Source organism: Kitasatospora sp. Ki12 (assembly GCF_054601375.1).
Genome location: NZ_BAAIHT010000003.1, coordinates 1 through 230686, shown reverse-complemented (window position 1 = coordinate 230686; position 230686 = coordinate 1). Strand labels below are relative to the sequence as shown.

Annotated in this window: 187 protein-coding genes, 1 tRNA gene and 7 pseudogenes (1 of these 195 cut by a window edge); 91 read left to right on the top strand and 104 right to left on the bottom strand. The window is 72.9% G+C overall.

Annotated features, from left to right (window positions below):
• Nucleotides 1-24, top strand: the 3' end of a protein-coding gene (locus tag ACYP53_RS31790) for an SRPBCC family protein (protein WP_459649981.1). 432 nt of this gene lie to the left of the window's left edge; 24 of the gene's 456 nt are visible here — the last part of the coding sequence; its start codon lies beyond the left edge, outside the window; its stop codon occupies nucleotides 22-24.
• An 87-nt stretch (nucleotides 25-111) separates the two neighbouring features.
• Nucleotides 112-355 (top strand): annotated as a pseudogene (locus ACYP53_RS31785) (integrase core domain-containing protein); the annotation flags it as partial.
• Nucleotides 356-378: 23 nt separating this feature from the next.
• Here ACYP53_RS31785 and ACYP53_RS31780 read toward each other — a convergent pair.
• The 4 genes from ACYP53_RS31780 to ACYP53_RS31765 form a co-directional block, all read right to left on the bottom strand.
• Nucleotides 379-1143 carry a hypothetical protein gene (locus ACYP53_RS31780; protein WP_459649980.1) on the bottom strand — a complete coding sequence of 255 codons (765 nt, stop codon included), beginning with the start codon at nucleotides 1141-1143 and terminating at the stop codon, nucleotides 379-381.
• Between the two features lie 145 nt (nucleotides 1144-1288).
• Entirely contained in the window at nucleotides 1289-4414 is a 3126-nt protein-coding gene (locus ACYP53_RS31775) for a SpaA isopeptide-forming pilin-related protein (protein ID WP_459649979.1), read from the bottom strand.
• A 282-nt stretch (nucleotides 4415-4696) separates the two neighbouring features.
• A complete protein-coding gene (locus tag ACYP53_RS31770; protein WP_189921779.1) occupies nucleotides 4697-5959 on the bottom strand; it encodes an FUSC family protein in 1263 nt (420 codons plus the stop codon).
• A gap of 145 nt (nucleotides 5960-6104) precedes the next feature.
• Nucleotides 6105-6839 (bottom strand): polyprenol monophosphomannose synthase, encoded by a 735-nt coding sequence (locus ACYP53_RS31765; RefSeq protein ID WP_189921777.1) that lies wholly within the window; start codon nucleotides 6837-6839, stop codon nucleotides 6105-6107.
• A gap of 203 nt (nucleotides 6840-7042) precedes the next feature.
• Between ACYP53_RS31765 and ACYP53_RS31760 the strand changes: the two genes are divergently transcribed.
• Nucleotides 7043-7903, top strand: coding sequence for a hypothetical protein (locus ACYP53_RS31760; protein ID WP_459649978.1), 861 nt, complete (start codon nucleotides 7043-7045; stop codon nucleotides 7901-7903).
• Between the two features lie 37 nt (nucleotides 7904-7940).
• On the opposite strand, the gene ACYP53_RS31755 is transcribed toward ACYP53_RS31760, so the two are convergent.
• The gene (locus tag ACYP53_RS31755; protein WP_459649977.1) at nucleotides 7941-9524 is read right to left on the bottom strand and encodes a N,N-dimethylformamidase beta subunit family domain-containing protein; all 1584 of its coding nucleotides are present in this window, start codon (nucleotides 9522-9524) and stop codon (nucleotides 7941-7943) included.
• Nucleotides 9525-9998: 474 nt separating this feature from the next.
• On the opposite strand from ACYP53_RS31755, the gene ACYP53_RS31750 reads away from it, so the two are divergent.
• Nucleotides 9999-11879, top strand: a complete 1881-nt coding sequence (locus ACYP53_RS31750; RefSeq protein ID WP_459649976.1) for an APC family permease — start codon at nucleotides 9999-10001, stop codon at nucleotides 11877-11879.
• Nucleotides 11880-11954: 75 nt separating this feature from the next.
• On the opposite strand, the gene ACYP53_RS31745 is transcribed toward ACYP53_RS31750, so the two are convergent.
• Nucleotides 11955-12224: a GlsB/YeaQ/YmgE family stress response membrane protein gene (locus ACYP53_RS31745; RefSeq protein WP_189921769.1), complete on the bottom strand. Its 270-nt coding sequence runs from the start codon at nucleotides 12222-12224 to the stop codon at nucleotides 11955-11957.
• 284 nt (nucleotides 12225-12508) lie between these two features.
• On the opposite strand from ACYP53_RS31745, the gene ACYP53_RS31740 reads away from it, so the two are divergent.
• Nucleotides 12509-12874, top strand: a complete 366-nt coding sequence (locus ACYP53_RS31740; protein ID WP_189921768.1) for a hypothetical protein — start codon at nucleotides 12509-12511, stop codon at nucleotides 12872-12874.
• A gap of 82 nt (nucleotides 12875-12956) precedes the next feature.
• On the opposite strand, the gene ACYP53_RS31735 is transcribed toward ACYP53_RS31740, so the two are convergent.
• A complete protein-coding gene (locus ACYP53_RS31735; protein WP_459649975.1) occupies nucleotides 12957-13757 on the bottom strand; it encodes a HEAT repeat domain-containing protein in 801 nt (266 codons plus the stop codon).
• An 81-nt stretch (nucleotides 13758-13838) separates the two neighbouring features.
• Nucleotides 13839-14549 (bottom strand): TetR/AcrR family transcriptional regulator, encoded by a 711-nt coding sequence (locus tag ACYP53_RS31730; RefSeq protein ID WP_459649974.1) that lies wholly within the window; start codon nucleotides 14547-14549, stop codon nucleotides 13839-13841.
• Nucleotides 14550-14686: 137 nt separating this feature from the next.
• On the opposite strand from ACYP53_RS31730, the gene ACYP53_RS31725 reads away from it, so the two are divergent.
• Nucleotides 14687-15886 carry an FAD-dependent monooxygenase gene (locus ACYP53_RS31725; RefSeq protein ID WP_459649973.1) on the top strand — a complete coding sequence of 400 codons (1200 nt, stop codon included), beginning with the start codon at nucleotides 14687-14689 and terminating at the stop codon, nucleotides 15884-15886.
• 24 nt (nucleotides 15887-15910) lie between these two features.
• Here ACYP53_RS31725 and ACYP53_RS31720 read toward each other — a convergent pair whose 3' ends face one another.
• Nucleotides 15911-17923: a hypothetical protein gene (locus ACYP53_RS31720; RefSeq protein WP_459649972.1), complete on the bottom strand. Its 2013-nt coding sequence runs from the start codon at nucleotides 17921-17923 to the stop codon at nucleotides 15911-15913.
• A 381-nt stretch (nucleotides 17924-18304) separates the two neighbouring features.
• Between ACYP53_RS31720 and ACYP53_RS31715 the strand changes: the two genes are divergently transcribed.
• Together ACYP53_RS31715 and ACYP53_RS31710 are read left to right on the top strand one after the other, a co-directional pair.
• Nucleotides 18305-18958: a CBS domain-containing protein gene (locus ACYP53_RS31715; protein WP_459649971.1), complete on the top strand. Its 654-nt coding sequence runs from the start codon at nucleotides 18305-18307 to the stop codon at nucleotides 18956-18958.
• A gap of 155 nt (nucleotides 18959-19113) precedes the next feature.
• Nucleotides 19114-19764 (top strand): LamG domain-containing protein, encoded by a 651-nt coding sequence (locus ACYP53_RS31710; protein ID WP_189921748.1) that lies wholly within the window; start codon nucleotides 19114-19116, stop codon nucleotides 19762-19764.
• A 60-nt stretch (nucleotides 19765-19824) separates the two neighbouring features.
• Here the strand turns inward: ACYP53_RS31710 and ACYP53_RS31705 are convergent, their stop codons facing one another.
• The gene (locus ACYP53_RS31705) at nucleotides 19825-20214 is read right to left on the bottom strand and encodes a hypothetical protein (RefSeq protein WP_459649970.1); all 390 of its coding nucleotides are present in this window, start codon (nucleotides 20212-20214) and stop codon (nucleotides 19825-19827) included.
• A gap of 151 nt (nucleotides 20215-20365) precedes the next feature.
• Here ACYP53_RS31705 and ACYP53_RS31700 point away from each other — a divergent pair, with 151 nt between their 5' ends.
• Nucleotides 20366-20719: an SHOCT domain-containing protein gene (locus ACYP53_RS31700; protein WP_189921743.1), complete on the top strand. Its 354-nt coding sequence runs from the start codon at nucleotides 20366-20368 to the stop codon at nucleotides 20717-20719.
• 106 nt (nucleotides 20720-20825) lie between these two features.
• Here ACYP53_RS31700 and ACYP53_RS31695 read toward each other — a convergent pair whose 3' ends face one another.
• A complete protein-coding gene (locus ACYP53_RS31695; protein WP_189921741.1) occupies nucleotides 20826-21236 on the bottom strand; it encodes an organic hydroperoxide resistance protein in 411 nt (136 codons plus the stop codon).
• 159 nt (nucleotides 21237-21395) lie between these two features.
• Between ACYP53_RS31695 and ACYP53_RS31690 the strand changes: the two genes are divergently transcribed.
• From ACYP53_RS31690 to ACYP53_RS31680, 3 genes are all read left to right on the top strand, one after another.
• Entirely contained in the window at nucleotides 21396-21869 is a 474-nt protein-coding gene (locus ACYP53_RS31690; protein WP_189921739.1) for a MarR family winged helix-turn-helix transcriptional regulator, read from the top strand.
• A gap of 295 nt (nucleotides 21870-22164) precedes the next feature.
• The gene (locus tag ACYP53_RS31685; RefSeq protein WP_189921737.1) at nucleotides 22165-22737 is read left to right on the top strand and encodes an RNA polymerase sigma factor; all 573 of its coding nucleotides are present in this window, start codon (nucleotides 22165-22167) and stop codon (nucleotides 22735-22737) included.
• Between the two features lie 64 nt (nucleotides 22738-22801).
• Nucleotides 22802-23623, top strand: coding sequence for a hypothetical protein (locus tag ACYP53_RS31680; RefSeq protein WP_459649969.1), 822 nt, complete (start codon nucleotides 22802-22804; stop codon nucleotides 23621-23623).
• Nucleotides 23624-23683: 60 nt separating this feature from the next.
• Here the strand turns inward: ACYP53_RS31680 and ACYP53_RS31675 are convergent, their stop codons facing one another.
• From ACYP53_RS31675 to ACYP53_RS31665, 3 genes are all read right to left on the bottom strand, one after another.
• Complete coding sequence (locus tag ACYP53_RS31675; RefSeq protein ID WP_459649968.1) at nucleotides 23684-24391, bottom strand: GAP family protein; 708 nt, start codon at nucleotides 24389-24391, stop codon at nucleotides 23684-23686.
• 252 nt (nucleotides 24392-24643) lie between these two features.
• The gene (gene argG / locus ACYP53_RS31670) at nucleotides 24644-26056 is read right to left on the bottom strand and encodes an argininosuccinate synthase (RefSeq protein WP_189921731.1); all 1413 of its coding nucleotides are present in this window, start codon (nucleotides 26054-26056) and stop codon (nucleotides 24644-24646) included.
• Between the two features lie 305 nt (nucleotides 26057-26361).
• On the bottom strand, nucleotides 26362-27027 hold the full coding sequence (locus ACYP53_RS31665) for a rhomboid-like protein (RefSeq protein WP_459649967.1): 666 nt from the start codon (nucleotides 27025-27027) through the stop codon (nucleotides 26362-26364).
• A 279-nt stretch (nucleotides 27028-27306) separates the two neighbouring features.
• On the opposite strand from ACYP53_RS31665, the gene ACYP53_RS31660 reads away from it, so the two are divergent.
• From ACYP53_RS31660 to aspA, 6 genes are all read left to right on the top strand, one after another.
• Nucleotides 27307-28041, top strand: a complete 735-nt coding sequence (locus ACYP53_RS31660) for a rhomboid-like protein (protein ID WP_459649966.1) — start codon at nucleotides 27307-27309, stop codon at nucleotides 28039-28041.
• 221 nt (nucleotides 28042-28262) lie between these two features.
• Nucleotides 28263-30968, top strand: coding sequence for a glycosyl hydrolase (locus tag ACYP53_RS31655; protein WP_459649965.1), 2706 nt, complete (start codon nucleotides 28263-28265; stop codon nucleotides 30966-30968).
• A 294-nt stretch (nucleotides 30969-31262) separates the two neighbouring features.
• Entirely contained in the window at nucleotides 31263-31940 is a 678-nt protein-coding gene (locus ACYP53_RS31650) for a FadR/GntR family transcriptional regulator (RefSeq protein WP_189922005.1), read from the top strand.
• Nucleotides 31937-33376: an amino acid permease gene (locus ACYP53_RS31645; RefSeq protein ID WP_459649964.1), complete on the top strand. Its 1440-nt coding sequence runs from the start codon at nucleotides 31937-31939 to the stop codon at nucleotides 33374-33376. Before ACYP53_RS31650 ends, ACYP53_RS31645 begins: the two co-directional genes overlap by 4 nt.
• A gap of 85 nt (nucleotides 33377-33461) precedes the next feature.
• Entirely contained in the window at nucleotides 33462-34478 is a 1017-nt protein-coding gene (locus ACYP53_RS31640) for an asparaginase (protein ID WP_459649963.1), read from the top strand.
• Nucleotides 34479-34519: 41 nt separating this feature from the next.
• Nucleotides 34520-35929 (top strand): aspartate ammonia-lyase, encoded by a 1410-nt coding sequence (gene aspA, locus ACYP53_RS31635; RefSeq protein ID WP_189921723.1) that lies wholly within the window; start codon nucleotides 34520-34522, stop codon nucleotides 35927-35929.
• A 99-nt stretch (nucleotides 35930-36028) separates the two neighbouring features.
• Here aspA and ptsP read toward each other — a convergent pair whose 3' ends face one another.
• Both ptsP and ACYP53_RS31625 read right to left on the bottom strand, forming a co-directional pair.
• On the bottom strand, nucleotides 36029-37690 hold the full coding sequence (ptsP, locus tag ACYP53_RS31630; RefSeq protein WP_189926750.1) for a phosphoenolpyruvate--protein phosphotransferase: 1662 nt from the start codon (nucleotides 37688-37690) through the stop codon (nucleotides 36029-36031).
• Complete coding sequence (locus ACYP53_RS31625; protein ID WP_459649962.1) at nucleotides 37687-37959, bottom strand: HPr family phosphocarrier protein; 273 nt, start codon at nucleotides 37957-37959, stop codon at nucleotides 37687-37689. The genes ptsP and ACYP53_RS31625 overlap by 4 nt, the downstream gene beginning before the upstream one ends.
• Nucleotides 37960-38314: 355 nt before the next feature.
• Between ACYP53_RS31625 and ACYP53_RS31620 the strand changes: the two genes are divergently transcribed.
• The 3 genes and pseudogenes from ACYP53_RS31620 (at nucleotide 38315) to ACYP53_RS31610 (ending at nucleotide 42280) form a co-directional block, all read left to right on the top strand.
• A complete protein-coding gene (locus tag ACYP53_RS31620) occupies nucleotides 38315-39076 on the top strand; it encodes a DeoR/GlpR family DNA-binding transcription regulator (protein WP_189926759.1) in 762 nt (253 codons plus the stop codon).
• Entirely contained in the window at nucleotides 39073-40032 is a 960-nt protein-coding gene (gene pfkB, locus ACYP53_RS31615; RefSeq protein ID WP_459649961.1) for a 1-phosphofructokinase, read from the top strand. The genes ACYP53_RS31620 and pfkB overlap by 4 nt, the downstream gene beginning before the upstream one ends.
• 209 nt (nucleotides 40033-40241) lie before the next feature.
• Nucleotides 40242-42280 (top strand): annotated as a pseudogene (locus ACYP53_RS31610) (PTS fructose transporter subunit IIABC).
• 102 nt (nucleotides 42281-42382) lie between these two features.
• Here the strand turns inward: ACYP53_RS31610 and ACYP53_RS31605 are convergent.
• The 6 genes from ACYP53_RS31605 to ACYP53_RS31580 all read right to left on the bottom strand — a co-directional run bounded on the left by ACYP53_RS31605 (nucleotide 42383) and on the right by ACYP53_RS31580 (nucleotide 47895).
• Nucleotides 42383-43846, bottom strand: a complete 1464-nt coding sequence (locus ACYP53_RS31605) for a SulP family inorganic anion transporter (RefSeq protein ID WP_459649960.1) — start codon at nucleotides 43844-43846, stop codon at nucleotides 42383-42385.
• Nucleotides 43847-43908: 62 nt separating this feature from the next.
• On the bottom strand, nucleotides 43909-44499 hold the full coding sequence (locus tag ACYP53_RS31600) for a carbonic anhydrase (RefSeq protein ID WP_189926740.1): 591 nt from the start codon (nucleotides 44497-44499) through the stop codon (nucleotides 43909-43911).
• A 255-nt stretch (nucleotides 44500-44754) separates the two neighbouring features.
• Nucleotides 44755-45108, bottom strand: coding sequence for a hypothetical protein (locus ACYP53_RS31595; protein WP_459649959.1), 354 nt, complete (start codon nucleotides 45106-45108; stop codon nucleotides 44755-44757).
• A 296-nt stretch (nucleotides 45109-45404) separates the two neighbouring features.
• Entirely contained in the window at nucleotides 45405-46208 is an 804-nt protein-coding gene (locus ACYP53_RS31590) for a hypothetical protein (RefSeq protein ID WP_459649958.1), read from the bottom strand.
• Entirely contained in the window at nucleotides 46205-46735 is a 531-nt protein-coding gene (locus ACYP53_RS31585; protein ID WP_189926727.1) for a SigE family RNA polymerase sigma factor, read from the bottom strand. The genes ACYP53_RS31590 and ACYP53_RS31585 overlap by 4 nt, the downstream gene beginning before the upstream one ends.
• A 128-nt stretch (nucleotides 46736-46863) precedes the next feature.
• Nucleotides 46864-47895 carry an expansin EXLX1 family cellulose-binding protein gene (locus ACYP53_RS31580; RefSeq protein WP_459649957.1) on the bottom strand — a complete coding sequence of 344 codons (1032 nt, stop codon included), beginning with the start codon at nucleotides 47893-47895 and terminating at the stop codon, nucleotides 46864-46866.
• Nucleotides 47896-48191: 296 nt separating this feature from the next.
• On the opposite strand from ACYP53_RS31580, the gene ACYP53_RS31575 reads away from it, so the two are divergent.
• Nucleotides 48192-48554 (top strand): DUF1304 domain-containing protein, encoded by a 363-nt coding sequence (locus ACYP53_RS31575; protein ID WP_189926722.1) that lies wholly within the window; start codon nucleotides 48192-48194, stop codon nucleotides 48552-48554.
• A gap of 136 nt (nucleotides 48555-48690) precedes the next feature.
• Nucleotides 48691-48951, top strand: a complete 261-nt coding sequence (locus tag ACYP53_RS31570) for a hypothetical protein (RefSeq protein ID WP_459649956.1) — start codon at nucleotides 48691-48693, stop codon at nucleotides 48949-48951.
• A gap of 369 nt (nucleotides 48952-49320) precedes the next feature.
• On the opposite strand, the pseudogene ACYP53_RS31565 reads toward ACYP53_RS31570, so the two are convergent.
• The 4 genes and pseudogenes from ACYP53_RS31565 to chvE form a co-directional block, all read right to left on the bottom strand.
• Nucleotides 49321-49377: pseudogene (locus ACYP53_RS31565) on the bottom strand (hypothetical protein); the annotation flags it as partial.
• A gap of 247 nt (nucleotides 49378-49624) precedes the next feature.
• Complete coding sequence (gene mmsB / locus ACYP53_RS31560) at nucleotides 49625-50860, bottom strand: multiple monosaccharide ABC transporter permease (protein WP_189926720.1); 1236 nt, start codon at nucleotides 50858-50860, stop codon at nucleotides 49625-49627.
• Between the two features lie 3 nt (nucleotides 50861-50863).
• The gene (mmsA, locus tag ACYP53_RS31555) at nucleotides 50864-52411 is read right to left on the bottom strand and encodes a multiple monosaccharide ABC transporter ATP-binding protein (RefSeq protein WP_189926718.1); all 1548 of its coding nucleotides are present in this window, start codon (nucleotides 52409-52411) and stop codon (nucleotides 50864-50866) included.
• A gap of 116 nt (nucleotides 52412-52527) precedes the next feature.
• A complete protein-coding gene (gene chvE / locus ACYP53_RS31550) occupies nucleotides 52528-53622 on the bottom strand; it encodes a multiple monosaccharide ABC transporter substrate-binding protein (protein WP_308437665.1) in 1095 nt (364 codons plus the stop codon).
• A 626-nt stretch (nucleotides 53623-54248) separates the two neighbouring features.
• Here chvE and ACYP53_RS31545 point away from each other — a divergent pair.
• The 7 genes from ACYP53_RS31545 to ACYP53_RS31515 all read left to right on the top strand — a co-directional run bounded on the left by ACYP53_RS31545 (nucleotide 54249) and on the right by ACYP53_RS31515 (nucleotide 63517).
• A complete protein-coding gene (locus ACYP53_RS31545; RefSeq protein WP_229929313.1) occupies nucleotides 54249-55280 on the top strand; it encodes a LacI family DNA-binding transcriptional regulator in 1032 nt (343 codons plus the stop codon).
• Nucleotides 55281-55625: 345 nt separating this feature from the next.
• Nucleotides 55626-57320 (top strand): ribulokinase, encoded by a 1695-nt coding sequence (locus tag ACYP53_RS31540; protein WP_189926716.1) that lies wholly within the window; start codon nucleotides 55626-55628, stop codon nucleotides 57318-57320.
• Nucleotides 57320-57988 (top strand): L-ribulose-5-phosphate 4-epimerase, encoded by a 669-nt coding sequence (locus ACYP53_RS31535; protein ID WP_189926714.1) that lies wholly within the window; start codon nucleotides 57320-57322, stop codon nucleotides 57986-57988. The genes ACYP53_RS31540 and ACYP53_RS31535 overlap by 1 nt, the downstream gene beginning before the upstream one ends.
• Nucleotides 57989-57999: 11 nt before the next feature.
• Nucleotides 58000-59508 carry an L-arabinose isomerase gene (araA, locus tag ACYP53_RS31530; RefSeq protein ID WP_459649955.1) on the top strand — a complete coding sequence of 503 codons (1509 nt, stop codon included), beginning with the start codon at nucleotides 58000-58002 and terminating at the stop codon, nucleotides 59506-59508.
• Nucleotides 59509-59651: 143 nt separating this feature from the next.
• Nucleotides 59652-60740 (top strand): aldose epimerase family protein, encoded by a 1089-nt coding sequence (locus tag ACYP53_RS31525; protein ID WP_459649954.1) that lies wholly within the window; start codon nucleotides 59652-59654, stop codon nucleotides 60738-60740.
• A gap of 656 nt (nucleotides 60741-61396) precedes the next feature.
• Nucleotides 61397-61600, top strand: a complete 204-nt coding sequence (locus tag ACYP53_RS31520) for a cold-shock protein (protein WP_030918248.1) — start codon at nucleotides 61397-61399, stop codon at nucleotides 61598-61600.
• A gap of 372 nt (nucleotides 61601-61972) precedes the next feature.
• Nucleotides 61973-63517, top strand: a complete 1545-nt coding sequence (locus ACYP53_RS31515; RefSeq protein ID WP_189922235.1) for a DEAD/DEAH box helicase — start codon at nucleotides 61973-61975, stop codon at nucleotides 63515-63517.
• 62 nt (nucleotides 63518-63579) lie between these two features.
• On the opposite strand, the gene xylA is transcribed toward ACYP53_RS31515, so the two are convergent.
• Complete coding sequence (gene xylA, locus ACYP53_RS31510; protein WP_459649953.1) at nucleotides 63580-64752, bottom strand: xylose isomerase; 1173 nt, start codon at nucleotides 64750-64752, stop codon at nucleotides 63580-63582.
• A 95-nt stretch (nucleotides 64753-64847) separates the two neighbouring features.
• Between xylA and xylB the strand changes: the two genes are divergently transcribed.
• Both xylB and ACYP53_RS31500 read left to right on the top strand, forming a co-directional pair.
• Complete coding sequence (xylB, locus tag ACYP53_RS31505; protein WP_459649952.1) at nucleotides 64848-66278, top strand: xylulokinase; 1431 nt, start codon at nucleotides 64848-64850, stop codon at nucleotides 66276-66278.
• 13 nt (nucleotides 66279-66291) lie between these two features.
• Complete coding sequence (locus ACYP53_RS31500) at nucleotides 66292-67560, top strand: ROK family transcriptional regulator (protein WP_459649951.1); 1269 nt, start codon at nucleotides 66292-66294, stop codon at nucleotides 67558-67560.
• A gap of 127 nt (nucleotides 67561-67687) precedes the next feature.
• Here ACYP53_RS31500 and ACYP53_RS31495 read toward each other — a convergent pair whose 3' ends face one another.
• Both ACYP53_RS31495 and ACYP53_RS31490 read right to left on the bottom strand, forming a co-directional pair.
• The gene (locus tag ACYP53_RS31495) at nucleotides 67688-69688 is read right to left on the bottom strand and encodes an alpha-L-fucosidase (protein WP_189922229.1); all 2001 of its coding nucleotides are present in this window, start codon (nucleotides 69686-69688) and stop codon (nucleotides 67688-67690) included.
• Nucleotides 69689-69987: 299 nt separating this feature from the next.
• On the bottom strand, nucleotides 69988-70797 hold the full coding sequence (locus ACYP53_RS31490) for a FadR/GntR family transcriptional regulator (RefSeq protein WP_189922226.1): 810 nt from the start codon (nucleotides 70795-70797) through the stop codon (nucleotides 69988-69990).
• A 365-nt stretch (nucleotides 70798-71162) separates the two neighbouring features.
• On the opposite strand from ACYP53_RS31490, the gene ACYP53_RS31485 reads away from it, so the two are divergent.
• The 16 genes and pseudogenes from ACYP53_RS31485 (at nucleotide 71163) to ACYP53_RS31410 (ending at nucleotide 86779) form a co-directional block, all read left to right on the top strand.
• Nucleotides 71163-72527 carry an ABC transporter substrate-binding protein gene (locus tag ACYP53_RS31485; protein WP_459650935.1) on the top strand — a complete coding sequence of 455 codons (1365 nt, stop codon included), beginning with the start codon at nucleotides 71163-71165 and terminating at the stop codon, nucleotides 72525-72527.
• Nucleotides 72524-73432, top strand: coding sequence for a carbohydrate ABC transporter permease (locus ACYP53_RS31480; protein WP_189922217.1), 909 nt, complete (start codon nucleotides 72524-72526; stop codon nucleotides 73430-73432). The genes ACYP53_RS31485 and ACYP53_RS31480 overlap by 4 nt, the downstream gene beginning before the upstream one ends.
• A gap of 109 nt (nucleotides 73433-73541) precedes the next feature.
• Complete coding sequence (locus tag ACYP53_RS31475) at nucleotides 73542-74396, top strand: carbohydrate ABC transporter permease (RefSeq protein WP_189922251.1); 855 nt, start codon at nucleotides 73542-73544, stop codon at nucleotides 74394-74396.
• Between the two features lie 35 nt (nucleotides 74397-74431).
• Complete coding sequence (locus ACYP53_RS31470; RefSeq protein WP_459649950.1) at nucleotides 74432-76432, top strand: hypothetical protein; 2001 nt, start codon at nucleotides 74432-74434, stop codon at nucleotides 76430-76432.
• Nucleotides 76429-76776: an L-rhamnose mutarotase gene (locus ACYP53_RS31465; RefSeq protein WP_189922213.1), complete on the top strand. Its 348-nt coding sequence runs from the start codon at nucleotides 76429-76431 to the stop codon at nucleotides 76774-76776. The genes ACYP53_RS31470 and ACYP53_RS31465 overlap by 4 nt, the downstream gene beginning before the upstream one ends.
• Before the next feature lie 37 nt (nucleotides 76777-76813).
• On the top strand, nucleotides 76814-77716 hold the full coding sequence (locus ACYP53_RS31460) for an amidohydrolase family protein (RefSeq protein WP_459649949.1): 903 nt from the start codon (nucleotides 76814-76816) through the stop codon (nucleotides 77714-77716).
• Nucleotides 77713-78751, top strand: a pseudogene (locus ACYP53_RS31455) (zinc-dependent alcohol dehydrogenase). The gene ACYP53_RS31460 and the pseudogene ACYP53_RS31455 overlap by 4 nt, the downstream one beginning before the upstream one ends.
• Entirely contained in the window at nucleotides 78748-79509 is a 762-nt protein-coding gene (locus ACYP53_RS31450; protein ID WP_459649948.1) for an SDR family oxidoreductase, read from the top strand. Before ACYP53_RS31455 ends, ACYP53_RS31450 begins: the two are co-directional and overlap by 4 nt.
• Nucleotides 79506-80135 (top strand): bifunctional 4-hydroxy-2-oxoglutarate aldolase/2-dehydro-3-deoxy-phosphogluconate aldolase, encoded by a 630-nt coding sequence (locus ACYP53_RS31445; RefSeq protein ID WP_459649947.1) that lies wholly within the window; start codon nucleotides 79506-79508, stop codon nucleotides 80133-80135. The genes ACYP53_RS31450 and ACYP53_RS31445 overlap by 4 nt, the downstream gene beginning before the upstream one ends.
• Nucleotides 80132-81169, top strand: a complete 1038-nt coding sequence (locus ACYP53_RS31440; RefSeq protein WP_459649946.1) for a sugar kinase — start codon at nucleotides 80132-80134, stop codon at nucleotides 81167-81169. The genes ACYP53_RS31445 and ACYP53_RS31440 overlap by 4 nt, the downstream gene beginning before the upstream one ends.
• Nucleotides 81170-81226: 57 nt before the next feature.
• Nucleotides 81227-82078, top strand: a complete 852-nt coding sequence (locus ACYP53_RS31435; protein ID WP_459649945.1) for a fumarylacetoacetate hydrolase family protein — start codon at nucleotides 81227-81229, stop codon at nucleotides 82076-82078.
• Nucleotides 82079-82166: 88 nt separating this feature from the next.
• Entirely contained in the window at nucleotides 82167-82931 is a 765-nt protein-coding gene (locus ACYP53_RS31430; protein ID WP_459649944.1) for an SDR family NAD(P)-dependent oxidoreductase, read from the top strand.
• A complete protein-coding gene (locus ACYP53_RS31425) occupies nucleotides 82928-83929 on the top strand; it encodes an aldo/keto reductase (RefSeq protein ID WP_459649943.1) in 1002 nt (333 codons plus the stop codon). The genes ACYP53_RS31430 and ACYP53_RS31425 overlap by 4 nt, the downstream gene beginning before the upstream one ends.
• Nucleotides 83929-84669, top strand: a complete 741-nt coding sequence (locus ACYP53_RS31420; RefSeq protein WP_459649942.1) for a (Fe-S)-binding protein — start codon at nucleotides 83929-83931, stop codon at nucleotides 84667-84669. Before ACYP53_RS31425 ends, ACYP53_RS31420 begins: the two co-directional genes overlap by 1 nt.
• The gene (locus ACYP53_RS31415) at nucleotides 84666-86132 is read left to right on the top strand and encodes a lactate utilization protein B (protein WP_459649941.1); all 1467 of its coding nucleotides are present in this window, start codon (nucleotides 84666-84668) and stop codon (nucleotides 86130-86132) included. The genes ACYP53_RS31420 and ACYP53_RS31415 overlap by 4 nt, the downstream gene beginning before the upstream one ends.
• The gene (locus ACYP53_RS31410; protein WP_459649940.1) at nucleotides 86129-86779 is read left to right on the top strand and encodes a LutC/YkgG family protein; all 651 of its coding nucleotides are present in this window, start codon (nucleotides 86129-86131) and stop codon (nucleotides 86777-86779) included. The genes ACYP53_RS31415 and ACYP53_RS31410 overlap by 4 nt, the downstream gene beginning before the upstream one ends.
• A gap of 118 nt (nucleotides 86780-86897) precedes the next feature.
• On the opposite strand, the gene ACYP53_RS31405 is transcribed toward ACYP53_RS31410, so the two are convergent.
• The 8 genes and pseudogenes from ACYP53_RS31405 to ACYP53_RS31370 all read right to left on the bottom strand — a co-directional run bounded on the left by ACYP53_RS31405 (nucleotide 86898) and on the right by ACYP53_RS31370 (nucleotide 94743).
• Complete coding sequence (locus tag ACYP53_RS31405) at nucleotides 86898-88004, bottom strand: ricin-type beta-trefoil lectin domain protein (RefSeq protein WP_459649939.1); 1107 nt, start codon at nucleotides 88002-88004, stop codon at nucleotides 86898-86900.
• Nucleotides 88005-88108: 104 nt separating this feature from the next.
• Entirely contained in the window at nucleotides 88109-90799 is a 2691-nt protein-coding gene (locus ACYP53_RS31400) for an RICIN domain-containing protein (RefSeq protein WP_459649938.1), read from the bottom strand.
• 292 nt (nucleotides 90800-91091) lie between these two features.
• Nucleotides 91092-91583, bottom strand: coding sequence for a hypothetical protein (locus ACYP53_RS31395; RefSeq protein ID WP_459649937.1), 492 nt, complete (start codon nucleotides 91581-91583; stop codon nucleotides 91092-91094).
• A 21-nt stretch (nucleotides 91584-91604) separates the two neighbouring features.
• Nucleotides 91605-91979 carry an alpha-L-fucosidase gene (locus tag ACYP53_RS31390; protein ID WP_459650934.1) on the bottom strand — a complete coding sequence of 125 codons (375 nt, stop codon included), beginning with the start codon at nucleotides 91977-91979 and terminating at the stop codon, nucleotides 91605-91607.
• 355 nt (nucleotides 91980-92334) lie between these two features.
• The gene (locus tag ACYP53_RS31385) at nucleotides 92335-93030 is read right to left on the bottom strand and encodes a FadR/GntR family transcriptional regulator (RefSeq protein WP_459649936.1); all 696 of its coding nucleotides are present in this window, start codon (nucleotides 93028-93030) and stop codon (nucleotides 92335-92337) included.
• Nucleotides 93031-93155: 125 nt separating this feature from the next.
• Nucleotides 93156-93317, bottom strand: a pseudogene (locus tag ACYP53_RS31380) (SDR family NAD(P)-dependent oxidoreductase); the annotation flags it as partial.
• Nucleotides 93318-93369: 52 nt separating this feature from the next.
• A pseudogene (locus ACYP53_RS31375) lies at nucleotides 93370-93575 on the bottom strand (fumarylacetoacetate hydrolase family protein); the annotation flags it as partial.
• A 193-nt stretch (nucleotides 93576-93768) separates the two neighbouring features.
• Nucleotides 93769-94743 (bottom strand): glycoside hydrolase family 6 protein, encoded by a 975-nt coding sequence (locus tag ACYP53_RS31370; RefSeq protein ID WP_459649935.1) that lies wholly within the window; start codon nucleotides 94741-94743, stop codon nucleotides 93769-93771.
• Nucleotides 94744-94955: 212 nt separating this feature from the next.
• Between ACYP53_RS31370 and ACYP53_RS31365 the strand changes: the two genes are divergently transcribed.
• The gene (locus ACYP53_RS31365; RefSeq protein WP_459649934.1) at nucleotides 94956-95963 is read left to right on the top strand and encodes a LacI family DNA-binding transcriptional regulator; all 1008 of its coding nucleotides are present in this window, start codon (nucleotides 94956-94958) and stop codon (nucleotides 95961-95963) included.
• A gap of 110 nt (nucleotides 95964-96073) precedes the next feature.
• Here ACYP53_RS31365 and ACYP53_RS31360 read toward each other — a convergent pair whose 3' ends face one another.
• Entirely contained in the window at nucleotides 96074-98527 is a 2454-nt protein-coding gene (locus ACYP53_RS31360) for a SpoIIE family protein phosphatase (RefSeq protein ID WP_459649933.1), read from the bottom strand.
• A gap of 106 nt (nucleotides 98528-98633) precedes the next feature.
• Nucleotides 98634-99554 (bottom strand): NADP-dependent oxidoreductase, encoded by a 921-nt coding sequence (locus ACYP53_RS31355; RefSeq protein ID WP_459649932.1) that lies wholly within the window; start codon nucleotides 99552-99554, stop codon nucleotides 98634-98636.
• A gap of 362 nt (nucleotides 99555-99916) precedes the next feature.
• On the opposite strand from ACYP53_RS31355, the gene ACYP53_RS31350 reads away from it, so the two are divergent.
• The 3 genes from ACYP53_RS31350 (at nucleotide 99917) to ACYP53_RS31340 (ending at nucleotide 104677) form a co-directional block, all read left to right on the top strand.
• The gene (locus tag ACYP53_RS31350) at nucleotides 99917-101296 is read left to right on the top strand and encodes a jacalin-like lectin (RefSeq protein WP_459649931.1); all 1380 of its coding nucleotides are present in this window, start codon (nucleotides 99917-99919) and stop codon (nucleotides 101294-101296) included.
• A 161-nt stretch (nucleotides 101297-101457) separates the two neighbouring features.
• Nucleotides 101458-103386, top strand: coding sequence for a phosphatase PAP2 family protein (locus ACYP53_RS31345; RefSeq protein WP_459649930.1), 1929 nt, complete (start codon nucleotides 101458-101460; stop codon nucleotides 103384-103386).
• Nucleotides 103387-103426: 40 nt separating this feature from the next.
• Nucleotides 103427-104677, top strand: coding sequence for an FAD-binding protein (locus ACYP53_RS31340; protein ID WP_459649929.1), 1251 nt, complete (start codon nucleotides 103427-103429; stop codon nucleotides 104675-104677).
• Between the two features lie 237 nt (nucleotides 104678-104914).
• Here ACYP53_RS31340 and ACYP53_RS31335 read toward each other — a convergent pair.
• Nucleotides 104915-105622 (bottom strand): annotated as a pseudogene (locus tag ACYP53_RS31335) (family 1 glycosylhydrolase); the annotation flags it as partial.
• Nucleotides 105623-106039: 417 nt separating this feature from the next.
• Here ACYP53_RS31335 and ACYP53_RS31330 point away from each other — a divergent pair.
• Together ACYP53_RS31330 and ACYP53_RS31325 are read left to right on the top strand one after the other, a co-directional pair.
• Complete coding sequence (locus ACYP53_RS31330) at nucleotides 106040-106774, top strand: FadR/GntR family transcriptional regulator (protein ID WP_459649928.1); 735 nt, start codon at nucleotides 106040-106042, stop codon at nucleotides 106772-106774.
• 121 nt (nucleotides 106775-106895) lie between these two features.
• Nucleotides 106896-109448, top strand: coding sequence for a glycoside hydrolase family 95 protein (locus tag ACYP53_RS31325; protein WP_459649927.1), 2553 nt, complete (start codon nucleotides 106896-106898; stop codon nucleotides 109446-109448).
• A 55-nt stretch (nucleotides 109449-109503) separates the two neighbouring features.
• Here the strand turns inward: ACYP53_RS31325 and ACYP53_RS31320 are convergent, their stop codons facing one another.
• The 7 genes from ACYP53_RS31320 to ACYP53_RS31290 form a co-directional block, all read right to left on the bottom strand.
• Complete coding sequence (locus tag ACYP53_RS31320; RefSeq protein WP_459649926.1) at nucleotides 109504-109992, bottom strand: universal stress protein; 489 nt, start codon at nucleotides 109990-109992, stop codon at nucleotides 109504-109506.
• 67 nt (nucleotides 109993-110059) lie between these two features.
• On the bottom strand, nucleotides 110060-111316 hold the full coding sequence (locus tag ACYP53_RS31315) for an SLC13 family permease (RefSeq protein WP_459650933.1): 1257 nt from the start codon (nucleotides 111314-111316) through the stop codon (nucleotides 110060-110062).
• 462 nt (nucleotides 111317-111778) lie between these two features.
• Nucleotides 111779-112885, bottom strand: coding sequence for a lactonase family protein (locus ACYP53_RS31310; protein WP_459649925.1), 1107 nt, complete (start codon nucleotides 112883-112885; stop codon nucleotides 111779-111781).
• Between the two features lie 241 nt (nucleotides 112886-113126).
• Nucleotides 113127-114578 carry a GH1 family beta-glucosidase gene (locus ACYP53_RS31305; protein WP_459649924.1) on the bottom strand — a complete coding sequence of 484 codons (1452 nt, stop codon included), beginning with the start codon at nucleotides 114576-114578 and terminating at the stop codon, nucleotides 113127-113129.
• 56 nt (nucleotides 114579-114634) lie between these two features.
• Nucleotides 114635-115510, bottom strand: a complete 876-nt coding sequence (locus tag ACYP53_RS31300; RefSeq protein ID WP_459649923.1) for a carbohydrate ABC transporter permease — start codon at nucleotides 115508-115510, stop codon at nucleotides 114635-114637.
• A gap of 3 nt (nucleotides 115511-115513) precedes the next feature.
• A complete protein-coding gene (locus tag ACYP53_RS31295) occupies nucleotides 115514-116470 on the bottom strand; it encodes a carbohydrate ABC transporter permease (protein WP_459650932.1) in 957 nt (318 codons plus the stop codon).
• 199 nt (nucleotides 116471-116669) lie between these two features.
• Nucleotides 116670-117998 (bottom strand): ABC transporter substrate-binding protein, encoded by a 1329-nt coding sequence (locus tag ACYP53_RS31290; RefSeq protein WP_459649922.1) that lies wholly within the window; start codon nucleotides 117996-117998, stop codon nucleotides 116670-116672.
• Between the two features lie 241 nt (nucleotides 117999-118239).
• On the opposite strand from ACYP53_RS31290, the gene ACYP53_RS31285 reads away from it, so the two are divergent.
• Nucleotides 118240-119289, top strand: coding sequence for a LacI family DNA-binding transcriptional regulator (locus ACYP53_RS31285; RefSeq protein ID WP_459649921.1), 1050 nt, complete (start codon nucleotides 118240-118242; stop codon nucleotides 119287-119289).
• Between the two features lie 116 nt (nucleotides 119290-119405).
• Here ACYP53_RS31285 and ACYP53_RS31280 read toward each other — a convergent pair whose 3' ends face one another.
• From ACYP53_RS31280 to ACYP53_RS31260, 5 genes are all read right to left on the bottom strand, one after another.
• The gene (locus tag ACYP53_RS31280; protein WP_459649920.1) at nucleotides 119406-121226 is read right to left on the bottom strand and encodes a glycoside hydrolase family 6 protein; all 1821 of its coding nucleotides are present in this window, start codon (nucleotides 121224-121226) and stop codon (nucleotides 119406-119408) included.
• A 70-nt stretch (nucleotides 121227-121296) separates the two neighbouring features.
• Entirely contained in the window at nucleotides 121297-122868 is a 1572-nt protein-coding gene (locus ACYP53_RS31275; protein ID WP_459649919.1) for a cellulose binding domain-containing protein, read from the bottom strand.
• Between the two features lie 387 nt (nucleotides 122869-123255).
• The gene (locus tag ACYP53_RS31270) at nucleotides 123256-124086 is read right to left on the bottom strand and encodes a carbohydrate ABC transporter permease (protein WP_459649918.1); all 831 of its coding nucleotides are present in this window, start codon (nucleotides 124084-124086) and stop codon (nucleotides 123256-123258) included.
• Entirely contained in the window at nucleotides 124086-125015 is a 930-nt protein-coding gene (locus ACYP53_RS31265; protein ID WP_459649917.1) for a carbohydrate ABC transporter permease, read from the bottom strand. The genes ACYP53_RS31270 and ACYP53_RS31265 overlap by 1 nt, the downstream gene beginning before the upstream one ends.
• Before the next feature lie 79 nt (nucleotides 125016-125094).
• Nucleotides 125095-126360: an extracellular solute-binding protein gene (locus ACYP53_RS31260; protein WP_459649916.1), complete on the bottom strand. Its 1266-nt coding sequence runs from the start codon at nucleotides 126358-126360 to the stop codon at nucleotides 125095-125097.
• Nucleotides 126361-126705: 345 nt separating this feature from the next.
• Here ACYP53_RS31260 and ACYP53_RS31255 point away from each other — a divergent pair, with 345 nt between their 5' ends.
• The 5 genes from ACYP53_RS31255 (at nucleotide 126706) to ACYP53_RS31235 (ending at nucleotide 132609) form a co-directional block, all read left to right on the top strand.
• On the top strand, nucleotides 126706-128703 hold the full coding sequence (locus tag ACYP53_RS31255; protein ID WP_459649915.1) for a ricin-type beta-trefoil lectin domain protein: 1998 nt from the start codon (nucleotides 126706-126708) through the stop codon (nucleotides 128701-128703).
• Nucleotides 128704-128944: 241 nt separating this feature from the next.
• Complete coding sequence (locus ACYP53_RS31250) at nucleotides 128945-129817, top strand: SIS domain-containing protein (RefSeq protein ID WP_459649914.1); 873 nt, start codon at nucleotides 128945-128947, stop codon at nucleotides 129815-129817.
• A 34-nt stretch (nucleotides 129818-129851) separates the two neighbouring features.
• The gene (locus tag ACYP53_RS31245; RefSeq protein WP_459649913.1) at nucleotides 129852-130814 is read left to right on the top strand and encodes an ROK family protein; all 963 of its coding nucleotides are present in this window, start codon (nucleotides 129852-129854) and stop codon (nucleotides 130812-130814) included.
• Nucleotides 130811-131755, top strand: a complete 945-nt coding sequence (locus tag ACYP53_RS31240; protein ID WP_459649912.1) for a 1-phosphofructokinase family hexose kinase — start codon at nucleotides 130811-130813, stop codon at nucleotides 131753-131755. The genes ACYP53_RS31245 and ACYP53_RS31240 overlap by 4 nt, the downstream gene beginning before the upstream one ends.
• On the top strand, nucleotides 131746-132609 hold the full coding sequence (locus tag ACYP53_RS31235; RefSeq protein WP_459649911.1) for a class II fructose-bisphosphate aldolase: 864 nt from the start codon (nucleotides 131746-131748) through the stop codon (nucleotides 132607-132609). The genes ACYP53_RS31240 and ACYP53_RS31235 overlap by 10 nt, the downstream gene beginning before the upstream one ends.
• A 42-nt stretch (nucleotides 132610-132651) precedes the next feature.
• Here the strand turns inward: ACYP53_RS31235 and ACYP53_RS31230 are convergent, their stop codons facing one another.
• Nucleotides 132652-133437, bottom strand: a complete 786-nt coding sequence (locus tag ACYP53_RS31230; protein WP_189926698.1) for a DeoR/GlpR family DNA-binding transcription regulator — start codon at nucleotides 133435-133437, stop codon at nucleotides 132652-132654.
• A gap of 202 nt (nucleotides 133438-133639) precedes the next feature.
• Here ACYP53_RS31230 and ACYP53_RS31225 point away from each other — a divergent pair, with 202 nt between their 5' ends.
• A complete protein-coding gene (locus ACYP53_RS31225; RefSeq protein WP_459649910.1) occupies nucleotides 133640-134860 on the top strand; it encodes an IS30 family transposase in 1221 nt (406 codons plus the stop codon).
• 28 nt (nucleotides 134861-134888) lie between these two features.
• Here the strand turns inward: ACYP53_RS31225 and ACYP53_RS31220 are convergent, their stop codons facing one another.
• Nucleotides 134889-135554 carry a TetR family transcriptional regulator gene (locus ACYP53_RS31220; protein ID WP_459649909.1) on the bottom strand — a complete coding sequence of 222 codons (666 nt, stop codon included), beginning with the start codon at nucleotides 135552-135554 and terminating at the stop codon, nucleotides 134889-134891.
• A gap of 131 nt (nucleotides 135555-135685) precedes the next feature.
• Here ACYP53_RS31220 and ACYP53_RS31215 point away from each other — a divergent pair, with 131 nt between their 5' ends.
• The 3 genes from ACYP53_RS31215 (at nucleotide 135686) to ACYP53_RS31205 (ending at nucleotide 139340) form a co-directional block, all read left to right on the top strand.
• A complete protein-coding gene (locus ACYP53_RS31215; RefSeq protein ID WP_459649908.1) occupies nucleotides 135686-136957 on the top strand; it encodes an MFS transporter in 1272 nt (423 codons plus the stop codon).
• 71 nt (nucleotides 136958-137028) lie between these two features.
• The gene (locus ACYP53_RS31210; RefSeq protein ID WP_189926692.1) at nucleotides 137029-138228 is read left to right on the top strand and encodes a glycoside hydrolase family 1 protein; all 1200 of its coding nucleotides are present in this window, start codon (nucleotides 137029-137031) and stop codon (nucleotides 138226-138228) included.
• Nucleotides 138229-138425: 197 nt separating this feature from the next.
• Complete coding sequence (locus ACYP53_RS31205) at nucleotides 138426-139340, top strand: alpha/beta hydrolase fold domain-containing protein (RefSeq protein WP_459649907.1); 915 nt, start codon at nucleotides 138426-138428, stop codon at nucleotides 139338-139340.
• A gap of 15 nt (nucleotides 139341-139355) precedes the next feature.
• On the opposite strand, the gene ACYP53_RS31200 is transcribed toward ACYP53_RS31205, so the two are convergent.
• Nucleotides 139356-139781, bottom strand: a complete 426-nt coding sequence (locus ACYP53_RS31200; protein ID WP_189926688.1) for a DUF3592 domain-containing protein — start codon at nucleotides 139779-139781, stop codon at nucleotides 139356-139358.
• Nucleotides 139782-139879: 98 nt separating this feature from the next.
• Entirely contained in the window at nucleotides 139880-140278 is a 399-nt protein-coding gene (locus ACYP53_RS31195) for a YybH family protein (protein ID WP_189926686.1), read from the bottom strand.
• 141 nt (nucleotides 140279-140419) lie between these two features.
• Between ACYP53_RS31195 and ACYP53_RS31190 the strand changes: the two genes are divergently transcribed.
• Entirely contained in the window at nucleotides 140420-141346 is a 927-nt protein-coding gene (locus tag ACYP53_RS31190) for an AraC family transcriptional regulator (RefSeq protein WP_459649906.1), read from the top strand.
• Between the two features lie 175 nt (nucleotides 141347-141521).
• Nucleotides 141522-142199, top strand: a complete 678-nt coding sequence (locus ACYP53_RS31185; protein WP_189926682.1) for an SEL1-like repeat protein — start codon at nucleotides 141522-141524, stop codon at nucleotides 142197-142199.
• A gap of 178 nt (nucleotides 142200-142377) precedes the next feature.
• Here ACYP53_RS31185 and ACYP53_RS31180 read toward each other — a convergent pair whose 3' ends face one another.
• The 3 genes from ACYP53_RS31180 to ACYP53_RS31170 all read right to left on the bottom strand — a co-directional run bounded on the left by ACYP53_RS31180 (nucleotide 142378) and on the right by ACYP53_RS31170 (nucleotide 145354).
• Nucleotides 142378-142764 carry a VOC family protein gene (locus ACYP53_RS31180; protein WP_229929311.1) on the bottom strand — a complete coding sequence of 129 codons (387 nt, stop codon included), beginning with the start codon at nucleotides 142762-142764 and terminating at the stop codon, nucleotides 142378-142380.
• Nucleotides 142765-142903: 139 nt separating this feature from the next.
• Nucleotides 142904-144058, bottom strand: coding sequence for a methyltransferase (locus ACYP53_RS31175; protein WP_459649905.1), 1155 nt, complete (start codon nucleotides 144056-144058; stop codon nucleotides 142904-142906).
• Between the two features lie 462 nt (nucleotides 144059-144520).
• Complete coding sequence (locus ACYP53_RS31170; protein WP_459649904.1) at nucleotides 144521-145354, bottom strand: class I SAM-dependent methyltransferase; 834 nt, start codon at nucleotides 145352-145354, stop codon at nucleotides 144521-144523.
• Nucleotides 145355-145736: 382 nt separating this feature from the next.
• Here ACYP53_RS31170 and ACYP53_RS31165 point away from each other — a divergent pair, with 382 nt between their 5' ends.
• Nucleotides 145737-146516 carry a methyltransferase domain-containing protein gene (locus ACYP53_RS31165; protein ID WP_459649903.1) on the top strand — a complete coding sequence of 260 codons (780 nt, stop codon included), beginning with the start codon at nucleotides 145737-145739 and terminating at the stop codon, nucleotides 146514-146516.
• 107 nt (nucleotides 146517-146623) lie between these two features.
• Here the strand turns inward: ACYP53_RS31165 and ACYP53_RS31160 are convergent, their stop codons facing one another.
• The gene (locus ACYP53_RS31160; RefSeq protein ID WP_459649902.1) at nucleotides 146624-148141 is read right to left on the bottom strand and encodes an MFS transporter; all 1518 of its coding nucleotides are present in this window, start codon (nucleotides 148139-148141) and stop codon (nucleotides 146624-146626) included.
• A gap of 500 nt (nucleotides 148142-148641) precedes the next feature.
• Between ACYP53_RS31160 and ACYP53_RS31155 the strand changes: the two genes are divergently transcribed.
• Nucleotides 148642-150108 carry an APC family permease gene (locus tag ACYP53_RS31155; protein WP_459649901.1) on the top strand — a complete coding sequence of 489 codons (1467 nt, stop codon included), beginning with the start codon at nucleotides 148642-148644 and terminating at the stop codon, nucleotides 150106-150108.
• A 61-nt stretch (nucleotides 150109-150169) separates the two neighbouring features.
• Here the strand turns inward: ACYP53_RS31155 and ACYP53_RS31150 are convergent, their stop codons facing one another.
• Together ACYP53_RS31150 and ACYP53_RS31145 are read right to left on the bottom strand one after the other, a co-directional pair.
• Nucleotides 150170-151780: an ABC-F family ATP-binding cassette domain-containing protein gene (locus ACYP53_RS31150; protein ID WP_459649900.1), complete on the bottom strand. Its 1611-nt coding sequence runs from the start codon at nucleotides 151778-151780 to the stop codon at nucleotides 150170-150172.
• Nucleotides 151781-151970: 190 nt separating this feature from the next.
• Nucleotides 151971-153305 carry an NAD(P)/FAD-dependent oxidoreductase gene (locus ACYP53_RS31145; RefSeq protein WP_459649899.1) on the bottom strand — a complete coding sequence of 445 codons (1335 nt, stop codon included), beginning with the start codon at nucleotides 153303-153305 and terminating at the stop codon, nucleotides 151971-151973.
• 342 nt (nucleotides 153306-153647) lie between these two features.
• Here ACYP53_RS31145 and ACYP53_RS31140 point away from each other — a divergent pair, with 342 nt between their 5' ends.
• From ACYP53_RS31140 to ACYP53_RS31120, 5 genes are all read left to right on the top strand, one after another.
• On the top strand, nucleotides 153648-155165 hold the full coding sequence (locus tag ACYP53_RS31140; RefSeq protein WP_459649898.1) for a hypothetical protein: 1518 nt from the start codon (nucleotides 153648-153650) through the stop codon (nucleotides 155163-155165).
• 98 nt (nucleotides 155166-155263) lie between these two features.
• Complete coding sequence (locus ACYP53_RS31135; protein WP_189926672.1) at nucleotides 155264-155860, top strand: helix-turn-helix domain-containing protein; 597 nt, start codon at nucleotides 155264-155266, stop codon at nucleotides 155858-155860.
• Between the two features lie 63 nt (nucleotides 155861-155923).
• Nucleotides 155924-156946 carry a signal peptidase I gene (gene lepB / locus ACYP53_RS31130; RefSeq protein WP_459649897.1) on the top strand — a complete coding sequence of 341 codons (1023 nt, stop codon included), beginning with the start codon at nucleotides 155924-155926 and terminating at the stop codon, nucleotides 156944-156946.
• 392 nt (nucleotides 156947-157338) lie between these two features.
• Entirely contained in the window at nucleotides 157339-157581 is a 243-nt protein-coding gene (locus tag ACYP53_RS31125) for a hypothetical protein (RefSeq protein WP_459649896.1), read from the top strand.
• A gap of 94 nt (nucleotides 157582-157675) precedes the next feature.
• Nucleotides 157676-158335, top strand: a complete 660-nt coding sequence (locus ACYP53_RS31120) for a double zinc ribbon domain-containing protein (protein ID WP_189926660.1) — start codon at nucleotides 157676-157678, stop codon at nucleotides 158333-158335.
• Between the two features lie 87 nt (nucleotides 158336-158422).
• Here the strand turns inward: ACYP53_RS31120 and ACYP53_RS31115 are convergent, their stop codons facing one another.
• On the bottom strand, nucleotides 158423-160123 hold the full coding sequence (locus tag ACYP53_RS31115; RefSeq protein WP_459649895.1) for an LCP family protein: 1701 nt from the start codon (nucleotides 160121-160123) through the stop codon (nucleotides 158423-158425).
• Between the two features lie 223 nt (nucleotides 160124-160346).
• On the opposite strand from ACYP53_RS31115, the gene ACYP53_RS31110 reads away from it, so the two are divergent.
• Together ACYP53_RS31110 and ACYP53_RS31105 are read left to right on the top strand one after the other, a co-directional pair.
• Nucleotides 160347-160736 carry a hypothetical protein gene (locus ACYP53_RS31110; protein ID WP_459649894.1) on the top strand — a complete coding sequence of 130 codons (390 nt, stop codon included), beginning with the start codon at nucleotides 160347-160349 and terminating at the stop codon, nucleotides 160734-160736.
• Nucleotides 160737-160892: 156 nt separating this feature from the next.
• Nucleotides 160893-162095 (top strand): trans-sulfuration enzyme family protein, encoded by a 1203-nt coding sequence (locus tag ACYP53_RS31105; protein WP_189920469.1) that lies wholly within the window; start codon nucleotides 160893-160895, stop codon nucleotides 162093-162095.
• A gap of 101 nt (nucleotides 162096-162196) precedes the next feature.
• Here ACYP53_RS31105 and ACYP53_RS31100 read toward each other — a convergent pair whose 3' ends face one another.
• Nucleotides 162197-164059 carry a SpoIIE family protein phosphatase gene (locus ACYP53_RS31100; RefSeq protein WP_459649893.1) on the bottom strand — a complete coding sequence of 621 codons (1863 nt, stop codon included), beginning with the start codon at nucleotides 164057-164059 and terminating at the stop codon, nucleotides 162197-162199.
• A gap of 362 nt (nucleotides 164060-164421) precedes the next feature.
• Between ACYP53_RS31100 and ACYP53_RS31095 the strand changes: the two genes are divergently transcribed.
• Entirely contained in the window at nucleotides 164422-165645 is a 1224-nt protein-coding gene (locus tag ACYP53_RS31095; RefSeq protein WP_459649892.1) for an ROK family transcriptional regulator, read from the top strand.
• Nucleotides 165646-165818: 173 nt separating this feature from the next.
• On the opposite strand, the gene ACYP53_RS31090 is transcribed toward ACYP53_RS31095, so the two are convergent.
• The 30 genes from ACYP53_RS31090 to ACYP53_RS30945 all read right to left on the bottom strand — a co-directional run bounded on the left by ACYP53_RS31090 (nucleotide 165819) and on the right by ACYP53_RS30945 (nucleotide 202544).
• Nucleotides 165819-167234, bottom strand: a complete 1416-nt coding sequence (locus ACYP53_RS31090; RefSeq protein ID WP_459649891.1) for a DUF6519 domain-containing protein — start codon at nucleotides 167232-167234, stop codon at nucleotides 165819-165821.
• Between the two features lie 34 nt (nucleotides 167235-167268).
• Nucleotides 167269-169488, bottom strand: a complete 2220-nt coding sequence (locus ACYP53_RS31085) for a hypothetical protein (RefSeq protein ID WP_459649890.1) — start codon at nucleotides 169486-169488, stop codon at nucleotides 167269-167271.
• On the bottom strand, nucleotides 169485-173261 hold the full coding sequence (locus ACYP53_RS31080) for a putative baseplate assembly protein (protein ID WP_459649889.1): 3777 nt from the start codon (nucleotides 173259-173261) through the stop codon (nucleotides 169485-169487). Before ACYP53_RS31080 ends, ACYP53_RS31085 begins: the two co-directional genes overlap by 4 nt.
• A complete protein-coding gene (locus ACYP53_RS31075; protein WP_459649888.1) occupies nucleotides 173258-174523 on the bottom strand; it encodes a putative baseplate assembly protein in 1266 nt (421 codons plus the stop codon). The genes ACYP53_RS31080 and ACYP53_RS31075 overlap by 4 nt, the downstream gene beginning before the upstream one ends.
• A 20-nt stretch (nucleotides 174524-174543) precedes the next feature.
• Nucleotides 174544-176466, bottom strand: a complete 1923-nt coding sequence (locus ACYP53_RS31070; RefSeq protein ID WP_459649887.1) for a baseplate J/gp47 family protein — start codon at nucleotides 176464-176466, stop codon at nucleotides 174544-174546.
• Nucleotides 176463-176858, bottom strand: a complete 396-nt coding sequence (locus tag ACYP53_RS31065; RefSeq protein WP_189920742.1) for a GPW/gp25 family protein — start codon at nucleotides 176856-176858, stop codon at nucleotides 176463-176465. The genes ACYP53_RS31070 and ACYP53_RS31065 overlap by 4 nt, the downstream gene beginning before the upstream one ends.
• Before the next feature lie 74 nt (nucleotides 176859-176932).
• Complete coding sequence (locus tag ACYP53_RS31060; protein ID WP_189920483.1) at nucleotides 176933-177265, bottom strand: hypothetical protein; 333 nt, start codon at nucleotides 177263-177265, stop codon at nucleotides 176933-176935.
• 14 nt (nucleotides 177266-177279) lie between these two features.
• Complete coding sequence (locus tag ACYP53_RS31055; RefSeq protein ID WP_189920486.1) at nucleotides 177280-177789, bottom strand: phage baseplate assembly protein V; 510 nt, start codon at nucleotides 177787-177789, stop codon at nucleotides 177280-177282.
• A gap of 26 nt (nucleotides 177790-177815) precedes the next feature.
• Nucleotides 177816-178973 (bottom strand): hypothetical protein, encoded by a 1158-nt coding sequence (locus ACYP53_RS31050; RefSeq protein WP_459649886.1) that lies wholly within the window; start codon nucleotides 178971-178973, stop codon nucleotides 177816-177818.
• Nucleotides 178966-179331, bottom strand: a complete 366-nt coding sequence (locus ACYP53_RS31045; protein WP_459649885.1) for a hypothetical protein — start codon at nucleotides 179329-179331, stop codon at nucleotides 178966-178968. Before ACYP53_RS31045 ends, ACYP53_RS31050 begins: the two co-directional genes overlap by 8 nt.
• Nucleotides 179331-179972: a CIS tube protein gene (locus tag ACYP53_RS31040; RefSeq protein WP_459649884.1), complete on the bottom strand. Its 642-nt coding sequence runs from the start codon at nucleotides 179970-179972 to the stop codon at nucleotides 179331-179333. The genes ACYP53_RS31045 and ACYP53_RS31040 overlap by 1 nt, the downstream gene beginning before the upstream one ends.
• A complete protein-coding gene (locus ACYP53_RS31035) occupies nucleotides 179969-180553 on the bottom strand; it encodes a hypothetical protein (protein WP_189920493.1) in 585 nt (194 codons plus the stop codon). The genes ACYP53_RS31040 and ACYP53_RS31035 overlap by 4 nt, the downstream gene beginning before the upstream one ends.
• Before the next feature lie 20 nt (nucleotides 180554-180573).
• Nucleotides 180574-186837: an eCIS core domain-containing protein gene (locus ACYP53_RS31030; protein WP_459649883.1), complete on the bottom strand. Its 6264-nt coding sequence runs from the start codon at nucleotides 186835-186837 to the stop codon at nucleotides 180574-180576.
• The gene (locus tag ACYP53_RS31025) at nucleotides 186834-187229 is read right to left on the bottom strand and encodes a hypothetical protein (RefSeq protein WP_459649882.1); all 396 of its coding nucleotides are present in this window, start codon (nucleotides 187227-187229) and stop codon (nucleotides 186834-186836) included. The genes ACYP53_RS31030 and ACYP53_RS31025 overlap by 4 nt, the downstream gene beginning before the upstream one ends.
• Nucleotides 187220-189229: an ATP-binding protein gene (locus ACYP53_RS31020; RefSeq protein WP_459649881.1), complete on the bottom strand. Its 2010-nt coding sequence runs from the start codon at nucleotides 189227-189229 to the stop codon at nucleotides 187220-187222. The genes ACYP53_RS31025 and ACYP53_RS31020 overlap by 10 nt, the downstream gene beginning before the upstream one ends.
• A gap of 22 nt (nucleotides 189230-189251) precedes the next feature.
• Nucleotides 189252-190520, bottom strand: a complete 1269-nt coding sequence (locus ACYP53_RS31015) for a Pvc16 family protein (RefSeq protein ID WP_268256609.1) — start codon at nucleotides 190518-190520, stop codon at nucleotides 189252-189254.
• A gap of 79 nt (nucleotides 190521-190599) precedes the next feature.
• On the bottom strand, nucleotides 190600-191298 hold the full coding sequence (locus ACYP53_RS31010; protein ID WP_459649880.1) for a hypothetical protein: 699 nt from the start codon (nucleotides 191296-191298) through the stop codon (nucleotides 190600-190602).
• Nucleotides 191291-192022 (bottom strand): T4 family baseplate hub assembly chaperone, encoded by a 732-nt coding sequence (locus ACYP53_RS31005; RefSeq protein ID WP_189920501.1) that lies wholly within the window; start codon nucleotides 192020-192022, stop codon nucleotides 191291-191293. Before ACYP53_RS31005 ends, ACYP53_RS31010 begins: the two co-directional genes overlap by 8 nt.
• Before the next feature lie 11 nt (nucleotides 192023-192033).
• On the bottom strand, nucleotides 192034-192558 hold the full coding sequence (locus ACYP53_RS31000) for a phage tail protein (RefSeq protein ID WP_189920503.1): 525 nt from the start codon (nucleotides 192556-192558) through the stop codon (nucleotides 192034-192036).
• 7 nt (nucleotides 192559-192565) lie between these two features.
• Complete coding sequence (locus ACYP53_RS30995; protein WP_459649879.1) at nucleotides 192566-194413, bottom strand: phage tail sheath C-terminal domain-containing protein; 1848 nt, start codon at nucleotides 194411-194413, stop codon at nucleotides 192566-192568.
• Between the two features lie 184 nt (nucleotides 194414-194597).
• Nucleotides 194598-195041: a hypothetical protein gene (locus ACYP53_RS30990; RefSeq protein WP_459649878.1), complete on the bottom strand. Its 444-nt coding sequence runs from the start codon at nucleotides 195039-195041 to the stop codon at nucleotides 194598-194600.
• A 19-nt stretch (nucleotides 195042-195060) separates the two neighbouring features.
• Nucleotides 195061-196812: a peptidoglycan-binding protein gene (locus tag ACYP53_RS30985; RefSeq protein ID WP_459649877.1), complete on the bottom strand. Its 1752-nt coding sequence runs from the start codon at nucleotides 196810-196812 to the stop codon at nucleotides 195061-195063.
• 294 nt (nucleotides 196813-197106) lie between these two features.
• On the bottom strand, nucleotides 197107-197742 hold the full coding sequence (locus tag ACYP53_RS30980) for a DUF5753 domain-containing protein (protein WP_459649876.1): 636 nt from the start codon (nucleotides 197740-197742) through the stop codon (nucleotides 197107-197109).
• 89 nt (nucleotides 197743-197831) lie between these two features.
• The gene (locus ACYP53_RS30975; RefSeq protein ID WP_459649875.1) at nucleotides 197832-198512 is read right to left on the bottom strand and encodes a hypothetical protein; all 681 of its coding nucleotides are present in this window, start codon (nucleotides 198510-198512) and stop codon (nucleotides 197832-197834) included.
• Nucleotides 198513-198813: 301 nt separating this feature from the next.
• Nucleotides 198814-199059, bottom strand: a complete 246-nt coding sequence (locus ACYP53_RS30970; protein ID WP_459649874.1) for a hypothetical protein — start codon at nucleotides 199057-199059, stop codon at nucleotides 198814-198816.
• A gap of 1 nt (nucleotide 199060) precedes the next feature.
• Nucleotides 199061-199546 carry an NUDIX domain-containing protein gene (locus ACYP53_RS30965; RefSeq protein WP_189920514.1) on the bottom strand — a complete coding sequence of 162 codons (486 nt, stop codon included), beginning with the start codon at nucleotides 199544-199546 and terminating at the stop codon, nucleotides 199061-199063.
• 115 nt (nucleotides 199547-199661) lie between these two features.
• A complete protein-coding gene (locus ACYP53_RS30960) occupies nucleotides 199662-199970 on the bottom strand; it encodes a hypothetical protein (RefSeq protein WP_189920516.1) in 309 nt (102 codons plus the stop codon).
• 626 nt (nucleotides 199971-200596) lie between these two features.
• Nucleotides 200597-200673, bottom strand: a tRNA-Met gene (locus ACYP53_RS30955).
• A 427-nt stretch (nucleotides 200674-201100) separates the two neighbouring features.
• Nucleotides 201101-201970 (bottom strand): LPXTG cell wall anchor domain-containing protein, encoded by an 870-nt coding sequence (locus tag ACYP53_RS30950; protein ID WP_459649873.1) that lies wholly within the window; start codon nucleotides 201968-201970, stop codon nucleotides 201101-201103.
• A gap of 10 nt (nucleotides 201971-201980) precedes the next feature.
• A complete protein-coding gene (locus ACYP53_RS30945) occupies nucleotides 201981-202544 on the bottom strand; it encodes a papain-like cysteine protease family protein (RefSeq protein WP_189920520.1) in 564 nt (187 codons plus the stop codon).
• A 445-nt stretch (nucleotides 202545-202989) separates the two neighbouring features.
• On the opposite strand from ACYP53_RS30945, the gene ACYP53_RS30940 reads away from it, so the two are divergent.
• The 5 genes from ACYP53_RS30940 (at nucleotide 202990) to ACYP53_RS30920 (ending at nucleotide 208716) form a co-directional block, all read left to right on the top strand.
• Nucleotides 202990-203976: a hypothetical protein gene (locus tag ACYP53_RS30940; RefSeq protein WP_459649872.1), complete on the top strand. Its 987-nt coding sequence runs from the start codon at nucleotides 202990-202992 to the stop codon at nucleotides 203974-203976.
• Nucleotides 203977-204016: 40 nt separating this feature from the next.
• Entirely contained in the window at nucleotides 204017-205027 is a 1011-nt protein-coding gene (locus tag ACYP53_RS30935; protein WP_459649871.1) for a TauD/TfdA family dioxygenase, read from the top strand.
• Between the two features lie 214 nt (nucleotides 205028-205241).
• Complete coding sequence (locus ACYP53_RS30930) at nucleotides 205242-206804, top strand: flavin-containing monooxygenase (protein ID WP_459649870.1); 1563 nt, start codon at nucleotides 205242-205244, stop codon at nucleotides 206802-206804.
• Nucleotides 206805-207523: 719 nt separating this feature from the next.
• A complete protein-coding gene (locus ACYP53_RS30925) occupies nucleotides 207524-207925 on the top strand; it encodes a nuclear transport factor 2 family protein (RefSeq protein WP_189920533.1) in 402 nt (133 codons plus the stop codon).
• Nucleotides 207922-208716 (top strand): SGNH/GDSL hydrolase family protein, encoded by a 795-nt coding sequence (locus ACYP53_RS30920; RefSeq protein ID WP_189920535.1) that lies wholly within the window; start codon nucleotides 207922-207924, stop codon nucleotides 208714-208716. Before ACYP53_RS30925 ends, ACYP53_RS30920 begins: the two co-directional genes overlap by 4 nt.
• A gap of 20 nt (nucleotides 208717-208736) precedes the next feature.
• Here the strand turns inward: ACYP53_RS30920 and ACYP53_RS30915 are convergent, their stop codons facing one another.
• Both ACYP53_RS30915 and ACYP53_RS30910 read right to left on the bottom strand, forming a co-directional pair.
• Nucleotides 208737-209330, bottom strand: a complete 594-nt coding sequence (locus ACYP53_RS30915) for a PadR family transcriptional regulator (protein WP_189920537.1) — start codon at nucleotides 209328-209330, stop codon at nucleotides 208737-208739.
• Nucleotides 209331-209892: 562 nt separating this feature from the next.
• A complete protein-coding gene (locus tag ACYP53_RS30910; protein ID WP_459649869.1) occupies nucleotides 209893-211176 on the bottom strand; it encodes a heparan-alpha-glucosaminide N-acetyltransferase domain-containing protein in 1284 nt (427 codons plus the stop codon).
• 281 nt (nucleotides 211177-211457) lie between these two features.
• Here ACYP53_RS30910 and ACYP53_RS30905 point away from each other — a divergent pair, with 281 nt between their 5' ends.
• Complete coding sequence (locus tag ACYP53_RS30905) at nucleotides 211458-211655, top strand: hypothetical protein (RefSeq protein WP_459649868.1); 198 nt, start codon at nucleotides 211458-211460, stop codon at nucleotides 211653-211655.
• Nucleotides 211656-211703: 48 nt separating this feature from the next.
• Complete coding sequence (locus ACYP53_RS30900) at nucleotides 211704-211919, top strand: hypothetical protein (protein ID WP_459649867.1); 216 nt, start codon at nucleotides 211704-211706, stop codon at nucleotides 211917-211919.
• Between the two features lie 473 nt (nucleotides 211920-212392).
• On the opposite strand, the gene ACYP53_RS30895 is transcribed toward ACYP53_RS30900, so the two are convergent.
• Nucleotides 212393-214183 (bottom strand): ABC transporter ATP-binding protein, encoded by a 1791-nt coding sequence (locus ACYP53_RS30895; protein WP_459649866.1) that lies wholly within the window; start codon nucleotides 214181-214183, stop codon nucleotides 212393-212395.
• A 211-nt stretch (nucleotides 214184-214394) separates the two neighbouring features.
• On the opposite strand from ACYP53_RS30895, the gene ACYP53_RS30890 reads away from it, so the two are divergent.
• Nucleotides 214395-215081, top strand: coding sequence for a response regulator (locus ACYP53_RS30890; protein ID WP_459649865.1), 687 nt, complete (start codon nucleotides 214395-214397; stop codon nucleotides 215079-215081).
• A 16-nt stretch (nucleotides 215082-215097) separates the two neighbouring features.
• On the opposite strand, the gene ACYP53_RS30885 is transcribed toward ACYP53_RS30890, so the two are convergent.
• The gene (locus ACYP53_RS30885) at nucleotides 215098-216432 is read right to left on the bottom strand and encodes a cation:proton antiporter (RefSeq protein WP_459649864.1); all 1335 of its coding nucleotides are present in this window, start codon (nucleotides 216430-216432) and stop codon (nucleotides 215098-215100) included.
• Between the two features lie 593 nt (nucleotides 216433-217025).
• Between ACYP53_RS30885 and ACYP53_RS30880 the strand changes: the two genes are divergently transcribed.
• Nucleotides 217026-218126, top strand: a complete 1101-nt coding sequence (locus tag ACYP53_RS30880; RefSeq protein WP_459650931.1) for a sensor histidine kinase — start codon at nucleotides 217026-217028, stop codon at nucleotides 218124-218126.
• 226 nt (nucleotides 218127-218352) lie between these two features.
• Here the strand turns inward: ACYP53_RS30880 and ACYP53_RS30875 are convergent, their stop codons facing one another.
• Nucleotides 218353-219378: a LacI family DNA-binding transcriptional regulator gene (locus ACYP53_RS30875; protein WP_459649863.1), complete on the bottom strand. Its 1026-nt coding sequence runs from the start codon at nucleotides 219376-219378 to the stop codon at nucleotides 218353-218355.
• A gap of 243 nt (nucleotides 219379-219621) precedes the next feature.
• Between ACYP53_RS30875 and ACYP53_RS30870 the strand changes: the two genes are divergently transcribed.
• A complete protein-coding gene (locus ACYP53_RS30870) occupies nucleotides 219622-220878 on the top strand; it encodes a sugar ABC transporter substrate-binding protein (protein WP_459649862.1) in 1257 nt (418 codons plus the stop codon).
• A 239-nt stretch (nucleotides 220879-221117) separates the two neighbouring features.
• Here ACYP53_RS30870 and ACYP53_RS30865 read toward each other — a convergent pair.
• Nucleotides 221118-222007 (bottom strand): IS5 family transposase gene (locus ACYP53_RS30865; protein WP_459648145.1). Its coding sequence is split into 2 segments (ribosomal slippage): nucleotides 221118-221653 and nucleotides 221653-222007, totalling 891 coding nucleotides; the frame shifts between segments, so codons are not numbered across the junction.
• 32 nt (nucleotides 222008-222039) lie between these two features.
• On the opposite strand from ACYP53_RS30865, the gene ACYP53_RS30860 reads away from it, so the two are divergent.
• The 3 genes from ACYP53_RS30860 to ACYP53_RS30850 all read left to right on the top strand — a co-directional run bounded on the left by ACYP53_RS30860 (nucleotide 222040) and on the right by ACYP53_RS30850 (nucleotide 224934).
• Nucleotides 222040-223023, top strand: coding sequence for a hypothetical protein (locus ACYP53_RS30860; RefSeq protein ID WP_459648551.1), 984 nt, complete (start codon nucleotides 222040-222042; stop codon nucleotides 223021-223023).
• A 78-nt stretch (nucleotides 223024-223101) separates the two neighbouring features.
• Nucleotides 223102-224355 carry a NucA/NucB deoxyribonuclease domain-containing protein gene (locus tag ACYP53_RS30855; RefSeq protein ID WP_459648550.1) on the top strand — a complete coding sequence of 418 codons (1254 nt, stop codon included), beginning with the start codon at nucleotides 223102-223104 and terminating at the stop codon, nucleotides 224353-224355.
• A 33-nt stretch (nucleotides 224356-224388) separates the two neighbouring features.
• Entirely contained in the window at nucleotides 224389-224934 is a 546-nt protein-coding gene (locus ACYP53_RS30850) for a hypothetical protein (RefSeq protein WP_459648549.1), read from the top strand.
• A 330-nt stretch (nucleotides 224935-225264) separates the two neighbouring features.
• Here the strand turns inward: ACYP53_RS30850 and ACYP53_RS30845 are convergent, their stop codons facing one another.
• Entirely contained in the window at nucleotides 225265-225891 is a 627-nt protein-coding gene (locus ACYP53_RS30845; protein ID WP_459648548.1) for a DUF6000 family protein, read from the bottom strand.
• Here ACYP53_RS30845 and ACYP53_RS30840 point away from each other — a divergent pair.
• On the top strand, nucleotides 225886-226017 hold the full coding sequence (locus ACYP53_RS30840; RefSeq protein ID WP_459648547.1) for a transposase: 132 nt from the start codon (nucleotides 225886-225888) through the stop codon (nucleotides 226015-226017). The genes ACYP53_RS30845 and ACYP53_RS30840 overlap by 6 nt on opposite strands.
• Nucleotides 226018-226053: 36 nt before the next feature.
• A complete protein-coding gene (locus tag ACYP53_RS30835; RefSeq protein ID WP_459648546.1) occupies nucleotides 226054-226179 on the top strand; it encodes a hypothetical protein in 126 nt (41 codons plus the stop codon).
• Between the two features lie 315 nt (nucleotides 226180-226494).
• Here the strand turns inward: ACYP53_RS30835 and ACYP53_RS30830 are convergent, their stop codons facing one another.
• From ACYP53_RS30830 to ACYP53_RS30820, 3 genes are all read right to left on the bottom strand, one after another.
• Complete coding sequence (locus tag ACYP53_RS30830) at nucleotides 226495-227994, bottom strand: hypothetical protein (protein WP_459648545.1); 1500 nt, start codon at nucleotides 227992-227994, stop codon at nucleotides 226495-226497.
• Complete coding sequence (locus tag ACYP53_RS30825; protein WP_459648544.1) at nucleotides 227991-229319, bottom strand: aKG-HExxH-type peptide beta-hydroxylase; 1329 nt, start codon at nucleotides 229317-229319, stop codon at nucleotides 227991-227993. The genes ACYP53_RS30830 and ACYP53_RS30825 overlap by 4 nt, the downstream gene beginning before the upstream one ends.
• Nucleotides 229316-230686 (bottom strand): FxsB family cyclophane-forming radical SAM/SPASM peptide maturase (locus ACYP53_RS30820; RefSeq protein WP_459649861.1); only part of this gene is annotated, 1371 nt, incomplete at its 5' end. The genes ACYP53_RS30825 and ACYP53_RS30820, both read right to left, overlap by 4 nt.

Sequence of the window (230686 nt, the reverse complement as noted above, 5' to 3'; positions counted from 1 at the left end):
CAGCAGCCCTGGCTGATGCCCTGACGCCCTGATGCCCGCTCGACAGTGTTGTGCTCCTTGTAGAGCTCTGCGTCGTGGCTGACGGGCCCACTGCCCCTGCTGCCGTTCTTCTTCCGGCCGGCGGCCGGGATCACCCACAAGCGAACCCGCCCTTGCCGGCCCCAAACGAACGGCATGGTCGAACGCTTCAACCGCACCCTGCTCGACGAATGGGACTACGCCCGGTCCTACCGCACCGAGCAGGAACGTGGTGACGCCTACCCCGCCTGGCTCCACGCCTACGATCACCACCGCGGGACACGCCGCACTCGCAGGCAAACCACCCGCCAGGCGCGTCGCCATCCTCACGGGGCAGAACACCGGGCACCGGCGCACCGGTCAAGGAGTGCCGGTGCCCCAGGGCGCCTGCGGCACGCGGGCGTCGACGTGGCGGGCGGTGAGCTCGACGGTGATCGGACGGTCGGTGCCGGGGGCGCGGAGTTGGAGGCGGCGGAGATCGCCGTCGGCGTCGACCCAATAGGTGAGGTGCGAGTCCCCGGTGGAAGCCGTGCGGGGCACCGGGCCGGAGAAGACGCCGTAGCGGTGCCCCGCCAGGTCTTCGTCGCGGAGCCAGCGGGCGCCGGACTGGGCGAGGAGCTGGGCGTTGTCCGGGCGGTCGGCGGCCACGGCCATGGTGAGGCGGAGCGCGGTGTCGAGCAGGTCGGTGGTGTAGGCGCGGGGTGACCAGTCCGGCGGCGTCGTCTCCTCCGCCGCGCGAGCGAGTCCGGCCGCGGTCGGGGTGGCGGGTCGCCTGGCCGGGGCGACGCCCACACCGCCCTGGTCCCAGGCGAGCATTCCCGGCGCGCCGACGCCGTCCGTCGTGTAGGTGCCGACGGCACGCCGGATGCGGAAGTCGACGAGGCCGTGGATCCGGGTGACGGCGTCACCGGTCGGGACGGTGATGTCGACGATCGCCGGGCCGGCCTCGTACGTCGTGAGCCGGGAGAGGGCGAGCCGGGTGGCCTCGTCGCCGGTGACGGGCCGGCTCGTGGCCGCGTCCGTCCCGGGCAGGGCGAGGAGGACGCCGGCCGCCGCGAGGGCGGCGAGGGCGGCGGCGGAGTGCACCCGCCCGGAGCGGAGGGCGGACGGCACGGACAGCGGCATGCGGACCAGCTCAGCGGCTGCTCTGACGCGGTTCAAGCAGCGCGGCCGTGCCGGGGCCGCTGCTTCACTCGACGGACACGTCTGCGGGGTGGGACCGGCTCCCGGGCCCGTCCCACCCCGCAGGTGTCATCGAGGAGTTATCGCATCACGCCTTCCCATTCCGGCGGCTGCGCCGGTGCTCGCGGCCGACGAGGACGAGGACGCCGCCGCCGAGCAGGAGGATCGTGCCGAGGATGCCGAACTGCACGGCGCCCGAACCGGTGTTGGGCAGCGGCGGCTTGGGCGGCGCCGACGGCGAGGGTGAGGGCGACGGGGTGGGCGTCGGAGTCGGGGTGGGTGTCGGGGTGGGTGTCGGAGTCGAGGTGGGCGTCGGGGACGGCGACGGGTGGTCAACCGCCGTGGTGCTCACGCCCGCCCGGTAGTTGTCGGCGGTGAGGACGAGCGGCCCGAACACCGCCGGCACCGGCAGGAGGAACCCGGGGGGTGCCTGGGTCTCCTGCCAGTAGTACGTCCCGAGGCCCACCGTGACGGAACAGATGCCGTCGGCGACGGTCGTGCAGGGCGGCCCGACGGGCGTCGTCCGGTCGTCCCGCAGCAGCTGGAAAACCGCGCCCGCCAGGGAGTTGCCCTGCGGGTCGGTCTTGTGGGCCGAGACCTGGCCGGTCATGGGCCGGTCGATCGCGGTGGTGCCCACCCCGGCCTGGTAGGTGGTCATGGTGAGGTCGAGCGGGCCGAAGACGGGCTGGTCCGGGAGGAGGTAGCCGTCGGGGGCCTTGGTCTCCTGCCAGTAGTAGGTGCCCAGACCCACGGTGGCGCTGCACCTGCCGTCGGCGCCGGTGGTGCACGGCTGGCCGACCTTGGTGTCCGGTGTGGCGCCGCCGGTCTGGAGGGCGCCGGTGCCGTTGGTCTCCTTCCAGAGTTGGAAGGTGGCCCCGGCGAGCGGATTGCCCTGCGGGTCGGTCTTGGTGACGCTCACGCTGCCCTCGGGCTGGTGGAACCCGAAGTCGTAGGTGTGGTTGTTCTCGCCAGGCCCGCCCGTGGCGATGACGATCTCGGGGTAGGTGCCGCCGGGCGGGACGGCGCCGTCGTTGTCGACGAACTCGTTGCCGCCGGCGTTCGCCTTGGTGACGGTCCACTGGTGGAGCGGGCCGCCGGGGGCGTAGTCGGCCGGGAGGTCCACCCTGATCGTGTACGTGGTGTGCGGCTTCAGGCCGCCGGTGACGTTGCCGTCGTCGAAGTAGTACTCGCCGCGCGTCGTCGTCCTCATCGTGCCGACGACGGTGTTGCCGGCGTCGTAGAGCCGCACGGTGGCGCCGACGACCGGCTTCTCACCCGGGTCCTGGACGCCGTTCCTGTTGACGTCGTACCAGACCCGGTTGCCGATCTGCAGCGGCGCCTCGTCGCACAGCACCTCGAGGTCGGCCATCGAGCCGCCCTTGCCGAAGGTGGTCGTCAACTGGTTGCCGAGCCCGTCGGCGCGGGTGCCGTCGCGCTTGGTCCAGGCCGTGCCGCCGGTGAAGATGACGTCCGTCGGGTCGATAGCGGAACTGGCGATCGTGGTCTCGACCTTGGACAGGGCGATGCCGGAGTACAGGGCGTTGTTGTGGTAAGCGGTGCGGTGCTGGTCGTAGAACCCGCCCCCGCGTGTCGTACTGGTGTTTCCGCAGCCGCCGTTCTCGAACATCACGAACCGGCCGTCCGCGCCGGGGCACGCCCTGCTCAGGGCACCGCCGGAGGCCGGCGAGGCCAGCAGGCCGCTGCCGGCCCTGAACTGCTGGTTCATTCCGAGCTGGTCGGTGTAGCGGTCGCGGAAGCTCAGGATCAGAGCGCCGTCGGTGTCCACCACGATGTCCGCGAGCATGGGCTCCGGATTGGCGATGTTGCCCGCACCGCACGAGGCGGTGCCGTCCTGCGAGGTGGGGAGCGTGTCCTGCCACGGGTACCAGCCCGGCCCCGGGCAGACGGAGTCACGGTTGGAGCGCGAGCGGGGGTAGTCCAGCGCCTGGTCCACGATCACCGGCCCGAAGGTGCCCGCAGCCGGGTCGAACGTCCGCACGACGGCACGCAGGTCCGACTTCTTCTGGCTCGACTCGCCCGAGCAGACACCGCCCACGTACACGACGCCGTCCTGGACTCCCAGGCCGTAGGGCCGCCAGTCGCCTGCGGCGGGGCACGGGCGGTCCGGGCCGGGGATGTCGTAGCTGGCCTTCGGCGTGGACGCGGTCTTGTTCGTCGCGTCGTACCGGTACAGCTTCCGGTCGTTCAGGTTGACCACGAAGAGATCGGTGCCGTCCTCCGACACCTCCACGTCCCCCAGCGACTCCTTGGCCACAGCGGGTGCGAAGCCCAGGTCCATGTCCGTCTTGAAATCGTGCACCGTGGTACCGGCGTCGGGGACGGTGGTGAACAAGGTCGTCGTGTTGGTCGCGCGATCGGTGAGGTAGACCGCGCCCGGCCCGGACGGGCCGTACCCCGAGGCGCGGTGCGCGTGGGCGCCGCTGAAGACCCACTTCTTCTGTTTGCCGTACCCGATGCCGTACAAGGCGCCCGTCTGCGCCTTGGTGGCGATATCGGTCGTCTGATTGTCGACACCGCGCGCGTTGTATGGGAACGACACCAGCGTCCGCGTCGTGCCCGCCTCGGCCGGTGCCACGTCGCCGCGCACGCACGCGGTGACCAGTGGCGCGTTCTTCTGGCAGTAGTCACCCGGATTCCACAGACCCGTGGTGTAGGAAACGCTTTTCCCCCCGGAGAGGTCGACGAATTCCTCGGTGCTGCTGAGGCGGTTCGGCGCCCCGGCCGGGCCCGTCCGGTCCGCGAAGGCCGAGAACAGGATGCCCGGCTTCGGGTTGAGGACCTGGACCCGGTACCGGCCGCCCGTCAGGCCGCTCGTCCCGGCGTTCAGGGTCACCGTGCCGTCGGCGGCCGTCCGCCCGCTGATCGTCGTCCCGGCGTCGTCGGTGAGGTCGACGGTGACGCCGGACATGCCGGGCTCCAGCGCCGCTCCCTGCCAGACGCCGTCCGCCGTGACCTTGCGGACCACCCGCACCGTCACCGAACCGTCCCCGGGCTGCGCGCCCGCGGTGTGGACGAGCGCCGAGAGGTAGCCGCCGCAGAGGGCCAGGACGGTGGCCGCCGCCGCGGCCGTCCGCCGCCGGGTGGGTGGTCTACCGCGGGGCGGCTCAGGCCCGAGGGATCGATAGAAGTCGAACACCGTGTCGCGCCGCCTTTCGTGGGGGAAAGCACCAGGCGGCATCTTGGCGTCCTGCATCCGCGTGACGGGATTGATCGGTGGCGAATCGCCGTTGACGTGTTCGGCATTCAGTCACTTGGCCGATATGTTGATCGTTCGGACCTTCGGGGGATGGTAGGAATGATTTCCTCACCGCAGACGTGAATGGTGCTGAAGCCTCGTTCCGGAGCGCGCTAGGGCGCGTATTCGGTTGTGATCAATCTGCGGGAATCGCCCTCACGGCAGCTCCTGATCCGGTAGACCGTTCTGTGTGACGCGAGTGCAACTGACGCAATCGGAATGGGAGTTCATCGGACGTACCTAGCGCCCGGCCTCCGCCGCCGGGCGCCCCGGTCCCGTCCGGCTCCGGTCGCGCCCCCGCTCGCCGCGCAGGAACCGCCGCAGACCGGCGAACCGCGCGAACCGTTCCCGGTTCGCCACCGAGGCCCGGTCCAGCTCCTCCATCAGGCGCCGGCTGCGGTGCTCCAGGTCCAGCTCGTCCAGGATCCGGTCCACCTCGGCCAGTATCGAACCGTGCAGCTGCCAGGCCTCCGGGTGCTCCCGCACCTCGCGCAGCAGCATCTGGGCGACGTTCTCCCGGCAGACCCAGGCGGCCGCCAGCTCGGCGGTCAGCCGGGTCTCCGCCTCCTCGGCGCTACGGCTCACCTGGGTGGTCACCAGCACCGCGAAGCTCACCATCGCCCCGCCGACGTGGTCCAGCAGCTCCTCCAGGCCGACCGCGACGTCGGGTGGGAAGAGCCGCTCCTCGGGCCCGCGCTTCTTGGCCAGGTCGGTCAGCGAGCGGGCCAGCACCCGGATCACCACGACGCAGATCTCCAGGGTGTCCAGCCCGGTGCGCAGCACCAGCCGGGACAGCAGCCCCTCGCTGATCCGGGGGTTGAACCGCAGGCTGTCCTCGGCCTGCCGCAGGGCCGCGTCCACCTCGGCGATTGCCTGGTCCAGCCGGCGGGCCTCGTGCAGCCGCTCGGCGGCCCGGGCGACGGGGGTGGGGCGGCCCAGTTCCTCGGCGATGTCGAGCAGCAGCTGGCGGGCCCGCCGGGCGAGGTCCTCGATCGACTCCCCGGCGGTGTCCACCCAGACCGGCGGCGCGAACAGCAGGTTGAACAGCAGCCCGACGGCGGCGCCGATGAGCGTCTCCAGCACCCGGTCCCAGGCCTGCGAGGCCAGTTTGGTGACGCCCAGGATCAGCATCGCGCTGATCGCGACCTCCTGGACGAACTCCTCGACCCGGACGAACCGGCCGACGACCAGTGAGGCCAGGATGATGAGGCCCAGGCTCCACCAGGAGAGCCCGACCACGGCGCTGAAGCCGATCGCGATCAGCACCCCGACGACCACCGAGTTGACCCGGCGGACGCTGGTCTTGAGCGTCGAGTAGACGGTGACCTGGACGACGAGCAGCGCGGTCAGCGGCGCGGTGAGCGGGGCGGGCTCGCTGCTGAGCCGCGTCGCCACCGCGTAGGAGATGGTGGCCGCGACGGTGGCCCGGACGGTCTGGACCACGAAGGGTTCTCGGGCGCTGCGGCGGATCAGGGCCGTGAGTGACTCCGGGAGAAGGACCATGTCGGCCTTCTTTCCCCGCAGCCGCCCTTCACACCGGTCCCGGGCGGCTCCGGCACCCGTACGAACCCCTCGGTGCGGCCGGTCGCCGCCGCCCGCCGCTCGCCGACGCCGGTCCCCGCTCCCCGGCGCCGCCCTCCGGCGCGGGTCAGTTGTCGCGGTTGAAGCGGAGCTTCCACGGGGCCAGGGCGGACTCGACCTGCACCCCCATGCTCATCTTGGAGGCGCCCTCGATCCGCTCCTCGAAGCGGATCGGCACCTCGCGGATGGTCATGCCCCGCTTGACCACCCGGTAGTTCATCTCGACCTGGAACGAGTAGCCGTTGCTCTGCACGGTCGGCAGGTCGATGGCGCGCAGGGTGGCCGCCCGCCAGGCCTTGAACCCGGCGGTGGCGTCCCGGACGCCCAGGCCGAGGATGGTGTTGACGTAGAGGTTGGCCCAGGCGGAGAGCGCCTTGCGGTGCCAGGGCCACTCGGCGGCGGTCGAGCCGCCGGGGACGTAGCGGGAGCCGAGCACCACGGCGGTGTCGTCGGCCAGGAGGGTCCGCACCATCTCGGGTATCGCCGAGGAGGGGTGCGAGAGGTCGGCGTCCATCTGGACGACGATGTCGGCGCCCTCGTCCAGGGCGCGGGCCATGCCGGCCAGGTAGGCGCGGCCGAGGCCGTTCTTCTCGGTGCGGTGCAGCACGCCGACGGTGCCGCCGGAGTCCGCGGCGAGCTTGTCCGCGACCTCGCCGGTGCCGTCGGGCGAGTTGTCGTCGACCACCAGCAGGTGCAGGTTCGGCACCGGGAGCTCCGCGAGCAGGCCCGCGAGGACCGGGAGGTTCTCCCGCTCGTTGTAGGTGGGGACGACCACAACGACCTTGGGGGAGGCCTCGACCATGTTCTGTTTCCTCGTAACCCTCGCCGGTCGGCACCCGGGCCGCACCGGTCGGTTTGCCTGGACGACCTGCGTTGGTTGGACCGTGTGAGTGTATCGGGGCGGTGGGTCGCCTCTTGCCCAGGCCGGGGGCCGGGACTCCGTTCGATCGCGATGGACCGGTGTGGCAGGCTACCGCCGTCCCGAACACAGACCGGAGAACCTCCTTGCGAATCCGCCGTACCACCGCCCTGCCCGTCGCCGCCCTGGCCCTCGCACTGACCGCCGTCACGGGCTGCGGACCGGAACGGTCCGGCCCGGCGCCCGCAGCCGTCGGGGCGTCCACGGCGTCGGCCGCCGCGCCGGCCACCGCCGCGACGGTCTCCGGAGCGCCCACGGCGACGGCCGCCACGACGGCCGCCGCGGCCTCCGGTGCGCCGGCCGATGCCTCCGGTGCGTTCGACCCGGCGGTCGCGATGGCGCACCGCTCGAAGGAGCCGTACGCCGCGACCGTCGAGATGACCACCCGGGCCGGTACGGGCGACGAGCAGGTGCTGATCACCGTCACGGGCCGGCTGAACTACAACACCCCGGCCCGTGGCGCCCGCACCGAGGGGAAGACTGTCGCCGGCGGCTCGCTGGTCGTGAACTGGATGGAGACGCTGACCGTGGACGGCGTCTCCTACCTCCGGGACAAGGCGAAGGGTGAGACCCGGTGGACGAGGGAGCCGGGCACGGGGGCGGGCGCCGACGCGGACGCGGACCGGTCCGCGGCCTACGCCGAGCTCCTGCTGGGCGCCGGACCCACCGCCCGCAAGGGCATGGAGACCGACGGCGCGGTGCCGGTGTTCCACCTGGCCGCCCGGCTCTCGGCGGACCAGGTGCTCCGCGCGGATCCGGCGAACGCCCAGCAGATGCGGAGCAAGGGCGTCGAGGCGGTGGACTGCCACCTGTGGATCGACCGGTTCGGACGGGTCGTCCGGGGTGAGCAGTCGATGGTGGTCGCCGGGAAGGCGGTCGTGACGAAGGACCACTACACGGACTTCGGCCCGGCCGAGACCTTCGCCGCTCCGCTGACCGCGAACTGAGGCGCCCCGCCGCTGACGGCCGGCTGAGCCGGCCCCGCTACCCCGGGCCGTAGACGTCGGCGAGGTTGTCCTGCGCCGGGTGGGTGCGGCCGGCCGGGCCGGCGGCGAAGGTGCGCAGGACGTTCTCGGTGGCCCGGCGGACCAGGTCCCCGGCGGCGGCGTCGATGCCGTGGTCGGCCTTGCCGCCGCCGGGGCCTTGGGCGTCCAGGGTCTCGACCCAGCGCATCGTGCCGGAGGCGAAGACCCCGGCGCCGCTGGGCACCGTGTAGTAGGCGGTGTCGGCGTGGGAGCGGCGGCCCTCGCAGACCACCGGAGAGTGGGCGATCACCTCGATCGGGCGCGGGGTGGGGAAGGCGGTGTTCACCCGGTCGTACTCGACGCCGACCAGGTGGGGGAAGGACGCCCCCGCCGCGACGCCCGTCCCCTCGAAGACCCAGTGCCCGGGGGAGCGGACCACGTACGGCGCGTCCACCGGGTAGCCGTCGTAGATCACCCCGAGCATCGAGCTCTCCGGGTCCGCGCCCGGGCCGGCCCGGAAGTCGGTGGTCGCCGGGGCGCCCGCCCGGTACCCGGGGTCCTGCGCCCAGGCGTCCTTGTAGCAGACCACCGTGCGGTCCGGGCCGAGGTCGGTCGGCTCGAAGCGGACCCGGCGGAAGCAGCAGTTGGCGCCCAGGATCGCCAGGTTGGTCCCCGCGTCCCGGGCCGCGGTCACCCGGGCGCGCTGCTCGGGCGACCAGTACTCGTCGTGGCCCAGCGACACCACGGTGGTCGCCCCGTCCAGCAGTCCGGGCTCGCGGGCGACGTCGATGCCGGTGGTGTACGCGACCGGCAGCCCCAGCCGCTCGACCAGGGCGACCAGCGGCGCCTCGTACACCAGGAACAGCCCGGCGCCGTGGTCGTAGTCGTACGGCCGGTCGAAGACGACCTTCAGCGAACGGGTGGCCAGGCCGCCGGTCGGGCCGTTGTACAGGCTGTAGCCGCCCCACTCGTTGTAGGCCTGCCAGGTCGCGGGGGCGCTCATGACCACGGTCCGCCCGGCGGTGGTGGCCGAGCGGACGGTGAGCGGGACGTAGCGGCGGCCGGTGCCGTCCTCGGCGTCCAGGCGCAGCAGGTAGGCGCCCTCGGGCCAGTCGGCGGTGTCCACGGCGAGCGTGCGCTGCCAGCCGGTCAGCACGGTACGGGTCCCCGGGTCGACGTGCGGCGCGGGCTGCTTGCCGCCGGGGACGTGCTCGCGGCGCCAGACCAGTCGGGCGCGGACGCCGCCGTACCAGCCCATCCGGTAGGCGGAGACGGTGAAGGCGGCGGCGGGGGTGGAGACGTGCAGCCCGAAGGACTCGCCGGGCAGGACGCTGACCCGGTCGGCGAAGCCCTCGATGGCGGAGTCCGGACCGGGGTCGGTGATCTCCCAGCCGGGGGTGCCGGGCAGGGTCTGCTCGTGGGTCGGGTCGCCGGCCGGCTTGGTGGGTCCGGCGGTGGTGGCGCCGCCCGGGCCGGGGGCGGCGGGCCGGGCGCCGGAGGGGTTCGGAGCGGCTGCCGCGTCCGGGTGGCGGGGGCCGCAGGAGGTGGCGGCGGCCGCCATCAGGCCCAGGCCGAGGATCCTCCGCCGACTCGGTTCCGCCACCGCGGCCTCCTTCGTGTTCGCAGCTCTGCCAGTGCTGACCTGTGCCGTATCGGTGCCGACCTGTGCCGACCCGGGCTGGTCCGGGCTGGTCAGGCCGGGTTCGATGCGGTTCGGCTCGATCAGGTTCGTCAACCTACTGCGTCAATATGAGGGGACATCCTCATACGTGCGGGGAGCGCGTACCACCCAACGCGCCGGGCCGCCGGGCACCTCCAGCCCTCCTCCGCCACCCGGGACGGCCGTACGGGCGCACCCCTGGCGTGTCGGCCCGCGCGCTGCCGGGCGGCGATGACCGGGCCACCTAGCCTGGCCGGGCCCGCCGTCCGGCGGCCACCGGGGGTCCGGGCCCGTACGCGGGCGGCCCAGTCGTGGACAGGGGTGTACGTGGTCTCGTCGGGTTCGGCCGAACCGGGGGTGCCGTCCCGGACCCGGGGTGGGCGGTTCCGGGCGTGGATGCTCGAAGGCCTCGCGGACATGGCCAAGCAGCACCCCGGCCCGCACGCCCAGGCACCCCACGTCAAGGGCCAGCGCTGGTGGCGGGTCATGTGCCTCACCGGCCTCGACTACTTCTCCACGCTCGGTTACCAGCCCGGCATCGCCGCCCTCGCGGCCGGTCTGGTCTCGCCGCTGGCGACCATCGTGCTGGTGGTCGTCACCCTGCTCGGCGCACTCCCGGTCTACCGGCGGGTCGCCCAGGAGAGCCCGCACGGCGAGGGCTCGATCGCGATGCTGGAGCGGCTGCTGTCGTTCTGGCAGGGCAAGCTCTTCGTGCTCACCCTGCTGGGGTTCGCGGCCACCGACTTCATGATCACCATCACCCTGTCGGCCGCCGACGCCAGCGCGCACCTGGTGGAGAACCCGCACCTGCACAGCGCGCTGACCGGCAAGGAGGTCCTGCTGACCCTGATCATGATCGCGCTGCTCGGCGGGGTGTTCCTCAAGGGCTTCGGCGAGGCGATCGGCCTGGCCGTCGTGCTGGTCGCGGTCTACCTCGCGCTGAACGTCGTGGTGGTGGTCGACGGCCTCTGGAACGTGCTCAGGGCCCCGCACGTGTTCAGCGACTGGACCGACGCGCTCACCAGGGAGCACGGCAACGTGATCGCCATGGTCGGCGTCGCGCTGATCGTCTTCCCCAAACTCGCGCTCGGCCTCTCGGGCTTCGAGACCGGCGTCGCCGTGATGCCGCACATCGAGGGCGACCCCGACGACACCGAGGAGAAGCCCACCGGCCGCATCCGGGGCGCCCGCAAGCTGCTCACCACCGCCGCCGTGATCATGAGCTGCTTCCTGATCGCCACCAGCTTCATCACCACGCTGCTCATCCCCGCCGACGCCTTCAAGAAGGGCGGCGAGGCCAACGGGCGCGCGCTCGCCTTCCTCGCCCACGAGAACCTCGGCAGCACCTTCGGTTCCGTCTACGACCTGTCCACGATCGCCATCCTCTGGTTCGCCGGCGCCTCCGCGATGGCCGGACTGCTCAACCTGATGCCCCGCTACCTCCCCCGCTACGGCATGGCCCCGCACTGGGCCCGCGCCGTGCGGCCCACCGTCATCGTCCTCACCCTGATCGCCTTCCTGGTCACCTGGATCTTCGACGCCAACGTGGACGCCCAGGGCGGCGCGTACGCGACCGGCGTGCTGGTGCTGATCAGCTCCGCCGCGATCGCCGTCACCATCGCCGCGCACAAGGCCGGGCAGCGCCGTTGGCGGGCCGGCTTCGCGGTGATCGCGGCGGTGTTCCTCTACACCACGGCGGTCAACATCGCCGAGCGGCCCGACGGCGTCAAGATCGGCGCCTGCTTCATCGCGGGCATCATGCTGGTCTCCTTCCTCTCCCGGCTCAAGCGGGCCTTCGAACTGCGCGTCACCGACGTCGTGCTGGACGACGTCGCGGAGCGGTTCGTCCGGGACTACACGCACCGCCCGCTGCGGCTGATCGCCAACGAACCGAACAGCCGGGACCTCGCCGAGTACCGCGACAAGATCCGCCAGATCCGCACCGACAACGACATCCCGGCCGAGGACGACCTCGTCTTCGTCGAGGTCACCGTGCTCGACCCCTCCGACTTCGAGGCCGAACTGACCGTGCGCGGCGAGGTGCTGCACGACCGCTACCGGGTGCTGTCACTGCAGAGCTCCAGCGTGCCCAACGCGCTGGCCGCGCTGCTGCTGCAGGTGCGCGACCTGACCGGGCAGCAGCCGCACATCTACTTCGAGTGGACCGAGGGCAACCCCTTCGCCCAGTTCCTGCGCTTCTTCCTGTTCGGGCAGGGGGAGATCGCACCGGTGACACGCGAAGTGCTCCGCGAGGCCGAGCCGGACCGCTCCCGCCGCCCGGCCGTCCACGTGGGCTGAGCGGGTGGCCGCGGGAGCGGCCGTCAGCAGGCGGGAGTCCTGCACCCGGCACTGACGATCCGGGCCGGCGCCGGGTCAGCGGTTCTGGCGGGACCTGCCCCAGGCGGGGGCGACGAAGGCCACCAGGGCGACGGCGAAGCCGATTTGGAGGAGGTGGCGGATCCAGTCGACGCCCGAGGTGTGGCGCACGCCGATCCAGCCGGCGGCGGCGTTGCCGAGCCAGGCCCCGGCGGCGCCGAGCAGCATGGTCAGCCACCAGGGGATCGACTGCGGTCCGCGCAGGATCAGCTTGGCCAGCACGCCCAGCACGAAGCCGATGAGCAGAATCCACAGGAGCTGGAACATCGCAGTCCACCTTCCGGGCGCCGCCGGAGCCTACCGGGGCGCCGAATCGCCGAAGACGCGGTTCGTCCCATGATCACCCGGTACGGCCGGAGGGGCACGTCGGCGGGCGCCGCCGCAGGTCACGGTGCGACGACGGGGCCGCCTCGGAGGGGTCGGAGGGGGAGGGGCAAGGGCGAGAACGCGCCGTCGGCGGGGCTGGAAAGTCCCTGTACGTCCGAGCGGCGGCACGGATAGGAATGGGCGGTGACGCGGAGGTGCCGCGTCACCGAGAGGAGCCCGCCCCCGTGATACGCCTTCGCGCCGCCGCTCTGACCATCGGCGCTGCCGCCGCCGCCCTCACCCTGACCATGGGCACGGCCCAGGCCGCGCCCGGTGACACCAGCACCATGTGCTCCTCCTCGCTGACCCCGGGCGGCTACGTCGACGTCCAGTGGTGGAACAGCGGCGGCTGCGGCTCCGGCTTCAACCCGAACACCAAGAAGGTCATGCTGCTCACCGGCTACCCGGTCGGCACCACCGTCAACGCCTGCGCCTCCACCTGGCCCCCGGCCGGCTGGACCATCGTCAGCAGCTTCTTCAGCGCCGGCTGTCAGTACTCCTCGGTGCCGAGCCTCAACAACAACTCCTGGCAGCTGAAGCGCGTCTCCTGACGGCGGCGCACGCCTGACGCCGCCGCACGGCTGACGCCGCCGCACGGCTGACGCCGCCGCACGGCTGACGGCGGACGGGGCCTCAGCGGTCCCGGACCGCCTGGACGGCCTCGCGGACATCCGGGTGCGGATCCTCCGCGAGGCCGTCCAGCAGTTCGGCGACGCCCGGGGTGGACCAGGGCCCGACGGCCCAGACCAGCTCCTCCCGCACCGTAGGGTCCGGGTGGGCGGCCAGCCGCGCCAGGGCGTCCACCGGGCCGCGGCGGCGCATCCCGAACCAGTGCAGGGCGGCCCGCAGCTCCACCGGGTCGCCGGGGTCGCCGGCCGCCTCGATCCGGGCGAGCAGGACCGGGACGGGCGGCGGCGGGCCGTCCAGCGGGTGCGGGTGGCGCTCGCGCAGGCGGCGGCCGCCGTACTCGCCGCGGATTCGGCAGCCGTAGCAGGTGCAGGGCCGGGTCCCGTGGGCGTCCGGCCGGTAGCGCCAGCCGGCGACCTGCGGCACGGCGCGGATCCGGTGCACCTCGCGGGCGCCCACCGCGCGCGGGAGGAAGACCTCCCAGCCGCGCGGGTCGGGCAGCGCGCCGATCCGCCGGACCGCCTCGGCGGCGGACACCCGCTGCTGCTCGCTCCGGGCCCGGTCGCGGTAGTGGCCGGTCAGGACCTCCTGCCGGTCGTCCAGCCGGACGTGCACCGCGACCAGGGAGCCCTTGGGTCCGAACCGGGCCAGCTCGCGCAGCCATTGGTGGGTGAGCGTGTACGAGGGCAGCACGGGGAAGCAGTAGAGTCCGCGCGCCGCGGCCTGGCCCCGGCTGTCGGCCCGGATCCCGGCGCGGCGGATGCGCGGCGCGTTGGCCGCGGCGGTGAGGTGCACGAACATCGCCATGGGGCGCGATGGTAGCGAGCGGGCGGGTGCCGCTCCGAGTGGTTTTCCGCGAGCCGGGTGGGTCAGGCCCGTTCGGAGTCGTCAGGCCCCTTCGGTGCGGCGCTCGATCAGGGCGGCCAGGCCGTCCAGGATGCGCTCCAGGCCGAAGTCCAGGGCCCGGTCGCGTCCGTCCGGGTCGGCCATGGCGGCGGCGACGGCGGGGAAGCGGTCGGCGTGCTGCCGCACCACGGCGCCGAGGGCGGCGAGGAGTTCGGCCTCGGGGCCGCCGGACGCGCCGGTGCCGCGGGACTGCTGGGCGATCCCGCGCACGTGCCCGGCGAGCAGGACGGCGGCGTCCATCCGCTCCGGGCCGGTCAGTCCGTGGCCGTCGAGCGCGACCACCACCTGTTCCAGCCAGGAGAGTTCCTTGGGGCCCATCACCCGGGGGCCGACGGTGGCGTCCAGCAGCCAGGGGTGGCGGGCGAAGGAGTCGGCCAAGTGGTGGGCCCAGGCGGTGAGTCGCTCCCGCCAGTCGGCGCCGTCGGCGGGGGCCGGGGGTTCGCCGGCGGCCGACTCGACCATCAGGGCGATCAGTTCGGCCTTGCCGGGGACGTAGCGGTAGAGCGACATCTTGGTGAAGTCGAGCAGCCCGGCCACCTTCTGCATCGAGAGCGCGCCCAGGCCCTCCTCGTCGGCGATCTCGACGCCCGCCGCGGCGATCCGCTCCAGGCTGAGGGCCGGCTTCGGGCCGCGGCTCGGCTTGGCCGGCGGGCCCCAGAGCAGCCGCACCGTGTCGTTCGCCGTCTCGTGCATCGTCCGCTCCCGTCCTGTCCCGTCCTGGGGGTTGCCGGAGTGCTCCAACTGTGTCTAACGTACACAGCAACAAACAGTGTCCGCCAGACACTGTTTCTCGATCCTCGATCCTCGATCCTCGAACGGAGCGGTCCCCCATGAGCACCAAGATCCTGATTTCGGGCGCGAGCATCGCCGGCCCCGCGCTGGCCCACTGGCTGGGCCGGTACGGCTTCGAGGTGACCGTGGTCGAGCTGGCCCCGGCGCTGCGCGACGGCGGCCAGGACGTCGACTTCCGCGGCCGCACCCACCTGACCGTGCTGGAACGGATGGGCGTGCTCGACGAACTGCGTGCCCTCGGCACCGGCGGCAGCCCGATGACCTTCGTGGACGCCGACGGGCGCCGGCTGCTGCACCTGCCCGCCGAGTTCGCCGGCGGTGACGTGGAGGTCCCGCGCGGAGAGCTCGCCCAGCTGCTGCACCGGCACAGCGGCTCCCGCGCCGAGTACGTCTTCGGCGACTCGATCGCCGCGCTGGAGGAGACCCCGGGCGGCGTCCGGGTCACCTTCCGGCACGCCGCGCCGCGCGAGTTCGACCTGGTGATCGGCGCCGACGGGCTGCACTCCAACGTCCGCCGGCTCGCCTTCGGCCCCGAGGAGCGCTACGTCCGCCACCTCGGCTACTACGCGGCCACCTGGCAGCTGCCCAACGACCTCGGGCTGCCGGTCGGGTCGGTCGGGCTGAACGTCCCCGGCCAGCTGATGTCCGTCGGCGCGAGCCACCGGGACCCGAGCCGGGCCGGCGCCTTCTGTCTGTTCGCCTCACCCGAACTGCGCTACGACCGCCACGACCCGGCACAGCAGAAGGCGCTGGTCCGGGCGGCCTTCGCGGGCCTCGGCTGGCGGGTGCCGGAGCTGCTGGAGAGCCTGGACGCCGCCCCCGAGCCGTACTTCGACTCCATCAGCCGGGCCGACGTGCCCAGCTGGTCGAACGGCCGGATCGCCCTGATCGGCGACGCCGCCTGCGGTGCGACCATCGGCGGCATGGGCACCGGGACGGCGGTGGTGGCCGCGTACGTCCTGGCGGGCGAGCTGGCCCGGGCGCGCGGAGACCACCGGACCGCCTTCGAGCGGTACGAGCGGCTGCTCCGCGACTACGCCCGGGGCTGCCAGAAGGGCGGCGACCGGACCGGGCCGTTCCTGGCTCCGCGCACGAAGACCGGGCTGCGGCTCCGCAACGCGGTGCTGAACCGGCGGTGGGCGCTGGACAAGATGCTGGAGCTGGGGAAGGAGGTCAGCAGTGTCGAACTGCCGGACTACGGGGTGGAGTTGGCTGGTACGGTCGGGAACGTGGGCTGAGTGGGGCGGGGCAGGGCGTGGGGCTCAGTGCGGCGGGCCGATGCGGCTGCCGTTGTCGAGGAGCGCCTCGACCTGGACGGCCGCCCGGGCGGGGCGCTCGACGGCGAGGGTGTGGTCCGGGGCGGCCCGGTCGACCGACCAGTCCGGGCCCTTGACGGTGAGCCGGGTGACCCGGCGGCTGCCCGCCGCCAGCACGTACTCGGTGCCCTGCGGCGAGCGCCACCAGGTCCAGGCCACGGTGTCCTGCTCGAACCGGCTGCACGCCCGGCCCGGGCCGCCGCCGGTGCGCTGCGCGCCGCGGACGGCGGGCAGGACGACGGCCGAGGCCGCGCTGCCGTCGCCGGTCCAGCGGTCGGCGCGCAGGCAGACCCAGGAGGCCGAGCCCGCGTTCTGCGGCAGCGCCTGGACGGCGAAGGCCCACAGGTTGAGCTGTTTGACGCCCGGTTTGCCGTCCGGGACGGCGCAGCCCGCCCGGGCCCAGGCCAGCAGCGCGTCCTGGCCGGTCGCCTCGCGCGGCTCGTGGTCGGGCTGGGCGGGCTGGGCCGACGGGGAACGGTCGGGCTGGGCGGACGGGGAACGGTCCGACGGGATGCGGTCCGGTGGCGGCGTGTACGTGAGGTGCGCGGGGACGACGCCGCCCAGGTCGGCCAGCAGGAAGGCGTGCTTCTCGGCGATCACCGGGGAGGAGTGCAACTGCAGCACGGTCGCGCCCTGGCAGTCCGCGAGCCCGCCGCCGGGCGCCGGCGCGGTGAGGCCGTCCGGGTGGTCCAACGGGCGGGCCGCGACGTCGGGTTGGTCGATCCGGCGGGTCTCGGCGGACTCCACCCAGGGCGCCAGCAGATAGCGGACGGCGGGCCCCTGACGGCGCAGGGCCACCGCGCCGGCCGTCGTCACGTCCGAGTCGTCGGCGCGGGCGAGGTCCAGGCCGCCCTGCGGACCGTCGGTGTAACGGGCGATCCGCAGGCCGTCGTACAGCACCACCACGCCGGTCCCGTCCACCGTTCCGGCGAACAGCAGGTGCGGCGCCTCGGCGGGCGGGGTGGTGTCCGTGCCCGGTTCGGCGTGGGTCTGCGGGCCGGGCTGCGCCCAGGCGGTCAGGGCGCGGCGGAGCAGGGTGGCGTCCTCGCGGCGGTCGCCCCGGGCGGGCCAGGCGGAGAAGTCGATCCGCGCGGTGTGCTGCCAGGCGTCGGGCGCCACCCGGAGCAGCCGGGTCGGGTCGACGGCGCCCGGCGGAGGAGGCGCGGACGCCGACCGGGCGCCCGTGGCGGAGCCGGAACCGTCGCCGGAGCCGGGACCGCCGAGCACGGCGGCCGTCGTGGTGAGTCCGAGCACGCCGACCGTCAGCGCGGCGGTCAGCGTCCGGCGGCGGCGCAGCAGGTCGGTCGGCTGCACCCGGACCGCGCACGGGTCGAAGGCCGGCAGCGCCGGGGCCGGGCCGGACGCCACCCCCGCCGCGGCGGCGACCGCCTCCATCGGCTGCGCCACCCCGGCCTGCCGGAGCACTCCGGCGGCCTGGTCGGTGCTCAGGCCCTCGACCGTCCGCAGGGCGAAGGCGGCCCTGGCCGGGGCGTCCAGCGCGGCGAGCGCGTGCGCGAGCGCCGCGTCCTCCTCGCCGCCGTGCGGGGTGAACAGCCGCAGGCCCCAGACCCGGGGTGCCAGCAGCCGGGCGGCCGGGCGCGGGCGGAGTGCGGCGCGCAGGACCCGCAGACGCAGTGCGGCGTAGACCGGGTCGGTGGTGCCGTCGGCGGCCGGGTCGTTCCGGTGGGTCCGGTCCTCCCGGTGGCCCGCGTCGTCCTGGTGGTCCGGGGAGTCCTGGTGGCCCAGGCCGTCCTGATGGTCCGGGTCGTTCCGGCGCTGCCGTTCGCTGCGGAGGGCCCAGCGGGTGGGCAGGGCGCGCTGGACGGCGGCGTGGGCGGCGAGCACCCGGCTGTGCCGGTCCCGGTCGGCCGGCAGCGCCAGGTAGGCGAGCCGGACCAGCCTCCGGTAGTGGCGCACCAGCGCGGCCTCCGCCTGCGCCACCGGACGTGCCGCGCCCACCGTCCGTCCTGCCAAAGGGGCCTCCCGGAGCCGTGGTGCCGTCGTGGTGGACGGTCCAACGAGTCGATCATGTGATGGTTGCGCCGTCCGGGGCGACGGGCGCACCACCGGGGGCGTGCGGCGCGTATTCTGCGGCCACGTACGAGCCGGTCTGCGGGGTGACTCCACGCGCCCGGACCATGCCGGGCGAGAGCCGGCGGCGTTCAAGGGCCGGTTCGGGTGCGCGCTGTCGGGGCCGTGTTCGCCGGTCGGGGTCCAAAGTCCCACCCGTTCGGCCCCTTGGCCCCTGGCGGTCCGCGCCGCCGCGCGCCATGCTGCCGGTAACCGGCCGGGACGATCCGCGCCCGGTCGGACCAGCACCGTTGGACGAGGTGAACCGGCGTGCGGCATGCCACCGTCGAATCCGTGATGACCAGCCCCGTCGTCCTGGTCTCGCCCGAGACCGGGTTCCGGGAGATCGTGACGCTGCTGAGCGAGTACGACATCACCGGGGTGCCGGTGGTGGACCCCGAGGGGCGGCCGCTCGGCGTGGTCTCGGAGGCCGATCTGCTGCGCACCCTCGCCGCGCAGGAGGATCCGGGCAGTCTCCTCCCGGCGCCGGAGTCGGCCCAGGCGGGGCCGGACGGCGAGGTCACCGCCGAGGACCTGATGACGACCCAGCCGGTCTGCACCACGCCCGGCACCAGCGTGGTCGCGGCCGCCCGCACCATGAGCCGGCACGGGCTGAAGCGGCTGCCGGTGCTGGACGAGGAGGACCGGGTCATCGGCATGGTCAGCCGGGGCGACCTGCTGCGGGTGTTCCTGCGCGAGGACATGGTGATCCGGCGGGAGATCGTCGAGGAGGTGCTCGGCCGGATCGAGGGGGTCAGCCCGGCGGAGATCGGGGTGGAGGTCACCCAGGGGCGGGTGGTGCTCAGCGGCACCGTTCCCGAGCCGCACCTGGTGCCGATCGTGCTCAACCTGTGCCGCTCGGTGGACGGCGTGGTCTCGGTGACCGACCGGCTCGGCGCCGGGGGAACGGCCGCGGTCGGCTGAGCGCGCGCTCTGCGGCCCGGGGTGTCGACCCCGCGGCCGGGGATCGGTACGGACCGGGGCCGAAAGCTCCGCATACAGCGGAGCGTATCGGGTAACTCACTCTGTGTACCCGGCCGATCGGACTGCCGGGGCACCGGGGCACCGGGGAGGCGGCCGTGACAGTCGTGTTCGACGCGGACTTCACTTCGACCAGGCAGTGGATCGCCGGACGCAGCAGCGCCTATCCCCGGATGGGGCCGACCAACCGGAGCGACCACAAACTCGACTACCTCGTCCGCGGGTACTGCCCCGGCGGGGTCTTCACCGCGACCCGGCGGCACAGCGGCGGCCTGTGGAGCTGCAACCTGCTGACCACCGAGGGCAGCCCGGACGGCTTCCAGGTCCGCACCGGGGACGTGCTGTCGGCGCGCGTGACGCTGCCCGTCGAACTGGGCGCCTGGCCGGCGATCTGGACCTGGCGCGACGGCGGCAACGAGGTCGACGTCTTCGAGTACCACCCCGACCACCCGGACCTGCTGGAGATCTCCAACCACGTCCGCGGCGGCTTCCGGTACTGGCACGGCGGCGGCGTCGGGATCGCCCCGGGGGCGACCTTCGACCTGCGGGTGGTGTTCGGCGCCCACTCGGTGGACTGGTACGTCGAGGACGAGCTGGTCTACGCGGACCTGCACGGGGTCGGGTCCGGCTGGCACGCGTACCTGATCGTCAACCTGTCGGTGGCGGACGGGACGTACCACGACCGGCCGCCGATCGGCGGCCCGGACCGGCTCAGCTGGGCCTGCCACAGTCTGCGGGTGGAGCGCTGACGCGGCGGGGTGGAACGTTGAGACGGCGGGTCGGCGAAGCGGCGGCCGGGTGGTCGCCGCTCAAGGGGCGAAGGCGGCGGTGATCGGGCCCTGCGGGCCGGAGCGGTGGAACCAGACCGCGCGGCGGTGCGGGCCGATGTGGGCGGGGTCGGTCACGTACAGGTCGTCGCGCGGGGCGCGCTCGTTGCCCGGGGCCAGCGCCGCGTCCACGGCCTGGCCGGCGAGGGTGTGCAGCAGGGCGGTCGCGGTGGCCTCGGCGGCGGACGGCGCGATGGCGAGGGCGGTGAGCTCGGTCCAGAGCGCGGTGGCGACGTAGGCGATCGGCGAGTGGCCGAGCGCCGGGTGGGGGCTGGGGTCCGCGTGGCGCCGGAGCACTCCGGCGGCGACGAGCTGCTCGGGTGAGCGGCCGTCGTCGGGCGGGCGGTGCGTCGGGCGCGGGTGCGGGGTCACGAGCGGCACGCTACCCCGAGGTCGTCGGTGCCGAGTGCCGGAACGTTTTCTCAGACTTTCTTCACGGCGCTTTCGCCGGTGGGGGGCGCACGATGGTGGTAAGGCGCTGAGCACCTCGGCGGGCCCGGTGGGGCCGGAGGAGGAGGTCCTGATGAGGCACTGGCACGGGTACCCGCACCGCCACGGCATGGGCGGCTGGGGCATCGGACTGATGGTGATCGGAGCGCTGCTTTTCCTGGCGTTCCTCGTGCTCGTCGCCGTCGCCCTGTTCCGGTACATCACGCGTTCGCGGCAGCCCATCCCGCTCGCCCCGGCGTCGCCCGGGGCCGGCGGGCACGGGCCGGCCGGCAAGCACGGCTGGGCGTCGGGGCCGATCCCGGAACAGCTGCTCGCGGAACGGTTCGCGCGGGGCGAGATCGACGCGGAGGAGTACCGGCACAGACTGGACACGCTGCGCTCGGCGGGGAGCGGGCCGGGCGGCGGCGGACCCGGCGCGGGGGAGTAGCGCGCCGGATACGGGTGCGGGCCCACCGCACGTGCTGTGCGGCGGGCCCGGCGTTCGTCACCCGGTGGTGTGGTCACCCGAGGGGGCGGTCACCCGGCGGGCGGTCCTACTCGACGACCAGCTCGACCGGGATGTTGCCGCGGGTGGCGCGGGAGTACGGGCAGACCTCGTGCGCCTGCTTGACCAGCAGCTCGCCGGTCTCGCCCGCGAGGGACTCGGGCAGTTCGACGCGCAGCACGACGGCGAGGCCGAAGCCGGCGCCGTCCTTGCCGATGGACACCTCGGCGGTCACCGAGACCTCGCTGGTGTCCACCCGGGCCTGCCGGCCGACCAGGCCGAGGGCGCTGGCGAAGCAGGCGGCGTAGCCGGCCGCGAACAGCTGCTCGGGGTTGGTGCCCTGGCCGTTGCCGCCGAGCGCCGGCGGCATGGCCAGCGCGAGGTCCAGCTGACCGTCGGAGCTGACGGCGCGGCCCTCCCGGCCGTTCGCGGTGGCGGCTGCGGTGTAGAGCGCGTCCATGGTCGGTTCCCTTCGTGGTGCTGCGGTTGCTCGGTTGCGGTGGGATGCGGGGGCCGCCTTGTTCCGGTGGCCCGGCCGCGTCCTGCCGTGACACAAGTAGAGCACGCAATTCAATTGCGCACAACTCAATCGCGCGAAGGTGGTCGGTACCATGGAGCCATGACCACGCTCCCCGGCATGGCGGACGAGCAGCTGCTCCGCCTCGACCAGCAGCTCTGCTTCTCGCTCAACGCGGCCTCGCGCGCCTTCGGCGGCGTCTACCGGGTGCTGCTCCGGGACCTCGGACTGACCTACCCCCAGTACCTGGTGATGCTGGTGCTCTGGGAGGACGGCGAACTGCCCGTCAAGCGGATCGGCGAGCGCCTGCGGCTCGACTCGGGCACGCTCTCCCCGCTGCTCAAGCGGCTCGAAGCGGCCGGCCTGGTGCGCCGCGAGCGCAGCCCGCAGGACGAGCGGTCGGTCACCGTCGCCCTCACTCCCGAGGGTTCGGCGCTGCGCGAGCGGGCCGGACAGGTCCCGCGCCGGCTGCTCGCCGCGACCGGGCTGCCGATCGAGGACATGGCGGCGCTGCGCGGGCTGCTGGAGCGGGTGACCGCCGCGATGGACGCGGCGACGGTGGAGCCCGCGCCGTAAGCGCGCGGGGTGGCGGGGGTGTGCGGCGGGGTGGCGGGGTCGGCGCCCGGGGCTTGTCAAGCCGAGGCCCGAAGCGATGTGATCTGGGTCACGTCGGGGGTGTTCCGGTGGGGCCGATGGGCCCGAACCGGCAGGTCAGTGGTGCTGCTCGAAAGTGAACGGAAACGTTCGCCAATTGTCCGCCCGATCCGGTCAACATCCCGCGCCTCCCGGACGGTTACACGACGAGCCCCCAAGGGGCCGTCGGCGTGCCACCCGGTGGGCCGGCCAGCTGACCCAGAAAAGGGGGGCGTGGGTGAACACTCCCGGGCCGGGCGAGGAGCGGAGCCTGCGGGCGGACCCGCTCGGCGACCTGCCGACCGATTTCGAGGCCTTCTTCACTCGCGAGAACTCCGGCTACCTCCGCTACGCCCAGCAGCGCCTGCGGCACCGGGAGGACGCGCAGGACGCGGTCCAGAACGCCGGCACCACGCTCTACAAGAACTGGCGCCGGGCCCTGGCCAGCGCCGATCCGCAGGCCTTCGCCTTCAAGGTGGTGAAGGACGCGGTGGTGGACGTCCTGCGCGAGCGCCGTCGCATCGAACGCAAACGGCTGCGCGTGATCGCCCAACGCCGCCCCGACACCAGCCAGGACGAGCTGGACGAACTCGCCGAACTGGACGCCCTGGACTGGGCGATGGACGAACTCGCGCGCGCCGCGCCGGTCCAGGCCGACGTGGTCCGGCTGCGCCAGGCCGGGCTGTCGTACCCCGACATCGGCCGGTCGCTCGGCATCGCGCACACCACCGCCCGCACCTACTACAGCCTCGGGCGGCGCCACCTGGAGTACCTGCTGGAGCACCCGGACGAGGACGGGGCGCAATCGTGAGGGCGGAGACGTGAGCGCCGGGGCGCGGGTGTGCGAGGCGGGGGAGCGGCGTGGAGGTCGTGACATGAGGGTCGGGGACCTGCTGCGGGCGCATTCCGCGGAGCTGGAGCGCGAGTTCGACGACCACGACCCGGTGGCCTTCACCCGGCGGCTGGCCGAGCGGCTCGCCGCCGCCCGTCGGCCCGCTCCGGCCGTGCGGGAGCGCCCCGCCCGGCCGCCGGCGGGCGCCCGACCGCCGCACGCCCCGGCGTCGGGCTCGACCGGGGGTGCGGGGCTGGGGTCGGGTGCCGGCCCGGGACCGGGGCCGGGATCGGGCCACGGGACGGGGTGGGGTCCGGCGGCGGGCGGCGGGCCGGGAACGAGTCCGGGACCGGGCGCGGGCCAGTCCCCCTGGGCCGGCGGCCGGGCGGAGCTCCGGCGCGACCTGCGGCACCTGTGCGCGGGTGTGGCGGGCGCCGCGAAGCCGGGCGAACTGGCCCTGGACCTCGAACTCGCCGAGAAGACCGCCTTCCGCACCCTCGGCTGCCTGCTGTACGGGATGGGCCGCGCGGCGGACGGCGTCTTCTGGTGGCGGATCGCCGCCCAGTACGGGGACCAGCTGGCCGTGCACTGCCTGGCCGTGCACTACACCGCCGAGGGCGAGCGGCGCGACGCGGCCCGCTGGGCCGCCCAGGCCCAGGACCTCAGCGCCCCGGGGCGACTGCCGGAGCTGGCCCCCGACGCGCGGCCCGGCGGGGCGGCCGAGCTGGCGCGGGTGCTGGCGGAGCGCTACGACGGGGAGATCCTGATGACGCTGCGCGAGGCGGTGGCGGCGCGTCCGCGGCGGGATCCCGCGCGGCTGGGCGTCCGGGCGGTGCGGGGCCGGGGGGTGGTGCGGATCCGGTGAGGCGGGCGCGGGCGCGTGCTCGTCGACGCACCGGTCGCAAGGGCCCGGGGTGCCGAACGGTCAGGTGAGCACCGAGACGGCGTCGCCCAGGTACCCGGCGCCCAGCACGACCGGGACCGTGGTCAGGATCGCGGCCTGGTGGGTGGCCGTCCAGGCCCGCCACTCGCCCAGGACCCGGGCGGAACGGGCGCCGCCGCGCACCAGGTGGACCGCGAGCGGCAGCAGTGTGCAGAGGGAGCCGATCACCACGAGCAGGGCCGCGGCCAGGGCCTCGGCGCCGGGACCGGTCGAGGTGGCGGCGATCGAGGCGGCGCCGCCGACGACCGGGAGCAGCGTCCTCGGACTGCCCGCGGCCAGGGCGAGGGCGAGGCCCGCGGACCTGGCCGCCGTGAACCGGTCGACCGCCCGCAGCCACGCGGGCGGCGGGGTGACGTGGCCCGCGCGTGGGCGGTCGTGCCACTGCCGCGCCGCCGAGAGCAGGAGCAGCGCCCCGAGCGCGAGCTTGAGCCAGGACGACCAGGTCGGTGCGGTCTGGGCCCGGGTGAGGGCGGTGCCGGCCACGACCACGAGCGCCGTCGGCGCGGCGAGCCCGAGCAGCCAGCCGGCCGTGAAGGCGACGGCGTTGGCACGGCCGGCCGGGCTGGCAGTGCCGGTTCGGCGCGCCTGCCGGTGCGGGGCGGTGAGGACGAGGATCACGCTGATCAGCGGCAGCGGGCTGATCGCCACCGCCACCGCCGAGGCCAGCATCGAACCGACCGCTTCACCCATCCCCGTGCCCGCCTTCCCGTCGCCGGGCGCACGTTCGCCATTCAGCTACGGCGGGGCCCGGCGTGCACGGTCGGTCGGCCGTCCGGGTGAGCAGGGCGGAACGGGTGGACGGCGGCCGGAGGGACTGCGCGAGGGCCGAGGGAACGGCGGAGGCCGTCGCACCGGGAGCGGTGCGACGGCCTCCGTGGGGGTGACCCGTCATACGGTCGTGCGTCGGGTGGTCGGCCGACCGGCCACCCGACACCGGGAGCGTCAGTCGGTGCCGGACTCGATCGCGGCGTGGTCGAGCGCGGTGGACTCCTCCGCGTCGCCGGTGCCGGCGGCGATGGGGGCGGCGCCGCCCGGGGCGAGCTCGCCGATCAGGCCGCTCCACGGCGCCAGCTGGCCGTGCACCGCGTACTGCTCCAGCTTGCTGCGCGAGTCGGCGATGTCGAGGTTGCGCATGGTCAGCTGGCCGATGCGGTCGTCCGGGACGAACGCGGCGTCGACGCTGCGCTCCATGGACAGCTTCTCCGGGTGGTAGCTGAAGTTGGGGCCCTGGGTGTCGATGACCGAGTAGTCCTGGCCGCGCCGCAGCCGCAGCGTGACGCTGCCGGTGACCGGGTGGCCGATCCAGCGCTGCATGCTGTCCCGGAGCATCAGCGACTGCGGGTCGAACCAGCGGCCCTCGTAGAGCAGCCGGCCGAGGCGGCGGCCCTGGGTGTGGTAGGTGGCGAGGGTGTCCTCGTTGTGGATGGCGTTGAGCAGCCGCTCGTAGGCGATGTGCAGCAGCGCCATGCCGGGGGCCTCGTAGATGCCGCGGCTCTTGGCCTCGATGATCCGGTTCTCGATCTGGTCGGACATGCCGAGGCCGTGGCGGCCGCCGATGGTGTTGGCCTCGTGGACCAGGTCGACGGCGCTGGCGAACTCCTGGCCGTTGATCCGGACCGGGCGGCCGAACTCGAACTCGACGGTGATGTCCTCGGTGAGGATCTCGACCGCCGGGTCCCAGAAGGCCACGCCCATGATCGGGCTGACGATCTCCAGCGAGGCGTCCAGGTACTCGAGGCGCTTGGCCTCGTGGGTGGCGCCCCAGATGTTGGCGTCGGTGGAGTAGGCCTTCTCGGCGGAGTCCCGGTACGGCAGGTCGCGCTCGGCGAGCCACTCGGACATCTCCTTGCGGCCGCCGAGCTGGTCGACGAACGCCTGGTCCAGCCACGGCTTGTAGATCCGCAGGCTGGGGTTGGCGAGCAGGCCGTAGCGGTAGAACCGCTCGATGTCGTTGCCCTTGTAGGTGGAGCCGTCGCCCCAGATGGAGACCCCGTCCTCCTGCATGGCGCGGACCAGCAGGGTGCCGGTCACGGCGCGGCCGAGCGGGGTGGTGTTGAAGTACGTCTGCCCGGCGGAGCGGATGTGGAAGGCGCCGCAGGCGAGGGCGGCCAGGCCCTCCTCGACCAGCGCTTCCCGGCAGTCGACCAGCCGGGCCTGCTCGGCGCCGTACGCGCGGCCCCGGGCCGGGACGTCGGCGAGGTTCGGCTCGTCGTACTGGCCGATGTCGGCCGTGTAGGCGTAGGGGAAGGCACCGTGCTCGCGCATCCACGCGACGGCGACGGAGGTGTCCAACCCACCGGAGAATGCGATGCCGATCCGTTCACCGACCGGCAGCTTGCTCAAGACCTTCGACATGGATGCACCCTTTAGACCCGCGCAGGCGGGCCCCTGATTCAGCGTTGTGTGACGGGATTCGGCGTACTCGATCCGATGCCCGCACTCTGGCATAGATTTGCAGAGTAACGCAAGAGCATACGATCGAGTCCATCGGGGTGGGCGCCCGTGGAGCCGCTCCACGCTCGTTGCCGATGCGGCCAACTCGACTGCACGGTGGATGAGTTGGGGGATGTGGCCGGGGGGCCGGCCCGGTGGCGGGTGCGGGTGGGCGTCGCGGTGGATGGTCGATGGACTCAGACGGGCTCAGACGGGCTCAGGCGGGTTCAGGGGGAGGCGGGCGCGGGGGAGGTCCGGCGGTGCAGCCAGGCCGTCCGGGAGGCGAGCACGCCGAGGCCGAGCGCGACCAGGTGCCCGGCGTCGGCCAGCTGCTGGTCCACCGCCCAGGCGGTGGCCAGCGCCAGGGCGAGGGCCGGCAGGCCGTAGCGGCGCAGCGGGACCGGGCCCAGGGCGAGCAGGCAGGCGCCGGTGGCGACCAGGCCGTAACTGATGCCCACGTCCCTCGCGTGGGAGAGCGCGCCGGGGATGTGGACGGTCAGCATCACCCACATCGCGCCTTCGGTGAGCAGGGTGGCGCCGAGGTGCCCGAACGCGAACACGGCCGCGGCCCGGGCCGGACCCCAGCGCCACTCGGCCAGCCCCAGCGCGGCGGCGACCGCCGCGATGCCCGCCCAGGCCGGCGCCCCGTCGACCACCAGGCCGCTGGTGAACATCGTCCACCACTTGCCCACTTCCATGTGGTGCACGTTGCTGCTGTTGTGCCGGACGAACCTGGCCCGCTCGGCGTGGCCCTGGCCGGCGAGCCAGGAGGCGGTGACGGTCAGCAGCAGGACGTAGGCCGTGGTGAACCGCAGGCGGGCGGCCGCTCTCAGCGCGTGTTCCCGGGGGGCCGCGGTGTCGGTCGGTGTCCTCGTCGCGAGGCGATCGCTCATCGTGCCTGCTGCCCTTGCTCTGCGGTTCCCGGTGTCGGCACGCCCGGTGCGTGGCCGGAGGGGTCGTGGCCGGGAGGTCGGGGCGCCAGCGTACGTCAGCGGCGGGAGGCGGGCGGGTGGCAGGCGGGCGGTCGTCGGGTGGCCGGCGGTCGGCGGCGGGGGCGGTCGGCGGCTCACCCGGACGGGCCGCTGCGGCGGCGGATCGCGGCCGGGAGGGGCGAGGGTGAGGGGAAGAGGGTGAGGGGGCAGGGGCGGGGGAGGAGCGTCGAGGAGGCGCCGATGGCCGGCAGCACCGTCAGGGGCTCCGAGGCGCGGCGGCGGCCCTGGTGGGCCCGCGCGGCCCGGGCGGTGTGGTCCTACGTCCGGCGCGCTCCGGGTACCTACGCCTGGCTGGCGATCCTGCTCGTCACCACCCAGGTGATCCGGCACGTCGACCCGGCGACCGCCGACCGCATCCTGGAGCGGCGCTCGACCAATCTGCACCACCTGCAGGTGTCGCCGGTGCGTGTCCTGGTGACCAGCGCGCTGTGGATCGCGGGCGGGGGCTGGCTGTCCTACTTCCTGCTCTACAACCTCTTCCACGTGCCCGCCGAGCGGTGGCTCGGCACGCTGCGCTGGATCTCGGTGGCGATGCTCGCGCACGTCGGCGCGACCTACCTCAGCGAGGGCGTGCTCGGCTGGGCGATCCACCGCGGGCTCGCCCCGCCGAAGGCCGTCTACACCCTCGACTACGGCGTCAGCTACGCGCTGGCCGGAGTGGTCGCGGTGCTCACCTACCTGATCGTGCGGCCCTGGCGGTACCTGTACGCCGTCGGGGTGCTGGTCGTCTACGGCCTGGGCGTCCAGCAGAGCCGGGACTACACCAGCGTCGGCCACTTCAGCGCGGCCCTGATCGGGTTCGCCTGCTACCCGCTGACCAGGGACCGTCCCGGTGCCTTCGACCCGGTCGCCGCGGTGCGCACGGGCCTACGGCGGCCGCGCGGACGGTGGCCGGGGCCCACGCCCCGGAAGTGACGGGTGGTCGACTTCCGGAGCCCGGCGCGCGACCGTCCGCACCCGGCGCCCCGCACCCCGGCGTTCCCATTCGGTGAATGCCAACTGTCCAAAACCGTAAGGCCATTACCGGGTTCTTACCGTAGGGCTCTTCCCTCGGCCGGATCGGCTTAGCAGGCTTCCCCGTGTTCCGCCGGGTGGCGCGACCGCGCGACCCGCCGCACTGGGGAGGACCCACCATCGTGCCCACCAGGCAACGCCGACGGCTGCTGCTGCCCGCCGTCACCCTGACCGCGCTCGGACTGACCACCACCCAGGCCCTCGCCGCGCCGTCCGCGACGCCCGACCCGCGCCCGCACCAGGCCCAGCACCAGACCGAGGTCGGGAAGAAGCACGCGAAGAAGGTCCGGGGCGGGGGCGCCACCGCCGGCCCGGCCTTCACCGCCAAGGCCGACGCCCCCGGCGAGGACGAGGGCGACGAGGCCGAGAACTCCGCCGAGGGCACCGCCCAGTACACCGAGGCCCGCACCGCCCCCGGCGTGGTCGCCCCGGGCGCCTACGGCGCGGCCTGGGCGCAGTTGCAGTCGATGCCGCGTACCGGCGGCAACTGGGACCACGTCACGGACAAGCCGTACGACTCCGACGACCCGCGCTACCGCGACGTCAACTCCAACTCGAGCGGCGGCTCCGGCTACGTCACCGGCCGGATCACCGGCATCGCCGCCGACGACGACGGCTACGTCTACGCGGGCGGCGCCAACGGCGGGGTGTTCCGCTCCCGCACCGGCGGCGGCCAGTGGCAGTCCATCTCGGACAAGCTGCCGTCCCTGTCGACCGGCACGCTCGACCTGGACGGCTCCGGCCGGCTCTGGTACGCCACCGGTGAGTCCAACACCGGCGCCACCTCGTACGTCGGAACCGGCGTGTACGTGCTCCCCGACCCCAAGCACGGCGAGTTCCAGCCCGGTATGCGGGTGGGCGGCGCGGAGCTGGAGTCGACCATCGTCCACGCGCTGCGCTTCGGCGGCGGCAAGGTGTGGGCGGCGACCAGCCGGGGTGTCTGGAGCCACTCGGCCACCACGCTGTCCGGCCCCTGGACGCTGGAGTTCGCGCCCAACCCCGAGTACCTGCCGGGCGGTTCGAAGGCCGGGGACCCGGCCGCGCCGTACAAGAACATCGCCAACGACATCGCGATCGACCCCAAGGACCCGGGCAAGGTGGTCCTGGCGGTGGGCTGGCGCGGCGGCGACACCTACAACGGCTTCTACGGCAAGGCGGCGGACGGCACCTGGCAGCGCGTCGGGTCGCTCGGCGACCTGCCGACGGACGCGGCGAACGTGGGCAACGTGACCTTCGCCGCCTCGGCGGACGGCTCGCGCTACTACGCGATCGACCAGTCCCCGGCGGTCATGGCGAGCGACCCGGACACCGGCCTCAAGGGCATCTACGTCTCCACGTCCGGTTCCCCCTTCGGCCCGTGGACCCAGATCGCGGACAAGGACAAGCTGAAGAACTCCGGCTCCGCGCTCCAGGACGAGGGCTACCAGCCCGGCATCCAGGCCTGGTACAACCAGTTCCTCCGGGTCGACCCGGCCGACCCCGACCACGTCTACGCCGGCCTGGAGGAGGTGCTGGAGACGAAGAACGGCGGCACCACCTGGACCGTCCCGGGCCCGTACTGGAACTTCGGCTTCCCCTGCTGGAGCATCGACCCGGCCAAGCAGACCGGCGACTGCTCGCAGACCACCCACTCCGACCAGCACGCCGTCGCCTTCGGCAGGTACAAGGGCAAGACCAGCGTGTACGTCGGCAACGACGGCGGCATCTACAGCCGCCCGGTCAACGGCGCGGCCGACGCCTCCGGCCACGCCACCGACTGGAAGTCGCTGGGCGACGGCACCATCGACACCCTGCAGTACTACTCGGTCGGCGTCGGCAAGGACCCGGCGGACCGCTCCGGCAAGGGCGTGATCGTCAGCGGCGGCCTGCAGGACAACGGCCAGTCCATCCTGCGCGCCCACGACAAGGTGATGGGCTCCAACTTCGGCGGCGACGGCGCCGACACCCTCGTCGACCCGGCCAACGGCTGCAACATCGCCGAGGAGTACGTCTACCTCGACATGTGGGTCACCCAGAACTGCGCCGTCAACAACGGCGGTTGGAAGACCGACCCCACCAAGGCCACCTCCTACGAGGTCGCGCCGCCCGACAAGGACACCAGCGCCGCGCGCTTCATCGCGCCGATCACCGCCGACCCGAAGGACGGCAACACCTGGATCGCCGGCGGCCGGCACGTCTGGGTCCAGCACAAGGGCTACGCGATCCGCAGCGGCAGCGAGTGGACCTCCGCCTACGACCTGGGCGCCGGCCACGTCGCCACGGCGGTCGCGACCGTCGACGGCACCGTGTACGCGGGCTGGTGCGGCCCGTGCAACAACGTCGGCTTCAGCCGCGGCATCGCGGTCGGCAAGACCGACGGCACCGGCTGGCACCAGCTCGACCTGCCGGTCGACGGCACCCTGCCGAACCGGTACATCTCCTCCTTCGCGGTGGACGAGAAGGACGCCCGGCACGTCCTGGTCGCCTTCAACGGCTTCTCGCGCACCTGGACCGAGGGCCCCGGCGCGGGGGTCGGCCACCTCTTCGAGACCCACGACGGCGGCGCCACCTGGACCGACGTCTCGGCCAACCTGCCCGACGTCCCCGCCACCTCCGTCAAGATCCTGCCGAACGGCGGCCTCGCCCTCGGCAGCGACCTCGCCGCCTTCTACCGCGCGCCCGGTGAGACCGACTTCCGGGTGCTGGGCCGCAACCTGCCCACCACGGCGGTGCAGCAGCTGAAGACCGGCCCGGACGGCAGGCTCTACGCCGCCACCTTCGGCCGCGGCATCTGGTCCTTCGACCTGCGCCGCCTCGGCCGCGGCCGCTACGACGAGCAGGCCGACTGATCGGTGGACCACTCGACCGGTCGTCCCTGAGCCGGTCACCGCTCGACCGGTCACCACCGGTCGGTCACCACCGGGCAGCCTGCCCGGGCGGTCGACCGGCCTGACCAGCACGGAGTGACGACGGAGGCTCCCCCGGCCCGGCCGGGGAGCCTCCGTCGCGTGTTCGGGCGACGTTCAGCGAGGCGTCGTCTCGGCGCCGGTCTCTTGACACCGCCGGGCCGCAGCCCTCAGGATCGGCCCGTGAACCTGTCAGACAGCCAGACAGGCGGCTCGGTCCCGCGGCGCGTCAGCGCCATGGAAGCGGTGTTCGGCCACCTGCGCAGCGCCATCGAGCGCGGTGAGTACGCCGTAGGGGACAAGCTTCCGTCCGAGGCCGAGCTCTGCCGGACCCTGGAAGTCAGCCGGCCCGTGCTGCGGGAGGCGCTGCGGGCCCTCCAGACCATGGGCCTGACCGTCTCGCGGACCGGCAAGGGGACCTTCGTCGTGGCCAACACGGTCGAGGACCCCACCTTCGGCGACTACGCCGCCAGCGACCTTCTGGAGGTGCGTCGGCACGTCGAGATCCCGGTCGCCGGGTACGCCGCGCTGCGCCGCACCCCGGAGGACCTGGACCACCTGTCCCACCTGCTCGACCGGATGGAGCGGGAGACCGACACCACCGCGTGGGTCGCGCTGGACACCGTCTTCCACCTGGGGGTGGCCGAGGCCTCCCGCAACCCGGTGTTCCGCCGGGTCATCGAGGAGATCCGGGACGCGCTGGCGCGTCAGTCGACCTTCCTCAACGAACTGGGCGGGCGGCGCGAGCAGTCCAACTGCGAACACCGGGCGATCGTCGAGGCGCTGATCGACGGTTCCGAGCGCGACGCGGTGGCGGCCATGTCGCACCACCTGCACCGCGTCGAGACGACCCTCACCGACATCGTGCGCCCCGGGCGCGCGGAGTCCCCGACGGAAGGCAGACCAGAGGCGTGAGCGAGCAGTTCCTCAAGGACGAGCAACTCCCCACGACCCGTCACGTCGATGCCGGAGACACCGGCTACAGCAAGTCCCTGAAACCCCGCCATGTCAACATGATCGCGATCGGCGGTGCGATCGGCACCGGGCTCTTCCTCGGCGCGGGCGGACGCCTCGCCGAAGCCGGGCCCTCGCTGTTCGTCGCGTACGCGGTCTGCGGCGTCTTCGCGTTCCTCGTCGTCCGCGCGCTGGGCGAACTCGTCCTGTACCGCCCGTCCTCCGGCGCCTTCGTGTCGTACGCCCGGGAGTTCCTGGGCGAGAAGGGCGCGTACACGGCGGGCTGGATGTACTTCCTCAACTGGGCGACCACCGGCATCGCCGACATCACCGCCGTCGCCACGTACACCCACTACTGGCACCTGTTCTCCGACGTCCCGCAGTGGGTGATCGCGCTCGTGGCCCTGGCCGTGGTCCTCACCGTGAACCTGATCTCGGTGCGGATCTTCGGCGAACTGGAGTTCTGGTTCGCCATCGTCAAGGTCAGCGCCCTGGTGGTCTTCATGGGCATCGGGATCTTCCTGCTCGTCACCCGGCACCCCGTGGACGGCGCGGTCCCCGGCCCGTCGCTGATCACCGACAACGGCGGGATCTTCCCCAACGGCCTGCTGCCGATGCTGCTGATCGTCCAGGGCGTGGTGTTCGCCTACGCCTCCGTCGAACTGGTCGGCGTCACGGCCGGGGAGACCGAGAACCCCGAGAAGATCATGCCGAAGGCGATCAACTCGATCATGTGGCGGGTGGGCCTGTTCTACGTCGGCTCGGTCGTCCTGCTGTCGATGCTGATGCCGTGGAACAAGTACACCGCCGGCCAGAGCCCGTTCGTGACCGTGCTCTCCCACGTCGGGGTCCCGGCGGCCGACAGCGTGATGAACCTGGTCGTCCTCACCGCGGCCATGTCCTCGCTCAACTCCGGCCTCTACTCGACCGGGCGGATCCTGCGCTCGATGGCGGTCAACGGCTCCGCTCCGCGCTTCACCGCGCGGATGAGCCGCAGCCAGGTGCCGTACGGCGGCATCCTGCTCACCAGCGGCATGTGCGTCCTCGGTGTCGGCCTCAACTTCGTGGTCCCGGCCGACGCCTTCGAGATCGTGCTCAACCTCGCGGCGATCGGCATCCTCGCCACCTGGGGCATGATCATGGTCTGCCACCTCCTGTTCTGGCGCAAGACCCAGGCCGGCGAGCTCACCCGCCCCGGCTACCGGCTGCCGGGCTCCCCGTGGACCGAGCTCGTGACGCTCGCCTTCCTCGCCTCGGTCCTGGTCCTCATGTACGCCGACGGCGGTGCCGCGCGCACCACCGTGCTCTGCGTGCCGCTGATCGCCGCGGCACTGGTCGCCGGCTGGTACGCGGTCCGCCGCGGCCTCGCCCGCGCCGCGAGCGACGATCGTTCCTGACTGTCAGTCAGAACACCGGCGGCCGACAGGACTTCGTGATCCTGGCCGCCGGCCGAAGCAACCCCCACCATCGAACGAGGCAGTGATGCTCAGCAGTTCCCTCGCGGACGCGCCCCCGATCCGTGAGCCCCTCCACGCGCCCGTCGCCCACGTCATACGCGGCGGCCTGGTCGAGGGGATCCACTACGGTTCCGTCGTCGTCCTCGGCGCCGACGGCGAACCGCGGTTCCGCACCGGCGACATCGAGGCGGCCTGCTACCCGCGGTCCGCGCTCAAGCCCGTGCAGGCCGTCGCCATGGTGCGGGCCGGTCTGCCGCTCGACGGCGACCTGCTCTCCCTGGCGATGGGCAGCCACTCCGGCGAGGAACGCCACCTCGCCGGGGCCCGCCGGATCCTCGCACTGGCCGGCCTCACCGAGGACGACCTGCGCAACGTCCCAGACCTGCCGTACGGCGCGGCCGTCCGGGACGCCTGGGTCCGGGAGGGCCGCAGGCCCTCCCGGCTCGCCCAGAACTGCTCCGGCAAGCACGCCGCGATGCTGTACCTCTGCGTGCTCAACGGCTGGCCCCCGGACAGCTACCTCGACCCGGCCCACCCGCTCCAGAGGGCGATCGCCGAGGCCGTCGAGGAGCTCACCGGGCAGCACACCGCCAACGTCACCGTGGACGGCTGCGGCTCCCCGCTGTTCTCGGTCTCCCTGCACGGCCTCGCCCGCGCTGCCGCCCGCATCGCCACGGGGGCGCCGGGCACGGCCGAGCGGCGGGTGGCGGACGCGCTGCGCGGCCACCCGGAAATGGCCTCCGGCGCGGGGCGGGACGTGGCCGAGCTGATGCGCGCGGTGCCCGGGCTGATCGCCAAGGACGGCTTCGAGGGCGTCCAGATCGCCGCGCTCCCGGACGGCCGAGCCGTCGCCGTGAAGATCGCCGACGGGGCGGACCGGGCGCGCGTCCCGGTGGCCGCCGCCGCCCTGGCCCGGGCCGGAGTCGACCCGAGGCTGCTGACGGCCTTCGCCGGGGAGCCGACGACCGGCGGCGGCCGGACCGTCGGCGGCATCCGGCCGGTGGCGGCGATGGACCCGCCCGCCGTACCCGCTCCCGCCTGACACGCCGCCCCAGACCACCCCACCTCAGGAAGAGGACCCGCATGACCGCCGCCACCCGAAGCGAACACGACCTGCTCGGGGACCGCGACGTCCCCGCCGACGCCTACTGGGGCGTCCACACCCTGCGCGCCACCGAGAACTTCCCCATCACGGGCACGCCCATCTCCGCGTACCCGCACCTGATCGACGCCCTGGCCGCCGTGAAGGAGGCCGCCGCCCTCGCCAACGAGGAGCTCGGCCTGCTGGAGCCGCGGAAGGCCGCCGCGATCGTCGGCGCCTGCCGCGAGATCCGCGGCGGGAAGCTGCACGACCAGTTCGTCGTCGACGTCATCCAGGGCGGCGCCGGCACCTCGACCAACATGAACGCCAACGAGGTCGTCGCCAACCGGGCGCTGGAGCTGCTGGGCCACGCCAGGGGCGAGTACGGGCACCTGCACCCCAACGAGGACGTCAACCTCGGCCAGTCCACCAACGACGTCTACCCGACGGCCGTCCGGATCGCGACCGTCTACGCGGTGCGTGGCCTGCTCGACGCGATGGCCGTCCTCCAGGACGCCTTCGCGGCCAAGTCCGCCGAGTTCCGCGACGTGCTGAAGATGGGCCGCACCCAGCTGCAGGACGCCGTACCGATGACGCTCGGGCAGGAGTTCTCCGCCTTCGCCGTCATGCTCGACGAGGACCGCAGCCGGCTCGCGGAAGCCGTCGAGCTGATCCAGGAGATCAACCTCGGCGCGACGGCGATCGGCACGGGGCTCAACGCCCCCGCCGGGTACGCCGAATCGGCCCGGCGCCACCTCGCCGACATCACCGGGCTGCCCCTGGTCACCGCGGCCAACCTGGTCGAAGCGACCCAGGACTGCGGCGCGTTCGTCCAGATGTCCGGCGTGCTCAAGCGCGTCGCCGTCAAGCTGTCCAAGACCTGCAACGACCTGCGGCTGCTGTCCTCCGGACCGCGCGCGGGCCTCGGCGAGATCAACCTGCCGCCGGTGCAGGCCGGTTCGAGCATCATGCCGGGCAAGGTCAACCCGGTGATCCCCGAAGTCGTCAACCAGGTCGCCTTCGAGGTGATCGGCAACGACGTCGCCGTCACCATGGCCGCCGAGGCCGGGCAGCTCCAGCTCAACGCCTTCGAGCCGATCATCCTGCACTCGCTGTCGGAGTCCGTCACCCACCTGCGCGCGGCCTGCCTCACCCTCGCCGAGCGCTGCGTGGTCGGCATCACCGCCAACACCGAGGCGCTGCGCGCGACCGTCGAGAACTCCATCGGCCTGGTGACCGCCCTCAACCCGCACATCGGGTACACGGCCGCCACCGCCATCGCCAAGGAGGCCCTGGCCGACGGCCGGGGCGTGGCCGAACTCGTCCTGGAGAAGGGCCTGCTCCCGGCGGAGAAGCTCGCCGCCCTGCTGCGGCCCGAGGTCATCGCCGGCAGCGGAGCGGCCCTGGGCTGACGACGGGCCGCGGCCGGTTCCCCCGGCCAGGCATCGCACGGACGGCGGGCGGCCGCACCGGAACACCGGTGCGGCCGCCCGCCGTTGCCGTGCCGCGCCTCACCGGCCTCCGGCGATCCTCGACCGGACCTTGCCGCGGGCGTCGGCGGCGTCCTCGGCGCGCAGGGCCAGCTCGGCGAGTTCGCGGCACTCCGCGAGGGTGTGCGCGGCCAGGGCCGCCCGGACCTCGGGGAGCGAGGCCGGTGCGGCCGACAGGCTGGTGATGCCGAGGCCGACCAGCACCAGGGCGAGCTCCGGGTCGGCGGCGGCTTCGCCGCACACACCGATCGGACGGCCGTGCCCGGCCGCGGCCCTGGCGGCCGCGGCGACCAGGTCGAGCAGGGCCGGCTGCCACGGGTCGAGCAGTTCGGCGAGGGAGCCGAGCGTGCGGTCGGCCGCGAAGGTGTACTGGGCCAGGTCGTTGGTGCCGACGCTGAAGAAGTCACAGACCTCGGCCAGCCGGTCGGCACGCAGGGCGGCCGCCGGGACCTCGATCATCGCACCGGCCAGCGGCAGGCCGTGGGCGCGGACCCGGGCGGCGAACTCGGCGGCCTCCCGCGGGAGCGACACCATCGGGGCCATCACCCAGACCTGCGCGGTGCCGCCCTCGGCGGCGTCGGCGATCGCGGCGAGCTGGGTCTCCAGGAGCTGGGGGTCGCGGGCGGCCGTGCGCAGACCGCGGACGCCCAGGGCCGGGTTCTCCTCGTCGGCGGCCGTGGCGAAGGGCAGCGGTTTGTCCGCGCCCGCGTCGAGGGTGCGGACGACCACCCGGCGGCCGGCGAAGGCCGCGAAGACCTGCCGGTAGGCGGCGGCCTGTTCGGCGAGGCTCGGTGCCTCGGCGCGGTCCAGGAAGAGGAACTCGGTGCGGAACAGGCCCACGCCCTCGGCGTCGGCGGCGGCCGCGCCGGCCAGCTCGTGCGGCGCACCGAGGTTGACCAGCAGCGCGACCGGGTGGCCGTCCGCCGTCCGGCCGGGCCCCCGGACCCCGGCGAGCAGTTCGCGGCGGCGGCGCTCCCGCTCGGCGGCCCGCTCGACCGCCTCCGGGCTCGGGTCGGGCTCGACCAGGCCGTCCGCGCCGTGCACCAGGACGGACCGGCCGTCCGCCAGCTCCATGGCACCGGCGCAGCCGACCACGGCGGGCACGCCGAGCGCCTTGGCGAGGATGGCGGTGTGGCTGGTCGGGCCGCCGCGGACGGTGACCAGGGCGAGCACCCGGGCGGGGTCGAGCAGCGCGGTGTCCGCGGGCGCCAGGTCGTCGGCGACCAGGACGTACGGGTGCCCGGGGTCGGGCAGGCCGGGCACGGGCAGGCCGAGCAGGTGGGCCACCGCGCGGTCGCGCAGGTCGTCCAGGTCGGCGACGCGCTCCGCGAAGTGACCGCCGGCGGCGACCAGCGCGGCGCGGAAGCCGGCGAAGGCGGCGGTGAGCGCGTGGGCGCCGTCGGTGCCCCGTTCGACCAGGGCGGCCGCCTCGTCGGCGAGGACCGGGTCGGCGGCCATCATGGCCTGGGCGGCGAGCACCTCGGAACCGGCGCCGCTGACGCGGGCGGCGCGCCCGTCCAGGTCGGCGACGACCGCACCGAGGGCGGCGCGGACCGCCGCCGCCTCGGCCGCCTGGTCGGCGACGGGCCTCGGGGCGGGCAGCGCGGGGACGGACGCCATCCGGGCGACCGGGCCTGCCGCGCTGCCCGTACCGACGCCGATCCCGCGGATCGGATCGCTCATGCCGCTGCGTCGAGGTCGGAGGCGAGCAGGTCGCCGAGCGCCGTCAGCGCGTCCTGGGCCTGGTCGCCGACCGCGGTGAGCTCCAGGGTCTCGCCGCAACCGGCCGCGAGGGCGAGGACGGAGAGCAGGCTGCGGGCGTCGACCGGGGCCTGGCCCGGGCGGCCGACGGTGACCTTCGCCGGCTGGCGGGCCGCGGCCTGGACGAACAGCGAGGCCGGGCGGGCGTGCAGGCCGCTCCGGGAGCCGACGGTGACCTGGATCGAGTGCATGGGGAGGTCCTTGGAGGAGGTCGGAGGAGAGAGGGGCCCGTCGAACCGGGTGGGAGCCGGGTCGGCGGGGGAGTGGGCACGGTGGCCCGCGCGGGGGGTGGGCGCGGGCCACCGTGACCGGAACCCGGTCTCCGCGGTACGGGGGCAGTGGCGGAGGACCGGGCATGCTGTGGTTTCACGCCCGTTAGCGCGTTGTTTCGATTGGTTCTACGCCCGATCTCCGAGCGGTGTCAACATGTTCGGGCAAATTCAAAGATGCGGGCAGGAGCCCGTCCGACCTCTTGCTTTTTCGGTCGGAGCGCGTATGGTCGGCCTGAACCAAGCGTGAACAGACATGAAACGGACTCAATCCCACATGTACGCACCCGAGCGGCAGCAAGAGATCCTCCGCCTCGCCCAGGAACAGGGCCGGGTGGACGTGCCGACGCTGGCCGAGGACTTCGGCGTCACGCAGGAGACCATCCGGCGTGACCTGAGCGCCCTCGACCGGGCCGGCCTGCTGCACCGGGTGCACGGCGGCGCGCTGCCCGTCGGCGCACTGCACCTGGAGCCCGGCCTGGCCGAACGCGACTCCACGGCCGCGGCCGAGAAGGAACGCATCGCCAAGGCGGCCCTGGCCCTGCTGCCCAGCGAGGGCAGCGTCATCCTGGACGCCGGGACGACCGTCTCCCGGCTGGCCGGCCTGCTGCCCGCCGACTGCACGCTCACCGTCGTCACCAACGCCCTCCCGGTCGCCGCCCGGCTGGCCGACCACCGCGGGCTCGCCCTCCACCTGGTCGGAGGCCGGCTGCGCCACCGCACCCAGGCCGCCGTCGACACCTGGGCGCTGCGCGACCTGGCGGACATCCACGCGGACGTCGCCGTGGTCGCCACCAACGGCTTCTCCCCGGAGGGCGGCCTCTCCACGCCGGACCTCGCCGAGGCCGCCGTCAAGCGGGCCATGCTCACCGGTGCCCGGCGGGTGGTCCTGGTGGCCGACTCCTCCAAGTACGGCGCCCGCCACTTCGCCCGCTTCGGCTCGCTGGACCAGGTGGACGTGCTGGTCACGGACACCGGGCTGACCGACGAGCAGACCGCCGAGATCGAGAACCACGGACCGGAAGTCATTCGCGCATGATCGTCACCATCACCCCCAACCCCAGCCTCGACCGCACCTACGAACTGGGCACCCTCGTCCCGGGCGAGGTCAACCGGGCCTCGCACGACCGGCTCGACCCGGGCGGCAAGGGCGTCAACGTCTCCCGCGCGCTCACCGCCGCCGGCCACCGCAGCAGCGCCGTCCTCCCCCTCGGCGGCCTCTCCGGCCAGCTGCTCGCCGACCTGCTGCGCCGCCAGGGCATCGAGGTCGCGGCGGTCACGATCGCGGGCGACACCCGGATCAACGTCTCGATCGCCGAGGACGGCGGCAGCCTCACGAAGATCAACGCGGTGGGCCCCGAGCTCAGCGCCGCCGAGTCCGCCGCACTGCTGGCGCTCGTCCGCGACGCCCAGAAGACCGGACAGGGCACCGGGAACGACGTGGCCTGGCTCGCCTGCTGCGGCAGCCTGCCGCGCGGACTGGCACCCGAGTGGTACGCCGAGGTGGTCGCCCAGGTGCACTCGGGCGGCGCCCGGATCGCCCTGGACACCTCCGGCCCCGCGCTGCTGGCCGCCCTCTCGGCCCGCCCCGACGTGGTCAAGCCGAACCGGGAGGAGCTCGCGGAGGCCGTGGGCCGCCCGGTCCGCACCGTCGGCGAGGCCGTGGACGCGGCCGAGGAGCTGCGCGGACGCGGCGCCCAGCAGGTCCTCGCCAGCCTCGGCGCGGACGGGATGCTGCTGATCGCCGAGGACGGCAGCTGGTACGGCAGCGCGCCGGTCGCCGTCGTCCGCAGCGACGTGGGCGCGGGCGACGCCTCGCTCGCGGGCTTCCTCGGAGCCGGTGGGGCCGGCCCCGAGGCGCTCGCGGCGGCCCTGGCGCACGGCGCCGCCGCCGTACAACTGCCGGGGAGCGTCATGCCGACCCCGGCCGACCTGGACCCGGCCGCGGTGGTCGTGACGGCGGACCTCCCGCTCGAACGGCCGCTCCGCGGTTGAGAACGGCCTGCCGAGGGCGCGTCGACGGACCCGAGCCGAACGCGCCACCCGCCCGGCCGCCGCGACCGCGGCGGGCCGGGCGGGCACTCCGCAGGCGAACCTCCGGCCTCCAGCGCCGGAGGGAGCACGCCCGACCGTGTGGGACGGAAGGGCGACCGAATTCCCGGGGGCAAGGGAAACTGTCAGGAACCAGTCGAAGGACCGACACGATGAGCGACACCAGCGGACTGATCACACCCGCACTCGTTGACCTCTACCTCGCCCCCGAGGACAAGAGCGAAGCGCTGCGCGCCCTCGCCCAGCGGCTGGTCGCCGAGGGCCGGGTCACCGACCTCGACGGCTTCCTCGCCGACATCGCCGCCCGCGAGGCGCAGGCCCCGACCGGGATGGGCGACGGGATCGGCATCCCGCACTGCAGATCGCCCCACGTCACCCAGCCGAGCCTGGCCTTCGGCCGCAGCGCGAAGGGCGTGGACTTCGACGCCCCGGACGGACGGCCCGCGGACCTGATCTTCATGATCGCGGCACCGGCCGGCGCGGACGACACCCACCTGCAGATCCTCGCCGCGCTGGCCCGCCGACTGATGGACCCCGCCTTCACCGGGGCCCTGCGCGACGCCGAGAGCCCGAGCGCGGTCGCGGCGACGATCAACGGGGAGGAGGCGCCGGCCGCGGCTTCTTCGACGGCCACCGCCCCGGAGCCGAGCGCTGTTCCGGAGACGGCCGTGCCTTCCGGGACGGTCGCCGACGGCGGGCTGCGGCTGGTCGCGGTGACCTCCTGCCCGACCGGCATCGCCCACACCTACATGGCCGCCAAGGCCCTGGAGCTGGCCGCCGCCCGGGCGGGCGCGCGGATCCAGGTCGAGACCCAGGGCTCGGCCGGGACGACCCGCTCGACCCCGAGGTGATCGCGGCGGCCGACGCGGTGATCTTCGCCCATGACGTCGAGATCCGGGACCGGGCCCGCTTCGCCGGCAAGCCGACCGTGGACGTGGGCGTCAAGGCCGGCGTCAACCGCGCCGACGACCTGATCGCGCAGGCCGCCGGGCTGGTCACCGACGCCGGCGGCGCACGTCCTGCCACCGCCCCGGCCACCGCGTCGGGCACACCGGGCGCATCGGGCGCACCGGCGGGCGAGCACTGGGCCCAGCGGCTGCGCAGGTACCTGATGACGGGCGTCAGCTACATGATCCCGTTCGTCGCGGCCGGCGGTCTGCTGATCGCGCTCGCCTTCGCGATCGGCGGCTACCAGATCGCCTCCGCGCCCTCCGTGCTGGGCCACTTCGACTGGACCTCCTCGCACAGCTGGGCGGCGATGCTGTTCCAGACCGGCAAGGCCTCGTTCGGCTTCCTGGTGCCGGTCCTCTCCGGGTACATCGCCTGGGCGATCGCGGACCGGGCGGCACTGGCCGCCGGCATCGCCGGCGGTGCCATCTCGGTGGCGGTCGGCGCGGGCTTCCTCGGCGGCATCGTCTCGGGCCTGGCCGCGGGCTTCCTGGTGCTGTGGATGATCCGCTGGAACGTGCCCCGGGCGATCAAGGGCATCATGCCGGTCGTGGTGATCCCGCTGCTGTCGGTGGCGGCGGTCGGCTTCCTGATGTTCGTGGTGGTCGGTTCGCCGATCGCCTCGGCGATGAACGGTCTGACCGACTGGCTGAACGGCCTCTCCGGCTCCAACGCGATCCTGCTCGGCGTGCTGCTCGGCGCGATGATGGCCTTCGACATGGGCGGTCCGCTCAACAAGGTCGCCTACACCTTCGCGGCCGGTGCGCTCACCACCGCGGGGACCACCCCGGACGCCGGCAGCCTCAAGGTGATGGCCGCCGTGATGGCCGCCGGCATGACCCCGCCGCTGGGCATGGCCCTGGCGACCGTCGTCCGGCGCCGGCTGTTCACCCCCGACGAGCGGGAGAACGGCAAGGCCGCCTGGGTGCTCGGCGCCTCGTTCATCACCGAGGGCGCGATCCCGTTCGCGGCGGCCGACCCGCTGCGGGTCATCCCGGCGAGCATCGCCGGCAGCATGACCGCCGGCGGCCTGGTGATGGCCTTCGGCTCCACCCTGCGCGCCCCGCACGGCGGGATCTGGGTGCTCCCGCTGATCGGCAGCCCGTTCCTGTACCTGGTCGCGGTCGTGGCGGGTACGGCGGTCACCACGGCGGTCGTGGTGCTGCTCAAGGGGATGCGGAAGCCCGCCGCCCAGGCGGCCGTGGCCGCTCCCGTCGCCGGGAAGCAGCCGGCCGCCGTCTGACCGGAACCCGGTCCGATCCGGACCGAGCCGGGACCCGGACCCGAACCGAACCGGGGCGCCCGCTCGAAGGAGCGGGCGCCCCGTTCGTGTCCGCCCGGAGGATCAGCTCCGGCCGGCCAGCGCGGGTATCAGCCGTACGGCCTCGGGGGCGTTCGCGTTGTGGCGCTCGACCCACGTGGTCAACGCGGTCTGGCAGGCGTGGTCGAGGTGGCGGAGGTCCGTGAGGTCCAGCTCCAGGACCCGGTCGGTCGGCAGGGCCTCCAGGGTGTCCAGGAGCTTGGGCAGCCGCAGGAACGTGGCGTTGCCCGTCAGCCGGACCCGGATGGTGCCGGTGGGCGGCTCCTCCGTCTCCACGTGCAGCCGGGAGGTCTCCCAGGCGGTCTTGACGATCGACAGGCCCAGGCCGATCAGCACGCCCTCGAACATGTTGACGGTGACGATGGCCACGGCGGTGGCCGCGAGGACGAGCGCTTCGGAGCGGTGCTCGCGCCAGAGCGGCCCGAGCTGCTTGAACGGCAGGAGCTTGAACCCGGCGTGCACGAGCACGCCGGCGAGCGCCGCGATCGGGATGACGCCGAGGGCGGCCGGGAGCAGCGCGGCGAAGAGCAGCAGCCACGCGCCGTGCAGCACCCGGGACGCCTTGGTCCTGGCGCCGGCCTGGACGTTGGCGGCGCTGCGGACGATGACGGCGGTCATCGGCAGGGCGCCGAGCGCGCCGCACAGGGCGTTGCCCGCCCCCTGGGCCATGAGCTCCTTGTCGTAGTCGGTGCGCGGCCCGTCGTGCAGCCGGTCGACGGCCGCCGCGCTGAACAGGCTCTCGGCGGAGGCGACCAGGGTGAAGGCCACGATCGTGACGAGCAGGGCGGGGGCGAACTGGTCGAACACGCCGCTGCCCGGCGGCTGGACGGCGTCCAGCAACCCCTTGACCTCGACCTTCTTCACCGGACGGTTCAGCAGCCAGGCCGCGGCGGTGGCGAGGAGGACGGCCACCAGCGCGCCCGGGACGACCTTCACCCGGGCCGGGAGCCGCTGCCACAGCACGATCACGGCGATGGTGCCGGCGCCGATCGCGAAGGAGTACCCGGCGGCGGGCGAGGAGACGAGCCGGGCGGCGAGGCCGGGCAGGCCGAGGAGCTTGTCGATCCCGCTCGCGGGCGCCGGCCGGTCGGCCATCGCGTAGAGCTGGCCGGCGATGATGACCAGGCCGATCCCGGCCAGCATGCCCTCGACCACGGCGACGGAGATCGCGCGGAACCACCGGCCCCAGCGCAGCGCGCCCAGCAGCAGCTGGAGCAGGCCGGTGGCGGCGACCACGACGCCGAGCGCCGGCAGGCCGAACCGCTGCACCGTCTCGGCGACCAGGACGGTCAACCCGGCCGCCGGGCCGCTGACCTGGAGGCTGCTGCCGGGGAGTGCGCCGGTCACCAGGCCGCCGACGATGCCGGTGATCAGGCCGAGTTCGGCGGGTACGCCCGAGGCGACGGCGACGCCGACGCACAGCGGGAGTGCGACGAGGAAGACGACGAGTGAGGCGGTCAGGTCGTACTTGAGTGCGGGAAAACGCATGGGAGCCCTCATCCGGGGAGGTTCAGAGGTGGTGGGCCGCGGGTTCACGGCGGTCCGCGGCGTCACAGCGGCAGGAAGGCGTCGATGCCGGGGCGGTGGGTGAGGACCGCGCCGGTGTGCACCTCGTAGAACCAGGCGTGCAGGCCGAGCCGGCCCTCGTCGGCCCGGCGCGCGACGCTCGGGTGGGTGCGCAGCTTCTGCACCTGGTCCAGGACGTGGCGCTGGACCGGGCGGGCCAGGTCGTGGCTCGCCTCCCGGCCCGGCGTCAGCGCGGTGCCGTCGGCCAGCCAGTCGCGCACGGCGGGCACGCCGGTGAGGTCGTCGCCCCGTACGACGGCGCCGACGGCGCCGCAGTGCGAGTGGCCGCACACCACGATGTCGGCGATCCCCAGGACCTCGACGGCGTACTCGATGGTCGCCGCCTCGGCCGACGGGACGTGCGGGCGGTACGGCGGGACGATGTTGCCCGCGGTCCGCATCTCGAAGAGGTCCCCGGGCCGGGCGCCGGTGACGGCGGAGGGGATGATGCGGGAGTCCGAGCAGGTGATGAACAGCGCCTGCGGGTTCTGACCGGCAGCCAGTCGCCCGAAGGCGTCCGAGTCCTGCGCGGCACGGCGGCGGAAGGTGCGGGCGTGGTCGATGAATGCCTGCATGTCGATGCCTCGGGCCTTTCGGAGTCGTGTCGGAATGAGACCGTGGGGTCGTGCCCGCTCGATGCGTTCGACGCGTTCGACGCGTTCGATGCGGAGGAAGGCAGCACGCAGTGCGACGGCGGTGGCGGGGAATTACCGCCGTGGGCCGTCGTGAAGTGTCGGGCATGCCAACGTCACTGTCCGGACGTCACCGTCCGGGCGTCACCGTCGGGGTGTCGCCGTCGTCGACGGGCGTGCGGGCACGGGCGGTGCCGATCAGCAGCGGAACACCTGGAGGACCGCCGCTCTGGACTGTCTGCGCGCCCCGTACGGCGCCTCGGGGGCACCGGCCGGGGACGCGTGGCTGACGACCGGGGTTTCGTCGATCAGGGACGGCACCAACTCAGGTCGCCGCTGGGCGACTTCGACAGACCGGCTGCGCGTCGCGCACAGGCCGGGTGCGTACTTGGGGAGCGTCGCGTCCTCGACGAGCTTCGCCTCCGCGACCACCCGCGGGCCGTTGCCCACCCGGGTGAGCGCGGACACGGACTGGGACAGGGTCACCATGCCCAACACGGCCACGAGGGCCGCGGCGACGACGCCGACGACCCGCGTGACTGAGGAGGACATTGCCTGCTCCTTTCCCGTCCTTGACGCGTTCTTGGGACTCTCATGAATCCTGACGGATGGTCATGGCGGCTGGTTCCGCAATCCTGTAAACAATGTGTTAACCACCTGCGCGGATCGGTTGACGATCTCCCGATGACGGCTCCGAATGCGGGCGAATGGTGAATTGTTTGCGATGCGACCTTTCCACGGGAAGGGTGCGGCGCCGGGATTTCCGACGAGAACGCCCCGGGGAATCCGTCGCGGATTCCCCGGGGCGTGCAGCGGACGCGGCCGCTCCGGTCACGAGAGGCCGGCTCTTACCGGCCCGGGCCGAACCCTCCCCAGACCGAGGCGGGCCCGCCGGCCGACTGGGCGTCGACGCGGTAGGTGTCGTTCGCGGCGTTGCGCGCGCCGGTGGCGTGGTTGAACTGGGCGGCGAACTCGTACTGTCCGACCGCCACCGTGCGGCCCGGCTTGAGGACCCAGCGGTAGACCAGCACGCCGCCGGACTCCTGGGTGGTGGCGGTGAAGTCGTCGGCCGTCAGGGTGCACCAGTTCCCGGTGGTCCGTACGTCGCCGGTCTGGGCGACCCGCAGCTCGACGGTGAGCGAGGTGAGCGGCTGGGTGGTCTTGAGGGCCACGTTGTCCTGGGCCCAGTAGATCGTGCTGTGCGAGTCGACCGACCCGTCCGACCAGAGCGAGCCGTTCTGCGGGCGGCTGCTCGCGGAGGGGGTCGGGCGCGGACTGGCCGGGGTGGTGGTGGTCGTGGCCGGTGCGGGTGCGGGTGCGGGGGCGGGTGCCGGGGCGACGGTGCCCTGGGCCTCCGACGGCGTCGGGGAAGGGGTGACCGTCGGGGCAGGGGTGGCCGGAGTGGTGACGACCGGCTCCGACGGCGGTGGCGTCCCGATGATGGCGGCGACGGCGAAGCCTCCGGTCGCCAGGATGCCCGCGGTCGCGATGCTCGCGAGGACGGCCCTGGGCCACGACCTCGCGAACGGTGATGTGCGGTGGCGGACGGGAGGGCCGGCCGCGCCGCGTTCGACGCGGGCCAGGATCCGTGCGCGGTCCGGCTGGTGGGCCTCGGCGGCCTCGCGCAGCCGCCAGGTGATGTCCTCGTTCACCGGTTCCTCCTTCCTGCTGTCAGTTCGCCGACCGCTTGCGCGCCGAGGGCGCGCTTGAGTTCGGCCATGCCCTTCGAGGTCTGGCTCTTCACCGTACCGACCGATATGCCGAGCGCCGCGGCGGTGTCCTTCTCCGACAGGTCGAAGGCGTGGCGCATCACCACGCACGCCCGCTTGCGGAACGGCATCTTGTCGAGCGCCGTGCGGACGTCCAGCACGGCGGCCACGTCGGGGCCGTCGGTTCTCTCCGGGGCGCGGGACCAGAACAGCAGGACCCGCCGCCGTTCGCGGATCGCGCTGCGGATCCGGGCCTTGGCCATGTTGGCGACCACCCCGCGGGCGTAGGCGAGCGGGTGGTCGGCCGCGCGGAGCCGGTCCCAGCGTTGCCACAGGGCGATCAGCGCGTCCGCGGCGATGTCGTCGGCTGCGTCCGTCTCGCCGGTCAGGAGGTGGGCGAGACGGGCGAGTTCGGCGTAGTGGCGTTCGAAGAAGTCGTGGAACTCCACGGACGCGTCATCGAGGAGCATGTTCCCCGGTCGCCCTCTCCCTGCAATGTGAGCGTTAACAGGCGTGAGCCTAGCAGTGCCCGTCTCCAGGTCAGGGCGGTGGTCTCCGCTCCGGGGGAGCACCGCCGACCGGCGGGCGAGCGGCGCGCTCAATGCCGGGCGAACTGGACGCGGGTCGGCTGGACGACGTCCGGTTTCACCGCGAGTCCGTCGACGGTCAGTTGCTCCCCGTAGACGTCGGTGACCCTGATCGGCCCGCCGCACCCGCTGCCGTCCGGGGAGAGGAAGTAGTTGTAGTCGGTGCGGGTGAGCTGTCGCCAGCCGCCTCCGGCCTGGACCTCCAGCGCCGCCACCGGGTTCCGGTGGCCGATCACCTGGATCCCGCACCACCACTGGCTCGACCCGGTCTTGTAGCGGACCGACATCGTGTTCGGCGCCGTGCCCGGGCTCAGCACCGTCCAGGTGATCGGGAGCCGGCCCACCGAGAGCTCGGCGAGCTTGCTGAAGGCCTCGTGGCTGAGGTCGAGCTGCCCGGGCGCGCAGGGCAGGGGGCAGTCGTTGACGATCCGCACCGTGATGCTCGCCCCGTTGGCGGCGCGGACGAGCACGGACGCCCCGCAGGCCTTGGACGACTCGTAGTCGGTGTGGTTCATCGCCGCGATCATGAGGTCGCCGGACGGGCCGAACGAGCAGGCGCCGTTGCCGTCGGCGGCGTCGTAGGAGGTCGCGACGCCCTGGTAGTTCGTCCCGGGCTTGATCCGCCCGGCCAGGGAGGCCGTGGCCGGTGCGGCCGCCGCGGCACCGGCACCGCCGGTGGCGGCCGACGCGGACGGGGCCGCGGTGGTGCGGGTGGCGGTGGGGGTCGACGGCCGCGGGGTGGGAGTGGCCGAGGGCGACGGGGTGGCGGTGGCCGAAGGCGTGGGGCCGGTGGCCGGCGGCGAGGCCGCGGGGGGCGTGGGGTCGGCCGGGGCGGCGGTCTCCGGTGGGGTGCTCGGCCCGGTGGCCGCGACGGAGGCGGCGGCCGGCACCACGGCGCCGGCGTCGCCCCGGTCCCCGCTCTCCGGGAGGAGCGCGAAGGCCAGGCAGACCAGCACCCCGACCGCCACCAGCGCCAACGGTATGCCCAGGACCAGTCCACGCGCGCGGATCGACCGCGCGGAGGCGTGCTTCGTTGCCCTCATTCCCATCCATTCGGTAGCTCGACCCGGTCGGTCGACTCGACGTTGCACTGACCAGTGGGCGCCGGAGGCGGAAAGGTTGCCGGGCCGGCGCGGATTTTTTTCGGGGGTGGTCCACCCTCGGTGCCACCCGTCAGTTGCCGCCGGTGCGGCGGAGGTTGCCGCTCGCGCGGAATCTCTTCTCGCCGGTGCCGGGCCTTGACGATTGGGCCGGAGCCTGAACAAAATGCCGGTTCACCTGCTCACGGCAGGTCGGCTCACCACCGGTCAGGCGCCGGGTGCCGCGTACTATGCCCGGCATGTCCACAGTTGCCGTGATTGCGGTTGTCGCGCTCGCCCTCCTGCACGTCTACATCCTGGTCCTGGAGATGTTCCTCTGGACCACTCCCCGGGCCCGGGCCTCCTTCGGGACGACCGAGCAGTTCGCGGTCTCGACCAAGGCGATGGCCGCCAACCAGGGCCTGTACAACGGGTTCCTGGCGGCCGGTCTCCTCTGGGGCGCGTTCGCCTCCGACCCGGTCGGCTTCCAGGTGAGGGTCTTCTTCACGTGCTGCGTCGCCGTCGCCGGCCTGTACGGCGCCGTGACGTCCTCCCGCAAGATCCTCTTCGTGCAGACCGTGCCGGCGGTGGTCGTCCTGGTCCTGGTGCTCCTGGCCCGCTGAAACCCCGTACTGACTCCCGAACCGGATCCCGCACGACCGTCCACCGAGGGGTGCCTCTCCCGAGAGGCACCCCTCCGGCTGCTTCAACGGCAACTGGGACGCCTTCCACGACTGTTTCCACGACGCGGTGCTGAGCGTGCGCCGCGACCAGGAGGCCTCGGCGGAAACCCCCCGAGCAGCGTTGGCGGTCGTCATCCACGAGGCGGACGAGCTCCTCGTCGACGAACCTCCGATCGCCCTGGCCACCTTTCTCACCGTTCTGAGCCAGAGCGCCGGCCAGGACGGCGACAGCCCCCGGCTGGTGCTGCTTCTCGACGCCGCGCCCGACGACCTGCCCGAACTGACCGAACGCCTGGTGGCAGCCGGGTTCCCCCCGCGTCCGGCGGGCGACGCGTAGCAGAGCGCCTCAGCCGCGCAGCTTGTAGCCGAAGCCGCGGACCGTCTCGATGCGGTCGCGGCCGATCTCGGCGCGCAGCCGCATCACCTGGACGTCCATCACGTGGCGAGGATGCGCAGTTCGGGGGCGGCGGCCAGGAGCGTGGTGGCGAGCTCGGCGCAGGGGTCGATGAGGTGTTCGCAGTTGTCGAGGACGAGCAGGGCCCGCCGTTCGGCCAGGTAGTCGGCGAGCCGGTCCAGTGCGGGCAGGGCGCCGAGGTCGGGTACCCGCGGCGCGCTGGGACGCCACGGCCGTCACCGCCGAGGGGCCGTTCACCGGGGCGAGGTCCACCAGCCAGACCCCGTCGGGGAAGGCCGCGCGGGCCGCGGCGGCCACCTCCAGTGCCAGCCGGGTCTTGCCCACTCCGCCCATGCCCGTGATTGTCACCAGCCGCCGGGTGTCCAGCAGGCGCCGGATCTCGTCGATCTCCCGGCGCCTGCCCACGAAGCCGGTGAAGGGGGCGGGCAGATTGCCCTGCTCGGCGGCGGTCACCCTGGTCTGCCTCTCTCCCGCGCGGATGCGGGACCAGTCTGCACCGGCGCCCGGCCTGCCATGTTCCTGCCGCGTTACGGAAACGCGGAAGGACGGGCGCGGTGTGGGAACACCGCGCCCGTCCTCCTGCCTCCGGTCCGGGTCAGGAACCGGCCCGGCGCTTGTTGTAGACGTCGAAGCCGACGGCCGCGAGCAGCACCAGGCCCTTGATCACCTGCTGGTAGTCGGTGCCGACACCGACCAGCGACATGCCGTTGTTGAGCACGCCGAGCACCAGGCCGCCGATGATCGCGCCCATCACGGTGCCGACGCCGCCGCTGGCGGAGGCACCGCCGATGAAGGCGGCCGCGATGGCCTCCAGCTCGAAGTTGATGCCGGCCTGCGGGGTGCCGGCGTTGAGCCGCGCGGCGAAGACCAGCCCGGCCAGCGCCGCGAGGACGCCCATGTTGACGAAGGCGAGGAAGACGACCCGCTTGCTCTTCACGCCGGACAGCTTGGCCGCCGGCTCGTTGCCGCCGATGGCGTAGGTGTGCCGCCCGATGATCGAGTTGCGCATCAGGTAGCCGAAGCCGACCAGCAGCGCGCCGAGGATCAGCAGCACGATCGGCACGCCGTGGTAGCTGGCCAGCAGCATGGTGAAGGCGACCACGGCCGTGGTGATCACGGCGAGCTTGGTCAGGAACAGCGCGATCGGGAGCGGCTCCAGCCCGTACGAGACGGTCTGCCGCCGGCCGCGCACCTCCTGCAGGATCGCGACGGCCAGCACCGCGAGGCCCAGCAGCAGGGTGAGATTGTGGTAGTTGGTGCGCGGTCCGACCTCGGGGAGGAAGCCGCTGCTGATGCTCTGGAAGCCCTTGGGGAACGGCGCCACCGACTGGCCCTGGAGCAGGATCTGGGTGCCGCCGCGGAACAGCAGCATGCCCGCCAGGGTGACGATGAAGGACGGTATGCCGAGGTAGGCGATCCAGAAGCCCTGCCAGGCGCCGGCGAGGGCGCCGATCACCAGCGCGATCACCATCGCGACGGGCCACGGCAGGTGCTGCTTGACCATCATCACCGCGGCGGCGGCGCCGACGAAGGCGGCCAGTGAGCCGACCGAGAGGTCGATGTGCCCGGCGATGATGACGATCATCATCCCGATCGCCAGGATGAGGATGTAGCCGTTCTGCTGAATCAGGTTGGTGATGTTGAGCGGCTGGAGGAGGATGCCGTCCGTCCAGATCTGGAACAGCACCACGATCAGCGCGAGGGCGACCAGCATGCCGTACTGGCGCACGTTGCCGCGCAGCGCGCGGGCCAGCACGCCGCCGAGGGAGGGGCCGGGGTCGGCCTGCGGTGCCATCGGGGACGAATCCGGGGTGGTCTCGGTCTGGGCCATGCCTTACACCTGCTCGTTGCTGGATGCGGCGCTCATGGTCATGAGCCGCATGAGGGATTCCTGGGTGGCGTCGGCACGGGCGACCTCGCCGGTGATCCGGCCTTCGGCCATGGTGTAGATCCGGTCGCACAGGCCCAGGAGTTCGGGGAGTTCGGACGAGATGACGAGCACGGCCTTGCCCTGGGCGGCCAGGTCGGCGATGACGGTGTAGATCTCCGCCTTCGCGCCGATGTCGATGCCCCGGGTGGGCTCGTCGAGGATCAGCACCTCCGGCCCGGCGAAGATCCACTTGCTGAGGACGACCTTCTGCTGGTTGCCGCCGCTGAGCGTGCCGGTCCGGGTGAACACCGTCGGGGCCTTGATGTTCATGGTGCGCCGGAAGGACTCGGCGACCTTGGTCTCCTCGTGCCGGTTGACCCGGCCGAACCTGGCGACCTTGCCGAGCGCGCTCAGCGAGATGTTCCGGCTGATGTCGTCGATGAGGTTGAGGCCGAGCTGCTTGCGGTCCTCGGTGACGTACGCGATGCCGTGCCCGATCGCCTCGGGCACCGTCCGGGTGCGGATCTCCCGGCCGTGCAGCCGGACGGTGCCGGAGGCCCACCGCCCGTACGAGCGGCCGAAGACGCTCATCGCCAGCTCGGTGCGGCCGGCGCCCATCAGGCCGGCGATGCCGACGATCTCACCGCTCCGCACGTTCAGCGAGGCGCCGTCGACCACCATGCGCTGCTGGTCGATGGGGTGCCGGACGCTCCAGTCCTCGACCTCGAAGGCGAGTTCGCCGATTTCAGGGGTGCGCTCGGGGTAGCGGTGCTCCAGGTCGCGGCCGACCATGCCGCGGATGATCCGGTCCTCGGAGATGCCCTCGGGGCCGATCGCGATGGTCTCGATGGTCTGCCCGTCGCGCAGGATGGTCACGGAGTCCGCGACCCGGGCGATCTCGTTCAGCTTGTGCGAGATGATGATGCAGGAGATGCCCTGCGCCTTGAGTTCGAGGATCAGGTCGAGCAGCTTGCGGCTGTCCTCGTCGTTCAGCGCCGCGGTCGGCTCGTCCAGGATGAGCAGCTTGACCTTCTTGGCCAGCGCCTTGGCGATCTCGACCAGCTGCTGCTTGCCCACGCCGAGGTCGGCGATCCGGGTGTGAGGGCTCTCGTCGAGGCCGACCTGGCGCAGCAGTTCGGCGGCGTGGGTGAGTGTCCGGTGCCAGCTGATGATGCCGCGGGAGGCGTGCTCGTTCCCGAGGAAGACGTTCTCGGCGATGGACAGGTACGGCACCAGCGCCAGTTCCTGGTGGATGATGACGATGCCGCGCTGCTCGCTGGCCCGGATGTCCTTGAACTGGCAGGGCTCGCCCTCGAAGAGGATCTCGCCCTCGTAGGAGCCGTGCGGGTAGACGCCGCTGAGCACCTTCATCAGGGTGGACTTGCCGGCGCCGTTCTCGCCGCAGATGGCGTGCACCTCGCCGGCGGCCACGGTCAGGTTGACCTCGGAGAGCGCTTTGACACCGGGGAACGACTTGCTGATCGACCGCATTTCGAGAACGGGTCCAGCCATGGGTGTGCGTCCGTATCGTTCGGGGCGGTGCGGTGGGGGAGGGGCCCCGGGCTCCGGGGAGCCCGGGGCGCGCACCGCCGGTTTCTGCGTGGGGCCCGGTGGACGGGCCCCAGGGGCTACTTGAGCTGGTCCGCGGTGTACTGACCGCTGTCGACCAGGACCTTCTGGTAGTTGTCCTTGTCGACGCTGACCGGCTGGAGCAGCTGCGCCGGGACGGTCTTCACGCCGTTGTTGTACTGGCTGGTGTCGTTGACCTCGGGCTTGCCGCCGGTCAGCAGCGCGTCGCCCATCTGGACGGCGGCCTTGGCCAGCTGGCGGGTGTCCTTGTAGACGGTCTGGGTCTGCTCGCCCGCGATGATCGACTTCACCGAGGCCAGCTCGCCGTCCTGGCCGGTGACGACCGGCAGCGACTTGGCGGTGCCGTAGCCGACGCCCTTGAGGGAGGAGATGATGCCGATCGAGATGCCGTCGTACGGCGAGAGCACGGCGTCGACGTGGGCCGAGGTGTAGGCCTTGCTCAGCAGGTTGTCCATCCGGGACTGGGCGACACCGCCGTCCCAGCGCAGCGTGGCGACCTGGTTGAAGTCGGTCTGGCCGCTCAGCACGACCAGCTTCTTCTGGTCGATGTACGGCTTGAGGACGCTCATCGCGCCGTTGAAGAAGAAGGTGGCGTTGTTGTCGTCCGGCGAACCGGCGAACAGCTCGATGTTGAACGGGCCCTTGCCGTCCTTGAGGCCGAGCTTGTCGGCGATGTACGTGCCCTGGAGGACGCCGACCTTGGTGTTGTCGAAGGTCGCGTAGTAGTCGACGTTCGCCGTGCCGCGGATCAGCCGGTCGTAGGAGATCACCGGGATGTGGGAGTCGGCGGCCTTCTGCAGCACGTTGGTGAGGGAGGAGCCGTCGATGGCGGCGATCACCAGCAGCTTGGCGCCCTTGGTGATCATGTTCTCCACCTGGGAGACCTGGTTCTCCACCACGTTGTCGCCGTACTGCAGGTCGGTCTTGTAGCCCTTGGCCTGGAACTCCTTGACCATGTTGTTGCCGTCGTTGATCCAGCGCTCCGACGCCTTGGTGGGCATCGCGATGCCGACCAGGCCTCCCTTGGCGTCGCCCTTGGCGGGGGCGTCGCCGGCGCCGTTGGCGCTCTGGCCGCAGGCCGCCAGTGAGAGCACCAGGCCTGCGGCCACCAGGCCCGCCGAAATCTTGCGCACAGTTCCTCCAGTGATGTTCCGCGACCGGGCACAGGACGCCCCTGCTGGGCGACTGGGAGCGGTCGAGCGGTGCCGGCCGGAGCGGTCCATCGCGCTGTGGATCGTCGGGGTGGCGACGGCTCTGGCCTGGCGTGTCATGAAGTGTTAACGCTCACAACCATGACGTCAAGAGGCGTCGGATCACCGTTGGATAGCGGTTCGCCGCGGTCCGGTCCGACCGGACGCGCTCAACCGGAACGGGAGGTCCCGGCGGAGTTCTCCCGGGTGAGGGTCCGGTGAAGCATCGGTGAACGGCGGGGCCGGTACGGGCTCCGGATCTCCTTGCCGGCTGCCCGGCGGCGGTCCCGGCGCCCGGCCGCGCACGGTTCCACGACCCGCTCCGGAGGGTGTGACCCGGCCGCGAAGCGGGAAGGCGTCGGAGGCGTCGGGATCACGGACCTTCGCCAGGCGTGTCCGGCCCGGTCTTTTGGCGGTTGGGGCGAACCCGTGAACGCACACCCGCCGCAATGGCCAGATGTCCGGGGCGTGAAGGGCTGGTAAGAAGAGGACCGTCGTTCGAACCGAGGGTGACGGATTGGCCTGGACCTGGTCGCGTACTGTGGTCACAGCCGAGGAGGGGACTGTTAGTGGGAACCGAGAGTGCCGGGACGGAACAACGCCAGCCCGTGATGGCGGACGTGGCGAAACTGGCGGGTGTGTCCCACCAGACGGTGTCCCGGGTGCTCAACGGCGCCCCGCACGTCCGGCCGGACACCCGGGACCGGGTGCTGGCCGCCATCCGGGAGCTGGACTACCGGCCCAACTCCGCCGCCCGCGCCCTGGTCACCCGTCGCTCGCAGACGCTCGGCGTGGTCAGCTTCGACTCGACGCTCTACGGGCCCGCCTCGATGCTGGACGGCATCGAGCAGGCCGCGCGCAGCGCCGGGTACTTCGTGAGCGTGACGAGCCTGCGCTCGCTGGACGGCCGTTCGGTCCAGGAGGCCGTCGACCGGCTGCGCGACCAGGGGGTGGAGGGCGTCGTGGTGATCGCGCCGCAGACCTCCGCCGTCAGCGCGGTGGCCCGGCTCTCCAGCTCGGCTCCGGTCGTCGCGGTCGGATCGGGCAACCAGACGCAGGTGCCCATGGTGTCGGTGGGCAACCGCTTCGGTGCCGGAGAGGCCACCGGGCACCTGCTCGACCTGGGCCACCGCACCGTGCACCACCTGGCGGGACCGGCCAACTGGCTGGAGAGTCAGGACCGCGAGGAGGGCTGGCGCCTCGCGCTGCAGGCGGCCGGCGCCCCCGTACCGGACGTGGAGCGCGGCGACTGGAGCGCCCGGTCCGGCTACCAGGCGGGGCTGCGGATCGCCCAACTGCCCGATGTCACCGCCGTCTTCTGCGCCAACGACCACATGGCACTCGGCTTGCTGCGCGCCCTGCACGAGGCCGGGCGGGCGGTCCCGAACGAGATCAGCGTGGTCGGCTTCGACGACATCCCGGAGGCCGCCTACTTCACCCCGCCGCTGACCACCGTGCGGCAGGACTTCGGTGAACTCGGCAGGCGGGCCCTGGAGTTGCTCGTCGGAGAGCTGGAGAGCGCCACGCCCTCCCCGGCTCACGTGCAGATCTCCCCGGAGCTGGTGCTGCGCCGCAGTGCGGGGCCCGCCGTCCGGCGCTGACCACCGGCGGGGCCGGCGGGGGGTTCGATGTAACGCCCGTGTGTCCCTGGTCGCGCACGTGGCTGCCGACCAGGGAACTTCCCTTGACATGGATGTTGTTAGCGTTAACAATTCCGGTGAGCGTTAACAACGCCTCCCGAACTCCGCCGGCCCGGGCGCTGATACCCCCGTTTCTGAGCGCCCGGCCGGCGGTCCAAGCGTTCCGCCCTTCATGAGGGAGAGGTAGCGGAACGAAGCCTGTCGCCGGCGCGCTCCCCCCCTGCCCCGGTCACGGACCGCGCCGGCGACAGGCGACACCATTTGCTCACGGCGTCAACGCCGTTCCCCCGTACGAAGGATGAGCACGTGACCGTCAATCCCGCCACCCCCGATCCCGACCGCTACGTCGTCGGCGTCGACTACGGCACCCTCTCCGGCCGCGCCGTGGTGGTCCGGGTCCGGGACGGCGAGGAGGTCGGAACCGCCGTCCACGACTACCCGCACGCCGTGATCGAGCGCGAACTGCCCGGCACCGGACGGCTGCTCCCGCCCGACTGGGCGCTGCAGCACCCCGGGGACTGGCGCGAGGTGCTGCGCACCGCCGTCCCGGCCGCGATCGCCGCCGCCGGCGTCGACCCGGCGCACGTCATCGGGATCGCCACCGACTTCACCGCCTGCACCGTCCTGCCGGTACTCGCCGACGGCACCCCGCTCGCCGAGACGCCCGAGTGGACGCCCCGCCCGCACGCCTGGCCCAAGCTCTGGAAGCACCACGCCGCCCAGGGCCAGGCGGACCGGATCAACGACCTGGCCCACGCCCGGGGCGAGAAGTGGATCTCCCGCTACGGCGGCCGGATCTCCGCCGAGTGGCAGTACGCCAAGGCCCTCCAGGTGCTGGAGGAGGACCCGGCCGTCTACGGCGCGACCGCCCGCTGGATCGAGGCCGCCGACTGGATCGTCTGGCAGCTCACCGGCGCCGAGAGCCGCAACACCTGCACGGCCGGGTACAAGGGCATCCACCAGGACGGGAGTTACCCGAGCGAGGACTACCTCGCCGCGCTCCACCCGGACTTCGCCGACTTCGCCCGCACCCGCCTGGAGCACCCGCTCTCCCCGCTCGGCTCCCGGGTCGGCTCGCTCACCGCACGGGCCGCCGAGTGGACCGGCCTGCCGGAGGGCATCGCGGTCGCCGCCGGAAACGTCGACGCCCACGTCGCCGCCCCGGCCGCCCGCGCGGTCGACAACGGCCGGCTCCTCGCCATCATGGGCACGTCCACCTGCCACGTCGTCAACGGCGCGACGCTCGCCGACGTCCCCGGCATGTGCGGCGTGGTCGAGGACGGCATCGTCGCCGGCTCCTACGGCTACGAGGCCGGCCAGAGCGCCGTCGGCGACATCTTCGCCTGGTGGCTGCGCCAGGGCGTGCCCGCCGACTACCTCGCCGAGGCCGAGGCCAACGGCGAGGACCTGCACCGGCTGCTCACCCGCAAGGCGTCCGCCCAACCCGTCGGCGGGCACGGCCTGGTGGCGCTCGACTGGATGAACGGCAACCGCTCCACCCTGGTCGACCACCACCTGTCCGGCGTGATCGTCGGACTCACCCTGGCCACCCGCCCCGAGGAGATCTACCGGGCCCTGCTGGAGGCCACCGCCTTCGGCACCAGGGTCATCGTCGAGGCCCTGGAGCAGGGCGGGGTCCCCGTCACCGAGTTCATCGTCACCGGCGGCCTGAAGAAGAACGCCCTGCTGATGCAGATCTACGCCGACGTGCTGCGCCGCCCGGTCTCGGTGGCCGAGTCGGAGCAGGGCCCGGCCCTCGGCTCGGCGATCCACGCGGCGGTCGCCGCCGGGGCGTACCCGGACGTACGGACCGCCGCCGACGCCATGGGCCGGGTGCAGCAGGGCGCCTACCAGCCGGCCCCGGCCGCCGCCGACGTGTACGACCGGCTCTTCGCCGAGTACCGCGCCCTGCACGACCACTTCGGCCTCGGTGCCGACAAGCTGCTGCACCGACTGCGCGACATCCGGAACGCCGCCCTCACCACCCCGAGCGAGGCATAGTGAACGCGACCATCGACCTCATCCGCCGACAGGTCAGCGACCTGCACCAGGAGCTGGTCCGCTACAACCTGGTGGTCTGGACCGCCGGCAACGTCTCCGCCCGGGTGCCCGGCGAGGACCTGCTCGTGATCAAGCCCAGCGGCGTCTCCTACGACGACCTGGCACCGCAGAACATGATCGTCTGCGACCTGGACGGGAACGTCGTCGAGGGCGACCACGCGCCCTCCTCCGACACCGCCGCGCACGCCTACGTCTACCGCCACCTTCCCGAGGTCGGCGGAGTGGTCCACACCCACTCCACCTACGCCTGCGCCTGGGCGGCCCGCGGCGAGGCCGTCCCCTGCGTGCTCACCGCGATGGCCGACGAGTTCGGCGCCGAGATCCCGGTCGGCCCCTTCGCCCTGATCGGCGACGACTCGATCGGCCGGGGCATCGTGGACACCCTCAAGGGCCACCGCTCGCCCGCCGTCCTGATGCAGAACCACGGTGTGTTCACCATCGGCAAGGACGCCAAGGCGGCGGTCAAGGCCGCCGTGATGTGCGAGGACGTCGCCCGCACCGTCCACCTCTCCCGCCAGCTCGGCGAGCCGCTGCCGATCGCCCAGGCGGACATCGACAGTCTCAACTTCCGGTACCAGAACGTCTACGGCCAGCCCCAGGCCCGGTGAGGAGCCACCCCATGAAGAAGCCCCTGGAGGGTCGCCAGGTCTGGTTCCTGACAGGTAGTCAGGGACTCTACGGCGAGGAGACGCTGCGCCAGGTCGCGGGGCAGTCCCAGCGGATCGCCGAGACCCTGGACGGCGACGCCGCGATGCCGGTCGAGATCGTCTGGAAGCCCGTGCTCACCGACGCCGCGGCGATCCGCCGGGTCTGTCTGGAAGCCAACTCGGCCGACGACTGCATCGGCCTGATCGCCTGGATGCACACCTTCTCCCCGGCGAAGATGTGGATCGCCGGCCTGGACGCCCTGCAGAAGCCGCTGCTCCACCTGCACACCCAGGCCAACGTCGAACTGCCCTGGCAGACCATCGACATGGACTTCATGAACCTGAACCAGGCCGCCCACGGCGACCGCGAGTTCGGCTACATCCAGTCCCGCCTCGGGGTGCCGCGCACGACCGTCGCCGGGCACGTCAGCGACCCGGCCGTGTCCGCCAGGGTCGCCGGCTGGGCCCGCGCCGCCGCCGGCCGCGCCGAACTGCGCGACCTGAAGCTCGCCCGCTTCGGCGACAACATGCGCGACGTCGCCGTCACCGAGGGCGACAAGGTCGAGGCCCAGCTGCGCTTCGGCGTCTCCGTCAACACCTACGGCGTCAACGACCTCGTCGAGGCCGTGGACGCGACGGCGGACGGCGACGTCACCGCGCTGGTCAAGGAGTACGAGGACGTCTACCGCCTCGCGCCCGAGCTGCGGGCCGACGGGGAGCGCCACGAGTCGCTGCGGTACGCCGCGCGGATCGAGCTCGGCCTGCGCGGCTTCCTCCAGAAGGGCGGCTTCAAGGCCTTCACCACCAACTTCGAGGACCTCGGCGGGCTGCGCCAGCTGCCCGGCCTCGCCGTGCAGCGGCTGATGGCCGACGGCTACGGCTTCGGCGGCGAGGGCGACTGGAAGACCGCCACCCTGCTGCGCACCCTCAAGGTGGCCGCCACCGGACTGCCCGGCGGCACCTCCTTCATGGAGGACTACACCTACCACCTGGAGTTCGGCCGGGAGCTGATCCTCGGCGCCCACATGCTGGAGGTCTGCCCGAGCATCACGGCGGCCACCCCCTCGTGCGAGATCCACCCGCTCTCCATCGGCGGGCGCGAGGACCCGGTCCGGCTGGTCTTCGACGCCGAGCCCGGCCCCGCGGTGGTGGTCGGCCTGGCGGACCTCGGCGACCGCTTCCGGCTGGTCGCCAACGAGGTCGACGTGGTCGAGCCGCCGGCGCCGCTGCCCAACCTGCCCGTGGCCCGGGCCGTCTGGCGGCCGCGTCCGGACCTGCACACCTCCACCGAGGCCTGGCTGACGGCCGGCGCGCCGCACCACACCGTGCTCTCCGGCGCGCTCGGGGTCGAGGAACTGGAGGACCTCGCCGAGATGATCGGCGTGGAGCTGCTGGTGATCGACGACGACACCAACATCCGCCGGTTCACCAAGGAACTGCGCTGGAACCAGGCCTACCACCGGCTGGCCCAGGGGTTCTGACCCCGCCGCGGCCGGCACCGGTGACGCCCGTCCCCCCGGGCGGGCGTCACCGGTGCCGGCCGCCCGACCGATGCCCGCAGTGCCGCGGTCCCGCGCAGTCCCCAGTCCCGCAGTCCACGGTCCCCGAGGAACGGAGCAACCCCGTGCCGGAAGAAGCACTCGTTTCCCAGGGTGAACTGTCGGTCTGCCAGGATGCCGCCGCCACCCTCCCGGACGGGCGGCCCGTCACCCGCTGGATCATCGGCTCGCCGGACGGCCTGACGGTGGAGGTGCTCGACCTGGGGGCCCGCCTCCAGGCCCTGCACGCGCCGGACCGGCACGGCCGGCGGGCGAACGTCGTCCTCGGCTGCGAGGACGTCGGGGACCTGCTCGGCGACGCCGCCTACCTCGGTGCCACGGTCGGCCGGTACGCCAACCGGATCGCCGACGGCCTGCTGCCGCTCGACGGCACGACGCACCGGCTGGCGACCCAGGCCACCGGGCACACCCTGCACGGCGGCCCGGACGGCTTCGCCACCCGGCTCTGGGAGGGCACTCCCGTCCGGGAAGGCCGGCGGGCCGGGGTCCGGCTGCGGCTGCACAGCCCCGACGGCGACCAGGGGTTCCCGGGGGCGCTCACCGTCGAGGTGACGTACCTGCTCGACCCGGCCGGCGCCCTGTGGATCGGCTACCGGGCGACCACGGACGCCCCGACGGTGGTCAACCTCGCCAACCACGCGTACTTCAACCTGGCCGGCGAGGGCAGCGGAACGGTGCTCGACCACCTGCTGCGGGTCGAGGCCCTCGGGTACCTGCCCGTCGACGGGGAGCTGATCCCGGTCGGCCCGGTCGCCCGGGTCGCCGGCACGCCCTTCGACCTGCGCGAGCCGGCGGTGATCGGCGAGCGCGTCGCCGACGCGGACCCGCAGGTCCGCCGGGCCGGCGCGGGCTTCGACCACAACTGGGTGCTCGCCGGGAACGGGTTCCGGAAGGTCGCCGTGCTGAGCCACCCGGCCAGCGGCCGGCGGGTCGAGTGCCTGACGACGGAGCCGGGGCTCCAGGTCTACACCGGCAGCCACTTCGACGGCTCGCTGACCGGCCCCTCCGGCCGCCCCTACCACGCGTACGCGGGCATCGCGCTGGAGACGCAGCACTTCCCCGACTCACCGAACCGTCCCGAGTACCCCTCCACCGTCCTGCGCCCGGGCGAGGTGTTCCGGTCGATGACGGTCTACTGCTTCTCGGCGGAGTAAGCGGACGCCCCGCCGAGGGGAACGGGGGGCGGTGGGCCGGCAGGGGCCCGCCGCCCCCTTTCACGTTCCTCGGGTCGCGACGAAGACCCGCACGTCCGTCATCCCGCTCGGGGACCTGCCCTTCCCGGTCTGAGCCGGCCCCGACGCGAGGCCTCGCGTGCCCCCGCACGGGCGCGCGGGGCCCCGCCCTTTTCTCACCGCCGGTCCGGGCCGGGGGCGACGGTCGCACAATCCCGCCGATACGGGCCAGGAGCGCCTTCCACGGGAATGTCCGGCGGAGGGAATTTCCGGCGCGGACCGTGAAAATCGCGCCGGCGGGGCGGGCGCGCCGAACCCGCGGAAAGTCCCCGCCGGGGCGCGGGCACGCGCCCAAGGGGCCTGCCACTGCCGCGTGTTCACGGTCCGCCCGGCCCGGAGCGGCTGCCCCGGGGGCCGGCCGCGGCGGAACCGGGCGCGGAACATCCCGCCGCGGCGGGCGGCGGCCTGCTACAGTCGACTTAGTTGCAGTAGTGGTTCCCATGAACTTTGTGTGCGCCTGCTGATGTATTGCAGGCGCGTTTTTGTTTCCCGGCTCTTCCCCGGGTGGGCGCTCCATGCGGTGACTCGAAGCCCGCGGTGTGCGTGGCTTCGAACAACCCTTTGAAGGAGATTTCTTTATGGCTAATGGCACTGTGAAGTGGTTCAACGCGGAGAAGGGCTTCGGCTTCATCGAGCAGGAGGGTGGCGGCCCCGACGTCTTCGCCCACTACTCGAACATCAACGCCAACGGCTTCCGTGAGCTGCTCGAGGGCCAGAAGGTCGAGTTCGACGTCACGCAGGGCCAGAAGGGCCCGCAGGCCGAGAACATTCGCCCGCTGTAGTTCTACTGCCACGGCACCCGCCTGACAGCGAGGGGCCCGCACCGCGCACATGCCCGGTGCGGGCCCCTCGGCGTGGGCGCCACGACGCTTTCCCCCGGCCGCTCAGGCCCCATGGCTCCGCCACCGGCGGCCATCCCCACGCGAGACGCACAGCGCCGCGTCCGGATCGGCGCCCTGCCGTGACAGTTCACGGTTCGAGGCCGTTCGCTCCCGCCTTCCGCGGTGAGCGCCGACCGCAGACGGCGTGCCGCACGGTTCCACCGTTCACGCTCCGCCCGTCACATTTTCCGGCCCGTTCCCTTGCGGTCTCCGCCCGGCGCCCCGCGCCGAGGAGCCTTCCTCGTGACGTGCCGCCCGAGGAAGGTCTCCCGCATGAACCGCTCCAGTCGCTCCTCGCACCACAACGCCGCCTCCCGGTCCGGTGGAGGGTCCTTCTACGGTGACCGGCCCGCCGGAGGCCGGCGCCCCTCCGGCCGGGGCGGGCGAGGGGGTGGCTCCCCGCAGGGCGAGTTCGCGATGCCGGTGAGCACCACTCCGGCACTGCCGCCCGTGGCCTCCTTCGCCGAGCTGGACATGCCGAAGGCGCTGCTGTCGGTGCTGACCCGCCAGGGCGTCACGGAGCCGTTCCCGATCCAGGCCGCGACGCTGCCGAACTCGCTGGCCGGCCGTGACGTCCTCGGCCGGGGCCGGACCGGCTCCGGCAAGACCATCGCGTTCGGCCTCGCCGTGCTGGCCCGCACCGCCGGGCAGCGGGCCGAGCCGGGCCGCCCGCTGGCCCTGGTGCTGGTCCCCACCCGCGAGCTCGCGCAGCAGGTCACCGACTCGCTCACCCCCTACGCCCACGCGGTGCGCCTGCGGATGACGAGCGTGGTGGGCGGGACGTCGATCAGCCGCCAGGCCTGGGCGCTGAACCGCGGGGCGGAGGTCGTGGTGGCCACCCCCGGGCGGCTCAAGGACCTGATCCAGCGCGGTGACTGCCGGCTGGACCGGGTCGCCGTCACGGTGCTCGACGAGGCCGACCAGATGGCCGACATGGGCTTCCTGCCGCAGGTGACCGAGCTCCTCGGGCAGGTCGCGGAGGGCGGGCAGACCATGCTGTTCTCCGCCACCCTGGACCGCAACGTCGACCGCCTGGTGCGGAGCTTCCTCTCGGACCCGGTCACCCACTCGGTGGACCCGTCCGCGGGAGCGGTCAGCACCATGGAGCACCACGTGCTGCACGTGCAGAACTTCGACAAGAACGCCACGATCGCCCACATCGCCTCCCGCGAGGGCAGGGTGATCATGTTCATCGACACCAAGGACGGCGCCGACCGCCTGGTGGACGACCTGCTCGCGAACGGGGTGAAGGCCGCCGCCCTGCACGGCGGAAAGTCCCAGCCGCAGCGCACCCGCACCCTGGAGCAGTTCCGTACGGGCGAGGTCACGGCCCTGATCGCGACCAACGTCGCGGCCCGCGGCATCCACGTCGACGGGCTCGACCTCGTCGTCAACCTGGACCCGCCGGGCGACCACAAGGACTACCTCCACCGGGGCGGCCGCACCGCCCGGGCCGGGGAGTCCGGCACCGTCGTCACGCTGGTGCTGCCCAACCAGCGCCGCGGGATGGCCCGGATGATGACGACAGCCGCCATCACCCCCGTCACCACCAGGGTCAGCGCCGGCGGCGAGGACCTGGCCCGGATCACCGGCGCCCGGGTGCCCACCGGCATTCCCACCGTGATCGCCGACCCGGTCGTCGAGCGGCCGCGCCGCGGCCCGTCCACGGGGCGCGGCCGACGCGGTGGCGGCCCCGGCCGGGGCGCCGGCGACACCCGGACCACCACCGGCCGCGACCAGCAGGGCTCCGCCGGCCGGGGCCAGCAGGGCTCCTCGGGCCGCGGCCGGGCGCCCGGGCGCGCCGCGCGCGTGGCGTAACGCCGCCTTCGCGGGCCGCCCGGTTGTACGGGCGGCCCGCCGGGTCGGGTGACCGGTTGGTCTCAGCGGGCGCCGAGGAGGTGCTCCATGGCCAGCTGGTCCAGCTGCTCGAAGGCCATGCCGCGCCGGGCGGCGGCGTCGACGTCGAACTCCTCGAAGGCGGAGCCGTCCGCCAGCAGCCCGGCCAGGCCGTCCTGGGCGGTGGGGAGGGCCAGTTCGGGCAGCCGGGAGGCGGTCAGCGCGGCCTGCACCTCCGGGTCGGCCCGGAAGGCGCGGGAGCGCTCGGCCAGCAGCAGGTAGTTGCGCATGCAGCCGGCCGCCGAGGCCCAGACGCCGTCGAAGTCCTCGGTGCGCGGCGGCTTGAAGTCGAAGTGCTTGGGGCCGTCGTAGCCGGCCGACTCCAGCAGGTCGACCAGCCAGAAGGCCTGCCGGAGGTCTCCCGCGCCGAAGCGCAGGTCCTGGTCGTACTTGATGCCGGACTGGCCGTTGAGGTCGATGTGGAACAGCTTGTCGTGCCACAGGGCCTGGGCGATGCCGTGCGGGAAGTTGAGCCCGGCCATCTGCTCGTGGCCCACCTCCGGGTTGACGCCGACCCGCTCGGGGCGCTCCAACTCGTTGATGAACGCCAGGGCGTGGCCGACCGTGGGCAGCAGGATGTCGCCGCGCGGCTCGTTGGGCTTGGGCTCGATCGCGAACCGCAGGTCGTAGCCCTGCTGCTCGACGTACTCGCCCAGCAGGTCGAAGGCCTCCTTCAGCCGGTCCAGCGCGGTGCGCACGTCCTTGGCCGCACCGGACTCCGCGCCCTCGCGACCGCCCCAGGCGACGTAGACCGAGGCACCGAGCTCCGCCGCCAGGTCGATGTTGCGGATCGTCTTGCGCAGCGCGTAGCGCCGTACGTCGCGGTCGTTGGCGGTGAAGGCGCCGTCCTTGAAGACGGGGTGGGTGAACAGGTTGGTGGTCGCCATCGGGACCTTCAGCCCGGCGGCGTCCAGCGCGGCGCGGAAGCGCTTGACGGTCTCCTCGCGGGTGGCGTCGTCCGAGCCGAAGGGGATCAGGTCGTCGTCGTGGAAGGTGACGCCGTAGGCGCCGAGTCCGGCCAGCCGCTGCACGGTCTCGACCGGGTCGAGGGCGGGGCGGGTCGCGTCGCCGAAGGGGTCGCGCCCCTGCCAGCCGACGGTCCACAGGCCGAAGGTGAACTTGTGCGCCGGGGTGGGGGCGAGCGGGTCGTTGGACATGGAGCGGCTCCGGATCGGTGCGCGGGGGTGTTTGTCAGGGCTCTCAACAAATTAGTATGCCGGGACGTCAGAAGGAACCCCCATCGGAGGAACGCATGGCTGAGCAGCGTGTCGTGATCGGCGTCGACAGCTCCACCCAGTCCACCAAGGCCCTCGCCGTCGACATCGACACGGGCACGGTGCTGGGCGAGGGCCGGGCCCCGCACACCGTCAGCGAGGGAGCCGGCCGGGAGAGCGACCCCGAGCAGTGGTGGCGGGCGTTCGGGGAGGCCGTCGCGGGGACGGGCTGGGCCGAGCGCGCGGCCGCCGTCTCGATCGGCGGCCAGCAGCACGGCCTGGTCACCCTCGACGCGGCCGGGGCACCGGTCCGCCCCGCGCTGCTGTGGAACGACGTCCGGTCCGCCCCCCAGGCCGCCGCGCTGCGGGCCGGGATCGGCCCGGCGGAGATCGTCCGGCGCACCGGCAGCCTGCCGACCGCCGCCTTCACCGCCCCCAAGTGGGCCTGGCTGCGCGCCAACGAGCCGGTCGCGGCCGACCGCGTCGCGGCCGTCCGGCTCCCGCACGACTTCCTGACCGAGCGGCTGACCGGGGAGGCGGTCACCGACCGCGGCGACGCCTCGGGAACCGGTTGGTGGGGGCCGGACGGCTACGACAAGGAGATCCTCGACCGCATCGGCCTCGACCCGGCCCTGCTGCCCCAGGTCCTGGTGCCGGGCGCGCCGGCCGGCGTGGTCCGCCCCGGGACGGCGCTGCGCGAGGGCGCCCTGGTGGCCGCCGGGACCGGCGACAACATGGCCGCCGCCCTCGGGCTGGGCCTGCGACCCGGGCAGCCGGTGCTCAGCCTCGGCACCTCCGGGACGGTCTACGCCGTCGGCCGGAAGCGGCCGGTGGACGCGAGCGGGACGGTCGCCGGCTTCGCCGACGCCCTGGGCGGCTGGCTGCCGCTCGCCTGCACGCTCAACTGCACCCTCGCCGTCGACCGCGTCGCCGCCCTGCTCGGACGCGGGCGCGAGGAGGTCGAGCAGGGCGGCACCGTGGTGGTGCTGCCCTACCTGGACGGCGAGCGCACACCCGACCTGCCCGGCGCGTCCGGCCTGGTCCACGGACTCCGGCACGACACCACGCCGGGGGAGCTGCTCCAAGGCGCCTACGACGGCGCCGCCCACGCCCTGCTCACCGCCCTGGACGACGTGCTGCGCGCGGGCGGCGAGGACCCGGCGGGCGACGAGCCGCTGCTGCTGATCGGCGGCGGCGCCCGCGGCCGGGCCTGGCAGCGGACCGTCCTGCGGCTCTCGGGCCGGGCCGTCCGGATCCCCGCCGCGCAGGAGCTGGTCGCGCTCGGCGCGGCCGCCCAGGCCGCCGCCCTGCTCACCGGCGAGCCAGCCGACGCGGTGGCACGCCGCTGGCGCACCGCCGACGGCCCGGTGCTGGAGCCCGTGGCGCGGGACGCGGACGCACTCGAACGGATCAGCGATACCCTGCGTCGGGCCGGGGCCTTGCAGGGAGCCCCGGCCGGGGACCGGTAGGAGGGGCGCGCGCGTGACAGTGGTCGGCAGAGCGAGGAACAGCCAGGGCAACGGGCCCGCGTCGCAGCAGGACATGCGGCGGCGCAACCTCTCGGTGGTCCTCGGCGCGGTCGCCGCGCACAACCCGCTCACCCGCCCGCTGTCCCGTGCGGACGTCGCCGTCCGCGTCGGCCTGACCAGGGCGGCCGTCTCCTCGCTGGTCGACGAACTGATCGGCCGGGGCGCGCTGACCGAGGCGGAGACCGCGCCCGACGGACGGGTCGGCCGCCCCGGACGCGCGCTGTCGGTGCGCGACCAGGGCCCGGCCGGCCTCGGCCTGGAGGTCGGCGTCACCCACCTCGCCGCGTGCGTCGTGGACCTGCGCGGCGAACCCCGGGTGTGGCGCCGGGTGGAACGGGCGAACGCCGGCCGGCCAGCCGGGGAGGTGCTGGCCGCGACCGCCGAGCTGGCCGCCGAGGCGGAGGCCGAGGCCCGCGGCCTCGGGCTGAGCGTCGAGGGCCGGGTCCTGGCCGTGCCCGGGGTGGTGCCGAACGAACCCGCCGGACGGGTCGAGCGCGCGCCCAACCTGGGCTGGCACACCGTCGGCGTCGCCGACCACTGGCCCGACCCGGACACCGCGCCCGAGCCGGAGAACGAGGCCAACCTCGGGGCCCTGGCCGAGTACTGGAACGCCGAACAGGCCGTCGAGACCTTCGTGCACGTCTCCGCGGACGCCGGGATCGGTGCCGCCCTGGTCATCGACGGGCAGGTGTTCCGCGGCGCCCGCGGCTTCGCCGGCGAACTCGGCCACATCCCCGTCCACCCGGACGGAATCCGGTGCGCCTGCGGCGCGCGCGGCTGCCTGGAGCAGTACGCGGGCCAGGCGGCCGTACTGCGCGAGGCCGGTCTCACGCCGCCCGGCCCGGGCCCGGCCGGCTCCGTGGCGGCCGGCGATCCGGCGGCCGGCGACCCGGTCGCCCTGCTGGCCGAGCGGGCGGGTGCCGGGCACGCCCCGACCCTGGCGGCGCTGGACCGGGCCGGCCGCGCCCTGGGCCTCGCCCTCGCGTCCGCCGTCGAACTCATCGACCCGGACGGCCTCGTCCTCGGCGGCACCTACGCCGAACTGGCCGAGTGGCTGCTGCCCTCCGTCCGCGCCGAACTCGCCGAGCGGGTCACCGTCCGGCCCTGGGCCCCGGCGGCGCTGCGCCCGTCCGCCCTGGGGCGGCGCGGACCCGTGCTGGGCGCGGCGCAGACCACGATCCGCCGGATCATGGCGGACCCCACCCTGCTCCCGGTGGGCTGACCCGAGGCCCGACGGGTGGGGCCCGGTGCACCGAGAGCCCGGTGCACCGAGAGCCCGGTGCACCGAGAGCCCGGTGCACCGAGAGCCCGGTGCACCGAGAGGCTGGTGCACCGGGCCCGGCGCGCGGTCAGTCGTGCTCGACCACGACCATCGCGTGCCCGTCCGGGGTGGTGACCCGCACGTGGACGTACTCGCCGTCGTGCTGCCAGGGCAGCTCCTGCCCCGAGGGCTGCAGCCGCACCGAGCGCGGCGCGGTGGCGAGCCGGAGGGCGACGGGGACGTCGAGCAGCGGGAACGGGTCGTGCACCAGGTCGAGCTCCGGGGTCTCACGGGCCGGCACGAAGCTGACCAGGTGCAGCACGGTGCCCGTGGCGGTGCGCTGCACGGTGGTCTCCAGGTGGACCGGCCCGCCGGCGCGGACGAGCGGGTCCGGGAGGATCCGGTCCAGGGCCGCGCCCAGCAGGTGGCGGTACGCCTCCAGGCCGTGCTCGTGGAAGGCCTCCAGCAGGGACACGGTCACCGCCGCCACCCCGTCGCCGACGACGACGGCCGCCTCGTCGGTCGGGTCGGCCGGGGGAGTGTAGGAGTGGCCGCAGAAGCGGTCCCAGGAGCGCGGGAAGTAGGGCGCCACGACCCGGGCCAGGACGTCGGCGCCGGGCAGTGCCCGGGCGGTCAGCCGGGCGCCGTGGCTGATGACCGGGAAGTCCTCCGGGACGCCGGGCACGCCCTCGCAGGAGAGGAAGTCCTCGCCGGCCGGGGCCGGCGCCAGGTCCTCGACCGGGAGGTCGGGCAGGGTCGGCTCGGTGCCGTTCCTGAGCAGCGCGGGCCCGACCAGCAGCACGGCGCCGCCGGCCCGCCGGTACGCGCCCAGGCGCTCGGCCAGGGCGTCGTCGACGGGGGTGCTCTCCGGCACCACGACGGCCCGGTACCCGCTCAGGTCGGCGGTCGGCGGGACCATGTCGAACTGGGCGCGCAGCTGCTGGAGCGCCCGGAGCGCGCCGATGTTGCTCGCGCCGGGGTTGTCGCCGAGAGCGGGGTCGACGACCACGGCCACCTCGCTGACGACCCGGGCCCCGTCCAGGAACGGCTCGCAGGCCCGGATGTGACCGTAGGCCGAGCCGATCAGCTCGTACGCCGCCCGCGAGGGCACCCCGCGCGGGTGCAGCACGTCGCCGACGCCGCCGGTCAGGCCGTGGCTCAGCATCTGGGTGGTCTCGTAGAGCAGCGCCGCCCGGGGCTTGAGGGCGGCGTTGTCCCCCCAGCTCTCGTGGAAGCGGCCGGTGTGGCTGAGGACGGGCAGCCCGAACGGGCGGACGAAGCGGGCCACGTACGGCAGGAACGCGTAGCCCCAGCCGCCGGTGGGCAGCCCCTCGATCTCGACGTGCTTGAGGTACTGCTGCTCCTCGGCCAGCCCGGTCTTCGGCCGGCTGTTGTACCAGGCGCCCTGGACGGCGTCCGCGGGGAGGGCCTTCTCGACCATCGCGGAGTAGCGGGCCATGTAGCGCTTGGCCACGAGGTCGGCGTAGCGGTTGCGGTGGTCCCGGTCGGCCGGGTCCAGGCCCTCGCGGCGCATCCCGTCCACCGCCCAGCGGCTGACGCTGGGCTGGTTCCAGCACATGTCGATGAAGATGCCGTCGACGGGTGCGAAGCGGCGCAGCACCTCGTCCAGCTGGTCGGCGAAGTAGTCGGCGTAGGGGCTGGACATGTCGAGGATGTTCCAGGCCGCCTCGAAGGCGGAGGTGCTCCAGCGGGCGAGCTTGAGGTCCTCGCCGAGCGCGATCCACTCGGGGTGCTCGCGGGCCGCGTACTCGTCGACCTGGAGGGAGAGGTAGATCGGCGTGCGGATGCCCACGGCGCGCAGGGCCTCGACCTGTTCGGTGAGCAGGTCCAGGTCGGGGGAGAGGCCGGGGTGGCGCTCCGGCCGGTCGGTGCCGTAGTAGAGGTGGCCGTGGTGGCACTTGGCGAAGAGGGTGACGCTGTCGACGTCGGCCTCCTGGAAGGCCCGGGCGAAGGTCACCGGGTCGAAGTCCCGTCCCACGTCGGGGATGTCGGGGCCGGTGTGGAAGTCCAGGTGCACGGTGCGGCGCGGGAAGCGCTGCTGGGTGTGAGCGTTCACATCGCGAGCCATGGGACGGATTTAACGGAGTAGTGCGCGGCGCGTCCAGGGGGCCTGCGGCGTAAGTTGCGAAAAACCTTGTCAAACCGCCGAATTGGACGGCACTTGGTGCCCGTCCCTCGGGGTGGCGATTCCTGCTCCCTTTCAGGACATGGGATCACCTGCTACGTTGGCGCCGTGTCACTGACGGACAAGGCCGCATTGGGGCAAGTCCTGCTCTGCCACGACGACTTCGGCCGCCGGGCCGCCCGCCGCCCGTGATCCCGACCGGGGCGGCGCGTCCTCCGGCGCCCGGGGTCCCTCGCCCGAACCTAGGGCCGGTCGCCGAACAGGCGGCGCTGGATCTCCCGCCGGTAGTCCTCCAGCGTCCGGTCGAGGTGCACCGTCGTGGCCGCGGCCGCCTCGTCGGGCCGACCGTCGCGGATGGCGCGGTAGATCGCCTCGTGCTCCTCGACCGCGGCCTTGGCGCCTTCGCCGAGCATGTCGTGGATGCCGATGGCGCTGGACTGGCGCTGCAGCCGGCGGGCGTCGCGCACCGCGCTGAGCAGGAAGGTGTTGTGCGCGGCGGTGGCCACGGCGGTGTGGAAGTCGTCGTCCGCCTGGTTGAAGACGTCCACCTGGCCGTGGAGGACCCCGTGCCGGCACTGCTGCATGGCGACCTCGATGGTGCGCAGCTCGGCCGGGGTGGCACGGGTGGCCGCGAGACTGCTGGCGGCCGTCTCCTGGACCTTGCGGAACTCGAAGAGCATCAGGACGTGGTCGAGGTCGACGGGGCGGAAGAACCCGCCCCAGCGGCTGGTGATGAGCATGCCCTCGTCGTCCGCGACGAACAGCCCGCGTCCCTTGTGCGCCCGCACCCGGCCGAGCGCGGAGAGGATCTTCACGGCTTCCCGCACGACCGCTCTGCTGGTGTTCAGCGTCTTGGCCAGGTCGTGTTCCGTGGGCAGCCGGTCGCCGGGTGCCAGGCGTGCCTCGGCGATGTACTCGAGGATCTGCTCCGACACGATCTCGTACCCGGGCCGGTAGTCCCGCCGCTCCTCGCCCGAGCCGTTGCCCGCTGCCGCGACAGCGGGGGGCGCCTGCGCGGGCAGGGCCGCCTGGGGCGTGGGCGTGTCGTTCATCTGTCCTGCCTTCCGGGGGAGGGGCACGAGCGGAGACTGATCATTGCGGAGCTGGACCAGCGTACCGCAGGGGGTAATGAGTCCGACTCATTTTGGGGGGCCTGGTGGCGAGAATTGGGGACGCAAAGCGGACAGAGATGCCCTTATATGGCGCTAGTGCACCTACAGGCCTGGGAAGTCGGTCTGAAATCGATCTGAATAAGCCTGTGTGAACTCTTGACGAGCCGCGCGATAGGGCGGCTAATTGTCTCCCAGGGCGGCAGCGGAACGGCAGCCCTTCGGTATCCGACGCCGGACCGGGACGGCCCGGCGTCGCCCTCCCCCCACCTCCCGACCAGTTCGGGGCCTCTGCAGTGGAGTCGATGATGACCGTCAACAAGCCTCAGGTCGGCCGGGTAGCAGTGTCCGGTAAGAGACGAGCTGTGCTGCTCGCCGCCTGCGCGGCGACTCTGGTGATGACCGTGTCCGCCTGTAGCAGCAGCGGCTCGTCCGGGAAGACCACCAAGGACGGCTTCGCCCAGGCGGCGCAGACCGACGGCGCGCTGACCGTCTGGGTCGACGCGACCCGGCTGGCCGCCGCGAAGCAGTACCAGGAGCTGCACCCGGAGGTGAAGCTGGACATCGTCTCCTACGACGGTGACGCCAACGGCTCGAACTACCTCCAGACCAAGGTCCAGCTCTTCAACCGGACCGGCAAGGGCTGGCCCGACGTCGTCTTCAGCTCCCAGAACAACGAGGCGAGCTGGGCGGTCGACGCCGGCTTCGCGGCGCCGCTCGACAAGGGCCTGATCCCGGCGGACACCCTGAGCGGCTTCGCCAAGGGCGCCAACGACGTGTGTACGGTCAACGGCACCGTCTACTGTCTGCGCAACGACCTCTCGCAGGCGGTGCTCTGGTACAACGCGCCGCTGATGCAGCAGTTCGGCTACACCGTCCCGAAGACCTGGGAGGAGTACCAGCAGCTCGGCGAGAAGGTGGCCGCCGAGCACCCGGGCTACCTGGTGGGCGACGCCGGCGACTCCTTCGCCCCCGAGATCTACCTCTGGGCGAGCAAGTGCGGGGCCAACCAGATCACCGGTCCCAAGGCCGTCACGGTGAACACCGGCGGCGAGAACTGCACCAAGATGGCCAAGCTCATGGACGGGCTGATCAAGAACAAGTCGATGTCCATCAGCGGGGTGTTCAGCACCGACTTCGCCAAGAACGAGGCCGACAAGGTGCTGCTCATGCCCGGCCCGGCCTGGTTCGGCGGCGCGGTGTTCAAGGACACCCTCAAGATCGCGGACAAGACGATCGGCGTGGCCCCGATCCCCCAGTGGCAGGGCGACACCGAGCCGACCACCGGCAACGTCGGCGGCGGCACCTGGCTGGTCTCCCAGCACTCCACCCACCTCAAGGCGGCCACCGACTTCCTGAAGTGGGTCACCACCGACAACGCCTACCAGGCTCAGAAGTCCCCGGGCTTCCCGGCCTACGCGCCCGCCGCCGAGGAGTGGCTCAAGGCGCAGGCGGCCTCCGGCTACTTCGCCGGTGACCTCGGCGCCCTCAAGGACGCCTCCTCCCAGGTGTGGCCGGGCTGGGGTTCGGGCCAGTTCAGCCAGGAGGGAGTCTGGGCCGCCACGGTCAAGCCCGGCCTGACCCAGGGGCAGACCATCACCTCCCTGCTGCCCGCCTGGCAGGACTCGATCGTCAAGCACGCCCAGTCGTTCGGATACAAGGTTTCCCAGTGACCACCACCGTCTCCCCGGCCGGCTCCGGCCGGCGTCCTCGTGGCGCCGGCCGGAGCTGGGCCGGCCCGGCCTTCGTCGCCGGCTACGTACTCCTCCTGATCGCCTTCGGCGTCCTCCCGATCGGCTACGCGATCTACTTCGCGTTCACCGACGCGGGGGGCTCGTTCACCGGCTTCACCAACTTCGTGACCACGGCGCAGGACTTCCGGTTCGTGGACGCACTCGGCCACGTGGCGCTCTACCTGCTGTTCTGGCTGGTCTCGCTGGTGGTGTTCGTGGTGGCGTTGGCGCTGTTGCTGCACCGCGTGTCCTCCGGTCGGATCAGCCAGGCGCTCCGCTTCCTGTACTACATCCCCGGGGCGCTGGCCGGCGCCGCCAGCGTGCTGGTGTGGCTGTTCATGCTCGATCCGACGGTGAGCCCGGTCAGTTCGCTGCTGGGGGCCCTCGGGTTCGACACCTTCGGCCAGGTCATCGCCCCGGGCAACCTGCCGGTGCTGTTCACGGTCATCGCGTTCTGGACCGGCGCGGGCGGCTGGATCGTCGTCATGTACGGCGCGCTCAACAACATCCCCAGCGACGTCCTGGAAGCCGCGCGGATCGACGGCGCGGGCGCCTGGAAGACCGCCTGGCACGTGCAGATCCCGATGCTCCGCAAGTGGATCGTCTACATGGTGATCCTCGCCTTCGCGGGCGGCGCCCAGCTCTTCGTCGAGCCGCAGCTGCTCTCCCTGGCCAGCGTGGGCGTGGCCGGCCGCGACTACTCGCTCAACCAGCTGACCTACGACTTCGCCTTCCAGCTGAACAACGTCAACGGCGCCGCAGCGGTCTCGATGGAGCTCCTGGTCGTGAGCGTGTCGGTCGCCGGCGTCTTCGTCGCTCGATCGAGGTTCTTCGATGCCGACTGAGACTCACGCCACCCCGGCCGCCACCGCGCCACGCACCGAACGGGAACCGAGCGCCATGAGCCGAACCGCACCCCGGGCGTCGCGGCGGGCCCACCGATCCGTGGGCGAGATGTCGTACCGGCTGCTGGCCGGTTCGATCCTGACGGTGTTCGTGGTGTTCTTCGTCCTGCCGGTGGTCTGGCTCCTCCTCGCTGCGACCAAGACCGACCAGCAGCTGGTCCACGACCACCCGCTCTCCTTCGGCTCCTTCGGCGCGCTCGCGGACAACTGGCACTCGCTGACCGCCTTCCAGGACGGCGCGATCCTCCAGTGGCTGGGCAACTCCGCCCTGTACGCCGTCGTCTCCCTGGTCATCACGCTCTGCGTGTCGGTGCCGGCGGGGTACGCGCTGGCCATGACCGAGTTCCGCGGCCGGAAGACCCTGCTGGTGACCACCCTGGTCGTCATGCTGATGCCGACCGCGACGCTGGTGGTGCCGCTCTTCCTGGAGGTCAACGCGGCGCACCTGATCGGCACCATGTGGTCGATCGTCCTGCCGTACTCGTTCTACCCGTTCGGGGTGTACCTGACGTACATCTACTTCACCACCGCCGTGCCGAAGGACCTGCTGGCGGCCGCACGGATGGACGGCTGCTCGGAGTTCGGCGTCTTCCGCCACATCGCACTGCCGCTGGCCACGCCGGTCATCGCGCTCGTGGGCTTCTTCAGCTTCGTCGCCAACTGGACCAACTACTTCCTGCCCTACGTGATGCTCCCCCAGGACGACCAGATGCCGGTCCAGGTCGGCGTCGGCAACCTGCTCAGCAGCGTGCCGCAGTTCAACCCGACCGCCGGTTCGCTCGCGATCGAGCGCCCGCAGCTGGCCCTCGCGACCCTCGTGGCCATCACCCCGGTCCTGGTCGTCTTCCTCTTCGCCCAGCGCTTCCTGGTCAGCGGGATGCTCGCCGGAGCCACCAAGGAATGACGCCCGTGCCGTCCCCCCGATCGGAGATCCTCCCCATGTCCCCCAGTTCCACCGACCGCTCCCCGGGCGAGGACGCCGCAGCCTCCCCAGTCGAGATCCAGGCCTCGGTGCCGCTGCTCGAACCGCCCGGCTGGGCGCTGGCGCAGCGCGCGCTGTTCGACCTGCTCGACCACGGCTGGCGGCAGTTCGCCCGTGACTTCACCGGCCCCGACGGCCGGCTGAACTACACCGGGCAGCTGACCACCCGTGACGGCGTGGACGACTTCTACGAGGTCTTCTTCAACTGGCCGCAGCTGTACCTCCTCGGCGGCGCCGACGACCTCCTGGCCGCCAGCGCGAAGCACTGGGAGGGGGTCACCGCCCACCTCACCGAACTGGACATGCTCCGCGACGAGTACGAGCGCGGCTACGACTGGTTCCACCAGGGCGAGAGCCTGCTGCTGCTCTACTTCCTCTGCATGGCCGACCCCGAGCGCTGGTCGGAGCGCGCCCTGCGGTTCGCCGAGCTGTACGTCGACCCGGTCCACGGCAACTACGACCCCGCGCACCGCATCGTCACCCGCCCGCACAACGGCAGCGACCCCGACCGCCGGGGCGTGTCCGACGGCGAGGTCTACCCGTGGCTGCAGAAGGAGGCGGACACCTACGGCTATCCGCTCGAATGGCTGCCCGAGGCACAGGAGGGCCCGTACCCGCTCTCGGCGGACCCGCGGCTCGGCGCCCAGATGCGGGAGCGGATCGGCGTCGGCGACACCGCCGTCAATCTCGCCGTGGCCGGGCTGGTCCTCAACGCCTGGATCCTGTCCGGCGAGCAGCGCTACCGCGACTGGATCGTCGAGTACGTCGGTGCCTGGCGGGAGCGCACCGAGGCGAACGGCGGTCTGATCCCGGACAACGCAGGCCCGGACGGGGTCGTCGGCAGCCGGCTCGAAGGCCGCTGGTACGGCGGCCACTACGGCTGGTCCTGGCCGCACGGCTGGCACAGCGTGGGCCACGCGGCCTGCGTGGCGGCCATAGCCGCGGCGGTGTCCACCGGGGAGGACGACTACCTCGCGATGGTCGGGACCTCGCTCGACGAGATGATCTCCCGGGCCAAGCTGATGCCCTTCGCCGAGGCGGACTCCAGCCTCCAGTCCAAGTGGGCGGTCGAACTCGCCGGGGACGCCGACAAGCCGACGCTCCACCTCCCGTTCCGGCGCAACGACTCGGGCTGGTTCGACTACAACCCGGTGACCCTGCCGGTGCCGATGGCGCTGTGGCACCACTCCGCCTCCGAGGCCGACCGCGCCCGGATAGAACGGCTGCGCGAGGCGGACGAGCTGGACTGGAGCACCGTGCGGTCGTTCCGGGCCAAGGAGGAGTCCGGGCACGAGAAGGCGTGGTTCGCCTTCCTCGCCGGTGACGACCCGGAGTACCCCGAGCGGATCCTCGCCGCCGCCCAGGCACAGGTCCGCCACCGCCTGCGGAGGATGGAGCGCTACCGCGACCTGGAGGTCGACGAGGCCGACATCCACGTGTGGCAGCAGTGCAATCCGGTGGCCACCGAGGCCCTGGTCCAGCTGACCTGGGGCGGCCCCCAGGTGCTCTACAACGGCGGTCTCCAGCAGGCCCGGCTGCGGTACCACGACGCGCAGGCCCGCCGCGCGGGGCTGCCGCAGGACGTGGCCGCCCTGGTCACGTCCATCGACCCCGAGGCGACCACGGTCGAGCTGGTGAACCTCTCGCCAGAGAAAGATCGGATGATTATCATTCAGGCGGGCGCCTTTGCCGAGCACTCCATCACCTCGGTCCGGTACACGACCTGTCCGGACGAGGGCTGGATCGGCGACATGTACGACTACGGCCACACCGAGCCGGTGGTCGGCGAGGCGAAGACGTCCGGTGACGGCGCCCACCTGACGGTGCGGCTGCCCGCGTCCACCCGGATCCGGCTGACGCTCCGGCTGGAGCTCCGCACCCGTACGCCCAGCTATCGTTCACCCTTCGGTACCCCGGCCGACGTGCCGAACGCCGAAACATCGGAGGAATCCGCATGAGGCGCTTCGCCCAGACCATCAAGCTCCGGCCCGAGTACCGCGAGGAGTACCTCGAACTCCACTCCGCCGTCTGGCCCGGAGTCGAGGCGGCCCTCCACCGGGCGCGGATCCGCAACTACAGCATCTACCTCCACGGCGACGTGCTGTTCGCCTACTTCGAGTACCACGGCGAGGACTTCGACGCCGACATCGCGGAACTCGAGGCCGACCCGGTGACCCAGGAGTGGTGGAAGCGCACCGACCCCTGCCAGGAGCCCTGGCCCGACCGGGGCGACTCCCGCCAGTGGACCGAACTCCCCGAGATCTGGCACCTGGGCGAACCCGGCGAGCCCACCGCCGACTGACCGGCCCACTCCAGACGATCCCACCCGGAGCCCCCAAGTGACCTCCACCCCGCCGCCCGTGCTCATCGACGCCCACCACCACCTGTGGGACCTCGCGCAGCGCCCGCAGCCGTGGCTCGACGACCCGGCCCTGACGTCGATCCGCCGTACGTTCACCCCCGAGGACCTGCGCACCACCGCCACCCGGGAGGTGGCCGGCCGCCGGCTGCACGGCACGGTGGTCGTGCAGTGCGTGCCGGACGTGCCCGAGACCGAGGACCTGCTCGCGCTCGCCGAGCGGGACCCGCTGATCGAGGCCGTGGTCGGCTGGGTGGACCTCACGTCCCCCGCGGTCGGTGACGAGCTCGACCGGCTGCTCGCCGGACCGGGGGGCGGCTTCCTGCGGTCGCTGCGCAGCCTGGTCCAGGGCGAGCCGGACCCGGAATGGCTGCAACGCGCCGACGTCGAGCGCGGGTTGGCGGCGGTCGGGGAGCGCGGGCTGGGCTACGACGTGCTCGTCCGCAGCCACCAGCTCGACCAGGCGGTCCGGCTGGCCGAACGCCTCCCCGGCCTGCCCCTGGTGCTCGACCACGCGGGCAAGCCGGACCTCGCCGGCGGCGAACTGGCGGACTGGGAAAGCCGGTTGCGGGAGCTGGCCGCGCACCCCCAGGTGGTCTGCAAGGTGTCGGGCCTGATCACCGAGGCCGACCACGACACCTGGACCACCGCCGACATCCGCCCGGCCTGGGACGTCCTGCTGAGCGCCTTCGGCGCCGACCGGCTGATGTTCGGCTCGGACTGGCCGGTGGCGAACCTCGCCGGGGGCTGGAACCGCTGGGCCGCCACCGTGGACGAACTGCTCGACGGATGCTCCGCCGACGAGACCTCGGCGGTCCTCGCGGGCACCGCGACCGCCTTCTACCGCCTCACCCGTACCGAAGAGACTCGGGAATCACGATGACCCTTGCTGTCCGTTACACGGCCGCTCGTACGCTGGACACGGCTCCGGTCGAGCCGTCCGAGCCCGGCCCCGGCGAAGTGCTGCTGGCTCCCGCGTACGTCGGGATCTGCGGCACCGACCTGCACATCTTCCACGGCGACATGGACGCCCGGGTCGCCGCGCCGGCCGTCCTGGGCCACGAGATGTCCGGCCGCGTGCTGAAGGTCGGCGCCGGGGTGGAGGACTGGCGGCCCGGGGACGCGGTGACGGTGATGCCGCTGCGCTGGGACGGCACCTGCCCCGCGTGTCTGAGCGGCCACCGGCACGTCTGCCAGAACCTGGACTTCATCGGCATCGACTCGCCGGGCGCGATGCAGCAGCGCTGGACGGTCCCCGCCGACACGCTGATCCGGCTGCCGGAGTCGCTGGCGCTGGACCGGGCCGCGCTGGTGGAACCGACCGCGGTGGCCGTGCACGATGTCGGGCGGGCCGGGTGCGGGCCGGTGAGCGGGTCGTCGTCGTCGGCGGCGGTCCGGTCGGGATCCTGATCGCGCTGGTGGCGCGGGCGGCCGGGGCCGAGGTCCGGGTGGTGGAGCTGAGCGCCCACCGGCGGAAGCTGGCCGAGGAGTCGGGCTGGCCACCTGGGACCCGGCGGACGGGGACGTCGTCGAGGCGGTCCGGGAGTGGACCGGCGGCGCGGGCGCGGACGTCGCGTTCGAGGTGTCCGGTGCGGCGGCCGGTGTCGACACCGCGGTGGAGGTGCTGGGCGTACGCGGCCGGCTGTGCCTGGTGGCGATCCACCCCCGGCCCCGCGAGGTCAACCTGCACCGCTTCTTCTGGCGCGAGCTCACCCTGGTGGGGGCCCGGCTGTACGACCGCTGCGACTTCGAGCGGGCGGTGGCGCTGGTCGCCGACGGCACGATCCCGGCCGAGCGGCTGATCAGCAAGGTCGTGCCGCTCACCGAGGCACCCGCGGCGTTCGAGGCCCTGGAGGGCGGCGACGTGATGAAGATCCTCGTGGACTGCACCGACGACACCCAGGAGGTTTCGGCATGAGCGTCTTCGACCTGACCGGCAGGCTCGCCGTCGTCACCGGCGCCCGGCGCGGCATCGGCCGGGCCATGGCCCGCGCGCTCGCCGAGGCCGGCGCGGACGTCATCGGCGTCAGCGCCAACCTGGAGGAGACCGGCAGCGACGTCGAGAAGGACGTCCTGGCCGCGGGCCGCACCTTCGAGGCGATCCGGACCGACTTCGCCGACCCGGACGCGGTGCGGGCCCTGGGCGCGGACCTCGCCGGCCGCGAACGGCCGGTGGACATCCTGGTCAACAACGCCGGCACCATCCGCCGCGCACCGGCCGCCGAACACCCGGACGAGGACTGGGACCTGGTGCTCCAGGTCAACCTGAGCGCGCAGTTCGCGCTGTCCCGGGCGGTGGGCGCGGCCATGGTGGCCCGCGGCCAGGGCAAGATCATCTTCACGGCCTCGCTGCTCAGCTTCCAGGGCGGCATCACGGTCCCCGGCTACACCGCCGCCAAGCACGGCGTCGCCGGTCTGACCAAGGCGCTGGCCAACGAGTGGGCCGGCCGCGGCGTCAACGTCAACGCCATCGCGCCGGGCTACATCGCCACGGACAACACCGAGGCGCTGCAGGCCGACCCGGCGCGCAGCAAGGCGATCCTGGAGCGGATCCCGGCCGGACGCTGGGGCCGGGCCGACGACCTGGCCGGCGCCACCGTCTTCCTGGCCTCGGACGCCGCCGCCTACGTCCACGGCACCGTCCTGCCCGTCGACGGCGGATGGCTGGGCCGATGACCGGCGACCTGGCCGCCGTCCTGGCGGGCGCCCGCGTGGTGCCGGTGCTGAGCGTGCGCGCACCGGCCACCGCGGGCCCGCTGGCCGAGGCGCTCGCCGCGGGCGGCGCCACCTGCGCCGAGGTCACCTTCCGTACGCCGGACGCCGAGCAGGTGCTCAAGGCGATGGCGGCCCACGGCGGCCTCGCGGTCGGCGCCGGCACCATCCTCGACCCCGAGCAGGCGGAACGCGCGGTGGCGGCCGGGGCCGCGTTCATCGTCTCGCCCGGCTTCGACGAGGACGTCGTCGCCACGTGCCGGGAGCTTGGGGTGCCCGTGGTGCCCGGCATCGCCACCGCCACCGAGCTGATGCGGGCCCTGCGGGCCGGCCTCGACACCGTCAAGCTCTTCCCGGCCGAGACGATCGGCGGCCTGCGGGCGCTCCGTTCGCTCGCGGCGCCCTTCCCGGGCGTGCGCTTCATGCCGACCGGTGGGATCGGCGTCGGCCGGCTGGCCGGCTACCTCGCCGAGCCCGCCGTCCTCGCCGTCGGCGGCAGCTGGATGGCGACGCCCGCGCACCTGGACGCCGGCGCCTACACCGAGATCCGCCGCCTGACGGCCGAGGCCGTGGAGGTGGGGACGCCATGACCGACGTGGTGGCGCTCGGCGAGGTCATGCTGCGCTTCGACCCGGGGGAGGGGCGGATCAGCACCGCCCGGACCTTCCGCGTGTGGGAGGGCGGCGGCGAGTACAACGTCGTCCGCGGGCTGCGGCGCTGCTTCGGCCGGCGGACCGCCGTCGTCACCTCGCTCGCCGACAACGCGGTGGGCCGGCTCGTCGAGGACCTGATCCTCCAGGGCGGTGTCGACACCTCCCTGATCCACTGGGTGCCCGACGACGGCATCGGCCGCACCGCCCGCAACGGTCTCAACTTCGTCGAGCGGGGCTTCGGCATCCGCGGCGCCCTCGGCGTCAGCGACCGCGCCCACACAGCCGCGTCCCAGCTGCGCGCCGGGGACGTCGACTGGGACACGGTCTTCGCGGCGGGGGTGCGCTGGTTCCACACCGGCGGCATCTTCGCCGCCCTGTCCGACACCACCGTCGACGTCGCCGACGAGGCGATGGCGGCCGCCCGCCGCCACGGTGTCACCGTCTCCTACGACCCCAACTACCGCCCGAGCCTCTGGGCCGACCGCGGTGGACCGGAACGGGCCCGCGAGACCGACCTGCGGCTCGCCCGGCACGCCGACGTCGTCGTGGGCGCGCTGGGGATGGCGGGCCGCCACCCCGGGGCCGAGCGCTTCGGCGCCGACGAGGTGCCGGACGCGCTGGCCTCGGTGGCCGGCCTGCTCCCCGGGGCACGGGTGCTGGCGACGACCCTCCGCGAGGTCCCCTCGGCCGGAGTGAACGACTGGAGCTCGGCCGCCTGGTCGGCGGAGACCGGTCACGTCACCGGCCCCACGATGCCCGGACTGCACGTCCTGGACCGGATCGGCTCCGGTGACGGCTTCGCCGCCGGCCTGATCCACGGCCTGCTCGCCGATGCCGGTCTGGAGCGGGCCCTCGCCTACGGAACGGCCCTCGGCGCCCTCACCATGACGACGCCCGGAGACGTCGCCATGGCCTCGATCGCCGAGGTCGAGGCGCTGGTCGCGGGTGCCTCCGCCGCCGTCCGGCGCTGACGGCGGTTCCACCCGTATCGATAGAAGATCTGTTCTGATGTCTAGTTGGGAGTCACCATGAAACTGCTTCGGATCGGGGCGACGGGCGAGGAGATCCCGGCGGTCCTCGCTGAGGACGGCCGGGTGTTCGCGCTTTCGGAGCTGACCGGTGATGTCGACGGGGCGTTCCTGGCCTCGGGTGGGATCGAGCGGGTGCGGGCGGCGTTGGCGGAGGGTTCGCTGCCCGTGGTGGAGACGGCCGGGCTGCGGGTCGGGGCGCCGGTGGCGCGTCCGGGCAAGGTGGTGTGTGTCGGCCTCAACTACCGCGACCACGCGGAGGAGACCGGGGCGGCCGTCCCGGAGCGGCCGGTGGTGTTCCTGAAGGACCCGTCGACGGTGGTCGGCCCCTTCGACCGGGTGCTGATCCCGCGCGGCTCGGTGAAGACGGACTGGGAGGTGGAACTCGCGGTCGTCATCGGCCGTGAGGCCCGCTACCTCGCCGACCCCGCCGAGGCGGCGCGGTGCGTCGCCGGGTACGCGATCAGCAACGACGTCTCCGAGCGGGAGTTCCAGCTGGAGTTCTCCGCGCAATGGGACCTCGGCAAGTCCTGCGAGAGCTTCAACCCGCTCGGCCCCTGGCTGGTCACCCCGGACGAGCTCGGCGACCCCCAGGACCTGGGACTGCGCCTGGCCGTCAACGGCGAGCCCCGCCAGGACGGCCACACCAAGAACATGGTCTTCGACGTCGCCTACCTCATCTGGTACCTCAGCCAGTACATGGTGCTGCGCCCCGGCGACGTCATCAACACCGGCACCCCGGCCGGCGTGGCCCTCGGCCTGCCCGGCACCCCCTACCTCCGCGAGGGCGACACCGTCGAACTGTCCATCGACGGCCTCGGCACCCAGCGCCAGACGTTCACCAACGCGTGAAAGGCACCCCCTTGCCCGCAACCACTGCCCGGATCACCGCCCTCGACACCCACGGCATCCGCGTCACCCGCCGAGAGGAGCCGCAGGCATGACGACGACAGACCTCGCCGGACTGTCGGCCCTGGTCACCGGTGGTGCGTCCGGGATCGGTCTGGCGACCGCGTCCCTGCTCGCCGAGCGCGGTGCGCGGGTGGCCGTCCTCGACCTCCATCCCGGGGCGCTGCCGGAGCCGCTGCTCGGCTTCGCCACCGACGTGTCCGACGACGCCTCGGTCCGTACCAGCGTCGGGGCGGCGGCCCGAGTCCTCGGCGGGATCGACATCCTGGTCAACAACGCGGGCATCGGCGCGGTCGGCACCGTGGCGGACGACCCGGACGAGCAGTGGCACCGCGTCCTGGACGTCAACCTGATGGGCGTCGTGCGCACCACCCGGGCCGCCCTGCCCCACCTGCGCCGCTCCGCCCACGCCTCGGTGGTCAACCTCGGCTCCATCGTCATCACGACCGGTCTGCCCCAGCGCGCGCTGTACGCGGCGAGCAAGGGCGCGGTCCTGGCCCTGAGCCTGTCGATGGCCGCCGACCACGTCCGCGAGGGGATCCGGGTCAACTGCGTCAGCCCCGGGACCGTCGACACCCCGTGGGTCGCCCGGCTCCTGGACGCCGCCGACGACCCGGCCGCCGAACGCGCCGCCCTGAACGCCCGCCAGCCGCACGGGCGGATGGTGACCGTCGAAGAGGTGGCCGCAGCCATCGCCTACCTGGCCTCCCCGGCCGCCGGCAGCACCACCGGCATCACCCTGCAGGTCGACGGCGGCATGGCCAACCTGCGCCTGCGACCGGAGCCCCAGCCATGAGCCCGCGTCGCCGGCCACTGGGCCGCGGCAAGGTACCGGTCAGCGAGCTGGCGTTCGGTGCGGCGGGGATCGGCAACCTGTTCACCCCGGTGACCGACGCAGAGGCCGAGGCGGCCGTCGTCGCCGCCTGGGAGTCGGGCGTACGGTATTTCGACACCGCCCCGCACTACGGTCTGGGCCTGTCCGAGCGGCGGCTCGGTACCGTGCTGCGCGGCATGCCCCGCGAGGAGTACACGCTCTCCACCAAGGTCGGCCGGCTCCTGGAGCCCACCGGCTCCAGCGAGGGGGACGACCTGGCCCACGGCGGTTTCGCGGTCCCCGCGACGCACCGCCGGGTCTGGGACTTCAGCGCCGGGGGTGTGCGCCGGTCGATCGAGGAGAGCCTGGAACGGCTCGGCCTGGACCGGATCGACATCGTCTACCTGCACGACCCGGACAACCACGCGCACCAGGCCCTCACCGAGGCCTACCCCGAGCTGGAACGCCTGCGCGCCGAAGGGACGGTCGGCGCGATCGGCGTCGGCATGAACCAGGCGGAGCTTCCCGCCCGCTTCGTCCGCGAGACGGACATCGACGCCGTCCTGCTCGCCGGCCGCTACAGCCTCCTCGACCAGCGCGGACTCGACGAACTGCTGCCCCTCGCCACCGAACACGGCGTCGGCGTGGTCGTCGGCGGCGTTTTCAACTCCGGCCTGCTCGCCGACCCGAAACCCGGCGCCACCTTCGACTACGCCGCCGCGCCCGACGAAGTCCTGGTACGGGCACTGGAGTTGAAGGAGATCTGCGAACGCCACGGCGTGCCGCTGCGCGCCGCCGCGCTCCGCTTCCCGTTCGGACACCCGGCCGTCGCCTCCGTCCTGGTCGGCACCCGCAACGCCACCGAGGTCCGCGACGCCGCCGCCATGCTGCGCCACCACGTCCCGGACGCGCTCTGGACGGAACTCAAGGACCGCGCACTGCTCCCGCCGGACGTCCCGACCCCGGCCGAGGAGGAGTGATGCGGATCGCGCTGTTCATCACCTGCTTCAACGACACCATGTTCCCCGGGACCGGCAAGGCCGTGGTGAGCGTCCTGGAACGCCTCGGCCACACCGTGGAGTTCCCGCTGGACCAGACCTGCTGCGGGCAGATGCACGTCAACACCGGCTACCGGCCCGAGGCCGTTCCGCTGGTGGAGCGCTTCGCCCGGGTCTTCGGCGCGTACGACGCGGTGGTCACCCCCTCCGCGTCCTGCGCCGGCATGGTGCGCGAGAACCATCCGGTGCTGGCCGAGGAGCACGGCACCGCCAGGCTCCGGGCCGAGGTGGCGGAGGTGGTGCCCCGGGTGCACGAGTTCACCGAGTTCCTGACCGACGTGCTCGGTGTCACGGACGTCGGTGCCCGCTTCCCGCACCGGGTCGTCTACCACCCGACCTGCCACTCGCTGCGCGGACTGCGGTTGGGGGACCGGCCGGAGCGCCTGTTGCGGGCGGTGAAGGACCTCGACCTGGTCGAGCTCCCGGCTGCCGACGCGTGCTGCGGCTTCGGCGGCACCTTCGCCGTCAAGAACGCCGACACCTCCGCCGCCATGCTCGCCGACAAGGCGCGCGGCGTCCTGGACAGCGGCGCCGAGGTGCTCTGCACGGCCGACAACTCCTGCCTGATGCACATCGGCGGAGGCCTCTCCCGGCAGGGCGCCACGGTGCGGACCATGCATCTGGCCGAGATCCTGGCCGCCACCGACGGAGGCGCACGATGAGCAGTCACCGTGACCGCGGCGTCGTCTGGCTGGGCTCGCCCTCCTTCCCCGACGCCGCCCGCAGCGCGCTCAAGGACACCCAGCTGCGGGCCAATCTGAAGCGCGCGACCTCCACGATCCGGGACAAGCGGCTCGCGGTGGCCTCGGAGCTGGACGACTGGGAGGAGCTGCGCACGGCCGCCGAGGCGGTCAAGAAGCGCACCGCCCGTCATCTCGACCGCTACCTGGTCGAGTTGGAGGCGTCGGTGACCGCGGCCGGCGGCACCGTGCACTGGGCGTCGGACGCGGCCGAGGCCAACCGGATCGTCACCGAACTCGTGCGCGCCACCGGCGAGTCGGAGGTGGTCAAGGTCAAGTCCATGGCCACCCAGGAGATCGGCCTCAACGAGCACCTGGCCGAGGCCGGCATCACCGCGTACGAGACCGACCTCGCCGAGCTGATCGTCCAGCTGGGAGACGACCGGCCCTCGCACATCCTGGTCCCGGCCATCCACAAGAACCGCGGCGAGATCCGCGACCTGTTCGCCGCCGAGATGGGCCACTGGGGCCAGCCGGCGCCCGAGGGGCTGGGCGACGACCCGGCGGAACTCGCCGAAGCCGCCCGGCGGCACCTGCGGCAGAAGTTCCTCACCGCCAAGGTCGCCGTCTCCGGCGCCAACTTCGCCGTCGCCGACAGCGGCACCGTCGTCGTGGTCGAGTCCGAGGGCAACGGCCGGATGTGCCTGACCCTGCCCGAGACGCTGATCACCGTCATGGGCATCGAGAAGGTCGTCCCCACCTGGACGGACCTGGAAGTCTTCCTCCAGCTCCTGCCGCGGTCCTCCACCGGCGAGCGGATGAACCCGTACACCTCCACCTGGACCGGCACCACCGAGGGCGACGGCCCCTCCGCCTTCCACCTCGTCCTCCTCGACAACGGCCGCACCGACACCCTCGCCGACACCGCCGGCCGCCAGGCCCTCGCCTGCATCCGCTGCTCGGCCTGCCTCAACGTCTGCCCGGTCTTCGAGCGCACCGGCGGCCACGCCTACGGCTCCGTCTACCCCGGACCGATCGGCGCCGTCCTCACCCCGCAACTCGTCGGTGTCGGCAGTGACATCAAGAGCAGTGCGGCCTCCCTCCCCTTCGCCTCGACCCTCTGCGGCGCCTGCTACGACGCCTGCCCCGTGAAGATCGACATCCCGAAGCTCCTGGTACACCTGCGGGCCAAGGCCGTCGAGAGCAAGGGACGGTCGGCGGAGGCCCTGGCCATGAAGGCCGCCGCCACCGTCCTGGACTCCCCGCGCCTGCTCGCGGCCGCCCAGAAGGCAGCCTCGCTCGGCGGCCGGGCCCTCGCCCGGGACGGGCGCATCGGCCGGCTGCCCGGCCCCCTGCACGGCTGGTCCGACAGCCGCGACACCCCCGCACCGCCCGCCGAGTCCTTCCGCACCTGGTGGCGCAAGAACAAGGAAGGGGAGCGATGAGCAGCCGCGAAGCCGTCCTCGCCCGCATCCGGGCCGCCCTCGCCGACGTCCCGCCCGCGGAGACCCCGGACGACGTGCCGGTACCCCGGGCGTACCGCCGGTCGCACCTGGAGCCCGGACAGGACCGGGTGGCGCTCTTCGCCGAGCGCGTCGCCGACTACCGGGCCACCGTCACCCGCACCGACCCCGCCGCACTGCCCGACACCATCGCCGCCGCCCTCACCGCGCGCGGCGTCTCACGCCTGGCCGTGCCCCGCGGCTTCCCGGCCGAACTCCTGCCGGCCGGCGCCTGGGAGTGGCACCCGGAGCCGCTGGACGTCCCCGGCCTGGACGCCCTCGACGGCACCCTCACCCTCGCCGCCGTCGGCATCGCCGTCACCGGCACCATCGTCCTGGACGCCGGCCCCGGCCAAGGCCGACGGGCGCTCACCCTCGTCCCCGACTACCACCTGTGCGTCGTGCGCGCCGAGCAGATCGCGGAGGACGTCCCCGAGGCACTCACCCGCCTCGACCCCACCCGCCCGCTCACCTTCATCTCCGGCCCCTCCGCCACCAGCGACATCGAACTCAACCGGGTCGAGGGCGTGCACGGCCCCCGCACCCTGGACGTCGTCATCGTCGGTCCCGGGACGTCGGAACCGTCCTGACGACGGCCCCGGGCGAGCCCAGCGGCCCCTGCGAACCCACCGCCCACAGTGGACGGTCGGCGCGGGGGCCGCTCGGCGTTTCGGGACGCCGGAAGCGTTCAGGTCCCGGAAGCGGGCGTCATCCGGCGGTCAGCGTGGTCCAGTTCTGGTTCGAGCCGCCGTTGCAGTCCCACAGCTCGAGCTGTGTCCCGTCGGCGGTGGAGGAGTTCGGAACGTCCAGGCAGCGGCCGGAGGCGGGGTTGCGGTAGCCGCCGTTGTAGGGCTGCCAGACCTGGTTGGCACCGCCGGTGCAGGACCAGAGCTGCACCTTGGTGCCGTTAGCCGTCCCCCAGCCCGCGGCGTCGAGGCACTTGCCCAAGGAACGAAGGGTGCCGTCGGTGTAGGCGGACCACAGCTGGTTGACGCCGCCGCCGCAATCCCAGGTCTGGACGGCCGTCCCGTCCGTGGTGCTCGCGCCGTTGACGTCCAGGCACTTGCCGGTGATTCCGGACTGCACGCTGGCGGGGGCGGGGGCGGGAGCCTTCAGCCAGCCGGCGCTGTCCGCGGCCTGGACGCCGTGGCGGAAGGCGTCGGCCATCTTCCGGTAGCCCGAGTCGTTGGGGTGCAGGGTGTCGGCCAGGTCGGCCGTGGTCAGTGCACTCATGTCGACCAACGCGACGTGCTTGCCGGCGGCCTGCGCGTCGCTCACGATCTGGCTGATGGCCTGGTTGTAGCCGGGCCGGTACTGCTCCACCGTGCTGCTGGTGGACACGATCAGGGAGGCCAGCAGCACGGTCGCGTCGGGGACGTCGGCGGTGATCCGGTCCACCAGCGACTTCAACCGGGTGCCGGCGGTGGTGGGCTGGTAGTTCCCGTTGAAGTCGTTGGTGCCTATCTCCAGCGTCACGACGTTGGGCCGGTAGCGGGTCAGCGACGCGTCGGCGAGTGCGGCGATCTGGTCGATGCGGTAGCCGGAGTGGCCCTCGTTGTCGGGGTCGGACATCGAGCCGTTCCGCCCCGCGCCGACGAAGTCCAGCGGGTGGCCGTCCGCCGCGAGCCCGTCCCACAGCGGGCCCCGGTAGCCGTTGCCCGTGCTGCTTCCCAGACCCCAGGTGATCGAGTCGCCGAGCGGCATGACCCGCAAGGGCGTGCTGGAGGCGGCTGAGGCGGGGACCGCGCCGGTCGCCGTCACGCCGAGCGCGGCGGTGACGAGCGCGATCAGAGGTAGAGCCCAGAACTTTCGCATGACGCGGGTGTCCTCTTCTGTGAGTCGTTGCTGGAAACGGTGAGGCCGGATCGCATTGCTGGAGCAGTGCTTTCCGGCCTCACGGTCAGTGGGGTGTCAGCCTGTCACTGGACGGTCCAGGCCTGGGAGGACTGGCTCAAGGCCATCGACTGGTCGATGGTGGCGCCGTTCGCCGTCGATCCGCCGGCCACCTCCAGGACCTGCCGGCTCTCGAAGTTGCGGATGAGGTAGCCACCGCTGGTCGGCTCGAAGTACCAGAGCTGGTTGTTGCCGCCCGAGTAGGTGTACTGCTGGACCGCGGTCCCCCTCCAGTGGCTGGAGAAGTTCATGTCGAGGGCCTTGCCGCTGTTCCGGTTCACGATCTTGAAGAGCTGGCCGCTGACCGGGACGATGTTCCACTGCTGGTTGGCGCCGCCGGTGGTGGGCCACTGGGTGACGCTCGCGCCGTCGGCGGTGGAGAAGTTGGACACGTCCATGACCTGCCCGCTGTTGACGTTCTTGATGGTGTAGAACGTCGACGGGTTGGTGTTCGGGCCGCCGGTCGAGGCCGCCAGCGCGCCGCCCGCCTGCTGCACGCTGAAGTCCGTGATGTAGAAGTACGCGCCGTCGGTCTTGGCGACCCGCACGTAGCGGAAGGCCTGCCGGACGTCGATGTCGCCGGTGAGCGTCGAGGCGAACGGCAGGGTGCTCGTCTGGCGTCCCAGGACGGTGTAGCTGCCGAAGTTCGGGTCGTTGGAGCCCCGGACCTCGAAGTTGCCGCGGGTCTCGGACTGGTCGAGGTCCTGGCGGGTGGTCAGCGCGAACTGGCCGAGCTGGTAGGACTGGCCCAGGTCGACCTGCCACCAGGCCGAGGTGTCACTGCCGGTCGGCGACCAGCCGGTCCCGCCGTTGTTGTCGACGGCCTTCGAGGGCTCGGTGCCGGTGCCGAAGACCGACGAGGCGGTCGCGGTCTTGTTCCAGGCGAGGTTGGGCCACAGGGTCATCCACTGGTAGCCGGACTCGAGGCCGGAGGCCTTGATCACCGCGTCGCCGGACGTCGTGTTGTTGGTGAGCGTGACGTTGGTGCCGTTGCGGTTCTGGTTGATGAATCCGTCGGTGTGCGCCAGTACGTTGTTCGAGACGGTCATGTTGTTCGACCCCTCGTCCAGGTAGATGCCGTGCACCGGCGAGCCGCAGGCGGCGGGGGACCGCACCACGTCGTGGATGTAGTTGCCGTTGAAGACCGTGCCCGGGTCGTTCGAGAGGTGGTAGATGCCGGCGGAGTCGCAGAGCCGGTTCATCACGTTGCCGATGCGGTTGTAGCTGACGCTGTTGTTGCCCTCGGCGTTGGCCGCCGACTGCCAGCCCCAGCCGAGCGATATGCCGGCCCACGGGGCGTCGGAGACGTCGTTGTGGTCGATGGTGGTGCTGTTGACAAAGCCCGCGTTGACGGCCGCGGTTCCGAGGTAGTCCTGACCGGTCCGGGTGATCAGGTTGTTCTTGACGGTGACGTTCTTGACCACCTCCCGGGCGTCCTCACCGGCCGGGGTGGTCGGCGGGTTGTAGACGGTGTGGTACTCGACCGTCGGGTCGGAGAACTTGCCGACCATGATGCCGTTGCCGGCGATGTCGGAGACGTAGTTGCCGGTCACGGTGCTGTCGTGGACGCCGTGGGACAGGTCGAGGGCGGTGGCGCCCAGCTGCGTGAAGACGTTGCCGGTGAACGAGACGCGGTCGGCGTTCGCGGCCTGGACCCCGGCCGGCGGACGGCCGACGAACTGGTTGTTGCTGTTGTCGGCCGAGATGTTGTAGTTGCCGCCCTGGCCGTTGAGGTAGCCGTTGTTGGTCGGCTCCATCCAGGTGGTCCGGGTGAAGGTGATCCCGGAGAAGCGCAGGTCGTGGGCGGGGCTGTCGAGGTTGCTGCCCTTGACGTCGAAGAGCGTTCCGAGCGTCGGCGCCTGCACAGTGGCGGTGGACATGGACTCGCCGGGGCGGGGCTTGTAGTAGACGGTCTGCGCGGCCGTGTCGACGTAGAACTCGCCGGGTTCGTTGAGGAACTCGTGGGCGTTCTCGAAGTGCAGGGGGGAGCCGTCGGTGAGCTGCGGCCACGGGCGTTGGAACAGGATGCCCGCCTCGTGGTCCTGGATCGAGATGTTGGCGGTGCCGCCCGCGGTGCTGATCGACTTCAGCCGCAGGAAGCTCTCACCCCACTGCGTCTCCAGCATCATCTCGACCTGGTTGAGGTTGGACCAGTTGGAGACCTGCGAGCTGAGCACCTTCAGGAGCTTGTTGGTCTTGTCGCTGCCCTGCAGCTGGAAGTCGGTGCCGATGTCGGGGTAGCGGGCGCGGGTGGCGCGGACCCCGTTGACGTACAGCTGCCGGAAGTTGAGGGAGCCGACGGACGCCTTGTACTCGCCGTTGGCGGCCGCGGTCCAGCCGGTGATCGCCTTGCCGCCGCTGACCACGGGCGTCTCACCGTTGTAGGCCTGGTAGACGACCGTGTGGCCGTTCGTGCCCGAGTCACTCGTGCCGAAGGTGATCGGCGCGGTCAGGGGGTAGGTGCCTCCGCGCAGGTTGACGACGATGTCGTCGGACATGTTCGCATTGACGGCCCGGACCGCGGCCTGGGCGGCCTGGATGGTCTTGAAGGCCGCGGCGGTACTGGTCCCCGAGTTGCTGTCACTGCCGTTGACGGGGTCGACGTACAGGTTCGTGGTGGCCGCGTAGGCGGGCTGTACGGGCAGCGCGGCCGCGAAGACGACGGTCGCCGCCGCGAGCGCCTTGACCATCGGTGCGCCGATGCGTAGGGGTTTCATGCGTGGTGTCCCTCCTGAAAACCCTTGCTCCTTATGAGTGGTATTTATCGAGGTCCGAGAGTAACTCTGTCAAGACGATAGGCATCCCTATTTTTCTTTGGCGCAACATCGGTGAAACAGGGGTGCGTCGGGCTCGGGCGAGCCGGACGCACCCCTGATAGAACAGAAAGCCCAGGTAGTGGCATGCGTGGTGATGGTGGTCGATGCGCGTTCCGTCGACCCTCCGGGCCACTCGCTGAGTACCAACGCCAAAATGAGTAGTACTCATTCGTCCGAACTGTGGACCACTTAACTAGTGAAAATCTGCGGGGACGGACGGGTCCAGGAAGGGGCGGTCGTAGACCTTCAGTGTCGCGGACGAAGCAGCTGACCAGCATGGCCATCGCCGAGGAGAAGGGCATGGCGTGGTCGCCGGTGTACGCCCAGGTGTCGCGGAGACGCTGAACGCCTTCTGGACCAGACGGCCGAAGCGGATCGGCCCGCTCGGCACCACGAACCCCTCGTCGATGTCGTAGTCGCCCACCCACCCCGAACGCGGGTTGGATGGCACGTCCGGCTGGTGCCGGCGGATCAGGCCGGTGAGCCCGAGCGGCTTGCCGGTGTCCGGCTCGTTCTCGCCGTACGCGGCGTCCACCGGCCAGTCGTTGGCCGGATCGCGGTAGCGGCCGGGCTCCCAGAAGAAGGAGCCGTCCGCGTCGGTGCCCTCGTAGTTCCACGGGTACGGGCTGCCGGGCAGTACGCAGTCGGAGGTGAGCGCGGGGCTCGGAGGGTTCGCCCCGGTCACGTCGTAGTTGCCGGGGGAGCGTCAGTCGAGCGGCGAGTAGTAGAACCCGACGCGCAGTCCGGTCGCGCGCACGGCGTCCGCGTAGCGTTCGACGAAGTCCGTACCGGCGGGGAACGCGGCGTCGGCGGTGGTCCAGGCGTTGGGGTGGCGGGTGGGCCGCAGGGCGAAGCTGTCGTGGTGACGAGTAGTCAGAACGACTTCTCCGGCGCCCAGTTCACGGGCCGGTGCGGCCCAGGCGGCGGGGTCGAAGGACTGCGACCGGGCGGCGAAGGTGCCGGTGTGCTGCGACCGGTAGGCGGTCGGCTTGGTCTTCGCCACGAACATGTGCCACTCACCCTGAGCCGGTACGGAGTGGACGCCCCAGTGGATGAACATGGACAGCTTGTTGTCGCGCAGCCGCTGGAGCCTGCTGTCCGGCTGCTGCCGGATTCCCTGGTCGGGCTTCGGGATGCGCAGAGGGACGAGGGGGAGCGGCCCGCTATCGACCTCGGCGGCAACTACCGGGCCCGGTGGGCATAGTTGTCCGGCTGTTGGATTGTGACATGGATGCTCCGTCTGTCCGGGAATGATCGCTGTCGGTGGACTGCGCGAGTCAGGTGCAGGTATCGCCTGTCGACTTGTTCATGTACTGACAAGTGATGGCAGGTGCGAGGCGCCACATCGCAGCGGTGGACCCGGCCCGCCGCGGCACGGTCCGCGGGAGCGCCGTCGGCGTGTGACGCCCGGAGAGGGGCGTCACACGCGGCCCCGGTCAGCCGAGGGGCGATCCCGCCTCGCCGAGGGTGTCGCGGAGCCACTGCTCGACCCCGGCGACGTGCACGGTGGCCCAGGAGTGGGCGAGTTCAGGGCGACGGCCGGCGATCGCGTCGAAGATCGCGCGGTGCTGGAGGCGGGTGCCGGCCCCCGCTCCCTCCTCGGTCAGCCCGCGCCAGATCCGGGCCCGCATGGTGGGCCCGGACAGGCCGTCGATCAGCGAGCAGAGCACGGTGTTGCCCGACCCGGCCGCGATCCTGCGGTGGAACTCCATGTCGTTGGCGATGAGTTCCTCCAGCGACGCGTCCTCGTCCAGGCTCGCCAGCACCTCGCCCAGGCCCGCGATCTCCTCCTCGGACATGAGCCGGGCGGCCATTGCGGCGGCGGCGGGCTCCAGGATGCGTCGGACCTCCAGGAACTCCAGGACCGTGTCGTCCTGGTGGAAGTCGACGACGAAACCGAGCGCGTCCATGAGGACTTCGGGCTCCAGGCTGGTCACGTACGTGCCGTCGCCCTGGCGCACGTCGAGGACCCGGATGAGCGACAGGGCCTTGACCGCCTCCCGCAGCGAGCTGCGGGACAGACCGAGCCGGTCCGCGAGGTCGGCCTCCTTCGGGAGCCGCGCACCGGGGCGGAGCTCACCGCTCACGATCATGGCCTTGATCTTCTCGATCGCCTCGTCGGTGACTGGCACGGCCCCATCCCTTCTGGTCATCTGATCTTCGCAGCATAGAGGCTCCGCTCGGCCGGGCTCAGGGCTTCCGGACTCAGGGGCTTCCGGACTTCGGGGCCCGGCCGGCCGTCGCGCCTCCCTCACCCGCGCTGGGGCAGGCCGGTCGTGATGACGATGGAGCCGAGGTTGACCACCGAGGCGTGGGCGGAGCGGCGCAGGTGGGGCAGGGCGGCCCGGGTGGTGCGCACGACGCCCATCAGGTTGACGTCCAGGACGCGGTGCCACTGCTCGTCCGGGTCGTCCGCCACGGGGTGTCGAGGGCGGTGATCCGGGCAGTGGTTGCGGGCAAGGGGGTGCCTTTCACGCGTTGGTGAACGTCTGGCGCTGGGTGCCGAGGCCGTCGATGGACAGTTCGACGGTGTCGCCCTCGCGGAGGTAGGGGTGCCGGGCAGGCCGAGGGCCACGCCGGCCGGGGTGCCGGTGTTGATGACGTCGCCGGGGCGCAGCACCATGTACTGGCTGAGGTACCAGATGAGGTAGGCGACGTCGAAGACCATGTTCTTGGTCCGATGCTTCCCGCTGTCGGCCAGACTGTCGGCCGGACCGTTGGCCCGCAGAGCCTGCCGCGCCATCAGTCATCCGATGACTGAAGACGGCTGCCCGGCCGCTCCGCGACCCTCCACCCCTGGTGGCCGGCCACGGGCGAGCGCCCCCGTCCCGGGGGTGGCCGGGGCGGGGGCGCTCCTCAACGGTCCGCGGTCAGTAGCCGTAGACCATCTTGTAGGCGACCTCGGGCAGGAACTGTCCGGCGGTGGATCCCGCGCCGACGCCGCAGTTGCCGTCGGACTCGCCGGGCACCTTGATCCACAGCAGCATCTCGGCGCCGCCGCCCCACGTCGTGGCGGTCCCGATCCTGCGCCCCGCCGGGTTGCACCACGCGCCGTTGGAGCCGTTGCCGTTGCGGCTGGTGTCGACGACGAACGGCTTGGTGAAGCCCTTCGTCGACCTCAGGGCCGCGTTGACCGCGTTGCCGTAGGCGACGTTCTCCCCGGTGGTGACGTAGTTCGACACGTTCAGGGAGAAGCCGTGGGCACCGGCCACCCCCGCCGCGGCCAGGTGCCGGGCCATGGTGTCGGCGCTCAGCCAGGCGGGGTTGCCGGCGTCCAGGTAGACCCAGGTGTTCGGGGCCTTGGCCTTGAACTGCGCGACGGCGTCGTTCAGCAGCCCGTTTCGCTCGGAGATCTGAGCCTGGGACATGCAGCTCTCGTCGCCGAGCGAGTCGGGTTCGAGGACGACCACGGCCGGCCGGTTGCCGATGCCGGAGGCGAAGGCGGCGATCCAGGTCCGGTAGTCGGCGGCGCTGCCCGCCCCGCCGCCGGACTGGCCGGCGCAGATGTCCCGGTTGGGGATGTTGTACGCCACCAGGATCGGCCGTTTGCCGGTGGCGGCGGCCGCGCCGGTGTAGGCCCCGGTCGCCGTTCCGATGGCACCGCTCCAGTTGCCGAACCAGCGCGCCGTCGGCACGTTGGCGATCGACGCCTGGATCGCGGGGGCGCGGCCGTCGCCGCGGTGGGTGTTCACCCACTGCTGCGCGCTGGAGTCGGGGTCGACGTAGAAGCCGTTGTCCGAGGCGGTGAGGTCGGCGGCGTGGGCGCTCCCGGGGAGGAGCGCGAGCAGGGCGGCGGTCAGGGCGGGTGCTATGAGCAGGGACAGCCGGCGGTTCGATCGGCGCATGGGGGGTTCCTCCGCTACGGGGTGGGGGTGCGGCGTGCGGGAGTCGAACGTTTCGAGTATGTTTCCGAATGTTGTCGGAAACCTAGGGCCGTCCTGACCCTCCGTCAAGACCTCCGGCAGGATCGGACCCGACCCCCCGCCCGGGTTAGCATCCCTGCCGTACGTCCACCCACGACGGAGTCCGCCCGGCAGGGGCAGCGCAGGAGGAACCCGTGACCAGAGCGGCGACGCTCGCCGAGATCGCGCAGGAGGCCGGGGTCTCCGCGCCGACGGTTTCGAAAGTCCTGAACGGCCGGGCCGACGTCGCCCAGGCCACCCGGGAGAAGGTTGAGGAGCTGCTGCACCGGCACGGCTACCGGCGGCGCGGGGGCGGCCGCCAGGCGAGCCCGCTGCTGGAGCTGGTCTTCCACGAGCTGGAGAGCGCCTGGGCGGTGGAGGTGATCCGGGGCGTGGAGAACGCGGTGCGCGAGGAGGGGCTGAGCATTGTGCTCTCCGAGTCCGCCGGACGGCTCAGCCCCGGCCAGTCCTGGGTCGACGGGGTGCTCGCCCGCCGGCCGACCGGCGTGGTGCTGGTGCTGTCCGACCTCAGCCGCTCCCAGCGGGAGCAGCTGGCCGGCCGGGGCATCCCGTTCGTGGTGATGGACCCGGCCGGGGACCCCGGCCAGGACGTGCCCGCCGTCGGCACCACCAACTGGGACGGCGGCCTCGCCGCCACCCGGCACCTGCTCGACCTCGGCCACCGCCGGATCGGCCTGATCGGCGGCCCCGCCCGGATGATGTGCGGCCGGGCCCGGGCCGACGGCTACCGGGCGGCGCTCGACATGGCGGGCATCCCGTACGACCCCGAGCTGGTCCGCGAGGGCGACTTCCACCACGAGTCGGGACACCGGCTCGGCCTGGAGCTGCTGGCGCTCCAGGACCGGCCGACCGCCGTGTTCGCCGGGAACGACCTGCAGGCGCTCGGCCTGTACGAGGCAGCCCGGGAACGGGGGCTGCGCGTGCCGGAGGACCTCAGCGTGGTCGGCTTCGACGACCTGCCGCTGGCCCGCTGGGTGGGCCCGCCGCTGACCACCGTGCGCCAGCCGCTGACCGAGATGGCCGAGACCGCGGCCCGCCTGGCGATCGACCTGGCCCGCGGGGTGCGGCCCGGCACGCTCCGGGTGGACCTGGCCACCAGCCTGGTCGAGCGCGGCAGCACCGCCCCGCCCGGGAGCGGCTGACGGGGCCTCGGACCGGTCCCGCGGTCACCGGAGGCCGATGGATTGTCCGAAACTTTCGATGACTCTGCCCCGCCCTGCCCCGCCCTGCCCGGTCCCGTCCCCGTACCGCCCTACGGCGCGTCGATGGTCTGGGCGCACCAGATCGTCTTGCCGTTGGTGCTGTGCCGGGTGCCCCAGCCCTGGGTGAGCTGGGCGACGAGCATCAGGCCCCGGCCGCCCTCGTCGAAGGTGCGCGCCCGGCGCAGGTGCGGGGAGGTGTCACTGCCGTCGGAGACCTCGCAGATCAGCGAGGCGTTCCGGATCAGCCGCAGCCTGATGGGCGGTTGGCCGTACTTGATGGCGTTGGTGACGAGTTCGCTGACGACCAGTTCGGTGACGAACGCCGTCTCCTCCAGGCCCCAGACGGCCAGCTGCTCGGCGGCCAGCCGCCTGGCGTGCGCCACCTGCTCGAAATCGGGCTCGATGTCCCAGTCGGCGACGTGGTCGGGGTCCAGCGCGCGGGTGCGGGCGAGCAGCAGGGCCGCGTCGTCGGTGCGGTGCTCCGGCAGCATGGCCTTCATCGTCGTGTCGCAGAGCGCCTCCAGCGACGCGGCCGGTTCGCTCAGCAGCCGGAGCAGGTCGCCGGCCCCCCGTTCGCCGCCGCGCTCACGGCTCTCCACCAGGCCGTCGGTGTAGAGGGCGAGCAGACTGCCCTCGGGCAGGTCGACCTCGACCGCCTCGAACGGCAGCCCGCCGACGCCCAGCGGCGGCCCCGGCTGCGCTTCGATCGGGGTGCCGGCGCCGTCCGGGGTGATGACCAGCGGCAGCGGATGGCCCGCGCTCGCCATGGCGCAGCGGCGGGACACCGGGTCGTACACCGCGTACAGGCAGGTGGCGCCGGTCTCGCCGGTCGGATCGTCACCGCGTTCGGGGTGGAGGTCGTCGGGAAGGTGGAGGACCAGGTCGTCCAGGTGGGTGAGCAGCTCGTCCGGCGGCAGGTCCACGTCGGCCAGGGTGCGGACCGCCGTGCGGAGCCGGCCCATGCTGGCGGAGGCGTGCAGGCCGTGGCCGACGACATCGCCGACGACCAGGGCGACCCGGGCGCCGGACAGCGGGATGACGTCGAACCAGTCGCCGCCCACGCCGGCGCCGGCTCCCGCGGGCAGATAGCCGGAGGCCACGTCGATCGCCCCGTGGTGCGGCAGCCGCTGGGGCAGCAGGCTACGTTGCAGGGTCAGCGCGAGGGCGTGCTCGCGGGTGTACCGGCGGGCGTTGTCGATGGCGATGGCGGCCTTGGCGGCCAACTCCTCGGCGAGGATCAGATCGTCGGCCGTGAAGGCCTCGGGCCGGTCGCGGCGGGCGAACGCCACGACGCCGAGCACGGCGCCGCGCGCCAGCAGCGGCACGGTGATCCGGCCCGTCAGCCCCTGGGCGGCGATGGTCACGTCGATCATCGGCATGCCCGGCGGCCAGTGCGCCGGGTCGGCGGCGAGACCGGGGCCGAAGGCCCATTCGCCGCCCTGGCTGGGCTCGGCGGCGAGCTGGACCATGGAGGTGCCGGCGGCCATGCAGCGGGCGGGGACGGAACCGGGGGCGTAGCCGACCGGGGCCGGGGATCCGGCGGGCGGCTCGGGGTACTGCCTCCCGCCGTGCAGGGCGGCCCGGCCGAGCGTGATGGTCCCACCGGCGGTGACGGCGGTGGCCGAGGGCGGTTCGTCTCCGCGCAGCACCTCGTCGAAGAGGTCGACGGTGACGAGGTCGGCGAAGCCCGGCACCGGGGTTTCGGCCAGTTCCCGGGCGGTGCTGATCACGTCCAGGGTCCGGCCGATGCCCCGGGTGGCCTCGTTGAGGATGAGCAGGCGCTGGCGGGCCCAGTACTCGGCGCTCATGTCGAAGCCCCAGTTGGCGACCGCGCGCACCGTGCCCTCGGCGTCCCGGACGGGCCACATGCTGGTGGCCCAGGCGTTCGCGTAGTCGCTGCCCAGCGGACGGAAGATCGTGATGAGACGCGCGGGCACGCCCGTCCTGGCCACCTCGGAGAGCTTGTCGGTGTACGGGACACCCTGCAGTTCGGGGAAGAGCTCGCGGTACTTCTCCCCGAGGATCTGCTCCTCGGTGTGCGCGATCACCCGGCACGCGGCGTCGTTGACCCAGAGGAACCGCAGGTCGGGGTCGTAGACGCCGAGGGCGAAGGGGCACTGCTCGAAGGCCCGGTCGGCGATCACGGGCCGGCGGTCCCAGCGCTGCACGGTCATCACCCGGCCCAGGGCCCCGCCGTCGGCGCCGCGCAGGGCCTGGACCGTCACCACGGCGTCCACCGGGGCGCCGTTCCGGTGGCGCAGGGTGACCAGGCCCGAGGGGGAGACGCCTGGGCTGTCACTTCCGGGGCCGTCGGTTCCGGGGCCGTCACTGCCGGGGAAGCCGAGCGGGGGGTCGACCAGGAAGTCGGTCACGGGGCGGCCGACGGTCTGCTCCGCCGGCCAGCCCAGCAACCGCAGTCCGCCCTCGCTCCAGCCGGTCACCACGCCGTCCGGGCCGACCACGACAACGGCTGTGGGTGCGTCCCGCTCGCCAGTCGTCTCCACGCGCGCCTCCGTCCGGGCAGCCGTGCACGCCGGAGGTGGGGTTCCGGCACCTGGCTCCAGCCTAGGTCCGGTCTTCGAGCTCCCGCCTGCGGGAGGCGGCGGGAGGTCAGGGCACGACGACCAGCTTTCCGCGGGTGCGCCCGGTGCGGCTGGCGTCGAAGGCCTCACCCGTCCGCTCCAGCGGGAAGGTGCCGGCGACCTCGACGGTCAGGACGCCGCGGTCGACGGCCGCCGCGAGTTCGGCGAGCTTTGCGCCGTCCGGGCGGACCCAGAGCCAGTGGCCGCCGTGCTTCTCCACGGTCGGATCGGCGATCGAGATGTGCCGCCCGCCGTCGGCGAGCACGGCCAGCGTCGTCTCCAGCTGGCCGCCGACGAAGTCCGCGACGGCCGACACCCCGTCGGGGGCCAGCGCGCGCACCCGCTCGACGAGGCCGTCCCCGTACGTCACCGGTTCGGCGCCCAGCTCGCGCAGGTACGCGTGGTTGCGCTCCGAGGCGGTGCCGATCACCCGGGCCCCGCGGTCGCGGCCGAGCTGGACGGCGAGGCTGCCCACGCCGCCGGCGGCGCCGTGCACCAGCAGCACGTCGGCGGGGCCCACCGCGAGCCGGTCCAGGCTGCGCAGCGCGGTGAGTCCGGCCAGCGGCAGCCCGGCCGCCTGCGCCCAGTCGAGCCCGGCGGGTTTGCGCGCCACCGCGGGTGCGGCGACCGAGACGTACTCGGCGAAGGTGCCGCCCTGCACCACGTCCTTGCGGGCGTAGGCCATCACCTCGTCCCCGGGGGCGAACTCGGGGGTGTCGGGGCCGACCGCGGTGACCACGCCGGCCACGTCCCAGCCGGGGACGGCGGGGAAGACCGTGTCCATCATGCCGTCCAGGCCGCCCGCCATGACCTTCCAGTCGACCGGGTTGACGGAGGCCGCCCGGACCTGGATCAGCACCTGGCCGGGGCCGACCTTCGGGTCGGGCACGTCGCCGTACCGCAGCCGGGAGTTGTCGGGGGCGTACGAGTCGTAGGTCACCGCGCGCATGAACTGACCTCCAAGGAGCCGGTGTTGCGGCCGCGCGCACCGGCCGGTGGGTGCGGCGCCGTGGGCCACGCTATGCCCGGGGCGGGCGCCCGGCACCCGCGCCGACCCGTCGGAGGGTACGGCGCCGGGCCGGTGCGGAGGCTGAGGACCCGGCACCCCGTCCCTTCCCGGCGTCAGGCGGCGTCGGGAAAGAACAGTCTGTTAACGCTAACAGAACCTTTGTGCGAAACATGGCATGGCCTCGTAAAAGTGCAGGTCAGAGGCTATGCGGGCGGCCGTCGGCGGTGTTGACGCGCTCATGGTCCGCTCGGATACGCTCCGGGGCACCGGATCCCCGTGGTCGTACTCCGATCGGAGCACCGATGTCCAAGCCCCGCCTCCACCACCCCCTCGTCCGCGCCGTCCTCGGCGGCGCGCTCGGCGCGGCCGCCGCGCTGGGCGGCCTGATCACCGCGCCGGCCGCGCAAGCCGCGCAAGGCGCGCAAGCCGCCGCCGGGGGCGGGTCGTTCTCCGTGCTGACGTACAACGTCGCGGGACTCCCGCAGGTGGTGAACAGCTCCTCGACCGAGCGGCAGAGCAGCACCACCGCCATCGGCGGCCGGCTCGGGCCGTACGACGTCGTGAACGTCCAGGAGGACTTCAACTACCACGCCGCGCTGTACGCCGCCGACTCCCACCCGAACCGCACGGCGACCAGCGGCGGGGCGGGCATCGGCAGCGGCCTCAACACCCTGTCCGGACTCGCCTACGACACCGACGACTTCGAGCGGGTCAAGTGGAAGGACTGCCAGCTGGACTCCGGTGACTGCCTCACCCCCAAGGGGTTCACCTTCATGCGGACCCGGCTGGCCGAGGGCGTGTACGTGGACTTCTACAACCTCCACGCGAACGCGGGCACGGAGCCCGGCGACGAGGCCGCCCGCGCCGCCAACCTGGCGCAGCTCACCGGCTACATCCGCACCCACTCGGCGGGGAACGCCGTCGTCGTGATGGGCGACACCAACACGCGCTACACCCGCGCCGACGACACCATCGCCGCCTTCGCCGCCGACAACCGGCTGACCGACGCGTGGGTGCAGCTGGAGCGCGGCGGCGTGGCGCCGGCCCGCGGCGCCGACCCGCTGCTGTGCGACCAGAACGCGCCCACCGACACCTGCGAGATCGTCGACAAGGTCCTCTACCGCAGCAGCGCGCTGGTGTCGCTGACCGCGACCTCGTACGCCAACAAGCACGCCGACTTCCTGGACGCCTCCGGCAAGATGCTCTCCGACCACGACCCGGTCGCCGTGGGCTTCACCTGGAGCCGGAACGAGGCCTACCTGGCGAGTGAGCAGTTCGGCGGCCCGCACGGCGACTTCTACGACGACATCGACCGCGTCCCGGCCGGCGCCCGGGCCACCGCGGTCAGCCTCCGGGCCGGCACCCGGCTCGACCAGGTCGGACTGACCCTCGCCGACGGCACCGCCCTCACCCACGGCGGCACCGGCGGCACCGCCTCCTCGCTCACCCTGGGCAGCGGCGAGTACGTGAACGCGGCCACCCTCTGCCAGGGCTCGTACAACGGACACACCCGGATCTTCTACGCCTCGTTCAGCACCAACCTGGGCCGCTCCCTGGCCGGCGGAACCACCACCGCCGACTGCGTGACCCGCACCGCGCCCGCCGGCTGGCAGCTCGCCGGGTTCCACGGTCGCTCCGGCGACGGGGTCGACAAGCTCGGCTTCCTGTTCACCCGCCGCTGAGCCCCGCACCTCCCCGCACCTCCCCGAACGTCCCCGGCCCGGGCCGCCACCCGGGCCGGGGATCCGCTGTACCCCCGTACACCGCACAGGCCGCCCGCACACCGCACAGCCCGCCCGCACGCCGCTCCGCCGCCAGGCCCACCACAGCAGGAAGACCAGCAATGAACGATCAGCCCACCCTGAACCGCCGCCGCTTCCTGCGCAGTTCCGCAGCCACCTCGGTCGGCCTGCTCACCGCGCCCACCGCCCTGAGCCTGCTGACCGCCCCGCAGCGGGCCGCCGCCGCGCCCGCCGCCCCCGTCCCGGGCGCCGCCTTCGTGGACTCCTACGCCACCAACACGATGGCCGACCTCACCCCGGAGGGGAACGCCGCCGTGCGCATCCTCACCGGGATGAACCGGATCTGGCACACCGGCGCGTCCTGGAACGACGGCTCGCCGATCATGGCCGACGTGCTGCGCGCCAACGTGCGCTACTGCGTGGAGGTCACCACCGAGCGCAGCGCGGAGCAGGCCAAGGAGGCGTTCCTCTACGACCGGCAGCACCAGGGCTACTCCGTCATCGCCGGCCTCGGCCCGCTCGCCGACCTGTACCGCACGGGTGCCAAGGCCGTCACCTCGATCACCTCCGCGCCCGACTCCACCCCGCCCGCGAAGATCGACGACGGCGTCCCGGCCGGCGCGCCCGCCGGGTCCGCGATCGGCCCCGGCGCCGTCGACTCGGAGCTGGGCCAGGTGGTCACCCTGGTCAACACGCTGCGCGGCCCGTACGCCTCCGGCAACCCCTCCAAGTACGCCTACCGCTACCCGCGACCCTGGCGGATGAACGCGGACAGCGCCGTGGTCGACACCGGCACCACCGACGCCCTCGGCTTCCCGGTGTACAAGTCCGACGTCGTGGTCGCCCCGCAGCTGCTGCGCCAGCGCAGCAACTCCCCGGTGGACGACGGCGGTTTCGTGAGCGGTCACACCAACGCCTTCCACCTGTCCGCGCTGGCCCTGGCCTACGCCGTGCCCGAGCGGTTCCAGGAGATGATCACCCGGGCCTTCGAGCTCGGCCACACCCGGATCACCGCGGGCATGCACTCCCCGCTCGACGTCATGGGCGGCCGGATGCTCGCCACCGCCCTCGCCGCCGCCACCCTGAACGACCCGCGCAACGCCGCCCTCAAGGCCGCCGCCCGGAGCCAGGCCGCCGCGTACTTCCGGGCGAAGACCGGCTCCACCGCCGACACCCTGTTCGAGTACGCCCACCGGGCCGGCACCGACCAGGACGCGTACGCCGACCGCGACACCAACGCCGAGCAGGTCACGCCGAAGCTGACGTACGTCCTGCGCCGTAGTGGCCGGAACGTCCCGATGACGGTGCCCAAGGGCGCCGAGGTGCTGCTGGAGACCCGCCTGCCGTACCTGGACGCGGCCCAGCGTCGTGAGGTGCTGCGCACCACCGCGCTGCCCTCGGGCTACGTCCTGTTCGACGGTCCGGAGATGTGGGGCCGGCTCAACCTGTTCGCGGCGGCCGACGGCTACGGCGCGTTCGACCGGGACGTGACGGTCGAACTGAACGCCGCCGACGGCGGGTTCTCCGCCTCCGACGCCTGGCAGAACGACATCGCCGGCCCGGGCGGCCTCACCAAGCGCGGCACCGGCAAGCTGACCCTGAGCGGCACCAACCGCTACACCGGTGCCACCGTGGTGGCGGGCGGGGTCCTGGAGGCCGGCTCCCGCGACGCCCTCGGGCGCGGCGACGTCCAGGTCCGCGGCGGCGTGCTGCGGGTGGACGCCGAGCGGGGTGCCGCCCGGGTGCACGGCGACCTCCTCCAGTCGGCCAAGACGCGCCTGGAGCTGGTGGTCAACCACCGCCACTCACCGGCGCTGACGGTCGGCGGCCGGGTGACGATCAGTCAGAACACCGAGCTCGTGCTGGAGTTCGCGGACGGCATCGAGCCGGCCGACGAGATGGTGCTGCCGGTGCTCAACGGGCGTACGCTGCAAGGCGAGTTCAGTAGCGTCACCGTCGACGCGGACGGGTACGAGGTGACGCCGCTGTACACCCACGACGGCCTCTCGGTGCGACTGACCCGCTGCTGAACCGACTGTGAGCGTTCCCGGGACCGAGGAGGCACCACCCATGACCGTGGCCGCGACCAACTGGGCCGGGAACATCAGATTCCGGGCCGAGCGGTTCCACGAGCCCCGCACCGTCGACGAGTTGCGACGGATCGTCGCGGCCGCCCGGTCGGTGCGGGTCCTCGGGACCGGGCACTCCTTCAACGCGATCGCCGACACCACGGGCGACCTGGTGTCCGTGGCCGGCCTGCCCCCGGTGGTCGAGCCGGACGGGCGGGCCGGCACGGTCAGGGTGAGCGCCGGGACGCGGTTCGGCGAGCTCGCCGGGGTGCTGGACCGGGCGGGGCTCGCGCTGCACAACCTCGGATCGCTGCCGCACATCTCGGTCGCGGGCGCGTGCGCCACCGGGACGCACGGCTCGGGGGTCGCCAACGGCTGCCTCGCCACGGCGGTCCGAGCCGTCGAACTGGTCACGGCGGACGGCTCCCTGGTGACGATCGACCGGGACGCGGCACACTTCCCCGGTTCGGTCGTGGCCCTGGGCGCCCTCGGCGTGGTCACCGCGCTGACCCTGGACGTGGTGCCGGCGTTCGAGGTCCGGCAGTGGGTCTACGAGGGCCTGCCGACGGCCGTGCTGCGCGAACGGTTCGACGAGGTCATGTCGGCGGCGTACAGCGTCAGCCTCTTCACGGGCTGGCGGACGGACCGGATCGACCAGGTGTGGCTCAAGCGACGGGGCGGCCCCGAGGCGCCCGGGGCCTGGCACGGCGCGGTGCTCGCCGACGGTCCGCGCCACCCCGTGCCGGGCTGCCCGCCCGAACCCTGCACCCGGCAGCTGGGCGTTCCGGGGCGGTGGCACGACCGGCTCCCGCACTTCCGCCTGGACTTCACGCCGAGCAGCGGCGACGAGCTGCAGTCGGAGTACTTCGTCGCCCGCACCGACGCCGTCGCCGCGTTCGACGCGCTGGACGCCGTCCGGGAGCGGATCGCGCCGGCGCTGCAGATCAGTGAGATCCGCACGGTGGCGGCCGACGCGCTGTGGCTCAGCCCCGCCTACCGACGCGACTGCGTGGCCTTCCACTTCACCTGGCACCCCGATGCGCGGGCGGTGGCTGACGCGGTCCAGGCGGTCGAGGAGGCCCTGTCCGCCTTTGCCGCCCGGCCGCACTGGGGCAAGGTCTTCAGCATGCCGTCCGAGGTGATCCGGGAGTCGTACCCGCGCTGGGAGGACTTCCGCGGGCTGCTGGGCGAGTTCGATCCGGCGGGCACCTTCCGCAACGAGTTCGTCGCCCGCCACTTCGGCGCCGGGTAGCACCCGCAGAGCACCTGAGCCCCGGGCCGGGGCACCGCCGTGCCCCCTCCGGGCCGGTGCCTTCGGCATCGGCCGGGACCGGACCGTCGATCTCCTCGTCCCGACCGGTCCCGCCGTCACGTCAGACGCGCTCGGCCTCGTCCGATTGTCGTGGCACGGAGGCTTTCTGGCTTCGACACCCGGCTGCGCGCCGGCTCGGTCAGCCCGAGTTCCGCCAGGATCGGAGCGGCCGCCGCGGACGTAGGCGGTCCGCTCGGGGTCGTGGACGGTGCCGTCGGGGGCGACGGTGTCCTCGAACGCGGCGCCGTTCTCGGTGACCAGCACGGGCAGGCCGAACTCGCGGTGCAGCGCGAGCAGCGAGTCGGAGAGCCCGGTGGGGTCGATCGGCCAGCCCATCGCGGTCACCTCGTCGCCGGCGCGGTGGAAGGCGACGTCGTCGGCGCCCGGCCACACCGAGTGCGAGCCGGTGCCGTGCCCGTCGTCGCGGGGGAGCCGTTCGCCGTTCGCCGGGGCGGAGACGACGGTCGGGGCGTAGTAGTTGAGGCCGAGCAGGTCGAGGGGCCGGGAGATCTCGGCGAGGTCGCCGCCGTGGACCAGGGTGTCCCAGTCGACCAGGTGCGCGGTGTCCTTCAGGAGGTCCTCGTCGTACCGGCCCTTGAGCATCGGGCTGGTCCAGATCCGGTTGCCTACGGCGTCGATCCGTCGGGCCGCCTCGATGTCCTCCGGCCGGTCGCCGAGCGGGAGCACCGCGTGCAGGTCGAGCGAGACGGAGACCTGGGCGGCGGAGGGCAGCGCGGCGCGCAGGGCGCCGACGGCCAGGCCGTGGCCGAGGTCGAGGTGGTGAGCGGCGCGCAGCGCGGCGGCGGCGTCGGTACGGCCGGGGGCATGGGCGCCGGCCGCGTAGCCGAGGAAGGCGGAGCACCAGGGCTCGTTGAGGCTGATCCAGGCGGCCCGGCCGGCCGCCACCGTGCCGGCCACCGCGGACCTGGTCGCTCACCGCGGTGCCGACCGCCTCCTGGTCGCTCGCGCAGTCGCCGCCTTCGGCGAGGACGTCCGCAACATCCGCGCCGCCACCGGAGGGCATGCTGGCCCACCAGGAGCTGCGGGAGGTCCTCGGCCCGCAGACCGCCGGTGCGGACGCCCTCCCCGCGCCCCGCGCGGAGCGGCGCGCCGAACCGCCGCTGGTCGCCTTCGACGAGGTCTCCTTCACCCGCTCCCCGCTCGATACATGGGATGGATTCGTGGCTTTGTTGCCGAGGTTCACGGTCGCGGGGCGGCGTAGTGCCAGTTCCCCCGGCCGGTCGACCGGAGAAAGTGATCGAGTGCCTTCCGGGACATGGGACCACTTGCTACGTTGGTGCCGTGTCCCTGACTGACAAAGCCATCGCCCGCATCCGTCGGATGATCCGGGACGGCGAGCTGCCCCCGGGGTCGAAGCTGCCCCCCGAGCAGCAGCTCGCGGCCGAGCTCGGCCTGTCCCGGAACCTGATGCGCGAGGCGGTCAAGACGCTGGTCGTCGCCCGGGTCCTGGAGATCCGGCGCGGCGACGGCACCTACGTGACCAGCCTGGCCCCCGGCCTGCTGCTGGAAGGGCTCGGCGGCGCGGTCGAACTGCTGCAGGGGGACACCGTCCTGGAACTCACCGAGGTGCGCAGGCTCTTCGAGCCGGCCGCGACCGCGCTGGCCGCCACCCGCGTCACGGACGAGGACCTCGCCGAGGTGGAACGGCACCTGGCGGCCATGCGGGACGCGCGGGACGACGTGGAGCTGCTGGTCCAGCACGACGCGGCCTTCCACCGGGCGGTGATCCGCGCCACCCGCAACGAGACCCTGGCCACGCTGCTGGAGCACATCTCCGGACGCACCCTCAGCGCCCGGGCCTGGCGCGGGCTGGCCGACGCGGACGCGGCCGGGCGGACCATCGCGGAGCACGAGGCGATCCACCTGGCCCTCGTCGCCCGCGACCCGAACCTCGCCCAGGCCGCCGCCCTGATGCACGTCAACACCACCGAACGCTGGCTGCGCGACCACCTGGCCGAGGGGGAGGGGATCCCCGCCGCCCCCGAGCCGCGGCCGGACCACCCCGGCACCACCTGACCCGCCGTCCACCACCGACCGAGGAGCGATCGCGCGGGCTTCGGTACGACGCCCTTCGTCGACGGCTCCGTCTCCGGCCGGCTCGACCACGAACGGCACCCCGTGCCCGAGGAGTCCTGACGTGCGAACACCCCAGAACGGACGGCGACCGTTCCGACACCAGCGGTACCGCCCCCTGACCAGCTTCTTCCGGCCCGTCCACCACCGTGACGAGCCCCACCACACCGACGATCGGATGGACACCGTGCCGACGGACGGCCAGCAAGCCACCACGGACCCGCTCTGGTACCGGCGCCCCGCCGACGACTTCCTGCAGGCGCTGCCGCTCGGCAACGGCCGACTCGGCGCCATGACCTACGGAGGCGTGCGGAGCGAGCGGATCGAACTCAACGCGGACACCCTGTGGTCCGGCGGCCCGGGCCCCCGCGACCGGGAAGGCGCCGCCCACCACCTGCCCGCCCTGCGGGAGGCGGTGCGCGACCGCGACCACGCCACCGCCGACGCCCTCGCCGTCGAGCACTTCCAGGGCCCCGACGGCGAGGCCTACCAGCCGCTGGCCACCGTCCTGCTGACCTTCCCGTCACTCGGCGCGGACGGTGAGGAGGGCCAGGACGGCGCGGCCGACTACCGGCGCGCCCTGGACCTCGACGAAGCCGTGCACACCGTGTCGTTCACGGCGGGCGGAGTCCGCTACCGGCGGGAGAGCTTCGTCTCCGCCCCGGCGGGCCTCCTCGCCGTCCGCCTCACCGCGGACGCCCCCGGCGCCCTGACCTTCCGTACGAGCCTGGAGACGCCCCACCCGGACGCGGCCACGGCCGCCGACACGGCGGCGCTGTCGGTCAGCGGGCGCGCCCCGGCGGGCGTCGCGAGCTGGCAGGGCGGCACGCCCACCGAATACCGGGACGGCGAGGGCACGGGCTTCGCCGCCGCGATACGCGTGCGGACGGTCAACGGCAGCACCCGCGCCGTGGACGGCGGGATCGAGGTCACCGGTGCCGACGAGGCCGTGCTCCTGCTCTCCGTCGGCACCGGGTTCCAGGACTGGCGCAAGCGCCCCGACGGCCCCGGGACGGCGCTCGCCGAGGCCGCCCGCCGGCTCGACGAGGCCGAGGGCACGGACTACGACGCGCTGCGCGCCGCCCACGTCGCCGACCATCAGCGGCTCTTCGGCGCGGCCTCCCTCCGGCTCCCCGGCGCGGAGCGGGCGGCGGAGCTGCCGACCGACGAGCGCCTCGCCGCCGCCAACGCGGGCGCCGCCGACCCGGGGCTCGCCGCCCAGCTGTTCGCCTACGGCCGCTACCTGCTCATCGCCTCCTCCCGGCCCGGCACCCAGCCCGCCAACCTCCAGGGCATCTGGAACGCGCACGTCACCCCGCCGTGGAACTCCGACTGGACGTCGAACATCAACCTCCAGATGAACTACTGGCTCGCCGAGACCACCGGCCTGGCCGAGTGCCACGAGCCGCTGTTCGACCTCGTCACCGACCTCGCCGAGTCCGGCCGTAACACCGCGCGGGCCTACTACGACGCCCCGGGCTGGTGCTGCCACCACAACGTCGACATCTGGCGCGCCACCAACCCGGTGCTGGGGCAGCCGATGTGGTTCCACTGGCCGATGGCCGGGCCGTGGCTGGCCGCCCACCTGTGGGACCACCACCTCTTCCACGGGGACCGCGCCTTCCTCGCCGACCGCGCCTACCCCGTCATGCGCGAGGCCGCGCGCTTCCTCACCCACCTCCTCGTCGAGGACGAGGACGGCACGCTGGTGACCAGCCCGTCCACCTCGCCCGAGCACCAGTTCCGGCTGGCCGACGGCACCCTGGCGGCCGTCGACGCCGGCAGCACGATGGACTACTGGCTCACCGCCGAACTGCTCGACAACACCGTCACCGCGGCCCGCGAGCTCGGGGTCGACCAGGCGTTCGCGGAGGAACTGACGGGCCTCCGCGCCCGGCTGCGCCCCCCGGCCGTCGGAGCCGACGGCCGCCTGCTGGAGTGGCGGGACGACCTCCCCGAGGAGGAGCCGGGCCACCGTCACCTCTCCCACATCTACGGCGTCTACCCGGGCAGCGCCGTCGACCCGCTCGGCGACGACACCTACCTCGACCCGGCCCGCCGCGCCCTGGACCGCCGCCTGGAACACGGCGGGGGCGGCACCGGCTGGAGCCTCGCCTGGGTCGCCGCGCTCGCCGCCCGCCTGGGCGACGGCGCCCTCGCCGGGCACGCCGTCGAGCGTCTGCTGGAAACCTCGATCGCCCCCAACCTGTTCGACCTGCACCCCCCGCAGCTCTTCCAGATCGACGGCAACTTCGGCATCACCGCCGCGATCGCCGAGGCGCTGCTCCAGAGCCACAACGGTGTCCTGCGGCTGCTGCCCGCCCTGCCCCCGTCCTGGCCCTCCGGCGACGTCCGCGGCCTGCGCGCCCGGGGCGGGATCACCGTGAGCCTGAGCTGGCGCGGGGGTCTGCTGGCCGGGGCCGAACTGCGGGCCGCCCGGGACACGACGGTCGACCTGTGGCTGCCCGCACGCGACGGCGTGCCCGTCCTGACCGACCACGAGGGCCGGCTGGTCACGGCCGCCGCGCTCCCCGGCGACGCGCGGCGCCTCCGGGTCCGGCTGGCGGCGGGCGGCCGGTACCGGCTCTCCTACCCGGGCCCGGACATCGGGCACTGACCGGGCGGGGCGGGGGCGGGGCCGGGGTGGGGCCGCCGGGGGTGCCAGGGCGCCGCTACCGGCGCTCGGGCGGCGGGGGGATCGTGGCCGTGCCCGGTGCCGCCTCCGGCCAGACCAGCAGCACCGGACAGGGCGCGTGGTCGACGACGAAGCGGGTCGCGGGGCCGAGGCTGTGCGGCCCGAGCCGGGTGCGGTCGCCGTCGCGCGCGAGGACGAGCAGCTCGGCGCCCTCGGCCGCCGCGACGACCTCGCGCTCGACGCGCCCGGTGCGCTCCACGCGGGCGCAGGGCCGGCCGAGGCGGTCGGCGGCGGCGTCCAGGAGGTCCCGGGCGGAGGCCGCCGCCAGGGTCTCCACCCGGGTGCCGGGGTCCCGTTCGCGGTGGCCGCGGCCGAGCAGCCCGGCGAAGGCTCCGTGCGCGACGCCCGGCACCTCCTGGCCGCTGACGTGGAGGAGGACGAGCTCCGCGCCCTGCGGGGCGTGCGCGCGGGCGGCGTCCACGCAGGCGGGCCAGGTGCCCTCGGTGATCCAGACGACGACGGTCACGGGCTCATCCTCCTCATGGTCCTGGTGCTCCTCAAGCCCCTCAAGCCCCTCAAGCCCCTCAAGCTCCTCATGCGCCGATGAACCGCAGCGATCCCCACAGTGCCACCACGGCCACGGCCAGGGCGGCGGGCACGACGAGCAGCCCGAGCCGGGTGAACTCGCCCAGGCCGATGTCGGTGTCGTGCTCGCGGACGATCCGCCGCCACAGCAGGGTGGCCAGGGACCCGGCGTAGGTGAGGTTGGGGCCGATGTTCACGCCGAGCAGCACCGCCAGGACCGCCCCGGCGCCGGACGGGACGGCCAGGGGCAGCAGCACCAGGGTGGCGGGCAGGTTGTTGATGACGTTCGCCAGCACCGCGGCCAGTGCCGCCGTGCCGAGCAGCGCGGGCAGCGAGGTGCCGTGGGGGACGAGGTGTCCCAGCGCGGAGGCCAGCCCGTTGTCGACGACGGCCCGGACCACGATGCCGAGCGCCAGCACGAAGGCCAGGAACGGCACGGCGGCCGAGCGGACGATCGCGACCGGGGTGGTGCGGCGGCGCACCAGCGCCCGGACGGCGAGCGCGAGCGCGCCGGCCAGGGCCGCCCAGGCCGGATCGACACCCAGGACCGAGGTCAGGACGAACCCGGCGAGCGTGCAGGCGACGGTGACGAGGGCGAAGACGGGCAGCTCCGGTGCCGTCACCTCGGCCGCGGGCGGGGCAGCCGCGTCCAGGTCGGCGGCGAAGAACCGGCGCAGCACCACGTACTCGACGGCGACGGCCGCCAGCCACGGCAGCACCATCAGCGCGGCGAACCGGGTGAAGCTCAGCCCGCTCGCGGCGAAGGCCAGCAGATTGGTGAGGTTGGAGACCGGCAGCAGCAGCGAGGCGGTGTTCGACAGATGGGTACAGGCGTAGACGTGCGGCTTGGGCCGGGCACCGAGCCGGGCCGCGGTCACGAACACCACCGGGGTGAGCAGCACCACGGTGGCGTCCAGGCTGAGCACCGCCGTGACCACCGAGGCGACCACGAACACCTGCGCCAGCAGCCGCCGCGGACTCCCGGCCGACGCCCGGGCCATCCACGCCCCGCAGGCGCGGAACAGGCCCTCGTCGTCGCACAGCTGAGCCAGCACCAGGACGGCGGCGAGGAAGCCGATCACCGGCCCGAGCCGCTCCGCCTCGGCCGCCGCGTGCGCCGGCGAGATCGCCCCGGTGGCGACCACCAGCCCGGCGGCGGGGACCGCCACCACGGCCTCCGGCCAGCCCCACGGCCGCACCACCGCGCAGACCAGCACCAGCGCCAGCAGACCGATGGACAGTGCTTCGGCGAACGACGTACTCAGGGGTCTGCTCCTTGCAGGCGACGGTGACGACAGACGCCATCGAACCGGAAACACCAGGTCACGGCGGGGCGGCGCGGGCCAACGGTACGCGCTGCCCACCCGGTGGACGCAAGGCGCTCCGGTGGAGGCGGCCGACCGGGGCCGCGCCGCGGCGCCCCGGTCAAGGGCGTGTCTGACAATTCCCGCCGGGCGCGCGACGCTCCCCCAGCCTTCGGCCGGGAGGTACCCCCAGGGCACAAGCGCACCTCGCCGCGTTGTCGTCGGTCGCCGATGGCCCCCAGCCTTCGGCCGGGAGGTACCCCCACCGCATGGACTCTCCCCAGCCTTCGGCCGGGAGGTACCCCCATCCTCCGCCTTGCGATGCACGCACCCCAACGCCGCGCGCTGATCCGACGCGAATTGTCAGACACGCCCTGGGCCTCGGACGGGCCTCGCGAGGCGCCGGGCCCGCGGGAGCAGCGGTCAGGGGCCGACCGGCAGGACGGACGTGGGCTCGGTGACCGCCAAGGGCTCCCCGGCGGGGGTCAGGCGCCCGGACACCGGGTCGCGGTGGAAGGCCGTGAGGGTGTCGGAGCCCTGGTTGGCGCAGAACAGGAGCCGCCCGTCCGAGGCCAGGGCGATGTCGCGGGGCCAGGATCCGCCGCACGGAACGACCTCGACCGGCTCGACGGTCGCCCCGTCGTCCTGGAGGGCGAACACGGTGATCGCGTCGTCGCCGCGGTTGGTCGTGTAGAGGAAGCGGCCGTCGGCGGACACCCGGACGGCGGCCGCCGAGTTGGCGGTCGGCGCTCCCGGGTCCCGGCGCGTCTCCAGCTCGGCGACGGGTTCGAGGTGGCCGGAGATCGCGTCCCAGGTGCAGACGGTGAGGGTGGAGGAGAGCTCGTTGAGGACGTAGACGTGCCCGGCCGAGGGGTGGAAGGCGAGGTGCCGGGGGCCGCTGCCGTCCGGCAGCGTCGTCGTCCGGTGCGCGCTGAGCCGGCCGGTGGCCGGATCGAAGGCGTAGACGTAGACCCGGTCGGTGCCGAGGTCGGTGCAGAGGAGGAACCGTCCGTCCGGCGAGGGGGCGGCCATGTGGGCGTGCGGGTCGGTGTGGAGCTTGCCGGAGGCCTCCCGGCCGGGGTGACGGATGGTCTGGACCGGCTCGGCGGCGGTCGCGTCGCCGCCGGTCGCGTGGCCGTCGGTCGCGTCGTCGCCGGTCCGGATGACCGAGAGGACGCCGTCGCCGTAGTGGGCCGCGAAGAGGTGCGAGCCGCTGGGGTGGACCGCGAGGTGGCAGGGCCCCGCGCCGCCGCTGGCGGTGGTGGCGGGTCGGCCGAGCGCCCCGGTGCCGGGATCGATCCGGACGGACAGGACCTGTCCGGGGTCCTGCTCCAGCACGGCGTGCAGGATGGCGCGCGTCGGGTCGAGGGCCGCGTAGGAGGGCCGGTCGACCGGCACCGTGCCGACGAGGCTCATGGCGCCGGTGGCGTCGTACCGGACGGTGGACAGGCCGGCTGCGCGGGTGCCGGCCAGGGCGGCGCTGCCGATGATCAGCGAGCCGCCGGACGTCGTGGTCGGGGGGTGGTTCAAGGGTGTCTGCTCTCTGTCCGCCGTTCGGCGGACGGTCCGTCAGAGGGGCGTCGGCCGGGCGGCGGTGCCCGGGACCGGCATCCTACGGAGGGCGGACTCGTCGAGTCGAACGTCAGAGCGCCTCCCCCCGTGCGGGACGGGGCGAACGAGGGGGCCGGGCCGGGGGAGCCCTCGGGTCCCCGCCCCCTCGGGTCCCCGCCCCCTCGTCTCCCCGCCCCCTCGTGTCTCCCGGCTCGGACGCCTAATCGGCGGTCGGCGGGTGCAGCTCGTCGGTACGGGCCACCCGGGCGTACCAGTGGGCGCTGGCCTTGGGGGTGCGGGTCTGGGTCGGGTAGTCGACGTGGACCAGGCCGAAGCGCTTGGCGTAGCCGTACGCCCACTCGAAGTTGTCCAGCAGGGACCAGGCGAAGTAGCCGCGCACGTCCGCGCCTTCGGTCAGCGCCCGGTGGACCGCCGCCAGGTGGGCGTGGATGTAGGCGGCGCGCTCCGGGTCGTCGACCGTGCCGTCGGCGCCGGGCTCGTCCTCGTACGCCGCGCCGTTCTCGGTGACCATCAGTGGCAGGTTCGGGTGGGACCGGGCGAGGCCGGTCAGCAGCTGGTGCAGGCCGGAGGGGTCGACGGCCCAGCCCATCGCGGTCCGTTCGCCCGGTGCCGGGTGGAAGCCGACCCGGTCCGCGCCCGGCCAGGGCGAGGCCGTGCCGCCGCCGTGGCCGTCCTCGCGGGCGGGGGCGGCGCCCTCGGCGGTCGCGGAGACGACGGTGGGCGTGTAGTAGTTGACGCCCAGCCAGTCCAGCGGCTGCTGGATCTCCTTCGGGTCGCCGGCCCGGACGAAGGACCAGTCGGTGAGGTGGGCCGTGTCGGCCAGCAGGTCCTCCGGGTAGGCGCCCTCCAGCATCGGGCCGAGGAACACCCGGTTGCCGACGGCGTCGATGCGGCGCGCGGCGTCCCGGTCGGCCTCGGACGGGGTGAGCGGGCGCACGGCATGCAGGTTGAGGGAGACCGACAGCCGGGCGGTGGCGGGCAGCACGCCGCGCAGCGCCGAGACGGCCAGGCCGTGGCCGAGGTTGAGGTGGTGGGCGGCCCGCAGGGCGGCCACCGGGTCGGTCCGGCCGGGCGCGTGGACGCCGGAGCCGTAGCCGAGGAAGGCGCTGCACCAGGGCTCGTTGAGGGTGGTCCACTGGCCGACCCGGTCGCCGAGCGCCTCGCCCACCAGGCCGGCGTACTCGGCGAACCGCTCGGCGGTGGCGCGCTCGGGCCAGCCTCCCGCCGACTCCAGCTCCTGCGGGAGGTCCCAGTGGTAGAGCGTGGCGACGGGGGTGATCCCGGCGGAGAGCAGCTCGTCGGCGAGGCGGCGGTAGAAGTCCAGACCGTGCTGGACACCCGGGCCGTGGCCGGTCGGCTGGACGCGCGGCCAGGAGACGGAGAAGCGGTAGGCGGTCAGCCCGAGGTCGGCCATCAGCCGGACGTCCTCGCGGAAGCGGTGGTAGTGGTCGACCGCCAGCTCGCCGGTGTGGCCCTGGAAGACCTTGCCCGGGGTGCGGCAGAAGGTGTCCCAGATCGAGGCGGTCCGGCCGTCCTCGGTGGTGGCCCCCTCCACCTGGTAGGCGGAGGTGGCCGCGCCCCAGAGGAAGCCGGCCGGGAACCGGGGCGGCGTGGCGGCGGGGGAGTGGGGGTCGGCAGGGGGAAGGGGCATGTGCTGCTCCCGACGGTGAGAGGGATGTCGATCCCCGGCGGAGGTCGCCGAGGGGTTCAGTTCTTGACGGCGCCGGCGGTGATGCCGCCCACGATGTGTTTGCCCAGCAGCGCGAAGACCAGCAGCAGCGGCACCGTGGAGATGAGCGCGCCGGTCAGCACGACCGCCTGGTTGACACTGTGGTTGCCCGCCCCGAGACCGGCGAGCGCGACCTGGAGGGTGGGGTTGCCGTCCGGGGTGAGGGCGATGAAGGGCCAGAAGAAGTCGTTCCAGGCCTGGACGAAGACCAGCATGCCGAGCACGGCCATCGCGGGCCGGGCCACCGGGAACACCACGTGCCAGACGATCCGCAGGCTGTGCGCGCCGTCCACCCGGGCGGCCTCGACCAGCTCCACCGGCAGGGCCTCGACCAGGTACTGCCGCATGAAGAAGACCCCGAACGCGGCGACCAGCGAGGGCAGCACCACCGACTGCAGCTGGTCCACCCAGCCCAGGTCCGTGATGATCTGGTACAGCGGGATGACGCTGAGCTGCGGGGGGACGGTCATGGTGGCGACGACCACGGCGAGCAGCACGTTGCGGCCCCGGAAGGGCAGTTTGGCGAAGGCGAACCCGGCCAGGGTCGCGAACAGCACGGTGGACAGCGCCACCAGGCCGGCCACCACCGTGGTGTTGACCAGGGCCCGGCCCATGTCGACCTGGTTCCAGGCGAAGGCCAGGTTGTCGAACAGGTGCCGGCCCGGCAGCAGGGGCGCCGGAGCCTCGACCACCCGCTCGCCGGTGTGCGAGGCGGCGACCAGGTTCCAGTACAGCGGGAAGAGCGAGACCAGGGCGGCGAGCCCGAGCAGGACGTAGGTCAGCGGCCCGGCGTGGTGCTGGCGCCCGGCGGTCGGACGCCACCGGGAACGGGACGCGGGTGCGGTGGTGCTCATGGTTCAGCCCCTCCTGCGGCGGACACGGACGACGAGTGCCTGCACGGCACCCACGGACAGCAGGAGCAGCAGCATCACCCAGGCGATCGCGGAGGCCTGGCCGAGGGCGCCGGTCACCCAGCCCTTCTCGTACATCAGCAGGCTGAGCGTCTGGAACTGGTTGCCGCTGCCGCCGCTGACCCCCAGGCTGCCGCCGAACAGCATGGGCTCGCCGAAGAGTTGGGTGGCGCCGATGGTGGACACCACGATGGTGAACAGGATGGTCGGGCGGATCGACGGGATGGTGACGCTGAGGAACTGCCGTGCCCGGGAGGCTCCGTCGATCGCCGCCGCCTCGTACAGGTCCTGCGGGACGGCCTGCATCGCGGCGAGGTAGATCAGTGCGTTGTAGCCCGTCCAGCGCCAGGTGACGATCACCGAAATGGCGATCTGCGCGGGCCACTTGGAGGACTCCCAGTCCACCGGCTGGAAGCCCGCCCAGCCGAGCGCGGTGTTGATCAGCCCGTAGTCGCTGTTGAACAGCTGGGCGAAGACCAGCGTGGCGGCGGCGATCGAGGTCGCGTACGGCGCGAGCACCGCCACCCGCAGGAAACCCCGGCCGCGCATCCGGTAGTTGAGCAGATGGGCCAGGCCGAGGGCGAGCAACAGCTGCGGCACGGTGGAGATCACGCCGATGGTGAAGGTGTTGCCGAGGGCGTTCCAGAAGAACTCGCTGTCCCACAGGCCGGTGTAGTTGCGCAGACCGAGCCACTGGGCGTCGCCGCCGAGCTCGACCCGGTGCAGCGAGAGCCAGCCGGTGTAGACCAGCGGGAAGAGGCCGAAGGCGGCGAAGCAGAGGAAGAACGGTGCGACGAAGACGTACGGCGCCGCCTTCATGTCCCAGCGGTGCAGGCCGCTCCACCGGCCGCGGCCGGGTGGGCGGCCCTTGGACGGCCGGCCCTTGGCGGGACGGCTCGTGATCGGGTGGTTCTTGGTCGAGTCGTTCTCGGACGGGCCGTTCTCGGTCGGCTGGTCCGTGGTCGGCTGGTTCGTGGCCGGGTGGGCGGCGGGCGGGAGCGGGGTGCCGTCGGCCGCCGCCCGGGCGGGGGTGGACACGGGAAGTCCTTCCGGTCGGTGGGAGAGGGCGCCGCCGGTTGCCCGGCCGCCCTCGGTGGCCCCGCTACTTCTGGATCTTGTCGTCGATCAGCTTCCCGACGGTGGTCCAGGCCTGCGCGGGATCGGTTCCGCGCTGCTCGATGTCGAGGATGCCGTTGTCGGTGATGAAGGTCTTCACCTGGCCGTCCCAGCGGCTGATCGGGACGGCCTTGATGCCGGCCGCGGCCTCCGAGTAGATCCGGCCGACCGGGGTGTCGCCGAAGAACGGCAGGGTGGCGTTCTTGACGGCGGGGGAGGAGAGGGTCTCCTTGGTGGAGGGGATGTTGCCGTTGACGGCGAAGACCTTCGCGTGCTGCGCGGGGGCGGTCAGCCAGGCCGCGAGCTCGGCGGCCTCCTTGGCGTGCGGGCCCGACTTCGGGACGGCGAGGAAGGAGCCGCCCCAGTTGCCCGCGACCGGGGCGGGGGCGATGTCCCACTTGCCCTGGTTCTCCGGACCGGCCTGGTCCTTGATGATCCCGGTCATCCAGCTCGGGCAGGCGACGGTGGCGAACCGGTTGTTCTTGAAGCCCGCGTTCCAGGTGCCCTTCTCGTCGAACTGCCGCAGCTTGGCGGTGATTCCGCCGGTGGCCGCGCCGGTGGCGACCTCCCAGGCCTTCTTCACCCCGGGGCTGTTCTTGTAGTCCAACTCGCCCTTGGCGTCGGCGTACTGGACCGGCTCGCTGGAGACGACGGCGTTGAACAGCCCGCTGGCGGAGTCGTGGAAGGCGGTGCCCTCGGGCGCCTTCGCCTGGTAACTGCGCCCGGTGTCCAGGAACTTCTCCCAGCTGCCGGCCCAGAGCGCGCCGACCTGGGCGCGGTCGGTCGGCAGCCCGGCCTTGGCGAAGAGGTCCTTGTTGTAGCAGATGGCCATCGGGCCGATGTCGGTGCCGAGGCCGATCACCTTGCCGTCCGCCGTGGTGGCCTGCTTGACCTTCCAGTCCAGGTAGGCGCCGAGGTCGGCGCCGCCGGTCTTGCCGAGGTCCACCCACTTGCCCGCCAGGGTGGGCCCGGTGGCCTCGGCGATGTAGCCGACCTCGACGGCCTGGATGTCGGCCAGGCCGCTGTCCCGGGAGAGCCGCAGCTTGAGCGTGTCCCAGTACTTCTGGCCGTCGGCCACGTTGGACTCGACGATCTTGATGTTCGGGTGCAGCTTCTCGTACTCGGCGTAGAGCTTGGCGCCGGTGTCGTTGTCGTAGCCGAAGGATCCGAAGGTGCCGATCCGCAGGGTCACGGTACCGCCGCCGTCCGCCTTCGTGCTGCTGCCGCTGCTGCCGCAGCCGGCCAGCAGGGCGGTGCTCACGGCCAGGGCGGCGAACGCGGTGAGGCGTCGACGTCTGGTGGTGTTGATGCGCATTCCACTCTCCTTGTCCGGGGTGGTGCTGGGGCCGGGGTAGCGGCCCTCGGATGCATGGGAGCGCTCCCACGTCACATCCGGAAGGTTCCTTCCCCGGCTGATCCGGTGTCAAGAGATGTAACCGAATTGCGTTGAGGCGCACCGATGTTGGAAGCTCGTCGCCACTTCCTGAACGCGGAAGGGACGTGGCGGCACCGAGTTCCGGTGATCTAGGATTCGCTGCCAAGCGGGCGGGAGACCGATGGCGGCGGTGGAAGGCGGGTGGGCGGTGGGCGGACGGCAGACCGGAAGGCCGACCCTGGAGGAGGTCGCGGCCCGGGCCGGGGTCGGGCGCGGCACGGTGTCCCGGGTGATCAACGGTTCGTCGCGGGTGAGCGAACAGGCGAAGGAGGCGGTGGCCCGGGCCGTCGCGGAACTGGGCTACGTGCCGAACCGGGCGGCCCGGGCGCTGGCCGGCAGCCGGACGGACGCGGTCGCGCTGGTCGTGCCCGAGACCGAGGCGCGGCTGTTCGCGGAGCCGTACTTCCTGGACATCATCCGCGGGGTGAGCGCTGAACTCGCCACGGCGGACAAGCAGTTGCTGCTCACGCTGATCCGCGACGAGCAGGAGCGGCAGCGCTTCGAGCAGTACCTCGCGGCGCAGCGGGTGGACGGCGTGCTGCTGGTCTCCGTCCACCGGGACGACCCGCTGCCGGACCAGGTGCGCGCGCTGGGCCTGCCGGTCGTGCTCAACGGGCGCCGTTCGTCGCGGGAGCCGGTGGCGTACGTCGACTCCGACAACGTGGGAGCCGGCCGCTCGGCCGTGGCGCACCTGGCCGGGCGCGGGCGGTGCCGCATCGCCACCATCACCGGTCCGCCGGACATGGACGCCGCGCACGGGCGACTGGCCGGCTACCGTCAGGGGTTGGCGGCGGCAGGGCTGCCCGTGGACGAACACCTCGTCGCCACCGGGGACTTCACTGAGGAGGGTGGCCGCCGGGCGATGCGCGAGCTGCTGGCGCGGTGTCCCGACCTGGACGCGGTGTTCGCCGCCTCCGATCTCATGGCGGTCGGCGCCCTCGCCGTCCTGCGGGCCAGGGGCCTGGACGTTCCCGGGGACGTCGCGCTGGTGGGCGTCGACGATTCGCCGGTCGCCCGCCACCTCGACCCGCCGCTGACCAGCGTCCGCCAGCCGATCGAGGAGATGGGCCGCACGATGGCCGGGCTGCTGCTGCGGCAGATCGCCGGCGAGGACGCGGAGCCCTCGCGCCTGGTGCTGCCGACCGAGCTGGTGGTGCGACAGTCCTCCTGAGGCCCCGCGGGGCCGTCCGGCGGCGCGCCGGGCCTCAGGAGGGCCGCCGCCCGTGTGAAGCCCCCTGACCGTCCGAAGGCCCGCCGGCCTCCGGACGGTCAGGGGAGCGTGCGGTGCTACAGCGCCGGGTAGGCGTTCTTCAGCAGCTGCTGGAACTGGGCGGAGAACCACTCCCCGGCCAGCGGCGCGTCCGGCAGCGCACCCGACATGCTGTTGTTGTTCCGCGGGTTGCCGGTGTACGTCGGGTCGCACATCCGGTCGAAGCCCTTGCCGTCGTTGTTCGGGATCGCCTTGCTGGCCCCGTCCGACTCACCCGGCGGCTTCATCCAGACGTACGCGTCGATGCCCGCCGCCGGGGCCGCCTGCGGCCGCTCACCGAGGCCCGCGCCGGCCTGGTTGCACCAGTTGCCGGTCTGGAACCGCCGGTCGTTGCGGCCGCCGTCCACGTACGCGTCGACGCTCGTCTTCGGCCCGGGCCCGGACGGCCGGGCGGTGCCGCCCCAGCCGTTGCGCGAGGTGTCGATCAGCATGCCGAGCTTGGGGTCGAAGCCGATCGAGACCAGCTTGGCCCGCATCGCCTGCGCGTAGGACAGCTCGTCGACGTACCGGTTCCAGTCGACCCACTTGGACTGGCGGACGGAGGTGCCGTTGACGCTGTCGTCGATGGTGAAGTTGGTCTCCTTGAGCGCGCTGTAGTTCGCGGTGTTGACGATGAAGCCGTGCACGTTGGCGAGGGTGGAGCCCTCGGACGTCGCGGCCTGCTTGAACAGATCCGCGGACGTGCCGAAGTTGTCGTCCCAGCCGAGCCAGCCGTGGTGCCCGGCGTCGACGTAGTTGTACACGTTGGGGACGGCGCCCAGCTTCTTGAGCGCGTAGCCGACGCCGGTGATGTAGTTGCCGTTGGCCTTCATCACGTCGCAGGTGGGGGTCGCGGTGGCGCGCGGCGTGGTGTTGGTGGCCAGGTTCGGCAGCGAGTCGATCTCGACCGCGGTGACGATGCGCAGCCCCGCGTACTTCGGATCGCCGAGGATCGCCGCGATCGGGTCGATGAAGTCGGTCTTGTACCGGCCGATCTCGGTCGGGCCGAGCTCGCCGTTGGAGGCGAGCGCGGAGCAGTCCCGCCCGGGCAGGTCGTAGATCACCAGCTGGACGACGAGCTCGCCGCTGCCCTTCTGGCGCAGCGCCTCGTCGAGGTGGGCGCGCAGGCCCATCTTGCCGTTGGCGCCGGCGATGGCGGCGATCCGGTCGACCCAGATGCCGGTGGGCTGGTTGGCGACCTTGCTGCCGCCGGGCTCGGCGGCGGCGTTCGCGGACCACTCGGGGTTCACGTAGACCTTCGCGCCGGCGTACGGGTTGTCGACGCGGCTGCCGGGCGGGGTGGTGGGGGTGCCCGTGGGGGTGGCGGTGGGCGTGCTCGTGGGCGAGCTCGTGGGGGTGGCGGTGGGCGTGTCCGTGGGGGTGGGCGTCGTGGTGGCGCCGTTGCAGAGCACGCCGTTGAGCTTGAAGGCGGTGGGCACGGGGTTGGCGCCGCTGTACGAGGCGTTGAAGCCGAAGGAGGTGGAACCGCCGGTCGCCAGACTGCCGTTGTACGAGACGTTCCGCGCGGTGACGGCGGCCCCGGACTGGGTGATGGTGGAGTTCCAGCCCTGGGTGACCTGCTGGTCGCCGGCGAAGGTCCACTCCAGGGTCCAGGAGCTCAGCGGGTCACCGGTGTTGGTGACGGCGACGTTGGCGCCGAAGCCGGTGTTCCACTGGTTGGAGACCTGGTAGTCGACCCGGCAGCCGGCCGTGGCGGCGCCCGCCGAGGTGGCCAGGACGGTCGCGGTGGCGCCGGTCGCGGTGACCAGGCCGAGGGCGGCGAGCATGGCCGTTCGGTTGCTGCGCAGTCGGGTGAGGGTGGGGGCGGTGGCGCGCGTGGTGCGCGTGGTGCGGCTCATGGTGTGGGGGTCCCTTTCGGTGTCTCGGTGTCTCGGTGTCTCGGTGTCCTCGGTGTGTCTCGGTGGGCGTTCAGCGTCCGTTCAGGGCGCGGAGGTGGTCGCGCAGTCCGATGCCGAACGCGGTGGGAGTGCCGTCGTAACCGCTGATCAGGGCGGGGCCGGAGGAACAGTCCCAGGTGTTCCAGGTCCAGCCCAGGTAGGAGAGCCCGCGGTCGTCGGACCACTTCATGACGCGGTCGACGAACGCGTGCCCGCAGGTGTTCTCACCGATCTCGCCCGCCACGAGCGGGACACGGGCGGCGACCGGAGCCAGGGTGGAGGTCCAGCAGGTCTCGCCGGCACAGGAGTTGAAGTTGTACACGTGCCAGGCGGCGGCGAGTTCGCCGGACGGGTCCGAGGGGGCGTGGGCGAGCCAGCCGCTCAGGTCGTTCGAGTAGGCGATCCCGGGGACGAGCACGACGTTGCGCGAGCCGGTGGCCCGGACGGCGTCCACCAGGTCCTGCATGCCGGCCACCTCGTAGCCGATGCCCGGGCAGGTGCCGCCGTCGCGCCAGCAGGCCCAGGCCTGTTCGGTGGTGGCCGTGGCCCGGTCCGGGTAGGGCTCGTTGAACAGGTCGAAGACCACCCGGCGGTCGTCCTTGAAGGTGTTCGCCACCGAGGTCCAGAAGGCCGGGGTGTAGCGGGCGTCGGGCATCGGCTTCTGGCAGGAGGCGTGCACGTCCGAGCAGCCCGCCGACGGGCCGGTGTACTGGCCGTACGTCCAGTGGAGCTCGACCACGGGGGTCAATCCGTGCGCGAGGACGCGGGCCACCAGGGCCTTGACGGCGTCGACGTAGGCGGCGCCCCGGTACTCGGGCAGGATGTTGTCCAGGCCGAGCCAGCACTCCTCGTTGAGCGTGATGCGGACGGTGTTGGCCCGCCAGTCCGCGATGGCCTGGACGGCCGCGTCGTCCACCGGGCCGTCGAAGATCCCGTGGCCCTGGACGCACATGAACTCGCCGCCGGAGCGGTTGACGCCGAGCAGGCGACGGGTGGTGCCGCTCGGGTCGGTCAGCCGGTTGCCGCTGACGCTGAGCTCGGGCGCGCCGGCGCTGGGAGTGCCGGTCGGGGTCGCGGTCGGGGTGCCGGTCGGAGTGCCGGTCGGAGTGCCGGTCGGTGTCGGGGTCGGTGTCGGGGTCGGTGTCGGGGTCGGGGTGGTCGTGGGGGTAGGTGTGGGGGTCGAACCGCCGTTGCAGGCAAGCCCGTTGAGGGTGAAGTCGGCCGGCGCGGGGTTGCCGCCGGACCAGGAGGCGATGAGGCCGAGGGTGACGCTTTCGCCGGTCCCGAGCGATCCGTTCCAGCTCTCGTTCGCGGCCGTGACCTTGGTGCCGGACTGGGACCAGGTGCCGCCCCAGCCCTGGGTGAGGTGCTGGCCGCCGGTGAAGTCGAAGCCGAGGCTCCAACCACTGGCGGGCGCACCGTTGTTGGTGACGACGACGGAGGCCTGGAAGCCGCCGTCCCACTGGTTGACCGTGGAGTAGGCCACGGAGCAACCGGGCGGTGCTGCGGTGCCCGAGCCCGCACCCGCTGCGGCGGACACGGCGCTCACCAGGGTGAGGACCGTGCCGCCGAGCAGCGCCGTGAGACGTGGGGGGTGTCGCATGAGCGAGTCCTTGCCGCGAGGACGCGCCGCTCCCGGCGCGTCGACTGACGGAATCGCTCCCACTGGTGGGCACTGACCGTAGCGCCAACTTCCGCCAAGGAAAAGAGGAGTTACCGGGTTTTGTCGCCGAAGGTGTTCGACTCTTCACGCCTCTTGACCGGTCTATGGGCATCCCTCACAGTGGGAGCGCTCCCACTGGTTTTGAAAGTGTCCGTTCACGGCCGCACAGGGACACCCGTTCCTGTTCCGAAGACCGACGACCGAAGACCGAAGACCCAAGGCAACGGGAGGACCGTACGAAGACCTGGCGTCGTGCCCGGAGTCGCTGGTGCTCGCTCGCGGAGGGACGGGAGGTGCGCCCTCCCGTTCCTCCGCGAGCGAGTGGTCCTATTTCACCGAGCCGGCGGTGAGGCCGGAGACCACGTGCCGTTCGATGACGGCGAAGAGCACGACGACGGGCACGATGGCGACGATCGAGGCGGCGAACACGTAGTTCCACTGCACGCTGTACGCGCCGATCATGTTGTTGATGCCGACGGTGAGGGGCTGGCGGTCGGGGGAGGTGGTGAGGGTCAGGCCCATGACGAACTCGTTCCAGGCCGCGATGAAGGTGAAGATCACCGCGGTGACCACGCCCGGCAGCGCGAGCGGCAGGGTGACCCGGAACAGGGCGCCGATCCGGCCGGTCCCGTCGATCCGCGCGGCCTCCTCCAACTCGACCGGGATGGAGCCGATGTAGGCGCTGAGGATCCAGATCGCGAACGCCAGGTTGAACGCGGCGTTGGCGAACACGAGCACCCAGACCGTGTCCAGCAGGCCCAGCGTGTAGAACTCCCGGTAGAGCCCGACCTGGAGTGCGGTCGGCTGGAACATCTGCGTCACGAGCACCAGCAGCAGGAAGGCCTTGCGGCCGCGGAACCGGACCCGCGCGGTGTAGTACGCGGCCGGCAGCGCGACCAGCAGGACCAGCAGCGTGGACCCGGCGGCGACGAGCAGGGTGACCTGGAGGTTCTGCCCGAGCGTGGTGTCGGTCCAGACCTCGGTGAAGGAGGACCAGTCGAAGTGGGTGGGCAGGTAGGCGTCGTCGCGCAGCTGGTCCGCCGGGCGGCCGGCGGTGACCACCATCTCCAGGTACGGGAGCAGGAAGAGCGCGGCCAGCGCCCAGGCGGTGGCGGTGAGCAGGACGGTGCGGGCGGGGAAGCGGCGGGCCGTGGCCATCAGCTCTCCTCCTCGTTCCAGCGGCTGACCTTGAGGAAGAGCAGCACCATGACGATGACGACGGCGAAGTTGACGACGGACATGGCGGCGGACTCGGCGACGTCGTAACCGCGCAGCATGTACATGAACACGGTGGTGGTGGCGGTGTCGGCGTTGGGACCGCCCTGGGTCATGCCCCAGATCACCGGGAAGGAGTTGAAGACGTTGATCAGATTGACCACCAGGGCCACCAGGAACGCCGGGCGCAGCAGCGGCAGGGTGACCTTGCGGTAGGTCTGCCAGCGGGAGGCGCCGTCGACGTTCGCCGCCTCGTACACCTCGGCCGAGACGGTCTGCAGGCCGGCGAGGAGCGTGTAGGTGGTGAACGGCAGCGAGACGAAGACGGCGACGAAGACCAGCCAGGGTTTGGCGTGCGCCGCGTCGCCGGTGAAGGCCCGGGCGTGGTCGATCAGGCCGAGGTCGAGCAGCAACCGGTTGAGGACGCCGGAGACCTGGTCGAGCATCCAGCGGAAGCCGATCGCCGTCATCAGCACGGACGCGGCCCAGGGCGCGATGAGCGCCCAGCGGGTGACCTTCCGTCCCGGGAAGTCCTGGTTGAACAGTTGCGCCAGGGCGAGCGAGACCAGCATGGTCAGGCCGACCACGACGACGGTCCACACGGCCGTCCAGGTGAGGACGGCCGGGAGCCGGGGGTCGTCGAACAGCTTGTGGTACTTGACCAGCCCGGCGGGGCCGTGGTCGGTGCCGGAGGTGTCGATCCGCCGCAGCGAGGTACGGACCATCTCGGCGGCGGGCCAGACGACCACGGCGAGGATCAGCAGGACGGCGGGCGCGAGCCAGGGCAGTGGGCCGAGCCGTTGCCACAGGGGCCGGCGGCGGACCGGGCGGGCCCGGCGGCCCGCCCGGACGGTGGTGGTGCGGTTGGACACGGTGTGACGCTTCCTGTCGGACGGGCGAGGACTGCTGGCCGGACTGCTGGCCGGACTGCTGGCCGGACTACTGGCCGGACTACTGACCGGCCTGCTGGGCGGCCTGCTGCAGGGCGTCGAGGGTCTTCCTGGGGTCGGTGAGGGCGCTGCCGATCTGGGTCTTGATCTGCGCGGAGACGGCGGGCCAGGTGGGGTCGCTGAGCGGGTAGAAGCGGGCGGTGGGCAGGACCTGGAGGAACGGCTGGAGGGCCTTCTCGTCCGGGTCGGCCTGGAGCGCGGTCAGCGCGGACTGGGTGACCGGGAGCAGGTTGTACTCCTTGGCGAACCTCACCGTGTTGTCCTTGCTGTAGGCGAAGTCGAGGAAGGCCCTGATCTGGTCCTTGTGGCCGCCCTTCTTGAAGGCCATCACCCAGTCCCCGACCCCGAGGGTGGTCTTGCCGGGGGTGTCCTTGCCGGGCATCGCGCTCCAGGTGACGTCCATGTCCTTGAGATCGGCGAGCTGCCCGGGGAACCCGTTGAGCATGCCGACCTTGCCGGAGGCGAAGTCCTTGGTGAGGTCGGTGCGGTTGACGGCGGCCGGGCTCTGTTCGGTCAGGCCCGCGTCGACCCAGCTCTTGAGCTGGGTGAAGGTGTCGACGTTGGCCTGCGAGTTGATGGCGTAGTGACCGTTGGCGTCCTGGTAGCCGCCGTGGTTCTCCAGCATCCAGATGAAGGACTCGCCCTGGGCCTCCTCCTTGCCCAGCGGGACGCCGAGCGGGATCTCCACCCCGGCCTTCTTCAGCGCGGTGGCGGCGGCGGTGATCTCGTCCCAGGTCCTGGGGGGCTTGGCCGGGTCGAGACCGGCCTTCCTGAACAGGGCGTTGTTGATCAGGAACATCCGGGCGCTGGAGACGAACGGGATGCCGTACTGGGTGCCGTCCTGCTCACCGGTCCTGGCCATCGACGGGATGAAGTCGATCGCGGTGGGGCCGGACAGCACGTCCTGGGCGGCGTAGAGCAGGCCGTTCTTGGCGAAGTCGGCGTAGCCGCCGGTCTGCAGGACGTCCGGCTGGTTGCCGTTCTGCACCATGGTCTTGACCTGGGTGTCCAGGTCGTTCCAGTTGATCACCTGCAGGTTGACCTTGATCTTCGGGTTCTGCTGCTCGAACGCCGAGATCACGCCCTGCCAGTACGCCTGGGTGGGGTGCTGTCCGTTGGAGCCGTAGTCCGCCGCGACGAACCTGATCGTCGTGGTGCCGTCGGCGGAGGAGCCGGAGCCGCTGCCGCAGGCCGACAGCGCCAGCGCGCCGGCCACGCCGACGGCCGACAGGAGGAGGAAGCGCGGGTTCATCAGGGGTACCGCCATTTCTTGGGCGCCACAGCTTGGTGGGGCGCGGCTTGGTGGGCGCGGCGCTGGGTGGGGCGCGGCGCGGGTGATCTCTGATGCGTGTTCTCTGATGCGCGTTGATGAGTGATACCGAGCGCTTCGCGCATGAATGAACGTCGGCTTGGTGGCAGTGTGCATGCTCGGGTCCGCGAGGACCAGTCGGCGTTATCGAAGCGTTGCGGTCGAGATGTCGGGATGCCGGGTGGTCGACAGAACCCTTGACGGCCGCTGCCGGTGCGCACGAAGCTGTGCCGCACGTGATTGAAGATGCTTGATCAATCGGTGATCAGATCAGATTCAATCAGATGCGGAAGAGACCCCACCATGACCAAACGCATCCTGAACCGGGCCGCGCCCCTGCTGCTCAGCGCCGCGCTGGCCGTCACCGGCTCCGTCCTCACGGCTCCCGCGGCCCGGGCGAACGACGGCGTGAACCAGGCGGCCGCCAACCACTCGTCCGTCGCCTCGCCGAACGGGCCGATCGCCGCCACCCCGCCGATGGGCTTCAACAACTGGGCCCGTACCGAGTGCCGGCCGCAGGCCCCGCTCGACGGCTCCCCGCAGAGCGGCTACTCCTTCCAGCAGTACATGGAGGACAACGCCAAGGGCCTGTCGGACGCCGGCCTGATCGCGGCCGGCTACCAGACCGTCACCGTCGACGACTGCTGGATGTACCGCAACAGCTCCGGCTACCTGCACGGCGGGCTCAACTGGGGCTCCCGGACCGACGTCCGCGACACCGCCAAGCAGCCCGGTTTCGACTACGAGCTGACTGCCTACGGCGACTACCTGCACAGCCTGGGCGCCAGGTTCGGCATCTACGAGACCTCCGGCACCCACACCTGCTCGACCGTCGCCCCGACCTCGCCCAACCTCGCCAACGGCAGCGAGTACCACGAGCAAGCCGACGCCGACTCCTTCGTCAGCTGGGGCGTCGACACGCTCAAGTACGACAACTGCGGTACCGCGGAGCCGATCCGGACCCTCGACACCCGGATGTCGAACGCGCTGGACACCGCCGTCACCGACGCCGTCAACGGCGGCAGGCCGACGCCGAACGTCACGTTCAACATCTCCGCCCCGGCCGGCCTGACCAACGGCCCGGGCAAGTTCGCCGCGATGAACTGGGTGCGCCCGCTCGGCCAGCTGTGGCGGGTCGGCCCGGACATCTTCAACGACCGGGACAACGGCGCCACCGATCCGTGGAACCAGCCGCTGGGCGTCCAGTCCTCGTACAACTTCGGCGCGTACCAGAGCTTCGACTCCACCCTGGAGCTCAGCCGCTACCAGGGCCCCGGCAACTGGAACGACGCCGACATGCTGCTGATCGGCGACAACGGCATGACCACCGCCGAGGAGCGCAGCCAGATGTCGCTGTTCTCGGCGCTCGCCGCGCCGCTGGTGATCTCCACGGACGCCCGCAAGTTCGAACCGGCCTACCTCGCCGCGCACCCGGCCGAGGCCGACCACCTGAAGGCCTCCGTCGCGATCCTCGGCAACAACGAGGTCATCGCCGTCGACCAGGACCCGCTGGGCGCCGGCGGTTACCGCGTCTCGGGTGGCGGCGCCAACGCCGACGGCACACCCGCGGTGAGCAGCGGCATCGACGTCGTGGTCAAGCCGCTCGTGGACGGCAGCCGGGCCGTGGTGGTGCTCAACAAGGGTGCCTCCGCCGCGAACTACACGCTCGACCTGAACGCCATCGGCTTCGCCCCGGCGGGCGGCGGCTTCACCGTCCGTGACCTGTGGGCGCACAGCACCAGCAGCTCGGCCGGCACCGTCGCGCTCACCGTCGGTTCGCACGACAGCGCGATGCTCAGGATCGCCCCGCCGAGCGGCGGCGGCTTCACCCCGCGCGGCCAGATCACCGTCTCGCGCAACAACTGGGGCAAGGCCTCGCTCTGCCTGGACAACTACCAGTCCCGTACGGTCGACACCGCCGTCGACGTCTACCCCTGTTCCGGCGGCTCCAACCAGCAGTGGCAGCTGAACGCCGACGGTTCGATCCGGCTCCTCCAGACCGGCACCTCCAACCTCTGCCTGACCGCGCGGAGTTCCGCCTCCACCGGTGTCATCAACGGCCAGTCGGGCCAGTGGGTCGGGGTCGCTCCCTGCGGCTCGGCGCCCGGCTACCAGAGCTGGACGTACAACCGGGACGGCAACCTCAAGCTCGCCGGCACCACCCAGTGCCTCGACGTCCACGCCGGTACGACGACGACCAACGGAACCCCGGTCGACCTCTACGGCTGCGGCGCCGCTCCCGACGCGATCCAGACCAACCAGACCTGGGCCGCTCCGTTCAGCGCCCCGCCCGGGGCTTGACCTCGGGCCGACCGGCCTGCCCGGCCCTCCCGGCCTGACCGGCCTTCCCTGCCCGCCCTTCGTGACCGTCCGTTCCCCGGCGGTCACGAAGGGCGGGATTTCTGCGCGTTCTTGCGCAATCTTGCGCGCAAGGACTATAAACGAATCAGCTTCAATCATTCGCGTGCTGCGGGCCGCCGCGAACCGCGCGAACCGCGCGAACCGCCGCGAACGCCTTCAACCCCCCTTGCAGGAGGACACCGTGACCCACGTCGCCGACGAGATCGCCAGCCAGCCGCAGTGCTGGCGCCGTGCGCTGGACCTTGCCCCGCCCGGGCTGCCCGAGCCCGGTGAGCGCGTGGCCGTGCTGGGCTGCGGAACGTCGCTGTACATCGCCCAGGCCTACGCCGCGCTGCGCGAGGGTGCGGCCCTGGGGGAGACCGACGCCTTCGCCGCCTCCGAGTTCCCCGTCGACCGCGGCTACGACCGGGTCCTGGCGATCAGCCGCTCCGGCACCACGACCGAGGTGCTCGCCGCGCTCACCCGGGCCGCCGGCACCCCGACGACGGCCCTCACCGGCGCCCCGGCCACACCGATCAGCGCCGCCGCCACCACGGTGGTCGACCTGGGGTTCGCCGACGAGAAGTCCGTCGTGCAGACCCGCTTCGCCACCACGGCCCTCGTCCTGCTGCGCGCCCACCTCGGGGCCGTCCCGGCCGATCTGCCCGAGCAGGCCGAGCGTGCCCTGCTCGACCCGCTGCCCGAAGGCGCCACCGAGGCGCTGCAGTTCACCTTCCTCGGCACCGGCTGGACGGTCGGCCTGGCCAACGAGGCCGCGCTCAAGCTCCGTGAGGCCTCCGGCAGTTGGACCGAGTCCTACCCGGCGATGGAGTACCGGCACGGTCCGATCAGCGTCAGCGGGCCCGGCGGCGTCGTGTGGTTCTTCGGCGAGCCGCCAGCGGGCCTGCTGGAGCAGGTCCTCGCGACCGGAGCCGCCGCCTCGGTCTCGCCGCTGGACCCGCTGGCCGACCTGGTCCGCGCCCAGCGCCTCGCCGTGGACCTCGCCACCGCCCGCGGCCTGGACCCCGACCGGCCGCGCAACCTGACCCGCTCGATCATCCTGACCGCATCGTGACCGGGCTAGGAGACGGCACGAACGGCGGTGTGACATGACGGTCATCGCACTCGACGTCGGCGGCACCCAGATCAAGGCGGGCGTGCTGGCCGAGGACGGCTCCCTGATCCACGGCGAGCGCCGGCTCACCCGCGCCGAACGCGGTCCGGACGCCGTCCTGGACACCGTCCTGGCCTGCGCCGTCGACCTGGCCGGGCGGTACGCGCCGACGGCGGCGGGCATCGCGGTGCCGGGCATCGTCGACGAGGCGTCGGGAACGTCCGTGTTCGCCGCCAACCTCGGCTGGCGGCAGGTGCCCGTGCGCGACTGGCTGGAGGAGGCGCTGGAACTCCCGGTCGCCTTCGGCCACGACGTCCGCGCCGGCGGGCTGGCCGAAGCCCGGCTCGGAGCGGGCCGGGGCTGTGGCTCCTTCCTGTTCGTCCCGGTCGGCACCGGCATCGCCTCGGCGATCGTGCTCGACGGAGAGGTCCTGACCGGCCGGGGCAGCGCCGGAGAGCTCGGCCACCTCACGGTGCGGCCCGAAGGGGAGCGGTGCCCCTGCGGCGGCCGCGGCTGCCTGGAGACCGTCGCCTCGGCCTCGGCCATCGCCCGCCGCTACGGCGCCGCCACCGGGGCGGTCGGCGTCAGCGCCGAGGACGTCCGACGGCGCGCCGAATCCGGTGACGCCGTCGCGGCCGCGGTGTGGCGCGAGGCCGTCGACGCACTCGCCGACGGCCTGATCGCCGCCGTCACCCTCCTCGACCCCGAGCGCATCGTCGTCGGAGGCGGCCTGGCCCGCGCCGGAGCCCCGTACTTCGACCCGCTGCGGGCCGCCCTGGCCGAACGCTCGACCTTCCGGACGGCGCCGCCGATCGTCCCGGCGGAACTCGGGCACCAGGCCGGATGCCTCGGGGCCGCCCTGCTCGCCCAGGACCTCGACGGGGCCCGGAGGCCCGCGACCAGGGCTCGGCGGAGCCACCCGATACGTCGTCAGACCGGGTACGGGGTCGACGGATGATCCTGACCGTCACGCTGAACGCCGCGCTCGACGTCACCTACCGGCTCGACCGGCTCCGCCCGCACGCGAGCAACCGGGTGCGTGAGACGGCAGCGCGGGCCGGCGGCAAGGGCGTCAACGTCTCCCGGGTCCTGCACACCCTCGGCCACGACACCGTCGTCACCGGCCTGGTCGGCGGACCGACCGGCGCGGCCCTGCGAGCGGAACTCGCCGGGGCCGGGATCGCCGATCGACTGGTCCCGATCGCGGGCGAGAGCCGCCGGACGGTGGCCGTCGTGGACGAGGAACAGGGCGACACCACCGTCCTGCTGGAACCCGGGCCGGTGGTCACCGTGGCCGAATGGGCGCTCTTCCTCGACCGGTACGACGAACTGGTCACCCGGGCCGAGGCCGTCGTGCTCTCCGGCAGCCTCCCCGGTGGCATCCCCACCGATGCCTACGCCGTCCTGATCCGTCTGGCCCGTGCCCGCCGTGTGCCCGCCCTCCTCGACGCCGACGGCGAAGCCCTGCGCGCCGCCCTCGCCGAGGCACCCGCCGTCGTCAAGCCCAACGCCCACGAGCTCGCCGCGGTCAGCGGCACCGACGATCCCCGCGCGGGTGCCGAGGCGCTGCGCGCGGCGGGCGCCCGGGCCGTGGTCGCCTCCCTCGGTCCGGCCGGACTCATCGCCTGCACGCCGCAGGGCAGTTGGGCCGCCCGCCCGCCCGAGGCGATCGCCGGCAACCCCACCGGCGCCGGTGACGCGGCGGTCGCCGCCCTCGCCCTGGGCCTGGTCGCCGGAACACCGTGGCCCGAGCGGCTAACCCAGGCCGTGGCCCTGTCCGCCGCCGCCGTCGCCGCGCCCCTGGCCGGCGACTTCGACCCCGCCGTCCACCGCCGTCTGCTCGGCCGCGTGGCCGCCGAGCACCTCCCCGCACGCACTGGAGAATCCCCATGCCCCTGACCGGCACCGGGCGGATCGTCACCGCCGCCAGCAAGGACGGACGCGGCGTCGGCGCGTTCAACGTCATCCAGCTCGAACACGCCCAGGCCATCGTCGCGGGCGCCGAGGCCGCCGGGGCACCGGTGATCCTCCAGCTCAGCGAGAACGCCGTCCGCTACCACGGCGGACTCGGCCCGATCGGCGCCGCGGTCCTCGCCGTCGCCGAGTCCGCCCGGGTGCCGGTCGCCGTCCACCTGGACCACGCCACCTCCGCGGACCTGGTCCACCAGGCCGTCGAACTGGGCTTCTCCTCGGTCATGTTCGACGCCTCCGTGCTCCCCTACGCGGAGAACGTCCGGACCACCGCCGAGGTCGTCGCCCACTGCCACGAGGCCGGGGTGTGGGTGGAGGCCGAACTCGGCGAGGTCGGCGGCAAGGACGGCGTGCACGCCCCCGGCGCCCGCACCGACCCGGCCGAGGCGGCCGCCTTCACCGCCGCGACGGGGGTCGACGCCCTCGCCGTCGCCGTCGGCACCTCACACGCCATGCTCACCCGCGACGCGGCACTCGACTTCGAGCTGATCGGCTCCCTGCGGGCCGCCGTTCCCGTCCCGCTGGTCCTGCACGGCTCCTCCGGCGTCGCCGACGAGGACCTCACCGCCGCCGTGGAGGCCGGCATGACCAAGGTCAACATCGCCACCCACCTCAACCAGGTCCTCACCACCGCCGTGCGCGAGGCGCTCACCGGCGACCCGCGCCTCGTCGACACCCGCCGCTACCTCGGAGCCGGACGCTCGGCCGTCGCCGCCGAGGTCGCCCGGCTCCTCGACGTGCTCAGGGCATCCCGCCGGGGCGGCGCCGTGCACACCTTCTGAGGGCGGTGCCCGGGCCCCGCCGTGCCCGCGGAGCTTCGCGCCCTAGGCGCGCAGGACCTCGACGCCCTGCCCGCCGAGCTGCTCGACCAGCTCGTCCGGGGCGCCCTTGTCGGTGACCAGGACCGCGATCTCGCTGGTGGCGCAGACCTGGGCGAAGGCCCGGTGGCCGAGCTTGGTGGAGTCGGCGACCACGATCACCTTCTCCGCCCGCTCGGCCATCGCCCGGTTTGCGCTGGCCTCGCCCTCGTCGTGGGCGGTGGCGCCGTACTTCGGGTCGAACGCGTTCACCCCGAGGATCGCGTAGTCCAGCGAGAGCCCCTGGAGCAGCGTGGTGGCCAGTGGCCCGGTCAGTTCGTACGAGCTGGGCCGGGCCACGCCACCGGTGACCACGGTCTTCACATAGGGCCGGACGGCCAGCTCATGGGCGATGTTGATGGCGTTGGTGACCACGGTCAGCGCGGTGCCGTGGGGGTGGTCGGCGAGGTCGGCCCGGGTGGCGAGCTCGCGGGCGACCTCCGACGTCGTCGTGCCGCCGTTCAGGCCGACCACCGCCCCCGGCCGGACCAGGCCCGCCGCGGCCCGGGCGATCCGGTGCTTCTCGTCCGCCTGACGCGCGGTCTTGTAGCGCAGCGGAAGATCGTACGCGACTCCGCTCAGCACCGCGCCACCCCGCGTGCGGGTGAGCAGCTGCTGGCGGGCCAGCTCCTCCATGTCGCGGCGGACCGTGGCCAGGGAGACGCCCAGCAGCTCCGCGGCCTCCGCGACCTCGATCCGGCCCTGCTCGCCCAGGATCTCCAGCAGCCGCGTCCACCGCTCGTGCGTGCTCATCGCCATTCCTCCGTCTCGTGCCGGGGGCGAGCGTATCGCGGCCGGACCTGGGTGATCACGTCCGGACGGTCTGCGCGCTCGGGACCGGATCGGCCCCTTCCGAGCACCGGCGATCAGGACGACGGCTCACGGCTGCGCGGGCGGCCCGCCCTCGCCCTTAGGTTCTAGGGATCGTCGCAACACCCCAGCTCAAGGGGTAGCGATGGATTTTGAGATTCGAGACCGGTCTGTGAATCAGGGCTGCCGGGCGCTGGCGGAGGAACGGCGTGCGTACCTTCAGCTCGTGGAGCAAGGCGCGAGCAACAAGGAAGCGTGTCGGATCGTTGGGATCAACTCCCGGACGGGGCGGCGGTGGCGTAACGGCCGCGCCCCGTCCGGCAGTGACGGGGGAGCACTGCCGATCACGGCTCCGCCGCCCGTCGCACTGTCTGGTCCTTCCCGCTACCTCCGGGAGGACGAGCGGATCCATATCACCGATCGGCTGCGCGAGAAGGCGACCGTGCGGGCGATCGCCGCGGAGCTGGGCCGCAGCCCGTCCACGATCAGCCGCGAGATCCGCCGCAACCGCCACCCGGGCAACGGTCAGTACCGACCGCACGCGGCCCAGGCCCGTGCGGACGCCCGCCGGCCACGGCCCAAGCCCGCCAAGATCGGGCAGAACCCGGAACTGCGGGAGTTCATCCAGCACCGCCTGGACAAGAAGTGGAGTCCGGAGCAGATCTGCCAGGCTCTGCGGGACACCTTTCCCGAGCGGCCGGAGATGCACGTGGTCCACGAGACGGTCTACCAGGCCCTCTACGTCCAAGGACGGGGCGAACTGCGCCGTGAGCTGGCCGCCGCCCTGCGCTCGGGCCGGGCCCGGCGCAAGCCGCACCGGCAGGCTGCCTGCCGCCAGCCCAGGTTCGCCACCCCGATGGTCATGATCAGCGAACGCCCGGCCGAGGCCGAGGACCGGGCGGTTCCCGGCCACTGGGAAGGCGACCTGATCATCGGCAAGGACGGCGCCTCCGCGATCGGCACGCTCGTCGAGCGGGCCACCCGCTACGTGATGCTCCTGCACCTGCCCAACGGCCGCACGGCCGAGCACGTGCGCGACGCCCTCGTCGAGACCGTCCAGACGCTGCCCGCCCATCTGGTGCGCTCGCTGACCTGGGACCAAGGCAGCGAGATGGCCGCCCACGGCTCGTTCACCGTCGCCACCGGCATCCCGGTCTACTTCTGCGACCCGGCCAGCCCCTGGCAGCGCGGCTCGAACGAGAACACCAACGGCCTGCTGCGACAGTACTTCCCCAAAGGCACCGACCTCGCGGTCCACGACCCGGAGCACCTGGCCTTCGTCGCCGCCGAACTCAACGGCCGCCCACGCAAAACGCTCGGCTGGGACACCCCAGCCGAGCGCCTGCATAAACTCATCGCAGCCTGACCAAACCGACTACGTGTTGCAACGACCGCTAGAAACCGCCGCCAGGAGCGGTCGGACCGCCGAGGACCGGCAGCAGCGCGTCGCGGAGCCGGGCGAGGTCGGCGGCCATGTCGATCGAGGGGTCGAGGAGCCACTGGAGTTGCAGGCCGTCCGTGGCGGCGAGCAGGATGCGGGCCGCCCAGTCGGCACGGTCGTCCGGTCCGGCCGGCGCGGGTTCGGTCGCGGCTCGGCCCGCCGTGGACGCGTCGGACGTCATCGCCTCGGAGGCGGACGCCTCGGCCGTGATCGCATCGGACAGGCGTTGCCGCAGGATCCGGTACCGCTCGGTGAAGAACTCGTGCGCCGGGTGCTCCGGCTCGGCGGCCGCCGCCGCCAGGTCCACGAAGAGCTTGACCAGGCCCGGCGTGGCGGCGTTGTCCGTCAGCATCTCCGGGTTCCAGAGCGCCTCACGGTCGCTGCCGTAGCGTTCGGCGGCGGCGATGTCCCGGGCTTCGAGGACGGCGGTGAGCAGGGCCTCGCGGCTGCCGAAGTGGTGCAGCACGCCCGCGTCCGTCAGCCCCGCCCGCTCGGCGATGTCCTTCACCGACACGCCCCGGGTGCCTGCCTCCGCGTAGGCCGCCAGCGCGGCATCGAGGATCAGCTGTCGTTTCGCCGCGCTCTTCGCGTAGGGGCCCCGGCGGCCGCGTGTAGTCACCCGATCACTCTAGGGCCTGTTCTTTGAAAACCTTGCTTCGCTAAGTTTTGGATCGTACGGTGGCAGGACCGGGCGGTGCCCACACACCCGCCCCGCACCCCCCATCACCAGCGCAGTGAAGGAGCCTGGCGATGTCCGATCTCCCCCTGTCAGCCCCTACGGTCGTGCTCGAAGCCACGAGGATCACCTCGGAGGCGTCACAGCCCTCGCGGATCCACCGCCTCGGGCCCGTCCTGCTCCTGGCGCACTTCGGCTGGCTGCTGCCGGCCGCCGCCGGCGCGACCCTGATCCAGGCCCTGCTCTCCCGGCTCGACGACCACGCGAAACTCGCCGACTACGCCGCCCTGAGCGGCATCGGAGCCGTGGCCGCGATGCTCGCCAACATCGTGTTCGGCACGCTCTCCGACTACACCCGCTCCCGCTTCGGCCGTCGGAACCCGTGGATCCTCGGCGGTGGCCTCGTCGCGGCCGCATCGCTCGGCGCGATGTCGCTCGCCCACGGGTTCGCCGCGCTGGTGGCGGAATGGCTGGTGTTCCAGATCGCGCTGAACGCCTTCCTCGGCCCACTGATCGCGATCCTCCCGGACCGGGTCGGCCGGGCCGACCTGGGCAAGGCGTCCTCGTACGTCGGCGCCGGCCAACTCCTCGCGCAGAGCCTCGGCGGTGTGGTGGCCGGCTTCTTCCTCGCCGTCCCTGCCTCCGGGCTGCGCTGGCTGCCGTGGACCCTCGCCGCGGCCGCCGTCCTGGTCTTCGCCCTCGCCCCCGAACGCTCCAACCGGGACCAGCCCCGGGAGCGGTTCTCCCCGGCACGCTTCCTGCGATCCCTCCTGCCACCGGCCGACGCGGACTTCGCCCGGGCCCTGGTCGGCCGTTTCCTCGGCATCCTGAGTCTGGCGATCGTGCTGCTGTACCAGCTCTACACCCTCACCGACTACCTGCACCTGGACACCCCGGCCGCCGGGCGGGCGATCGCCACGGGGGGCCTCGTCACCGCGATCGCCTCCGTCGCCGCCATCGCGGTCTCCGGCCCGCTCTCCGACCGGTGGGGACGGCGCAAGGCCCTCGTGATCGCCGCCTCGCTGATCATGGGCGCTGCGGTGCTGCCCCTGGCCCTCGCCCCGTCGCTGTGGGCGTACTACGCCTTCATGGCCGTCGGCGGTCTCGGCTACGGCGCCTACATCGCCGTCGACCAAGCCCTGATGGCCGAGGTCCTGCCCGACCACGCGCACCGCGCCAAGGACCTCGGCATCCTCAACCTCGCCAACACCGCTCCGCAGATCGCCGCCCCGCTGATCGCCCTCGCCGTCGTGCCCGCCTTCGGCTTCCGCGCGCTCTTCGCCGTCGCGGCTCTCAGCGCGGTCGCCGGAGCCCTGTGCATCGGGCCGATCCGCCGCGTGCGCTGAGCGACGCGCCACGGACCGCACGCCGCTGACCGGGCCCCAACGCCCTCCCTCGCCCCCCGAAAGGCCCTCTCATGTTCGCCAACGCCGCAGGCATGCCGTTCCCGGACGAATTCCTCTTCGGAGCCTCCACCTCCGCCCACCAGACCGAGGGCGGCAACACCAACAGCGACTGGTGGCAGCTGGAACACCGCGACGGCTCACCCGCCGAGCCCAGCGGTGACGCCGCCGACAGCTACCACCGCTGGCCCGTCGACATGGACCTGCTCGCCGAACTCGGCTTCACCGACTACCGGTTCAGCATCGAGTGGGCGCGCATCGAGCCCGCGGCGGGCCACTTCTCCCGGGCCGCCCTCGCCCACTACCGCCGCATGGTCGAGGGGGCGCTGGAACGGGGACTGCGGCCGATGGTCACCCTGCACCACTTCACCTTGCCGCGCTGGTTCGCCGAACGCGGCGGCTGGCTGGCCCCGGACGCCGCCGAGCGCTTCGCCCGCTACGTGGCCGCGACCGCCCCGGTCATCGGCGAGGGCGTGCGGCACGTGTGCACCATCAACGAACCCAACATCCTCGCCGCCCTCGGATCACCCACCGCCACCTGGGGCGAGCATCCGCCGCCCGGGCTGCCGCTGCCCGATCCGGACCTGGTCGCCGCACTCATCGAGGCCCATCGGGCCGCCGTCCTCGCGGTGAAGGCGATCTCGCCGGAGATCCAGGTCGGCTGGTCGGTGGCCAACCAGGTCTACCAAGCCGTTCCGGGGGCGGAGACCGTCGCGGACGCCTACCGCCGACCGCGCGAGGACGTCTTCCTGGAGGCCGCCCGAGCCGACGACTGGATCGGCGTCCAGGCCTACACCCGTACCCGCATCGGCCACGACGGCCCGCTCCCCGTACCCGAGGAGGCCGAACGCACCCTCACCGGTTGGGAGTTCTACCCGGGAGCGCTGGGCGAGGCGCTGCGCCACACCGCCGACGTGGTCGGCGACGTCCCGATCATCGTCACCGAGAACGGCATCGCCACCCGCGACGACGACCGCCGTGTCTCCTACGCCCGCCACGCGCTGGACGACCTGGCGCAGGCGCTCGCCGACGGCCTCGACATCCGTGGCTACCTGCACCGGAGCGCCCTCGACACCTATGAATGGGGCTCCTACCGCCCCACCTTCGGCCTGATCGCCGTCGACCCCACGACCTTCCTCCGCGTCCCCAAGCCCTCCGCCCGCTGGCTCGGCCGCATCGCGCGCCGCGGCGTCCTCCCGTGGGCCGCCCTCTGATCGGCGGCGTCCGGTGCGGTGTCGGCATGGTGTCCGGCGCAGCGTCCGGGGCCGCGGCCCGCACGGCGTCGGCACGGTGCCCGGCGCGGTGTCCGGGAAGGTACGACACGCCTGCCCTCGATGCCGCCTCCCTCCGAGCGGGGAGCGACGATCCGAGAAACCCTGAAGAGGCCCCACGTCAGATGAGGAGAGACCCGATGTCCGACGAATCCGCGGTCCAGGCCGGGGCCCCGCTCCTGCCGCCGCTGGCGCCCGCGGTCGCCGCGAACGGTGTCCGCCGCCACGAAGGCGTCACCTACGCCAGGACCCCCGGCTACCGCCCCCGCCTGCTCGACCTCCACCTGCCCGCCACCGGGGGGCCGTGGCCCGTCGTCGTCTGGATCCACGGCGGCGGCTGGGCCGACGGCGACCGCCGCTACCCGCCGCCCACCCTCCCCGCCGAACTCCTCTTCGGCTCCCTCACCGACGCGGGCCTCGCCGTGGCCACCATCGACTACCGGCACAGCCTCGAAGCCACCTTCCCCGCGCAGCTCCACGACGTCCGCGCCGCGATCCGTTACCTGCGCCACTTCGCCGACGACCTCGGCCTCGACCCGGCTCGCCTCGCCCTCTGGGGAGAGTCGGCCGGCGCCCACCTCGCCGTACTCGCCGCACTCGCCCCGCCCGTGACCACGGACGGCATCGGCCTCGACGGCCAGGAGGGCGTCACCGCCGCCGACAGCGGTTCCCTCCGCGCGGTCGTCGACTGGTACGGCCCCGCCGACCTCGTGTCGGCCGCCGCCGCGTTCCCCGCCGTCCTGGCCCTGCCCCCGATCGGCAACCCGATGACCGCCCTGATCGGCGGGGAACCCGACGAACGGCCCGAGCTGGTCCGCGCCGCCAGCCCCAGCACCTACGCGGACCACGCCGGCCCGCCCTTCCTGATCATCCACGGCACGGCGGACCAGGTCGTCCCGCACAGCCAGAGCGAACTCCTCGCGGACCTCCTCCGGCCCCACACCAGCGTCGAACTGGTCACCGTCCCCGGTGCGGACCACATCTTCGTCGGCGCCGACATCGAACCGCTGGTCGCCCGCAGCGTCGCCTTCCTCGCCGACCACCTGGTGGGCTGAGACCCGCCCGGTCCGTCAGCGCGGGGGAACCGGCGAGGTGGGGATCACCCCGGTCATGATGAGCAGGGGGACGAGGATGAAGACCGTGCCGACGAGGGACCCCAGGACCGGCGTCTTCCAGTTCACCATCCCGGCGAACACCCGGACCCGGTCCGGACGGTCCGGCGGGTAGCAGAGCACCACCTCGCTGCCCGGCGGGCAGGGCCGCGCGAGGTACACCTGTGCCTCGCGCCAGTCCCCGCCCTCCGGGTCGTGGAAGCGGACGGCTCCCCGCCAGGCGGACCGGCCCCTGCCCGCGGGCTCCCGGGAGCAGCCGAGCACACGGCCGAGGACCTTCGTACCCTTGCGGGCACGGACGTGCCCGACGGTGCTGCGTGCCGCGGCGACCAACACGCCGACGCCCGCGATCATCATCAGCCACAGTCCGCCGTTCCCGGCCATTCCCCGCCCCTGTCCTCGTTCCACGCGCAGTCGGGTCATGCTACGGCGGGCCCCCGCGGCGGGCGGACCCGCCCACCGCGGACTCAGGCGGTGCCGACTCAGGCGGTGCCGAGCGGGTTGAGCAGGGTGAAGCGCCAGCCGCCGTCGGCGCCACGGCGGGCGACGTTGGCGGTGGTGCCGGTCGGAGCGAGCCGGCCCCCGCCGGGTCCGTCGACCTCCAGGGTCCAGTCGGTGACCAGGAGGGCGGTGTCCGCGCCGACCAGGGCGAGCCGAGAGACGTTCGTCAGCCTGCCGCGGGCGGTGACGGTCCCGCCGATCTCCGCGCGCAGCGCCTCGGAGCCGGTGATCTGCTCGCCCGTGACCGTGCGCATGCCCGCGCCGGGGGCGAACAGGGCCAGCACGCCGTCGACGTCCCCGGCGTTCAGGGCGTCCTGGAACAGGACCGGCAGCTCGGCGGGATCGGTGACGACAGGAGAAACAGGAGACACGGGAGACATGTGACGGGTCCTCAATTCACGAGACGGAGGTGACCGGACCGGCCTTCCGGCGCGGCGCCCGGTGCGGGCACCGGCCGTCCGGCCGTGACTCCACGATGGCCCGGCGGCCGTCTGCCGGACGAGGTAAGGTCCGGACCTGACATGGTCGAAAATGGACAGCGGGATGTCATCGACATCGCCTACGACAACCCCGACCGGCACCACGCCGGGATCGAGGTGCTGACCTACAGCGCGCTGAAGCGGCGTCTGAAGAGCTCGGTCGCCCGCCGGCCGAGCCGTCTGGACTTCCACCAACTCATGCTGGTGCGCGGCGGCGAGGGCACCGCGATGGTCGATTTCGCCGCGCACCCGTGCACGCCCGGCACGCTTCTGCACCTGCGGCCCGGCCAGGTGCAGCGCCTGCCGACCGACGTGAACGGCCACCCCGCCGACCTCGACGCCGTCCTGCTCCTGTTCACCGGGCACTTCCCTCCGCCACTGCCCATGACCCGCGACGTGCTCGACGCCTTCGGCCCCGTCTCACGGCCACTGCCACCCGAGGAGTTCGACGCCTTCGACCGCGCCCTGACCGAACTGGCCACCGAATACCGGACGCTGCGCGACGAACGGACCACCGGTCCGGCCCCGCCCGTCGACGCGGAGCTGACCACGGCCTTGCTGCGCCAGCTCCTCGGCGCACTGCTGATCCGCATGGCGCGCCTTCCGGACCCGTCGGGCCGCCCCGCCCCGGCCACTCCCGGCTCGGCGCTCCACCTCGCCTTCCGGCGCGAGCTGGAGCGCTCCTACACGGCCACCCGCTCCGTCGAGGACTACGCCGCGCTGCTCGGCTACTCCCCGCGAACCCTGACCCGCGCCTGCCTGACCGTCACCGGCCGCACCGCCAAGCAACTCGCCGACGCCCGGGTCGCCCTGCAGGCGCAGCGGCTGCTCGCCCACACGGACCTGCCGGTGGCCGCGATCGGCCGTGCGCTCGGCTTCACCGAGGCCACCAACTTCGGCAAGTTCTTCACGCGTGAGACCGGCCGTACCCCGGGCGACTTCCGCCGCGCCCAGCGCTCGACCGGGTGAACGCGTCCGCCGACGGTTCCGGACGGCCCGGGGCCCGGGCCACGGAGGTGAACAAGCCCGGCGCCCGGGCACCGTCTGCCGGCGACAGGTGCTGCGAGCAGACGGTGAGACGTGCCGTGTTCCAGGAACCATCCAGGTCACTTGGCCGGCCGGCAGCTCTGGCAAGATCGCCGGCATGATATTTCGCCGCCTTCACCTCACCAGGAGCAAGGACCGCGGTCCGCTCGTAGGGCCGCCGTCCGGCTCGCCGGACGAGGGGACCGATGACGCGGCGGCCCCTGGAGCCGAGATCGAACTCGACGCCGACGGGCGGGTCACCCCGGAGTCGTTGGCGGCCGTCCGGGCAGACGCCGAGCGGGGCCTGCCGGTGGCGATGGCCAACTACGGGGCGGCGTTGCACGCGGAGGGTGACCAGGCCGGAGCGCTGCACTGGTACACCAGGTCCTGGGAGGCCGGGAACGTCGTCGCCGGCTTCAACCTCGGCACGCTGCACCAGACGGCCGGGAACCGGCACCAGGCCCGGCTCGTCTGGGAGCAGGTCGCCACCCGCGGCGATGTCGACGCCATGCTGGGCCTGGTCAGGCTGGCCTTCGAGCAGGACGACCGGCCGACGATCGAGCGCTGGGTGCCACGGATCTACGCCCAGGACCAGGCCTTCCCGATCACCGCGGTCGGAGTCGCCTTCGGCGAGCGCGGCTTCACCGCAGAGGCCCTCCGCGCCTTCACCATCGCCGGGGACCTGGGCGACGCGTACGCCATGGAGTACCGGGCGGAGATCCTCGAAGCCCGTGGCGAGCACGAGCAGGCCGCCGCCCTCCGGGCCCGCGCGGCCGAGGCCGAGCGCCTGTACTGACCAGGGCGGGCTCTCCGGGCCCGCCGGGAACGCCGGGAACGTCCGGGCTCTCCGGGAACGTCCGGTCAGACGGGTCAGGCTCAGCGATGGGCGGGGTCTTCTGCTGACCGCCTCCCGCCCGGGTCGGTGGGCCCGGGCGGGACGCGGTCGCCGCGATGTCGGTGAGGGCGGGCGGGTGTCACGTGGTGGTGCGTTCGTTCACGCAGAGGATGTTGCCTTCGCTGTCCTTGAACCAGGCGGCGCGCATGCCGTCGGCCTCGGCGATGCCGTTCACGGTCGTCAGGCCGGGGAAGTCGTAGTCCTCGAACGTGACGCCGCGGCTGCGTAGCGCTTCCATCTCGCTGTCGAGGTCGGCGACCTTGAAGCTGGCGAGCGTGTGGGCGGCCTGGCCGCCGCTGGGTGTCTCATAGACGCCGAACTCAGTGCTACCGCATTGGAAGGTGAGCTCCTGGGGCTTCTCGTCGGTGAGCTTCAGGCCGAGGGTGTCGGTGTAGAACGCCTTCGCGCGGGCCAGATCGGCAGCTGGGATGATGGCTATCAGGGGTGCGTCTCCAAGCATGTCCATCGCCTCCTACCACCAGGCTAGGTACGTTGGCGCGGAGCTGCCCGGGGAAGCGAGGTGCCGGACCGGGCTGGGTCCCGCGGGGCGTGCGCCCACAGGTGGGACGGTCGGCTCCGCGGTGTGTGCGGCGGGTGGCGGGGTGCTACGCGGGCGCGAGCCGCCAGAGCGAGGTGACCTCGCCGGCGCGGGCGTGGTGGAGGGGGTTCGATCGGTCGGTGGCGGTGGCCCGTGGGTGACGGGGCCTGGTGTCGAGGCGGCCGGTGACGCGCAGGCCGGCCCGGGAGACCGCGCAGAGGAGGTCGGCGCGGGTGCGCAGCCCGAGGTGTTCGGCCAGGTCGGAGAGGATGAGCCAGCCCTCGCCGCCGGGCAGCAAACGGTCGGCCAGGCCGTCGAGGAAGCCGTGGAGCATCCGGTTGTCCCGGTCGTACACGCCCTGGTCGAGGGTGGAGGCGGGCCGGCCGGGGAGCCACGGGGGATTGCAGACGACCAGGGCGGTCCGGTCGGCGCCCGGTGGGTAGAGGGTGGTACCGGCGGTCTCGATGCGGTCGGCGACACCCAGTCGGCGGGCGTTGTCGCGGGCGCAGGCGAGCGCCCTGGGGTTGGTGTCGGTGGCCAGGACCCGGCGGAGGCCGCGCCGGGCGAGGACGGCGGCGAGCACGCCGGTGCCGGTGCCGAGGTCGTGGGCGGTGGGGTGGGTGAGGGCGGCCGGTGGCAGCGGTGCCCTGGCGACGAGGTCGACGTACTCGCCGCGGACCGGGGCGAAGACCCCGTAGTGGGGGTGGATGCGGGCGCCGAGTGCGGGGACCTCGACGCCCCGGACGCGCCACTGGTGGGCGCCGATCACCCCGAGGAGCTCGCGCAGGGACACGATTCTGTTGTCAAGGAGCGGTCCGTAGGCTGCCAGACCGGCCTCGCGGACGTCGGGTGCCCGGTCGAGCCTGACGCGGTGGTCCGTGTCGAGCGGCACCAACAGCATGCCGAGGACACGCGCCTGGCGGGCGCGCTCGCGGCGGTGCCTGCGGAAGGCCTCGGCCGGGGAGTCGGGGACGGATCGGGGTCGGGGCCGCTCGGCGCGGCGGCGCATGGCGTGCAGGAGGCGGAGCGCGTCGGGGTAGGCGCCCTGCCAGAGCAGGGCGGTGCCCTCGCAGGCGAGCCGGTAGGCGGCCTCGGCGCGCAGGGAGTCGTCGGCGGCGATCAGACGGCGTGGTGGGGGCGTGCCGTTCTCGCTGTGCCAGGTGGCGGGCAGGGCGGAGAGAGCGAACGGGGCGGTGGTGATGGGCCGGTGGGTGTCGGACACCGGGGCTCCTCGTGGTCGAACGTGCGGGGGGCACGAAGAGCACTTCGACGAGGAGGTGAGCAGCAGCTGCGCCGAGCGGTGGCGTCGCCGGAACAACAGGCCGGATTACCGGAGGACGTCAGGCCGGGTGCGGCTCACGCGTCGAAGCGCGAGCCGGGGTGTCACCGAGCACGAGGCCCGGCACAGCTGCCGATGGTATGCCGCTGGTCATGGCGGGCCTCCCTTCCTGAACGCGCTGGTCCTGCACGGTTGTTCGTACGCTTTCACAGCGCGTGGTCGGTTCGCAACCGATTTATCACCGGCCCCGCGGCCGTCCGTCCCGCACGCGCTCCAGGACCCCCGCGCCGAACAGTTCGTACAGCGGAAGGGTGTCCGGCTGGACGTAGCCGATGTGGCAGGAACGGACAGGACAGCGCGAGCGCGGCCGGGCGGGCCGGCGGGGGCGGCCCGGTCCCGCAGGACTCAGGGCACGCGGGCGATCAGGACGGGCTGGAAGAACCCGGTGTCGGCGGGCAGCTTCCACTCGGTCCCGGAGAAGCCCGCCTCCACGGCGAAGGCGGTCAACTGGGCCTGGGTGATGGCCCAGTAGGTGGAGCGGTGGACGTCGACCTGCCACTGCCCGGCGTCGTCCGGCCGCATCTGGAACAGCTCCAGGTCGTACCGCTCGCCGTCCTCGTGCCACTGCCAGAGCTGGAAGACGACGGACCGTCGCCCGTCCCGTTCGGTGGTCTGCGGCGGGGTGGCGGACGGCCGGCTGCGGCGCAGCTCGTCGTACGGGCGGGTGGTGAGCAGCAGCAGGCCGCCCGGGCGCAGGACGCGGCGCATTTCGCCGAGGGCGGCCAGTACGTCCTCGGGGGTGAGGAGGTGGGGCAGCGCGTTGTCGGCGCACACGACGACGTCGAAGCGGCCGTCCGGAAAGGGCAGTTGCCGCATGTCGGCGGCCGCGGTGGCGAGGTGGAGCCCGCGCTGGACAGCCTCGACGGCGGCGCGGCCGGCGGCCACGGGGCTGAGGTCGGTACCGGTGACCCGGTGTCCGAGCCCGGCGAGCCCGATCGCCTGGGTGCCGATACCGCAGGCGCAGTCCAGTACCTCGGTGGCGCCGTCGCCGGGGCGGTCGGGGAGCCGGTCACCGGCCCGGTCATCCGTGCGGTCACGGGGCCGGTCACCGAGCCGGTCGCGGATCAGGGCGTCCAGCGCGGCGCCCTGACGGGCGACGGAGGCTTCCCAGTCGGCGTAGAGGAGGTGGTAGCCGGCCGCGAAGTCGTCGTAGAACCGGGCGATCGGGGAGCTCGTCATGCCGCTATCCTCGCGGAGCCCACGGGCGAGGGGGCGGGAATCCACCGGTCGCATCGTCGAGCCGGGCGGCCGGGCGGCCGGGCGGCCGGGCAGCCGGGCAGCCGGAAAGCCGAGAGCCGGCAGCCGGGAACCAGGAGAGCCCAGGGGAGGGCGGACGGGTGGAGCAGCCGGTCGAAATGCCCCAAGGGTCCTGGTGGGACCGGGACGTCGTCTCCTGGTTCCAGGGCGAGCTGCGACGGGCCGCCGGGCCGCCGGGCCGCCGGGAGCACGGAGCTGAGGGCCGGGCTGGTGCTGCGCCACGGGCCCGGCACGGCGCCCGCCGGCCTCCCACGCGGCACGGAATCCGGTGGCCGTACGGTGCCGCCGCCGGGATGATGCGGGCATGCGCACCTTCGAAGAGCTGATCGCCGAGGCCGAGGCCGTGTCCGTGGACGGCTGGGACTTCTCCTGGCTGGACGGCCGGGCCACCGAGGAACGCCCGTCCTGGGGCTACCAGCGGTTGCTGTCCGAGCGGCTGGCCACGGTGGCGTCGGCCCTGGACATCCAGACCGGCGGCGGCGAGGTGCTGGCCGGTGCCCTGCGGCTGGCGGAGCCGCGGGGTTGGCTCCCGCCCGTGGTGGCGGCCACCGAGTCCTGGCCGCCGAACCTCGCCCGCGCGACGCGGCTGCTCCACCCGCTGGGCGCACTGGTCGTGGCGGACCAGGACGAGCCGCCGCTGCCGTTCGCCGACGAGGCCTTCGAACTCGTCAGCAGCCGGCACCCGGTACGGGCGTGGTGGACGGAGATCGCCCGGGTGCTGCGGCCCGGCGGCAGCTACTTCGCCCAGCACGTGGGACCGGCCTCTGTGTTCGAGCTGGTCGAGTACTTCCTCGGTCCGCTGCCGGAGGCCCGGGAGGGCCGCCGCCCCGATGTCGAGAGCGCCGAGGCCCGGGAGGCGGGGCTGGAGGTGGTCGACCTGCGCTCCGAGCGGCTGCGGATGGAGTTCCGCGACATCGGCGCGGTGGTGTACTTCCTGCGCAAGGTGATCTGGATGGTCCCGGGCTTCACCGTGACCGCGCACCTCGACCGGCTGCGCGAGCTGGACGCGCGGATCCGTGCCGAGGGGCCGTTCGTGGCCCACTCGGCACGGTTCCTGATCGAGGCGCGGAAGCCGAAGCCGTAGCGGAAGCCGGAGCCGTAGCGGAAGCCGTAGCCGGAGCCGTAGCGACTGAACCGTCGAGACCCGGGGGGAGCGCCCCAGGGCACCGCAGCCGAGGCGCCGTCGCGGCCTCAGGCCTCCTGGCGGTCGATCTGGTTCTCCCGGACCAGCCAGAGCGCGAGGGCGGCGCCCACGAGACTGACCACCCCGCCGAGCAGCAGCACGATGTTGAGGCCGTCCAGGAAGCCGGCCCGGGCGGCCGCCTCGGCCGCCGCCCGGGCCGGCTCGGGGAGTGCGGCGAGTGCCTGCGGCAGGCTGCCGGAGGAGGCGGCCTCGATCAGCTCGCGCGGTCGGGCCCCCTCCGCGATCGGCGTGCCCGCCGTCAATTCGCGGACCTTGTGGGCGCCCCGGCCGACGAAGATCGCCCCCCAGACGGCGATGCCGACCGCGATGCCGACCTGCCGGAAGGTGTCGTTGATGCCCGCCGCCATGCCGCTCCTCTCCTTGGGCACCACGCTCACCGCGACGTCGGCGATCACCGGGTTGATCAGGCCGACGCCCGCGCCGCCGACCAGGAACCCGGCCAGCAGGCCGGTCCAGGTGTCCCCGGGCTGGACGTCGCCCATCAGGAGCATGCCCGCGCCGACGGCGATCAGGCCGACGCAGAGCATCAGCCGCGCCGGCACCCTGGAGAGCAGGGCCCCGGCCACCGGTGCCACGAAGAAGCTCAGCACCGTGATCGGCAGGTACCGCACGCCGGCCGCGAACGGGGAGAGCCCGAGGTAGTTCTGCAGGTACAGGGTCAGGTAGAGGAAGAGCGCGAACAGGGAGCTGGAGACCGCGAACGCGGCCAGCTGCACACCGGTGAACGCGTGCAGGCGGAACAGCCCGAGCGGCAGCATCGGCTCCGGGACACGGAGTTCGACCAGCACGAAGACGATCAGGAGGACGGCGGCGGCGGTGAACAGCCCCACGATCAGCGGGCTTCCCCAGCCCTCGGTGTTGCCCCGTACCAGGGCGAGCACCAGCAGGAACAGGCCGGTGCTGAAGGCCGCGACCCCGGCCCAGTCGATCCGGGTGGCGTTCGGGTCGCGGCTCTCCGCCAGCTTGAGGTAGGTGACGGCCAGGGCGGCGGCCCCGATCGGCACGTTGACGTAGAAGATCCACTCCCAGCCGAGCGAGTCCGTGAGCGCCCCGCCGATCAGTGGTCCTACGGCGACGGCCATCCCGATGGTCGCCCCGTAGATGCCCATCGCGGTGCCGCGCTCGCGGCCGGGCGGGAACTCCTGGGCGACCAGGGCGAGTGAGACCGCGAACATCACCGCGCCGCCCACCCCCTGCACGGCGCGGGAGACGTTGAGGAAGAGCGGGCTCGGCGCCAGTGCGCAGAGCAGCGAGGCGCCGGAGAAGATCACCAGCCCCGCGGCGAAGGCCCGGCGGCGCCCGAGCCGGTCGGCCAGCGAACCGGCCGTCAGCACCAGGGCGGCCAGCGAGAGGGCGTAGGCGTCGAACACCCACTGCAGGTCGGTGAAGCTCGCGCCCAGGTCCTTGCGGATGGACGGGAGGGCGACATTGACCACCGTGATGTCGAGCAGCAGCATGAACGTCGCGACCGAGACCGCGATCAGCGTCCACCACTTGCGTTGCACCGCTGTCGGTCTCCTTCGGGGGGATGGCGTACGGCCGCCGGCCGCCGGCCGCGGTTCGGCGGCGGTGCGGTCGACCGTACGCAACGCCCTCGCCCGAACCGGGGCCGACACGGCCGGACGCGCCGAGGGAGGCCCTGTCCGGCGCAGGTCCGAGGCCGGACCGGAGAGACGGCGAACCTTGCGCACTCCCTTGACGGATTAAGTTACCTTCCTTAACTTGATCCCCGCTCCCCATCTCCCGTCCTCCCCATCTCCCGTCCTCCCCATCTCCCGTCCTCCCCATCTCCCGTCCTCCCCATCTCCCGTCCTCCCCATCTCCCGTCCTCCCCATCTCCCGTCCTCCCATCTCCCGTCCTCCCCATCTCCCGTCCTCCCCATCTCCCGTCCTCCCCATCTCCCGTCCTCCCCATCTCCCGTCCTCCCCATCTCCCGTCCTCCCCGCTCCTCCCCGCTCCGCTCCGCAGCTCTTCGCTCCGCCCCCCCACACCCTGGAGCCACCTGTGTCCTCAGGACTCGCCCGGAGAATCGGCCTCTTCCAGGCCACCGCGATCAACATGAGCCAGATGTGCGGCATCGGCCCCTTCGTGACGATCCCGCTGATGGTCGCCGCGTTCGGCGGTCCGCAGGCCGTCGTCGGCTGGATCGCGGGCGCGCTGCTCGCCCTGGTCGACGGCCTGGTCTGGGCCGAACTCGGCGCCTCGCTGCCCGGGGCCGGCGGGACCTACGTCTACCTGCGGGAGGCCTTCCAGTACCGCACCGGGCGGCTGATGCCGTTCCTGTTCGTCTGGACGGCGATGCTCTTCATCCCGCTGATCATGTCCACCGGTGTGCAGGGCCTGGTGCAGTACCTGGCCTACCTGTGGCCGCACATGACGACGGGCCAGGGGGACGTCGTCGGCGTCGCGGTGCTCGCCCTGGTGGTGGTGCTGCTGTGGCGCCGGGTCGAGTCCGTCGGCGCGATCACGGTCGGCATGTGGGTGGTGATGATCGTCTCGGTCGGTGCGGTGATCCTCGCCTCCTTCACCGACTTCCACCCCTCGCTGGCCTTCGGCTGGCCCGCCCACGCCGTCGAGCTCACCCACGGCCGGTTCTGGATCGGCTTCGCCGCCGGTCTGACCATCGGCATCTACGACTACCTCGGGTACAACACCGCCTCCTACCTGGGCGCCGAGATCAGGAACCCGGGCCGGGTCATGCCGCGCGCCATCATCGTCTCGATCACCGCGATCATGGGCATCTACCTGCTGATGCAGATCGGTGTGCTCGGCGTGGTCGACTGGCGGGACATGCTCGACCCGGAGAACGTGGCCTCCAAGTCGGTCGCCTCCGCGGTGCTGGAGCGGACCTGGGGCAAGGGCGCGGCCGACGCCGTGACGGTGCTGATCCTGATCACCGCCTTCGCCTCCGTCTTCACCGGTCTGCTCGGCGGCTCCCGGGTGCCGTACGACGCCGCCCGCGACGGGATGTTCTTCCGCTCCTTCGCCAGGCTGCACCCCCGGCACGGCTTCCCGGTCCTCGGCCTGGTCGCCATGGGCGGCATCACCGCCGCGGGGTTCCTGGCCGCACGGCACCTCGGCAGCTCCGCCGAGCACCCGCCGCTGAGCATCCTGATCGCCCTGCTGACCAGCGTCATGGTGATCGTCCAGGCGCTCGCCCAGATCGCGGCCGTCACGGTGCTCCGCAGACGGCAGCCCGGCCTCGCCCGCCCGTACCGGATGGTGCTCTACCCGCTGCCGAGCGTCGTCGCGGCGATCGGCTGGCTGGTCATCTACGGCTACGCGGACAAGGCCAACGAGGGGGTTCACCCGATCGAGTGGTCGCTGGCCTGGGTCGCCCTCGGCGGCCTCGCCTACCTGGTCTGGTCGAAGGCCGAGGGCGCCTGGCCGTTCGGGCCGAAGGAGATCCGCGAGGAGTTCCTCGACGCCCAGCGCGCCGACACCGTGACCGCGGACACCGGGACGAGGTAACCCGGTGGCCGGACGGAGCGACTGCCCGGCCCGGTGAAGGACGGGCAGCCGCGGCCGCCGCCTACGCCTGGGTGACCAGGTCCAGGTAGGAGTCGTGCCAGAGGTCCTCGTCGCCGTCCGGCAGGAGCAGGACGCGGTCCGGGCGGAGGGCCGTGATGGCGTCCGGGTCGTGGGTGACCATCACGATCGCGCCCGGGTAGGTGCCGACCGCGCCGAGGACCTCGGTGCGGGAGGCCGGGTCCAGGTTGTTGGTGGGCTCGTCCAGCAGCAGGACGTTCGCTCCGGAGTGGACCAGGGCGGCCAGCGCGAGACGGGTCTTCTCGCCGCCGGAGAGGACGCCGGCGGGCTTGTCGGCGTCGTCGCCGCGGAAGAGGAACGCGCCCAGTACGTGCCGGAGTTCGCCGTCGTCGAGGCCGGGCGCGGCCTGGGCGAGGTTGTCGCGGACGCTGCGGGCCGGGTCGAGGGTGTCGTGCTCCTGGGCGAAGTATCCGAGCCGCAGCCCCGGACCGGGGACGACCCGGCCGGAGTCCGGGGTCTCGTGCCCGGCCAGGATCCGCAGCAGGGTGGTCTTGCCGGCGCCGTTGAGGCCGAGCACGACCAGTCGGCTGCCCCGGTCCACGGCCAGGTCGAGGCTGGCCAGTACCGGCCGGCCGCCGTAGGACTTGGCGAGGTCGACCGCGCCGAGCGGCATCCGGCCGCAGGAGGCGGGCTCGGGCAGCCGGATCCGGGCGGTGCGTTCGGCCTGCCGGACGGGTTCGAGCCCGGCGAGCATCCGGTCGGCGCGGCGGGCCATGCTGCGGGCGGTGGTCGCGGTGGTCGCGGTGGCGACGTTGGCCCGCATCCGGTCGGCCTGGGCGTGCAGCGAGGCGGCCTTGCGTTCGGCGTTGGCCCGCTCCCGGGTGCGGCGGCGCTCGTCGGCCGCCCGCTGGGTGAGGTAGGCCTGCCAGCCGGTGTTGTGGACGTCGATCGCGGCGCGCTGCGGGTCCAGATGGAAGACCCGGTTGACGGTCTCCGCCAGCAGTCCGAGGTCGTGGCTGATCAGCACCAGCCCGCCCCGGTGGGTGGAGAGGAAGCCGCGCAGCCAGGCGACAGAGTCGGCGTCGAGGTGGTTGGTGGGCTCGTCCAGCAGCAGGGTGCCGTGGTCGGCGAACAGGATGCGGGCCAGTTCGACGCGGCGGCGCTGACCGCCGGAGAGGGTGCCGACGGGTGCGTCCATGACCCGGGCGGGCAGCCCGAGCCCGGCGGCGACCCGGGCGGCCTCGGCCTCGGCGGCGTAGCCGCCCCGGGCTTGGAAACCGGCCTCGGCCCGCGCGTACGCGGCCATCGCCCGGCGTTCCTCCGCCGCCGATCCGGCCAGGGCCATCGTCTGCTCGGCGGCGCGCAGCGCGCGCACGGCGGCGTCCAGGCCGCGGGCGGACAGGATGCGGTCGGTGACGGTGGCGGCCGGGTCGGCGGCGCGGGAGTCCTGCGGGAGGTAGCCGACCGCTCCGGTCCGGGTGACCGTACCGGCGGCCGGCGCCAGCTGTCCGGCGAGGGTGGCGAGCAGGGTGGTCTTGCCGGCGCCGTTGCGGCCGACCAGGCCGATCCGGTCGCCGGGGGCGATGTGCAGGGTGACGTCGGACAGCAGCAGACGGGCGCCGACGCGCACGTCGACACCGAGGGTGGTGATCATGGGGTAACGCTCCGAAACGACTGGCGGACACACGGGTGGCGTGGAGGCGGGTCCGTCAGCTAGGAGATTCGGAGCGTGGACATGGGGGCCAGGGTAACGGGCGGCCGGAGCGGGCGCACACGAATTACGGGTGCACCCGCTCCGTCGCCCGGGGTCGGGGGCGGGCCAGGTCGGGCCGGGTCTGCTCGGATCAGCCGCGCAGGACGGCGCCGAGCACCGACGGCCGGAACAGCAGCGAGGGCGGCTCCACCAGGGACAGCACCTCGTGGAACGCCTTCGTGACCACCGGGTTGCGGGTGGCGCCGACCAGCACCTTGTCCAGGAAGCGGTGCTGGAGCGTGAGCAGCGCCCCGGCCGGCGCGCCGGTGGTGGTGGCGAAACGGGCGTCCTCGGCGCAGGACATCACCCACGGGTCCTTGGACGCGGCCGCGATGGCGCGCCGCGCGTCCCGGGCGGCGGCGTGCCCGATGCCGTCGTGCCGCAGCGTGGTGCGGCGCAGCGCCCGGGCGCAGAACAGGGCGACGGTGACCCCCTGGCCGTACACGGGGTTGAAGGTGCTCGCGGCGTCGCCGACCACCACCAGGCCGTCCGGGCACTCGCGCTCGTAGTGGCGCCGCACGCCCGGGCCGGGGAGGAAGCCGCGCACCTCGCCCGCCGGCTCGGCGTCCCGCAGCGCCTCGCGGAGCAGCGGGTCGCGCAGCCCGGCCAGGTGCTTGGTGAGCCCCTCCTCGCCGGGTTCCGGCTCGGCGCCGCGCATCCCGGCGAGGCTGACGATCCAGCGGTCCCCCTCGACCGGCAGCAGCACGCCCATCCGCGGCGCGTCCGGGGCCTTGGTCTGCAGGTAGACCGCCTGGGCGCCGAGGTCGACGCCGGCCGGGCGGTGGAACAGGCGCGAGGAGTACGCGACGCCCGCGTCCACCCGCTCCTCGGGTGCCGGGCGGCAGCCCAGCTCCGCCAGCCACTTCGGCACCGAGGTCGAGCGGCCCGCCGCGTCGACCACCAACTCGGCCGGGATCTCGCGCACTTCGCCGCGCTCCGGGCCGCGCTCACGCACCTTGACCCCGCGCACCACGCCGGCCGACCCGAGCAGGCCGACCACGTCGGTGCTCTCCAGGAACTCGATCGAGGGGGCGGTGCGGACCCGGTCCAGGACGAGCTTGTCCAGCACCGGCCGGGTGCAGGAGAGGAAGGACATCTCCGCCGCGTACTCGGCCATCCACCCGGCGGAACTGAGCCACCTGACCTCCGAGATGGCCACCTGGCGCGCACCCGCGGACGTCAGCTCCTGCTTGATCCCGGGCATCATCTCCTCCAGCAGCCGGTGCCCGGCCTCCAGCACCAGGTGCGCGTGCCGGCCCTGCGGCACCCCGGCCCGGAACACCGCCTCCGCCGGGTAATGGTCCCGCTCCACCACGATGATCCGGTCGGCGCGGCCTCGCAGCGCCCACGCCGCCGCCAGCCCGGCCAGCCCGCCGCCGATCACCACAGCCGTGCCCCGCCCCAGGGCCTTCTCCGAAGTTGTCATGACACGTAGCGTAGTGGCGCGCGCGGACCACCGTCACCGCTTCACGGCGCTCCACCTGGCTGAACACCGGTCCGCCCGACCACTGTTGACGCCCGCTCCGGACCGCCGTGCCGAGCACGCGCACGTACGGGCGCGCCCCGCGACCGGTCCGTGGAGCGATGCCCGCGCTAGGGACGCGTCAAGAACGGTGCCCCGTGGCGTCAAGGAGGCGTCAGGGGCGCCTCGCCGTGGGGGGTACGGCGCTAGCGTCGCGCGGCGGAAGAAACGGTTCTGCGGTCCGGGGTCGGCGGGTGCGTCCCGGGCCTCGGCGGACCGTGCCACGGGGGAAAGGGACGTACGGTCATGGCGACCTCCACAGAGCACAGGGCGAGCACGTCGACGGATGACGGCTCACCGGAGACGGCGGAACCCGCCCCGCCGAGCCCGTCGGCCCGCCTGGCGCGGGGAGTCCGCAGGCTCGGCAGCCGGGCGCACCGGACCACCCCGCGGCTGGTGCGCGGCCTCACCGCGCTGAGCCTGGCCGCCCTGCTCGGCCTCGGGGCCACCGCCACCGCCGTGCTCGTCGGGGCCCGCGACGGCACCGACACCATCGGCCACCGGGCGGCCCCGCAGGCCACCCGCGCCGCCGACCTGTACTTCGCGCTCAGCGACATGGACGCCCAGGCCGCCAACCTGCTGCTGGTCGGTGCGGATCCCGACTACACCGCGCTGCGCGAGCAGACCCTGGACACCTACGAACGACGCCGCGCCCAGGCCGACGACGACCTGCAGCAGGCCGCCCAGGCGGCGGCCGACGACCCGGCCGGACAGCGCGCCGTCCAGCTGGTGCTCGGCCGGCTCGGCAGCTACGAGGCCCTGGTGGCCCGGGCGCAGCTGCTGGAGGAACAGGCCGGGTCCCCGGCCGGGCAGCCATCGCAGGCCGCGCTGGAGACCTACCGGCAGGCCACCGACCTGCTGCGCCAGCAACTGCTGCCCGCCGCCGACCAGGTCACCGTCGCCAACGACGCCTCCGTCGAACGCGTCTACCAGCAGCAGCGCGACGACCTGGGCAGCGGCCGGTGGTGGCTGCTCGCCGTCGGCCTGCTCGCCCTCGTCGTGCTGTTCGGGCTCCAGCGCCTCCTCGCCGTGCGCTACCGCCGGGTGGTCAACCCGGCGCTGGCCGCCGTCACGCTGCTCACCGGCGCGGTCCTGGTGACCGGACTGAACCTGGTGGGCCGGGCCGAGGACCACCTGGTCACCGCCAAGCGCAACGCCTACGACTCGGTGATCGCGCTCAGCCGGGCCCGCGCCGTCGCGTACGACATGAACGCCGACGAGAGCCGCTACCTGATCGACCCGGCCCGCGCCGTCGCGTACGAGCAGGCCTTCCTGGAGCAGACCCAGGCGATCGCCCGCATCGACGGCGCAACCCTGGCGGACTACGACGCCCGGCTGGCCGACGCCGCCCGGCGGCACGGCGCCGACCACGCGGCGGTCCCCTTCGGCGGCTACCTCGGCAGCGAGCTGCGCAACGTCACCTTCGCAGGCGAGCAGGAGGCGGCCGAGCGCGTGCTGGACACCTTCCAGCAGTACCAGACGACCGACCGCAGGATCCGCGAGCTGCGCGGCGCGGGGAAGCTCAAGGAGGCGGTCACGCTCAACACCGGGCTCTCGAAGGGGCAGTCCAACTACGACTTCGAACAGCTCGGCGACGCGATCGGGGACACCATCGCGATCAACGCCACGGCGATGGACCGGGCGGTCGCCGCGACCGACGGCGATCTGGACGGCACCACGGCGGCGTTGGCGGCGGGCGCGCTGGCGGTGGCGCTCGGCCTCACCGCGGCCGGGGTGCGGCCGCGGCTGCGCGAGTACCGGTAGCCGGCCGGTCCTCGGGGGCGTCTTCAGGTCCCCGCAGGCGGGGGCTCACCCGGGTGCCGGATTGACAATCACCCTTGCCGTAGCGGCAAATGGCAGGCATGGCCGACGAAGAGTTCGAGAACGTCCTCACCACGGTGGGCCCCCGGCTGCGGGCCCTGCGCCGGGAGCGTGGCACGACGCTCGCCAAACTGGCCGCCGCGACGGGCATCTCGCTCAGCACCCTGTCCCGGCTGGAGTCCGGGCAGCGCAAGCCGACCCTGGAGCTGCTGCTGCCGCTGGCCCGGGAGTACCGGGTGCCGCTGGACGAGCTGGTCGGCGCCCCGGCCACCGGCGACCCGCGGATCCACCCGCGCCCGGTGACCAGGCACGGCCAGACGATCATCCCGCTCACCCGCCACCTCGGCGGGATGCACGCCTTCAAGCACATCGTGCCGCCGGGCCGGAACACCGAGCCCGAGCCGGAGTTGAAGGTCCACGAGGGCTACGAGTGGCTGTACGTGCTGTCCGGGCGGCTGCGGCTGGTGCTCGGATCGCGTGACCTGGTGCTGACGGCCGGCGAGGCCGCCGAGTTCGACACCCGGACCCCGCACGCCTTCGGCAACGCCGGCCCGCAGCCGGTGGAGTTCCTGAGCCTGTTCGGCCCGCAGGGCGAGCGCATGCACGTCAGGGCGCGGCCGGGAACCTCTGTTCGGTAGGTTCGTTCCTGACAGGGGGTCTTCGTCGAGACTCCCGTCGGGCCGTCGGGAGGGGCCGAGAACATGAGTGTGCAGCAGAGCGCGGAGTCCGGCGAGAGCGACGGAGCCGGGGAACGCGGCGCGGCCGGCGGCGGCCGGGCGGGCGCGGCCACCGGCACGGGACCGGCCGCGGCGTCGGGACCGGTGACGGCCACGGGTACGGTCCCGCCGGAGGGTACGGGCGGGGCCCCGGGTTCGGCCTCTGCCTCGGGTTCGGTCCCGGGTGCGGGGCGGGAGTCGGACGCGCAGGCGAAGCGTCCTCGGAAGAAGCGCCCGTTCTGGCAGGAGCTGCCGATCCTGCTGGTGATCGCCCTGCTGCTCTCGCTCGGCATCAAGACCTTCTTCGTGCAGGCGTTCTCCATCCCCTCCGGTTCGATGGAGAAGACCCTGGCGATCGGTGACCGGGTGCTGGTCGACAAGCTCACCCCGTGGTTCGGCGCCGAGCCGGAGCGCGGGGAGGTGGTGGTCTTCAAGGATCCGGGCGGCTGGCTGGAGGGCACGCCGGTGGCGGCCGACGACGACTTCATGGGCACCGTCCAGAAGGCGCTGAGCACCGTCGGCCTGATGCCCTCGGCGGACGAGAAGGACCTGATCAAGCGGGTGATCGCGGTCGGCGGGGACACCGTGCAGTGCGAGGCGGGCGGTCCGGTGAAGGTGAACGGCGTCGCCCTGGACGAGCCGTACCTGTTCCCCGGCTCGACGCCCTGCGACAACGACCCGGTCGGCACCATCACCGTGCCCAAGGGCAAGCTCTGGGTGATGGGCGACCACCGCAACAACTCGCGGGACTCCCGCTGGCACCACAACGAGACCGGCGACGGCTTCGTGCCGGTGGACAACGTGGTCGGCCGGGCGTTCGTGGTGGCCTGGCCGCTGTCGGACTGGTCCACGCTGCCGGTGCCGGACACCTTCGACAAGGTGCCGTCCGGGGCCGCCGGCTCCCCGGCCGAGGCACCGCCCGCCCCGGCGGCGCTGGCGCTGGCCGGGGTCGTGCCGGTGGCGCTGTGGCGGCGTCGGCGCTCGGCCCGCAAGGACGGCCGGGGCTGACCGGCACCGTCGTGCGGGGGCTGACCGGAGAGCGGGGCCGGCCGGAGCCGTCGTACCGGGGCTGACCGACACGTCGTACCGGGCCGGTCTCGCGGATCGACCCGACCGGCTTCTGTGGAACCCCTCCCACCGTTCTCTACACGCCTGTAGAGTCCAATGGGTGAGCTGCACCCCCGGCCGTTCCGGTCACCCCGCACCGGGTGGCCGGAGCGGCCCGGGCCGGGTCGGGAGGCGGAGCCGTGATGGAGAGTCAGTGCGGTCCCCGGCGTGCCGGGGCACCGGAGAAGGACCCGACGGTCACCATGGTCCCAATGGTTCCCACGGCCCCATCGATTCCCACAGTCCCATCGATTCCCACGGCCCCATCGGTTCACGCGGTCCCGACGGTTCCCGTGGTCCCAACGCTCCCCACCGCCCCGGCGGACCCCGCGGAGCGCGACGTCCGGTGGGTCTACCAGCCGGTCGAGGTGCACCTCGGCGACGGCACCTGGGCACTCGGCCGGATCAGCGGCTGGTGGCAGGACGCGGCCGGCCGGCCCTGGTGCCGGCTGCGGGTGGGCCGCAGCGGGCGGCCCGCGTGCTGGGAACGGTTCGACCCCGAGCGGGTGTTGCTGCTCCCGGTCTCCGGGCTCTGAGCGGCGAACCGGGATCTTTCGCCGGAACCGTTCGGCGAATCCCGTCGTCCCTGCGAGCGACCGCCGACATCCCACCTCAGCGACCGGGGACGACGTGACTTCGGAGATCTACTTCAGCAGCAACCACCGCGACCTGTGCGAGCAGCACGGCACCGGCGCGGGCTTCCAGTTCGAGTTCTACTGCTACCGCTGCTCGGACACCTGGCGCTCGCCGTTCGAGGCGTTCCGCACCGGCCAGGTGGCCGGTTGGATCGGCAAGGGCGTCAGCGCGGCCTGGAACCTCATCGGCGGCAGCGCCGGCACCATCAGCAACGCCGCCGACGGCCTGGCCGGCCACACCTGGGGCACCGCACGGGACGCCGCCTTCCAGCGTGCGATCACCAACGCCCAGACGCACTTCAACCGTTGCGCCCGGTGCACCCACTACGTCTGCGGCCGCTGCTTCAACCCGGCGCAGGGCCTCTGCTTCAGCTGCGCCCCGGACACCGCGGCCGAGGCGGTGGCGGCGCAGCACCGCGGCCTCAACGACTCGGTCACCGAGCGCGCCTACAAGGCCGGGCAGGAGTCGGGCGCCGGGTTCGACGTCAACGCGCAGCGCCAGCTGGTCTGTCCGCAGTGCCACACCGAGACGCACGGCACGCCGTTCTGCCCGGGCTGCGGGTTCCGGCTGGCGCAGGCCGTCCAGTGCACCGGCTGTCACCAGGACGTCCCGGACGGCGCCGCGTTCTGCCCGTCCTGCGGGACGAGACGCTGACCCCTCCCGGACACGTACGGCGGCGGGGCGCCCCCGGACCACCGGTCCCGGGGCGCCCCGCCGTTTCGCCGGGGGACGGGCGGTGGCTCAGCCATACGAGACGTTGGCGCAGGGGTCGTCGTCGGCCGAGCGGGCGGTGCCGCTGACGCTGGTGGGCAGCGGGGCCGGGGTGGCGCCGGCGGCCGGGGCGGCGGCGGTCGTCGGGTTGGCGGCCGCGAAGTCGTGGCCCAGGACGACGCTGACGCCGCGTCCGCCGGGCTGGACGGTCGCCCCGGGGAACAGCTTGGCGACCGCCTCGGCGGAGCCGCGCTCGCCCGCGCCGTACTCGACGACGGTGCTGCCGCGGGACTTCCCGGCCGCGTTGCCGACGGTGGTGACGGTGTAGCCGGCGCCCTTGACGGCCTCCGCGGCCTTGCCGCCGAGCCCGTTCTCGCCGGTTCCGTTGAGCACGGCGACCTTGACCTCGGCGTTCTTGGCGTCGGGGGCCTTGGCGTCGGGGGCCCTGGTCTCCGGGGCCTTGGCGTCCGGGGTCGCGGTCGGGGTGGACGTGGCCCCGGCGGCGGGGGCGCTCGCGTCCTGGCCGTCGATGGTGCGGTCGGCCTTGAGCGCGGCCCAGAGCTGGTCCACGTCGGGGTGGACCAGGGCGACCCGCGGGCCCTCGTAACGCCAGGGGGCGGTGAGGAACTTGACGTCGTGCAGGTCCACGTTCTTGAGGGACATGGCGAAGTCGAGCAGTTTGGCGGCCGAGCCGAGGCCGGGGTCGACGGTCAGCGACTTGGTGGCCGCGTCGGCGAGCGGCAGCAGGGTGGTCGGGTCCATGCCGCGGGACTTGACCTCCTTGATGAGGGAGGACAGGAAGGCCTGCTGGCGCTTGGTGCGGCCGATGTCGGAGCCGTCGCCGATGCCGTGGCGGACCCGGACGTAGTCGAGCGCGGCCTGGCCCTCCACCTTCTGCTTGCCCTTGGCGAAGAGCAGCTTGCCCTTGCGGCCCAGGTTGGGGTTGAGGTCCCCCTCGTGGATGTCGTTCGGCAGGCAGACCTCGACGCCGCCGACGGCCTTGGTCATCGAGGCGAAGCCGTTGAAGTCCACCACGATGGTGTGGTCCACGCGCAGGTTGGTCAGCTTCTCGACGGCGTTCTGGGTGCAGGCCGGGTTGCCCTGTTCGGTGTCGCCGACCGAGAAGGCGCTGTTGAACATCACGTTGCTCTGCGCCTTGGTCCACGTGCCGTTGGGCAGCTTGCACGGCGGGATGGAGACCAGGGTGTCGCGGGGTACGGAGATGCCGACGGCGTGCTTGTGGTCGGCGTAGACGTGCAGCAGGATCGCGGTGTCCGAGCGGGCGCCGCCGTCCCCGCCGCCGCCCAGGTCGTTGTTGCCGTTGCCCCGGCTGTCGGAGCCGATCAGCAGGACGTTGACCGGGGTCCGGCCCTGGGCGTCCGGGGCCGCGGCCTCCGGACGGTCCTTGCTGACGGCGTCGCCGTCGAAGGTGCTGATGTTGCTGTCGAAGCGGTAGTAGAGGGCGCCGCCGGCGAGGACCAGGAACGCGGTGCAGCCGGCCGTCGCCCAGAGCACCTTCTGCTTGGTGCTGCGTTTGGGCTTCTTCTTGGCCCGGCTCGACGGGCGGTCGCCGGTCGGGTGGTTGTCGGCCGGACGGTCGTTCGCTATGCGGCCTTCGCCCTGTCCACTCTGTTCGCCCGGTCCGGGGGCGCCCTTTCGGCCTGCCGCCCGGCGTCCGCCCGTCCGGTTCGGTGAAATCTCGGCGTCGGGGGAACCCTTGCGGCCAGACACGTCGTCATCCTCCACAGTTGCCACGGATCCCCCCGCGGGGCGGCGGGTCCGCACGGCCCGGGGCCGGAGTCGATCCGGCCGGGGCCCGTCGCTAAACTTTTACACCGCTGTAGAACTTCAGTGGAGCATACTAGGCGCGGATGAGAAAACCAGCTGGTCAGACCATGAGAAATTGCTGGGGACAGACTCACCCGCACCACTCCGAAACCGCACGAGGAGCACGATGACTCACCGGATCGCACGTTCGATAGCCGGCGCCCTGGTGGCACTGCTGGCCGCCGTCGGCCTCACCGCCGCGGCGTCGAGCGCGACGGCGGTGGCCGCACCCCGAACCCTCGCGGCCGCCGCGTCCGGCCCCGCCGCCTCCGGTCCTGCCGCACCCGCCGCACTGGCCGCGCGGCCCGCCGCCGCTTCCGAGGCCTCGTCCCTCACCCCGTCCCGCGGCGAGGCCGCGCACCTCGCGGCCAAGGGCGAGAAGAAGAAGAAGGGTTTCTTCGCCAAGCTCGGCAAGTTCCTGCTGGTCGTGGTCATCCTCGTCATCCTGCTCTTCGTGCTGCTGATCGTCGGGATCGTCTACGCGGCGAAGCGGATCTTCAGCGGCCGCCGTCGGTAGGCCGACGGACCCGCGGGTCCGGGCGGCGCCGGAACAGCCGTCCGGACCCGCACGTCCGGACCCGCGGGCCACGCGGAGCGGGCCGCCCCGGAGAGCGGTCCACCCGGGTGCGATTGGCCCTGGCCGGGGCGGGGGAGCCCGCCGAGGATGGGCGGCATGAGCGACTTCCACCAGAACCCCGGGGCGCTGCGCCCCGAGAGCCGGATCGTCCACCCGCCGCTCGCCGAGGCCGCCGGCAGCCGCCCGCTCGGCGTCCCCCTGCACCAGAGCCACCTGTTCGCGTTCGAGACCGGTGAGGCGCTCGTCCAGGCCCACGAGGGACCCGACGGGGCGTTCTTCTACAACCGCTTCGGCAACCCGACCGTCCGCTCACTGGAGGACGCCGTCGCCGACCTCGAAGGCGGCGTCGGCGCGCTCGCGGCCGCGTCCGGCATGGGCGCGATCAACTCCGTACTCCTCGCCCTGCTGCGCTCCGGTGACCACGTGATCGCCCAACGGAGCCTGTACGGCGGCACCTTCGCCCTGCTCGCCGACCTCGCCGAGCGCCGGGGCATCGAGGTCACCCACGTGAGCGGCGACGACCCGGCGGAACTCGAAGCCGCCCTGCGCCCCCACACCCGGCTGCTGCACCTGGAGACCGTCTCCAACCCCACCACCCGGGTCACCGACCTGCCCGGCCTGATCGCCGTCGCGAAGCGCGCCGGGGTGGTGAGCGTGGTCGACAACACCTTCGCGACCCCGCTGCTGTGCCGGCCGATCGAGCACGGCGCGGACATCGTGATCCACTCCGCCACCAAGTACCTGGGCGGACACTCGGACGTCCTCGCCGGGATCGCCGTCTTCGCCGACCCGGAACTGCACCGCGAGGTCTGGCGGTACTCGCTCGAACTCGGCGCCACCGTCGACCCGTTCGCCGCCTGGCTGACCCTGCGCGGCCTGCAGACCCTCGCCCTGCGGGTCCGCCGCCACTGCGACACCGCCCTCGACCTGGCCGGCCGGCTCGCCGCCCACCCCGCCGTCACCGCCGTCCACTACCCGGGCCTGCCCGGTCACCCGGACCACGAACTCGCCCGCCGGCTGCTCCCCGAAGGCCACGGCGGCGTCCTCGCCTTCGACCTCGCCGGCGGTCGCGAGGCGGCCCGCGCCTTCACCGAATCGGTGCGCCTCGCATCGCTGGCACCGTCGCTGGGCGGGGTGCACAGCCTGGTCCTGCACCCGGCGAGCACCTCCCACCGACAGCTGTCGGACGAGGAGTTGGCGGCCGTCGGGATCGGCGTCGGCATGGTGCGGATGTCGGTGGGCATCGAGCACCCGGAGGACATCTGGGCGGACGTGGACCAGGCGCTGGCGAAGGCCTGAGGCCCGCGCGGGCCCGACGGGCGAGCGCCACCGGGGGGCGCAGAGCCTCCGCGACGGCAGCGCCGTCCGTGCCGTCGGGCCCGCCAGCGCCGACAGGCCCGTCAGCGCGGCCTGGCTCGGGCCGCGAGGAGGGCGATGTCGTCCTCGGCGGCGGAGGACGGGGGCGGGACGAGGGCGTGGAGGACGGCGTCGAGGAGGTCGTCGAGGTCGCCGGTGGCGGGCAGGCAGAGGGCGGCCAGGCGGTCCAGGGAGGCGTCGATGTCCTCGCCGCGCCGCTCGACCAGGCCGTCCGTGTAGAGCAGCAGGGTCTGGCCGGGGTCGAGGGGGTGGGCGGTCTGCTCGTAGCCGCCGAGGCCGGTGCCGAGGGGCGGGCCGGTGGGGATCCGCAGGAGCTCGGTGGGCCGGTCGGGGGTGATCAGGGCGGGCGGCAGGTGGCCCGCGCTGGAGAGGGTCCAGCGGCCGCGGCCCGGGTCGGCGAGGGCGAGCAGGCAGGTCGCCGGGCGGGCGGAGTCGTCGGCGGAGATGACGGTGTCGAGCTGGCGCAGGATCCGGTGCGGGGGCAGGTCCATCCCGGCGATGTCGCGCAGCGCGGAGCGGTAGTGGCTCATGTCGACGGCGGCCTCGACGCCGTGCCCCATGACGTCGCCCATCGCGAGCAGGGTACGGCCGAACGGCAGCCGGACCGTCTCGTACCAGTCGCCGCCGACCACCGAACTGGTGCCGGAGGGCAGGTAGCGGGAGGCGAGGGCGAGGTTCTGGTGCGGGTTGCTCGGTTCGCTGAGCAGGGCCCGCTGCAGTTCGAGGGCGATGCCCTGGGAACGGCTGTAGCGGCGGGCGTTGTCGATGCCGGTGGCGGCCCGCGAGGCGAGGTCGCCGAGCAGGGCGGCCTCGTCGGCGGTGAACGGCGGGGTCGCGGCGGAACGGCCGAGGGTGAGCAGACCGACCGGGCGGCCGCGGGCGGCGAGCGGCAGGACGAGCAGGGAAGTGGTCCCGGCCGGGCAGGAGTCCTCCGGGCCGGGCTCGGCGAGCACGGCGATGCCGCCGGCGAGACTACGGGCGGCGGCCGACCCCTCCCGGTGGCGGATCGATTCGCCCGGGCGGGCCAGGTCGTCGAGCGCCGCCGTCAAGGACGGGACGGACCGGACGGCGGCCCGGTGCAGCCGCTGGGACGCCCCGCGCCCTGACCGGGCCGGCTCGGCCTCGGGCGGCAGGACGTCGACGACGGCGAGGTCGGCCAGACCCGGCACCGCGAAGGCGGCCAGCTCGGTGCAGGTGGTGCCGATGTCGAGGGTGGTGCCGATCCGCTCGGCGGCGGCGTCGAGCAGCGCCAGACGGGCGCGGGCCTGCTCCAGCTCGCGGAGCCGCTCACGGACCGGGTCGGGGTCGTCCAGGACCACGACGATCACTCCGGTGGTCCGGCCGGCGTGCCGCAGGCCCCGGTAGCGCACCCGCAGACCGGGCGGGACGGGATGCCCCGCGCCGTCCTGGCCACCGGTGGCGTGCTCGCGGTCGCGCCCGTCGGCGAGGACGCGGCGCAGCGTGGCGACGGCACCGGCGAAGGCGGTGGCCTCGGCGGCGCGGCCGAGCAGGTCGGCCCGGCGCAGGCCGGTCGCGGTGGTGAAGGCGGGGTTGAGGTACTGCCAGCGCAGCCCCTCGTCGAGCACGGCGACCCCGACCGGGGCGGCGGCCAGGACCGCGCGCAGCAGGGCGGGGTCGTCACCGCCCAGGTCGTCGCCGAGACCGCTGTCGTGGCCACCGGCGCTGTCCCCGCGGTCACCGGTGCGGCCGCCGTTGCGTTCACTGCTGCGTTCACCGCGGCGCTCGCCGCCGTGGTCACCGCCGTGGTCACCGCCGGTGATCGCACCGAGTCGCGCGGCGAGGGCCGCCGCCGTCGCCGCCAGCGACCGGGAGCCCGGTGTCGCGGGCGGGGAGCCCTCTGCTCGGTTGCCGTGCCGGAAGTGCATACGCCCATGATCACGCGCCGGGGCGCGGCACGCCCACAACTGGAGCAAACCTTGACTCGCCGGAGACGGTGTTGTAGCGGGACCGGCACGGGAGGGGGTCGGCCGCCGGGCCGCGGCCGGGTAGGTGGCGGGGTACGGGTCCGGGCACGCGGCCGGGCGTTCGGGCGGCCGGGGCGCGGGGGAGCGGCAGGGGTCCGGCGGGCGAACGGCGGATGATCACCGGTCATACTTGGGCGGCGGCGCCCGACACCGGGCACCGCCGCCCGTGCCGGACCCCGCCCGACCCCGTGCCAGACCCCGCCCGAACCCCGTGCCCGAAACGCGTGAGTACCAGTCGCGTGAGCACCAGACCGGAGGAACCGATGAGCGCCCACCAGCCGACCAGTCGCCCGGCGGCCGGGGCCCCCGCGGTGCCCTGGAACCGGCAGCGGCTGCGCAGCAACAACGAGTGGCTGCTGCTGGAGCTGCTGCGCACCGGTGGTGGCTCCTCGCGCGCCCAGCTGGCCCGGGACACCGGCCTGTCCAAGCCCACCGTCTCGGCCGCGCTGGCCGCGCTGGAGCAGGCCGGGCTGGTCCGCGAGGCCGGGCGGCTGGCCCCCGAGCGCGGCCGCACCGCGGTGCTGTACGAGGTCGACCCGACGGCCGGGTACGTGCTCGGCGTGGACATCGGCCGGGCCCGGCTGCGGGTGGCCGTCGCGGACCTCGCCGGGACGGTCGTCGCCCGCCGGGACGTGGCCAACCGCGGCCGTACGGCGAACGCCGTCGCGGACGCGGTGGTCGCCGCCGCGCACGAGGCGATCGCGGAGGCGGGCCTGGCCGCCGGCGACATCGTGCACGCCGTGATCGGCACCCCGGGCGTGTGGGACGAGGAGCGGCGCGGTGTGCGCTACGCCTCCAGCCTGCCCGGCTGGGGGAGGCCCGGGCTGTTCGACCGGATCGGGGAGGGGCTGGGGACGGCCGTCTCGGTGGCCAACGACGCCAACCTGGCCGCGCTCGGCGAGTACACCCTGGGCGCCGGGCGGGGCAGCCGGATGTTCGCCTACCTGCTGGTCGGCACCGGTCTCGGCCTGGGCGTGGTGAAGGACGGTGAGCTGCTGCTCGGGGCGCACGGCGCGCTGGGCGAGATCGGCCAGGTGCCGCTACCCGCCCGCCCCGGCGAGCCGGTGGCGACCATCGAGCAGGAGGCCGCCGCGGACGCGGTGGTGCGCGCCGCCCGGGACCACGGGGTGGAGGGGGACGGCCAGGCGCGGCAGGTGACGGCGAAGCAGGTCTTCGAACGGGCCCGGGCCGGCGAGGCCGCGGCGGTCCGGGCGGTGCACCAGGAGGCCGAGCAACTGGCCTATGCCGTAGCCGTGTTGTCCGCCGTGCTGGATCCGGACCTGGTGGTGCTCGGCGGCGGCATCGGCAGCAGCGCCGACCTGCTCCTGGAGCCGCTGGAGCAGGCCCTGCACCGGCTCGCCCCGATGCGTCCGACGCTCGCCCCGAGCCTCCTGGGCGAGGAGGCGGTGCTCCTCGGCGCGGTCGCCACGGCCCTGGAGACCGCACGCCCCGAGGTGTTCGAGCGCCGGACGGCCGGGCTGCGCTGACAGCCGGTCCGCGGGGGCCGGTCCGCGGGCCCGGGCCGACGGCGGGGGTGACGCCCGGTGGTCGTCAAGTCTCGATCCGCCGACGAGCGGGGAAACCGTGCGCGGGCCCTGCACCTGCTGCGGTGGGTCCGACGATTCGCGCGGGGCTCGCGGCGCGAATCGTCGGACACGGGCTACTGGGGGGTGGGGGCGGTCAGCGGGGTGAAGGTCTGCCGGAGGTCGACGACCGTGGTGGGGCCCTTCACCCAGGCGAGCGGGGCGTGGTGGACCTGGACCCCGGCCGGTTCGCGGAGCAGCGCCTCGCCGGCCGCGTTCTGCGGCCACTCCACCGAGCCGGTGGCGGTCCGCGCGGGGATGAGCCAGTAGTCGCCCCGGGTGTAGTCGCCGCAGGGGCGGAAGTACACCTGGACGCCGTCCTCGAGGTCGAGCCAGGCGCCCTCCTGGAGCTGCAGGGCGCCGCCGGCCAGCGGCAGGGCGTCGCGGCCGCGGGGCGCCCGGTGGTCCCAGCGGCGCAGGAAGGGGTGGCGCTCGGCCAGCCGCCCGACCTCCGGCAGCGGTTCGGCGGACAGCCGCACCCGGCGCCCCGGCAGGTCGGTCTCCTCCACCTGGAGCAGGTTCGCCGGCTCGCCCCGGCTGATGTACGCGCTGTCCGCGACCTCGACCCAGTCGCCGACCGAGAGGCTGAGCTTGTCGTCGTCGCCCAGCGAGGTGAGGTCGACCCAGACGCCCTCGATCGAGGCGACCGGCAGGACGACCGAGCCGTTCTCCCGGGACCACTTGAACGTGGCGCAGCCGTCCGCCGAGCCGCCGTGGTGGACCTCCACCCGGTACAGCTGGTTCTCCGGACCCCGGTAGCCGGCCTCGGGGTGGGCCAGGCACGGGTCCTCGCTCGCCCGCTCCGGCCGCCGGGCGCGCGCGGCCAGCAGCCCGCCCGGCCGCTCCTGCGTCTCGGCCCACGCGTCGAAGGCCTCCCGGACCCGGGACACTCCGCCGTCCGGAACGCTCAACTCCGAGGCGGGCAGGGCGAGTACCTGCCAGACGAGCTTGGCCCGGGCCGCCGTGTCGGGCATCGCCGCACCGAGCGCGACCTCGCGGATCTCCGGGTCCTCGATGGCGGTGACGCTGCGCTCCCAGACCTTCAGGTAGACCAGGAACGGGAATTCGCCGGGCAGCCGGTCGCCGTCGCGGTCCTGGTCGCGGTAGGCGTCCGGCTGGTCCCAGTACGTCCAGCCGAGCGGCGCCTCCCGGGCGTCGCTGCCATGGCTCGGGCCGGGCTCGTCGGGCACGGCGATGCCGGGCTCGGGCCGGTCGGCCTCGCACAGGATGCCGTCCACGTAGTAGCGGCCGCCGCCGATGGTGAGGTCGTCCACGTCGTGGTTGCCCGGTACGTAGCCGATCGCGAATCCGGCCGCAGCGGCCGGTCCGCCGCGGCGGCCGATCAGGTCGGCGGCGAGCGTGCGCAGCTGGTACCGCTCGATCGCGGCCTGCTCGTTGGCGTCGGCGTCGAGCTGGACCCGGCCCTGCTGGGTCAGCACCGCGGAGTAGTGCTTGCCGGGCCGGAAGGTCAGGCGCGAGAAGTCTGCGTGCACGGTTTCCCTCTCACAATCATCAGTGGCTGGCGGGTCAGGAGGCGTAGAAGATCCCGGCGTCGGTGCCGGCCGGGGTGTACTCGGCGAGCCTCGCCCGCAGGTTGTCCTCGCGCTGGGGCTGGAACAGGTCGTGGAAGGCGCCGAGTTCGGAGCGGTCCTCGGCGCCGCGGGTGATCTCCGGCGCGCACCCGGCGGCCAATTGGCCGTAGCCGGGCGTGCCGTACCGCAGGCTGGTGAACAGCGGGCGGACCCGCTCGGCCTCCAGCTCGCGCAGCCGGGCGGCCCGCGTCGGGTCCAGCTCGCCGCGCTCGACCAGCTCGGTCACCGCCGAGCGCACCAGGTCCGGCTGGCACTCGTACCGGCGCGGGGTGCGCGAGCACGGCGGGACGTAGCAGAACCGCAGGCAGCCGAGCGAGCGGCGGGCCACCCGCAGCCGCCCGGTGAACACGCAGTCCTCGGCGATCGGCACCGCGTGGGTGTGCACCTCGCCGACCACCGTGGACCGGTGGGCGTGCAGCAGCGCGTAGGCGTGCTCGCAGTCGGGCCCGGAGAGCGCCGGGCGCTCGGACCCGGTGGCGTCCAGGACGCTGTCGGAGAGGTGGATCTCCAGCGGGTCGGTGTCGACCTCGTCGCCGACGACCTGGATCGTGCCCAGGACGCTGCGCTCGATCGTCACGCAGGCGGTGGTGTGGTCCAGGACGAGGCTGGGCTCCTGCGGCGAGTGCGGTTCGCAGTGCGGCTCCAGCGACCAGCCCGGCACCAGGGTGCAGTGCCGCAGGGTGACGGAGGCCAGGGGTCCGGTGACGTTGACCCCGCGGCCGGTGATCAGCAGCCCGTCCAGGACCAGCCGCCCGCCCGGGCAGACGCCCCGGACGTTGAGCGCGTCCGGCCGGTTGCTGTACCAGTCGAGCAGCCGGATCACCGGCCGGGTACCCTCGGCGGCGCGCAGTTCGAGGCGGTCGTCGGCGGCCAGGTCGAAGTCCAGCTGTTCCTGGTAGGCGCCGCTGTGGGTGATCTCGATGACGGCGGCGCCGCCCGCGCCGCCGGACTCCTGGTCGGCGCGCCACTGCTGGTAGGCGTCGTTGATCCGCTCGTACGGCCCGCCGGGGCCGACCCGGTAGACCGCCCGGTGCCGGGCCTCCGGGCGGTCGCGCGGGTACTCCCCGCCGCCGGTGTCGTCACTGAACGCGTAGTGGTAGTCGACCCAGACACCGCGGCGCGGGGCGGAGCGGGCGCCGAAGGCGATCCGGCCGAGCAGCGGGTCGACGGCGACCTGCCCGCGCTTGGGCCGGTACGTCCAGTCGCTCAGGTCGGCCACCGTGATCTCGGCGGGCGGGACCGGCTCCTGGGCGCCGTCGCGCCAGATGGCGAAGCTCTTGCCCGGCCCGTAGTAGTCGGCCAGCCGCTCGGCGAGCTGCCGGCGCCGGATCGGGGCCGGCACGTTGTCGATCGTCGCGAGGTGGGTGGTCGACGGCTCCGGCTCCGGCTTGGTGACCAGCTGGGCGTCGTTGCCGAGGACCGAGAAGGTGAAGAGGTTCCTGGCCCGGTCGATGCAGTACGCGGGCGCCCGGGTGACCGGGTACGGCTTCAGCCGCCAGACGTACAGGGCGACACCGGCCGGCGTGTAGCCGCCCTGGCGGCGGGCGGAGGCGGCCCGGCGGACGTCGGCGGTGTGCGCCTGCCCGTCGAAGGGCCCGCCGAGCAGGTCCAGTTCGGCGCCGCGCCGCACGTCGACCAGCCGGCCCCGGCTCAGCCGCTGACGGTCGGCCGGCTCCTCGTCGGGGCGCAGCAGCCGCACCGGCTGGGTGCCGCCGAGCAGCCGGGAGAGCTCCACCGCCCGGGCCGGCCAATCGGCGACGGAGGCGGACAGCTCCTCCAGCAGGGCGAGCGTGCCCTTGCGCCGGCGGTTGGCGACGGTGTTCGCGACGTCGTGCCGCGGCGCCAGCCGGGCGGCGAGCCGGTCGCGGGCCGCGGCCCGCTCCGGGGAGGCCCCGCCGTGCAGGCCGGTGGCGAGCACCTCCTCGTAGCCGGGAAGGATCCGGTAGCCGACCAGGTCGCCGAGGTAGGCGACGGCCCAGTCGGCGGCGGTCTCCACGAACCAGTCCTGGTAGCCCTGTTCGACGCCGCCGCGGACGACGTCGACCTGCTCGGCGATGACGGCCAGCAGGGCGCGCAGCGGCTCGCCGGCCTCGGCGTCCCGCAGCCGGTGCCACTGCGGCAGCAGCTCCGCCAGCCCGTCCGGGTCACGAGTCATCGGACGACCTCCTTGAGGATCAGCGTGTCGGGCAGGTTCGGTGACAGCAGGGCGAGTTGGGCCGGGCGGATGCCGCGGAACACCGTCACCACGCGGCCGGGCGGCAGCGGCCGGGTGTCGGTGACGGACGGGTTGAGGCGCAGCAGCTCCGCGACAGAGACGCCGTTGCGGGCGGCGACCTCGGTGAGGGTCTCCGGGTCGGGGCCCCGTACCCGGTACCGCTGTTCGTCGAAGCGGGCGAGCCGGGCCGGGACGGCCGGCTGGGGCTGGGCGAGCTGCTCGGACAGGTGCTCCAGGCCCTCCGGGGTGAGGCTGCCGGGCACGCCCGTGAAGGCGTCGACCTCGACCCAGTCCACGCCGGGGACGGCCTGGGCGGCGGCGAGCACCTCGGACAGGTGGGCGCTCTGGCCGAGTTGGCGTCCGGCGTAGCCGAGCCGGTCGAGCAGGGCGCGGCGCACCGCCGGTTCGACCAGCTCCCAGGAGTGGTCCGGGTCGACCTTGACGTTCAGGGCGACGACCAGCAGGACGAGTTCGCGCAGCGCGACCTCGACCGGCAGCTTCGGGTCGCCGTAGGCGGTGAGCGAGGACCGCAGGGTGCGGATCAGGTCGGAGTCGGCGGTGAGCGGGATGTCGTCCACCCCGGCCACCGTGACGTGGACGAGCTCCCGCCTGCCGTCCGAGAGCCGGGTGGCGCTCGCGCGGCCGATGCCGGCCCGGGAGCGGGTGAAGTCCTCGTAGTCGGGCACCGAGACCAGTCGGTCCAGGGCGGTGACGGCGAGCGGGATGGTGCGCCTGGCCAGGCCCGGGCCGTCCGGTCCGGCGCCGCCGGTGGCGGGCAGCGGGTTGACGACGGCGGAGACGCCGAGCGGGCGGGTGGTGAGCTGGCTGATCCGTCCGGCGCCGACGTTGCCGCTCTCGCCGATGCCGATCCGGTAGCGGGCGCGGACGTTCTCCCGGCCGGTGGGCAGGCGCGCACCGTGCACGCCGTCGCCGAAGGTGACGGTGGTGCGCCCGTCGGTCGTGGTCGTGGTGACGTAGACCCGTTCGTCCGGGCCGCGCCCGGCGAGGCTGTCGACCTCGTGCCAGCGGACCCCGTCGACCCGGACCTCCAGGGTGCTGCGCGCGCCCCTGGGGGTGTCGGCGGCGAGCCAGGTGAGCGGCGACTGCCACAGGGTGAAGCGCTGGCCGGGGACGCCGGCGTCGCCGCTGCCGATGGCCTCGTCGCGGGTGGCGCCCTGGGTGGCGCGGACCACGTTGCCGAGGACCTGGACGGTGTCGCGCCGGTAGCGGAAGGCGAGGCGGGCGCTGAGCGTGATGCTGGTGCGGACGGTGTCCCCGGGCAGGAGCGGGTCGACGCTCTGCTCGACGCCGGCGATCATGGCGAGTTCGGTGCCCCGGACCCCGGTGGTGTTCGGGATGTCGGTCCGCTCGCCGCTGACCGCGATCAACCGGCCGGGCGTCAGCCCGTCGTAGAGCCGGGCGAGGTCGATCCGGTCGCCGCGGACCTCCTCGGTGACGGGCTCGTCGGCGAGCCGCAGCGACTCGCCGCGGGCGTAGACGGTGGCGTCCCGGATGTCCGAGAGCTGGGTGTCCTTCTCGTCCAACCACGGCTGCTGCAGGGACAGTTCGGTCACCTTGCCGGTGATGCCGAAGTCGGCGCGGGAGATCACCCGGACGTCGGTCACCCGGGTGATGACCTCGGCGAGGTCGCGGCTGCCCGGGATGCCGCCGTCGATCCCCTTGCGCGGGCGCTGGACGACCACCCAGCTGCCGGGCGCGATCTGGTCGTACACGGCGTCGAGGGCGAGGACCGTGCCGGAGACCGGCTGCAGCTTGGTGGTGAACACCACCTCGACGGCGGGCGGCGACTCGTCGGTGGCCGTGTAGCGGTGGACCCGGACGTTCAGCTCGCCGGACTCGCCGGTCTTCTCCTGGCCCGGTTCGAGCTGGTAGTCGAGCGCGGCGCCGGGCCCGCCGTCGACCTTCACATGGACGCGCCCGTCGGCCTGCGGGCGGGACACGAAGACGGTGCGCTCGGGGAGCTTGGCCAGGAACTTGGCGCTGACCCCGGCCTCCTGGTCGGGAGCGGGCACGGCGGCGCGCACCGCGGCGGCGTGCGGGTTCGGTGGCGCGGGCGGTTCGGTGGTGACCACCTTGACCTGTCCGGGCCCGAGGGTGAAGGTGTGGTCCCACGGCAGCGAGAAGGCGTTGTGCGTCAGGCTGCCGGCCTCGACGTACGTGAAGTCGGCGGTCTTCGGGACGGTGCCGGCGGTGTCGAAGCCGACCCGGACGCCGATCAGCGTGCTGCCGGAGAGCGGCCAGTCCACGTAGCGGTCGATCCGGCCGTCGTTGCCGTAGACGGGCTTGAGCGGCGCGGTGGCGCCGAACGGGGTGGCGACCACCCGCATCGCCTGGATCTCGTGCACGGCGAGCGGCGCCGTCAGGTCGACCTGCCGCCAGGCGGGGTAGAGGCCGTCGCGCAGCCGGGGGTCGAGTGCGGAGAGCAGCTGTACGCCGAGGTCCGAGCCGGGCGCGAACAGGCGCTGCGGGTCGCGGGCGAGGTCCCGGGCGCTCAGCGGGGGCCGGGTGGGGGCGGTGCGCAGCGCCGCCAGCACGGAGCCGAGTCCGCGGACGGCCGGGTCGGCGGTGCCGCTGCCGGGTGGGTTCGGCCCGGGCTTGTCGGGGGCCTGCGGCGGCTCCAGCTGGTGGGCGCGGTCGCGCAGGCGGGACAGTTCCTCGCCGAGGGCCGCGAACCAGCGGGCCACCGGCTGCTGGGAGTGCGCCAGTTCGGCGGCCTCGGCGGCGCGGGCGACCACCGGGGCGAGCCGGTCGGCGAAGTCCGCGGGGGTGCTCAGCGGGCCGGCCGGCCGGTCGAGGTCGGCGCGCAGCGGGGCCAGCACCTGGTCGTCGAAGTCCCGGAGGATCCGGCTGTGCCCGGGCCTGGGGTTCGGGGCGTTCTCGGTGACGGTGATCCAGTCCGCCAGCTCGGCGCGCAGGTCCTTGAGGGTGCGCAGGTCCCGGGGCAGCCCGATCACCGTGACGTCGTTCTCGCGGTCGAGCCGCACCTCGGGCACCAGCCGCAGCGCCCGGTGGACCGGGTCGGCGGCCTTGTCGGCGCTGAACACGAACAGCAGCCGGTCGCCCGGCTTGATGTTGTTGGCGGTGCCGGCGGCGAACAGCTCGGCCCGGCCGCCGGGGTTCAGCTGCCCGGGCGTCAGCTGGTACGGGCGGCGGCGCAGCACCGCCAGGTCGTTCCAGGCGGAGCGGGCGGCGAGGTCCTCGGCGGTCTCGAAGGACTGCGGGTCCTCGCCGGGGCCGGGGACGCTCTGGCTGCGGGCGCCGCGCGGGATGGTCACGGTCGGGTCCTCGGCGGCCCGCGGGTCGTGGTCGAGCGTGTAGGCGAGGTAGGTGTCGGCGGCGACGCCGGGCCGGGGCCGGTGCCCGACCAGCCGGCCGAGCAGGGTGAGCGAGCCCTCCTCGGTGGCGGTGCGCAGGTAGCCCTCGTTGGCGATCCGCTCGGAGTAGAAGGTGAGCACGTCGGCGAGCACGGCCCAGGAGTCCAGCAGCGCGATCGCCGGGTCGTCCGGCGTGCGGACGGTCAGGTCGCGCAGCGCCGGGTAGGCGGGGCCGGACAGCCGGGCGAGCAGGCTGTCGAGGAACTCCCCGTAGCCGCCGACCCGGTAGCCGATGGCGTCCAGCCCGGGCGGGTTGAACAGCGGGACGGGCGTCGCGGTGGCGGTGCCCGCGCAGCCGCAGGTGCACTGGCCGCTCATCGGCCACCTCCGATCACGATCGAGAGCCGGCCGTTCTCCGGCCAGTCGGGGTCGTTGTCGCAGCCGGCGATCTCCAGCGCGCCGAGCCGCAGCAGTCCGTCGGCCAGTTCGCCGTCGTCCCGCCCGAACTGCCGCCGCAGCCGGGTGACCCGGGCACTGACCACGCCCGGTACGGCGGCGGCCGCGGCCACCAGCCGGGAGACCCGCACCGGCTCGCCGAAGCCCAGCGCGTCCGGGTGGAAGAAGCCGAGCCGGCCGTCCGGCAGGGCGCGGTTGCCCAGCACCCGCCGCAACTCGGCCAGCACGTGGCCGCGTTGGTGGCCGGGGGCGGCGCACACCTCCAGTTCGAGGTCGAGCGGCACCACCAGGGCGGGGCGGACCACCAGGTCGTGGCCGATCCGGCGGTACGCCTCCAGGCCGTGTCCGACCGCTTCGAGCAGGGCGGTGTCCGCGGTGGCGTGCCCGTACGGCTCGACGGCGACGTGGACCTCCTGGACGCTGCCGGTCCAGCGGAGCTCGGCGGCGGCCCGCCGGACGCCCGGCAGGGCCGCGGCCAGCTCCGCGTAGTCGGCGGCGGTGACGGCGCGCAGCCGGGTGCGGCTCAGCGCGAGCGGGGCCGACTGCCGTACCTGGTCGAGCGGTTCGGGATCGGTGCCGCCGCTCGCGGGCATCGGGTTGCGGACCCGGAGCAGTGCGTCCTGCGGCGGTGTGACGGTGCTTCGCCCCCTCGGGTGGGGCGGCCGGTCCTGGCAGACCACCAGGTGGTTGATGGCCTCCGCGCCGACGTTGCCGGCCGTGCCGTTGCCGATCCGGTAGGCGACCCGCAACTCCGCGCCGGGCCGGGGCGGCTGGCCGTGCCGCCCGTCGCCGAAGCGCAGCGCGAGGCGGCCGTCGTCCTCCGGCTCGCCGACGAAGTGCCGGTCGCGCGGGCCGTCGGCGAGCAGGTCCCGGCGGGGCGTCCACTCCTGGCCCCCGACGGTGGCCCGGACGGCCGGCAGTGCGGCACGGGGGTCCTGGACGGCGATCCCGGACGCCGGGCCGGCCAGCGCGGGGGAGTCGGGGTCGAGCCCGGCGGCGTACCGCCCGCCCCAGCTCTGCGCCACCTCCCAGACGCCGGGCCGCCGGAGCACCCCACCGGAGCGGGCCCGGGCGGTGAGCACCTCGAGGCGGCGCAGTTTGGCGGCGAGCAGGCGGGTGCGGCGGGCCAGCAGTTCGCGCAGCCCGGCGGCGGGCCGCTCGGCGAGGTGCAGCTCCTGCACCACCCGGGCCCCGAACAGCAGGGTCAGTTCGGCGAGTTCGGCGCGGGAGAGGGGGTGGCCGCAGTCCGCGCGGTGCCACAGCTCCTCCAGCCGCTGCCGGACCCGTTCGGGGATGCCGGCGAGCAGGACGGCCTGCCGGGCGCAGACGTGGGCCCGGTCCGGTAGGCCGCCGCCTGGGTGACCGGCGCGTAGCGCAGCACCGGGCGGAAGGGCTGCGGCAGGACGGGGTAGCGGGTCTGGTCGAGCAGCGTCTCCAGCGTCGCCGCCTGGGCGTCGGCCGTGGGCGGCTCGACCACGGCCCCCTGGCCGTCCTCGCCCTCCGCGTCCGCGCCCGGGGCGAGCTGGATGCTCAGCCCGGCCCGCCGGACCGCCGCCTCGCCGAGCAGCCCGTACAGCTCGCGGACCTGGACCGGGCCGAGCTGGCGGCCGCTCCTCGTCCGGTCGAGCAGTTCGTGGATCGCCTCCGCCGCCGGGCTGCCCCCGGTGCGGTCCGCGCAGCCGCAGCCGCCCGGCCCGCAGGGCGCCACCCGGACCGGCTCCGGCGGCACCGCGAAGGTCTCCGGGGCTCCGCCGCAGAAGGTGAGCGAGCGGCCGTGGTCCACCAGGACGACGTTGCCGCGGGCGACGCTCACGTCGGCGATCGGGCCGCAGTCGCTCCCGCCGCGTGCGGACAGGCAGACCGGGAAGGAGAGGGCGTCCTCCGGCGCCCACTCGACCTCGACCACGGGCTGCTCGTACAGCTCGTCGACCAGGTGGGTGACCGAGGTGAGCCGGACGGCCTGGCGGTGCGCGGGGTCGGCGTCGGCGGCGGCGCCGGTGCGCGGGCCGAGCACCTCCTCGACGACCAGCAGGTCGCCGGGGCGCAGCGCCAGGTGCCGGGTGCGGTCCTCGGGCCGGTCGGCCTCGTGCCAGTCGTCGCGCAGGGTGGCGGAGGTCGCGCCCTTCGGCAGGACGCAGTCCTGGTCGCCCCAGGTCCAGAACCGGATGGTGTTGTGCTCGGGGTGCAGCACCAGGTCCGTTCCGCCGAGCGGCTCGAACACCTCGACCGACGCCGCCCGGGCGAGCCCGTCCAGCTGCTCGTCGGGGATCACCGTGGACAGCTCCGGGCGTTCCTGCGGGCCGAGCCGGCTGACGTCGACGGCGGCGAAGCGGAAGCCGCCGGGGTGCAGGGTGAGCGGGCGGTCCGTCGCCAGGGTGACGAACGCCCGGGCGTTGCAGCCCTCGTGCACGGCGTAGTCGATCAGCCGGACGTGCCGGCGCACCGACACCCGGCGGCGGGCGGTGTCGAGGTACGCCTCGGTGGCCACCGCGTCCTGCTGGTAGGAGAGCTGGTCAGCGGTGTAGGCGAGCAGTTCGACCAGGGTGATGCCGAGGTCGGGCAGGTGTCGCTCGGTCCAGCCGGGGGTGGTCAGGCTCATCCGGTCCAGCACGAGCCGGCGCAGACTCTCGTAGTCGCGGGCGGTGTAGTCGATGACGGCGGACGCCGGGGCGGCGGGCGGGCAGCTCTCCTCGGTACGGCAGTCGTAGGGGGAGGGGCAGTCGGCGCCGAAGGAGAACCCGGTGCTCGCGTACCTCGGGTCGAAGCCCGGGTACGGCCGGGTGCCCGGGCGGCCGTAGGCGTCCGCCTCGACCACGGTCAGCCGGTAGCGGGAGGTGTCGCCGACCCGGTCGAGGGTGACGTGCATCCGGTCGTCCAGCTCCGGGTCGTCCGCGCGCTCGATCTCGACCGCGAGGGCGCGCAGTCCGGTGATCCGGCGGCCGCCGTCGACCCGGACGTTCTCCGGGCCGAGCTCGTCCGGTGCCCGGCCGAGGAAGGTCACGGTCAGCGTGCGCCCGTCGTCCTCCGGCTCGGCGCCGTCCAGGCCCAGCAGGTGCGCCGCGCGCAGGTCGGCGCGCCGCAGCTCCGTCCCGCACTGGGCTGTTGCGGAATCGCTTGGCCCGGTCATGCCGCCACCCCGCCCTCGAACACGTCCTGCCGCTGCGTACCGGTCCGGCGGACCACGTACGCCAGCTCGACCCGTACCACGTTGTCCTCGCTCTCCACGTCGAGCGCGGCGATCTCGATCACGTCGCCGAGCCACCGTTGCAGCGCCGCCTGGACGGACAGCTGCAGGGTGGCCGCAAGCTCCGGGCTGTTCGGCGCGAAGACCAGGTCGAGCAGCCCGCAGCCGAAGTCCGGGTGCATGACCCGCTCGCCGGGGCTGGTGAACAGCAACTGCTCGATCAGGTCGCGCACATGGTCGTCGTACGCCGCCTCGGCGGTGCGCCCGCGGCTGTCGATCCGGAACGGGAACGCGAGGTCCGTCCGGGCCGGGCCGGGCGGTTGTGGGACGTTCATGGGCCCGGTGTTCATGGGCCCGGTGTTGACGCCGGTGCTCATGCCGGTGTTCGTGCCGGTGTTCGTGCCGGTGTTCACACCCCCACCGCCCGCTGCTGGACGACGGTCACGATCGGCGGCCCCTGCGGGACCTGCTCGGCGCTCTGGCACAGCCCGACGGCGGACTGCGGCAGCGCGGGGGAGCCGTTCACCCGGATCCGGGTGGACGGCACCACCCAGCGGACCGTCACGCAGGGCTGCGGCTTGCCGGCCACGTTGAACGGGCAGCCGGTGACGGTGTACTGGTCGGCCGTGCTGGTGACGGCCTGGCCGGCGACCAGCGCCCGCGCCTGGGCGGGCCGGGCCGTCACCTGGCCGCCGTGCGGGCAGGTCACCGTCGCATTGACGTGCAACAGACTTCCGGTCATGACGTTCTCCCCCGTCAGGTCACGCTCAGAGCGTCCTGGTTGATGGAAACGGTGGCGCCGACGAGCGAGATCGAGGCGCCCTGGCCGTTGCTGATCTGGATGCCCGAGTCGTTGATCACGATCGATGCCCCGCTCGGGGTGCGGAGCGTGATCCCCGTGGTCGGGTCGTCGGACAGGACGATCACCCGCCGCCCGGTGGTCTCCAGCACCTGGTTCGGCGCCCCCGGCGGGCCGGTCGTCGCCTCCACCGGGACCTCCGAGGCGGAGCCGTACCAGCAGCCCGTCCAGATCGGATAGCTCTGGTCGCCCTGCTCGAACTCCACCCACACGCCCGCCCCGACCGGCGGCACCGCGTAGTGCCCCATGCCCGGGCCGGCCACCGGGAAGCAGGGCATCGCCCAGGTCGACACGGCGTCGCCCAGCACGTCGGGCACCTGCGCCTGGATGCGGCCGATCCCGAGCGGGTCGGCGTTGTTCACCACCGTCCCCCGGAACTTGCCGAGGTAGCGGGTCGGTTCGGCCATGCGGGCAACTCCTGCTGCAATGTCGGTTAGGGGATGACGGTCGGCTGGAGGGCGATCAGGCCCTCGCGGGTCAGCGTGAAGTTCTGGGTGTACGAGCCGCGCTTGAGGTTGTGGGTGACGCTCTTGACGAAGTACAGGCCGTCGTAGGTGAGCCCGGCGCCGCGGACGCCGACCAGCTCGCGCGGCCGCAGCACGTGCCCGTACCGGACGACGTCCAACTGGCCGGAGCCGGAGACGGCGTCCGCCGACTGCATCGCCTTGGCGATGGTCTCGGCGACGGCCTGGGTGGTGTCCTTCTTGGCGGTGTCGGCGATGACCTTCTTCTTCAGCGCCGGCGCGGGCTTGAGCGCCAGCGGCGGGCGCAGGATGCTGACCTCCGGCACCGGCAGGACGGAGGACACCTTGGTCGCCGGGAGCTGGATGCGGGCCTCCGGCTCCTCGCGGGCCGTGCCGTCGAAGGCGAAGGTCAGCTGGTCGACGTTGGACAGCGCGTCCATGTTCACGTTCAGCGCGTGCTGCGGGACGCCGAGCCGGTTCTCCGGCCCCCAGTAGGCGCGGCTCATCCCGGGCACCGGGCCCGGGTCGAGGTAGAACACGTAACCGTTGGCCTTCGCCAGCTCGCTGACGTACCCGAGGTCGGTGCCCTTCTGGAAGTCGATCCGCCGGGTGGGCATCGGCGTCTGCGGCACCAGTTCGGGGACGACCAGCGGCAGGATGCCGTACTGCCCGTACTTGCCGATGATCGCGGCGACCCGGGCCGCCGGGGACATCGCCGGGAAGGGCACCCCGGCCTGCTCCTCCAGGTCCATCAGCACCGTCAGGTCCTCGCCGGTGACGGTGAGCGTGGACTGGCCGGGCTGGTTGCTGATGCCCACCTCCTGGCGGATGATCACACCGTCCATCAGCACGCTCGGCGTGCCCGTGACGGTCACCATCAGCACGACCCTGATCTTCGGGTCGAAGAAGCCGCCCGGGAGCAGCGCGGTGTTGATCAGCCCCTGCTTCGACAGGTCGAAGGCGAGCTGGAACCCACTGCGCTGCCCGGACGCCACCGTCACCTGCGCCGACAGCAGGGCGTCCGTCACCGGCTGCGGCACCGGCACCGGGATCTGCGGACCCATCAGCAGGCTGAGGTGGATCGACCCGACCGGCCCGCCCCCCGTGACGGCCGAGAGGTCAGCCATTGCCCACCCCGCCGCCCGCCCCCGGCACCGCACCGGGCAGCGCGACGGTGATCCGCCGGCCCGGCGTCGCGGTCAACTCCCGCGGATCGACCACCGGGTTGGCGTCGGCGATCCGCCACCACTGGTCGGCGCTGCCGAGGTAGCGGTTCGCGAGCAGGTCGAGGCGGTCGCCGGCGCTCACGGTGTGCTCGGCCAGCGGGGTCAGACCGTCCGCGCTCGGCAGCAGCCTCCGCCGCAGGTACGGCACCTGCCGCCCGTCCGGCGTCGTGTGCAAGGCCACCGGGACACCGTGGTACCGGCTGGTCAGCGGGTACGGCGAGGGCGCGGGCAGCCCGCCGGACGTGGAGTCGACGGTCATCAGAACCCCCCTCCGAGGCCGAGCGCACTCAGCCGGCCACCGGCCGCCGTGCCGACCAGCCGCTCCTTCTGCGCCAGATGCGCCAGGTACAGCTCCGCCCCGCGGTGCCCGGTCGGCAGATCACTGACGGTCAGGACCCGCAGGCCGATCGCGACGGCAGCCCTGATCGGATTCAGGTCGATGTCGAACGCCTCCTCGGTGATGGTGAGTTCGGTCAGCCGCACCGGCAGGATCCGCTTGCCGCCCCAGGTGAAGAGCGTCAGCGGGGCCTCGACCGGAGTGATTTCGAGAGTGCCCAGCGCGGCCAGCGCCTGATTGGCCCTCAGCTGCGCACTGGCCGGCTGCACCAGCAACTCCAGCGTCGCCAGCTGCGGATGGATCCCGTTCGGCGACGGCACGTCCAGCTGGTCGGTGGCGTCCAGCTCCGCGGTGAACTTCCACGTCTCCACGGCCGGCCCCTTCAGCCGCAAGGCCTCCGTCCGGTCCCCACTCCCGTCGGCCCCCGCCACCTGGGGCGCCAACGACCGCTCCAGGCTGTCCGGATTGAACTGCAGCACGATGACCCGCTGCGGCGTCCCCCGCTGCGGATCCACGATCACCAGCCCGGACCGTACGGGCTTGGGAATGTCCACCTGACTCACGTCGCTGTCATCTCCTCAAGCACGATCCGAGCGGTGTCGGCCAGCTCTTCGTCCTTCTCCTCCTGCAGAAGCTCCCCCAGCGGAGTCGCATAGGCGGGCCAAGGCTCGTACGTGATCGCCCACACCGCGTTCTTCCGGACTTCGGGCCAGTGGCTCCGCAGGGCCTGGCTGATGATCCGGAAGAATTCCTCGTCGAATTCCGACGGCGATCCCAGCCCGAGTCGCAGCACGGCGGTGGCGTAGTCACCCGGGTCCGCGTCGGGATCGACGCCCTGGACGAGTTCGGAGAGCCGCCAGGTGTTCAGCTCGGTTTCCGCGAGTTCCACGGTGCTCCGGATGACCCGCTCATCGGATCCGGTGATCATCACATAGGAGAATCCGGAGAGAAGGTCCTCGCTGTAGGTGAGGGCGATGGCGGGGCCGGCGTACCAGGCGACCTGGCGGGGCGTCCATTCCTCGTGGTCCGCGGGGATGTCGGTGCGTCGCGGCCAGCCGATCAGCGTGGCCAGTTCCTCCACGGCGGATTCGTCGACACCGTCGCGCAGAACCAGTCGCCGGCTTCGCTCGGAAATTTCATTCATCGGTCGGTCACCTCGGGGAACTACTTCAGCCCGTACAAGTGGAACATCTTTTCGCGGATCCGGCCCTTGAGTTGTTCGAGAGTGGTGATCTCTCCATTCTCGTCGGTCTTGATGTCAAGTGACTTGATCCACATCTGAATCACCAGGATTTCACGGTTGGCCAACCCCTGTACGCGGTTTCCCCGGAAAGCCTTTTCGCTCGTGTCCGCACCCGAAGCGCGCTCGGCCTCACGCTGCTTGTCGAGCTTTCTGGCATGGTCCATGGCGCCTCCCCCTTCCATCGGCAGGTACTTCAGCGCATCGGCCATGGGCATCGCCTCGCCCTGGTGGGCCGTGAGCTGGGGGAAACTGCTCTTCGGGTCGGCGTTCGGGGCGACCCCGGAGACCCGGCTGCCTTCTGCGGCCATCTGCAGCAGCATCCCGGCGTGGATGACCGACCGCTGGTTCCGGTGAACTTCCTTGGCCATGATCAGGCTGCCAAGGAATGCGGCGTCCCGCCCCACGTCGCCGCCGACCCGGTCACCGGCGGCCATCCTCTGGACCCCGGCGACCACGCGGTGGCTGTGGTTGGAGTCGTCGAGGATGCGCTCGGCGACGCCTTCCTTGAAATCGCCGTTCCGGTTGTTGCGACCCTGGTAGGGCAGGGCCTCTTCGTTCCGGCCGTTCTCGCGTTGCCGTTGGACCACAGCCCGCTGCAGACGCAGGGAGTTCTCGACCGTTCGGCGGCGCTGCTTCTCCGCCTCATCGGCGCCGGCCTCGATCCGCCTCAGTCGGGCGTTGCGCACCGTGTTCGTCTCGCGCAGCATCGTGTGCGTGACGGCGGCCGGGCCTCCGCCGGTCGCGCCTTCGAACTCGAACACGTCGCGTGCGCCCTCCTGTCCGAAGCCCAGCATGCGATCGCCGTGATGGTTCATGAACCGGGCCATCGAGGCGAAGCCGACTCCCTGCGGGACTCCGAAGCGTCGCTCGTCCGCAGTCGACTCACGGGTCTTCTCGTAGATCTGCGTCGCACCGCGCACGGTCTGCGGGTGGTTCAGGACCTCGGCGGCGACCTCGTCGAGCATGTCCAGCAGCACCCGCTCGTCCACGGTGAGCGCGCTGGTGAGCTGTACCTGCGGATTGAGGGTGGCCGTGACGGTGAAGTGCTTGTCGCCCTCGATGCCCAGGCTCGACAGCCGGTACCACGCGCGCATCGCACCGAGCATCGCCCGGAGCACCGCGCCCCGCACGCCCCGGTGGAGCAGACGTTGGATCCGCGGGCGGACACGGGCGGCGATCAGCTCCAGGCGCTGCTTCTTCGCGTCCGGGGAGTTCTCGTGGGCGCGGCGTTGGGCGCGTTGCTGTTGGCGCTTCTGGTGCCAGGCGCGCAGGCGGTCGCGTTGCTTGCGGTATCCGTCGCGGAGTTTGTGGGCGCCGTTGGTGAGGGCGCGGCCGAGCTTGCTGTTGAGGAGTTTGCGGCCGAGGGTGCGGGCGGCGACGCGGACGCGGTTGAGGGCGGCCTTGACGGTCTGGCGGGAGGAGTTGAGCGCGCGGCCGACCGCCGAGGTGGGGCGGCGGGATGCGGTGGACTTGGGGTGGGTGACCTCGCGTCGCGGGCGTCCCGGGGTGGCCGAGGGGTGGCGTTCCGCGTGCTGCACGGTGTGCCGGGCGGGGCCGGTACGGGCGGGGCGGGCGCGGCCGGCGGAGGGCGGCTTGCGCAGCGACTGGGTGGCGCGGCGCAGGCCCGCGCGGGCCTTGTTGACGGCGTTCCCGGCGGCCTTGCGGGCGCCCTTGCCGGCCTTGGCCAGACCCTTGAGGATCTTCTGGGCGATCCCCTTGAGCTTGGTGCCGACGGCTTTGCCTGCCCCCTTGAGCTTGCTGAGCAGGAAGTTGGAGATGAAGTCGAGCAGCGCGACCACGCCCGCCGCGACCGCGTCGGCGAACAGGCAGGCGGCCGAGCCGGATTTGACCGCCTTGAGGAAGGTGACGAACTTCCCGATCGCGGCGACGATCTTGCTGATGGTGTTCCACGCCGCCACCAGGCCCTGGATGATCGCCATGATCGCGCCCGCGGCCGGCACGATCAGCGACACCAGCTTCTCGACGACGATCGAGATGATCATCCCGGGCAGTGCGGCGACGATCGCCTGCCAGGCCATCCGTCCGATCTGGGCCATCGAGATGCAGCCCTTGACCAGCACGTTGACGATGGTGGAGGTCAGGCCGACCACCGACTCGACCTTCTCGTTGAACCAGGTCCGCACCGCGCTCTTGATCGCACCCCACAGGTAGTGCTGGATGCCGTCGATCGCGGCGGTGCCGAGCTTCTTCAGCCACCCGCCCGGGTCGGAGGCGATGTCGCCGATCAGGACCGCGAACTCGCCGAAGACCGCGATCGCCTTCTCGACGAAGTCGATCGCGTCCATGACGGACTTGCGGACCGCCTCGATCGCGGCCTTGAGCCCGGCCTCCAGCGCGTTCAGCAGCGCGTTCAGCCCGGCGGCCAGCAGGTCGAGCAGCTTGTTGACGGCGTTCTTGAGCTTGTCCGCCCACTCGTTGACCTTGGCGACGGCCTTGTCGCGCCACTCCTCGATCTTCTTGCGGAACTTGTCCCGCAGCTCGGGGAAGGCCGCCAGCAGCACGTCGCAGATCTTGATCAGCGCGTCCGCGAGCTTGTCGATCAGCTCGACGGCGAACTTGCGCGCCTGGTCGATCGCCCAGTTCGCGAACTTCCGGAAGCCGTCGATGATGTCGTTGATCAGGCCGCGGAAGTAGTCGAAGACCTTGGTGACCGCCTCGACCAGCGCGTCGAAGGCCGCCTTGACCTTGGACTTGACCCAGCCCCACCAGCCCTCGGACTCCTCCTTCTTGCGGTCCTTCTCCTTCTGCGCCTTCTCCTCGGCCTCCTTCCGCTTGTCCTGGATCTTCTGGTTGTCCTGCTGCTGACGGTCCCGGACGTCCTTGTCGGCCTCGGTGCGCTTCTTGCCGATCTGCCCGGTCTTGTCCTGGTGCTCGGCGTCGGCGTCCTGGTCCGCGGTGGTGGCCTTCTGGTCCTGCTCGGTGCGCCACTGCTCGCGCTCGCCCTTGACCTTCTCGGCGGCCTCGCCCCGTTCGCCGGCCTGGGCCTGGGCGTTGTCCGCCACCGCCTGGTCGACCTCGGCCTGGTTCTGCCGGCGTGCCTCGGCCTCGCCCTGCTTCTGCTTGGCCTGTTCGGAGCCCAGTCGGCCCTGGCCCTGGCCGACCGCGGCCTGGATCTGCGGGCCGCGCTCCTGCTGGGTCACGATGCCGATGCCCGGCTTGGTGTCGACCGCGCCGCCGGCCCTGGCGCCCCTGCCCTTGCCCCCGCCGCCCGGTACGGAGGCGGTGAGGGTCTCCTTCGGCACGTCCGGGTAGATCCGGTCCTCGCCCATCGGCTTGGCGGCGTCCTCCCGGCCGACGCCGAGGATCTTCGTGGAACTGTCCTTGAGCTTCGCGGTCTGCTGGTCGGTGCGCGCCGGGTCGCTCTCCCCGGTCAGTTCGACCTCGGGTGCCCGGCCGACCGTGGTGTTCAACGCCGGATCCGTCGTGGGGACGCCGTCGACCGCGCCCTGCACTTGCTGCACTTCCTGCGGCGAGACCTGGGTGCCCGCGTCGTCGGCGACGTGCGGCGCGGCGACCCGGTCGCCCGGGTTGCCGCCCTCGACCTTCTTCTGCTGGGCCTTCTGCTGCTCGCCGTCGGCGCCCTGCGGACCGACCCGCTCCAGCCGCTCCGTCACCGCCACGGCGGGCGGCGCGGCCTCGGGCGGGCCGGACTGGGTCTGCGGTGCGCCGGACGGGCGCTGGACGGTCGGCGGGGCGGCCTGCAACCGGGCGTGCTGCTCGCCGACCGTACGGTCCACCGAGCCGTCCACGCCGTCGAGGGTGGTGGCCAGCTGATCGGGCGGCAGGCTCGCGGCGGTGGCGAGCGCGCTCTGCGGGTCCTGGGCGGAGACGTCGGGCGGGGCCTGCTGCTTCTCCTGCTTGGGCGGGGCGCCCCCGGCCGCGCCACCGGCCGCGCAGCCGCCACCGGAGCCTCCGCCGTTGCCACCGGCACCGCCGTCCGGCTCCGCCTCGGTGGTGGGCTGTTGCGGGCCCGCGCAGGCGCCGCCGCCGGACTCCAGCGAGGCGTCCGGGCGGGCTGGGTGGCGAGTCCGGCGGGCGCGTCGGCCTGCTCGGCCGCCGGGCCGGTGGCGGCGTCGGCGTCGGCGTCGCGGCCGGTGTCGGGAGTGGCGCCGGGAGTGGCGGCGGGCCCGTCGGGGCCGTCGCCGCCGACCGGACCTGTCGTGCGGGGCCGCGGCGGTGAGCTCCGGGCCCGGGCCCTGCGGCTCGGGTGTGGCCCCGGGCTCGGCCTCGCGTGCCTCCTCGGCGGGGGCTTCCGGCTGCTGCGGCTCCGTCGGGGCGGGCTCGGCGGCGGCTGGTGCCGGGGTCGCGGTCGGGTTCGTGGTCGGGTCGGGGCCGATCTCCTGCTCGACCGGCTGCCCCGGCTGGAGGTCGCGGGCGCTCCGGTCCTCGGCCTCGGCGGCGGAGCTCGGCTCGGGGGCGGCCGCAGGCTGGGCCGGGTCGGGCTGGGCCTGCTCGGGAGCCGTCGGCTCCGCCTCGTCCTCGGGCCGGCTCTCCCGCTCGGCCTGCACCTGGTCGGCCTTGGTCGCGGGCGGCGCGGGGAACTCCGGTGCCTCGGCATTCGCGGAGGGCGCGCCGTCCGCGGCGACCGGGATCTGATCGGCGGTCGGCACGGCGGACACATCGAGGTCGGCCGAGGGCAGGAAGTCCCCGGGGTTGAGCTCCGGCCCGGGCTCGGCCGACTGCGACTGCCGCTCCCGGTCCGTGGCGGGGCCGTCGTGGACCTCCGCGTCCGCGCCGGGCTCCAGGCCCAACGGCCGTTCCTCGTCCGGGGTTTCGCGCTGCTGCTGGTCGCCCTCCAGCATTCCGTGCCGGGCGAGCGGGCTGTCCTCGGCCCGCGCGATCGCGTCCAGTCGCTCGGGTTTGACGGGTGCCGGCTGCGGCAGCGGCGCGGCGGCGGGCTCCTGCGGCTTCGTGCCGGCCGAAGGCTGGGCGGCGGCCTCCGCCGGACCGGCTTCGGCCGAGCCGGGTACGGAGACGGCTGCCGGCTGGGCGCCCTCCTCCGTCGTGGCGGCCTGCTCCGGCCCCGTGTCGGGGGTCGTCGCGGGGGCCTCCCCGACGGTGGGAGGCTGGGCGGCGACGGGCTGGGTTTGGGCCTGACCGGCCTCCGGCTGCGGGGTCGGTTGCGCGTCCGGCGGAGTCTGCGCGGCCTCGCCCTCCGCGGGCTTCGGCTGGTCCTCCTGCTGCTCCGGGCGCTCCTGGTCGTCCTTGCCTTCCTTGCCTTGCTTGTCGCCGTGCCCCTTGCGGCGCTTGCGCCGACGCTTCGGGTCGTCCGACTGCCGTGCCTCTTCGTCGAGTTGACGTTTCCGGTCCTGCTCGTCTCGGTCCCGCTCGTCCGTCTGCGCGCGCTCGTCGGTGGCCCGGTCGGCGGCATCGGTCACCGGCTCGGGCGTCTGCGCGCCGTCCACGTCGGCCGGGCGGTGCTCGGCGGCCTCCACCAGCTCCAGCACCCGGGTGTAGTCCGACGACGGCAGCCGGTCCTCCAGCCGGGCGAGCACGGAGGCCTGCAACTCCGGTGCGAAGCGGGCGAGTTGCAGGCGGACCCGGCCGGAGGAGTCGGTCGGGTCCCCGCGCAGCGAGCGCAGGATGCCGGCTGCCAGCCGGTCGACCAGGGTGGCCGGATCGAGCCGCTCGGTGCGGAACCGGTCGGCGTCGACGGTCGCGTAGCGGAGCCAGCCCGGCGTGGCACTCGGCGTCGCCGCCGCCGGCCGGTCCTCGCGCGCGCCGTGCTCCGCCTCCCGTTCGATCGCGTCCTGCGGCAGGCTGACCGCGCCCAGGTCGCGCCCGGCCCGCAGCGCGCCGAGCGGGTTCGGGGCCTGGACGGTGTGCAGCAGCTCATGGGTGAGCAGCCGCCTGCCGTCCTCGCCGGCCGGGCGGTACTTGCCCTCCCCGAAGAAGAGGTCCGGACCGACGGCGACGGCGTCCGCGCCGATCAGCTCGGTCAGCGCGGCGGAGTCCCGGTCGGTGTGCACCCGGACCCGGCTGAGGTCGTGCCCGAGCCGCGCCTCCAGCTCCCGCCGCAGGCCCGGGTCCAGCGGCTGGCCCGCGCCGGAGACGATCTCCTTCGGCTCGGGCGTACGGGCCTTCGGCGCCCGTGTCTTGCGCCGGGCCGCCTCCTGTGCGGCGTTCGGCCCGGAATCCCGGGCGGGAGCGTTGGTTCGGCTCATGTCCGCCCCCGCCCCCGCTCCGGCGCCCGGCTGCCGCCGGACAGCCCGGTGTGCACGGCGCGGGCGAGTGCCTCGCCGAGCCGCTGCGCCGAGGCGCCCGCGGGCAGCGGCGGCAGTCCGGAGAGCACGTCCAGCACGCGGTCGCCGTGGCCGTTGCCGTCGCCGTCGACCGCGAGCGGTACTCCGCGCGCCTCGACCAGACGGGTCAGCTCGCTCCGGAACGCCGCCGTCAGCCGGTCGTGGTCGATCCGGGCGAAGCCGTCGAGGACCAGCTCGCCGATCTCGACCTCGATCCGCCCGGCCCCGCCCGTGCCCGCGCTGCCCGTGCCCGCGATGCCCGTTCCCTCAATGCCGCTACCGCGCCCGCGCCCTGGTCCCTCGGTCAGATCCATCCGGAGACCTCCGAAGGCGTCAGCGAGCGCTCCAGCTTGAGGTACTCGGTGCGCGCGGCGGCCAGCAGGTGGCGCATCTGCATCGGGCAGTCCTCGTCGGCGGCCAGGAAGGCGGCCGACAGCGCGATGTTGCGGATGGAGCCGCCCGCCACGGTGAGCTGGGCGAGCCGCTCCGGGTCGACACCCTGGCTGGGAGTCCGCGCGGGGATGACCCGCCGCCAGATCTCGGCGCGCTCCGGCACTCCGGGGAACGGGAAGTCGGCCACGAACCTGATCCGCCGCATGAACGCGGGGTCCAGCGCCTTCTTCATGTTGGTGGTGAGCACGGCCAGGCCCCGGTAGGCCTCCATCCGCATCAGCAGGTAGCTGACCTCCAGGTTGGCGTAGCGGTCGTGGCTGTCCTTGATCTCGCTGCGCTTGCCGAACAGCGCGTCGGCCTCGTCGAACAGCAGCAGCGCGCCACCGCGTTCGGCCGCGTCGAAGACCCGCCGGAGGTTCTTCTCGGTCTCGCCGATGTACTTGCTGACGACCTGGGAGAGGTCGATGACGAACAGGTCCACGCCGAGCTGCCCGGCGACGACTTCGGCCGCCAGTGTCTTCCCGGTGCCCGACCCGCCGGCGAACAGCGCGGTCACGCCGAGGCCGCGGCGCAGCACCGACTCGAAGCCCCACTCCTGGTAGACCGTGCCGCGCCGGCGGACGTGGGCGACGATCTCGCGCAGCGTCGCGAGCTGGCGCTCCTCCAGGACCAGGTCGTCCCAGGCGGCGCGCGGCTCGACCCGCCGGCCCAGCTCTTCCAGGGACATCCGGGCTTCCACCAGTCCGGCGTTCCAGGCCAGTCGGCTGACGTCCGCACCCTCCCAGCCCTCTCCGCCGCCGCCGTCGCCCTTGGACTCGGCGGCCCGCCGGGCGGTCGCGGCGGCCGAGCGGATCACATGGCCGGGCAGCGAGAACTGCGCGGCCAGCGCGCGGAGTCCGCCCTCGGTGACCCCCGGCGCACCGTCCAGCGCCTCGGCCCAGATCCCCAGCTGCTCCTCGGGGCCGAGCGGGGGCACGGTCAGCCTGGGCCGGTCCGAGGCCCCGGCGGGCGGGGGATCGTCGCCGGACACGACCAGCGGCACCGCGAGGCCGGCGAGGAAGGCCTCCGTGCCGTTCGGGGCCTGGGGGCGCTCCCGGCCCGGCTCCCCGCTCTCCACCAGCAGCGCGGCCGGGATCAGGATCGCCTCGCGCTGCCACAGCCGGGCGAGTTGCTCGCGCTCGGCGGGCTCGGTGGGCAGGTCCTCGCGGTGCGCCGCGTAGAGGCCGAGTCCGGCGCGGTGGGCCGCTTCCGCCGCGATGTCCCAGCGGGTGCGGCGGTCGGCGCCGGTCAGCTCGGTGTGCGGCGGGCCGGACAGCTCGGCCGAGGTCCATCCCCGCGCCAGCTCGGCGGCGCACCGCTCGTGCGGGCCGGGCAGCTCGCCGGGCGGTCCCACCCGGGTGAGCAGGCCGTGCAGCCGCACGTCCAGGTACGGCACGCCGACCAGGAAGTGCAGCACCCGCTCGTCGATCCGCAGCCGGGAGGCGGTGAGCGCCGTCTCGTCGTCCAGTTCGACCAGCCGGAAGCGGCGCAGCGGGCCCACCGGGGTGAGCGCGCTCCAGTGCGGCTGGTCCAGGGCGGCGAGGGCGAGGGAGAAGGTCGGGTACGCGCGCCCAGGGTCGCCGCCCGCCGAGGCGCACCGGGCGGCGGCCGTGGGGTCGATCGCGGGGGCGGCGGCCAGCACCAGGACGTCGCGCTCGAACGGGGTGAGCCCGAAGGAGGCGGTGAGTGCGTCCAGGGCGGTGGCGGGCTGCCGGCGCCCGCCCCGGCGGGTGCCGGGGGCCGGCGGTACGGCGGGCTCGGTGGTACGGCCGGCCGCGTGCGCGTCGACCCGTTCGAGCACGGCGGCGACCGCGGCGGACAGCGACTCCCGGTGCGAGTCGTCCGCCGAGCCGTCGCGGCCCTGCCTCCGGCGCGTGCTCATCTCCAAACCCCCCGTCCTGCGGTCAGTGCGTCAGGTCCACGACCGGGCCGGTGAAGGCCCCGTCGCCGGACACCGTCAACTCGCTCGGCACGCCGTCCACCTGGATCCGGGCCAGGTACGCCGTCGGGCGGACGCCGACGACCGGCACCCGGACCTCGAACGGGTCGGTGCGCGGCAGCGGCGGCGCGGGCGCGCGGAACTGGTGGCTCGCCGCGGGCCGCCCGGCGGGCGGGTGCAACTCGTCCAGCAGCAGCAGGACTTGCTGGTCGTCCCGGAGCGGCAGGTCCAGCCGGACGTCGAGCCGGGCCGAGACCCCGGCCGGTCCGTCGCCGCGGTCCGCGGTGCCGATCGGCGCGACGATCCGCGGCTGCCGGGCGAAGGTCTGCACGTTGGACTCCACGGCGAGGTGCTCGGCGGCCGGCCGGCCGTCCAGTGCCAGCCCGTGCAGCACCTGCACCCGGAACACGCCGGGCGGCAGGTCCTCCGGTACGGCGACCACCAGGCGGTCGTCCCGGACCCCGCCCGGGTCGACCGTCACCCGGCGCTCGCCCAACTGGGCCACCACCAGGTCCGCGCGCAGGCCGGAGCCGTCCACCACCAGCTCCCGGTCCTTGGTCACCGGCCCTTCCGCGGGGGCGCCCTGGGACCCGGCGGGCCGGGAGAGCACCCGCTCGACGACCGGTCCGCGGGACGGCACGGCCCGCACGGAACGGCGCAGCACCGGCTTGCCGGCCACCGGATCGGCCTTGCCCTCCACGAAGACGGCGGTGGCCTGGTAGGCCACGGACAGCGCGTACGGCGTCTGGAACAGCGTCATCCACAGCTTGGACATCTCGTCCACGTCCATCGGCGTGGGCGTGAAGCGCACCCGCTGCGGCGAGGCGGCCAGGTCCGTCCCCACCAGGTACGGCTGGGTGGCCGCCTCCTCGATCAACTGCCGGGACAGCAGCGGCTGTTCGGTCAGCGCCCGGACGACGCAGCCGAGCAGCCGCTGGCCGACCAGCTGGGTCTCCTCGCCGTAGCAGCTGATCAGGTAGTGCAGGTCCAGGGCGGCGGCCGGCCGGGTCAGCAGGGTGCCGTCGGTCGCGCGGGTGGGCGCGTCGCGGTTGCGCAGCGAGGCGTTGGGCGTGACCTGGTAGAGGAAGACGGTGATGGTCGGGTCGGTGGGCGGCTCGGTCGGCGGCTTGCGGGTGCTGACCTCGACCGCGAACGGGATGTCGGGCGAGAGCGCCCGGCTGACGAGCAGCCGCAGCGCCTCGCTCACGGTGGCGATCGCGAGGTGGTTGCTCATGGGCCCACCCGCCCGGTCGTCTGCCCCAGCCGCCCGGTCATGTGGCCTAGCCGCCCGGTCATCTGCCCCAGCCGCTCGCTCATGAGGTCTCCCGGTCGAGGTACTTGTCCAGGTCGAGGGCCGGGCCCGGGCGGGCGGCCGCCGGCTTGCGCGGTCCGGCCGGGGTGGGCTGGGAGGCCCTGACCTCGACCCGCCCGATCTGGACCCGTACCACCCGCTCGACCGGCTGCTGCCGGCGGCGGCTCCCGGTCCCGCGCGCCTGGCCCGGGGCGGCCGCCCCGGCGGCCCGCCGTACGGACGCCGACGCGGCGGCCGGCCGGACCGCTGCGGGCGGTGCCACGGTCGGCGGCCCGGGGGCGGTCGCCCGGTGCGGTGCGGTAACGGGCGTCGGTACGACTGCCGGGCGGGCGGCCTCCCTCCGCACCGTCGGCTCGACGACCGGTGCGGCGACGGGGGTGACCGGCGGCGCGATCAGCAGCGGCCTGCGCGGCAGCGGAAGGACGGGTGCGAGGGTCGGCCGGTCCTCGCCGGCCACCGCCCGCAGCGCCCTCTCGACCGGCGCCGCGGGCGGCGCCGCCGACGGCCGGGGGAGTGGTGCGGGAGCGGGTCGCCCGCCCGAGCGGCCCGGCCCGAAGGACTCCTCGTCCACGACCGGCGGCGCCGGAGCGAGCGCGTCGGGCCGTTCGAACGGCCCCGGCAGGCGCGGGCGCACCCGTACCCCGGCCCGGTCCCCGCCCGGGCCGCCCTTCGCCACCAGGCGGTCGAAGTGGTCAGGCATCTGCACACAGCTCCAGGTAGTAGCGGCGCCGCAGCGGGCTGAGCGCCAGGATTTCCGGCTCGCTCCAGCCGTAGGCGGTCGCGAGGAGGTGGACGTCGAGCAGGGTCGACCGGGCCCAGTCGTCCAGCTCCTCCCAGAGGTAGGAGGCGATGTCCAGCTCGGCGAGGGCCTGCTCGCCGCACTCGGGGCAGCTGAGGTTCAGCCGGACGTCCGCGCAGGGGTCGGCCGCGGCGGCGGCCTCGGCCACGCGCCGCTGGACCGGTTCGGGGAGCTGCCGGGCGGCGACCGGCTCCCCGCCGTGCTCGGCGGTCAGCACGCACCGCTCCAGCACGACGGCCCTGGCCTGGCCCGCGGGGGCCTGTTCGGCGGCGGCCAGGTCGCCGGGGGTGGGCAGCCGGAAGCCGACCCGCCAGCCGTCCAGCTCCACCCGCAGCGGGCCGTCCGCCGGCCGCGCGGCACCGACCACCTGCCCGGCGTCGAAGGCGAACTCCATCTCCTCCGCGCAACTCGGGCAGCCGAGCCGCACGTTGAGCCGCTCGCCGAACAACTCAGCGCGCAGGACGAAGAGTTCGGCGTCCCGCTGGCCGAGCGGTACGGCCAGCAGCTCCTCCGTCCCGGCGCCCGGACGGGCGACGGTGTGCAGGAGCAGGGCCCGCCCGGTGCGGCCGGCCGCCAGCCCGGCCTCCCAGGCGGCCAACAGGGCTGCCTCCCCCGCGAGTTCCATCGACCGGCCGCTCAGGCCGGCTGCTGGAACGAGGGCTCTTCCGGCTCGGGCGTCTCCTCGTCCCGCTCCCAGCCCTCCACCTCGAGCTTGAGGCTCTGGATCGCCACCGCGTTGGCGTTGGCGTCCAGTTCGCCGAGCACCTGGTACTCACTCGGCCAGGCGCGGTACAGCTTGTGGGCGACCGCCACCTGCCCGGCCTCGTTGAGCACCTGGATCACCAGGTCCTTGCGGAAGTCCCGCAACGAGACCTCCGCCCCGCGGCCCGCGCCGACCATCCAGACCTTGTTGGCCCAGCGGTCGAACTCCGGGTCGTGGGTGACCCCGCGCTCCAGGGTGACCGCCTCGAAGTCGGTGCGCCCCGGCGACTTGCGCGGCGCGCTCGGATCGCCCCCGCTGCGGTGCTTCACCACCTCGGTGGTGCGCTTGAGCGGGCTGATCTTGCTGATTCCGGCGACGACCCGACCGTCCCAGACGACCAGGAACTTGAAATTCTTGTACGGATCGAACCGGTATGGATTGACGGTGAACTCGACCATGGAGATCCTAAACCTCGAACTGTCCGGCGAGCTGTTCGATCTTGACGATCACGAATTCCGCGGGCTTGAGCGGCGCGAATCCGACCACGACGTTCACCACACCGCGATTGATGTCGTCCTGCGTGGTGGTGTCCCGGTCGCACTTGACGAAATAGGCCGAGCGCGCCGACGTGCCCTGGAACGCGCCCTGCTGGAACAGCGAGTGCAGGAACGCGCCCACGTTCAGCCGGATCTGCGCCCACAGCCGCTCGTCGTTGGGCTCGAACACGACCCACTTGGTGCCGCGGTAGAGGCTCTCCTCCAGCATCAGCGCCAGGCGCCGCACCGGGACGTACTTCCACTGCGAGCTGAGCGCGTCGGCGCCCGCCATGGTCCGCGCGCCCCACGCCACCGGGCCCACCACCGGGAAGGTCCGCAGGCAGTTCACCGCGAGCGGGTTCAGCAGGCCGTTCTCCCGGTCCGTCAGCGGGACGGTCAGCGCGCGCACCCCGGGCAGCCCGGCCTCGGTGCCCGCGGGTGCCTTCCACACGCCCCGCTGGCCGTCGGTGCGCGCCATCACGCCGGCGATGGTGCCCGACGGCGGGAAGCTGCGCAGCCGGCCGGTGAGCGGGTCGACCAGCTCCAGGTGCGGGAAGTACAGCGCGGCGTGGTCGTTGCGCACCGAGTCGAAGGCCGACAGGCCCGCCCGGGCGGCGTCCAGCGTCGTCCACGCCTGCGGCGAGTCGACGATCAGGAACATCCGCTGCTCCACGCAGAGCGCCTGGGCGGCCGAGACGACCGTGACGGCCTCGTCCACGCTGGCGTAGCCGGCCAGTTCCGGCAGCACCAGCAGGTTGACGTCCGGCACGTCGCGCAGGGCCTGGATGCCGGTCTTGCCGGCCTCGCTGCCGATCAGGTCCGTCATGCCGGGGGCTCCGCCGTCCTGGCCGCCGGCGAGGGCGAGGACCGGCGGGTTGACCGAGCCCTCCAGCCCGAGGTTGTTGGCGGCCTCACCGAGGAAGCGCACCACGTCGGCCGGGTCGGTGGAGCCGGCGACGACCTGGAGCTGCCGCCCGAACACGCTCACCCGGGTGCCCGCGAAGGCCCGCTTGCCCGGGGCGTCGGGCAGGGCCCGCAGCTTGCGCTCCAGCAGCAGGGCGAGCTCGGGGACGGTGGTCGGCGCGGTGCCGTCCGCGGCGGAGTCGTAGATCTTGACGGTCCGCGAGACGCCGGCGATCTTCACCTGGATCTCGTGGGTGAGGTCCGGCAGGGTGGCCGCGAAGGGCTTGGAGACGGTGCCCACCGGGTCCGGCCGGCTCTCCGCCAGCACCTTGACCCGGACGACGCCCGAGCCGCTGTTCACCACCGTCTCGGCGAACCGGGGGCTGGCGGCCTGGACCGACAGGTCCGCGAAGGACTCCCGGACGGCGCCGGAGGTGTCGAAGACCTGGAGGTTGAAGGTCTCGGCCGGGGTCGGCGTCCGGTAGTCCACGGCGACCCGCAGCCCCCCGCCCCAGAGCCCCGGCTCGACGGCGGTGACCTGCAGGGCCGGGGTGGCGGTGGAGGTCTGCGTCGAGTTGAGCGTGACGCCCGCGGCGGCGCCGGTGCCGGCCGCCGCGACCCGGACCACGATCCCGATCGAGCCCCCGTTGAGGAAGAACTGCTGAACGGCGTAGCTGACCGGGCTCTCGCTCGCGAGTCCGCCGAAACGGCGTTCGAAGTCCGCGAAACTGGTGATGGTGACCGGTTGGTTGAGCGGACCGCGCCGGGTGGCCCCGACGAAGGCGGTCACCGAGGTGCTCACCGCGGTGATGGTACGGACGCCGCTGGGAAGCTCTTCGATGTAGACGCCCGGGTAGGTCGGTGTCGTCGGCAATTCCCCCTCCGTTCACTTCGTGCATCAAGAGACCGGTAAATGGGATCCGGATGCATTGATGGCAGGCTCAGTCTCGGATTCAGGTGACAATTCGTCAAGGCCTGAACGGGAAAGGCTAATTGTATTACTGGGCTTTTTCGGGGTTGCGGAATTGGGTATTCCGCAACCCCTGTGCGATGCCCCGTCAGCCGCCTTCGGGCAGGTTCCGGTAGTCGGGCCGGGCCGGCGTGGGGTCCGGCGCGGGGGCCGGCGCGGGGGCCGGCGGCGTCGCCGCGGGTGCGGGTGCGGGTGCGGGCTCAGGCGTCGGCGCCGGAGCCGGTGCGGGCGTGGGTGCGGGTGCGGGTGCGGACGGCGCGGGCGTGGGTGCGGCGGGCGCGGGCGTGGGCGCGGGGGTCGGCGGCTGGTAGGACGGCGGCCGGGCGGCCCCCAGGAACCAGCCCCAGCTCGCGCCGAACCGGTGCTCCAGGAACCGGAACACGGCGTAGTAGACCGTGCCGAAGCCGGTGACCAGGGCGGAGGTGACGGAGGCGTTGTCCACGTTGATGCCGAGCCGCGCGGCCTGCAGCACGAGGAACGCGACGATGTAGGGCACGCACGTGCGCCACAGGGACAGGGCGAGTTGGTACATCTGTCCTCCTCGGCCGACGTCAGCCGGCGACGGTGAAGCCGTGCGCCTGGCCGAGTCGGGTCAGCGAGTTGATGCCGGGTATGCCGTCCGCCTGCTGCCCGCTGTACCCGTACCGGCGCTGCAGCGCGGAGTAGGCGTCGATGGTCTGGGTGCCGAAGGAGCCGTCGGCCCACTTCCGGTCGAGCAGCCCCTCGGCGACGAGGGCCCGCTCCACCGTGTACACGTCGTCGGCGTGGGTGGTGGCGCCCTGGGGCGCGTCCGGGTCCTGCCGGGCCGCCGCGACCACCCGCGACTTCGACACCTCGGCCAGCGGGATCGCCCCGCCGAGCAGCCGGCGCAGCGAGGACTCGCCGGGCACGCCGTCCGCGTCCCCGCCGGAGTAGCCCAGACTGCGCTGGTAGTCGGCGTAGTTGAGGGTGTCGGCGTCGGTCCAGTCCGGTCCCGGGCCCTGGTCGTAGTGCGAGCCGAAGCCCGCCGCCACCAGCGCCTCGCCGACGACGGTGACCTGCGGACCGTGCGCGCCGTAGCCGTACGGCAGTCCGCCGACGTCCTTCCGGTACCGGGCCGGGGTCTGGTCCGGGGCCGGGTCCGGCTGGGGCGCGGGCTGCTGGGGCGGGGTGACCACCGTGCCGTCGGGGCGCGGCGCACCCGACGTCACCCAGGCGTACAGCGCCGGGCCGGGGCAGTCGGTCGAGTAGCCGTCCTGGTGCCCCTTGATCTCCGGGCCCGCCGGGCCCTGCTGCTCGCAGTACTCGATCGCGTCCCGCAGCCCGTTGAGCTGTTCCGGGGTGGGCACGGTCGAACCGGACGAGCCGACCAGCCCGCACACCGCGTAGTGCGCCTCGTTGAGCGGGACGTCGCCGTTGGCACTGTTGCGCCGGTTCAGCCCGCGGCCCTCGAACACGTGGCCGTGCTCGCAGACCACGAAGCTGTAGCCGATGTCCGACCAGCCGTCGTCGTCCATGTGCGAGGCCTGGAGGCGCCGGACGTAGGCCGGGCAGGTGTCGTGGGCGTCGAAGGTGTACTCCGTGCCGAGGTAGTGCACCTTCACCCCGGCGCGCGGACCGGCGTACGGGATCGAACCGTTGGGCTCGCGCCAGGGCCGCGCGCCCCACTGGTCCCGGTCCACCAGCTGCAGCCCCGGCCAGCCGGTCGACGGCGGCTGCGGCTGCGGGTCCGGGGTCGGTGCGGGGGGCTCGGGGGCCGGTGCCCCGACGGCGCCGGCCCACGCCCGCAACTCGTCCAGCGAGCCGTTGAACACGTCCGCGTCGAGCGGGTCGTCGCTGTACTGGTGGAAGCGCCAGGACGCCTGGATGCGCGGCGAACCCGCGGACACGTAGTCCGCTATCCACAGGAAGTCACCGGCGTTGTCGTCCGTCCGGAACCAGTAGTCCCGGTTGGTGTAGAGCCCGACCAGGCGGTCCGGGTAACGCTGCTTCACCGCCGCCAGCCACCGGTTCTTCGCCTCGGTCGCGTCGCCGTCGCCGACCGACTGCCCGTACGGCTCGAAGTCCAGCACCAGCAGCTCGCCCGCGGGCACCTGCCCCACGACCCGGCAGAAGTGCTCCACCTCACCCTCGACCGGGTTCTCCGCGTGCAGGAAGTGGTAGTGCCCGACCACCAGCCCGCGCCCCCGGGCGTCCGAGAGCTTGTCGGCGTACCCCGACTGGCCGGTGTGGCCGCCTTCGGTGGCCTTGATGAAGACGAACTCCGCGTCCCCCGGAATACCCGACTGGAAGTCGGAGACGTCATAACCCTTCGCGTATGCCATCAGGATGCTCCCCCTTTGCGCCGATGGCAGCCACGGCCGACCGGCCCCATCCCCCGGGGCCCCGACGCCGGCCAGAGCGTCATGCTCACTCCACATGAGAATTGACTGAACGTCAACTTCTTTGATTTGAAGGTGTTCTGTAGGTTCTGCGAGCCTCCTGGGGCGGCCTTTTCCACAGGCCTGTGCCACTGGCACATCCACCGGACGACACGCCGTGGCGAGGGGTGTGCGGGGGCCTGTCCGGCATCCAGGGGCCAACATGTGTCCGGCGACTGTGGAGGCGGGGGTCGGAGGTCAGGAGGTGTGCAGGGCCCTGGTGATGAGGTCCCGGGCGTCGTCGCCGTACACGGCGGACTCGTGGAGCCGGTCGAAGGCGCGGTGGAAGACCCGGACACGGTCGCCGGTGATCGTCTCGCCTCCTCGGTAGCCCTCGACCTCGACGCGGGCGCCGTCGAAGATCCCGAATCCGTCGCCGGGATAGACCGTCAGCCGGGCGCGGGCGGGGATGATGCCGAGGGTGAGGCCGGGCAACGTCAGGGCCTCCAGAAGGTGTTCGAGCTGGGCGCGCATGACCTCGGGGCCACCGATGCCGGTGAGCAGCGCCTGCTCACCGAGCAGGACGTGGAAGCTGCGCCCGCCGGCGCCGAAGTACTGGGCACGGGCGACGCGCTCGGCGGCGCCGGCCTCGATGTCCCGCGGGATGCCGTGCAGGTCGACGACCAGCCGCAGGACCTCCTCGGCGTAGGCGCGGGTCTGCAGGTTTCCCCAGACGAGATCGGGGCTGTAGCCGTGGTAGTGCGTGGTCCGCTCGACGAGCCGGCGGAACTCGGCCTGGATCGGCCCGGTTCCCTGCCGGAGAAGACCCGGCCAGTCGACGGCGGCCGGGCCGGCGGCGGTGAGGTCCGGGGTGGGGATGGTGGGGTCGGACATGCGTTTCCTCCTGGGGACACGTGAGGCCCGGTGGACGGGTCGTCCCGCCCGGCGCGTGCGTGCCCCGGGCGAAACGGCGAGCGCGGATGTCAGCGAGCTTGCCGCGACGGCTGAGCGTCGTCGGAGCCACCAGCGAGGGGGATGGCCGCGACCGGCTCCCAGGACAGCTCCCAGGCCAGATCGCCACCCGGACGCGGGAACTGCCGGAACGTCACGTCGAGCAGCTGGAGCGCGCTGAAGCGGACGGGGACGTGGCTGGGCGAGATCCCCCGCAGGGCCGTCTGCAGCGCGTCGGAGGACGCCTCGGCCCAGGCATAGCCGAGCGAGATGTGGTGCCGGCCGCCGTCGTGGAGCAGCGCGCCGGGCCCGCGGACCTCGCGGATCGCGTCGCGTACCCGCTCGCGCAGGTCGACCAGCCGCTCGTCGGGCGAAAGGTCCAGGAACGCCCCGGCCCGGTTGGCGATCGGAGACCCGGCCGTGACCTCCAGCGGGCCGGTGAAGGCCAGGTGCGTGCGCAGGGCGGCGACGAGGTCGTCGCGCTCCTCCGGGGTGATCTTGTCGGCGGTGGTGTCGGCGACCATCTCGATGGTGCAGTGCAGCGTGCCGTCGCCGAGCGGGGCGACGGGGTACGGGCTCATGGCGCCGCGGCACTCGTCGACCAGCCGGGCCAGGGGCAGATCGGCCCGCAGGTCCGGAACGGCGTAGACGTGCAGGACGCGGGCACCGTCGGGCCACGGCGCGCCCTGGAACTTCGGAACGAACTTCTCCACGATCGCTTCTCCGTCACGTCGGTGCGGCGGGCCGTGCCGCGCGGGGCGGTGCGGCTCGCCGCTGTGGTCAGGACTGGCCGAGGAACAGCTGCTGGACGGGCTCGAAGGTGTAACCGGGGACCGGTGCCGGACGCCGGCGATGGTGGCGGTGGCGCGGACCCCCGGCCGGATCCGGTGGCCGAGGTCGGAGGCGAGGCGGTCCGAGCGAGCAGCGAGTTCAGGGGTATCGGGGTGTCGGTGTCCTGGACACCGTAGCCGCACGGCATGTGGTGCCAGAAGTGGGTCCCGGCGGGAGGGCGGGTCAGTCGGCAGGAGGGAGGCCGGGCGGCTGCGACGGGCCGGGAGCCAGGCGCTCCAGCAGCCGGTCCACGCTCCCGTCGGGCCGGTAGAGCGTGCGGTACGCGTACAGGTGTCGTCCGCCGGGCAGCGTGGCGACGCCTTCCTCGACGACGATGCGGCCCTGGGTGATGGCGCGCAGCCGCAGGTCGACGTCCGCGGGCAGGACCGCCTGCTCGCCGGCGGGTGGGCGGCGGTGGCGGCCGGGCACCTCAGGCCCCGACCAGGGCACGCGGATCCGCGGCGCTCTCCCAGCCGTGGGTGGAGAAGCCCCGCGCGTCGCCGGTGAGGTAGGCGGTGAGGGCGGTGTGCGAGGTGGGGAACATCGGGGTGGGCAGCGCCCCGGTCGCCACCCAGACGACGGCGAGGTGCTTGTCCGGCTCGGTGTTCGTCAGCTCGCCGTGCCAGGACGTCGCGGCGAACACCGAGAGCAGGAACGGGCCCTTGTCGTCCCAGCCGGCCTTGACTTGGACGGTGTGGACCAGCCGCAGTTCCTCGGGGGCGACGACCAGGCCCGTCTCCTCGCGCAGTTCGCGGGCGGCGGCCTCGTCGAGCCGCTCGCCCTCCTCGACCTTGCCGCCGGGGATGGTCCAGGCGGGGATCTCGGACCAGGAGTCGTTGGCGTAGTGGATGCAGGCGACCTTGCCCGCCTTCTCGTCGTGGACGATGGCGCACACGGCCTGACGCAGGGACTGCATCGGAACTCCAACAGGTAGTGGGGGAGGGGGTGTTCACGCAATGGCGCTCGGGTGGCGCAGCAGGTCGAGCGCGGTGCGGGCGTAGCCGAGGAGGGATCCTGATCGATGGTCCTTGTCAGCTCGCGGTTCGCTGCCCGGACGGCAGGCGGACTGCCTCGGCGAGCATCGGCAGGTAGTGGCGCAGGTGGGGCGGGACCTTCAGGTCGAGTAGCTCGTCGAGGGGGGCCTGCCGCTCGGCGGGAAATTGTGAGGCGGCGGGCCGGTGGGGCTTGCCATGAAGACCTCCGGACACGGGGTGGTGTTCGAGCGCGCGGAGCCCGGCATCGGCATCCATCGCAGCAAGTACGTTTTCAGGGCGTCGAGTTGATTGGCTGCTTGGCAGTGGAGGCGACCGATGATGGTGCTGTTCGAATGCGCCGTTCAAGCGGATTTCCTCCGGGCGAGCCCGGGGCGAACGGGGACTTTTCGAGCATCCTCGCGCGCACCCCGACGGCTCCTCCAGGTGGCTGCGCAGGGCGTCCGGCAGGGTGGCGGAGCCCAGTGCGCAGGCGGCGAGAGCCCGTTCGAGTGCTGCGCCCCGGACCTGGTCGAGGCGGCGTCGGGCGCCCTCGTGGGCGAGGAGGTCGCGCAGCGCGTAGCCGTCTCGCGATTCACTCGTTCGGCTGGTCAGCCGGGCGGCGATGTTTCGGGCGGCGGGACTGTCGGGGTCGGCCGCGTCGAGGGCAGCGGGGACGTCACACGGTGGTGGCGGAGGCGAGGGCGGCGACCTGGTGGCCGTCGAGGATGCGTCGGCCGACGCCGCCCGCCACCTCGACATCACCGTCGACTAGGCCCTCTCTTTCGGATCTTGTCGGATCAGCGCACGGCGTTGGGCGCCCGGCTGGGCGTGCCGGCGGATCGTCCTCGTACTGGGTCGTACTTGGATGATTCGCCGGTGCGTCCAGGCGGGATGCCCGGCGTCGTGCGCCCGGCAAGATCCGAAAGAGAGGGCCTAGCCCCACGAACAAGGCCCGGGGCCGGAACGCACTGCGTTCCGGCCCCGGGCCTTCGTGGTAGCGGGGACAGGATTTGAACCTGCGACCTCTGGGTTATGAGCCCAGCGAGCTACCGAGCTGCTCCACCCCGCGTCGGTACGGCGACTCTACGGCAGCCATGGCGTAAGGCGAAATCAGCGGCCGGACACGCTGCACGTGCGGACGGAACAGGGGTCGCGGGGCCGGCCGAGCGGCAGGTCCTCGACCTCCGGAGTCCGAGCTCCTCGCCCTGGTAGAGGTGGACGGATCCGGGCAGGGCGAGGGTGAGCAGGGCGGCGGCGCCGCGGTCGAACCAGAACCGCAGGACGGCCTCGTGCTCGGCGCGGGCCGACTGTCTCCCGGTCCGCGGGCGATCCCGTGCAGCGCACGGCCGACGTCCGCGGCCCTCCGGGCGGCGTCGCCCCGACGGTGAGCTCGGGACCGACCGAGGAGGCGGACGAGTCGCGGGCCCGCGGGCCGTGGGACACGGTTTCGCCCTGACCCGGGCCGCAGGCGGGGGACAGGGCGAAGGGGGCCGGGTTCAGCTGCTGGTGTTGCGCCGGCGGCGGAGGGCGAAGGCGCCGCCCGCGAGCGCCAGGGCCGCGCCCGCACCGCCGATGAGCACGGGTGCCGACGAGGGAGCGTCCCCCGTCCTGCTCGCGGTGCCGTAGCCGCTGGACATGCCCGTGGTGTCGTACCCCGACCCGGGCAGCTTGTCGGCGTAGCGGGCCTTGACCAGCTTCTGGTAGCCACTCAGCGAGACCGACGACTGGCCGTTCAGGCCTTGCCGTGCCTGGTCGTTGAGCGGTTCGACCGTGGTGAGTCTCAGCCGGTACCAGCCGCGGATCTGCGGCTCGGTGAACACCAGGGTGCCCACCGTGGCCTTGCCCGCGTACGTGGCGTCGCTGTCGCCGTCGCGCACGGCCGCCAGGTGCCAGCCGCCGCCGTCAGTGGGGGCGAGCATGACGGTGGCGTTCCGTCCGTTGACCGGGGCGTTCAGCGTGGAGACCAGACGGCTCAGCTTGACCGCCTCGGCGGCGATCGGCAGGGACGTTCCCGCGACGAAGCCGGGGGTGATCTCGTTCAGGGCCAGCGGGTCGTTCACGGTGAACGCCGGGATGCCCTCGCACGGGTCGGCCTTGTCGGGGATGGGCTGCGGCGTCCCGGCCCCGTCGCCCGCCGGCAGCGGAACGCTGAGGAAGCGGCAGACGGTGGCGCGGACATCGGCCGACCTCACCAGGTCGAGGGCGGCCTGGTAGTCCGGGATGTCCGCCGGGAGCGGGTCCATGGGCGCGGCCGCACGGGCGGGGCCCGCGACGGCCAGGAGTGCGGAGGCGCTCAGCACCAGGCCGGTGGTGAGTCGGGAGAGGCGGGAGGCCGCCCTCGTGCGGGACGTGCTTGTTTCGCGCATGCCGCCTGCCTTAACGGGAGATGCCGATCCGGGAGTGGGTCCACCTGAACGAGCTGTTGCTGACGTAGTCGTTGTAGTTCCACCACGTGTAGGTGGCGGTGTCCGGCCACGGGTCGGCGACGGCGATGGTGTTGTTCGACGTGTCGAAGCCGTAGACGACGTTCATGTGGCCACCGCCGGAGGTCCACCCGATGCGGGCGGCGACGGGCCGGGCGGCTTTGACGTCGGTGTAGACCTGGTTGAACGTGGCCGCGCTGGTCAGGCCCGAGCCGGGGTGGGTCATGCCGAGGCTGTTCCAGCCCCTGGCCATGTCGTCCAGCGTGGCGGGCTGGTTGTTGCAGCCGTAGTAGGGCTGGGCGCGGTTGCAGAAGTCCGTCTGCGTACTGCCGTAGCCCTGGAACTTGGCGATCGTCAGTCCGGAGGCGACCCAGCACCACTGGGTCTTCTCCTGCTTGTACATGTTGATGGTGTCCTGCCCCGCCTCGGCGTGGGCCGGGCTCCCTGCGGCGGCGAGCAACGCCGAAGCCGTCAGTGCGACGGCCATCGCCGTGCCCGCGAACGTGGATCTGCCCATCTTCCTGCCTTCCCGCGAAGGTGCGATGCGTGCCCGGGATCTGGCAGAGCTATGGCAGCACGAATGAGCGGCATCTGACATAGTGTGTATAGAAACGGTACCCGCAAGGGTGAATAGTCATATGTACAGGGGGTCTTGCGGCGCTGACGGCCCTGTCGGCCGGAGCCCGCAGGGCGTGCTGAGCGTGCTGGGCGTGCTGGGCGTGCCGGGCCGGTCACCGCTGACCTCGTCGGCCAACTCCGGTGCACCGCAGGGGGAATCATCCGGCAGGCCGGGGTTTGGTACGGCGTGTTCCTGGCGAAATACTTCAACCATGGGCTTATCGCCGGTTGCCGGTCATCCTGCTGTCGCTGTCTTCCGTGAGCCCCGAGGCGGGCGGCCCGTCCCGGTGCTGGGTCCGCGGGTCGACGGTGAGGCGAAGCGGACCGCGGGTGTGCTGGCCGGGGTGGCGAGCCACGCCGGACCTGTCGAGCGGACCGGCGGGCTGCGGCAGGCCGCAGCGGCTGCCGGCGAGCTGGTGGCCGCGCTGTCGGCGCTGGCCCCGGCGGTGGCCGGTGAGGACGTGCCGGCGGAGTCGACCAGTCAGTCGTACTTCCGGGTCCGTGAGGTGGAGCTCTCGGATCAACAGGCCGCCCTGCACGGCGCCCTGGTCATCCACCGCGGTCTGGAAGACCTGTGCGATGCTCCGCTGTCGGGTGCCGACCTGGCCCTGGAGGTGGCCGGGCTGCGGCAGTCGGTGCTCGACCTCACCGGCGCGGCACCAAGCGCCGACGCTGACGCCGTCCCGCCGGTGACCGTCCCCGAGGCCGGCGCGGGGTCGTCGTCGGAGAGCGTGTGGAGTGCCCGGTGGCTCGTCGGGCACCAGGTCCACGTCCTGTTCAACGTCTGCGCCGCGGTCGCCGTGGCCGACGCCGCCCGCCATCTGCGGCACGGCGACGACGATGCCGCGCTGCTGCGGCTGGCGGACGCGACGGTGTACGTGCGCGGCTTCCCGGCGGCCATGACCCACGCCAGTACGATCCCGGCCGACTACTACATGGCGGCGATCCGCCACACCATGACGCCTCCGTCGACGGACGTCCCGTTGAGCGGGCGCCAGCACCGCGGATACCGGCTGTTCCGGGCGGAGATGAAGGACCTGCTGTCGGTGGTGCCCGACTCCTACGAGCAACTGGCGGCCCGTGCCCCGGAGTTGGCCGAGGCGAGGGGTGCTCTCCTGGAGGCGGACATCGTGGACGCCGAACGGCACGTCACCCTCGCGTACTCGATGGTCCATCTGCGGCGTTCCATCGCTCAGCGGACCGAGGGCCCCGACAACGCCGTCGCCGAACTGCGGCTCATGCGCCACCGCCGCGCGGCCCAGTACGCCCCCCTGATCCGGTTCGGGGACCACTACGTCGCCGACGCCGTGGCAGGCCTGCGCCACTCCTGAGTCCGCGCGCCCGCCGCCCACACCCCCGGCAGGAGACCTGATGCCCGAGACGACGCCCGACACCCACCGAAGCACTGTCGCCGCCGCCGACTGGGACCTGGGCCGGGCCGATGCCGACGCGTGCGAGCGGCTGGCCCGCACCCTGTGCACCGGAGGGCACGACCAGGTCGACAGTCCCGAGTGGGTGGCACGGGCCAGGGACGCCTGGGAGGACCTCCCGCCACGACTGCGCCGTGCGGTGCGCCGGTTCCGAAGGCACTCCGGCCCGCACGGCACCATCGTGATCGGCGGCCTGCCCGTCGATCAGGCAGGCCTGCCCGCGACACCGGCCGTGCCCGGCTCGGTCCAGCGCCAGGCCACCGTCCCGGCCGCGGTTCTCACCATGGTGGCCTGCGGGCTCGGCGAACCGCTCGCCTACCTGGCCGAGAAATCCGGCGCCCTCGTGCAGGACGTCGTGCCCGTGCCCGGGCAGGAGACCTTCCACGGCAACGCCGGATCGGTGCCGCTCTCCTTCCACACCGAGAACGGCTTCCACCCCCATCCACCCGACTACGTGGTCTTCCTGTGCCTGCGCGCCGACCACGACCGGGTCGCCGGCATGCGCGTCGCCGGCCTCCGCCGAGCACTGCCGCTCCTCACCCCGGCCGGCCGACAGGCCCTGTTCGCACCCGAGTTCATCACCACACCACCACCCTCCTTCGGCCCCGGCACCGCCACGGGCGAGCCCGCTGCCGAGCCCCGACCGGTGCTGTCGGGAGCAGCCGAGGACCCCGACATCCGCATGGCCCAACTCGTCACGACCCCGCTGACCCCGCGGGCCGCCGCGGCGCTGACCGAATTCGGCCGCGCCTGCGAGGAGACCGCCCGCACCCTACGCCTGGCACCCGGCGACCTGGTCGTCATCGACAACCGGGTCACCGTCCACGGCCGCACCGCCTTCCAGCCCCGCTACGACGGAGCGGACCGCTGGCTGCAACGCACCTACGTCACCACCGACCTGCGCCGCTCCCGCGACCACCGCCCCCACGACGGCCACATACTGACCCGCTGACCGGCTGACCGGCCTGAAGCGCGGGAACCGGCCCCGTTGCCTGGGTGGTGCAGGTCAGCACCGGGAGCACCCTGTGCCACGGAAGAGTGATGCCGCGGGGTTTCGAGAGCACTCGGCTGCTCGGTCCGGGACGCTGACGGTGCCGCGCACCGGAAGCAACGGGAGAGAAGACACCATGCACGAGGCCCGCCGTCGGCCTGACCGGAGCAGCGCCGTGATTCCCGCACAGGCCACCCGACCCGGTGGCAAGGACGCGCACGTCGTGGTCGTCGGAGCAGGGTTCTCCGGTATCGGCGCCGCCATCCGGCTGCGGCAGGCAGGGGTGCGAGACGTGCTCCTTCTGGAGAAGGCGCCGCAACTCGGCGGCACGTGGCGGGAGAACACCTACCCGGGCTGCGCCTGTGACGTGCCCTCGACGCTCTACAGCTACTCGTTCACCCCGGACACCGCCTGGAGCAGGCTCTTCGCCGAGCAGCAGGAGATCCACGGCTATCTGCGGACGACGGCCGAACGGTACGGGCTCGGCGACGTACTTCGGTGCGGAGTGGACGTGCGGGGAGCCCGGTGGGATCCGGCGGCCGGGCGCTGGCTGCTGGAGACCGGCGACGGGCCCTACAGCGCCGCGGTACTGGTCCTGGCCACCGGCCCGTGGCACCTCCCGCGCCACCTCGACGTCCCCGGGATCGAGGAGTTCACCGGGCCCGTGCTCCACACCGCACGCTGGGACCGGACCGTCGACCTGACCGGGCGTCGGGTCGCCGTGGTGGGCAGCGGCGCCTCCGCCGTCCAGCTCGTCCCCGCCGTCGCGGCCCGCGCGGCGACCGTCCACGTCTTCCAACGGACGGCCCACTGGGTGCTCCCCAAACCCGACCTGCCGGTACCCGCGCCGGTCAACCGGTTCCTGGACCACGTGCCCGGTGCCCGCGGCGCCTTGCGCGCCGGGCAGTACGCGCTGCAGGAGGGCTTCGGCCTCGCCTTCCGCCACCCGCCACTCGCCCGCCTGATCGAGGCGGGAGCCCGCGCGCACCTGCGGATCGCGGTCCGCGACCGGCGGCTGCGCCAGGTGCTCACGCCGGACTACCGGTTGGGCTGCAAGCGCCTCCTGACCTCCAGCACCTTCTACCGTGCCCTGGCCCAGCCACATGTCCGCCTGCATCCCACCGCCGTGACAGCGGTACACGGGAACGAGGTCGTCGGCGCCGACGGCACCGTGGTCCAGGCCGACGTCCTCGTCACGGCCACGGGCTTTCGCATGGGTGAGCTGCCGCTGGCCCGGAGCCTGCACGGCACGAACGGCCTGACACTGCACGAAGCCTGGGACGGCGGACCGCAGGCGTACCTGGGCACCACCGTCAGCGGCTTCCCCAACCTCTTCCTCCTGCTGGGGCCCAATCTGCTCGGTGGCTCCACCTCCGCGATCACCGTTCTGGAAGCCCAACTGACCTACCTCACCGCCGCCCTGGCCCACCTCGACCACGGCGGCCACCGCGCCCTGGAGGTCCGGGCGGCCGCACAGGCCGCGCACAACACCGCGGTGCAGGAGGCGTTGCGGACCACCGTGTACAACTCCGGCGGCTGCACCAGCTACTACTTCAGCCCCGGCGGCCGGAACACCTTCGCCTGGCCGTGGTCCACCGGGCGGCTGATCCGCCGGCTGAGCCGCTTCGACCCCGATTCCTACACCTGGCACCCGGCGGTCGGGCCCGTCCCCCTGCCCGCCCCGGCACCGCCGCAACACGACGACCGTCCGGCTGCCGCGAAAGGGAAACAGCCGTGACGACCGCAATGGAGCACCGGCCGAACACCGGAAGAAGCTCCTGGCGGACGCATTTGGCGTAGGAGGCCGCAGTGGACGGCTCGAGCGTCCACTCCTGCAACGCCACCCACTCCAGCAGGAACGCACCGATCGTGAGCTTGCGGTCCTCGAGCACGTCCGTCGCCTCCGCGTTCGGCACGCACTGCAGTGCGTTCACGGCATCCTCCCGTGACCCGTAACCGCTGCGCCGCCGGGTGCTGCGTCCCTCGCCGTTCGTCGGCATGTCCACCGCGTACGCCCAGCTCCCGTGCAGTGCATCCGCCGCCGGCCGCGGGCAGCGTGCCCCGATCGGACGTCGATCCGCGCGCCGGCATCCACAGCGCCGGTGGACCCGCCCACGCTCGAACTCAGCCTCACTGGACGCCGTTGGACTCTCCCTTCACGCAAGCAACTTCCGTCTCATGACCGCCCACTCGGCAGCTGCGAGGTCGCACTGGGCAAAGGGGGGGCGAAACACACCCACAGCGCACGACACGGTGCTCACCCCGATCCGACCTGGAGCCAGGTTTGACCTTCGGCACTGGGTGGGTCTGCCCGCTTGGACCGGTCTGCAGGCCCTGGCTCCGCTGTCTGTGATGGAAGGTCAGCCTCGACACCCGTTCCGACGCTCGACATCGCCCGGATCGCGCGACTAGGCTCGCGCACAGCAGCTATTCAATTTGTTGACTATGGAGCCTGCCGTGCACCCCTTCCGCGCAGCCGTCGAGGCCGGCGACCACGACGCCATCGAGGCCCTTCTGGCAGAGGACGTCGTCTTCACCAGCCCCGTCGTCTTCAAGCCCTACCCGGGCAAGGCCATGACCGCCGCGATCCTGCGCGGTGCCGCACGGGTCCTCGAGGACTTCCAGTACGTCCGCGAGATCAACGACGGCGGCGGCCGCGACCACGCTTTCGTCTTCAAGGCCACCGTCGACGGCCGCGAGGTGCACGGCTGCGACTTCCTCCACGTCGACGAGGACGGCCTGATCGACGAGTTGACGGTGATGGTCCGGCCCCTCTCCGGCGCGCAGGCGCTCGCCGCCGCGATGGGCGCGCAGTTCGAGCGGATCACCGCCGAGGCGCTGGGCGCGTCCGAGGCATGACCGTGACCACGGGTTTCCGCCGCTACGTCGCGGTCGGCGACAGCCAGACCGAGGGCCTGGGTGACGGTGACGAGGCGGCCGGATGGCGCGGCTGGGCGGACCGGTTGGCCGAGACGATCGCCGGGGACGAACCCGGCCTGCTCTACGCCAACCTCGCCGTGCGCGGCCGACTCGCCGGCCAGGTGCGGGCCGAACAGCTCGCCCCCGCCCTCGCGCTGCGACCGGACCTGGTCACCGTGGTCGCCGGGATGAACGACCTGATGCGGCCGGGCTTCGACGCGGGCGAGGTGGTGGCGGAGCTGGACGCGATGTTCGCCGCCTTCACGGCCACCGGGGCGCGGGTGCTCACCTTCACCTTCCCCGACATCGGCCGGATCGCGCCGCTGGCCCGCGGGCTGCGACCCCGGCTCCTGGACCTCAACGCGCGCATCCGGGCCACGGCCGACCACCGCGGCGTCGCGGTCGTCGACTTCTTCCCGCACGAGGTGACGACCGATCCGCGCATGTGGAGCGCGGACCGGCTGCACGCGAGCCCGCTCGGCCACGCCGGGATCGCCGCCGCGGCGGCCGAAGCGCTCGCGCTGCCCGGCAGCGACAGCGGGTGGGCCGAGCCGCTGCCACCGCTCCCGGCAGCGGGGCTCCGTCGGCGAGCCGCCCAGGAGGCCGCCTGGATCGGCACCTTCCTCGGACCGTGGCTGACGCGCCGCCTGCGCGGGCGCTCCTCGGGCGACGGAAGGGTCGCGAAGCGCCCGGATCTGCGGCCCGTCGGGGCTCCCCGCCCGGCGTACTGAGCGGCCGCCCGCAAAGACCGTCAGACCGGCCCCTGCGCCGGCCCCCGCACGGGGGCCGGCGCGGCGGCCCGCCGGTCCAGAACGGCGAGTGCCCGCTCGCACCAGCGCTGGTTCTCGCGCTCGAACGACAGTCCGCGCATCAGCGTCAGATACGGCCCGATACGTTCGGCCGTGGCGAGGTACTCGTCCTCGAAACGCCCGTCCAGCAGCCGGGCCCGCAGGCGCTCGTAGCGGGCCACCTTGGCCTGCGCCCACACCAGCCGTTCGAGCAGCGCCGCGCGCACGGCGTCCGGGTCGCCCGCGTCCACGGCCTGCACCTGGACGAGCAGCTCGTCCCGGATCGCGGACGGCCGTGGCGGCGAGGCCGTGAACGACCGCAGCGCGGCGCGGCCCGCCTCGGTGAGCGAGAACAGCCGCTTGTTCGGCCGCCGCTCCTGCTCGACGACCCGGGCGCTGACCAGACCCTCGGCCTTCATCCGGTCCAGCTCCCGGTAGAGCTGCTGCGGTGTGGCCATCCAGAAGTTCGCCGCCGACGCGTCGAACGCCTTCGTCAGGTCGTAACCGGACGCCTCGCCCTCCAGGAGGGTCGACATGATCGCGTTGCGCAGGGCCATGCCGCCAGCCTAGCGAGCGCCACCGTGCACCGGCGACCGACGCGATTAATCAACAAGGCACATATCTCTGAGACGCCTCCCGGCATGCTCCTGGAGGGGGCCTGTCCGCGGCCCGGACCGGTGGGCGTACCTGGCTGTCGGCGCTGTTCATCGGTGTCGGTGATGCACTGCTTGGCCTGGTCGTCGTCCTGGCGAACGCGTTGGTGAAGTGATGACACGGCAGGCGCGCTGACGTCCGGCCCCGCGGGTGGCGGAGCCGGACGAACGGACGGCCGGCGTCCTCCCCGAGGCCGGCGAATCGGGGTGCGGGCCCGGACGCCGGAGGATCTTCCGGTTCCCGGGCCTGCCCGTGGACGGCGGCGGCCTGCCGTCACCGTGCTGCGGCCGTCGTCATGCCGGCCGCAGCTGCGCCGTTGCTTCCCGGCGGTGCTCCTTGCGTGACGCCTCGGCCTGTCCTGCGGTGCCCGACGGGCGGGCGAGCGCGCCGCCTGCTGGAGTGGCTGCGGGCGGACACACCGCGCACGGGCTGCGCAGCCACTCCCCGGAACCGTTCGGTCGGCGGTCACCTGACGAACGTGGCGGGCTTGGTGGCGAGGTTGACGAGGTACTCCAGGGGTCCGCGGCGGAAGAAGCGGGACCAGACCGCGGCGAACAGGACGGCGCCGGCGATGAAGCACAGCAGTGGCGTGGTGGAGGCGGCGGTGTCGCCGAGCGGCACGCTCAGTGCCATGGAGGCCACGAAGTGCCCGACGTACGCCGTCAGTGACATCGTGCCGACGGCGATGACCGGGGTCAGCAGCCGCCGGAGCCACGGCAGGCCGGTCATCGCGACCGTCGCGCCGACCAGCACGGTGATCGCGACTCCCAGGCTGCCGGCCATGTCGAACGTCGACCCGCTGTGCGGCTGGGCGAGCAACAGCATCCAGGCATCGGCGCTGTCGGCCGCTCCGGCGTCGCCACCGGACTTCAGGGCCGCCTTGCCCATCTCGGATGCGGAGTCGAGGGCCGACGAGCTGCCGGAGCCACCGGCGGCCCGGCCCGACGGCTGCTGTGCGAGGTCGTGGAGTCGGTCGGAGAAGCGGGCCAGCAGGAGGGGCACGCCGTATCCGAAGGCGATGAGCGCGGCGCCGAGTGCGGTGAGCCGTCGCCGCACGGTGACGGCGGACAGGTCGAGGCGGCCCAGTGCCATGCCGGTGACCACGTACGTCATCCAGGTGACGGTCGGGTAGAAGCCGGTGAGCAGGAGGTCCAGGACGCCGACGTCGCTGAGCTGCTTGAGCGGGTCGTAGGCGTTGACGGCCGCCTCGACGGGACCGGCCACCAGCGCCTTCAGCCCGTACTGCAGGAGCGGGGTGACCACGGCGAGGACGGCCGCGATGATCGCGAGCGTCCTGGCCGGCAGCCGGAGCAGGGGCAGGGCGAGCAGGAAGTACACGCCGTAGAAGGCGAGGATCACCACGGATCCGGCGCCGGCCGCCGCGAGCGCGGTGCCCATCGCGATCAGGACTCCGGCACGGATCGCGATGCGGGCCTTCGCCTGACGGCCCGCCAGTCCCGTCTTCGGTTCGCGGCGCCCGGCGATCAGCATCAGCGAGAACCCGGCGAGCGTCGCGAAGAGCACCGACGCGCGCCCTTCCGACAGCTGCAGCAGCCAGCCGCCGACACCGCCCACGGAGGCCGCCTGCGGACCGATGTGCACGGCGTACATGCCGAACACGGCCAGCGCGCGGGCCAGGTCCACGCCCACCAGCCGACCGGTGGACGCGGGCTTCGCCGACGGAGCGGGGTCGGGTCCGGCAGGGGCGTTCGACGGTGGCGACGTCCGCGTGGGATCCATGGGTGTCATGGCGCCAATCTCGCCGTCCGCGGCCGGTGCGGACCATCCGGCGGGTTTCCGTGCCACCCCCGCCGATCGGCCGGGCCGCCCCCGCCGTACGCCTGCCGCAGCATCGCCCGGCGGCGCCGCGGCCCACGGGAGGCCGGTCCCAGGAACCAGCCACCCGGGCGGCCGCCGGGAACGGCTGCCGCTGCTCCCGCCGACCGGCGGAGAAGCGGCGGCCATCCGGCGGGGTACCCCCGGCTCCCCGCCGGATGGGATCCGCAACCGCCCGCCGACAGGGTGGGAGCGTGTCTGCGAACCCACTCTCCCGAACCGCCCGCCCCACCGGCAGGCTGCGGCAGCGCGCCGCCGCCTCGACGGTCTGGTACCTGCGGCTGGTCGCACTGCTGAACCTGGTGGCGGTGCGGCCCTGGTCCTGCTCGCCGTGGCCTCCGGACCGCAGGGCGGCCACCACGCCGCGCCGGCCTTCCACTGGTGGCTGCTGATCGCCACCACCGTGGTGATCGTCGGCGGGAGCCGAGGGCCACCAGCGAGTGGCCCTGCTCGCCGCCCGCACCCTGGGACTCCACACGGCGCAGGACCCGCAAGTCCCCTGGCCCGCCGAGCCGCCCCGCTCCACCGCGGCGCACTACCGGGAGGACTTCCACTGGGCTCGCACGTACCTGGCGCCCTGGGTCGGCCGCCGCCTGCGCGGCGAGACCTCCGGTGACCACCTCGCTCCCAAGCGCCCCGAGCCGACCCCGGTCTGACACTGCCATCGGCACGCCGTAGGCGGCAGTGGTGAGCCGTGGCTGCTCACCCAGTTCGCGGCGGAGACGGTGACCGGTGGCAGTCGGCCCGTCGGCGGCATCCGTCCGTGACGGCACTGGACCCGTCAGCCCTGCTCGCCCCCGCGTGACTGGAGAAGGGCCTGCTCCCGGCCGAGCGGCTCAGCGCAGTGCTGCGTCGCGTCGCGTCCATCCCGCGTACCCGGGCAGGCCGGACCGGCCGGCGCGGGGATCGGCAGCACCGCCTCGGGGGTGTGGGCGTTGTGACGCTCGGCCCTGGCCTCTCATGGAATATTCGCCCATTTCTGATGGGAATCCGACAGCCCGGCTACGCACAATCCCCACACTGCCGGAGCGGCATCCCCTGGACCTCTACGGACGTCCGCCCCGTGCCCGGCGCCGGACCGCGCGGTGCCTGCTTCGGCATCGCGCGGCCGCGTGTACGGCGCGTGAGGTCAGCGAGCCGGGGTCAGCAGTTGGGTGCTGGCCAGTTCGGCGTAGAGCTCGTCCTGCTCGACGAGTTCCGCGTGGGTGCCGACGGCCCGGACCCGGCCCGCGTCCATCACCACGATCCGGTCGGCGCCGGTGACCGTGGACAGGCGGTGGGCCACGACCAGGACGGTGGTCTCCCGGGCCGCCTGCGCCACGATGTCCCGCACCGCGAGCTCGTTGACGGCGTCGAGTTGTGAGGTCGCCTCATCGAGGAGCAGCAGGCGGGGCTTGCGCAGCAGCGCGCGGGCGATGGCGACGCGCTGGCGCTCGCCGCCGGAGAGCCTGGAGCCGCGGTGCCCGACCAGGGTGTCCAGGCCGTCGGGCAGACGGGCAACGAGAGCGTCGAGCCTGGTACGGGCCAGGACGTCGGCCAGCTCCTGGTCGGAGGCGTCGGGTGCGGCGAAGAGCAGGTTCTCGCGGAGTGTGCCGGCCAGGACCGGGGCGTCCTGCTCGACGTAGCCGATGGTGGAGCGCAGCCGGGGCAGGGACCAGTCGCGGACGTCTTCGCCGTCGACCAGCACGCGTCCGCCGGTCGCGTCGTGGAAGCGTTCGAGCAGGGCGAAGACCGTGGACTTGCCCGCGCCGGACGGGCCGACGAAGGCGGTCATCCCGCCGGCCGGCACGTCGAAGGTCATCTCGTGATGGATTTCGGGCAGGTCTGGACGGTAGCGGAAGGACACGCGGTCGAAGCGGACCGACGCCGGGCCTGCGTCCGGGCGGGAAGGGGCGGGCAGGGTGAGCCGGCGCAGTTCCCGGTCTTCGGTGGCGAGCCGCTGTGCCCGGGTGATCCGGGAGATCGCGGCCGCACCCTCCTGGTACTGGGAGGCGGCGTCGACCAGCCGGGACACCGGTTCGATCAGGTAGAAGACGTACAGCAGGAAGGCGATCAGCGTGGACACCGGGATCGCCCCGGACGCGACCCGGGCCCCGCCGACCGCGAGCACCGCCAGGAACGCCAGCTCGACGGCGAGGACGTCCGCGGACTTCGCGAGTGCTTCCCACTTGGCGCCGCGCACGCCGTGATGCCAGGCCCGTTGGGCGGCGGCCGTCACCCGGGCGGTCTCCCGTTCCTCGGCGCCGGACGCCTTCACGGTGCGGTAGGCACCGAAGGCGCGTTCCAGTTCGGTGGAGATCTCGCCGACCGCCTCCTGTGAGCGTTCGGTGGCCTCGGAGATCTTCGGCATCACCAGGGCGACGGCCCCGCCGACCACGGCCACGACGCCGAGCGTCACGCCCAGCAGGACCGGGTCCAGGACGGCCATCAGCGCGACGGCCGCCACCAGGGTGACCACACCGGTGGCGCCGGAGACCAGTTCCCGGGTGGTGACGGCGCGCAGCAGCGTGGTGTCCGAGGTGACGCGGGACATCAGGTCGCCCGGCGGGATCCGGTCCACCTCCGAGATCCGCAGGCGCAGCAGCCGTCCGATCAGGCTTCGCCGGGCGGCCAGCACGACGGACTCGGCGGTGCGCTCCAGCACATAGCCGCTGAGCGCCTCGAACACCGTGCCCAGCAGCACGAGCACGGTCAGGGACAGCACGATCGCGGTGATGGCCTGGCCGGAGGAGAGCCGGTCCACCAGCGCCTTGGTGGCCAGCGGCTGCAGCAGCCCGCCGGCCGAGCCGACCAGTGCGCACAGCAGGCCGAGCGCGACGGTCCACCGGTGCGGCCGGACATAGCCGTACAGCGCCTTGAACGTCGCCCGTGCGGACAGCGGCGCGACGTCCGCGTTCGACGGGTCGGATGCGGTGTTCACAGGATTCCTCTCGATCGACGGCGTACCGGTCCAGCGTGGAGGCCCGCCGGGCCCCGGCCCATCCGGTGACCGTCCGGACCACCCCCGCCCCCTGGCTGAACCGCCCCCGCCGGGTGGCACACCCGGCCGTGCCCGTGGCCCCTGTGCGCCGGTGTGGGCGGGCACGGGATCATGGGTCGGTACGGGACGGCTCGTGAACGACGGAGGACGTGTGATCCGGGTAGTGGTGGTGGACGACGAAGCGCTGATCAGGTCGGGGTTCGGCATGATCCTCAACGCGGCGGACGACATCGAGGTGGTGGCCACCGCCGTCGGCGGACGAGCCGTCGCCACCGTCCGGGAACACCGGCCGGACGTCGTCCTGCTCGACATCCGCATGCCGGATGTGGACGGGCTCAGCGTGCTGCGGGAACTGGTCGCGCTGCCCTCGCCTCCGGTGGTGGCGATGCTCACCACCTTCGACACGGACGAGTACATCCTGGCCGCGCTGAACTCGGGGGCGGTCGGCTTCCTGCTCAAGGACACCGAGCCCGAGCACCTCGCCCCGCAGGTACGCACCCTCGCGGCGGGCGGGGTCGTCCTGTCGCCGAAGGCGTCCGAGAGCCTGCTGCGCGGCCACCCCGGCAGCGGCCCTGCCGTGGTGGACGAGGAAGCCGCACGGGTCGACCGGCTCACCGGCCGGGAACGGGAGGTGCTGGTGCTGATGGCCGAGGGGCTGTCCAACGCCGACATCGGCGCACGCATCCACCTGGGGACCGGCACGGTGAAGGACCACGTCAGCGCGATCCTCACCAAGCTCAGGGTCGGTGGGCGGGTGCAGGCCGCGCTGCTCGCCCAGCGCGCGGGCCTGCTGGCCGACGTCCCGAACGGGATGGGTGATACGCCGCGGCGCCTGTGACGTGGGGTATCGAGGCTCACTCGCGCCGTGGGGCGGCCGAGGAGCGAGGAGCCTCGTCTCCCCGGACGTCCCGGACATCACCGACCTCTTCTGCGCTCCCGGCATCCACCGCCTTCTCCGGACGGGGCCGGGCCTTGCCGCGCAGCGCGCGGGCGATGGCCAGCGAACCACCGCCGTGCAGCAGGATGCTGCCGAGGACGACGACGACCATGGCGTCGAGTGCGCTGTTGGCCGCCGGCCCGTCCGGGAGGGCGTTGAAGGCGAGCAGCCCGAACACGATCGAGGTGGTGCCGCGCGGACCGAGTGCGCCGACCATCAGCCGCTCGGCCCGGCTGAACCGGGAGCCGAGCAAGGACAGCAGGACCGGCACGATCCGCAGTACGGTGAGCGCGGCCGCGCACAGCACCAGCACCGGCCAGTCGACGCCGACGACGAACGTGAGCACCACCGCGTTGCCGAAGAAGAACCACATGACCATGGTCATCATGGCGCTGGTGTCCTCGAGCAGCTGGAAGTCCGAGCCGACCGGCACTGCGGCGCCGTGGCGCTCCGGGGCCCGCCTCACGTACCGGAAGGCGACACCGGCCACGAACGAGGCGACGAAGCCGTTGCCGTGCGCCGCGGTGGTCGAGGTGTAGGCCAGCAGCGGGACGATCAGCACCAGGATCCGGCGGGACTGGTCGGTCATCCAGTGCGCGCGCTGGGCGAGGTTCATCAGCCAGGCGAGCACCGCGCCCACCAGCGCGCCGAGCACCAGCGCCTTGACCGCGAACGGCACGGTCGTGCCCAGCGCCCCCAGCGGCGTGCGCTTCTCGGCCGTCGACCCGGCCAGCACCAGCGCGAACAGGAAGAGCGGCGACACGATGCCGTCGTTGTAACCGCTCTCCACGTTGAGCACGCTGCGCACTCGCGCGGGGATCCGCCGGTCGCGGACCAGGATCTCGGCCGGGGCGAAGTCGGTCGGGATGACGACGCAGGCGATCAGCAGCAGCACCGCGACCGGCAGATCCGGCAGCAGCAGCCCGCCGAGCAGGACCGTCGCGCCGAGACTCAGCGGCAGCGCCACCAGCAGGACCCGGGCCGCCGAGCCCGGGTCCCGGCCGAACAGCCGTCCGCCCCGCAGCTCGGTGGCGTCGACGAAGAGGAGCACGGCCAGGATGATCTCCGCCACACGCTGGGCGACCTCGGAGTTCATCGCGGCGGCGATCTCGCTGTGCGTGAACAGGCCGGTGACCACACCCGCGAGCACCAGCACCAGCGGTGCCCGTACGTGCCGGCGCTCCAGCCGCCCGGCGACGAGCGACCAGCCGGCCACCACCGCGGTGATCACGATCAGGACAGGGATCAACAAGGGAACTTCCGCTTTCGAACGGGAACAGGGGTGACACCCCCACTGCCCCGCTGGGCGAAGGGGAGTGTCCGTCGGCCTTCAGTACATGCCGGACACGGTCCAGGACGGGCGAAGGTGCGGCGGGACGCCGGTTCGTGTCGGGGGTGACCACGCCCATTCCAGCGGGCGATCCGCTCCCGGTCACTCCGCCGACAGCCGGGCACACCCCCGCCGACCGGCGGAACACCTTCGACGGGGGCGGATTCCCCTGCCGACCGGATGAGATCACCCCGCCGGGTGGCCGGAGCTGCCGTCCGGCCTCCGCTGCGACGACGCCGAAGCCTTAGGGTCGGCTCCGACGGAACACCTGCCGGAGCGGGTTGCGGACCGACTCAGCCCGGCCACACCCGGTCGACGACCCACGTCGGTCACCTCGGGTCCGTCGACCACGAGCCGGGGCCGTGGCGGCAGGAACGGATCAGAGCGAAGGCGAGGCGGCACACATGGGCAAGGAGGCGGTGACGGACCAGGAGGCGCTGGTCAGTCGGACGGGGCCGACCGAGGAGCGGCCGCAGGTGGACGCGACGGGCCGGGCCCGCGCGCTGTGGGCACGGGTGCCCGCTCCCGTCGTGGACGGCGCCCTGGTCGCGGCGGCGGGCATCGACAGCTGGCTGAACCTCACCGAGGATCCGGCGCCCCTCGACTGGGCGGTGGCCGCGCTCGCCTGCGCCGCGCTGGCACTGCGGCGCAGGTTCCCCCTCGGCGTGCTGCTGCTCACCCTGCCGATCGCCTTCACCCAGGACGACATCGCCCTCGCACCGATCGTGGCGCTGTTCACCCTCGCCGAACGCTCCCGTAACCGCCGGCTGCTCGCGTTCTGCGCCCTCGGTACCGCGCTGGCCAGCATCGTCCCGTGGTCCCTCGGCGGCCCGTTCGAGGTCAGCCGGACCTTCACCCTGGTCACGTTCGTGTACAGTCTCGCCACCGCGGCCGCCGCCGTGCTGTTCGGACAACTCCTCCAGACCCGCAGGGACCTGGAGCGGCAGATGGCCGAGACCGAGGAGGCCAGGGAGCACGAGCGGATCCTGCACGCCCAGACCGTACTCGCCCGCGAACGCGCCCAACTGGCCCGCGAGATGCACGACGTGGTCTCCCACCAGGTCAGCCTGATCGCCGTGCGCGCCGGGGCACTCCAGATGTCCACCCGGGACGAGGACGCCAAGGACGCCGCCCGCACCATCCGCTCCCTGAGCGTCACCACGCTGGACGAACTGCGCACCATGGTCAGGCTGCTGCGCGCCTCCGGAGGCCGCGACACCGAACTGACCCCCCAGCCCACCCTGGCCGACCTGCACCGGCTCGTGGACTCCAGCGGCATCGAGACCCGCCTGACCGGAGAGCTGCCGCCCGACCTCGGCGCCGCCGCCCAGCGGGCCGTGTACCGGACGGTCCAGGAAGCGCTGACCAACGCCCGCAAGCACGCCCCCGGTGCCACCGCGACCGTCGAACTCCGGCAGGACGGGACCGGCGTCGGGGTGACCGTCACCAACAGCGCGCCCGCCCGCCCCTCCCTCGCCCTGCCCAGTTCCCAGCAGGGCCTGATCGGCCTGCGCGAACGCGCCGAGATCCTGCACGGCACCCTCGAGTCCGGCCCGACGACTGAAGGCGGCTACCGGGTCAGCCTGCGTATCCCCCTCACCGCCGACAGCAGCTGAGCTCACCGGACACTCCCCGCCCACCGAGCCGGGAGCTGCGCGGCGGGCAGCTCCCGCCACCGGGCGCGGGTGCGCCCCCGGGGTGCCGACCCATCTGGACGACCACGACCTCGGTGGCTGTGCGGGAAAGGGCGCTGTTACCGGAGGGCCATGACCCACTGCGTTCGGATCCGGCAAGGAGAAGCGGAACCGCTCGGAGGGCGTACGCCGCGGTGCCTCGTCCGGGCTAGGTGGCGCGCACGGGGCCGGTGCTGCCGCGCAGGGAGACCGGCGGGGCCAGCAGGATGTTGCGGAAGGGGGTCGTGGGGTCGGCGATGCGTTCGAGCAGCAGGTCCATGGCCTGGGTGCCGATGTCCTGGGCCGGTACGTCCGCGGCGGTCAGTGGGGGGCGGAACTCCTCGGCCCAGGTGCGGCCGACGACGCCGGTGATGGAGAAATCCCCGGGCACGTTGAGGCCGGCCTCCTCCAGGCCGCGCTGGATTCCGGGTAGCGCGGCCTCGTTGATGGTCGCGATCGCGGTGACGTCGGGGTGCTCGCGCAGGAGTCGGGTGGCGCATACCAGACCGGCGGCCGCGTCGTCCCCGCACTCCAGGTCGATGCCCTGGATGCCCCGCTGGGCGAGGGCCGCGGTGAACCCGTCACGGGCCCGGTGCCCCGGCCCGTAGCCGGCTGCCATCAGTTCGACCGAGCGGTTGACCAGCGCGATGCGGGTGTGGCCCAGGTCCGCGAGGTGGTGCACGCACTGGTTGATCACGGTGGCGTAGTCGACGTCGATCCAGCACATCTCGTGGGCGCGGGCGGTGTGCCCGATGCCGACGAACGGCAGCTTGGCGTTCTGCAGCCTGCGGACCCGGGAATCCTCCAGGCGGATCTCCATCAGGATCACCCCGTCGACGCGCCCTCCGGAGAGGAGGCGCTCGAACGACCGGTCGTGGTCTCCCCCGGAGGGGGACAGCAGGACGTCCAGGTCGGCACGGGCTGCGGCTTCGACCACGCTGGCCACGAAGCCGAGCTGCATGTGGGTCAGCCGCCTGCTGGCGGGAGGGATCACCAGGCCGATGGTCCGGGTCCGGCCTTCCTTGAGCGCGCGGGCCGCGGCGTTGGGCCGATAGCCGAGCTCGTCGATGACGTCCTGGATGCGCTTGCGGGTGGCGTCCGAGACCGAGCGCTTGCCGCTGAGCGCGTAGGAGACGGTGCTCCGCGAGACGCCTGCGCGGCTGGCGATCTCCCCGATGTTCATCGCTGTCCTCATGTCGCGGCTGATAGTCGAACCGATTCGGTAGACGGTAGTGCGCTTCTCCGCGAGCCGCAAGCCGCACGGCATGGCTGCCCACGGGTGGCACGCACTCCAGCCCCCAGTCGCTCCGCGATGAAGTTCGACCGGGCTATTGACGGCCTCAGATGCCAGTCCTATGTTCCTGTCGAACCGATTCGCGCAATCGATTCGACATAGGGCCGTAACACGGAAGTCCGTAAGACCGAAGGGTTCAGTGCCATGAACAGATCCACCGGTTGGCGGCTCGCCGCCGCCTCGCTCGCTGCCGTCGTCCTCGCCTCCGCCGGCACCGCGTGCTCCTCCTCGACCGGGACGTCCGCCGCCGACGGGGGAAGCGCCTCCGCCGGCGGGACCTACACCGTCTGGGACCCGTACCCGCAGTTCGACGCCGGCTCGGCCTGGGCCAAGCTGCTGGACACCTGCGGCAGCCAGGCCGGCGTGCAGATCAAGCGGACCGCCTTCGACACCAGCGACCTGACCACCAAGGCGCTGCTCGCGGCGCAGCAGGGCAACTCGCCGGACGTGCTGATCGTCGACAATCCGGTGGTCTCGACGCTCGCCGAGGCCGGTGTGCTGACCTCGGCCAGGGAGAGCAAGGTCGACACCTCGGCGGTGTCGCCCAATCTGCTCGCGGCCGGTCAGAGCGGCGGCGAGACGTTCGGCACTCCGATCGGCGCGAACACCCTGGCGCTGTACTACAACAAGGCGGTCCTGAACGCCGCCGGCGTGGACGTCGCCTCGATCAAGGACTGGGCATCGCTGACCGCCGCCCTGACGAAGGTGAAGGCCGCGGGCAAGAAGGGCATCACCTTCTCCGGGATCGGCACCGAGGAGGGGAGCTTCCAGTTCCTCCCGTGGTTCTGGGGATCCGGTGCGCAGCTCACGCACCTGGACTCCGCCCAGGCCGCTTCCGCGCTGTCCCTGTGGACCGACTGGGTCAAGCAGGGCCTGGCCCCCAACTCGGTCATCAACAACACGCAGACCACCAGCTGGCAGGAGTTCGCCACCGGTGAGTTCGCCTTCGCGGAGAACGGCACCTGGCAGCTGGCGAACGCGAAGAAGGCCGGCTTCGAGTACGGGGTCATCCCGGTCCCCGGCATGACCGGTGGCACCGCCCCGGCCCCGACCGGTGGCGAGTTCGTCACCGTCCCGGTCCAGAAGAAGACGGCCCGCTACAGCGTCTCGGACAAGCTGGTGTCCTGTCTGACCAGCGCGGACAACTCCTACGCCACCGACGCCACGCTGTCCTACATCGCCCCCACCCCCACGGTGCAGGACAAGCAGGCCGCCGCTGACCCCGACCTGAAGGCGTGGGTCGACGCGGTCAAGGCCGCCAAGGGCCGCACCAGCGACGACCTGGGCACCAAGTACCCCAAGATCTCCGAGCAGTTGTGGACCTCGGTCCAGGCCGCGCTGACCGGCTCCAAGTCGCCGCAGGCCGCACTGTCCGCAGCGCAGTCGGCCGCTGCCCATTAGGGCGTGTCTGACAATTCCCGCCGGGCGGTCGCCGCCGGAGCACGTACCTCGCCGGCTTGTCGTCGGTCGCCGATGGCCCCCAGTCTCCGGCCGGGAGGTACCCCCACCGCATGGACTCTCCCCAGTCTCCGGCCGGGAGGTACCCCCGTCCTCCGCACCGCCGAGGGCACACACTCCAACGCCGCCCGCTGATCCGACGCGAATCGTCAGACACGCCCTAAGGCGTGTCTGACAAATGATCATCTGGCCGGTTCGCGGAGCCAGAGGATCAGGGAGGCCAGGACGACTCCAGCGCGGTAGCGGTCGGCGAGCTTGTCGAACCTGGTGGCGATCGCGCGGAACTGCTTGAGGCGGGCGAAGCATCGTTCGACCACGTTCCGATCGCGGTAGATCTCCTTGTCGAAGGCGGGCGGCCGACCGCCGAGGCGCCCGCGGCGTCGGCGATTGGCCACCTGGTCGCGGCGTTCGGGGATCGTGGCAGCGATGCCCCGACGCCGCAGCAGATGCCGGATCGCCCTGCTGGAATAGGCCTTGTCGCCCAGCACCCGCAACGGTGTCGTGCGCGGGCGGCCTGTTGCGGCTCGCGGGACGTGGATCCCGTCCAGGACCTCGGCGAACGTGGTGGCGTCGTTGACGTTGCCCGGGGTGAGCACGATCGACAGCGGCAGGCCGCGGCCGTCGACGGCGAGGTGGACCTTCGTGGTCAGCCCGCCTCGGGACCGGCCGAGGGCCTGGCGCGTCTGTGAGCGGCCCGGATCTTCCAGTTCGTCCCCGTCCGCGTCCCCTTTTTGCGGGCGCCGGCGGCGTGCTGGTGGGCCCGGTTGACCGTGGAGTCGACGGCGACGGTCCACTCCACCCGGCCCACGGCGTCGTCGCGGACCTGGACGTGCTCCAGCAGCCTCGCCCAGGTGCCGTCCGCTTCCCAGCGGGCGAACCGCTCGTAGACGGTCTGCCACGGTCCGTACCGCTCGGGCAGGTCGCGCCACGGGGCCCCGGTCCGAAGCCGCCACAGCACACCGTTGACCACCTGCCGGTGATCACGCCACGGGCGGCCACGCCCATCCACCTGCGGCAACAGGGGCTCTATCCGCTCCCACGCCGCGTCCGTCAACTCACCTCGACCTGCCACGAGATCAATTATCAGACAGGCCTTAGGAGGAAGTGACCGACCAGGGCGGGCGGGAGACGGCCATCGACGTCGGCTCGGGCCCGAGCCTGGCGGACGGCAGGAACCACAGCTACCTCCTCCAGCGCCAGGACGACGGCGCGCAGTGGGAGGTCTTCTACGACTTCAACTCGGTCGGCACGACCACCGGACAGAAGCCCGTGTCGCGGGACGCCCATGGGCACCGGATCGATGTCGGACTGGAGGTCAGCCACCCCGAGCACGTGAACGTGCCGGTCGTCGAGAACCGCCCGCAATGGATGGACGAGAACAAGGTCTGGGCACGGTTCGCTCCCGCCAACGCCGCCACGACGCTTGGCCTCGGCAAGTGCGGCGACCTCATGCCAGGCACCACCACCCCCTACACGGCACCGTACTGCTTCACCGCCCAGCAGAACCCCCAGCCGTCGGGCACCATCTCCTGGAACGTCGCCAAACCACTGACGGCCGCCGTTCCTCCCGCGCCGGTGGCACCACGGGGCCAGGCCTCCTCCGTCCCGGCCGCAGGACGGCCGAATGTCTTCAACGGCGTCGACCAGGACACGCTGCACACCTGCTTGCAGAACACCCCCGACGCCTGCCTGACCACCGTGCCCGGTCTCGCCGAATGCCTGCGAACAGCCGGGCATTGCAACACCGAGCAGACGGTCGCATCCGTACGGCGCGAACGCGACGACGTGACCTCGGCGGCCCCAGCCGCCGAACCGAGCTTTGACAGCCTCAAGCTGCGTACCGCCACCGAGTTCGGTGTGCCGGTCAGCTCCCTGAAGGTGAGCGCGGGAACCGTCGGTGACGACACCAGCGGGCGGCGCACGGCCGCACGGTGGGCCGCCGACACCCCGCTGTGGGTGATCACCTCCGACGCCCCCACCCACGGCCGGCAGCAGGCCGGCCCCAGCAGTGACGGCCTCGCCGTGGCCTACACCCAGAGCACGGGCGACATCGTCGACGCCTGCTGGGGTGCGGCATGCAGGCAGTGACACCCGGAGACCTCGACTGGGTCGTACCGCGCCACCCGCAGTCCTGACCACCCGCCCCTCACCTTGGGAGTCCCCTCCGTGAACATACCCACGCGTCGGTTCCTGCGCACCGCGGGCACCGCCGCCTCCGCCCTCCTACTGGCCGCCGCCACAGTCGCCGCCGACCCGGCCGCCGCCCAGGGACCTGGAGCCACCGGGTTCGTCCCCGCCTCCACCGTGCCCGCAGAGGAACTGGCACAGCTCGGCTCGCCCGTCCCCCTCTCCGAGTACATCACCGCGAAGCAGGGCCGCGACCTCGGTACCGCGTCCCTGCACGAGGCCTCGGCCCTCTCCGCCGACGACCCCGGCCTCGAACAGGAATGCGCCAGCCGTTCCGAAGCGGACACGCCTGCGGGCTGGGTCAAGAACCGGTTCGAAACCTGCGTACACCGCCACTACGACGTGGTGCTTCGACGGGAGGACGGCACCGACACGATCGGAAGGCTCCAATTCGACGCGTGGCTCCTCGGCTTCGCCTACGACGGACAGCGGAAGGTCGACTTCGTCGCCAGCGTGAAGGACGTCAAGGTCGCCGCCGTCTCCGGCGAGGACGCCACGAAGTGGTCGATCAACCAGGAGTTCACCCGCCTCGGCGGCCCGGTGACCGACCCCGGAAAGCAGCGACGCGACGATCTCCTCGGGTCGTGGGACACGAACCCCCTCTGGACGCTCACGTACACCTCGGCCGACAACGGCCCGCTGTTCGACCAGGGGAACGACCAGATCGTCAACACCACGGTGACCATGTCGATGAACGTCAAATCGCCCAGTGCACCCGCCCGGGCATGGCAGGAGGCCGACGCCGCCCACTCCGACGTCCGCTTCGACTACGCCGGCCCCAGCGCGGGCAAGCACAAGGGAACCGTCTTCACCGCCGCTCGGGTCGAACTCGTCATGAAGCTCTCCGACCCGCTCGTACGGCAGAGCGCTCGACACATAGCGGACGCGCAGAACAACCCCGAACGCACCTTCCCGTCGTTCAACGCCAAGACCGTCCCCGGCGCGAAGCAGCCCCTGCACCGCCTTGTCAACCGGGAGGAGCAGAAAAAGAACCGTGTTGTCGCGATCAAGACCTGCGAAGACATCTGGGGCGACTACACGAAGTCCGGACTGGAATGCGACGAGTACCCCTTCGCCTCCACCAAGGAAGGCGCGAACAAGGGGGACAAGCGCTACTCCGCACGCCTCATAGACGGCGATGACAACGGCAAGGGCGGCAACATGATCGGTGAGGTCTACTCCGTCAACCGGCTCTTGGACAACGACCCCTTCTACGTGAAGATCGTCCCGTAGCCGAACACCGACCGGAGTAGCAGGGAGACAGCAGTGCCCGTCCTCTTCGAGTTCCGTACCGAAACCTGGCCCGACAACGGCAAGATCGTCGTGTACGACTCGGACGCCACCGTTCCGAGCGACGAAGCCCTCCTCCAGAGCCGACGGGATGTGGTCGGTAGGACCGGTACGCAGATCTACATCCACAGCCTTCAAGGAACCTCCCCCGCCGAGATCCTGGTTCGGGTGTGGGACGGCCCGACACCGGCCGACATCGGTTGGGAAGCGGAGGGCGAACGCGAGGTGGACCTGGACACGCCCACAGGATGTGTGGTCATCCGCGCCTTCTCGCCCGAGATCGCCGGCTGCTTCGACCTGCCGCGCCCGGGACTCTACGAAGGACGCGTCTCCTGGAAGGGGCGCCAGGCCGCCGAGGACCAGCAGAGCAGCCTGCGCGCCCAACTTGCCACGCCTGAAGGCCAACTGAACTCGGACGCCGTCTTCGCGGCCCACCACGAGACGCTCGAAACCTACCGGATCGACCTGTGGTGGACTGCCGAGTCCGAAGACGAGGACGAGGACGAGGACGAGGACGAATAAGCACTACCTACCGTGTGTGGTGCCGCCCGTCGGCGGCACCACACACGGTCGACTTCGTGACCATGGAACTCCAGCACGGTGAGGACGAGGTCGATGTCGACATCCGCCCGCTCTGAGGTCTGCCGACCCACGATCCGGCGGGAGAAGTCGTCGCGGATCGTGGCCGGCCACCGCGCCCTCGCCGGTGGGGGTCAGCGAGATGTCGGCCGCCCACAGCCGGTTCGGGGCGTTCGCGGTGAAGTCGCGCCGCGATCCTGGTCGGTCTGCGGCCAGCGGTCCGTGTTTCCCGTTGTCCCCATCCGCTACCGAGGGCCCTGAGCGGCCGGAGGATCAGTGCCCGGTCTCCAGTGCGGCGAAGCGATCGGCGCACTCCCCGGCGAAGGAGCAGAGCCGGTCCACGAACCGCCGAATGTCCTGCGGATCCCACTCCCTGCGGGCCGGAACGTCCGCCCACTGCTGCCACAGGCCACCTTCGGCAAGGTACCGGGACGCGTGCTCGGTCCCAAGTACGGCGTCGAGGTGCAGCAACGCGCCGAGAGCGAAGCCCTGGTCGTAGTGGAGATCGAGCCGCGGCAAGTAGTGATCAAGGTACCTGCAGAGCGACTCCGCGTCCGCGCCCTCGCCGAACGTGGCAAGAGTGACGCAGTAGGCCGCGCCGGCGTAGGGCCCTTCACTGGCCAGCAGGAGCTCGCCGATCCGACTGCGGAACTCGGTCCTGTCGGCCACGACGACCAGCCAGGAGGCAGTCTTACGCTCCCGCCACCCGCCCTCGAACAGAACGGCGAGCTCAGCGGGAGTGATCTCCGTGGCAGCCTGAACCAACTCGCCCACGAACACCTCGCGCTCAGGCCCGCTCAACCGCAGCATGCCTCCACCCACCCGGAGATACCGGCGCCCGGGCGTGACGAATCGACGGATCAGGCGCATCAGCTCAGGGTCGGTGTAGTCACGTTGCACCCCGCCATCCTGGTCGACCGGCTCGTCGCCATCCCCGGCGTGGGACCGCGGACCGCACAGGTCATCCTTGCGGAGATCGGAACGGACATGGGCCCGTTCCCCACCGCGGACCACCTGGCCTCCTAAGCGAAACTCTCTCCCCGCACCCTCCAGTCCGGCCCGGTGACCACCTCCGCCGGTGCCGGCAAGGGCAACCCGTGGTTACGCGCCGCACTGGGCGAGGCCGCCGCCTCCGCCGCCCGCACCGACACCTTCCTCGGCGCGCGCTACCGCCGCCTGGTCAAATGACGGGGCCACAACCGAGCCCTGGTCGCCGTCGCCCGCTCCATCCTCGTCATCGCCTGGCACCTGATCCACGGCCCCGACACCGCCTACCAGGACCTCGGCCCCGAGTGGTACCACCGCCTCGGCGATCCCACCCGCAAGACCCGCGTCCTCGTCCGGCAACTCGAAAAGCTCGGCCACCAGGTCACCCTCACCACCCAACCCGCAACCTGAACACCCGCCACAGACCCCGCCGGACGGCTCCGCCGCCCGGCGACCATCCCTGCCCTACCGAACCCCGATCTTCCATTCAGCCAGCTTCACCAGTCTGCGGTCCCGTCAGCCGAAGGAGACGACGAATGGGCACTCCGGACCGTGCCGGTCCCCCCGGGCCTCGTAGCCCGCGATGTAGGCCTTTCCTCGCCGCACGTGGATGATGTTGCCGTCGACGGTGCATCGGTCTCCCGCGCGGAGCAGGTCCCCCAGCGGATCGGTGTCCTCGACCGGATACAGGGACCTGGCGCCCGAGTAGGTGAGGGTGACCGTGCCGTCGTCATGGTGGTGGACCGTCTCTCCCTCGAACCCGTACATCCGCAGCTCGGATACGCACAACAGCGGCTTCGACACGGCCGTTTCGATTGCTGCAGCGTAGTGCGGGAGTTCAGTACGGATGACCTCGCGGAGACGGCCGGCGAACTCGAGGGTGGCGGGGCACGCGTAGGAACAGGGCATGTACGGGACCAGGCCGTACAGGGTGTGCCGAAGGTGGGGGTTGCACAGCGGGGAAGGCACGCCCCGGGTGTTGCGCCACGCCGCGTAGTAGGTGTTGTCGGCGTTCCAGTTGTTGCGCTCGCGGAAGAAGTCCTGGCAGCACAAGGGGTAGCCGAGGGCGTCTCCGAACGTGTCATGATCGGCCCGGTGTTTGTCGACCACTTTGCCGTCGACGATCAGCGGGTACCAGCCGGAGCCGACCACCCGGTCCAGGGCAGCCTGGTCACGGGCGAGGAAGACGTGGGCTTCGGCGCCCTCGCGCAGGTCGGGCACGAACGCGGCCCGGGTCGTGGTGAGACGACCCGGGGCCATCCGGGCGATCTGAGGCGAGAGCCTGTCGAAGCAGGCGTCCACGTGGTGGACGAGGCCGAGCGTCTCGGTGAGTGCGCGCAGGGCGGGCCAGCCGTCCCGTGGGACCCACAGGTCCATGGCCGGTTTCAGCCCGTTCGCGACGGCGATGAGTGCGGGGAGCTGGGCGCCACCGCGGGTCGCTTCGGCCAGGTTCCAGTATTGGCCTGAGCGCAGCTCGCGTTCGACCGCCGCGGTCGCCGGCAGGTTCACCGGGCGGACCTGGGCGGGAGCCGTGTCCGTTGCTTCTGGCAGGTGCAGTCCCCATGCCAGGGCCTCCGCCGTCGTGCGTACGTCGTGGTCCGCGGAGAGCGGTTGCCGCCGCGCCATGAGCGCTTCGGTGTGCGTGAGGACGTACAGCGCTTCCTCGCGGCGGCCGAGATGGCGGAGCGCGTAGGCGTAGCACTGCCAAAAGTACGGGCTCCGCGGGCTGTGGTTGACACAAGCCGCGTAGCGCTCGGCGGCGGTGCGGTACTCCTCGCGCACGTACGCGAGATGGGCCGCTGCGAGGTCGAGGATCAGGCCGTCACCCGCGGCGGTGTCCGGGAGGATGCCGACGGTCTTGCCTCCGTGGAGCCGGTGCAGGTCGCGTACAGCCTCCAGCAGGGAGTCCGCCGGGTACCAGCGGTGGACGATCGCGCCCGGGGTCCAGTCCCCCGGGAGACCCAGGGCGTGCAGGGCTGTCTGGGTGGCGGCGTCGTTCTGGGCGGGCCATGTCACAGGCGCCGGGGCGGGGGACGCGGTGGCGGCCGTAGCCGGATGCCGTTCGTCCCACCGGGCACGGTGTGCGGAGCGCTCGCCGTCGATGTGACGGCGGTCGGCCACCGGGGCACGGGCAGGGCTGCCTCACATTCGTTGATCCGGTCGGTGACCGCATCGACGAACGCGGCTCCCAGCGGTGTCAGGGAAGCCGCGCCCCGCAGTTCAACCAGCCCGTCACGGACTTGGCGGACGACCCGGTAGGCGCGGTTCACGACGCTCCGCGTGTCCAGGCCGCCGGCATCTGGAGCGTCCAGGGCCACCTGGTAGAAGTCGGCGACGCTCACGAAGCTGTAGACGGCATGCAGCAGCCCGCTCAGCGGCCTGGGGTCCTCCCGCCAAGGTGAGTAGTGGGTGGCCTCACCGGTGTCGTCGGCGATGAGCGGGTCGAGCGCCAGGACGGCGTTGAGCTTCTGGTGGCCGTGTTCGTGCACCAACGCCTCCGCCGTCGCCATCGGCTCGCCCAGCGCCAGGGCGACCAGACCGGGCGCCTCGTGGAAGCTTCCGCTCACGTGCACGCGCGATGGGTCCGGAGAGATCACCGGGACGATAGCGCCTAGCCCGCCAGCGATCTCCTCGGCGAGGGGCGTGCACACCGCTGCGACGAGGTCGAGGTGGCTGTTCAGCTCGCGCTGCCAGCGCTGTGCCTCGTCGGGGCCTGGTTCCGCGTACGTAAACCGGGCCCGTCCGCCGAGCCTCAGGTCCCGGTCGAGCCAATTCAGCTCCGTGCCGCCGAGGAGCCGTGGCACATGTACGTGGCGTCCGCTCCAGGACAGGTGACCGTTGTCGACGGTCAGGGAGGTACGGGTCCAGGGGGCCGCACCCTCCAAGGCCAGTGCGGAGCCCGGCAGGCTGATCCGTCCCGCGGCGTCCGCGCGGACTTCGGCCGTGAGCCGCCCGTGACCGTGCAGGAGCAGCGCCGAGAGGGTGAACCGTGCGAACTCCCTGAGATGCGGGAGCAGATGCATCGAGGGAAAGCACTCGGGTGCTCGCCGTCCCACGAGGTTCCAGGCCACGTCCACCCAGAACGCCGCGCTCGGATGATTGAGTACCCGCCTCTGCACATCGGCGGGAACGGCCCGGATCGCCTCCAGGCTCGCCGGGAAGCCGGACTCCGCCAAGGTATCGGGGGCTCTCTCGGCGAGCAGTGCGGCGAGCCTGCGGATGCCGACCAGGGTGTGGAGGTACCTGGCCTGGAAGACTGCCCAGGTGGTTCCGGTCCAGCCTTGTGGGGTCGCCAGCGACGTGATGGTGGACCGGTCGAGCTGGGTGGCGGTCACGGTCATCCTGCTTTCCCCTCCTCGCGTCCGACCCGCCTGGGCAGGCGCTGCAAGTCCCTCCGGGCCGTGTCGGTGATCACGCGAATGAGCTTCTTGAGATCGGCGCAGTAGACGGACACGTTCCGGAACCCGTTCGCCCGTGAGTACCGGTGCGGGAAATACCCGCCGCCGCAGATGCGGACCAGCTCACATTCCTGGCAGGTATCCCCGAGGGCCCGCCACTTGTCCTGACGCTCTTGTACCGGGGGCGACTTCAGAGCGGTGTCGAAACTGTCGTCGAAGATGTTTAGACCCAACTCGCAGGCCCCCGGGTAGGTGACCTTCATCGTGTCCACTGCCTGTATCGCGCCGTTGGTCTCGACCACGATGAAATCGACGGGTTGCAGCCCCCACTCCTCGGAACTGTTCACGGCTCCCAGGTAGAGCGCGATGACGTCCCGGAACCGCCTGATCCTGACGGGCTGGGGGCGTTCGCCGTACCACATGTCGAAGATGCGGAGCAGCCAGTCCGCGTACGGGGTGGTGTCCAGCCGCTCCTTTCCCGCGGGCCGCAAGTCATGATGGCCCAGCGGTAGTAGGAAATCGATGGACGGCGGATCAAAGGAGCGGAAGTAGGAGTACGTCTCTGCGGGATCCGACTCGAGGTCGATCACGGCGAGGATCCCTCCCCATAACCCGCGAGCCCGAGGGCTGCTCAGCAGTTCGATCGACCGCTCCACCCGTGCGAAGGACGATCTGCCCGCGTGGTCCAGCCGGTGGCGGTCGTTGATCGCCTGCGGACCGTCCATGCTCAGTCCGAAGGAGACGTTCCACTCCCGGCAGAAGTCCAGGACCTCCTCGGTGTACGGGGTGCCGTTCGTCTGTCCGTTCCAGCGAATCCCGACGTCCGGTGCCGCCCGCGTCACCGTTTCGCAGAGCGCGCGCAGGTACTCCACCCCCAGCAGCAGCGGCTCTCCTCCATGGAGGGTCAGCTCCACCTCGTGCAGGTTGTGTGCCTGTGCGTGCTCGTTGATCCGGTGGCCGAGCTGTGCTGCGGTCTTCATGGACATGCGTATCGGTTGCGACCGCCACGACTGGTCGGCGTGCCGGTAGACGTAGCAGTAGTCGCAGTCGAGGTTGCAACGCGAGGCGACCTTGCAGATGAAGGAGCGGAACGGCTTGATCCCGGGTCCTGGGACCAGGTCAGACATGACCAGACCATGTACTCGAACTGTGTGAGCTGAAACTGCTGAAGGAACTGTGACTGCTGTGGTGGCTGTACTCCGGTCCCGACGCGGGGTCCCGGGTCCGCTGAACATCTCCTCCAGCACCTGGCCGAGTACCGTGCCGTCGAGCGCGTCGATCGACGAGAGATCGAACTCACGCAGTTCGAG

Coding starts and splice junctions, on each gene's coding strand:
- ACYP53_RS31780 (WP_459649980.1), bottom strand. CDS start 1,143: ATGCCGCTGTCCGTGCCGTCCGCCCTCCGCTCCGGGCGGGTGCACTCC.
- ACYP53_RS31775 (WP_459649979.1), bottom strand. CDS start 4,414: ATGCAGGACGCCAAGATGCCGCCTGGTGCTTTCCCCCACGAAAGGCGG.
- ACYP53_RS31770 (WP_189921779.1), bottom strand. CDS start 5,959: ATGGTCCTTCTCCCGGAGTCACTCACGGCCCTGATCCGCCGCAGCGCC.
- ACYP53_RS31765 (WP_189921777.1), bottom strand. CDS start 6,839: ATGGTCGAGGCCTCCCCCAAGGTCGTTGTGGTCGTCCCCACCTACAAC.
- ACYP53_RS31750 (WP_459649976.1), top strand. CDS start 9,999: ATGGCCAAGCAGCACCCCGGCCCGCACGCCCAGGCACCCCACGTCAAG.
- ACYP53_RS31745 (WP_189921769.1), bottom strand. CDS start 12,224: ATGTTCCAGCTCCTGTGGATTCTGCTCATCGGCTTCGTGCTGGGCGTG.
- ACYP53_RS31735 (WP_459649975.1), bottom strand. CDS start 13,757: ATGGCGATGTTCGTGCACCTCACCGCCGCGGCCAACGCGCCGCGCATC.
- ACYP53_RS31730 (WP_459649974.1), bottom strand. CDS start 14,549: ATGCACGAGACGGCGAACGACACGGTGCGGCTGCTCTGGGGCCCGCCG.
- ACYP53_RS31725 (WP_459649973.1), top strand. CDS start 14,687: ATGAGCACCAAGATCCTGATTTCGGGCGCGAGCATCGCCGGCCCCGCG.
- ACYP53_RS31700 (WP_189921743.1), top strand. CDS start 20,366: ATGAGGCACTGGCACGGGTACCCGCACCGCCACGGCATGGGCGGCTGG.
- ACYP53_RS31695 (WP_189921741.1), bottom strand. CDS start 21,236: ATGGACGCGCTCTACACCGCAGCCGCCACCGCGAACGGCCGGGAGGGC.
- ACYP53_RS31690 (WP_189921739.1), top strand. CDS start 21,396: ATGACCACGCTCCCCGGCATGGCGGACGAGCAGCTGCTCCGCCTCGAC.
- ACYP53_RS31680 (WP_459649969.1), top strand. CDS start 22,802: ATGAGGGTCGGGGACCTGCTGCGGGCGCATTCCGCGGAGCTGGAGCGC.
- ACYP53_RS31675 (WP_459649968.1), bottom strand. CDS start 24,391: ATGGGTGAAGCGGTCGGTTCGATGCTGGCCTCGGCGGTGGCGGTGGCG.
- argG (WP_189921731.1), bottom strand. CDS start 26,056: ATGTCGAAGGTCTTGAGCAAGCTGCCGGTCGGTGAACGGATCGGCATC.
- ACYP53_RS31665 (WP_459649967.1), bottom strand. CDS start 27,027: ATGAGCGATCGCCTCGCGACGAGGACACCGACCGACACCGCGGCCCCC.
- ACYP53_RS31660 (WP_459649966.1), top strand. CDS start 27,307: ATGGCCGGCAGCACCGTCAGGGGCTCCGAGGCGCGGCGGCGGCCCTGG.
- ACYP53_RS31650 (WP_189922005.1), top strand. CDS start 31,263: ATGGAAGCGGTGTTCGGCCACCTGCGCAGCGCCATCGAGCGCGGTGAG.
- ACYP53_RS31640 (WP_459649963.1), top strand. CDS start 33,462: ATGCTCAGCAGTTCCCTCGCGGACGCGCCCCCGATCCGTGAGCCCCTC.
- aspA (WP_189921723.1), top strand. CDS start 34,520: ATGACCGCCGCCACCCGAAGCGAACACGACCTGCTCGGGGACCGCGAC.
- ptsP (WP_189926750.1), bottom strand. CDS start 37,690: ATGAGCGATCCGATCCGCGGGATCGGCGTCGGTACGGGCAGCGCGGCA.
- ACYP53_RS31625 (WP_459649962.1), bottom strand. CDS start 37,959: ATGCACTCGATCCAGGTCACCGTCGGCTCCCGGAGCGGCCTGCACGCC.
- ACYP53_RS31620 (WP_189926759.1), top strand. CDS start 38,315: ATGTACGCACCCGAGCGGCAGCAAGAGATCCTCCGCCTCGCCCAGGAA.
- pfkB (WP_459649961.1), top strand. CDS start 39,073: ATGATCGTCACCATCACCCCCAACCCCAGCCTCGACCGCACCTACGAA.
- ACYP53_RS31605 (WP_459649960.1), bottom strand. CDS start 43,846: ATGCGTTTTCCCGCACTCAAGTACGACCTGACCGCCTCACTCGTCGTC.
- ACYP53_RS31600 (WP_189926740.1), bottom strand. CDS start 44,499: ATGCAGGCATTCATCGACCACGCCCGCACCTTCCGCCGCCGTGCCGCG.
- ACYP53_RS31595 (WP_459649959.1), bottom strand. CDS start 45,108: ATGTCCTCCTCAGTCACGCGGGTCGTCGGCGTCGTCGCCGCGGCCCTC.
- ACYP53_RS31585 (WP_189926727.1), bottom strand. CDS start 46,735: ATGCTCCTCGATGACGCGTCCGTGGAGTTCCACGACTTCTTCGAACGC.
- ACYP53_RS31580 (WP_459649957.1), bottom strand. CDS start 47,895: ATGAGGGCAACGAAGCACGCCTCCGCGCGGTCGATCCGCGCGCGTGGA.
- ACYP53_RS31575 (WP_189926722.1), top strand. CDS start 48,192: ATGTCCACAGTTGCCGTGATTGCGGTTGTCGCGCTCGCCCTCCTGCAC.
- mmsB (WP_189926720.1), bottom strand. CDS start 50,860: ATGGCCCAGACCGAGACCACCCCGGATTCGTCCCCGATGGCACCGCAG.
- mmsA (WP_189926718.1), bottom strand. CDS start 52,411: ATGGCTGGACCCGTTCTCGAAATGCGGTCGATCAGCAAGTCGTTCCCC.
- araA (WP_459649955.1), top strand. CDS start 58,000: ATGAAGAAGCCCCTGGAGGGTCGCCAGGTCTGGTTCCTGACAGGTAGT.
- ACYP53_RS31520 (WP_030918248.1), top strand. CDS start 61,397: ATGGCTAATGGCACTGTGAAGTGGTTCAACGCGGAGAAGGGCTTCGGC.
- ACYP53_RS31515 (WP_189922235.1), top strand. CDS start 61,973: ATGAACCGCTCCAGTCGCTCCTCGCACCACAACGCCGCCTCCCGGTCC.
- xylA (WP_459649953.1), bottom strand. CDS start 64,752: ATGTCCAACGACCCGCTCGCCCCCACCCCGGCGCACAAGTTCACCTTC.
- xylB (WP_459649952.1), top strand. CDS start 64,848: ATGGCTGAGCAGCGTGTCGTGATCGGCGTCGACAGCTCCACCCAGTCC.
- ACYP53_RS31495 (WP_189922229.1), bottom strand. CDS start 69,688: ATGGCTCGCGATGTGAACGCTCACACCCAGCAGCGCTTCCCGCGCCGC.
- ACYP53_RS31490 (WP_189922226.1), bottom strand. CDS start 70,797: ATGAACGACACGCCCACGCCCCAGGCGGCCCTGCCCGCGCAGGCGCCC.
- ACYP53_RS31485 (WP_459650935.1), top strand. CDS start 71,163: ATGACCGTCAACAAGCCTCAGGTCGGCCGGGTAGCAGTGTCCGGTAAG.
- ACYP53_RS31475 (WP_189922251.1), top strand. CDS start 73,542: ATGTCGTACCGGCTGCTGGCCGGTTCGATCCTGACGGTGTTCGTGGTG.
- ACYP53_RS31470 (WP_459649950.1), top strand. CDS start 74,432: ATGTCCCCCAGTTCCACCGACCGCTCCCCGGGCGAGGACGCCGCAGCC.
- ACYP53_RS31465 (WP_189922213.1), top strand. CDS start 76,429: ATGAGGCGCTTCGCCCAGACCATCAAGCTCCGGCCCGAGTACCGCGAG.
- ACYP53_RS31450 (WP_459649948.1), top strand. CDS start 78,748: ATGAGCGTCTTCGACCTGACCGGCAGGCTCGCCGTCGTCACCGGCGCC.
- ACYP53_RS31445 (WP_459649947.1), top strand. CDS start 79,506: ATGACCGGCGACCTGGCCGCCGTCCTGGCGGGCGCCCGCGTGGTGCCG.
- ACYP53_RS31440 (WP_459649946.1), top strand. CDS start 80,132: ATGACCGACGTGGTGGCGCTCGGCGAGGTCATGCTGCGCTTCGACCCG.
- ACYP53_RS31435 (WP_459649945.1), top strand. CDS start 81,227: ATGAAACTGCTTCGGATCGGGGCGACGGGCGAGGAGATCCCGGCGGTC.
- ACYP53_RS31430 (WP_459649944.1), top strand. CDS start 82,167: ATGACGACGACAGACCTCGCCGGACTGTCGGCCCTGGTCACCGGTGGT.
- ACYP53_RS31425 (WP_459649943.1), top strand. CDS start 82,928: ATGAGCCCGCGTCGCCGGCCACTGGGCCGCGGCAAGGTACCGGTCAGC.
- ACYP53_RS31420 (WP_459649942.1), top strand. CDS start 83,929: ATGCGGATCGCGCTGTTCATCACCTGCTTCAACGACACCATGTTCCCC.
- ACYP53_RS31415 (WP_459649941.1), top strand. CDS start 84,666: ATGAGCAGTCACCGTGACCGCGGCGTCGTCTGGCTGGGCTCGCCCTCC.
- ACYP53_RS31410 (WP_459649940.1), top strand. CDS start 86,129: ATGAGCAGCCGCGAAGCCGTCCTCGCCCGCATCCGGGCCGCCCTCGCC.
- ACYP53_RS31405 (WP_459649939.1), bottom strand. CDS start 88,004: ATGCGAAAGTTCTGGGCTCTACCTCTGATCGCGCTCGTCACCGCCGCG.
- ACYP53_RS31400 (WP_459649938.1), bottom strand. CDS start 90,799: ATGAAACCCCTACGCATCGGCGCACCGATGGTCAAGGCGCTCGCGGCG.
- ACYP53_RS31370 (WP_459649935.1), bottom strand. CDS start 94,743: ATGCGCCGATCGAACCGCCGGCTGTCCCTGCTCATAGCACCCGCCCTG.
- ACYP53_RS31355 (WP_459649932.1), bottom strand. CDS start 99,554: ATGCGCGCGGTGACCTACGACTCGTACGCCCCCGACAACTCCCGGCTG.
- ACYP53_RS31350 (WP_459649931.1), top strand. CDS start 99,917: ATGTCCAAGCCCCGCCTCCACCACCCCCTCGTCCGCGCCGTCCTCGGC.
- ACYP53_RS31345 (WP_459649930.1), top strand. CDS start 101,458: ATGAACGATCAGCCCACCCTGAACCGCCGCCGCTTCCTGCGCAGTTCC.
- ACYP53_RS31340 (WP_459649929.1), top strand. CDS start 103,427: ATGACCGTGGCCGCGACCAACTGGGCCGGGAACATCAGATTCCGGGCC.
- ACYP53_RS31305 (WP_459649924.1), bottom strand. CDS start 114,578: ATGCCCCTTCCCCCTGCCGACCCCCACTCCCCCGCCGCCACGCCGCCC.
- ACYP53_RS31300 (WP_459649923.1), bottom strand. CDS start 115,510: ATGAGCACCACCGCACCCGCGTCCCGTTCCCGGTGGCGTCCGACCGCC.
- ACYP53_RS31290 (WP_459649922.1), bottom strand. CDS start 117,998: ATGCGCATCAACACCACCAGACGTCGACGCCTCACCGCGTTCGCCGCC.
- ACYP53_RS31285 (WP_459649921.1), top strand. CDS start 118,240: ATGGCGGCGGTGGAAGGCGGGTGGGCGGTGGGCGGACGGCAGACCGGA.
- ACYP53_RS31280 (WP_459649920.1), bottom strand. CDS start 121,226: ATGAGCCGCACCACGCGCACCACGCGCGCCACCGCCCCCACCCTCACC.
- ACYP53_RS31275 (WP_459649919.1), bottom strand. CDS start 122,868: ATGCGACACCCCCCACGTCTCACGGCGCTGCTCGGCGGCACGGTCCTC.
- ACYP53_RS31270 (WP_459649918.1), bottom strand. CDS start 124,086: ATGGCCACGGCCCGCCGCTTCCCCGCCCGCACCGTCCTGCTCACCGCC.
- ACYP53_RS31260 (WP_459649916.1), bottom strand. CDS start 126,360: ATGGCGGTACCCCTGATGAACCCGCGCTTCCTCCTCCTGTCGGCCGTC.
- ACYP53_RS31255 (WP_459649915.1), top strand. CDS start 126,706: ATGACCAAACGCATCCTGAACCGGGCCGCGCCCCTGCTGCTCAGCGCC.
- ACYP53_RS31245 (WP_459649913.1), top strand. CDS start 129,852: ATGACGGTCATCGCACTCGACGTCGGCGGCACCCAGATCAAGGCGGGC.
- ACYP53_RS31240 (WP_459649912.1), top strand. CDS start 130,811: ATGATCCTGACCGTCACGCTGAACGCCGCGCTCGACGTCACCTACCGG.
- ACYP53_RS31235 (WP_459649911.1), top strand. CDS start 131,746: ATGCCCCTGACCGGCACCGGGCGGATCGTCACCGCCGCCAGCAAGGAC.
- ACYP53_RS31230 (WP_189926698.1), bottom strand. CDS start 133,437: ATGAGCACGCACGAGCGGTGGACGCGGCTGCTGGAGATCCTGGGCGAG.
- ACYP53_RS31225 (WP_459649910.1), top strand. CDS start 133,640: ATGGATTTTGAGATTCGAGACCGGTCTGTGAATCAGGGCTGCCGGGCG.
- ACYP53_RS31215 (WP_459649908.1), top strand. CDS start 135,686: ATGTCCGATCTCCCCCTGTCAGCCCCTACGGTCGTGCTCGAAGCCACG.
- ACYP53_RS31210 (WP_189926692.1), top strand. CDS start 137,029: ATGTTCGCCAACGCCGCAGGCATGCCGTTCCCGGACGAATTCCTCTTC.
- ACYP53_RS31205 (WP_459649907.1), top strand. CDS start 138,426: ATGTCCGACGAATCCGCGGTCCAGGCCGGGGCCCCGCTCCTGCCGCCG.
- ACYP53_RS31200 (WP_189926688.1), bottom strand. CDS start 139,781: ATGGCCGGGAACGGCGGACTGTGGCTGATGATGATCGCGGGCGTCGGC.
- ACYP53_RS31195 (WP_189926686.1), bottom strand. CDS start 140,278: ATGTCTCCCGTGTCTCCTGTTTCTCCTGTCGTCACCGATCCCGCCGAG.
- ACYP53_RS31190 (WP_459649906.1), top strand. CDS start 140,420: ATGGTCGAAAATGGACAGCGGGATGTCATCGACATCGCCTACGACAAC.
- ACYP53_RS31185 (WP_189926682.1), top strand. CDS start 141,522: ATGATATTTCGCCGCCTTCACCTCACCAGGAGCAAGGACCGCGGTCCG.
- ACYP53_RS31180 (WP_229929311.1), bottom strand. CDS start 142,764: ATGGACATGCTTGGAGACGCACCCCTGATAGCCATCATCCCAGCTGCC.
- ACYP53_RS31170 (WP_459649904.1), bottom strand. CDS start 145,354: ATGACGAGCTCCCCGATCGCCCGGTTCTACGACGACTTCGCGGCCGGC.
- ACYP53_RS31165 (WP_459649903.1), top strand. CDS start 145,737: ATGCGCACCTTCGAAGAGCTGATCGCCGAGGCCGAGGCCGTGTCCGTG.
- ACYP53_RS31150 (WP_459649900.1), bottom strand. CDS start 151,780: ATGATCACCACCCTCGGTGTCGACGTGCGCGTCGGCGCCCGTCTGCTG.
- ACYP53_RS31145 (WP_459649899.1), bottom strand. CDS start 153,305: ATGACAACTTCGGAGAAGGCCCTGGGGCGGGGCACGGCTGTGGTGATC.
- ACYP53_RS31140 (WP_459649898.1), top strand. CDS start 153,648: ATGGCGACCTCCACAGAGCACAGGGCGAGCACGTCGACGGATGACGGC.
- ACYP53_RS31135 (WP_189926672.1), top strand. CDS start 155,264: ATGGCCGACGAAGAGTTCGAGAACGTCCTCACCACGGTGGGCCCCCGG.
- lepB (WP_459649897.1), top strand. CDS start 155,924: ATGAGTGTGCAGCAGAGCGCGGAGTCCGGCGAGAGCGACGGAGCCGGG.
- ACYP53_RS31110 (WP_459649894.1), top strand. CDS start 160,347: ATGACTCACCGGATCGCACGTTCGATAGCCGGCGCCCTGGTGGCACTG.
- ACYP53_RS31105 (WP_189920469.1), top strand. CDS start 160,893: ATGAGCGACTTCCACCAGAACCCCGGGGCGCTGCGCCCCGAGAGCCGG.
- ACYP53_RS31100 (WP_459649893.1), bottom strand. CDS start 164,059: ATGCACTTCCGGCACGGCAACCGAGCAGAGGGCTCCCCGCCCGCGACA.
- ACYP53_RS31095 (WP_459649892.1), top strand. CDS start 164,422: ATGAGCGCCCACCAGCCGACCAGTCGCCCGGCGGCCGGGGCCCCCGCG.
- ACYP53_RS31085 (WP_459649890.1), bottom strand. CDS start 169,488: ATGACTCGTGACCCGGACGGGCTGGCGGAGCTGCTGCCGCAGTGGCAC.
- ACYP53_RS31080 (WP_459649889.1), bottom strand. CDS start 173,261: ATGAGCGGCCAGTGCACCTGCGGCTGCGCGGGCACCGCCACCGCGACG.
- ACYP53_RS31070 (WP_459649887.1), bottom strand. CDS start 176,466: ATGACCGGGCCAAGCGATTCCGCAACAGCCCAGTGCGGGACGGAGCTG.
- ACYP53_RS31065 (WP_189920742.1), bottom strand. CDS start 176,858: ATGAACGTCCCACAACCGCCCGGCCCGGCCCGGACGGACCTCGCGTTC.
- ACYP53_RS31060 (WP_189920483.1), bottom strand. CDS start 177,265: ATGACCGGAAGTCTGTTGCACGTCAATGCGACGGTGACCTGCCCGCAC.
- ACYP53_RS31055 (WP_189920486.1), bottom strand. CDS start 177,789: ATGGCCGAACCGACCCGCTACCTCGGCAAGTTCCGGGGGACGGTGGTG.
- ACYP53_RS31050 (WP_459649886.1), bottom strand. CDS start 178,973: ATGGCTGACCTCTCGGCCGTCACGGGGGGCGGGCCGGTCGGGTCGATC.
- ACYP53_RS31045 (WP_459649885.1), bottom strand. CDS start 179,331: ATGACCGTCGACTCCACGTCCGGCGGGCTGCCCGCGCCCTCGCCGTAC.
- ACYP53_RS31035 (WP_189920493.1), bottom strand. CDS start 180,553: ATGAATGAAATTTCCGAGCGAAGCCGGCGACTGGTTCTGCGCGACGGT.
- ACYP53_RS31030 (WP_459649883.1), bottom strand. CDS start 186,837: ATGAGCCGAACCAACGCTCCCGCCCGGGATTCCGGGCCGAACGCCGCA.
- ACYP53_RS31025 (WP_459649882.1), bottom strand. CDS start 187,229: ATGGATCTGACCGAGGGACCAGGGCGCGGGCGCGGTAGCGGCATTGAG.
- ACYP53_RS31020 (WP_459649881.1), bottom strand. CDS start 189,229: ATGAGCACGCGCCGGAGGCAGGGCCGCGACGGCTCGGCGGACGACTCG.
- ACYP53_RS31015 (WP_268256609.1), bottom strand. CDS start 190,520: ATGAGCAACCACCTCGCGATCGCCACCGTGAGCGAGGCGCTGCGGCTG.
- ACYP53_RS31010 (WP_459649880.1), bottom strand. CDS start 191,298: ATGCCTGACCACTTCGACCGCCTGGTGGCGAAGGGCGGCCCGGGCGGG.
- ACYP53_RS31005 (WP_189920501.1), bottom strand. CDS start 192,022: ATGGAACTCGCGGGGGAGGCAGCCCTGTTGGCCGCCTGGGAGGCCGGG.
- ACYP53_RS31000 (WP_189920503.1), bottom strand. CDS start 192,558: ATGGTCGAGTTCACCGTCAATCCATACCGGTTCGATCCGTACAAGAAT.
- ACYP53_RS30990 (WP_459649878.1), bottom strand. CDS start 195,041: ATGTACCAACTCGCCCTGTCCCTGTGGCGCACGTGCGTGCCCTACATC.
- ACYP53_RS30985 (WP_459649877.1), bottom strand. CDS start 196,812: ATGGCATACGCGAAGGGTTATGACGTCTCCGACTTCCAGTCGGGTATT.
- ACYP53_RS30980 (WP_459649876.1), bottom strand. CDS start 197,742: ATGTCCGACCCCACCATCCCCACCCCGGACCTCACCGCCGCCGGCCCG.
- ACYP53_RS30965 (WP_189920514.1), bottom strand. CDS start 199,546: ATGCAGTCCCTGCGTCAGGCCGTGTGCGCCATCGTCCACGACGAGAAG.
- ACYP53_RS30950 (WP_459649873.1), bottom strand. CDS start 201,970: ATGCGCGAAACAAGCACGTCCCGCACGAGGGCGGCCTCCCGCCTCTCC.
- ACYP53_RS30945 (WP_189920520.1), bottom strand. CDS start 202,544: ATGGGCAGATCCACGTTCGCGGGCACGGCGATGGCCGTCGCACTGACG.
- ACYP53_RS30935 (WP_459649871.1), top strand. CDS start 204,017: ATGCCCGAGACGACGCCCGACACCCACCGAAGCACTGTCGCCGCCGCC.
- ACYP53_RS30920 (WP_189920535.1), top strand. CDS start 207,922: ATGACCGTGACCACGGGTTTCCGCCGCTACGTCGCGGTCGGCGACAGC.
- ACYP53_RS30915 (WP_189920537.1), bottom strand. CDS start 209,330: ATGGCCCTGCGCAACGCGATCATGTCGACCCTCCTGGAGGGCGAGGCG.
- ACYP53_RS30910 (WP_459649869.1), bottom strand. CDS start 211,176: ATGACACCCATGGATCCCACGCGGACGTCGCCACCGTCGAACGCCCCT.
- ACYP53_RS30875 (WP_459649863.1), bottom strand. CDS start 219,378: ATGAGGACAGCGATGAACATCGGGGAGATCGCCAGCCGCGCAGGCGTC.
- ACYP53_RS30870 (WP_459649862.1), top strand. CDS start 219,622: ATGAACAGATCCACCGGTTGGCGGCTCGCCGCCGCCTCGCTCGCTGCC.
- ACYP53_RS30825 (WP_459648544.1), bottom strand. CDS start 229,319: ATGACCGTGACCGCCACCCAGCTCGACCGGTCCACCATCACGTCGCTG.